This window comes from Bacteroides cellulosilyticus (genome assembly GCF_020091405.1).
In the GTDB taxonomy this organism is placed as follows: Bacteria; Bacteroidota; Bacteroidia; order Bacteroidales; family Bacteroidaceae; genus Bacteroides.
Genome location: NZ_CP081903.1, coordinates 3346925 through 3577610 on the forward strand (window position 1 = coordinate 3346925; position 230686 = coordinate 3577610).

The 230686-nt window shown below is 43.6% G+C and carries 147 protein-coding genes and 1 pseudogene (1 of these 148 only partly in view); 81 read left to right on the forward strand and 67 right to left on the reverse strand.

Going from position 1 to position 230686, the window contains the following annotated elements; genetic code table 11:
• The first annotated feature begins 215 nt into the window (after window positions 1-215).
• Together K6V21_RS12130 and K6V21_RS12135 are read left to right on the forward strand one after the other, a co-directional pair.
• Window positions 216-1343 carry a glycoside hydrolase family 88 protein gene (locus K6V21_RS12130; protein ID WP_224321926.1) on the forward strand — a complete coding sequence of 376 codons (1128 nt, stop codon included), beginning with the start codon at window positions 216-218 and terminating at the stop codon, window positions 1341-1343.
• Window positions 1344-1639: 296 nt separating this feature from the next.
• Window positions 1640-2917 carry a rhamnogalacturonan acetylesterase gene (locus K6V21_RS12135; protein ID WP_224321927.1) on the forward strand — a complete coding sequence of 426 codons (1278 nt, stop codon included), beginning with the start codon at window positions 1640-1642 and terminating at the stop codon, window positions 2915-2917.
• A gap of 8 nt (window positions 2918-2925) precedes the next feature.
• On the opposite strand, the gene K6V21_RS12140 is transcribed toward K6V21_RS12135, so the two are convergent.
• The gene (locus tag K6V21_RS12140) at window positions 2926-3591 is read right to left on the reverse strand and encodes a Crp/Fnr family transcriptional regulator (RefSeq protein ID WP_217714068.1); all 666 of its coding nucleotides are present in this window, start codon (window positions 3589-3591) and stop codon (window positions 2926-2928) included.
• 174 nt (window positions 3592-3765) lie between these two features.
• On the opposite strand from K6V21_RS12140, the gene K6V21_RS12145 reads away from it, so the two are divergent.
• From K6V21_RS12145 to K6V21_RS12155, 3 genes are all read left to right on the forward strand, one after another.
• Complete coding sequence (locus tag K6V21_RS12145; protein ID WP_007215438.1) at window positions 3766-4365, forward strand: MarC family protein; 600 nt, start codon at window positions 3766-3768, stop codon at window positions 4363-4365.
• 406 nt (window positions 4366-4771) lie between these two features.
• Complete coding sequence (locus tag K6V21_RS12150) at window positions 4772-5053, forward strand: LysO family transporter (RefSeq protein WP_007212699.1); 282 nt, start codon at window positions 4772-4774, stop codon at window positions 5051-5053.
• Entirely contained in the window at window positions 5050-5676 is a 627-nt protein-coding gene (locus tag K6V21_RS12155; protein ID WP_007212700.1) for a lysine exporter LysO family protein, read from the forward strand. The genes K6V21_RS12150 and K6V21_RS12155 overlap by 4 nt, the downstream gene beginning before the upstream one ends.
• Here the strand turns inward: K6V21_RS12155 and K6V21_RS12160 are convergent.
• Window positions 5671-6372, reverse strand: a complete 702-nt coding sequence (locus K6V21_RS12160; RefSeq protein WP_217714066.1) for a rhomboid family intramembrane serine protease — start codon at window positions 6370-6372, stop codon at window positions 5671-5673. The genes K6V21_RS12155 and K6V21_RS12160 overlap by 6 nt on opposite strands.
• Window positions 6373-6563: 191 nt before the next feature.
• Here K6V21_RS12160 and K6V21_RS12165 point away from each other — a divergent pair, with 191 nt between their 5' ends.
• The 3 genes from K6V21_RS12165 to K6V21_RS12175 are packed head-to-tail and all read left to right on the forward strand — an operon-like array spanning window position 6564 to window position 11227.
• On the forward strand, window positions 6564-8504 hold the full coding sequence (locus K6V21_RS12165) for a glycogen debranching enzyme N-terminal domain-containing protein (protein WP_224321928.1): 1941 nt from the start codon (window positions 6564-6566) through the stop codon (window positions 8502-8504).
• 14 nt (window positions 8505-8518) lie between these two features.
• Window positions 8519-9790 carry a glycosyltransferase family 4 protein gene (locus K6V21_RS12170; protein ID WP_217714065.1) on the forward strand — a complete coding sequence of 424 codons (1272 nt, stop codon included), beginning with the start codon at window positions 8519-8521 and terminating at the stop codon, window positions 9788-9790.
• Between the two features lie 18 nt (window positions 9791-9808).
• Window positions 9809-11227 carry a glycoside hydrolase family 57 protein gene (locus tag K6V21_RS12175; RefSeq protein ID WP_224321929.1) on the forward strand — a complete coding sequence of 473 codons (1419 nt, stop codon included), beginning with the start codon at window positions 9809-9811 and terminating at the stop codon, window positions 11225-11227.
• A 92-nt stretch (window positions 11228-11319) separates the two neighbouring features.
• Here K6V21_RS12175 and K6V21_RS12180 read toward each other — a convergent pair whose 3' ends face one another.
• Together K6V21_RS12180 and K6V21_RS12185 are read right to left on the reverse strand one after the other, a co-directional pair.
• Window positions 11320-12849, reverse strand: a complete 1530-nt coding sequence (locus tag K6V21_RS12180; protein WP_224321930.1) for a DUF4270 domain-containing protein — start codon at window positions 12847-12849, stop codon at window positions 11320-11322.
• A 20-nt stretch (window positions 12850-12869) separates the two neighbouring features.
• Window positions 12870-13694: a glycogen/starch synthase gene (locus K6V21_RS12185; protein WP_007212707.1), complete on the reverse strand. Its 825-nt coding sequence runs from the start codon at window positions 13692-13694 to the stop codon at window positions 12870-12872.
• Between the two features lie 246 nt (window positions 13695-13940).
• On the opposite strand from K6V21_RS12185, the gene panC reads away from it, so the two are divergent.
• Together panC and panD are read left to right on the forward strand one after the other, a co-directional pair.
• Window positions 13941-14786, forward strand: a complete 846-nt coding sequence (gene panC, locus K6V21_RS12190) for a pantoate--beta-alanine ligase (RefSeq protein WP_224321931.1) — start codon at window positions 13941-13943, stop codon at window positions 14784-14786.
• A gap of 27 nt (window positions 14787-14813) precedes the next feature.
• The gene (gene panD, locus K6V21_RS12195) at window positions 14814-15167 is read left to right on the forward strand and encodes an aspartate 1-decarboxylase (RefSeq protein WP_007212709.1); all 354 of its coding nucleotides are present in this window, start codon (window positions 14814-14816) and stop codon (window positions 15165-15167) included.
• Window positions 15168-15366: 199 nt separating this feature from the next.
• Here panD and K6V21_RS12200 read toward each other — a convergent pair whose 3' ends face one another.
• From K6V21_RS12200 to K6V21_RS12230, 7 genes are all read right to left on the reverse strand, one after another.
• Window positions 15367-16317 carry a hypothetical protein gene (locus K6V21_RS12200; protein WP_224321932.1) on the reverse strand — a complete coding sequence of 317 codons (951 nt, stop codon included), beginning with the start codon at window positions 16315-16317 and terminating at the stop codon, window positions 15367-15369.
• Between the two features lie 18 nt (window positions 16318-16335).
• Window positions 16336-18642 (reverse strand): bifunctional dihydroorotate dehydrogenase B NAD binding subunit/NADPH-dependent glutamate synthase, encoded by a 2307-nt coding sequence (locus tag K6V21_RS12205; protein ID WP_224321933.1) that lies wholly within the window; start codon window positions 18640-18642, stop codon window positions 16336-16338.
• Window positions 18643-18869: 227 nt separating this feature from the next.
• Window positions 18870-20024 (reverse strand): AAA family ATPase, encoded by a 1155-nt coding sequence (locus K6V21_RS12210; protein WP_217714059.1) that lies wholly within the window; start codon window positions 20022-20024, stop codon window positions 18870-18872.
• 166 nt (window positions 20025-20190) lie between these two features.
• Window positions 20191-21465 (reverse strand): serine--tRNA ligase, encoded by a 1275-nt coding sequence (serS, locus tag K6V21_RS12215; protein WP_224321934.1) that lies wholly within the window; start codon window positions 21463-21465, stop codon window positions 20191-20193.
• Window positions 21466-21610: 145 nt separating this feature from the next.
• Window positions 21611-21880, reverse strand: a complete 270-nt coding sequence (gene rpmA, locus K6V21_RS12220) for a 50S ribosomal protein L27 (RefSeq protein ID WP_044262051.1) — start codon at window positions 21878-21880, stop codon at window positions 21611-21613.
• A 23-nt stretch (window positions 21881-21903) separates the two neighbouring features.
• Complete coding sequence (rplU, locus tag K6V21_RS12225) at window positions 21904-22221, reverse strand: 50S ribosomal protein L21 (RefSeq protein ID WP_044262049.1); 318 nt, start codon at window positions 22219-22221, stop codon at window positions 21904-21906.
• A gap of 488 nt (window positions 22222-22709) precedes the next feature.
• Window positions 22710-24923, reverse strand: coding sequence for an HAD-IA family hydrolase (locus K6V21_RS12230; RefSeq protein ID WP_224322034.1), 2214 nt, complete (start codon window positions 24921-24923; stop codon window positions 22710-22712).
• 136 nt (window positions 24924-25059) lie between these two features.
• Here K6V21_RS12230 and K6V21_RS12235 point away from each other — a divergent pair, with 136 nt between their 5' ends.
• The 15 genes from K6V21_RS12235 to K6V21_RS12305 all read left to right on the forward strand — a co-directional run bounded on the left by K6V21_RS12235 (window position 25060) and on the right by K6V21_RS12305 (window position 49250).
• Window positions 25060-27294, forward strand: coding sequence for a GH92 family glycosyl hydrolase (locus K6V21_RS12235; protein ID WP_224321935.1), 2235 nt, complete (start codon window positions 25060-25062; stop codon window positions 27292-27294).
• A gap of 48 nt (window positions 27295-27342) precedes the next feature.
• Complete coding sequence (locus tag K6V21_RS12240; RefSeq protein ID WP_007212720.1) at window positions 27343-27903, forward strand: RNA polymerase sigma-70 factor; 561 nt, start codon at window positions 27343-27345, stop codon at window positions 27901-27903.
• 31 nt (window positions 27904-27934) lie between these two features.
• Entirely contained in the window at window positions 27935-28945 is a 1011-nt protein-coding gene (locus K6V21_RS12245; protein WP_224321936.1) for a FecR family protein, read from the forward strand.
• Between the two features lie 38 nt (window positions 28946-28983).
• The gene (locus K6V21_RS12250; RefSeq protein ID WP_224321937.1) at window positions 28984-31263 is read left to right on the forward strand and encodes a GH92 family glycosyl hydrolase; all 2280 of its coding nucleotides are present in this window, start codon (window positions 28984-28986) and stop codon (window positions 31261-31263) included.
• Between the two features lie 190 nt (window positions 31264-31453).
• Window positions 31454-34783: a SusC/RagA family TonB-linked outer membrane protein gene (locus K6V21_RS12255; protein WP_224321938.1), complete on the forward strand. Its 3330-nt coding sequence runs from the start codon at window positions 31454-31456 to the stop codon at window positions 34781-34783.
• A 14-nt stretch (window positions 34784-34797) separates the two neighbouring features.
• Window positions 34798-36423: a SusD/RagB family nutrient-binding outer membrane lipoprotein gene (locus tag K6V21_RS12260; RefSeq protein WP_224321939.1), complete on the forward strand. Its 1626-nt coding sequence runs from the start codon at window positions 34798-34800 to the stop codon at window positions 36421-36423.
• Window positions 36424-36454: 31 nt separating this feature from the next.
• Entirely contained in the window at window positions 36455-37492 is a 1038-nt protein-coding gene (locus tag K6V21_RS12265) for a glycoside hydrolase family 18 (RefSeq protein WP_224321940.1), read from the forward strand.
• A gap of 15 nt (window positions 37493-37507) precedes the next feature.
• On the forward strand, window positions 37508-38650 hold the full coding sequence (locus tag K6V21_RS12270) for a DUF1735 and LamG domain-containing protein (RefSeq protein WP_224321941.1): 1143 nt from the start codon (window positions 37508-37510) through the stop codon (window positions 38648-38650).
• A gap of 20 nt (window positions 38651-38670) precedes the next feature.
• Window positions 38671-40101 carry a BT_3987 domain-containing protein gene (locus tag K6V21_RS12275; protein WP_224321942.1) on the forward strand — a complete coding sequence of 477 codons (1431 nt, stop codon included), beginning with the start codon at window positions 38671-38673 and terminating at the stop codon, window positions 40099-40101.
• A 36-nt stretch (window positions 40102-40137) separates the two neighbouring features.
• Window positions 40138-41139 (forward strand): hypothetical protein, encoded by a 1002-nt coding sequence (locus K6V21_RS12280; protein WP_224321943.1) that lies wholly within the window; start codon window positions 40138-40140, stop codon window positions 41137-41139.
• Window positions 41140-41298: 159 nt separating this feature from the next.
• Window positions 41299-43305: a glycoside hydrolase family 97 protein gene (locus K6V21_RS12285; RefSeq protein WP_224321944.1), complete on the forward strand. Its 2007-nt coding sequence runs from the start codon at window positions 41299-41301 to the stop codon at window positions 43303-43305.
• A gap of 25 nt (window positions 43306-43330) precedes the next feature.
• Window positions 43331-45607, forward strand: coding sequence for a GH92 family glycosyl hydrolase (locus K6V21_RS12290; protein WP_224321945.1), 2277 nt, complete (start codon window positions 43331-43333; stop codon window positions 45605-45607).
• 162 nt (window positions 45608-45769) lie between these two features.
• Entirely contained in the window at window positions 45770-45982 is a 213-nt protein-coding gene (locus K6V21_RS12295; protein ID WP_224321946.1) for a hypothetical protein, read from the forward strand.
• Window positions 45983-46368: 386 nt separating this feature from the next.
• Complete coding sequence (locus tag K6V21_RS12300) at window positions 46369-48858, forward strand: DUF3987 domain-containing protein (protein WP_224321947.1); 2490 nt, start codon at window positions 46369-46371, stop codon at window positions 48856-48858.
• A gap of 119 nt (window positions 48859-48977) precedes the next feature.
• Window positions 48978-49250 carry a DUF4248 domain-containing protein gene (locus K6V21_RS12305; RefSeq protein WP_224321948.1) on the forward strand — a complete coding sequence of 91 codons (273 nt, stop codon included), beginning with the start codon at window positions 48978-48980 and terminating at the stop codon, window positions 49248-49250.
• A 114-nt stretch (window positions 49251-49364) separates the two neighbouring features.
• On the opposite strand, the gene K6V21_RS12310 is transcribed toward K6V21_RS12305, so the two are convergent.
• Window positions 49365-50258: an Rpn family recombination-promoting nuclease/putative transposase gene (locus K6V21_RS12310; RefSeq protein WP_224321949.1), complete on the reverse strand. Its 894-nt coding sequence runs from the start codon at window positions 50256-50258 to the stop codon at window positions 49365-49367.
• A gap of 126 nt (window positions 50259-50384) precedes the next feature.
• Here K6V21_RS12310 and K6V21_RS12315 point away from each other — a divergent pair, with 126 nt between their 5' ends.
• From K6V21_RS12315 to K6V21_RS12355, 9 genes are all read left to right on the forward strand, one after another.
• Complete coding sequence (locus K6V21_RS12315; protein WP_224321950.1) at window positions 50385-50558, forward strand: hypothetical protein; 174 nt, start codon at window positions 50385-50387, stop codon at window positions 50556-50558.
• 5 nt (window positions 50559-50563) lie between these two features.
• A complete protein-coding gene (locus tag K6V21_RS12320; protein WP_224321951.1) occupies window positions 50564-51076 on the forward strand; it encodes an HU family DNA-binding protein in 513 nt (170 codons plus the stop codon).
• A 51-nt stretch (window positions 51077-51127) separates the two neighbouring features.
• Window positions 51128-51571 carry an N-acetylmuramoyl-L-alanine amidase gene (locus K6V21_RS12325; RefSeq protein WP_224321952.1) on the forward strand — a complete coding sequence of 148 codons (444 nt, stop codon included), beginning with the start codon at window positions 51128-51130 and terminating at the stop codon, window positions 51569-51571.
• A 62-nt stretch (window positions 51572-51633) separates the two neighbouring features.
• Window positions 51634-51729: a smalltalk protein gene (locus K6V21_RS12330; RefSeq protein ID WP_181999517.1), complete on the forward strand. Its 96-nt coding sequence runs from the start codon at window positions 51634-51636 to the stop codon at window positions 51727-51729.
• Window positions 51730-51813: 84 nt separating this feature from the next.
• The gene (locus K6V21_RS12335; protein WP_224321953.1) at window positions 51814-54927 is read left to right on the forward strand and encodes an RHS repeat domain-containing protein; all 3114 of its coding nucleotides are present in this window, start codon (window positions 51814-51816) and stop codon (window positions 54925-54927) included.
• A 10-nt stretch (window positions 54928-54937) separates the two neighbouring features.
• Window positions 54938-59005 (forward strand): RHS repeat domain-containing protein, encoded by a 4068-nt coding sequence (locus K6V21_RS12340; RefSeq protein WP_224321954.1) that lies wholly within the window; start codon window positions 54938-54940, stop codon window positions 59003-59005.
• A 9-nt stretch (window positions 59006-59014) separates the two neighbouring features.
• The gene (locus K6V21_RS12345; protein ID WP_117986984.1) at window positions 59015-59236 is read left to right on the forward strand and encodes a hypothetical protein; all 222 of its coding nucleotides are present in this window, start codon (window positions 59015-59017) and stop codon (window positions 59234-59236) included.
• A gap of 142 nt (window positions 59237-59378) precedes the next feature.
• On the forward strand, window positions 59379-59603 hold the full coding sequence (locus K6V21_RS12350) for a hypothetical protein (protein WP_044262014.1): 225 nt from the start codon (window positions 59379-59381) through the stop codon (window positions 59601-59603).
• A gap of 216 nt (window positions 59604-59819) precedes the next feature.
• Window positions 59820-61565, forward strand: a complete 1746-nt coding sequence (locus tag K6V21_RS12355) for an AAA family ATPase (protein ID WP_217716301.1) — start codon at window positions 59820-59822, stop codon at window positions 61563-61565.
• Between the two features lie 14 nt (window positions 61566-61579).
• On the opposite strand, the gene K6V21_RS12360 is transcribed toward K6V21_RS12355, so the two are convergent.
• Window positions 61580-62143: an RNA polymerase sigma-70 factor gene (locus K6V21_RS12360; protein ID WP_217716300.1), complete on the reverse strand. Its 564-nt coding sequence runs from the start codon at window positions 62141-62143 to the stop codon at window positions 61580-61582.
• Window positions 62144-62326: 183 nt separating this feature from the next.
• On the opposite strand from K6V21_RS12360, the gene K6V21_RS12365 reads away from it, so the two are divergent.
• From K6V21_RS12365 to K6V21_RS12425, 13 genes are all read left to right on the forward strand, one after another.
• Window positions 62327-63247 carry a FecR family protein gene (locus K6V21_RS12365; RefSeq protein WP_044262008.1) on the forward strand — a complete coding sequence of 307 codons (921 nt, stop codon included), beginning with the start codon at window positions 62327-62329 and terminating at the stop codon, window positions 63245-63247.
• Between the two features lie 256 nt (window positions 63248-63503).
• The gene (locus K6V21_RS12370; protein ID WP_224321955.1) at window positions 63504-66791 is read left to right on the forward strand and encodes a TonB-dependent receptor; all 3288 of its coding nucleotides are present in this window, start codon (window positions 63504-63506) and stop codon (window positions 66789-66791) included.
• A 14-nt stretch (window positions 66792-66805) separates the two neighbouring features.
• Window positions 66806-68425 carry a SusD/RagB family nutrient-binding outer membrane lipoprotein gene (locus tag K6V21_RS12375; protein WP_217716297.1) on the forward strand — a complete coding sequence of 540 codons (1620 nt, stop codon included), beginning with the start codon at window positions 66806-66808 and terminating at the stop codon, window positions 68423-68425.
• A gap of 35 nt (window positions 68426-68460) precedes the next feature.
• Window positions 68461-69579 (forward strand): endo-beta-N-acetylglucosaminidase family protein, encoded by a 1119-nt coding sequence (locus tag K6V21_RS12380; protein WP_217716296.1) that lies wholly within the window; start codon window positions 68461-68463, stop codon window positions 69577-69579.
• 24 nt (window positions 69580-69603) lie between these two features.
• The gene (locus tag K6V21_RS12385) at window positions 69604-70761 is read left to right on the forward strand and encodes a DUF1735 and LamG domain-containing protein (RefSeq protein WP_217716295.1); all 1158 of its coding nucleotides are present in this window, start codon (window positions 69604-69606) and stop codon (window positions 70759-70761) included.
• A 253-nt stretch (window positions 70762-71014) separates the two neighbouring features.
• Window positions 71015-73291, forward strand: a complete 2277-nt coding sequence (locus tag K6V21_RS12390) for a GH92 family glycosyl hydrolase (RefSeq protein ID WP_224321956.1) — start codon at window positions 71015-71017, stop codon at window positions 73289-73291.
• A 13-nt stretch (window positions 73292-73304) separates the two neighbouring features.
• Window positions 73305-74612 carry an MFS transporter gene (locus tag K6V21_RS12395; RefSeq protein WP_224321957.1) on the forward strand — a complete coding sequence of 436 codons (1308 nt, stop codon included), beginning with the start codon at window positions 73305-73307 and terminating at the stop codon, window positions 74610-74612.
• A gap of 29 nt (window positions 74613-74641) precedes the next feature.
• Window positions 74642-75613, forward strand: coding sequence for a glycoside hydrolase family 130 protein (locus K6V21_RS12400; protein ID WP_224321958.1), 972 nt, complete (start codon window positions 74642-74644; stop codon window positions 75611-75613).
• A 26-nt stretch (window positions 75614-75639) separates the two neighbouring features.
• Complete coding sequence (locus K6V21_RS12405) at window positions 75640-77934, forward strand: GH92 family glycosyl hydrolase (protein ID WP_224321959.1); 2295 nt, start codon at window positions 75640-75642, stop codon at window positions 77932-77934.
• Window positions 77935-78187: 253 nt separating this feature from the next.
• The gene (ilvD, locus tag K6V21_RS12410) at window positions 78188-79909 is read left to right on the forward strand and encodes a dihydroxy-acid dehydratase (RefSeq protein WP_224321960.1); all 1722 of its coding nucleotides are present in this window, start codon (window positions 78188-78190) and stop codon (window positions 79907-79909) included.
• Window positions 79910-79944: 35 nt separating this feature from the next.
• The gene (locus K6V21_RS12415; RefSeq protein WP_224321961.1) at window positions 79945-81267 is read left to right on the forward strand and encodes a gluconate:H+ symporter; all 1323 of its coding nucleotides are present in this window, start codon (window positions 79945-79947) and stop codon (window positions 81265-81267) included.
• A 6-nt stretch (window positions 81268-81273) separates the two neighbouring features.
• Entirely contained in the window at window positions 81274-82473 is a 1200-nt protein-coding gene (locus tag K6V21_RS12420) for an OprO/OprP family phosphate-selective porin (protein WP_224321962.1), read from the forward strand.
• Between the two features lie 54 nt (window positions 82474-82527).
• Window positions 82528-84192 (forward strand): DUF6377 domain-containing protein, encoded by a 1665-nt coding sequence (locus K6V21_RS12425; protein ID WP_224321963.1) that lies wholly within the window; start codon window positions 82528-82530, stop codon window positions 84190-84192.
• Window positions 84193-84324: 132 nt separating this feature from the next.
• On the opposite strand, the gene K6V21_RS12430 is transcribed toward K6V21_RS12425, so the two are convergent.
• The 9 genes from K6V21_RS12430 to K6V21_RS12470 all read right to left on the reverse strand — a co-directional run bounded on the left by K6V21_RS12430 (window position 84325) and on the right by K6V21_RS12470 (window position 94560).
• On the reverse strand, window positions 84325-85209 hold the full coding sequence (locus tag K6V21_RS12430; protein ID WP_224321964.1) for a TraB/GumN family protein: 885 nt from the start codon (window positions 85207-85209) through the stop codon (window positions 84325-84327).
• A 36-nt stretch (window positions 85210-85245) separates the two neighbouring features.
• A complete protein-coding gene (locus tag K6V21_RS12435; RefSeq protein WP_224321965.1) occupies window positions 85246-85758 on the reverse strand; it encodes a C40 family peptidase in 513 nt (170 codons plus the stop codon).
• Entirely contained in the window at window positions 85755-86600 is an 846-nt protein-coding gene (locus K6V21_RS12440) for an ABC transporter ATP-binding protein (protein WP_224321966.1), read from the reverse strand. Before K6V21_RS12440 ends, K6V21_RS12435 begins: the two co-directional genes overlap by 4 nt.
• Window positions 86601-86608: 8 nt before the next feature.
• Complete coding sequence (locus K6V21_RS12445; RefSeq protein WP_224321967.1) at window positions 86609-88102, reverse strand: DUF5687 family protein; 1494 nt, start codon at window positions 88100-88102, stop codon at window positions 86609-86611.
• Window positions 88103-88207: 105 nt separating this feature from the next.
• Window positions 88208-91045, reverse strand: a complete 2838-nt coding sequence (locus tag K6V21_RS12450) for a M16 family metallopeptidase (RefSeq protein WP_224321968.1) — start codon at window positions 91043-91045, stop codon at window positions 88208-88210.
• A gap of 118 nt (window positions 91046-91163) precedes the next feature.
• On the reverse strand, window positions 91164-91964 hold the full coding sequence (gene kdsA / locus K6V21_RS12455; protein ID WP_007212749.1) for a 3-deoxy-8-phosphooctulonate synthase: 801 nt from the start codon (window positions 91962-91964) through the stop codon (window positions 91164-91166).
• Window positions 91965-92055: 91 nt separating this feature from the next.
• On the reverse strand, window positions 92056-92982 hold the full coding sequence (locus K6V21_RS12460) for a diacylglycerol/lipid kinase family protein (RefSeq protein ID WP_007212750.1): 927 nt from the start codon (window positions 92980-92982) through the stop codon (window positions 92056-92058).
• A gap of 79 nt (window positions 92983-93061) precedes the next feature.
• Window positions 93062-93982, reverse strand: coding sequence for a tRNA (adenosine(37)-N6)-dimethylallyltransferase MiaA (gene miaA, locus K6V21_RS12465; protein WP_224321969.1), 921 nt, complete (start codon window positions 93980-93982; stop codon window positions 93062-93064).
• A gap of 404 nt (window positions 93983-94386) precedes the next feature.
• The gene (locus K6V21_RS12470; RefSeq protein WP_408912854.1) at window positions 94387-94560 is read right to left on the reverse strand and encodes a hypothetical protein; all 174 of its coding nucleotides are present in this window, start codon (window positions 94558-94560) and stop codon (window positions 94387-94389) included.
• Window positions 94561-95346: 786 nt separating this feature from the next.
• Between K6V21_RS12470 and K6V21_RS12475 the strand changes: the two genes are divergently transcribed.
• The 14 genes from K6V21_RS12475 to K6V21_RS12540 all read left to right on the forward strand — a co-directional run bounded on the left by K6V21_RS12475 (window position 95347) and on the right by K6V21_RS12540 (window position 123132).
• On the forward strand, window positions 95347-97842 hold the full coding sequence (locus K6V21_RS12475) for a glycosyl hydrolase 115 family protein (protein ID WP_224321970.1): 2496 nt from the start codon (window positions 95347-95349) through the stop codon (window positions 97840-97842).
• Between the two features lie 26 nt (window positions 97843-97868).
• A complete protein-coding gene (locus K6V21_RS12480) occupies window positions 97869-99797 on the forward strand; it encodes a sialate O-acetylesterase (protein WP_224321971.1) in 1929 nt (642 codons plus the stop codon).
• A 978-nt stretch (window positions 99798-100775) separates the two neighbouring features.
• Complete coding sequence (locus K6V21_RS12485; RefSeq protein WP_224321972.1) at window positions 100776-103937, forward strand: SusC/RagA family TonB-linked outer membrane protein; 3162 nt, start codon at window positions 100776-100778, stop codon at window positions 103935-103937.
• Between the two features lie 11 nt (window positions 103938-103948).
• On the forward strand, window positions 103949-105889 hold the full coding sequence (locus K6V21_RS12490; RefSeq protein ID WP_224321973.1) for a RagB/SusD family nutrient uptake outer membrane protein: 1941 nt from the start codon (window positions 103949-103951) through the stop codon (window positions 105887-105889).
• 45 nt (window positions 105890-105934) lie between these two features.
• A complete protein-coding gene (locus K6V21_RS12495; RefSeq protein WP_224321974.1) occupies window positions 105935-108799 on the forward strand; it encodes a SusC/RagA family TonB-linked outer membrane protein in 2865 nt (954 codons plus the stop codon).
• A gap of 19 nt (window positions 108800-108818) precedes the next feature.
• Window positions 108819-110627 carry a RagB/SusD family nutrient uptake outer membrane protein gene (locus K6V21_RS12500; RefSeq protein ID WP_224321975.1) on the forward strand — a complete coding sequence of 603 codons (1809 nt, stop codon included), beginning with the start codon at window positions 108819-108821 and terminating at the stop codon, window positions 110625-110627.
• A 23-nt stretch (window positions 110628-110650) separates the two neighbouring features.
• Complete coding sequence (locus K6V21_RS12505) at window positions 110651-111697, forward strand: DUF5627 domain-containing protein (RefSeq protein ID WP_224321976.1); 1047 nt, start codon at window positions 110651-110653, stop codon at window positions 111695-111697.
• A gap of 60 nt (window positions 111698-111757) precedes the next feature.
• Entirely contained in the window at window positions 111758-112159 is a 402-nt protein-coding gene (locus K6V21_RS12510) for a hypothetical protein (protein ID WP_224321977.1), read from the forward strand.
• Between the two features lie 55 nt (window positions 112160-112214).
• Entirely contained in the window at window positions 112215-114359 is a 2145-nt protein-coding gene (locus tag K6V21_RS12515; RefSeq protein WP_224321978.1) for an endo-1,4-beta-xylanase, read from the forward strand.
• A gap of 349 nt (window positions 114360-114708) precedes the next feature.
• Entirely contained in the window at window positions 114709-115176 is a 468-nt protein-coding gene (locus tag K6V21_RS12520; protein ID WP_224321979.1) for a hypothetical protein, read from the forward strand.
• 327 nt (window positions 115177-115503) lie between these two features.
• A complete protein-coding gene (locus tag K6V21_RS12525; protein WP_224321980.1) occupies window positions 115504-117474 on the forward strand; it encodes a cellulase family glycosylhydrolase in 1971 nt (656 codons plus the stop codon).
• 221 nt (window positions 117475-117695) lie between these two features.
• Window positions 117696-118577, forward strand: a complete 882-nt coding sequence (locus tag K6V21_RS12530) for an alpha/beta hydrolase (RefSeq protein WP_224322035.1) — start codon at window positions 117696-117698, stop codon at window positions 118575-118577.
• 35 nt (window positions 118578-118612) lie between these two features.
• On the forward strand, window positions 118613-121837 hold the full coding sequence (locus K6V21_RS12535) for a glycosyl hydrolase family 95 catalytic domain-containing protein (RefSeq protein ID WP_224321981.1): 3225 nt from the start codon (window positions 118613-118615) through the stop codon (window positions 121835-121837).
• Between the two features lie 38 nt (window positions 121838-121875).
• Complete coding sequence (locus K6V21_RS12540; RefSeq protein WP_224318711.1) at window positions 121876-123132, forward strand: glycosyl hydrolase family 8; 1257 nt, start codon at window positions 121876-121878, stop codon at window positions 123130-123132.
• Window positions 123133-123236: 104 nt separating this feature from the next.
• On the opposite strand, the gene K6V21_RS12545 is transcribed toward K6V21_RS12540, so the two are convergent.
• Entirely contained in the window at window positions 123237-127340 is a 4104-nt protein-coding gene (locus K6V21_RS12545; protein WP_224318713.1) for a two-component regulator propeller domain-containing protein, read from the reverse strand.
• Window positions 127341-127514: 174 nt separating this feature from the next.
• Here K6V21_RS12545 and K6V21_RS12550 point away from each other — a divergent pair, with 174 nt between their 5' ends.
• On the forward strand, window positions 127515-128297 hold the full coding sequence (locus K6V21_RS12550) for an alpha/beta hydrolase (RefSeq protein WP_217715692.1): 783 nt from the start codon (window positions 127515-127517) through the stop codon (window positions 128295-128297).
• On the opposite strand, the gene K6V21_RS12555 is transcribed toward K6V21_RS12550, so the two are convergent.
• The 18 genes from K6V21_RS12555 to K6V21_RS12640 all read right to left on the reverse strand — a co-directional run bounded on the left by K6V21_RS12555 (window position 128294) and on the right by K6V21_RS12640 (window position 162741).
• Window positions 128294-131188 (reverse strand): triple tyrosine motif-containing protein, encoded by a 2895-nt coding sequence (locus tag K6V21_RS12555; protein ID WP_224318716.1) that lies wholly within the window; start codon window positions 131186-131188, stop codon window positions 128294-128296. The two genes, K6V21_RS12550 and K6V21_RS12555, sit on opposite strands and share 4 nt — an antisense overlap.
• 30 nt (window positions 131189-131218) lie before the next feature.
• Entirely contained in the window at window positions 131219-132277 is a 1059-nt protein-coding gene (locus K6V21_RS12560) for a glycoside hydrolase family 26 protein (protein ID WP_217715690.1), read from the reverse strand.
• Window positions 132278-132295: 18 nt separating this feature from the next.
• Window positions 132296-133888 (reverse strand): glycoside hydrolase family 43 protein, encoded by a 1593-nt coding sequence (locus K6V21_RS12565; RefSeq protein ID WP_224318718.1) that lies wholly within the window; start codon window positions 133886-133888, stop codon window positions 132296-132298.
• A gap of 4 nt (window positions 133889-133892) precedes the next feature.
• Window positions 133893-135179 (reverse strand): MFS transporter, encoded by a 1287-nt coding sequence (locus K6V21_RS12570; RefSeq protein ID WP_224318721.1) that lies wholly within the window; start codon window positions 135177-135179, stop codon window positions 133893-133895.
• Between the two features lie 36 nt (window positions 135180-135215).
• Window positions 135216-136298, reverse strand: coding sequence for a glycoside hydrolase family 26 protein (locus tag K6V21_RS12575; RefSeq protein WP_224318724.1), 1083 nt, complete (start codon window positions 136296-136298; stop codon window positions 135216-135218).
• A 256-nt stretch (window positions 136299-136554) separates the two neighbouring features.
• Window positions 136555-138243: a RagB/SusD family nutrient uptake outer membrane protein gene (locus K6V21_RS12580; RefSeq protein WP_224318727.1), complete on the reverse strand. Its 1689-nt coding sequence runs from the start codon at window positions 138241-138243 to the stop codon at window positions 136555-136557.
• Between the two features lie 12 nt (window positions 138244-138255).
• Window positions 138256-141351 (reverse strand): SusC/RagA family TonB-linked outer membrane protein, encoded by a 3096-nt coding sequence (locus K6V21_RS12585; RefSeq protein WP_224318730.1) that lies wholly within the window; start codon window positions 141349-141351, stop codon window positions 138256-138258.
• A 361-nt stretch (window positions 141352-141712) separates the two neighbouring features.
• Window positions 141713-143743, reverse strand: coding sequence for an alpha-glucuronidase (locus tag K6V21_RS12590; RefSeq protein WP_224318733.1), 2031 nt, complete (start codon window positions 143741-143743; stop codon window positions 141713-141715).
• 21 nt (window positions 143744-143764) lie between these two features.
• Window positions 143765-144745: a Gfo/Idh/MocA family protein gene (locus tag K6V21_RS12595; protein ID WP_224318735.1), complete on the reverse strand. Its 981-nt coding sequence runs from the start codon at window positions 144743-144745 to the stop codon at window positions 143765-143767.
• Between the two features lie 17 nt (window positions 144746-144762).
• On the reverse strand, window positions 144763-145740 hold the full coding sequence (locus tag K6V21_RS12600) for a glycoside hydrolase family 43 protein (protein ID WP_224318737.1): 978 nt from the start codon (window positions 145738-145740) through the stop codon (window positions 144763-144765).
• A gap of 160 nt (window positions 145741-145900) precedes the next feature.
• Window positions 145901-148600, reverse strand: a complete 2700-nt coding sequence (locus tag K6V21_RS12605; RefSeq protein WP_224318740.1) for an endo-1,4-beta-xylanase — start codon at window positions 148598-148600, stop codon at window positions 145901-145903.
• A 174-nt stretch (window positions 148601-148774) separates the two neighbouring features.
• Complete coding sequence (locus K6V21_RS12610; protein WP_044269998.1) at window positions 148775-150271, reverse strand: MFS transporter; 1497 nt, start codon at window positions 150269-150271, stop codon at window positions 148775-148777.
• 73 nt (window positions 150272-150344) lie between these two features.
• Window positions 150345-152018, reverse strand: a complete 1674-nt coding sequence (locus tag K6V21_RS12615) for a sialate O-acetylesterase (protein ID WP_224318744.1) — start codon at window positions 152016-152018, stop codon at window positions 150345-150347.
• A gap of 104 nt (window positions 152019-152122) precedes the next feature.
• Window positions 152123-153850: a DUF5597 domain-containing protein gene (locus tag K6V21_RS12620; RefSeq protein ID WP_224318746.1), complete on the reverse strand. Its 1728-nt coding sequence runs from the start codon at window positions 153848-153850 to the stop codon at window positions 152123-152125.
• A 268-nt stretch (window positions 153851-154118) separates the two neighbouring features.
• Window positions 154119-156431, reverse strand: coding sequence for an endo-1,4-beta-xylanase (locus K6V21_RS12625; RefSeq protein WP_224318749.1), 2313 nt, complete (start codon window positions 156429-156431; stop codon window positions 154119-154121).
• A gap of 39 nt (window positions 156432-156470) precedes the next feature.
• Window positions 156471-157850, reverse strand: a complete 1380-nt coding sequence (locus K6V21_RS12630) for a glycan-binding surface protein (RefSeq protein ID WP_217715677.1) — start codon at window positions 157848-157850, stop codon at window positions 156471-156473.
• 18 nt (window positions 157851-157868) lie between these two features.
• Window positions 157869-159578 (reverse strand): RagB/SusD family nutrient uptake outer membrane protein, encoded by a 1710-nt coding sequence (locus tag K6V21_RS12635; RefSeq protein WP_224318751.1) that lies wholly within the window; start codon window positions 159576-159578, stop codon window positions 157869-157871.
• A gap of 19 nt (window positions 159579-159597) precedes the next feature.
• Entirely contained in the window at window positions 159598-162741 is a 3144-nt protein-coding gene (locus K6V21_RS12640; protein WP_224318753.1) for a SusC/RagA family TonB-linked outer membrane protein, read from the reverse strand.
• 584 nt (window positions 162742-163325) lie between these two features.
• Here K6V21_RS12640 and K6V21_RS12645 point away from each other — a divergent pair.
• The gene (locus K6V21_RS12645) at window positions 163326-167429 is read left to right on the forward strand and encodes a hybrid sensor histidine kinase/response regulator transcription factor (RefSeq protein WP_224318757.1); all 4104 of its coding nucleotides are present in this window, start codon (window positions 163326-163328) and stop codon (window positions 167427-167429) included.
• 149 nt (window positions 167430-167578) lie between these two features.
• Here the strand turns inward: K6V21_RS12645 and K6V21_RS12650 are convergent, their stop codons facing one another.
• From K6V21_RS12650 to K6V21_RS12680, 7 genes are all read right to left on the reverse strand, one after another.
• Complete coding sequence (locus K6V21_RS12650; RefSeq protein WP_224318760.1) at window positions 167579-169498, reverse strand: biosynthetic peptidoglycan transglycosylase; 1920 nt, start codon at window positions 169496-169498, stop codon at window positions 167579-167581.
• A gap of 5 nt (window positions 169499-169503) precedes the next feature.
• Window positions 169504-170715 carry an ABC transporter permease gene (locus K6V21_RS12655; protein ID WP_224318762.1) on the reverse strand — a complete coding sequence of 404 codons (1212 nt, stop codon included), beginning with the start codon at window positions 170713-170715 and terminating at the stop codon, window positions 169504-169506.
• A 198-nt stretch (window positions 170716-170913) separates the two neighbouring features.
• Window positions 170914-171558: an ATP-binding cassette domain-containing protein gene (locus K6V21_RS12660; protein WP_007215518.1), complete on the reverse strand. Its 645-nt coding sequence runs from the start codon at window positions 171556-171558 to the stop codon at window positions 170914-170916.
• 12 nt (window positions 171559-171570) lie between these two features.
• Window positions 171571-173121 (reverse strand): DUF4836 family protein, encoded by a 1551-nt coding sequence (locus tag K6V21_RS12665; RefSeq protein WP_217715671.1) that lies wholly within the window; start codon window positions 173119-173121, stop codon window positions 171571-171573.
• 24 nt (window positions 173122-173145) lie between these two features.
• Window positions 173146-173844 carry a 16S rRNA (uracil(1498)-N(3))-methyltransferase gene (locus tag K6V21_RS12670; RefSeq protein WP_224318765.1) on the reverse strand — a complete coding sequence of 233 codons (699 nt, stop codon included), beginning with the start codon at window positions 173842-173844 and terminating at the stop codon, window positions 173146-173148.
• 4 nt (window positions 173845-173848) lie between these two features.
• Complete coding sequence (locus K6V21_RS12675) at window positions 173849-174451, reverse strand: bifunctional nuclease family protein (protein WP_217715669.1); 603 nt, start codon at window positions 174449-174451, stop codon at window positions 173849-173851.
• A gap of 42 nt (window positions 174452-174493) precedes the next feature.
• Window positions 174494-175750, reverse strand: a complete 1257-nt coding sequence (locus tag K6V21_RS12680) for a nucleoside permease (protein WP_217715668.1) — start codon at window positions 175748-175750, stop codon at window positions 174494-174496.
• A gap of 415 nt (window positions 175751-176165) precedes the next feature.
• Between K6V21_RS12680 and K6V21_RS12685 the strand changes: the two genes are divergently transcribed.
• The 3 genes from K6V21_RS12685 to K6V21_RS12695 all read left to right on the forward strand — a co-directional run bounded on the left by K6V21_RS12685 (window position 176166) and on the right by K6V21_RS12695 (window position 179728).
• Window positions 176166-178985, forward strand: coding sequence for a glycoside hydrolase (locus tag K6V21_RS12685; RefSeq protein ID WP_224322036.1), 2820 nt, complete (start codon window positions 176166-176168; stop codon window positions 178983-178985).
• Between the two features lie 88 nt (window positions 178986-179073).
• A complete protein-coding gene (locus K6V21_RS12690) occupies window positions 179074-179397 on the forward strand; it encodes a type II toxin-antitoxin system RelE/ParE family toxin (protein ID WP_217715667.1) in 324 nt (107 codons plus the stop codon).
• Between the two features lie 7 nt (window positions 179398-179404).
• Window positions 179405-179728, forward strand: a complete 324-nt coding sequence (locus K6V21_RS12695; protein ID WP_224318768.1) for a HigA family addiction module antitoxin — start codon at window positions 179405-179407, stop codon at window positions 179726-179728.
• 179 nt (window positions 179729-179907) lie between these two features.
• Here the strand turns inward: K6V21_RS12695 and K6V21_RS12700 are convergent, their stop codons facing one another.
• The 4 genes from K6V21_RS12700 to K6V21_RS12715 all read right to left on the reverse strand — a co-directional run bounded on the left by K6V21_RS12700 (window position 179908) and on the right by K6V21_RS12715 (window position 184537).
• Complete coding sequence (locus K6V21_RS12700) at window positions 179908-181089, reverse strand: class I SAM-dependent rRNA methyltransferase (RefSeq protein WP_129616829.1); 1182 nt, start codon at window positions 181087-181089, stop codon at window positions 179908-179910.
• An 18-nt stretch (window positions 181090-181107) separates the two neighbouring features.
• Complete coding sequence (locus K6V21_RS12705; protein WP_217715665.1) at window positions 181108-181755, reverse strand: 3'-5' exonuclease; 648 nt, start codon at window positions 181753-181755, stop codon at window positions 181108-181110.
• Window positions 181745-182371 (reverse strand): DUF5063 domain-containing protein, encoded by a 627-nt coding sequence (locus K6V21_RS12710; RefSeq protein WP_217715664.1) that lies wholly within the window; start codon window positions 182369-182371, stop codon window positions 181745-181747. The genes K6V21_RS12705 and K6V21_RS12710 overlap by 11 nt, the downstream gene beginning before the upstream one ends.
• A gap of 63 nt (window positions 182372-182434) precedes the next feature.
• Window positions 182435-184537: a BT4734/BF3469 family protein gene (locus K6V21_RS12715; RefSeq protein ID WP_224318770.1), complete on the reverse strand. Its 2103-nt coding sequence runs from the start codon at window positions 184535-184537 to the stop codon at window positions 182435-182437.
• A 187-nt stretch (window positions 184538-184724) separates the two neighbouring features.
• Between K6V21_RS12715 and K6V21_RS12720 the strand changes: the two genes are divergently transcribed.
• On the forward strand, window positions 184725-186611 hold the full coding sequence (locus K6V21_RS12720) for a toxin-antitoxin system YwqK family antitoxin (protein ID WP_224318772.1): 1887 nt from the start codon (window positions 184725-184727) through the stop codon (window positions 186609-186611).
• Here K6V21_RS12720 and K6V21_RS12725 read toward each other — a convergent pair.
• The 9 genes from K6V21_RS12725 to K6V21_RS12765 all read right to left on the reverse strand — a co-directional run bounded on the left by K6V21_RS12725 (window position 186597) and on the right by K6V21_RS12765 (window position 197298).
• Window positions 186597-187877 (reverse strand): toxin-antitoxin system YwqK family antitoxin, encoded by a 1281-nt coding sequence (locus tag K6V21_RS12725; RefSeq protein WP_224318775.1) that lies wholly within the window; start codon window positions 187875-187877, stop codon window positions 186597-186599. The genes K6V21_RS12720 and K6V21_RS12725 overlap by 15 nt on opposite strands.
• Window positions 187878-187931: 54 nt before the next feature.
• The gene (locus tag K6V21_RS12730; RefSeq protein WP_224318777.1) at window positions 187932-189197 is read right to left on the reverse strand and encodes an ATP-binding protein; all 1266 of its coding nucleotides are present in this window, start codon (window positions 189195-189197) and stop codon (window positions 187932-187934) included.
• Between the two features lie 151 nt (window positions 189198-189348).
• The gene (locus K6V21_RS12735; protein ID WP_224322037.1) at window positions 189349-189597 is read right to left on the reverse strand and encodes a nucleotidyltransferase family protein; all 249 of its coding nucleotides are present in this window, start codon (window positions 189595-189597) and stop codon (window positions 189349-189351) included.
• A gap of 29 nt (window positions 189598-189626) precedes the next feature.
• Window positions 189627-190223 (reverse strand): WG repeat-containing protein, encoded by a 597-nt coding sequence (locus K6V21_RS12740; protein WP_224318782.1) that lies wholly within the window; start codon window positions 190221-190223, stop codon window positions 189627-189629.
• Between the two features lie 278 nt (window positions 190224-190501).
• A complete protein-coding gene (locus K6V21_RS12745) occupies window positions 190502-191029 on the reverse strand; it encodes a hypothetical protein (protein WP_224318785.1) in 528 nt (175 codons plus the stop codon).
• A gap of 207 nt (window positions 191030-191236) precedes the next feature.
• The gene (locus tag K6V21_RS12750; RefSeq protein WP_217715657.1) at window positions 191237-191764 is read right to left on the reverse strand and encodes a hypothetical protein; all 528 of its coding nucleotides are present in this window, start codon (window positions 191762-191764) and stop codon (window positions 191237-191239) included.
• A gap of 6 nt (window positions 191765-191770) precedes the next feature.
• Entirely contained in the window at window positions 191771-193300 is a 1530-nt protein-coding gene (locus K6V21_RS12755) for a hypothetical protein (RefSeq protein WP_224318788.1), read from the reverse strand.
• Between the two features lie 24 nt (window positions 193301-193324).
• Window positions 193325-195067, reverse strand: coding sequence for an O-antigen ligase family protein (locus tag K6V21_RS12760; protein ID WP_309493817.1), 1743 nt, complete (start codon window positions 195065-195067; stop codon window positions 193325-193327).
• 191 nt (window positions 195068-195258) lie between these two features.
• Entirely contained in the window at window positions 195259-197298 is a 2040-nt protein-coding gene (locus K6V21_RS12765) for a hypothetical protein (protein ID WP_224318790.1), read from the reverse strand.
• A gap of 405 nt (window positions 197299-197703) precedes the next feature.
• Here K6V21_RS12765 and K6V21_RS12770 point away from each other — a divergent pair, with 405 nt between their 5' ends.
• From K6V21_RS12770 to trxB, 5 genes and pseudogenes are all read left to right on the forward strand, one after another.
• Window positions 197704-198318, forward strand: coding sequence for a DNA-binding protein (locus tag K6V21_RS12770; RefSeq protein ID WP_224318793.1), 615 nt, complete (start codon window positions 197704-197706; stop codon window positions 198316-198318).
• Between the two features lie 190 nt (window positions 198319-198508).
• A pseudogene (locus tag K6V21_RS12775) lies at window positions 198509-200072 on the forward strand (glycoside hydrolase domain-containing protein).
• 135 nt (window positions 200073-200207) lie between these two features.
• Window positions 200208-202700, forward strand: a complete 2493-nt coding sequence (locus K6V21_RS12780; protein ID WP_224318795.1) for a DNA translocase FtsK — start codon at window positions 200208-200210, stop codon at window positions 202698-202700.
• Window positions 202701-202714: 14 nt separating this feature from the next.
• The gene (locus K6V21_RS12785) at window positions 202715-203359 is read left to right on the forward strand and encodes a LolA-like putative outer membrane lipoprotein chaperone (protein ID WP_224318800.1); all 645 of its coding nucleotides are present in this window, start codon (window positions 202715-202717) and stop codon (window positions 203357-203359) included.
• Window positions 203360-203387: 28 nt separating this feature from the next.
• Window positions 203388-204335, forward strand: a complete 948-nt coding sequence (trxB, locus tag K6V21_RS12790; protein WP_007212825.1) for a thioredoxin-disulfide reductase — start codon at window positions 203388-203390, stop codon at window positions 204333-204335.
• Between the two features lie 92 nt (window positions 204336-204427).
• On the opposite strand, the gene K6V21_RS12795 is transcribed toward trxB, so the two are convergent.
• From K6V21_RS12795 to K6V21_RS12805, 3 genes are all read right to left on the reverse strand, one after another.
• Window positions 204428-206872: a glycoside hydrolase family 20 protein gene (locus K6V21_RS12795; RefSeq protein ID WP_224318802.1), complete on the reverse strand. Its 2445-nt coding sequence runs from the start codon at window positions 206870-206872 to the stop codon at window positions 204428-204430.
• Between the two features lie 88 nt (window positions 206873-206960).
• Complete coding sequence (locus tag K6V21_RS12800) at window positions 206961-207662, reverse strand: Crp/Fnr family transcriptional regulator (RefSeq protein WP_007212829.1); 702 nt, start codon at window positions 207660-207662, stop codon at window positions 206961-206963.
• Window positions 207663-208057: 395 nt separating this feature from the next.
• Complete coding sequence (locus K6V21_RS12805) at window positions 208058-210247, reverse strand: glutamine synthetase III (RefSeq protein ID WP_217716374.1); 2190 nt, start codon at window positions 210245-210247, stop codon at window positions 208058-208060.
• Window positions 210248-210811: 564 nt separating this feature from the next.
• On the opposite strand from K6V21_RS12805, the gene K6V21_RS12810 reads away from it, so the two are divergent.
• The 6 genes from K6V21_RS12810 (at window position 210812) to bglX (ending at window position 223210) form a co-directional block, all read left to right on the forward strand.
• Entirely contained in the window at window positions 210812-212914 is a 2103-nt protein-coding gene (locus K6V21_RS12810) for a DUF5686 family protein (RefSeq protein ID WP_224322039.1), read from the forward strand.
• Between the two features lie 309 nt (window positions 212915-213223).
• On the forward strand, window positions 213224-216430 hold the full coding sequence (locus K6V21_RS12815; RefSeq protein WP_224318805.1) for a SusC/RagA family TonB-linked outer membrane protein: 3207 nt from the start codon (window positions 213224-213226) through the stop codon (window positions 216428-216430).
• Window positions 216431-216450: 20 nt separating this feature from the next.
• Window positions 216451-218031, forward strand: a complete 1581-nt coding sequence (locus K6V21_RS12820; protein ID WP_224318807.1) for a RagB/SusD family nutrient uptake outer membrane protein — start codon at window positions 216451-216453, stop codon at window positions 218029-218031.
• Window positions 218032-218063: 32 nt separating this feature from the next.
• On the forward strand, window positions 218064-219443 hold the full coding sequence (locus tag K6V21_RS12825; RefSeq protein WP_224318809.1) for a hypothetical protein: 1380 nt from the start codon (window positions 218064-218066) through the stop codon (window positions 219441-219443).
• Window positions 219444-219519: 76 nt separating this feature from the next.
• On the forward strand, window positions 219520-220887 hold the full coding sequence (locus tag K6V21_RS12830) for a family 16 glycosylhydrolase (protein WP_224318813.1): 1368 nt from the start codon (window positions 219520-219522) through the stop codon (window positions 220885-220887).
• Between the two features lie 70 nt (window positions 220888-220957).
• The gene (gene bglX / locus K6V21_RS12835) at window positions 220958-223210 is read left to right on the forward strand and encodes a beta-glucosidase BglX (RefSeq protein ID WP_224318815.1); all 2253 of its coding nucleotides are present in this window, start codon (window positions 220958-220960) and stop codon (window positions 223208-223210) included.
• A 67-nt stretch (window positions 223211-223277) separates the two neighbouring features.
• Here the strand turns inward: bglX and K6V21_RS12840 are convergent, their stop codons facing one another.
• The 3 genes from K6V21_RS12840 to crcB form a co-directional block, all read right to left on the reverse strand.
• A complete protein-coding gene (locus K6V21_RS12840) occupies window positions 223278-224231 on the reverse strand; it encodes a hypothetical protein (RefSeq protein WP_224318818.1) in 954 nt (317 codons plus the stop codon).
• Window positions 224232-224502: 271 nt separating this feature from the next.
• Window positions 224503-225783, reverse strand: coding sequence for a phosphopyruvate hydratase (gene eno / locus K6V21_RS12845; RefSeq protein WP_217716361.1), 1281 nt, complete (start codon window positions 225781-225783; stop codon window positions 224503-224505).
• A gap of 92 nt (window positions 225784-225875) precedes the next feature.
• Window positions 225876-226247 carry a fluoride efflux transporter CrcB gene (crcB, locus tag K6V21_RS12850; RefSeq protein ID WP_224318821.1) on the reverse strand — a complete coding sequence of 124 codons (372 nt, stop codon included), beginning with the start codon at window positions 226245-226247 and terminating at the stop codon, window positions 225876-225878.
• A gap of 224 nt (window positions 226248-226471) precedes the next feature.
• On the opposite strand from crcB, the gene K6V21_RS12855 reads away from it, so the two are divergent.
• From K6V21_RS12855 to K6V21_RS12865, 3 genes are all read left to right on the forward strand, one after another.
• Window positions 226472-228628 carry a glycoside hydrolase family 97 protein gene (locus K6V21_RS12855; RefSeq protein ID WP_224318823.1) on the forward strand — a complete coding sequence of 719 codons (2157 nt, stop codon included), beginning with the start codon at window positions 226472-226474 and terminating at the stop codon, window positions 228626-228628.
• A 1093-nt stretch (window positions 228629-229721) separates the two neighbouring features.
• On the forward strand, window positions 229722-230279 hold the full coding sequence (locus K6V21_RS12860; RefSeq protein ID WP_224318826.1) for a UpxY family transcription antiterminator: 558 nt from the start codon (window positions 229722-229724) through the stop codon (window positions 230277-230279).
• Between the two features lie 32 nt (window positions 230280-230311).
• Window positions 230312-230686 carry the 5' portion of a UpxZ family transcription anti-terminator antagonist gene (locus K6V21_RS12865; RefSeq protein ID WP_224318829.1) on the forward strand. It continues 66 nt past the right edge of the window, so only the first 375 of its 441 coding nucleotides appear in the window; it begins with the start codon at window positions 230312-230314; the stop codon falls past the right edge of the window.

Here is a 230686-nt window from a genome sequence, read left to right on the forward strand (position 1 = left end):
CATGGATGTTTTTCTTGATGGATTTATTATGTATACAAAGGTAAGCTACCCATGAAAAAGAGCCTATGGAAAATAGTACAATTCCCTGCAATATAGGACTCTTTTAGATGAATTTCCATGCAAATGTACGTGTTTCCATTCGTTGAGACAGTGAAATGGGCTATTTTCGCAACATGAATTAATGAACGGAATAATGGATACATAATAACCACATCATGAAAAAGAAGCTAATAGGAGTTTTCCTTCTAATGAGTCTCGTTTGCGGAAGCATCAGTGCGCAAGGATTGCCTGACAGGAAAGAGACGCTCGAAACCTTAATAAAAGTGAATAATTACTTCATGAAGAAGTACGCGGACTATCGTACTCCGTCTTATAATGGTATTATTCGTCCCAGCAATATTTGGACAAGGGGAGTGTACTATGAAGGGCTGATGGCGTTGCACTCCGTTTTTCCTCGGGAAGAGTATTATGATTACGCTTATCAGTGGGCCGATTATCATAAATGGGGAATGCGTAACGGGAATACTACCCGCAATGCGGACGACCAGTGCTGCGGACAGGTTTATATCGAATTGTATAATATCTGTCCTGACCCGGAGATGATTAAGAATATCAAGGTCAATATTGACATGGTGGTTAATACTCCGCAGGTGAATGATTGGTGGTGGGTGGATGCCATACAGATGGCGATGCCTATTTATGCTAAGTTGGGTAAACTGACAGGAGAGCGGAAATATACTGATAAAATGTGGGAATTGTATAGCTATACCCGCAATGAATATGCCAAGAACGGACTGTTCAACCCTAAAGACGGGCTGTGGTGGAGAGATCATGATTTTGTTCCGCCTTATAAAGAACCGAATGGGGAAGATTGTTATTGGAGTAGGGGCAATGGTTGGGCTTATGCCGCACTGGTACGGGTGTTGGAAGAAATTCCGGCGGATGAGGTGCATCGTGCGGATTATGTCAATGACTTTCTGGCTATGAGTAAGGCAATAAAGAAATGTCAGCGTAGGGATGGTTTCTGGAATGTGAGTTTGCATGATGAGACAAACTTCGGTGGGAAAGAGACAAGCGGTACGGCTTTGTTCGTTTATGGAATGGCTTGGGGCGTGCGTAATGGCTTGTTGGATAAAAAAGAGTATCTTCCGGTATTGCTGAAGGCCTGGAATGCGATGGTGCAGGATGCTGTTCATCCGGACGGGTGTCTGGGGTATGTACAGGGAACGGGAAAGGAACCAAAGGATGGCCAGCCGGTGACTTATGATAGAATACCTGATTTTGAGGATTATGGTATAGGATGTTTCTTGCTGGCTGGTACGGAAGTGTATAAATTGAATTAATTAGTAACAGATTTCATAGATTATAGTATAATTGATAAAAGAATCAATTAGGAGGAAGGAGGGGCTGTGAAGTCGTTCCTTTTCTTTTTCTTTGCATATAAATTAAGTTACGAGCTACGAGCTACCAGTAACGAGTTGCTGCGCTGTACTCGTGGGCGAATAATAATTCGCCCGGCTATCACGCCGAAAGGTACTTGTCACTTGTAGCTTGTAGCTCGTTACTTATCGCGCTTTGCGCGATAAATTATCATTTATTAATCTGACGAATTAACTAACTAACATAAAATGAAAGAAGTATGAGACAGCTTATTGCATTAATAATTTTAGGACTATCTATAACTTTGAATGCCGGAGCACAAAGTTACAAGTTCGACTTTACCTCCGGTAAGAAAACGAAGGACGGATATATCAAGATAACATCTGCTGATCGGTATACCAATGCGAAAGGCTACGGATATGATCTCTCTCCGTCTCCGGATGGAAAGAACCACACTCCTTTCTTCTTTTCAGTTGCCGTACCGGACGGGAACTATCACGTCACAGCCATCATCGGCAGTAAACGCAGTGCAGGAGAGACGACACTTCGAGGAGAATCACGCCGTCTCTTTTACGAAAATGTAAAAACAAAGAAAGGAGAATTGCTTCCTTGTTCCTTTACCATTAACAAACGCGATATCCACATCTCCGACAAAGAAGATGTGCGCATCAAGCCGCGCGAACGCAGCAAGCTGAATTGGGATGACAAACTGACTTTAGAGTTTAACGGAGATACTCCTCAGCTGACCGAACTAATAATTGAGCGTATAGAAAATGTTCCTACAGTCTTTTTATGCGGTAACTCCACTGTAGTGGATCAGGATAATGAACCCTGGGCAAGTTGGGGACAGATGGTTCCCCGTTTCTTTACCGATAGCATTTGCTTTGCCAACTATGCCGAATCCGGAGAGTCTGCCAATACTTTCATTGCTGCCGGGCGTTTGAAGAAAGCCTTGACGCAGATGAAATCGGGAGATTATATCTTCATGGAGTTCGGACACAACGATCAGAAGCAGAAAGGTCCCGGTAAAGGTGCCTTCTATTCTTTTATGACGAGTTTGAAAACCTTTGTTGATGAAGCCCGTGCCCGTGGAGTGCACCCCGTATTGGTAACTCCTACCCAAAGACGCAGCTTCGATGAAAATGGAAAGATTAAAGATACCCATCTCGACTTTCCCGATGCAGTGCGCTGGCTGGCGGAAAAGGAAAATATTCCTTTGATAGACCTGCATGCCATGACGCGTATTCTGTATGAGGCTATGGGAGTGGAGGAATCCAAGCATGCTTTCGTACACTATCCTGCCAATACCTATCCGGGACAAGACAAACCTTTGGCGGATAATACTCATTTTAATCCGTATGGTGCTTATCAGATAGCCAAATGCGTTATTGAAGGAATGAAACAAGCCGGATTGCCTTTGGTGAAGTATTTACGGACGGATAATGAAGGATATGATCCTGCCTGTCCGGATGCTCGCGAAACTTTTAAGTGGAATGAAAGTCCGTTTACGGAACTGGAAAAGCCGGACGGTAATTGAGAGAGGTTTTAGGGAATCAACCTCTCTATATCCGGAATCACTATTTCTCCCCGGTGTAATTCCAACAGGCCGTCTTCTTGCATGCCATTCAATGCTTTCGATACTCCCAATCGTGTATCATTGATGGCATTTGCAAGTTCTTCCATCTTGATTTTCAGTATCTTTTCTCCGGAAGGACGTTCGATGTGGGAGAGGATAAAATCTGCGATCCGCGCTTCGAGCTTCTCCGGAACTTTCGTCCACAAACGGTTATAGCACGTTTGGGCCCGGTTACTGATGATATTCATATAGTTGAGGCGGAAAATTTCATATCTGAACAGGTCGTTCATCACAAATGCCTTACTGATAGTTACGGTATTTACTTCTGTACGAGCTATGTGAGTGGATACGTAAGACGTATTCATGCCGAACAAAGATTGCGGTTCAATCAGGTATGGTGCCTGAAAATACTCCGTGAAGGTGTAAGAGTTATCTGTGGATGAGGTGGATGAAGCGATTTCCCCGTTCAAGATAAATATTAACTGTCCACATGTTGTTCCTTTTTTTACTAAAGTTTCTCCAGCTTTATGCTTGGTGAAATGTAATTTTACTTTTCCCAATATATTAGTGAAGTCCTCATGAGCGAGTCCTTGAAACAGTGGCAATTGGAGCAGGGTGTCATACATCGTTTCCATATCTTTATCAACTTCTTGTTTGAAAACAAATGTAAGCATAATCGCTATGTGCCGTAAACACTTTGCCTTTCTTTTTGTTTTTTTTATTATTTCTTAAACGTGCTATTCATTCAGGTAATTAAATCTTGCGGAATGCATAAAAATCGATTATCTTTGCAAAAAAAGGAGGGACACATGTTTGCAGCATTCAATTTACAACAAATGATCAGTGCTTTTATTGTACTGTTCGCAGTTATCGATATCATTGGTTCTATTCCTATCATCATCAATTTGAAGGAAAAAGGCAAAGAAGTGAACGCGCTGAAGGCTACGTTAATATCTTTTGCATTGTTGATTGGCTTTTTCTACGCAGGAGACATGATGCTAAAGTTATTTCATGTAGATATTGAATCGTTTGCCGTGGCCGGTGCATTTGTTATCTTCCTGATGTCACTGGAAATGATTCTGGATGTAGAGATATTTAAGAATCAGGGACCTATTAAGGAAGCTACTTTAGTGCCGCTGGTTTTCCCGTTGCTGGCGGGTGCCGGTGCATTTACCACCTTGCTTTCCCTCCGTGCGGAGTATGCCAGTGTCAATATAATCATCGCTTTGGTGCTGAATATGATATGGGTGTATTTTGTTGTTAGTATGACCGGGCGTGTGGAACGCTTCCTGGGTAAGGGCGGTATTTATATTATCCGTAAGTTTTTCGGTATCATTCTGCTGGCTATTTCGGTGAGGCTGTTTATGGCGAACATTACGTTGCTGGTGGAGGCGTTACATAAAACATAAATATTCTCCAGTTTTAATCTCTTGTTGAAATATGGCTTATACTGAGCCGTTTCTTTATTTTGTTGAATATATATTTGGAAAATATGCAGCAAAGCTATACCTTTGCGCCCAAATTCAAGACAATGATGAAACATTTATGTACATATAATCCTCTGAAACGATTGCTGCAGAACGAACAAATCTGTTGCTGTAGTGTCGTGCATGTACATTGGTTTAGCGGTTTCATCTAAGTTATCCTACATTATTTTTCTTTTTTGCCGGATACAATAATACCGGTATTCTATTTTTCAGTTACTAATTATTTTGTAATTGCGGTTGTTGTTGCATACTTGCCAGTGGGAGCCAAGGAATAAACTCCTCTGTCCGGCAGGTTGTTGCCCCGCGTATGATCTAAACTAGAGTTGATATGTTTAAAATACTTGGCCTGATGATCTTAGGCATAATAATCGGTTATGGTTTGCGTCGTATTTCGTTTTTGCGCAAAGTGGAGGTATCCATATCTTATACAGTATTTTTGTTACTGTTTGTTTTGGGCGTTACTATAGGGTCCAACAGACTGATTGTAGATAATCTGTTTTCTTTTGGATGGCAGGCAGCATTATTGGCTTTATCTGCTACTGTAGGGAGCATTTTGGCTTCATGGCTTGTATTAAAATTGTTTTTCACTTCTAAAAAGAAAAAGGTATGAAAGATAGTTTGATTGTATTGGGATTTTTTGTGGGCGGATGCCTTTTGGGAGCTTTGGGATATCTCCCGGTGGATTTGAAGACAGGTAATATGTCTATCTATATATTGTATGCATTGATGTTCCAGATCGGTATCAGCATCGGTTCCAATAAGGAACTGAAGAGCATGATTTCTCAGCTCCGCCTGAAGTTCTTGCTGATTCCGTTGGCTACTATCGGTGGAACTCTGCTTTTCTCTGCATTGGCCAGTCTGCTGCTTAGCCGTTGGAGTATATTTGACTGTATGGCGGTGGGAAGTGGTTTTGCTTATTACTCTCTTTCTTCTGTGCTGATAACACAGTTCAAGGAAGCTTCAATCGGACTTCAACTGGCTACGGAGTTGGGGACAATTGCTCTGCTGGCCAATATATTCAGGGAAATGATGGCTCTGCTGGGTGCACCGCTATTGGTACGATACTTCGGCAGATTGGCACCTATATCAGCTGCTGGTGTCAATTCAATGGATGTGATATTGCCTGTAATTACCCGCTATTCCGGGAAAGAGATGGTGCCTATAGCTATTTTCCATGGCTTACTCATTGATATGAGTGTACCATTCTTTGTTTCTATGTTTTGCAAACTATGATGCCGGGTCTTCTTCCGGTTTATTGCAGTCTGTTTTTACTTCTGTATTTTCTTCTTCCTCATATTCCTTCCCCTCTTCACCGGACTCTTCATCAGGTGTTTCTTCCTCATCTGCAAACGGGTCCGGTCGTTGAGGTCCGTATTCCATGAATGCTATGGCACAGATAGTGCCGGCTATCGCTCCGCTGAGGTGTCCTTCCCATGAAGTGGTTTCTTTGGCAAAGAATGGGAACATATTCCAGATAAGCCCGCCATATAGAAAGGTAACTAATAAGGAGATGGCAATCAATGGTACATGCTTTCGCAGGATACCGCTGAAAAAAAGGAAGAAGGCCAGGCCGTAGATGATTCCGCTGGCTCCGATGTGCCATCCCGGTTTACCTATAAGAAAGGTGAGCGCACCGCAACCTATCCAGATGGCAAAGAATATATAGGAAGCAATGTGCCGGTAAAAGTAGAACAAACACCACGACAGAAAGAATAACGGCAAAGTGTTTGCTAACAGATGCTTGAAACTGCCGTGTACTAACGGGTGCGCAAAGATGCCGAATACCCCTCTTTGTTCCATGGGATACACACCTAACCTCCTGAAATCCCAGTCCATACCGACTTCAAGGAACTTTAGCAAGTAAAGAATAAAAATGAGGAATAACGGTATAACTGCTGCCAGGGCTATCCGGCGTACATCTTGCTTCATGTTTCGTACTGGTTTCTGTTATTTTGGTACAATGCTACGAATATTTAAGTAAAAAACGAAAATAAATGAACTTTTTATTTTGCGTATTGTCTTTAATTTGTATTTTTGGCATCAGTACCATACCCGTAGGCATAGCATGCGAGGTATGGAACATGATACCTGAACAATTAACCTTTAAATAATGCACAACTATGAGTTATTTACGATTTGACAAGACTCTGATGATCAATCTGGAAGAATCTTTACCAAGGGAGATACTTCGGACAAATAAGTCAGGAGCCTATCATTGTACAACGATTGTAGATTGTAACACACGCAAATATCACGGACTGTTGGTGATTCCCGTCCCCAATCTTGACGATGAAAATCATGTGCTGCTATCTTCTTTAGATGAAACGGTAATTCAGCACGGTGCGGAGTTTAATCTGGGGCTGCATAAATATCAGGGAGACCACTTTAGTCCTAACGGGCATAAGTATATCCGTGAATTCGATTGCGAGCATATCCCGGCAACAACTTACCGTGTAGGAGGTGTTATCCTCCGTAAGGAAAAGATTTTTGTACATCATGAGAATAGGATTCTGATTCGCTATACCTTGGTAGATGCCCATTCGGCAACCACACTTCGTTTCCGCCCCTTTCTGGCCTTTCGCAGTGTACGCGAATATACGCACGAAAATCCGCAGGCGAACCGTGACTACCAATTGGTAGAAAATGGTGTGAAAACCTGTATGTATCCCGGCTATCCCGAACTTTTCATGCAACTGAACAAGAAGAATGAATTCCATTATCAGCCGGATTGGTATCGTGGCATCGAGTATCCTAAAGAACAGGAGCGGGGATATGACTTCAATGAAGACCTGTATGTTCCCGGTTATTTCGAAGTAGATATAAAGAAAGGAGAAAGTATCGTTTTCTCTGCCGGTATTTCCGAAATTTCTCCGCGTAAACTGAAACAGACCTTTGAGGCGGAAGTTGCTGACCGCACGCCGCGCGACAGTTTCTATCACTGTCTGCAAAACTCGGCACACCAGTTCCACAATAAACAGGGGGAGAACCACTATGTATTAGCGGGATATCCCTGGTTTAAGTGTCGTGCCCGTGACTTGTTTGTTTCTTTGCCCGGCTTAACGCTGGCAGTGGATGAACAAGATGAGTTTGAAGATGTTATGGTGACTGCCGAAAAAGCTATCCGGGAGTTTATCAGTGGAGAACCATCGAGTTATAAAATATATGAGATGGAAGATCCGGATGTATTGTTGTGGGCAGTATGGGCTTTACAGCAGTATGCTAAGGAGACCTCACGTGAACAATGCCGTCAGAAATATGGTCGTTTGCTGGAAGATATCATGGACTATATCCGTAGCCGTAAACATGATAATCTCTTCCTGCACGAAAATGGCTTACTGTATGCCAACGGGACGGAGAAGGCTATCACCTGGATGAATTCTACGGTGAATGGTCGTCCTGTAACCCCGCGTACGGGATACATTGTGGAAGTGAACTCTTTGTGGTATAACGCACTCCGTTTCATAGCCGATCTGGTTCGTGAAGGTGGCAATGTACATCTGGCGGACGAACTGGATGCGCAGGCGGAAGTAACCGGAAAGTCTTTTGTAGAGGTATTCCGTAATGAGTGTGGTTATCTGTTCGATTATGTGGATGGATTTATGATGGACTGGAGCGTCCGTCCCAATATGATATTTACCGTTGCCTTCGATTATTCTCCGCTGGATCGGGCACAGAAAAAGCAGGTGCTTGATATCGTGACGAAAGAGTTGCTTACTCCGAAAGGGTTGCGTACTCTCAGTCCGAAGAGTGGAGGATATAATCCGAACTATGTCGGTCCTCAGATTCAGAGAGATTATGCTTATCACCAGGGTACAGCTTGGCCGTGGCTTATGGGCTTCTATATGGAGGCGTACCTGCGTATTTACAAGATGAGCGGTGTATCATTCGTGGAGCGTTATCTGATTGGTTTTGAAGATGAGATGACGAGTCATTGTATCGGTTCGCTCCCCGAACTCTTCGATGGTAATCCACCGTTCAGAGGTCGCGGTGCAGTGTCTTTTGCCATGAATGTGGCCGAAATACTGCGCATCCTGAAATTGTTGTCTAAGTATAATTTATAAGAGGAGGAACGAAAATGAAAGTTTTAATGTTTGGATGGGAGTTCCCCCCGCATATCTTAGGTGGCTTGGGAACTGCCAGCTACGGTCTGACGAAGGGGATGTCCCAGCAGGAAGATATGGAAATTACTTTCTGTATTCCAAGGCCATGGGGCGATGAAGATCAGAGCTTCTTACGCATCATTGGCATGAATAGCACTCCGGTAGTGTGGCGTGATGTAAACTGGGATTATGTTCAGGGACGTGTAGGTTCTTATATGAACCCCCAACTCTATTATGATTTGCGCGATCATATTTATGCCGATTTTAATTATCTGAATACGAATGATCTCGGTTGCATCGAGTTTTCCGGTCGTTATCCGGCTAATTTACATGAAGAGATAAATAACTATTCCATTGTGGCCGGTGTGATAGCACGCCAGCAGGAGTTTGAGATCATCCACTCACACGACTGGCTGACCTATCCGGCAGGTATTCATGCCAAACAGGTATCCGGTAAACCGCTGGTAATCCATGTGCATGCCACCGACTTCGACCGTAGTCGTGGAAATGTGAATCCTACTGTGTATGCCATAGAAAAGAATGGTATGGATAATGCTGACCATATTATGTGTGTGAGTGAGTTGACTCGTCAGACGGTTATTAATAAATATTTCCAGGATCCCCGCAAGGTATCTACCGTGCACAATGCCGTTTCTCCGCTTCCACAAGAGATACAGGATATTGTACCGCAGAAGAAGCCGAATGAAAAAGTTGTGACTTTCTTAGGTCGCATAACCATGCAGAAGGGTCCGGAATATTTTGTGGAAGCTGCTGCTATGGTATTGCACCGTACGCGCAATATCCGCTTTGTGATGGCCGGTAGTGGTGATATGATGAATCAGATGATCCGTTTGGTGGCCGAACGGGGTATTGCCGACCGTTTCCATTTTCCAGGTTTCATGAAAGGAAGTCAGGTGTACGAAATGTTGAAAGCAAGTGATGTGTACATTATGCCGTCTGTTTCCGAACCCTTTGGCATTTCTCCTTTGGAAGCTATGCAATGTAGTGTACCGACTATTATTTCTAAGCAATCCGGCTGTGCCGAGATATTAGATAAGTGCATCAAGACTGACTACTGGGATATTCATGCTATGGCAGATGCAATTTATGCTATTTGCACTTATCCTGACCTTTACGAGTATTTGCGTGATGAAGGTAAGAAAGAAGTGGATGCTATTAAGTGGGAAGATGTGGGACTGAAAGTGCGCCGCATCTACGAAGAGGTTATTAAACAATATAATAGATAACAATAAAACAATATAGATATGAGAACGATCTGTCTTTATTTTGAGATCCATCAAATCATTCACCTGAAACGCTATCGTTTCTTTGATATAGGTACGAATCATTATTATTATGATGATTATGCCAACGAATACAGTATCAACGAAGTTGCCGAACGTTCCTATATTCCGGCATTGAGCACCCTCATTGAAATGGCGAAAAATTCCGGCGGCGCATTCAAAGTGGCTTTGTCTATTTCCGGTGTTGCTTTGGAACAATTGGAAATCCACGCGCCGGCTGTGATTGACCTGCTACATCAGTTGAATGATACAGGTTGTTGCGAGTTCTTGGCCGAACCTTACTCTCACGGCCTTTCTTCTTTGGCAAATGAAGATTGTTTCAAGGAAGAAGTGAAGCGCCAGAGTGCTAAGATGAAACAAATGTTCGGTAAAGCACCGAAAGTATTCCGTAACTCCAGTCTGATTTACTCTGATGAAATAGGAGGATTGGTGGCAAGTATGGGCTTTAAGGGTATGCTGACTGAAGGTGCAAAACATATTTTAGGATGGAAGAGTCCGCACTATGTGTATCATTGCAGCTATAACCAGAACCTGAAACTGTTGTTGCGTGATTTCAAGCTTTCAGATGATATCAGTTTGCGCTTCTCTAATTCCGAATGGAATGAATATCCACTGTTTGCCGATAAGTATATTGGTTGGATTGATGCTCTGCCACAAGAAGAACAGGTCATCAACATCTTTATGGAACTTAGTGCATTGGGAATGTCACAGCCGCTTTCTTCCAACATACTGGAGTTTCTGAAAGCGTTGCCTGCTTGTGCAAAGGATAAAGGTATTACTTTCTCTACACCGACGGAGGTTATCACAAAATTGAAATCTGTATCTCAACTGGATGTTCCGTATCCAATGTCCTGGGTAGATGAGGAGAGAGATACCAGTTGCTGGTTGGGCAACAGTATGCAGCGTGAAGCTTTCAATAAATTGTATAGTATTGCCGAACGCGTTCATTTATCCGATGATCGTCGCATCAAGCAGGATTGGGATTATTTGCAGGCAAGCAATAACTTCCGGTTCATGACGACGAAGAATAGTGGTATTAGCTTGAACAGGGGAATCTATGAGTCTCCTTATGATGCTTTTACTAACTATATGAATGTTTTAGGTGATTTCATCAAGCGGGTAGAATCTCTTTATCCGATGGATATAGATAATGAGGAACTGAATGCCTTGCTGACGACTATCAAGAATCAGGGTGACGAGATAGACGAATTACACAAAGAGGTGGAAAAGTTGCAGGCTAAGCTGGAAAAAGAAAAGACTGCTGAGGCAAAGGCTAAAGCTGCTACTGCCAAAGCTAAAACTCCTGCTGCTACAAAGAAAACAGCTGAAAAGAAACCTGCTGCGAAGAAAGCAACAACCAAGAAAGAGACTGCCAAGTAGTTTTCCTTCTTAGGAAAATACATTAATAAAAAAGCCTTCCGTTCTATTTGAGCGGAAGGCTTTTTTGTACCTTTACTTATTTTGAGGAGAAGTTATTTATTGAATCTAGTATAAGTTACTTCCAATTTCAGAGCTTCACCTTGTGGACCGCCTTTCAATTTAGCATATCCGGGTTGGAGATCGTTTTGGATACCTGTCATTGTACTGGAAGTACTGGAACTTGTAGTGTCGTAGGTGACTGAAACAGGTATCAGATATACCGTTCTCCAGTCTTTTTCCCATTCTTCCTGATTCCATTTATCGCCTGCTTCTTCTTTGGCTTTTTTCATTGCGGCATCTTTTCCTTGAATGCAAGTAGTAACTAAGCGGGCAATATTATTAAATGTGTACTGATTGGTTGCCACATTATTATGCTTTACGGTGTAAGACGTGATGTTGTCCGGCAATTTGTTTTCTTCGAAGAAACTCTTGAAGTCTACTTTGCGTAATAGCAAAACATTGCTTGGAGCACTCATGCTGAACTCATATGGACTGTCTTGCTTATTGTAATTGGTGAATGTCAGTTTCACCGCATTCAGTGTGTCATTGGATAATTCCTGGTAGATTTTATCATAAGGTAATTCAGCCTCTGTGAAGATTCCGGCGGGAGATTTAATATAAGTATGTTCGCCTTCTGCAGCAAGTTTTTTGATTTTATCCGAATTAAGGAACTGATTGGCCTGGATTACCTCTTTAGTAGAAGCAAACTCAGTCCGCCAAGTGTAAGCGGTAGAATCCTGACCCTCAAAACCTGATTGCTTCCGTTTGTAAGGAACGTTGGTAGCAGTATCTATTACAAAGAAGTGATATCTCATTTGTAAGTCTACGCGGTCTACATAAAGAACTGTTCCGTCACCATAGTCACTTTTGATATACACACCTTTGAATACATTTTTAATAAACTCTTTGGAGTTCTTGAAGTATTCAGGATGCTCTTTACTCAGATTAAACCAGTTGTTTCCATAAGTGTCCTTGTCCAGCGTAAAGACTACACTTGGATAGTAGGTCTTGTTGCCATATTCATCCGTTGCATTTCTTTCTTCGTCAGTTACGCTTGTATCGTAGGCTGTATAGGCTCTGCGACCTAATAATATGGGTAGCGCACCATTCGGTCTGTAATATTCTGCCGGTTCAATATTGGTATAGCGGTTACGGTCCAATTCGGTTTGTAACTCATACGCACTCATACGGCAGGCATTCAGCGAATCACCGAACCAGGTGGAATAGAAAACAACTAAACGTGCACCTGATATTGAATCGCCTGTCAGAATCCCTGTTTTTTTATCAAAATCATATTTTTCAGGGAATTTGAAGCCATCTATACAGTTCAACTCAGTCAGGAAACTCGCTTCGTAGTAACCGAAAAGAGGATCTGTAAAACGCCCTACGTAACCTGTACTGGTTTTAGCAAATACAGAGTCAGCGATAACGGAACGTGTAGTGACGGGAAATTCTGTGGTTAGTGCGGAAATACCGTCAGAACCGGGTAACATTCCTATTCCTAATGTACCGGTATTATCATCGCAACCAAAGAAAGTAAGGGTTGCTGTCAATAGCAGAGCGCCTAAAAACTTCACTTTCATAGTTTTCTTTGTTATCTTGTTTATTTTTGTTCTGTTTCCCATACTTTGTCGTAGAACTCATTGCAAGCATCGGCAAATGTTTCGGGAGTCTGATATTCTAAAATGGGTTTTCCGGATTGTCGAGCATATTCCATCACTTCTTCGTTGACTTTTTCGCTTTGCTGGATAATGCCGTCTGCATAATCAATGGCCAGTTTGCACAACGTAGCGTAGTCTACAGGAGCCTTCAGGTGAGCTACATCCTTCTTTGTAACACCTTTCAATACCAATCTGTTTACAAAATCAGCATTAAACGATTCTTTGAAGTCATCTTCGAAAACGGAGAATACTACTTTAGCGTCACGGAATGAGGGCTCGTCCTTATATGCTTTCTTTATATACAAAGGAGCTAAGGCAGTCATCCAGCCATGGCAGTGAATGATATCCGGGCACCAGCGTAACTTCTTAACTGTTTCCAGTACACCGCGTGCATAAAAAATAGCACGACTGTCATTATCTTCATATTCCACACCATTCTCATCTGCTGTTTCCAGGCGGTTTTGGAAATAATCATCGTTGTCGATGAAATAAACCTGCATGCGGGCAGACTGAATGGAAGCAACTTTAATAATAAGGGGGTGGTCGGTATCGTCAATAATCAGATTCATACCGGAGAGACGTATCACTTCATGCAATTGGTTTCTGCGCTCATTGATATTCCCCCATTTAGGCATGAATGTTCTAATTTCTCTGCCTTTTTCCTGGATTGCTTGAGGTAGGTTTCTGCCTACAAGGGACATTTCGGATTCTGGTACGTAAGGAGTAATCTCTTGGGTAATAAATAAAACCTTGTTCGCCTTTGTCATAATAACAATGTTCTCAATTATTCTGCAAAGATATAAAAAAAATCGGGCACTTGAGCAAATAAGGCGGCTCTATAATTCCTTATGAATTGTTAACTGCTTGTTTTTCAGTGCTACATTGCTTTAAAGCGGGTTGTTGTCCGAGTAGAACTTTTGCATTAATTTGCGATATTTCTTCTTTATATGCTAAATAATAGTTTATTTTGCACCGCTTTTGCGAACAACTAAGTTATTATATAACCTATAAAAATGGAAATAGTACATACTATCAAGGACTTGCAGGCCGAACTCTCGGCTTTACGGGCCCAAGGTAAAAAGGTAGGATTGGTACCTACAATGGGTGCCCTACATGCCGGTCATGCGTCATTGGTGAAGCGTTGTGTTGCAGAGAATGATGCTGCGGTAGTGAGTGTTTTTGTAAACCCGACACAGTTTAACGACAAGAATGATTTAGAGAAATATCCCCGTACGCTGGATGCCGATTGTGCTTTGTTGGAAGCTTGCGGTGCTGCGTTTGTGTTCGCTCCTTCGGTTGCGGAGATGTATCCTGAACCTGATACGCGCCAATTCAGCTATGCGCCGTTGGACACAGTGATGGAAGGTGCGTTTCGTCCGGGACACTTCAATGGTGTTTGCCAGATTGTGAGTAAGCTGTTTGATGCAGTGAAGCCGGACCGCGCTTATTTCGGAGAGAAAGATTTTCAGCAGTTAGCTATCATTCGTGAGATGGTGCGCCAGATGAATTATTCGCTGGAAATAGTGGGGTGCCCTATTATGCGTGAGGAAGATGGCTTGGCTCTGAGTAGCCGCAACGCACGTTTATCTGCCGAAGAACGCAAAAATGCTTTAAAAATATCGCAAACATTATTTGAAAGTCGTACCTTTGCGACTTCTCATACAGTTGCTGAGACTCAGAAGTTTGTAGAGGATACCATAGCGGCCGCTCCCGGTTTGCGTCTGGAATACTTTGAACTGGTGGATGGCAACACGTTGCAGAAAATTGCCAATTGGGAAGATACGGTGTATGCTGTAGGTTGCATTACAGTGTTCTGTGGTGAGGTTCGCCTGATTGACAATATTAAGTATAAAGAGTAATAAACCTAAAAAGAGAGATCAGACCTTATGATGATTGAAGTGCTGAAGTCGAAAATCCATTGCGCTCGCGTCACGGAAGCTAACCTCAATTATATGGGAAGCATTACGATTGACGAGGACTTACTGGATGCGGCCAATATGATTGCCGGTGAAAAAGTGTACATAGCCGATAACAATAATGGTGAACGTTTTGAAACCTATATTATTAAAGGCGAACGTGGTTCGGGCAAGATATGCCTGAATGGTGCGGCAGCCCGTAAGGTGCAGCCGGACGATATCATCATTATTATGTCGTATGCCTTGATGGACTTTGAAGAAGCCAAATCGTTCAAGCCGTCGGTGATTTTCCCTGATCCGGCAACGAACAAAGTGGTGAAGTAATTCTTCATAAAATACAAAAAGAGGAAGCCCCGTCTGCAACTTTTAGAATGCAGACGGGGCTTCTCTGTTATTGAGGATGTATATGGATGATCCTTTAAAGAGAGATTCCGGGGGGAAATGATATTGCTTTTTCCCATTCAAATCAAGCAATGTTTTGAGGGGCAACATTGCTTGTTTCCGGGTATAACATTGCTTGTTTTCATTGGCGAAGGCGGTACAGGTCACGGTTCAGCGTGTATACCTTCAGAGTTTGTCCCAGCATGAGTTTTCCAGTCTCGCTTAACCCTTTGACCGGAGTGTCTTTACTTCCGTATCCCTTCAGGATGGGATATAGCGTTGAGTAGACAAAGGGAGAGATGATCCCGTTTTTAGAGTAAAACAATCCATTGTGATAAAAGACAGCGTGAGTGATCAGATTGTATCCATTGACGAAAGCGATGATGCTGTTGTCGGGAAAAGCAACGTCTTTCACTTTCTTATAATGGCAGGGATAATCGGCTACATGTTCGAGAAAGTGTTCGAAGAAGGCATTCAGCTCTTCTGTCTTGCTGAAATTCGTATTGCGGGTAATGACAGGGTCCGGACAAATGCCGTGGGTGCGGAACAATGCATCCAATGCGTAAAAAATGCACGTTTGCGTACAGTTCATCAAGGTGTCTCGCGGACTCTTCATCCGTCTCATAGAGTCGGTTAGTGCGGAGATTTCCCTTTCGGTCAGCCCATCGACATCGGCAATAAAGCGCGTGTAGGGTGGAATTGCACTTTCCACTTCCAGAACACGGACTTTCCTTTTCTGTTTGTCGTCATATCTGTGATAGAATCGTGTATCGGGAAGCATGGCATAACTCAATGTGTCATTACCCCATATTGCCAGAAAAATAGGATAATCATCTTGGGGTGTCAGCCAACTGGCCTGCTGGATAGTATCAAGATGGTTGACGAGTGAATCTGTGTAGTTGCCGTTACCGAAAGGTACCATTCCCGGACTGAGTATCCAATCTTTTTTTTTCAGTATTCCTTCTTGCAATTCGTTGGTGTAGGACACTTTGATTTCGGGAAATGTTTCTTGTGCCAGGCAATTCCCGCAAGAAAGAATAAGAAACAGACAGTTCATAGCCCGAACTGCCTGTTTTCTTAGAAGCTTATTCATACAGATTGTTTTCTGTTTTTATCCTTTCAGCTGTTCATTCATAGCGGCAGCGGCCTTTCGTCCGTCGCCCATAGCAAGAATAACGGTAGCACCGCCACGGACAATATCGCCACCGGCATAAATGGTCGGGATGGACGATTGCATATTCTCGTTCACGGCAATTGTACCTTTGCGTCCTACTTCCAGACCTGGGATAGATGAAGGTACAATCGGGTTAGGAGATACACCTACGCTGACGATAGCCAGATCGATATCAATCGTTTCTGTTGCTCCCGGAATGGGAACAGGGCTACGGCGTCCGGAAGCATCCGGTTCACCAAGTTCCATCTTTTGCAGAATGACTTGTTCCACCTTTCCTTGTTCGTCGGCAATGTATTCTATCGGATTATGCAGTGTGAGGAATTCAACACCTTCTTCTTTGGCATGCTTCACCTCTTCGATACGCGCAGGCATTTCCTCTTCGGAGCGACGATAAATAATCATAGCACGTTCAGCACCCAAGCGGCGTGCAGTACGCACTGAATCCATCGCTGTATTTCCGCCGCCGATAACGGCTACGTTCTTTCCGAAAGGTACCGGGGTATCGGAATCTTCGCTGGCAGCATCCATCAGGTTCACGCGCGTCAGGTATTCATTGGATGACAGGATGTTGATGGAGTTTTCGCCCGGAATATTCATAAAGTTAGGCAATCCGGCACCGGATGCCACGAATACTCCTTTGAAACCTTCTTCTTCCAACTGTTCCACGCTGATGGTCTTACCGATGATACAGTCCTTAATGAAGTTAACCCCCATCTTGGCAAGATTGTCAATCTCTACATCTACCACCTTATTGGGCAGACGGAATTCGGGGATACCGTACTTCAATACACCTCCGATTTCATGCAGAGCCTCGAAGACAGTAACATCATAACCGTATTTCGCCATATCTCCTGCAAAGGAAAGTCCTGCAGGTCCGGAACCGATGACGGCAATCTTGATACCGTTCTTTTCCTTGATTTCCGGAACGGAGATTTGTCCGCTTTCGCGCTCATAGTCGGCGGCAAAGCGCTCCAGATAGCCGATAGCTACCGGTTGCTCCTTCATCTTCAAGTGGATACATTTAGCTTCGCACTGTTTCTCTTGCGGACAAACGCGGCCGCAAACAGCAGGCAGGGCACTGGTTTCTTTCAGTGTCTTGGCAGCTTCAAGAATTTCTCCGCGTTCTATGTTCTTGATGAAGCGGGGAATGTCGATACCCACGGGGCAGCCTTCCATACAGCCCGGATTGGCACAGTCCAGGCAGCGCTTGGCCTCTGTCAATGCCTGTTCTTCGGTCAGTCCCTGGTTCACTTCTTCCTTGCGGCTGTGTGAGCGGTACTCTGCGTCGAGCTCGTTCATTTCAACGCGCGGAATGGCAGTGCGTTCTTTCGGTTTCATGGCTTTGCGAAGTTCCAGACGCCATGCGGCATTGCGGCTTTTCTCATCCACTTCCTGTGTGGCTTCCGGCATGGCTTTGCATGCTTCGTCTTCTTCAAGCTTGTGCATTTCTTCACGTTCGATGCTTTTGAAAGCACCCATGCGTTTCAGCATTTCGTCAAAGTCTACCTGGTGGCCGTCAAATTCCGGTCCGTCTACACAGACGAACTTGGTTTTTCCACCGATAGTGATGCGGCAGGCACCGCACATACCGGTACCGTCCACCATAATGGTGTTCAGTGAAACGTCTGTCGGAATTTCATATTTTTTAGTCAGCAAACAAACAAATTTCATCATGATGGCGGGACCGATGGCGAAGCATTTGTTCACTTTCTCCCGTTTGATAACTTCTTCTACTCCTTCTGTGACCAATCCTTTGCGTCCATAAGAGCCATCGTCGGTCATAATGATAACCTCGTCTGCACTTTCACGCATTTCTTTTTCAAGGATAATCAGTTCTTTGCTACGTCCGGCAAGCACGGCAATAACGCGGTTACCGGCAGCTTTCAATGCTTGTACGATAGGAAGCATGGGGGCTACGCCTACGCCGCCACCTGCACAGACCACCGTTCCGAAGTTTTCAATGTGAGTAGCCTGTCCCAACGGGCCCACTACATCGGTGATGTAGTCGCCTTCATTCAGTTCGCAAAGGCGGGTGGAGGAGAGGCCTACTTCCTGCACTACCAAAGTGATAGTGCCGCGCGTAGTGTCTGCCGCAGCAATTGTCAGCGGCATACGTTCGCCTTTTTCGCCTACACGTACAATGACGAAGTGTCCTGCCTTGCGTGAACGGGCAATCAAAGGTGCTTCAATCTCCAGTTTAAAAACCTTTTCTGAAAAATGTTCTTTGCTAATGATTTTGTTCATTATCTTATAATTTTGTTGGTATAATTACGTAATTACTTTCAGATTGTTACGGTTTGCAAAGATACGGGTTATTTGGAAATATCAAAAGAAGTTCCTTTGAAAAAGCGATGTACTGATGTGGAGAATCGAAGTTATTGCAATATATGGTTATTCTGCTGGTTTGAGTTTCCGTCTTTATATGTTTTTGTATGGGAAACTAACTTGCTAATAGATGCTGAATTGTACGCTTATAGCTGCGTTTCAATTCCCTGTAACGCCCTTAAATAAATGCGTAATAAGATGTCGGGCACATAATAAACTTCGTTTTCTACTGTCAGCAAGTCGGCTTCCAGTAGTTTTCGCGTTGCTGCTTGCACGGCACTGGCAGAGGTTAGTGAGTGACCTTTGATGAAAGCGGCACTCATAATCTTGCTTGCCTGTCCTTCGGCGGCTATTGCATAGAGTACTTCCTTTTGTCTTTCGGGAATGCGCGACAATAGTTGTCGGTAACCGTCAGCAGCATCTTCAAGCATACTGTGGATGGTGTTGTACATCAGAGATTCTGTGCATTCGCCTTCCTTTGGTGTGTTGACGAAGGCTTCGTGGAAGGCTTTTTGCATATAGTAAGTGTTTCCTTCGAAGAGCCGGTAGGTGCGTAGTATTAAGTCTTCACAAATTGTCTTTTGATAAGTATTGAACCATTTCGTTACGAAAGGTATGTATTCTTGGGTGATTATGGGATGAAGCTCCATCATGTCGGTACTATTATAGAAAGGGCGTGCCGATGACTGGAATATTTCCGACACCAGATGACGTTCGCTTCCGGCAAAGATAAAATGGACATTTCCGAGGTGCTGGATGTGGGAACGGAGCAAGGCTTCCACATTCTTTTCGGGATATTTAGTTATCTGCTGGAATTCGTCGAATGTTACGATACAGGGTTTGTCTGCTTGTTCCAGACATTGAAATATCTCTTTCAAGGTGAATTCGGGTGTGGTGATGTCTCCTAATTCAAGGCTGAAAGTAGGGGTGTAGTTTATGGGGTCGAAGCCAAACTTTGCTTGTAAGGATTTTAATCCCTGTGTCAGCATGGTCAGCATCTTCCGGCTTTGGCTGCGTAAAGTCTCGAATACACTTTGTCCGAAAGCATAGGTAAATTCACGTAGGCTGGAGGTATGGAGTATGTCGATATAGAAGGTGTAGTATGCTTCGCTTATCTCCGGTTTGTCATAGCAGAAACGGACTAATTTAGACTTACCCATGCGGCGTGGAGATATGAGGCAGAGGTTGCCTCCTTGGGTTACGGTGCGGATGAGGCGTTTCGATTCTTCCTGGCGGTCACAGAAGTATTCGGCGGGAATAGCTCCGGTGAGGATAAAAGGGTTCTTCTCTTTCTGGGTCATGATGTATATTCATTGGATACACAAAGGTAATTATTTGTTTTGTATTATACAAATTGTATAATGCATATTGTATAATCTTAATAGAAAGGAAGAAGTTCGGATATATATACTAATGCGGGCGAATAATTATTCGCCCGCATTAGTATATATATATCAGCTGTTTTTCTCAGTCAATCATTTCAAATCCCGTATACGGCACCAATGCTTTCGGGATCCGAATACCTTCCGGCGTCTGGTTGTTTTCCAGCAAAGCGGCAACGATGCGCGGCAGTGCCAGTGCGGAACCGTTCAGAGTATGGCAAAGCTCTGTCTTCTTTTCTCCACTGCGGTAGCGGCATTTCAGGCGATTAGCCTGGTAGGTATCGAAATTGGATACCGAACTTACTTCCAACCAGCGTTTCTGTGCTTCGGAATAAACCTCAAAGTCGAAGCAAAGCGCAGCCGTAAAACTCATATCCCCCCCACAAAGGCGGAGTATACGATAGGGTAATTCCAGCTTCTGCAGCAGACCTTCTACATGATCCAACATCTCTTTGTGAGACTCTTTAGAATGTTCCGGCTTGTCAATGCGAACCAGTTCCACTTTAGAGAACTCATGCAAACGGTTCAAGCCGCGCACATCCTTGCCATAAGAGCCTGCTTCACGGCGGAAACATTGTGTATAGGCGCAGTTCTTGATCGGAAGTTGTTTCTCTTCCAGAATCACATCCCGATAGATGTTCGTCACAGGTACTTCTGCCGTCGGAATCAGATATAAATCATCTACTTCGCAATGATACATCTGACCTTCTTTGTCAGGCAACTGGCCTGTTCCGTAACCGGAAGCGGCATTTACAACAGTCGGAGGCATGATTTCCATATAACCGGACTTGCGGGCTTCGTCCAGGAAGAAGTTGATCAACGCGCGTTGCAACTGCGCACCTTTTCCTTTATAAACCGGGAAGCCGGCTCCTGTTATCTTCACGCCCAGGTCGAAATCTATCAAATCATATTTCTTTGTCAGTTCCCAGTGAGGCAGTGCGTCTTTGGGGAGTTCGGTTTCCATACCGCCCATTTTCTCTACTACATTATCTTCAGCACCTACACCTTCGGGTACTTCATCATAAGGTACATTCGGAATGGTATAGAGCAGGTTCTGCATATCTTCGGCAGCCTGGTCCATTTCGGCCTGCAACGTCTTGTTGGCTTCTTTAAGTTCGGCTACACGGCTTTTGGCAGTTTCTGCTTCCTCTTTCTTTCCTTCTTTCATCAATTGTCCGATGGATTTGGAAATCGAGTTTACTTCAGAGAGGTTATTATCTAATATAGACTGTGTGCTACGTCTTTTGTCGTTAAAGGCAATTACCTGGTCTATTGTTTCTTTCGCATTTTTGAAATGCTTCTTTTCCAGTCCGCGGATCACCGCGTCGGTGTTTTCTGTAATTTGTTTGATGGTAAGCATATCTTGATACTTTGTTTTGATTAAAATCTTGATTTGAGAGCACAAAGATAGTGTAAATCAGAAGTAATGCAAAAAAGAAACTATAAAAAGAAAGGGATACAATCCATCAGATTGCATCCCTCATCTTTATTTCTTATTCTGAAACTTACGCTTCTGTGCTTTCGGCAGGGATTACAGATACATAACGTCTGTCTTCCTTGGTTACTTTGAACTGTACAGTTCCGTCTACTAAAGCGAAAAGAGTGTGGTCTCTACCCATACCGATGTTGTTACCCGGGTGGAATTCAGTACCTCTTTGACGAATGATGATGTTGCCTGCTTTGCAAACTTCGCCACCAAATATCTTAACGCCTAATCTCTTGCTCTGTGATTCGCGGCCGTTCTTAGAACTACCGACACCTTTTTTATGTGCCATTTCTTCTTACTGTTTTAAATTGATTAAGCTACTACTTCTGTAATTGTTAACTCTGTGAATTGTTGACGGTGACCGTTCAACTTGCGATGACCTTTTCTTCTTTTCTTGTGGAAAATGAGAACTTTGTCACCTTTTACCAGGCTGGATACAATCTGGCAAACCACTTTTGCACCTTCTACAGTAGGAACACCTACAGTGATTGCACCGTCTTTGTCTACCAAAAGAACCTTGTCAAATTCTACTGTCGTACCGTTTTCAGCATTCTGGATGTGGTGTACAAACAGCTTTTTGCCAGCTTCTGCTTTAAATTGCTGACCGTTGATTTCTACAATTGCGTACATTTCTTATATATAATGTATAAGTTAGCTCCGTCGGGTGGTCTCTAATCACTTAGAAAGCACTTTGTCGAACCCGGTGCGGAATAATCGGGCACAAAAGTACTTCTTTTCTTCGGAACGGGCAAGTGTTTCATCTTCTTTTTGCGGAAAAAATGGTTTAGCTCCATGTTGTGTAAGGAAAGCGGAACGGTAGTAGTTTCCCGCTTACAAGAAGTTAAGAGTTTGTTGACAAGAAGTTAACTTCCTGTTGACAAACTCTTAACTTCTTGTAAACAGAAAATGGATGGTTTGTAACCTTTTGATAATCAGTAATAAAATGCTCTTTTGTAGAAAGCGGAGTGTATATAAAACATACTTGAGACCTGTTTGCTCCGTATCTGCTCCGTACCTGCTCCGTAGCAAATTCGGTTAGAGGTACCTTTAAACGAATTTGCTACGGAGCAGGTACGGTTCGGGTCCTATTTTGATGCGGACCGGATTTGCCTGAAAAACTACAAAAGCGGCTTTAGTATATAAACCGCCGCAACTATCAGTGCCATTACAATAATGGCAAAGATAATAAGCAGTATCAAACTATAGAAGAACATCAGTATTGTAGTCCAGAAACTTCTCCACCAGGTATATCCATACAGTTGCTTATAATCCAGGCAGAAGAGGGCAAAGATGAATAGTATGGGCAATTCGTATAAATCGCCTACCTGTGCACTGCCGTTGAAAGGAAGCACTATGATACTGAGCAAGAGTATCTGACAAGCAATATAAGCCTGTATAAAGACATGTTCTGTCAGATTGTAACGCAGTTTGTTCTTTTTCCGACGGAAAGCCATGAGCGTTGCCAGAGCAAAGAGGGGTAATGTGGCGATAATGCGGAATGCCTTGTTACCATGGCCCCAACTTTTCAGTAAGTTCCATACTTTTTCCAGAAAAGGTGTATTGTGAATGGCTTTTTCAAGCTTATTAAATACTGATGACCCACCTTCCAGAAGTTCATCTATGAGTTCGTCATCTTCATCACCATTTATTTGGAGGGTGATGTTATCCTTTTTAAAGGTGTTTTGGGTTTCCAGTTTTTCCAGATCCTGATTCAGTTCTTTTATTGTTTGGGCCAAAACCTCCTTTTGGTCTGGTTTCTTGGTATTTTTCATCTGTTTCTTCAATAGCTCACGTGCAGCTATCAGATTATTCTTCCGGATGTCCGTAGAATCTTCTGTTTCCAGATTTTCCAGTTTCTTATCCAGACCTTCTATCGTTTTATTCAGGATATTTTGGGTAGTCGGGTCTGTTGCTGTTTCTATACGTTTTTGTAATTGTTCACGTGCAGCGACTATTTCTTGCCTTTGAGCTTCCGGAGACTTTCCCTTTTTCTCTTTCAAGGCTTCAGGATCTACCAGTTGCACGGCCATGATGTAAAGGGCGGCAAGTACAAATAGTGTCTGGAAGGGGCGGAAGTATAAGATTCGTTTGCCGGCAATGAAGTCTCTGATCATGTATCCCGGGCGGTAGAGTAAATCCAGAAGTGTTCGACCAAAGCCATTATCAATATTGGTGAATCCTCCCAATATATTTCTGAATGCATTACTGAAGCGGTAGCGGGGAGTGTTCCGGCTTTGACCGCAACGGTTGCAATAGCTGCCCGTATAGACGGTATCACAATTCAGGCAGATATTACCTTCCTCGCTGATGGGAGGGATTTCCTTTCCGCGCACCATCTTGATGTGGAGAGCGCGAAGTCGTGCTTTGCAAGGAGACCACCAAGGTGAGATAAATTCCAAAACCCGGTTAGGGAGCACCCTGCGTTTGCTGAGAATGTACCAGAGCACCAGTATGAAACAATACATGAAAACATCACTGTCTCCGCCTTCTTCAAAAGACAGCCATAGCAATATTGCCAAAATCAGTATTTGCCAAATATTGATCATCTTTCTTCTGCGGGGAGCAGGAGAAATGGGAGAAGCGGAAACAGCCGGAACTGCAGGCGTACTGACAACAGGAGGTTGAGGTATCACTTTATTGGCAGTCGAATCCTCGTTGTCAGCAGATTGTTTATCATGGGTCGGTTGCTCGTCATTTTCCAGTAGTTCTTCCAGTGAACTCATGATCTTCCAGTGTGGGTATTTGGCTAATTCTTCGGTGGTAGTTACTCCATGGGTTACACCTGCAAAGTCTACACCTGCAGCTTTGGCTGTGGCAGCATCTACTGTACTGTCACCAATATAGAGGGTTTCAGCTTTGGTGACGTGTAATTGTTTTATGGCAAGTAGCAAACCTTCGGGCGAAGGTTTGGCCGTTTGTACATCTTCTCCGCCGACAATGATATTGAAGAAACTGCCGGGGAAATGTTGGTCGAGCATTTCCTTAATTCGGTAACGGTATTTGGTGGAGATGATACCTATGAATGCACCCGCATCTTTCAAGGCCAGCAGTACAGACTTGGTTTCCAGAAAAAGCACGGTGTTTATTGTCATGTGGGTGTCCGCTTCTTTCCTGTATTCACTTTTAAAACCGGCCAGCTGCTCTTCATCCGTCACTCCCGTCAGGATAGAAAAAGATTCTTCCAATGTTTTCCCGATGGTGCGTTTAATGTCTTCATCGGTCACATTTGTATAACCATGTTTATTGAGCACATTGCGAAAGCAAGTAACAATGCCGCGAGAAGAGTCTGCGAGCGTGTAATCAAAGTCAAAGAGATAAGTCGTATAGCCCATGTCGCTTTTTGCGGCAAAGTTATAAATTAATTGGAATTTTCTGACTATATTTGTTCGCACTATGAATTTATTTTAAAAACTGCTAAGTGTTTCTTTGCGCTGAGTTGTTCCATACATACGTTAACTATGTAATATTATGAAACTATCAGAATTATCTTTTTGGATTTTGCTTCTTTTCTCTTTTTCAGCGTGTGTATCCCAACAACCGGATGCGGAAACAGAGTGTTATGCAACAGAGTACGTCAATCCTTTTATTGGTACCGATTTTACAGGAAATACTTATCCCGGAGCGCAGGCACCGTTCGGTATGGTGCAGTTAAGCCCCGATAATGGTCTTCCCGGCTGGGATCGCATCTCCGGTTATTTCTATCCGGACAGCACGATTGCAGGTTTCAGCCACACTCATCTTTCGGGTACGGGAGCCGGTGATTTATATGATATATCTTTTATGCCCGTGACTCTGCCTTATAAAGAAGCAGATGCGCCGTTGGGCATTCACTCTTTATTTTCCCATGATGAAGAAACAGCCAGTGCCGGATATTATCAGGTGCGGCTGAAAGATTATGATATCAACGTGGAACTGACAGCAACCGAGCGTTGTGGCATTCAGCGTTATACTTTTCCTGAAGCGGACGCAGCCATATTCCTCAATTTGCGGAAAGCTATGAACTGGGACTTTACGAATGATACCCGCATTGAGGTAGTCGATTCGGTAACTATTCAAGGATACCGTTTTTCTGACGGTTGGGCACGCGACCAGCACATTTATTTCCGTACCCGTTTTTCTAAACCGTTTGCATCCGTGCAGTTAGATACTGCTGCTGTCATCAAAGACGGTAAGCGTATAGGTAGCTCTGCTATTGCCCGTTTTGATTTCCACACAAGTGCGGGGGAACAGATTCTTGTCACTACAGCTATTTCGGGGGTAAGTATGGAAGGCGCAGCACGCAATCTTGCTGCTGAAGCTCCGGCAGACGATTTTGACAAGTATCTGGCTGCTACCCGTAAGAACTGGAACGAGCAACTTTCCAAAGTAGAAATCAAGAGCAATGACATTGACGAGAAAGTCAAGTTCTATACAGCCCTTTATCATTCCATGCTGGCTCCGACTATTTATAGCGATGTGGATGGTGCCTATTATGGTCCTGATAAGCAAGTGCATCAGGCAGACGGATGGACCAATTACAGTACTTTCTCATTATGGGATACCTACCGTGCCGCTCATCCCCTTTATACCTATATCGAACCACAGCGTGTAAATGATATGGTAAAATCCTTTCTAGCCTTTTCCGAACAGAACGGACGTCTTCCGGTATGGAATTTCTATGGAAGTGAAACGGATATGATGATAGGTTATCATGCAGTTCCCGTCATAGTGGATGCTTACTTGAAAGGGATTGGGGATTTTGATCCGAAGAAAGCTTTAGCCGCATGTGTAGCTACAGCCAATATTGATGAATATCGTGGAATAGGATTATATAAAAAATATGGTTATGTGCCTTATGATGTAACGGATCACTATAATTCAGAGAACTGGTCACTTTCTAAAACCCTGGAATACGCTTACGATGATTATTGCATTGCCCGTATGGCGGAGAAACTGGGCGAAAAGCAAATAGCAGATGAATTTTATAAGCGTTCTCTGAATTATAAGAATGTGTATAATTCTCAGACAACCTTCATGCAACCGCGGAATAACAAAGGAACCTTCATTGAGAACTTCAGTCCGGATGATTATACTCCGCATATTTGCGAAAGTAACGGCTGGCAATATTTCTGGTCTGTACAACAAGACGTTGATGGGCTGATCAGTCTGGTTGGAGGTAAGGAACGTTTTACCCAGAAACTGGATAGTATGTTCACTTACAATCCTTCTGCGGATGAAGATCTGCCTATTTTCAGTACTGGAATGATTGGGCAGTATGCACATGGTAATGAACCGAGCCACCATGTCATTTATTTGTTTAATGCCATAGGGCAACCTTGGAAGACTCAGAAGTATGCAGCTGAGGTGATGCATGAATTATATAAGAATACACCTGCCGGTTTGTGTGGGAATGAAGATTGTGGTCAGATGTCTGCCTGGTATGTGTTCAGTGCAATGGGATTCTATCCGGTAGACCCGATTAGCGGCAAATATGAGATAGGTACTCCCATGTATCCTGAGATGAAGATGCATCTGGCTAACGGTAAAACATTTACGATATTGGCACCGGCTGTCAGCAAAGAGAATATTTATATCCAGTCGGTAAAGCTCGACGGAAAACCTTATGATAAAAGTTATATCACGCATGAGCAAATAATGAATGGTTCTATCTTTGAATTTGAGATGGGGAATAAACCGGGTAAAGTGTGGTATGAGATAGAGTGATAGGGTGATAGAGTGATGGATGGTGCCAGATAATATAATTGTGGGATTATGAGTGATAACTTTGACCTGACTTATAAACTCCTTTTCCGTAAGTACTACGCCAATCTGCTTTTCTATGCCACGCGCATCGTGGGTGATGAAGAAGCGGAGGACGTAGTACAAGATGTATTTGTAGAATTGTGGCGGCGGAAAGATACGATAACGGTAGGAGAGCAGATACAGGCATTTCTGTATCGGGCGGTGTATACCCGTGCTTTGAATGTACTGAAGCACCGGGATATCAAGAATACTTATGAAGCTGTAGTGACGGAGATCAACCAGAAAAGAATAGAGTTTTATCAGCCGGACAGTAATGATGTCGTGAAGAGGATAGAAGACCGTGAACTCAGAAAGGAACTCTCCGAGGCTATAAATGAATTGCCGGATAAGTGTAAGACGGTCTTTAGACTCAGCTATCTGCATGATATGAAGAATAAGGAAATAGCAGATACTATGGGGATATCATTGCGGACCGTGGAGGCTCATATGTATAAAGCCTTGAAGTTTCTGCGTGAGAGGTTGGGTTACCTGAACTTTATGTTAGTCCTGTTTTTATTAGGTAAGGTATAAGTGTTTTTAGCGAAACGGTTGTTTTAATAGTATGATGAAGGAAGGAATGAATAAGTTGGATGAAGAATTGATGGCCAAATTCCTTATGGGGGAATGCTCTGAAGAAGAGCTCTGTAAGGTAAATGCATGGCTGGACGAATCGGACGGTAACGCTCGTGAATTGTTCAGGATAGAGCAGATATATCATCTGGGAAAGAGTGAAGAATTTGCGGATGAAAAGAAGATAGAAAAAGCTGAAAAGCAGCTGTTCAAACGGCTGGCACAAGAAGAAGCTAAACGAAATAAGGTGAGAAGATTGAATGCCTGGATGCGGTATGCCGCTATGTTCATAGGTATCTTTTTTATATCCGGTTTGAGTTATCATATTTATCAGTCACAAAGTGAAGAGAGCAAATTGGTTGCCGTCACTGCCCGTGATGAAGTGAAAGAATTAATGTTGCCTGATGGCACTAAGGTTTGGCTGAACAAACATACTACTTTAAAGTATCCACGTGAATTCTCAGAAAAGGGAAGGAATGTATATATAGAAGGGGAAGCCTATTTTGAAGTAAAGAGAAATACGGCGAAACCTTTTATAGTGCGCAGTGAAGCCATGCAGGTAAGAGTTTTGGGAACAGTCTTCAACTTAAAGAGTGACAAGACTAACCGTTCTGCGGTAGCTACACTGATAAAGGGAGAGATTGAAGTGAAAGGTAATCACGAAGAAGGCATGATCGTATTGGCTCCGGGACAAAAAGCGGAATTGAATGCTGTAACTCGCCGTCTGGTAGTGAAACAGGTGGATACAGGCATTGAAAACTGGCATAATAATCAGTTTGTCTTTGAAAAGGCTGACATATTTACGATTGCCCGTACTTTGGAGAATTCTTATGGGGTGAAGATTATTCTGGCGCCTGATATGGATGCTACAAAGACATATTCCGGTACATTAAAGAAGAAAGATAGTGTAGAGGAGACTCTGAATCTGATTAAGAGTACGAATGCGCTTCCCATTGAATATAAAATTGTGGGAAATAGTGTATTTCTGTCTTCAAAGAAATAGGTAAAAATCGGAAGTATATAATCTTAAAACATAATAATATGAGGAAACTGCTTTTATCGATTTGCTGTTTAGGCTGTGCTCTCTGGGCTCAAGCCAAAGATTTTACGCAATACGTCAACCCGCTGATGGGGACATTGTCTTCTTTTGAACTTTCTACGGGAAATACATATCCGGCTATCGCACGCCCTTGGGGTATGAATTTCTGGACTCCGCAGACCGGAAAGATGGGAGATGGCTGGCAATATGTATATACTGCTAATAAGATTCGTGGTTTCAAGCAGACCCACCAGCCCAGTCCGTGGATTAATGATTACGGTCAGTTCTCCATCATGCCTGTAACAGGCAAACCAGAGTTTGATGAAGACAAACGTGCCAGTTGGTTCTCACACAAAGGAGAGGTCGCGTTACCTTATTATTATAAGGTGTATCTTGCCGAACATGATGTTGTGACAGAGTTTACCCCCACTGAACGTGCCGTTTTGTTCCGTTTTACTTTCCCTGAGAACGAGAATTCATATGTTGTAGTAGATGCTTTTGATAAAGGCTCTTATATTAAGATCATTCCTGAGCAGAATAAGATAATCGGATACACCACCCGTAACAGCGGTGGAGTTCCTGATAACTTCAAGAACTATTTCGTTGTAGAATTTGATAAGCCTTTCAGTTATCAGGCTTCTGTTGCTGACGGTGCTTTGGTTGAAAACCAGAGTGAACAAACAGCAGGACATGCGGGAGCCATCATCGGTTTCAAAACCCGTAAGGGAGAAATAGTACATGCCCGTGTGGCTTCTTCCTTTATCAGTTTTGAGCAAGCAGACAGAAATCTGAAAGAGCTGGGGAGTGACAGTTTTGAAACTTTGGTTCAGAAAGGACAAGATGCCTGGAATCAGGTATTGGGAAAAATAGAAGTGGATGGAGGTAACCTTGATCAGTATCGCACTTTCTATTCCTGCTTGTACCGTTCAGTACTCTTCCCGCGTGCTTTCTTTGAGTTTGACGAGGCTGGAAATCCAGTTCACTACAGTCCTTATAACGGAGAAGTTTTGCCCGGATATATGTATACTGATACAGGCTTTTGGGATACTTTCCGTTGTCTGTTCCCTTTCCTCAACCTGATGTACCCTTCAGTAAACAAACAGATACAGGAAGGTCTTATCAATACGTATAAGGAAAGTGGCTTCTTCCCCGAATGGGCAAGTCCGGGACATCGCGGGTGTATGATCGGTAATAACTCCGCTTCTGTACTTGCCGACGCTTATCTGAAAGGTGTTAAAGTGGATGATGTAACTACCTTGTACGAAGGTCTTATCCACGGAACAAAGAATGTGCATCCGGAAGTTTCTTCTACCGGTCGCCTCGGTTATGAATACTATAATGAATTGGGATATGTTCCTTACGATGTGAAAATCAATGAGAACACTGCCCGCACTTTGGAATATGCCTATGACGACTGGTGCATCTACCGGATGGCAAAAGCCCTGAACCGTCCGAAGAAGGAACTGAAGCTTTTTGCTGACCGTGCTATGAATTATAAAAATGTGTTCGATAAGGAAAGCCTGTTGATGCGTGGACGCAATAAGGATGGACAGTTCCAGGCTCCTTTCTCACCCTTGAAGTGGGGAGATGCCTTTACGGAAGGAAACAGCTGGCATTATTCCTGGTCTGTATTCCACGATCCTCAAGGTTTGATTGATCTGATGGGTGGTGAAAAAGTCTTTGTTGAAATGTTGGATTCGGTATTTATCGTTCCTCCTTTATTCGATGACAGCTACTATGGCCAGGTAATCCATGAAATACGTGAGATGACAGTGATGAATATGGGTAATTATGCTCATGGCAACCAACCGATACAGCACATGATTTACATGTATAATTATGCCGGTCAGCCCTGGAAAGCTCAGTATTGGTTGCGTCAGGTGATGAATCGCATGTACACGCCCGGTCCCGACGGCTATTGTGGAGATGAAGATAACGGGCAGACTTCTGCCTGGTATGTATTCTCAGCATTAGGTTTCTATCCCGTTTGTCCGGGAACCGATGAGTATGTCTTGGGTGCTCCCTTGTTTAAAAAAGCAACGCTTCATTTTGAAAATGGTAATTCATTGGTGATCGATGCTGCTAATAATAGTTCTGAAAATATGTACATCGAATCGCTTCGCTTGGATGGAAACACGTATACGAAGAATTATCTGAAGCATGGAGATCTGCTAAAGGGCGGTGTCTTGAAATTTGATATGGGTAGCAAACCTAATTTACAACGAGGAACACAGGCGGAAGATTACCCGTATTCTTTCTCCAATGAAATAAAAAAGAAATAAAAAACTGAAGTTAATAATGTAATGAAGAAGGGAATAGGAAATAAAACTATTCCCTTTTTCATTTAATGAAAAAAAATATCATTTTGTAGTAAGTGTATTTTCTGTGGTCGTTGTTTTATATACAACGACCAGAAAATAGAATCTCCCGGTCGATTAAAATTAACCAATGTGTAACCTTTAAACTTTGTTTATGAACAACAATCATGCTTTTCAAAGTTCGAAATTTCTACGAGCTTTATTAGTCTTGTTCTTCATGACTGTATCCGTTCAGTGGACCTTTGCCCAACTGAATTTGAATGTCTCTCGTACGACGTTAGGTACAGTTATCGAACAGATCAAATCTCAATCTAAGTATCAATTTTTCTATGACGACAAGCTCGCTACTATGGCAGTAGAGAATGTCAAAGTGAAGAACGCATCTATAGAAGATGCCTTGAATGCTATCTTGAAAGGAAAAAACATTTCTTTTAAAGTAGAAGATAATATTGTTTATCTTTCAGAGAAGTCTGCTGCACCGCAAGAAGGTAATCAGCAAGGTAAAGAACGGACCATTACCGGAGTAGTATCCGATGATATGGGCCCTCTGATTGGTGTGAATGTGTTGGTGAAAGGCACTACTGATGGCTGTATCACTGATATCGATGGTAACTTTACACTGACTACTACTGCGGCTAATCCTGTTATTCAGTTCTCCTACATCGGCTATAAGCCACAGGAAATTGCAGTGAAAGGACAGGCCGCTATCAATCTGATGATGGAAACTGATTCACAGCTGATAGAAGAGGTGGTGGTAACAGCTCTCGGTATCAAACGTGCGGAAAAGGCATTGAGCTACAATGTAACTCAGGTAGACGCAGAGTCCGCTTTGGCTGTGAAAGACGCCAACTTTATTAATTCGCTGAACGGTAAGGTTGCCGGTTTGAATATTAATGCTTCTTCTTCCGGTGTTGGTGGTGCCAGTAAAGTGGTGATGCGTGGATCCAGAGGTATTGAACAGTCTTCTAATGCACTTTATGTTATTGATGGTATTCCTATGTACAATTTGAGCTCTGCCGGTGGTGAAAGTGAGTTCGATTCACAAGGTACAACAGAGGCTATCGCCGATATCAACCCGGATGACATCGAATCAATGTCTGTATTGTCCGGTGCTGCGGCTGCGGCTTTGTATGGTAGTAATGCATCCAATGGTGCTATTGTTATCACTACTAAGAAGGGTGCCGCGGGACGTGTTTCTTTGTCTGTGTCCAGTAACACTGAAATGCTGAATCCCTTTGTGATGCCTAAGTTCCAGGATTGGTATGGCACGTCAGGTACTGATGGAAGCTGGGGCTCTCGTTTGAACTCAAGTAACCGTTATGGTTATAATCCGAAGGATGATTATTTCCAGACAGGTATTATCGGTACGGAAACCGTTTCACTTTCTACAGGTTCGGAACACAATCAGACTTATTTGTCGGCTGCTGCGGTTAACTCTCGCGGTATTGTGCCCAATAATAAATATGAACGTTACAATTTCACGTTCCGTAATACTACCCAGTTCTTGAACGATAAGATGAAATTGGATGTAGGTGCGCAATATATTATGCAGAAAGACCGTAATATGACTAACCAGGGTATTTATGCAAATCCGGTGGCTTCAGCCTATTTGTTTCCACGTGGCAATGATTGGGAAGAATATAAAATGTTTGAACGTTATGATCCAGTTCGTAAATTATATACGCAATATTGGCCGCAAGGTGGTGGTTCATACCGCTTGCAAAATCCTTACTGGATTAACTATCGTAATTTGCGTGAGAACGATAAAGACCGTTATATGCTGAGTGCTTCTTTATCTTATGATATCTTGGATTGGTTGAACGTAGCCGGGCGTGTACGTATTGACAATTCTATGAATACTTATACTCAGAAATATTATGCTTCAACAGAACCGACTATTGCCGAAGGCTCTGAGAATGGTTATTATGGTGTGGTTAATACGCGTGACAAGCAAGCCTATGCCGATTTCCTGATTAATATTAATAAACGTTTTGGAGAAGATTGGGGGCTGACCGCTAATATTGGTGCTTCTTATTCAGACACTCGTTCTGAAGCGATGGGAGTAAAAGGTCCTATCCCTGCTGATGGTTTGGCTAACTACTTCTCGATAACTCAGTTGGATAAACAGACTACTAAGCGTGAAGAAACAGGTTATCGTGAACAAACACAGTCTATTTTTGCTTCCGCGGAAGTGGGGTATAAAAATGCTTACTATCTGACATTGACCGGACGTAATGACTGGCCTTCACAATTGGCAGGTCCTAAGTCAGTACAGAAATCTTTCTTTTATCCTTCAGTGGGTGCTTCTGTTCTTTTATCTGAGATATTCACTTTGCCGGAAAGTATTTCTTACCTTAAATTACGTGCTTCATGGGCATCTGTAGGCTTGCCGTTCAAACGTTTTCTGGCTTATCCTACATTTGAATGGGATAGTTCTACGGGCAAATATAGTACAAAATCAGCTTATCCTTTGTACGATTTGAAGCCTGAACGTACCGATTCTTGGGAAGTAGGTCTTACAGCTCGTTTCTTAGGACACTTTAACTTGGATATTTCATTCTACAATACTAAGACTTATAATCAGACCATGGATACACAGGAATTACCTACTGGAGGTTATAGTACTTTCTATGCACAGACTGGTAATGTCCGCAATCGTGGTGTCGAACTTTCTTTAGGCTATAAGAATACTTGGAATAAATTTACCTGGAACTCGAACTATACGTTCAGTGCCAATAAGAATAAAATTCTTAGCTTGATTGACGGGTATGTACATCCGGTGACTGGTGAGGTTATTTCTAAGACGCAATTGGATATGAAAGGATTGTCAAATGCTCACTTTATATTAAAAGAAGGTGGCTCTTTGGGGGATCTCTATTCTATGTCTGATTTGAAGCGTGATGCGAACAATAATATTTATGTGGATGCCAATGGGGCTGTTAAGACTGAAAGTCTGAAAGATGGAATTAAACTTGGTTCTGTATTTCCGAAAGCTAATATGGCATGGCGTAATGATTTTCAATATAAGAATTTTGGTTTTGGTTTCTTGCTGACAGCTCGTTTGGGTGGTATCGTTTATTCGGCTACACAAGCTACTCTTGATGCTAATGGTGTATCTGAAGCTTCAGCCTTTGCGCGTGACAATGGTGGCGTGATAATCAATGGCGGAGACGTAGTTGATGCGGAAAAGTGGTACACGACAGTAGGAGCTGACAGCGGTATCCCGCAATTATATACTTATAGTGCTACAAATCTACGTTTACAAGAAGCATCTGTCAGTTATACTATTCCTAGAGCTAAATTGAAAAACGTAATGGATATTACTATTTCATTAGTAGGACGCAACTTATGGATGATTTATAGTAAAGCTCCTTTTGATCCGGAAGCTGTGGCTTCTACTAGCAATAACTATTATCAAGGTGTGGATTATTTCATGATGCCGAGTTTGCGTAGCGTGGGATTCAACCTGAAACTTAAATTCTAAAACATTGAAGTGATATGAAAATAAATAGTACTATAGCAAAATTCATGGCTGCGGGAGCAATATTGTTCAGTAGTGTATCTTGTACAGGAGATTTTATAGATTATAATAAGAATCCTCATGAACCAGATTTGAATGAAATGTTACCGGACGACTATTTGTTTAGTGCACTGTTACTAAACATGCAAGATGTGATGATGCCCGAACAAGAAAATTTTTCTCAGTATGTAGATTGTCTGATGCCTGGTGGATTTTCCGGTTATGTGGCCGACTCTAATTTGGGTACTGGCTGGTCGGGTCGTTTTGCTACTTACAATCCGTCTGAGGCTTGGTTGAGAATACCTTTTGCTGACTTTTATGATAAATTTTATCCCAATTATTTTCAACTGAAAGAGCAATGTGAGGATGAGGTATATTTGGCATTGGCCGAACTTTATCGTATTTGTACAATGCTACGTGTGACCGATACTTATGGACCGATTCCATATTCTCAGGTAGGTGTGAACAATGCCTTGAAGTCAGCTTATGATTCTCAAGAGCAAGTTTATACGAAGATGTTTGCTGATTTGGATGATATTATAGAAGTGCTTACTACTTATTCGGCTCAAAACTTTAATTCCAGTGGAGACCGTATTTATGATGGTAATACGAAAGCGTGGGCTAAGTTTGCTAATTCAATAAAACTTCGCATGGCTATGCGTATCGTATATGTCAATGAGAGTTTGGCAAAGCAGAAAGCAGAAGAAGCTGTAAATTCAGAAATGGGTGTGATGACGGTGAATGCAGATGGAGCTTATCACAAAATTGTAGATCATAATCCGTGGGAGCGCTTTATGCCAAACTGGGGAGATGCTCGTATCTCTGCCGATTTGATTTGTTACATGAATGGGTATGATGATCCCCGTCGTGAAGTTTATTATAACAAATCTACGTTTGCTACAGAATCAGGGAACACTTATAAAGGTGCGGAAGATTATGTTGGTTTGCGTCGTGGTATTAGGCAAGGACAGTTTAACTCTTGGTCCCATGGTTATTCTTGTATGAAAGTTACCGTGAGTGACAAGATGCTTATTTTCCCTGCTTCGGAAGTTACTTTTTTACGGGCAGAAGGTGCTCTCCGCGGGTGGAATATGGGTGGAACAGCGAAAGCTTTGTACGAAGAAGCTGTGGCTCTTTCTTTTGAGGAACGTGGGGTATCAGGTGCGAGCACTTATCTGACTTCTACGGGATTACCTATAGCTTATAAGGATCCGCTGAAAGGAGAAAATGGACAGAAGTATGATTATTCTGGTTCTATTAACTCTACGATTACTGTTGCTTGGGATGATAGGGATGGCTTTGAAACTAATTTAGAAAGAATCATTACTCAGAAGTGGATTGCTATATTCCCGAATACAATGGAAGCATGGTCAGAATATCGTCGTACAAATTATCCTAAGTTGATGCCGGCTATGCATAATTTGAGCGATGGGATAGTGAATGATGCTGAGGGAGCACGTCGTTTACCTTATCCTGCTGATGAGTATCGTGAGAATGGTGATAACCTGAATGCAGCTGTTTCTGCATTAACTAAGGAATCAAGTAATAAGAAGGGGGATACGATGGCAACCCATATTTGGTGGGATTGTAAGTCGTCTAAATAATTTGGTATAATACATAGAAATGAACTATAATATGAAGAAATATATAAAAAACAGTATATTGAGAGGCGGGCTTTCTATACTGGCATTGGCTTTATTGTCATCTTGCAGTGATTGGACTGATGTAGAAAGTATTGAACTCAAGAAGGCAGATATTGCAGAACAAAATCCGGAGCTTTATGCTGAGTATTTGCGGAATTTGTGTGAGTATAAGAAATCAGAGCATACGTTGGTTTATACTTGGTTTGATAACTCAGAAAAAGCGCCTTATAGTCGTGCGCATCACATCACAGATTTACCAGATAGTATTGATATTGTGAGTCTGATGTATCCGGATAATTTGGCAACCTGGGAGTTGGAGGATATGGAGTCTGTTCGTGAAAATAAAGCGACCAAAGTAATATATTCCATTGATTTTGAATCAATAAAGAAGGCTTATAATGAAAAATTAGAACTTGCAACGGAAGAAGAGCCGATATCTGAAGATTTTATTGGCTTTCTGACCGATTCTTTAGAATATTCTTTATCGTTGGCAGATAAATATCGTTATGATGGAATTTGCATTGGTTATGCAGGTAAGTCCAGATTGCACATGCGTCCCAATGAATTGAAAGAATATACGGAGAATGAAACTGCATTTATACAGATTATTAACGATTGGCATACTCGGAATCCTGAAAAGATGATAACTTATGAAGGTAAGCCGCAAAATCTGATAGATTCTTCTCTGTTGGATGATTGTGTTTCCATTCTGTTATCAGGAAAAAAAGCTACAAATGAAAATGAGTTTTCATATATTCTTTCATTAGCTATGGTAGAAAATATTCCGGATGATCGTTTGGGAATGATTGTTATGGCTGTCTCACTTAATGATCCCAATAAAGAAGTCGGATATTTCAAGAATGGTTCACTAGCTGTTCAAGGATTAATGAATTGGGCACCTGCTACTCATAATGGTACTAAAGTAGCAGCCGTCGGACTTTATAATGCTTCTACTGATTACTATACAGTTGAAGGAAATTATTATTACATGAAACAGCTGATTTCAAGTGTGAATCCAGCTATAAAATAAAAGGAGAGTAAGAATATGAAATATTTTAGAAGTAAACTGATATCTTCATTGGTTATGACATTAGGCATTTTAGCTGTTTGCGCAACCTCTTGTGAAGATATGGAGGAGTTTGACAATAAAGCTTTTACTAGTACGGCAAAGTTGAATAATATTTTGTTGAAAGGTACTAATGATACAGAAACGATGATTATTCGTACTGAGATTGCAAAACCGGAGAATAAAGACATTAATGTCGTCTATAAAGTTGATGAATCTTTAGTTGGGGAGTATAATATAAATTATGGTGAGGAGGCTTTAATCCTTCCGGTTGAGTGTTATGAAATACCTGAAAATGTATCTACTATTGTGGCTGGTACGGTGAAGGGAAGTGATGTAGAGGTTGTATTTAAGAATTTAACTACTCTGAATCGGGATTTGACATATTTGTTACCTGTTTCAGTTGCAGAATCAAATATTGATTTTTTGAACAGCGCACGTACTACATATTATGTAATCAAGGGTGCTGCATTGATCAATGCAACTGCTAATCTGACCGAAAATAATCTTTCTTTGCAAGATCCTGCCTCTTCTACATTGAAAGATATGGAACAAATAACTATAGAAGTGTTGATGAATGTTAGTAAGTTTGGTAAATTGATTAGTACGGTAATGGGGATTGAAGGAGATTTTCTGTTCCGTATTGGAGATGCGGGGGTTCCAGATAATCAGCTTCAGTTGTCATGTAGTAATAATGTTACAGATGCTGCTTGGCAGCTTTCTACTAATGAATGGCAACATTTGGCTGCTACATACGATTCTTCTACTGGAGAAGTGAACGTTTATATAGATGGAGTAAAGAAAGGAGCTACGCAAGTTACATCCTTCCGTGGTTCGGTTGATTGGGCATCATCCAACTTTTATATAGGAAAGTCGTATGATGATGCTCGTTGGTTAGAGGGAGATGTTTGTGAAATGCGCGTATGGAATAGAGTGCTGACAGCTGATGAGATAAATGCCAAAGATCATTTTTATGTGGTCAGTCCCGATAGTGAAGGATTGGAAGCGTACTGGAAATTTGATGAAGGTGCAGGAATGGTTATAAAGGATCATACAGGACATGGAAATACGGTAGTAGCCAAAAAGGAACTTACTTGGACGGCAGTTTCTTTACCTAAATAATAACTTTAAGAAGATAAATTATGAAATACATCAATTATATGAATATAAAGTATTGGGTTGCAGCCTTGGTGCTGTCAGGTGGTTTATTTACTGCTTGTTCTGATGATCTTGTAGTTGGTCAGGTAGACGAAAGCGGATATACGACTGGTGATGGCTCTGTAATGGGATATATCAGTGACGGCAATGGAAAAAGAATGTTTACTAATGTGGAATTTCGCAGTTCCGGTGACGTATCTTTTCATTTGAAAACGACAGGTAAACTTTCATCGGAGGCTACGGTGAGTGTTGTTTACGATGAAACTGTGCTTACAGAGTATAACAGCAAGTATGGTACCACATACGAGGCTTTCCCAGAGAGTGAAGTAACTTTAGGAGATGGTGGTATCATTAAATTGCCTGTTGGTTCGGTTCACTCTTCTGAGTTGAAAGTATCCTTTGTTTCGGATGGAAGCCTCGAGTTTGACAAAAATTATATTATTCCTCTACGTATGAAAGTAACTTCCGGTGATTTTAAGCTCGGAGAAGAAGATCAAACCCGCTTGATTTTTGTGAAAGACTTGACAGGACTTCCTGATTGTACTAAATATGTAGACGGCAAACCGGGGGTAAAAGTGTTTAGCTGTATGGAAGTGAATGATACCAATCCGTTGAATAATCTTAGTTTCACATTGAAGAGTAATGGTAAGCCTTTGGTAGATTGCTTGATTATTTTCTCGGCAAATATCAATTATAATGCCGAAACAGGACGTGTTTATATCTTCAATAATGAAAATGTACAAGCTTTGCTTGACAATCGTGAGCATTATCTGAAGCCATTACAGGACAGAGGTATGAAGATTATTCTAGGTTTATTGGGGAATCATGACCGTTCTGGCGTAGCGAATATGTCTAAAGAAACTGCTCAGGCATTTGCGCAGGAAGTTAAGGCTCTGTGTGACGCTTATCAGTTGGATGGTATTTTTGTAGATGATGAATATTCTGATTATGAATACGAAGATATAACTCCTGGATTTGTATATCCTGGTAGAGAACCTGCTGCACGTCTTTGTTATGAGGTTAAGAAAGCGCAACCAGACAGATGGGTGATAGCTTATGCTTATTCTACTACGGGATCTTTACCAGCCATCGATGGTATGCAGTCTGGTGAATTTGTCGACTATGCATTGCATGATTACGGTGGCTCTTTTGATTTAAGTTCCTCATATCCTGGAATGCCAAAATCCAATATGGGGCTATATTCTCAGGAGTTCAATCTAGGGAGTACGGCGAGTGAGTCCAATTTGCGGAGTATGCGTGAAAATGGTTATCTTTCACATATGATTTTTGCAATGGATCCTAATCGTTCGAACTTTGAATGGATTCAAATGTCTGCAATGGAAAGAATGGCAAGAGCCTTTTACGATGATGAGTTAGTATTTGATGGTATTAAGTACCCGAAAGACTGGAATTAGGAAATGACTATAAACGATTAAAAAGTAAAATAAAATATGAAAATCACAAGTAAAATAATAGTCCTGTTGATGTCTGCACTATTGCCGATGGGATTTGCAGGATGCAGTGACGACGATGATGATATGCCTAATCCTGGTGGAGAAGAAGCACCGGAATTTGTTCTTGGACAAGAGTCCATTAAAGTGAAGATTGGTTCTGAAAATAAAGCGACTGTAGATGTAAAGCAGGGGGGAGGAGAGTATAATGCTTTTATCCTGGATGCAAGGATTGCAAAAACTGAAATAGTAGACGGGGTAATCAAAGTAGAAGGACTTGCAAACGGGCAGACTTTTCTGATGGTGTCTGATAAGTATAGTCGTTATCGTAAGTTGCCCGTTAGCGTTTATACGACTGATAAACTTCAGTTAAGCCATGAAACGTTTGATTTAATAACTCTGTTAGGATATTCTAAGACATTAAAAGCAAATGTAGTATTGGGCAATGGTGGATATGAAGTAATGTCGGATAATCCCGCAGTGTCAGTATCTGTCAATGAAGCCGGTGAGATTAGTATGAAGGCTACTTCCAAAAAAGAAGATTTCACGGCTAACATTACTGTTACGGACTGCACGGGGTTGACTGCGAATATTGTCGTAACTGTAAAAGCTTCTTTGGAACCTTTTACTACAGAAGAATTGGAAGCTATTAAAGCTGATAATAGCAGGCGTTATTATTATAGAGGTAGAAGAACAGATGATTACGACGTTGAATATGTAAACACAACGATAGATGACGGTAAAATCAGGTATGGTTGGAACCTTTGGGGATCTTATTACCATTATATGGATTTCATGGGCGATAAAACTGAAGGCGTGAAGGAAGGTGCTACATTCTCTGTAAGTTCATGGATTGTTAGTGACAAATATTCAGGCCAAGCGGTAACGTTGAAAATTATAAAGAATGACGGAACTAATCTTTGGGGAGTATTCTCTTTCGTTGACGAAGAACGGGAAATATTATGTTCCGGTTATTTCTGTGATACGGTGGATCCGGAGTAAATATATGAACTTACAAGTTGGGCTTTCTGAATTCATTCAGGATTACTCAGACTGAGTAATTTATAAGTTGTTAGATAAAGTCTGTTCATACATATAGCTTTGTGTATGAATAGACTTTATTTGATAGATGTTTTAGAATATGAAAATAATTTTCTGACTATGAAAATAACTTTTGGGACTTTAGTTATTATTTCTTTTCTGCTGTTGGGTTGCGCTCCTCATCCAGCGGAAGTAACTTCTCCTGATGGGCACATTCGGCTGGTATTTGCTCCGGAAGGTGATAATCAGATGACTTATCGGGTTGAAGTAAATGAAACAGCGTTTATACTCCCTTCTTCATTGGGATTTAAGGCAGAAGCTGGAATAAACCTTTCTGATAATTTCCAGGTTACCGGCACCGACTTCACCACCCATGACGAAACCTGGACCCAACCTTGGGGAGAAAACAAAACCATCCGCAACCATTACAACGAAATGGTTGTTCATTTGTCCGATACGACAAATACCCAATTAACCCTGCGCTTTCGCATCTTCGATGATGGATTAGGATTTCGCTATGAATATGAAGTTCCCGGAGCTGACAGTATTCTGGTGACAGACGAACTGACTGCGTTCAATATAGCACAGGATGGCACTTCGTGGTCCATACCTGCCAATTCTGAAACATACGAATTGCTATATCGTACACAGCCTGTCAGTCAGATAGACAATGCCAATACTCCCATGACCTTCAAGACAGGCGGCATATACGCCAGCATTCACGAAGCCGCATTGACGGACTTCCCCGAAATGACACTGAAGAATACCGGAGGTTGCCACTTCAAGGCCGAACTGGCTCCCTGGCCCGACGGCATAAAAGCCCGCATAGCCGGAGGACGTTTTAAAACTCCCTGGCGCACCTTGCAGATTGCCCCGAAAGCAGTGGGACTGATTAACTCGGGACTCATCCTCAACCTGAACGAACCGTGTGCACTGGAAACCACGGACTGGATACGTCCGATGAAATATGTGGGCATCTGGTGGGGAATGCATCTGGGCGTGGAAAGCTGGGTCATCAACGACCGTCACGGCGCTACCACCGGGAATGCCAAACGATATATTGACTTTGCCGCCGCCAACAACATAGAAGCAGTGATGTACGAAGGCTGGAATGAAGGTTGGGAAAACTGGGGCGGGACGCAGACATTTGACTACACTAAGCCCTATGCTGATTTCGATATAAAAGAGATAGCCCGCTACGCCCGTGAAAAAGGCGTTGAGATCATCGGACACCATGAAACCGGAGGCAACATCCTCAACTACGAGAAGCAGCTGGATAAAGCCTATAAATGGTATGCTGACCTGGGCGTCCATAGCGTGAAAACCGGTTATGCCGGCGGACTCCCCAACGGGCACAACCATCACGGGCAATACAACGTGCGCCATTACCGTAAAGTAGTGGAAAACGCCGCTAAATACCATACTACGCTCGACGTGCACGAACCTATCAAAGATACGGGCATCCGTCGCACCTATCCCAACATGATGACCCGTGAGGGTGCCCGTGGTATGGAATGGAACGCCTGGAGTGAAGGTAATCCGCCCGAGCATCATGTGATGCTGCCTTTCACCCGTTTGCTGGCAGGTCCTATGGATTATACGCCCGGCATATTCGATATCATGTACGAGCGCGCCAAGAACTCCCCACACCGCAAGCAGTGGAATATGAAGGACAGCAAAGACTGCCGCATCAACACCACATTGGCAAAGCAGATAGCCAATTGGGTGATACTTTACTCCCCCTTGCAGATGGCGGCGGATATGATCGAGAATTACGAAGGACATCCCGCTTTCCAGTTCTTCCGCGATTTTGATGCCGACTGTGACTGGTCGGAAGCACTGGCGGGTGAACCGGGAGAGTTTGTGGTCATTGTCCGTAAGGCAAAAGATAAGTACTTCCTGGGAGCTGCGACGAATGAAGAAGCGCGTAAAGTGGATGTTAAGTTAGACTTTTTGGAAAAGGGTAGGGTATACCGTGCCTTAATCTATGCCGATGGAGAGGGTGCCGACTGGGAACTTAATCCTACGGCTTATGAAATCATTGAGAAACTGGTGACTGCCGATGACACCCTGACAGTCTCTATGGCAAGAGGCGGCGGACAAGCTATCAGCTTTATGCCTGCCTGACATGAAAACGTAATACAATCAAAATATGAAGAAGAACATGAAAATCAATTCTATGCTGATGAGCGGTCTTCTTTTGCTGGGGATGTACGGTTGTACGCCGGCAATGCAGGATTACTCATCCTACGTCAATCCCTTCATCGGTACGGGAGGACACGGGCACACTTATCCGGGGGCGGTGGTGCCTAACGGAATGATTCAGCCCAGTCCTGATACACGCATTTATCAGTGGGATGCCTGTTCAGGTTATTATTATGCAGATTCTACCATTAACGGGTTTTCGCATACGCATCTCAGCGGTACGGGCTGTGGAGATTATGGTGATGTATTGCTGATGCCTACCGTGGGCAAGCAGGACTATCATCCGATGGGAGAGGAGAGTCAGCAGATGGCTTATGCTTCCGCTTTCTCTCACGAGAATGAGACGGCTCAGCCCGGTTATTATTCGGTGTTCCTGGATCGCTATAAAGTGAAGGCTGAACTGACCGCCACCCGGCGTGCGGCTATCCACCGTTATACTTTCCCGAAAGCGGAAGATGCGGGATTCATCCTTGACCTGGATTACAGTCTGCAACGCCAGACGAATGAAGAAATGGAGCTGGAAGTAATCAGCGACACCGAGATACGCGGGCGTAAGAAGACGGTATATTGGGCTTTCGACCAATACATTAATTTCTATGCCAAGTTCTCCAAACCGTTCACCTATACTTTGGTGACCGATTCTATGGCACTGGACGAAGGCGGACCGTTGCTGCCCACAGCTAAAGCACTGTTGCAGTTTCAGACCGGAGCCGGCGAACAAGTCCTTGTGAAAGTAGGAGTTTCTGCCGTGGATATGGACGGAGCACGCCGGAATGTGGAGGCTGATATACCCGGATGGGACTTTGACAGTGTGCGCAGTGCCGCCCGCAATTCATGGAACGATTATCTGTCGAAAATAGATATTGAAACCAACGATGATGACCAGCGGATTATGTTCTATACCGCACTTTATCATACGGGTGTACAACCCAATCTGTTTACTGATGCCGACGGACGCTATCTGGGCATGGACCTGAAGCCCCACCAAGGCAGTGTGGAAAATCCTGTCTACACGGTTTTCTCTTTGTGGGATACTTTCCGTGCCTATCATCCCCTGATGACGATTATCGATCCGGATTTGAATCAGGCTTTTATCCGTTCGCTCATCCTGAAGCAGCGCGAAGGCGGCATCTTCCCTATGTGGGAACTTGCAGGCAATTATACCGGAACCATGATTGGCTACCATGCCGCATCCATTATCGCTGACGCTTACACAAAAGGCTATCGTGATTTTGATGTGCAAGACGCCTACAAAGCCTGCATCCGTGCTGCGGAATATGACACTACCGGCATCCAGTGTCCTCCGCTGGTATTGCCTCATCTGATGCCGCAAGCCAAATACTGGAAGAACAAGATAGGCTATGTGCCTTGCGATAAAGACAACGAATCGGTGGCCAAAGCATTGGAGTATGCTTATGATGACTGGTGCATTTCGCTATTGGCGGAAGCTCTGGGTGATAGACCTAATCAGGAGAAATATGCAGCGTTCGCCAAAGGATACCAGGTTTATTTCGACGCTTCCACCCGCTTCATGCGCGGACTGGACAGTGAAGGTAACTGGCGCACACCCTTCAATCCCCGCTCTTCCAATCATCGTAACGATGATTATTGTGAAGGTACTGCCTGGCAATGGACCTGGTTCGTGCCTCATGATGTGGACGGATTGGTGGATCTTATGGGAGGCCGTGAGGCTTTTATCGGCAAACTGGATTCTTTGTTCATCGCCCCTTCGGCTATGGAAGGTGAATCGGTATCCGTTGACATTTCAGGTCTGATAGGGCAGTATGCGCATGGAAATGAGCCGAGCCACCACATAGCCCACCTATATAACTATGTCGGTCAGCCTTGGAGAACGCAGGAATTGGTGGACGAAGTGCTCCATACCCTTTACTTCAATGACCCTGACGGCTTGTCGGGCAATGAAGACTGTGGGCAGATGTCGGCATGGTTCATTCTCAATTCGATGGGATTTTATCAGGTATGTCCCGGTAAGCCTGTGTATTCCATTGGCCGGCCGCTGTTTGATAAGGCAACCATCCGGCTGAAGGATGGAAAAACCTTCACAGTTGTAGCACATGGCAACAGTCGTGAAAATAAGTATGTGCAGAAGATGCTTTTGAACGGTCGGGAGTTGGTGGAACCTTTCTTCAACCATCAGGATATTGTGGACGGTGGAACGTTAGAGTTGACGATGGGGGATAAACCGGTGATTGAAAAGAAATAGAACGAAAAGAGGTATCAAAAGTCTCTTTGCCTATTCGGGCGAATGATTGTTCGCCCCTACAAGCTCTGTAATAATGCTTGTAGGGGCGAATCATCATTTCACCGAATAGGCAAAGTAGCTTTCTTGACACAAACTCTTTGTCATGTGTGTAGAGATAAAGATTTGGGAAAAAATCAAGGTCATAGTGATAATCTGATTTTACTGGAGAAGGCAGATAAACTTTTTATCGACATAGAGAAAAATGGAGGCCTGACGGATGAAGAAGAACGCGTGACCAAGCGTATCGTAAAAAAGGGAAATAGGCTGATTCATGAATTTGAAAAGGAGAAAGAACGCAGAATAAGAGAGAGGGAAATAGAGAAGTTCGGGTCATGAGAATGATAATTTAGCGGCAAAGCCGCTAAATTAAGTAACGAGCTACGAGCTACCAGTAACGAGTTGCTGCGCTGTACTCGTGGGCGAATAATAATTCGCCCGGTTATCACGCCGAAAGGTACTTGTCACTTGTAGCTTGTAGCTCGTTACTTATCGCGCTTTGCGCGATAAATTATCATTTATAAGTTTACTCAGCACATTTCTGAAACTTGGATTCTTAATAAATGCAAACACGAAAAATGTACACTTCTTTTTTGTATCTCTTTTATAATCAGTAGCTTGTGAAAAAGAAGTGTACAAATACAGCTTTTGATTTATTTTATTATGCTTTCCTTTACAGCGGCGGAGGTAATAGTGCCTGTGCCTGATACTGTAACATTGCAAAAATGAAAGATACAGATCAAAAAAAAATTGCAAATTCGGAATCTCCCGGTTCCGTCTCTGAATTTCCGGGCGTGCGGAGTAAAACATCACGTACTATCACTATCCGGGAATTTGTGGACACGGTGCGTAGCGACCGTTATCGACGGCAGGTATTGGAATATCGCCGACTGAAAGCTCTGCCCGGACATGAAGCCGAAGCGCAGGCGATAAAGGAAAATATGCCGTGTATTGTGCCCGCCGGTGTATGCCTGAACGGACATGCGGTGAAGGACTTGTCAGTACATAGCAGACTGTTGTGCGTCGACCTCGACCACACCGACCGACGCACGCAGGAAGTGTTCGGTCTGGCATGCTCCTTGCCCTTCACTTACGCCTCGATTATCAGTATCTCCGGTGAAGGCATCAAAATGCTGGTCCGCGTGCGTATGGAAGATGTGCGGCAAGATTATGCACGCCTCTACGCAGCGGTAGGCAATGCGGTGAGCGCCCATGTAGGGCATCCCTACGATGAGAAGTGCAAGATTCTGACCCAGCCCTGTTTTTATAGCTACCATCCCGAGGCGTACTATAACGCGGAAGCTGTGGCATTTGAAATGCCTGAGGTTATGCCTGCATCAGCTATCCATGAATCCGCTTCCTCTGCATCGGCTGCCTCTGCCACGGCTACCTCTGCCACGGCTACCTCTGCCACGGAAAAGCGGAAGATGTCGCTGTCTGCCGCCGAAGCAATTCCGGGGGATGTCCGTGGCTCTGTCCCGACTTCCGCCTGTGGTTTCATTCCCCGGTTGCTCGACGATTTTGAACGTAACAATCCCTTTCGCCGTGGCAACCGCAACGACCTTGCCTTGAAACTGGGCCGTGTAGCGGGAAGTAAAGGTTTTTCTCCGGATGAAATGGAAAAACTGATCTCTCTTTTCTCCGATCGCTACGCATCGGGTGATTTCACAGCTGAAGATATTCGTCAGCGCGTAGTGGCTGGATATCAATTTGTTGAGTGCTTGCCGAAGGAGCAAAAAGAGCCGGCGAGGGGTCAAAAAGGGGTCAGGGTCACTTATACCCCTGTTTATGGCTCGAATGAGGATGATGCACCGGAAGTGGTGTTGGAGAAAAATGACGAATTGCGTGCCGATGCGCCCTATATTCCCGATACTGTTTTCGCCTCTCTGCCCGATTTTCTGATACGCTGTTGCCGCTATACGAGCGACAAGCGTGAACGTGATATGGCATTGCTGGGCTGCCTGAACAGTTGCAGCGCAATTTTTCCTTATGTTAGTTTCCTCTATAAGAGGTCGCTGTATTCGCCGCATTTTTATCTGGCCTCCGTGGCAGCTGCCGGTGCGGGTAAAGGTATCATGGCTTTCACCGCTATTTTGCTGGATCCCACGCAGGAGTATTACGACCAGATACGCCGTGCGAACAAGAAAGCTTATGAACAAGCCTTGCTGGGATGGGATTCGGAGCAACAGCAGGCACGGCGGGAGAAACGTCTGCCGGACATCAATCTGAAACCGGAAGAACCGAAAGCCCAGTACCTCAAAATATCGGCTACCACCAGTAAGAGCCGTCTTATTGAGCATCTGGCTACTGCCGGTGAAGTAGGTTGCTGCATGGCTACTACCGAAATCAATACAATGGTTTCGTCCTTGGGGCAGGATTGCGGCAAGTATGAAGATATTCTGTGCAAGGCTGCTCATCACGAGGAGGTCTCCTCATCGTACAAGGTAGACGGGGAGCCGATAGTGGTGAAACATCCACATCTGGCACTCAACATTGCCGGTACACAAGAACAGTTCTACATTTTTTTCCGTTCGCTCGAAGTGGGGCTTTTTTCCCGTTTTGCGTTCTATACCCGTCAGCAAAGCCAGAAATGGGAATCGTGTGCCCCGGGTGATGAGCAAGTGGACCTGCGCGGCTACTTCCAGGGCTTGGGGAAGGAGTTGCTTGAGATGCACAAAGTGTTGTTAGAGTCGCCCACGCTGGTCACCTTCAGTCCCGCACAGTGGCAACTGCATACGACGCTTTTCAGCGAGTTGCTGCGCCGGGTGCTGTTGGAGGGACGTGATTCTTCGGGCAGTCTCATCCGTCGCGCCGGATTGTTGGGAATGCGCCTGGCTGCCATCCTCACTATCTTCCGCAAGTGGGAAGATTATCGCTATGCGAAGGAATATTGCTGCACGGACGCTGATTTCCGCATGGCTATGGATATTGTCCGTACGCTTGTGGAGCATAGTTTGTTGCTCAGCACTTCGTTGCCCGACACTAATCAGCCTCCCGTCAGTATGCACCGTTTTCATCGTTTGGATGAAATTTTGTCGTCTTTGTCCAAAGAATTTACCTATACGGATTTTGTCCGGAGCGTACAAAATACCGGTATGTCCGAATCTACGGGCAAACGGTTTTTGCAAAAGGCCTTGAAACTGCAATATATTGTAAAAGAGGAGAATAGCTATCGGAAGAGACGCAAACCGTCCTCAGGACAGGGGTATAAGTGACCCTGACCCTAAATTGAACCCTCCGAGGCTTTAGAAAACCCTTTCCGAAGCCTTGAAGGTGTCCTGATTTTTTTAGAATGAAACGTGAATAAACGAAAATATAGAAAAACATTATGATTATGAAAAAGTACATAAGTTCCGAAACAGCCTCTTCTGAGGACTCTGAATCCGCAGCTTTCCGTTTTGAAGTCAAAGCATATCTGAAGTCCGATCTGGCACAACTCTACTTTCCCTGTCTTTCGTTCGAGGCGGCCCTGCGTAAGCTCCGCCGTTGGATCAACTTCAATCCCGACCTTCACCATGAACTTTACGAAGGTCCTGAGGGGAAGAACGATCAGATATTCAGCAAGCGTCAGGTGGCGGTGCTAGTGAAGTATCTGGATGCACCCTGACCGGGATGAGGCCTCTTGGCCGGCCGGAAATGAAAACAAGCAATGTTATGGTGCGGAACAAGCTATGTTCCGCACCACGGCATTGCTTGTTTTGCATGATAACATTGCTTGAGTTTAAAGGGAATTTATTTCATCGATGGGAAGTCCGGTGACCGTAGCAATTTCGGTAGTGGGAAGTCCGGCATTCTTTAAATTCCGGGCGATGTCTCTGGCCTTTATCAATTCGCCTTCCGCTCTCCCTTCCGCTCTCCCTTTTGCTTCTCCCTTTGCTTCTCCCTTTTGGATAGCTGTTTTAATTACACTATTCCAGTCTCTGTACACTTTCAAACTCTCCTCGTATGCATAAAGTTTGTCGGGTGAGAATTGCGCTATTTCCGCGGCTTCGAAGAGGCGGTTGAACACACGCTCCTGCAAGGCTACGGGACGTTCCATGAGGCGGGATAGGTTTTTGAGGACGAACATCCATTTGTCGAACAAGGTTTCCAGCTCCTGTTCGGTCTTGTGGAATTTGGGCATCTCCAGATAGACAAAGGTCAGTTTGTCATAAAACACTTCGTGGGTGCTTGTCTCCATCAGCTTCACTTCATGGTAGAATTGGGGCGATTTCACGTCATCGAGGGTAAAGTTCAGTATGCCTATTATGTATACCGCTTTGAGTTCATAGTCCCATATTTCCCCCTTGATGGCTTGATCCTTGATGGGGAAAGTGGAGTAATAGATGCTTCTGTCCTTGAAGAACTGCTGTTCCCCTTTCTGCATCTCAATCAGGATTTTCTCTCCCTTCTCGTTCTGGCAATAGACGTCGAAGACGGCACGACGTTCGGCTTCCCTGCTGCCCAAGTGTTCGGTGTTCAGGTAGGTGACATCTTCTATAACCTGTTCGCCGTTGAACAGGGCATTGAGGAATCCGATAAGAATCTCCTTGTTCAGGTCGGTTCCGAACAACAACTTGAATGCAAAATCGGTATAGGGGTTCACATACCTCTCGCGTAATCCTTCACTACACATAAGCGTTTGGCATTTATTGTTTTATGCAAAGGAACGAAAAAAAAGTGGATTTGAAAAAGATAGAACAGGTAATTTCTGCCGGCACTGGATCAAAGTCCGGCAAAGTATAGCCCGGTATGTACCGGTATGACCCTGTACGTCCTTTCCTGCCGCCGCCTTCCCGTACCTTTGTCATGTCCTCAAAGCGGGGATCCTGCGAAGTTGTTTCCGGGGTATGACGTCGACTCTGCCACTTCTTCGCTCGATACAGAGATAGATTCCGGTTGTGTGACCGGTTTTATCAATCTTCAGAAAAAATAATAAATATGTCAGTAACGTACAAAAAACAGTTTCGTAAAAATCCGTTCCTGAAGGACGGTTCGGGCAAGTACTACCCTCAACTTTTGGTCTGGGGCAAATCTGCCACCCTGAACAGCATTGCCGTTCAGATGAAAGAAAGCAGTTCGCTCACCCTGGGTGATATTCAGAGTGTACTCACCAACTTCGTGAAGGCTCTGCGTAGTGAACTCTACAACGGTCGTTCCGTCAATGTCGACGGCTTCGGAGTCTTCAGCCTTTCGGCTTCTACGGTGGGCTCCGCACTCAAGAAAGAGTGTCTGCCGGAGAAGATTAAGGCTGTCCGCATCAATTTCCGCGCTTCGAGTGCCATCCGTCCTAATCTGGATGCCGCTACCACCCGTGCGGAAGACCGCATCGACTTTGTCGACCTTGAAACACAGCTCAAGAGGCTGAATATGCAAGGCTCGGATGAAGAGGAAGGCGGTGGTAACCAAGGTGGTTCCGGCGGCGGAGGACTGGATGAAAATCCGCTGGGATAGGTTCTGGGTTCTGAAAAATCACTCATCACTAAACACTCATCACTAAGTTACATGAGAACAATTGATCACATCATTATTCACTGTTCCGCCACACGCGAAGACCGTTCGCTGACTGTGGCCGAACTGGAAGAGAATCACCGTTGCCGTGGCTTCCGCGGTATCGGCTATCACTACTACATCCGTAAGGATGGCACGGTAATCAATACCCGTGCTTTGGAACTTGTCGGGGCGCATGCCAAGGGACACAATGCTCATTCGATAGGTATCTGCTATGAAGGCGGTCTGGATGCCAAGGGACGTGCGAAAGATACCCGTACACCGGAACAGCGTAGTGCCATGCACTTGCTGGTGGCGCAATTGCTAAAGCGGTTTAAAAATAATGTCTGCATCTGCGGGCATCGCGACCTCAGTCCGGATCTGAACGGGGACGGGCTGATAGAGCCGGAAGAGTGGGTGAAGGAATGTCCGTGCTTTGAGGTGAGGAAGGAGCTTTGAAAGTAATGAGACATGAGATACAAGATAATGGCCGATGGAAAGGAGGTGTTGGAATAATGGCAATCAAGAAATCCGTTTGGAGTATGATTCTGAAAGTGGCTGTCGCGGTGATAACGACGATAGCGGGGGTGCTGGGCGTTAATGCGATGACACCGTAAAAGTAACTTATTGTCGCAGGGAATGGATATGCTATTATAGCTTATTCTCTGCGACCTTTTTTATTCATTTGATATATTTTGTTTATGAAAAAGAAACTATTTACAATATTACTCGTTTTGCCGGGGATGTTCATGACGCAAAATGTGCATGCGGCAGACATAAGGAGTTCACGGGATATTCCAGCGGTTCCGGCGCACATGCCAGTTTATTCTCCACAAGTGGCCGAGATGATCCGTTATGATCAGGTGGATGTGAATATGAATACCGGGTGCATCGGGCAGACTATTCCATTAGTTGAACTGAATGACAGAGATTTTGACTTTTCTCTTTCTTTATCCTATAACTCTTCCGGGTTTTGTCCGCAAGTCCCCGATAATTATATAGGACGTAACTGGGCTTTGAATGGTTTGGGAGTTATTTATCGGAAAGTGAACGGTATACCGGACGATATTCGTGCTTACCGCACTAATCCTGAATTATCCGAACAGCGATTTGCTGACGGTTTTCTGCGTATGCTTGGTAATAAAAAGTTCAGTTCGCCTACTTTAGAACAAGATATACGCAATAATCCATATCATTATGCCCAAAGGGAAGATATGGAAAATGGTGTATCGACCATTCCTGGGATAAGTGGAGATATTGAGGCCTGCGCCGATATTTTTTATTTTTCCATGGGCAAGCATTCGGGAAAGTTCATGATCAATTTAGATGGTAGTATCAGTGCTATGGGTAATAATGGTGGTCGCTATCAGGTTTCATTGGAGGATATGAAACAGTTTACGTCTACCGGTGCTCAAGATACATATATTCGCATAACTACAGATGACGGTTACGTCTATACGTTTGGCGGACAGGGATATGCTTCCTTGGAGTATACAGCCCTTTCCTGGCGAGAATGGCATAATGTTTTACCCCCGGAAAGTACTATACAAGCTCGTCATGAGATAACAGCCTATTATCTGACCGAAATACAAGCGCCAAGTGGTAGGAAACTGAACATAAAGTATAAGGATATACCGGCTGTTTGTCATGAATCACCTTATAAATTTGCTTTTTCGGTGATTCCCGCTCCTTTCGATGGGAAAGATGTTCCCTTGTCTTATTCTTTGTCCGGTAGGAATTGCTTTGTGGCGAAAATGGCAGGGACGGAGCAATATATGTATCATGGAGCATTCAGCGGATATAATGAGTTTTCCCTGACCAAGGTAGCTTTGGTTGACGAGATTTCTACGGATGCGGGATCTGTGAAGATGTATTATTCTTCTCGTAGCCAATTGCCTGACTATACCAGTGGCCTAGCTATGCAGAAGGGACAATTTCCCCTCTCTTGTGGTGCAAAGTTGGATAAGATTGTTTATTCATCTCATGCTCTCAGCAAGATCGTTGCTTTCCAATATTCTTATCAGGCAGGCAACCGCATGTTTTTGACTTCGGTGAATCATTCCAAATATGGGAAATATGGCTTCGAGTATAATGGAACGAATGGCATTGCGGCTCCTACACCGTTAACATCGAACATTGACCATTGGGGATTCTGGCGGGGGCGTAAAAGTAATCAGGGTATTGTTCCGGGCATGAGTGTCCTTAATAATTATCCTTTGAATTATGAGATTACTACCCAAGACCGCAATCCAACCGGAGAGGATTATGACTGTACGCTGCTCAAGTGTGTGACGTTTCCGACAGGTGGGAAAATAAAATATACGTATGAACCACATCGCTATAGTTTTATCTTGAAACAATCCCGTTCGTCTGATTATTTGCCGGATAGGGTTTCGCTGAACAGCAGTGACAACAAAATAGCCGGTGGGGCTCGCATTCATGAGGTACATGTTATGGAGTCCGATAATTCTCCTGTGAAAACTGTGGTATATACTTATGGAAGAAATATGGATAACGGTATGGTGATGTATATGCCTTTCTATAGATATACCTTCACCATGGATGAGGGGATTGTGGGTAAGTATGCGGTGGATGCGGTGGCTACTAATAGCCAGGGATTTACGGATATTGCTTATCCTTCGGTGCATATTCGATATCCTGAAGTGATAGAACATTATATGGAGGCAGGAAATACGACTCTTACCATTCCTCATCCGTATAAGGTGGTTGATTTTGTGTCGTATGAATATGGCGTTAAGTGGTATGGCGGCGAATTTATTTTCCCTACTTACGACCGTTTTGATTTTTATAATCCTGATGTCTTTTTTGCCAAGGATGAGATGCAGAAAATTTATAATAAGAATTTATTTGCTCATCCCTCGCTTGACTATTCGCTTATGCTGGATAAAGTGAAGGCAGAGACATATTATAACAGTAAGAAGGAGGTGGTGAAAAGCGTAAACTATGAGTACGATTTTTTGGATCGTAATAATTATGTTCTCTATTTCTACTCTCCGTCTCCATCTTTACACTTGCGTACAGGGTTATATATGCATGTTGGTAAAGAAAGCTTTTCCCCTTATGTCCTGAAGAGTCAGACTGTGCGGACTTACGTGTCGGACGAGCCGAATGCGGAAAAAGTAGATAAGGAATGGTTTAGCCATACACGCTTTGGAGATTTGCTGAAGCATTCCGTGTTGAAAAGTAGCGGGGATACGTTGACAGATGTATATGATTATAAATATTGCCGGCAAACCCTGCTTGCGAAGCGCTCGCGCTTGCTGAATGGAAAGATTCTGGATACGGAAGAATTGGTTTATGATTCTGTTCGCAACGGGAGATGTATGCTCTATATGCCGACACAAATATTGAAGGGCATTCCGGGGAAGATGGAGATTCGTACTCGCTATTCGCACTATGACACCTACGGTAATCCTACCGTGCGCGACGAGGATGGTGTTGCCACTATCTACCTTTGGGGGTATCACGGACAGTATCCGGTGGCAAAAATAGAAAACTCAACGTATGCGGAAGTCCAACAAGCATTGGGGCGGCTACCGGAAAGTTGTTCGTCTGCCACTACTTACGAGAGTGTGGTTGCCACGTTGAGGGAAAAGCTGTTTGGTGCCCGGGTTTCGACCAGTAAGTATCTTTTCTCTGTGGGACTTACCGGTAAAACAGATCCTGCCGGTCGACAAATGGAATATAACTATGACAGTCAAGGCCGTTTGATAGAAACTTGCCGCTTTAATGAACAGGGGCAGCGGAATCTGACTGGATTTCACCAATATCATTTGGTGAATGAATCTAACTAAAAATCAGCTTATGAAAACATTTTTATTACGAAGTTTTTTGCTTTTGGTGTTTATGTTGTGTTGTCAAAAGAACAATGCAATGCCGGTACAGACGGCTGTGTGGAGAATAAATTACAACACTAATAGGTCAACAGACTCTTATGGTAATACCAATAAGGATGTGCGCTTTAAATTTGAAGTAACAAGTTCCAATGTGGTTTTTACCCATGCCGGTTCCAAACTTACAGATACTTCTATGTATTTACTACAGTGTCTTCCTAATGGTGAAGTTGATGAATTATCCAGTTCCCATAGTAATATGGGTATGGAGATAACTCAGGGGGCCTTGAAAAATACCGAATTGGGAAATCTCATTGAAGAGGATTTGAAACAGATGACTCCCAAACAGGCATCTATGCGTGTGTTATCTCTAGAAAGTGTGTGCGAATTAGTCAGTGAAGGAACGGGTGATACTGGTCTTAATAATGGAGATATACGCTTAAATGTATATGCCGTAATTTCTAATCGTGATACTATAAAAGTTGGAAAAATAGACAGGGAAATGACTTTTATACATTCAATAAAAAAAGAATCCTCTTCAAAAATTCATCGGTATTTTAAGCTTGAAGTAACACGTCCTGTGATTGTGGATATTGCGATGGAGACTCAGTGGGATACTCAAGTTGAATTATCTATTTCATCAACAAAAGGAGGGAATATAGAAGGTAATATTACAGGTCCGTTTCATAATCTACTTCTATCTCCCGGCATCTATCACGTGCTTGAGAATTATCGTGCTACAGCTAGTACTCAAGTTGCTCTTGTTATCCACGCTGTTCCTGTAGAGGAAGAACCGGAACGTCCGGTAGAAATGTCTCCGTATACCCCCAATGTTTCTCATAGCTACATAACCTCCATAGTGCCTGTCATGGCGCAGACTACACCTGATTCACTTCGTTATCCCGGTAAGGCCATTCACTCCATAAATTATTATGATGGTTTAGGCCGTCCGGAACAGACAGTGCAATATGGAGCTTCGCCCGATGGGAAGAAAGACTGGGTAAGTCGCACGGCTTATGACAGATTAGGCCGTGAACATCAACAATGGCTTCCCTCTTCCGTATCCCGTAGTTTCGGATATACTTCTACCAATTCTTTGGAGGGCATTTCGGCTACTCAATACAATGACCGTTACGCTTATAATCGCATGGTTTATGAAGATTCTCCTTTGGAGCGCATCATAGAACGTTATGGACCTGGTGAAGCCTGGCAAGTGAGCGGGCATGCCGTGAAGTCTGTCTACCGATTCAATCAGACTGCTGATAATTGTCTGTTTTTTACAGTTGGCGGTACTCGGGAGAATCCTGTACTGGTACGTAAGGGATTTTATTCTCCAAACCTGCTGGATGTGACGCGGACTACTGATGAAGATGGTAATCGGGGTGAGGTATTTACTGATAAGGAAGGGCATAAGGTATTGGAACGTCGTTTCCTTTCCTCCATTGCTACAACGTCCGCGTCGTCTGATACTTATTATGTGTACGATGATTATGGTAACCTTTGCTTTGTGCTCTCTCCCGAAGCGTCGGCACGCTATATCGCCAATCCCGTTACCGCATTGGAACTGTATGCCTACCAGTATCGTTACGACTATCGCAACCGCTGTACGGGGAAGAAACTTCCCGGCATAGGCTGGAACAGTTATGTTTATGATGCTGCCGACCGATTGGTGTTCAGTCGCAACAGCGAACAGGCAAAACGTGGTGAGTGGCTTTGTAGCTTATCAGATATTTATGGTAATCTGGTAATAAGTGGAATCTATGCTGCGAGTGTTTCTGTTGAAGCTGTCAACAGGCTAAATGTGACTGCTACTTTTACAGGCAAGACTACTGATTATTATGGTTATTCGCTTCCTTCTTCCTTCTTAACGTTGAACAAGTTTACGCCCCAAGAAGTGCGTTATTATGATGATTACCGTTACAAACAATGTAGTTCGAAGATATTTCCTGCTTCACTTGGCTATGTGGTAAAGTCTGGTTATCCTGTCCGTTTTGGTAGTGACTCAGATAGGATTGTACATAAAGGAAGGGAAACGGGAAGCTTGGTTCGTGAACTGGGCAGCAGCGATGGATGGGTATTTACCTGTTTTTATTATGACTATTACGGTCGTCCCATTCAGACGCGTAGCTCTTGTTTGGGACGTACTTCCGTACAGCATCAGGCCTATAACTTTTCTGGTGCCGTTACCTCCGGTTGTTTGGAACAAACAGGTATATCTCCTTTTGAAAAGAAATATGTTTATGACCATATGGGGCGATTAATTGATGAACAACATATTTTTGACGGTTCTACTACTGATTTCTTGTTTGATTATGATGATCTGGGACGCTTGCATCGTTTGTGTCGCAAGCGTGGAAATGATACGTTGAGCACGACTAATAGTTATAATATTCGTAGTTGGCTTACAGAGATTCATAATTCTTCTTTCAGTCAAAGTTTGTATTATACTGATGGAAACGGTACTCCCTGCTACAATGGCGATTTGAGTAGTATGACATGGAAATGCAGCGATGGTGTGACACATGGATACAAATATACTTATGACGGATTGAACCGATTGCTGAGTGCTGCGTATGGACAAGGAACAGCTATCAATGCCAACCCGAACCGTTTCACGGAGCAAGTGACCGGTTATGACAAGAATGGAAATATCCTGGGTTTGAAGCGTTATGGACAGACAGGTGCTTCGTCTTATGGTTTGATTGATAATCTTGCCTTGACTTTGAATGGTAATCAGCTAAAAGCTGTGAATGACGCAGTTACGACTTCTGTCTACAACAACGGTTTCGAGTTTAAGGATGGTGCTAAAGTGGCTACTGAATATACTTATGATACGAATGGGAATTTAACGAAAGATTTGAATAAAAATATTATTTCTATTCAATATAATATGCTAAATTTGCCAAGTATAGTAAGTTTTTCAGATGGCAGTACTATTACCTATACTTATGGTGCTGACGGTACGAAACTCAGGACTGTACATAAGATAGGTAGCGCAACCACAACTACCGATTATTTGGGCAATGTGGTCTATGAAAATGGTGTTGCCAAGTTGCTTCTGACGGGCTACGGTTATGTTTCTTTGAACGACAAGAAGTATCATTATTTTTTGCAGGATTATCAGGGAAACAATCGCGTGGTAGTGGATTCATCCGGGAAGGTAGAAGAAACGAACCATTATTATCCTTTCGGAGGTGTATTTGCAAGTACCGGTAATGTACAACCTTATAAGTATAACGGTAAGGAACTGGATGCGAAGAAGGGGTTGAACTGGTATGATTATGGGGCGAGAATGTATGATCCGACGTTGGGAAGGTGGCATACGGTGGATCCGTTGGCGGAGAAATTTTATGGCATAACTCCATATAATTATTGCTTTGATAATCCTATCAAGTATATTGATCCTGATGGTTCTCAAGGTCGTCCTGCCCGTACTATGCGAAGAGGTCCTATAAATGGAGGTCGCCCTAATCCTTATGCTTTTTATCCGGGAGGAGCCAGACCTCAATCTTATAGGGAAACTACAAACTTTTCTTATCGGGGTACAGGTTTGCGCCGCCAGATGCCTTTGGAAGAACAACGTTATTTGCAGGTGACAAATACACCTGGAGGGAATGAGGTGCAAATGAGTAGTGGGAATAAATGGGGGCAAGGTTTATCTGGAGTTTTAGATTTTACTGATAGACATATAGATTTTAGAAATCGCTTAGTTAGCCTTGCCGCTACAGTGAAATATGGTGAGAATGGAATAGTTCAAAAAAGTCTTGAGATGATTATTAATGATCCAGAATTAGCTCAGCAACAACTTGATTATGAAGCTCAAGCAAGGGAAATAGATGAAGAGTTGGGCGAATTGGATTTTACAGGGAAGTCATTGGCAGAAATTCTAGAGATATCTGCAGAACGCAAAGATATAATACAGGAAAGACTCGGCTTGTCTCCCAAGGATATTTTGTGGAATGAGTTTCTTACGAATCCTGAAGCGTTTCAAACGGTAGGAACCAATAGAAGGGTATTACCAGAATTTAGACAACACTAAATATAATGTATGAAAAGAAGAAAGAAAAGGTGGACAACCAAGAATACCCATCTTAAAAAGGAGAAAAAAAAGGAAGGAGAACCTGAGGATAGGATGCTTAAGATAGCGATATGGATTTTCCTTGCTGTTGTTATATTAGGGATATTAGTGGTGGCATCGAATAATCATGTTGTAGGTTATGATAATTTTATAGGCCGTCCTCTTGAGTGGTCTCGTTCTTTATTTGATTAGGAGATTAACTTCGTTTTCTGTTCTTATTCAGCCGGATAAATATATCCGGCTGTTTCTTCTTACGAATCCTGAAGCATTTCAAACAGCAGGAACCAATAGAAGAGTATTACCAGAATTTAGACAACACTAATAATTATTAAGTATGGGGAAAAGAAAGAAGAAGTGGACAACCAAGAATACTCATTTACCTAAAATGGGCCAAAGAGAGTATGAAGAAAAAATATCTCGTACTCATAAGATTATAATGATCATTATAGTCATAGGTATGATTATTGCAGATATCATAGTAATGGCAGTTGATACACACGTTGTTGGTTATGATCACTTTCTCAGTATTCCTCTTGAATGGATAAGGTCTTTAAAATGATGTTCCGTTCAGCCGGATATCTTTTTATCCGGCTGTTCTCATATCCGGATTCTCAATCTGCTTGAAAATATAAACTCCTCTCGTTTGCATCCCATCCGGAAAAATGGAACTAAAACAAGAATTTACTATAAAATACGTAGTTGCCTTGTCAAGCTGTCGCGGAAAGTTTATCTTTGTATCTGCATATAGAATATTTATTCTTTAAAGGCGTAAATTATGGAGCACGTATCAGATAGCAAATTGTTGCCTTATGGCATGATGAACTTTGCGGTTATTCGTCGTGATGATTATTATTATGTGGACAAGACCTCTTTCATTCCATTGATAGAGCGTTCGGACCGTTTCTTCTTTTTTATCCGTCCCCGTCGTTTCGGCAAGAGTCTGACCTTGAATATGCTGCAACATTATTACGATGTGAATGCGAAGGATAAGTTTGATGCCCTCTTTGGTGATTTGTATATAGGGAAGCATCCCACCAAAGACCGCAACAGCTATTTGGTACTGAAACTTAACTTCTCATTGGTAAGTGCCGAACTGCACAACTATCGCAAGGGCTTGGACGACCATTGCAGCATTGTTTTTGACTATTTCTGTGATGTCTATGCCGATTATCTGCCGGAGGGGATAAAAGAAAAGATGCAGGCGAAAGACGGAGCAGTCAATCAGTTGGAATACCTTTATATGGAATGTGCCAAAGTGAACCGGAAGATTTATCTCTTCATTGATGAGTATGACCACTTCACCAATACTATACTTTCCGATGCCGACAGCCTGAACCGCTATACTGACGAGACACATAAGACCGGCTATCTGCGGGCTTTCTTTAATACCGTGAAATCGGGGACGGATTCATCCATTGAGCGTTGTTTCATCACCGGCGTCAGTCCCGTGACGATGGACGACCTGACCAGTGGCTTCAACATTGGAACTAACTATTCGCTCTCATCCGAGTTTAATGAAATGATGGGCTTCACCGAAGACGAGGTTCGTCAGATGTTGGCGTATTATTCCACCACCTGCCACTTCAACCATAGCATTGATGAAATCATTGAGATTATGAAGCCGTGGTATGATAATTACTGCTTCGCTCCCGAGAGTTACGATACAACCACGATGTATAACTCCAACATGGTACTTTATTTCGTCAAGAATTATGTTTTGTATGGTAAGGTGCCGCGTGACATGATAGAAGATAACATCCGCATTGATTACGAAAAACTGCGTATGCTCATCCGCAAAGATAAGGAATTCTCTCATGATGCCTCTATCATTCAGACTTTAGTGAGCCAAGGATACATTGCCGGAGAACTGAAGAGAGGGTTTCCTGCCGTTAGTATTGTCGACCCCGACAATTTCATAAGTTTGCTTTATTATTTTGGTATGCTCACTGTCAGTGGTACGCATGAAGGTAAGACGAAACTTACTATTCCCAATCAAGTGGTTCGCGAACAACTCTATACTTATTTGCTAAACACTTACAATGAAGCTGACTTAAACTTCAGTAATTACGAAAGAAGCGAGTTATCCAGTGCTCTTGCTTACAGAGGTGAGTGGCTCGTTTATTTTGATTACATTGCCGACTGCCTGAAGCGTTATGCATCACAGCGTGACAAACAGAAAGGAGAGTTCTTTGTACACGGTTTCACGTTGGCAATGACAGCGCAGAACCGCTTCTACCGCCCAATCTCCGAACAAGACACACAGGCAGGATATGTAGACATCTTCCTATGCCCGTTGCTGGATATCTTCCCGGATATGGTGCACAGTTATATCATCGAACTGAAGTATGCTAAATACAAAGATCCTGAGAGCCGGGTGGAAGAACTGCGTCGGGAAGCCGTTGAGCAGGCCAACCGTTATGCAGATACCGATACGGTGAAACGTGCCGTCGGCACCACGCGCCTGCATAAAATAGTAGTGGTATATAAAGGTATGGAGATGAGGGTGTGCGAAGAGGTATGATCCGGTCTGTGGTCTTAAGCTCTTCCGGAAGCGATAAATAAGAGTAGAAGAGGTAAATAGTCCTTCAACTCATTGCGAAGCAATTCTATAGTTCTTTGTTTATAGCGGTTGACGGATTTCACGCTGAGATTCAACTCTTCTGCAATTTCTGTATGGGTTTTCCCTTTGAAGAAACTTTCGATAAAGACGGTACGGTAATTATCAGGAAGTTTGTTCAGAGTCTCATACAGCATCCGGTAAAGCTCATCCAATGTATATACGCTGTCCGATTCGGTTTCGTAGACAGGAGTCTTTTTGCGGATTATTTCCGCATAATTCCATTCGTACTCCTGATGTTTTAGGAAATTCAGACAACTATTTTTTACACACATCTTAATATAGCCTAATGTGGTATCAGAGTCTATCTCAAAAGTTTCTATTTTATCCCATAGTGAAGTAAATACATCTGAAACAATATCTTCTCGTGTTTCTTTATCTTCTATAAATCTCTTTGCATACAGACAGAAAGGTGCGTAATATTCCTCGTAAAGTAGCTTGAAAGCCTGTTCCTTATCATGTCTTAGGAAAGATATTTTCATACTAATTAGATTTGTTGAAGCGTTTTTGTCGGGCAAATATATAATAAGAAAGTAACATAATGCTCTTTTTCTTCTTTTTTTTGCCGGAATGAAAAAAAACTCAGTTTGCCTGTCCCTTTTTAAAATCTCAGTTGTATTATATATGTAATTGCAATTATAAATACATTTTTTTGAACAGGAGTTATGGAAAATTTGAATCCCGAATCATTGCTACAAAAAGCGCAGGCATTGGGAGATGATATTAAAGAAATAGAATCTATTGATGTGGAGCATGCTTATCGGCGGATGCAACAAAAGATAAAAAGCAGCCGGCGGAAGATGATTTACAATCAATGTATGCGTTACGCGGCATTTTTGACGTTGCCATTGTTGCTGGCTTCGTTGACTTTGGGATATCTGTATTTCCATAAACCGGTAGTAGACGAGAAATATGCCGAAGTAACGGCAGCCATGGGATCAGTGATCCGATATGAACTTCCCGATCACTCTGTTGTATGGTTGAATGCCGGCAGTACTCTGCGTTATCCGACGGTGTTCCGGAAAGACAATCGGAATGTAGATCTGAAAGGTGAGGCGTATTTTGAAGTTCAGGCTGACAGGGAACGTCCTTTTTATGTAAACACATCGAATGGGTTGAGCGTATATGTATATGGTACGAAATTCAATGTAACTGCTTATGAGGAGGATGACTGTATAGAAACTGTGCTGGAAAAAGGTAAGGTAAATGTGATAACCCCCAATCAGGAAACAATGGTATTGTCGCCCGGTGAACAGTTGATTTACGAGAAACAGAGTCAGAAATGGACAAAACATAAAGTGGATGTTTACGAGAAGGTAGCCTGGAAAGATGGAAAATTAATATTCAGAAATGCATCGCTGGAAGAAATCTTCAAGCGTCTGTCGCGGCATTTCAATGTAGAAATTCAGTTTAACAATAGGTCTGGAAAAGAATATAGATACCGGGCTACTTTCCGGAGCGAAACTTTGCCGCAGATATTGGATTATCTGGCAAAATCGGCAGCACTGAAGTGGAAGGTGGAAGACGCGGCGCAACAGGCGGACGCTACCTTTACGAAGACAAAAATTACAGTCAATTTATATTAGTAACCTTTTAAAAACCTGAAGAGCCTATGATATAGCATAAAGAAATGAAAAACAAAAAAGGAAGAAAGCTGTCCCCACAGCCTCCTTCCAGGAGATTTTAAAGATTCGCGGAAAAGAGTCTCGCAAACGCTAACCGGGAATCAAACCTTAGTTCATTGAGTAATAAACTTTAGTTAACCGCAAATGTATGAAAAATAATCATTCATTTAATGCATTATGCCTTAAATATACCTTAAATATAAAACTTCCTTTACCTATGAGGATAAGTCTGATACTACTTTTTGCTGTTGTATTACAGCTTCCCGCCGAGAATGGGTATGCCCAGCGCACCCGAATGCCTTTTTCTATGGAGAATGTTTCTGTAGAGCAAGTGTTGAATAAAATAGAGGAAAACTCCGATTATGTATTCCTTTATAATGATAAGACGATTCAGACGGATCGTATAGTTTCGGTAAAAAATAAATCCGGGAAAATTATAGATGTGCTGAATGATGTCTTCCGTGGAACCAATGTTACGTATACGGTCATGGACAAACAAATCATTCTGTCTACCAAACAGGTTGCCCAACAGGAACCTCAGATAAAAGTGACCGGTGTGGTGAAAGATGCAACCGGAGAACCGTTGATCGGTGTGAATGTCAAAGTGAAAAATGCTCCTACCGGTGCCATTACGGATTTGGATGGTCAGTTCAGTCTGATAGTAAATAAAGGTGATGTACTGGAAATTTCTTATGTGGGATATACTACACAGAATGTAACCATAGTTAATGATCAGACCTTGAATGTTTTGCTGCAAGAAGATGCACAGAAGCTGAATGAAGTGGTTGTTACAGCTCTTGGTATAAAACGTGCAGAGAAAGCATTGAGCTATAATGTACAAAAGGTTGATCAGGATGAACTTGTAAAAGTGAAAGATGCCAACTTTGTTAATTCCCTGAATGGTAAAATTGCCGGTGTAAGCATCAATAAAAGTGCCAGTGGTGTAGGTGGTGCTACCCGCGTGGTGATGCGTGGCGCAAAGTCAATCGAAGGTGATAATAATGCTTTGTATGTGGTGGACGGTATTCCTTTGTTCAACACCAATATGGGGAATACGGATAGCGGCATTATGGGTGAAGGCAAAGCCGGCACTGAAGGCATTGCGGATTTTAACCCTGAAGATATTGAAAGCCTTTCTGTACTGAGTGGCCCTTCGGCTGCGGCTCTATATGGTAGTAGTGCCGCCAATGGTGTGATCCTGATTACTACAAAGAAAGGTAAGGAAGGTAAACTGCAGATTTCTGTCTCTTCTTCTACCGAATTCAGCAAGGCATATATGACTCCGGAATTTCAGAATACGTATGGAAACAAGAAGGATGCGTATGATAGCTGGGGAGAAAAACTGGCAACTCCGTCAAACTACGACCCGAAGAATGATTTCTTCAATACAGGTACCAACTTCATCAATTCATTGACATTGACTACGGGTACAAAACAGAACCAGACATTCGCTTCTATTTCGTCTACCAATTCTAAAGGTATCGTGCCTAATAACGCTTATGACCGTCTGAACTTTACCATTCGCAACACCGCTACCTTCTTGAATGATAAGTTGCAGCTTGATCTTGGAGCATCTTATGTGAAGCAGAAAGATAGAAATATGGTTTCGCAAGGCCAGTATTGGAATCCGGTGATGGCTGCTTATCTGTTCCCGCGTGGTGAGAGTTTTGAAGCGATTAAAACATTTGAAACCTACAATGACGGGCGTAAGATTCCTCAGCAGAATTGGCCTGTAGCAGATCCGGTTTATGCTTCTCAAAACCCTTATTGGACGGCCTATCGTAATGTGGCTACCAATGAAAAGAGCCGTTATATGTTCAATGTAGGATTGACTTATAATATAACCGATTGGTTGAATGCCGCTGCCCGTTTTAGAATGGATGATACTCAGGTGCTGTTTGAACGTAAGATTTTCGCTACTTCCGATCAGAAATTTGCAGAAGGTAAGAAAGGACATTACGGATACAGCAATTATAACGATCGTCAGGAATATGCTGACTTTATGGTGAATATCAACAAACGTATCAAGGACTTCAGTCTTTCTGCCAACTTGGGTTGGAGTTATTCCAATTATTGGTTGTTAGAGAGAGGGTATAAGGGTACTTTGCTTGGTGTAACCAACGATTTTAATGCTGTCAATATAGATCCCGCCAACGGTCGTATTTCTGAAAAGGGAGGTGATAGCCGTGTGCGTAATCATGCTGTTTTTGCCAATGTGGAATTAGGCTGGAAGAGTATGCTCTATCTGACGCTGACCGGACGTAATGACTGGAATTCTCGCCTCGTAAACACGAATGAAGAATCTTTCTTTTATCCTTCTGTCGGTTTGTCAGCTATCGTTTCTGAGATGGTGAAATTGCCTGAATTTATCTCTTACCTGAAGTTGCGTGGTTCGTTCACCGAAGTCGGCGCACCGATTTCCCGTTCGGGTTTGACTCCGGGTACGGTGACAACCCCTATTTCAGGCGGTACTATGAAAGAGACCTTTATTTATCCGTTCACTGACTTCAAGGCAGAACGTACTAAATCGTATGAATTCGGTTTGAGTCTGCGCTTGTGGAATAAACTGAGTGCGGAGATCACTTACTATCATTCTAATACAAAGAACCAGACCTTCTTGGGAAATCTTCCGGAATTTACCGGTTATAAACAGATTTATCTGCAGGCGGGTGATGTAGAGAATCGTGGTTGGGAAGCTTCATTAGGCTACAATGATAAGTTAAGTAATGGACTGGCTTTCTCTTCTACACTCACTTTCTCACGCAATATCAATGAAATTAAAGAGATGGTGAATGGTTATCATACCGATTTGTTGGATGACCCGATTCGAATTTCCGAAGTGAAGAAAGATAAAGGGCGCATTATTTTGAAAGAGGGTGGCAGTATTCATGACATTTATGCCAATACGTTCCTGAAGAAAGATCACCAAGGGTATGTGGAAATAAAGGCCGATGGTACGTATGGTGTAGAAGCTGGTGATCCCGTTTATTTAGGAAAGGTAGCTCCGGACTTTAATATGGGATGGAACAACGCCTTGTCATATAAGGGATTTGGGGTAAGTTTCTTAATTAATGGACGCTTTGGTGGTATAGTAACGTCTTCTACCGAGGCATTGCTTGATCGTTTTGGTGTTTCAAAACGTTCGGCTGAAGCACGCGATGCGGGAGGTGCCTTATTGCCGGGACAAGGTAGAGTAGATGCAAAGACTTATTATCAGATGATTGGTACGGGAGGTTATGAAACTTCCGGATATTATGTCTACAGTGCTACTAATATCCGTTTACAAGAGTTGACATTCAGTTATACATTGCCTAACAAATGGTTTAAAAATGTCCTGAAGGACGTTACACTTTCATTTATCGCAAACAATCCATGGATGTTGTATTGTGAAGCTCCGTTTGATCCCGAATTGACTCCTTCTACCGCTACTTACGGGCAAGGTAATGATTATTTTATGCAGCCAAGCGTGCGTAGCTTTGGTTTTGGTATTAAATTTAAATTGTAATAGACCGCTTTATTATGAAAAAGATAAATAAATATAAACTCTTAGCAAGTATATGCGCCATGTCGCTATTAGTGTCATGTGATTACGAGAATATCAATACAGATCGTCAGGGAATGACTGACGAAGAAGGTATACGAGATGGCTTTGCTGTAGGTGGATCAGTGACAAGTATGCAAAAAACAGTTTTTCCTGTGGGGACACAAGCCGATGATACGGATATTATTAATCTTTATCAGACTGCTTATCATCTTTCAGGAGATTGTTGGAGTGGCTTTTTCGGACAAAATAATGATTGGGGAGGCAATTCGCACCCGACTTATTATTTGTTGGATGCTATGATTTCGTCTACCTATACAAGTGCGTACACGAATGTGCTTGTTCCTTGGAAAAAATTGAAAGCTTCTGCTGAAAAGAACAATACTCCTGAAGTTTTTGCATTGGCGCAAATACTGAAAATTTCAGCATGGCACAAAGCGCTGGAGTCGTTCGGACCAATACCTTATTCTCATGCGGCGGATGCAACAATGAATATTCCTTTTGATTCAGAGAAGGATGTGTATACAGCCATGTTTCAGGATTTGACTGAAGCCATTGATGTATTGACGTTAAAAGCTGAAGGTGGGGTCGTTCTGATGGAAGATTTCGATGCCGTTTATGCAGGTGATACAAGGAAATGGGTGAAGTATGCCAATTCATTGATGCTTCGTTTGGCTATACGTATTCGTTTTGCCGATGAGGGAATGGCTAAAAAATATGCACTTCAGGCAGTTACACACTCTATTGGTGTAATGACTAATAAGGATGAAGAAGCGCAAATGAGTGTGGGGGCAGGCATTACTTTCCGCAACAACATTAACTGGTTGTCTGAACAGTATAATGAAACACGTATGGGATCGTCTATATTTTCTTATTTGATGGGCTATAAAGATCCTCGTTTAAGTGCTTATTTCAAGCCGGTAGATGCAACTAGCGAGTTTGGACAATTAGCTGACGATGGTAAAAAATATCAAGCTGTACCAGCCGGACATCGTTATGGTCAGAATGATGTTTATAAGTTATTCTCTAAACCTAAAATAGAAGATAGTACTCCTACTTACTGGATGCGTGCTTCTGAAGTTTATTTCTTACGTGCTGAAGCTGCTTTGGTATGGGGAGGCGAGTTTGGAAGTGCCGATGAACTCTATAAACAAGGTATTGCAATGTCATTTCAGGAAAATGGTATTTCCGCTTCTGTTGATAACTATATGAACTCTGATGAGATCCCCGTAAAACATGAATTTGGAGGGCGTTACTCTTGCAGTTTTGCTGCACCTCATGCTGTTACTGCTAAGTTTGAGGGTGATCAGGAAGAGAAACTGGAGAAAATTATCATTCAGAAATGGATTGCACTCTTTCCGAATGGTCAGGAGGCTTGGACAGAATGGAGAAGAACCGGTTATCCGGATTTGAATCCTGTAATGGTGAACGAAGGTTCATTCCAAGGGGCTACTGTCGAAGGAGGCGTTCGTCGTATGATTTATCCCGCAAGTTTCAAAGATACAGAAGAGTTAAAAGCAGCTTTGCAGTTGTTTAATAATGGTCAGGGCGGTGAGGATAAGTCTTCTACCCGTTTATGGTGGGATTGTAAGCGATAATCTATAGAAACAGTTTTAATACAATAATGAAGAATATGAAAGCATTAAAAAAAATATTATATATCATTCCGTTACTGAGCATGATGGCAACATCTTGTACGGATGTAGAAAATATAGAAATTGATCACATCGGTGGATACAACACCTTGGATAATGCGAAGAGTGAAGCTTATTATGCCAACTTGCGTGAATATAAAGCAACCGCCAATAACTATGGTCGTCCCGTAGCGTTTGGATGGTTTTCTAACTGGACTCCATCGGGAGCGATGCGAAAGGGATATTTGTCTTCTGTACCCGATAGCATGGATATTATATCTATGTGGAGTGGTGCTCCCGGAAGATTCGAGATAACGGAAGCACAAAAGAAGGACAAGGAATTTGTGCAGAAAGTAAAAGGTATAAAATTGCTGGAAGTTAGTTTACTTTCGCATTTAGGAAAGGGAAGAACCCCTAATTCTGTTTATGCGGAAGTGGAAAAGAAGGCTGAGGAGGAAGGATGGTCTGATGATAAACTTGCAACGGAAAGAAAATATGCACGTTGGGATTTCTGGGGATTTACTTCTCATGATTTGAACAATACTGAAAATTTGGAGGGAGCATTGGCTAACTTTGCCAAAGCACTTTGTGACTCATTGGTTGTAGGTGACTGGGATGGCTTTGACATTGACTGGGAACCGGGTAGTGGTTTTAATGATTCTGATGGAACCTTAAACAATCGGACTATTGCTTTTTTGGTTAAAGAAATGGGCAAATACATTGGTCCCAAAAGTGATCCGGAAGGAAAAGGACATAAGCTGTTGTGTATTGACGGTCTTATAGGTTACTTTTCCGAAGAAATGGAGGAGTATGTAGATTACTGGATAACCCAGTCTTACGGAAGTTCATACCCTCACTATACTTCTCCCGGAAATATACCTGAGAAGCTGATTATAACAGAGAATTTTGAGTCTTCTGCCGGACATGGCGGACAGTTGTTGCGGCAAGCAGCCTATATGCCTGACAAGGGATATAAAGGAGGTGTTGGAGCCTATCGCTTCGACAATGATTATGACAATACGCCTGATTATAAGTGGATGCGGCAAGCGATACAAATTAACCAGCGCGTGTTCGATGAATGGAAAGCTGAGCAGGGGAACAAAGAGGAAAAGAAATAAATTAAATTTTAGAATCTAAAGGATATGAATAAATATTTATTGAAATATATAGCATTTTGCTTTATCGTCATGCTGTTAGGCAGTTGTAATGATAGTGAAAGTGATTTGTTGGAACCTAAGGTTTATTTTGAAAACAAGGAATATGTAATCGAGGTAACTGATGCAGAAGTAATGACTCATGATCTGCAGGCCCGAGTATCTTCTTTATATTCTTCTTCGGTAGAGGTATCTTATGAAGTAGCGGATCCCAGCGTTGTAGAAGCGTATAATAAAAAATACGGTACGGAATATGAAACTTTTGAGGCATCTAATGTGAAGTTGGGTAGTGGCTCTTCTGTAGTGCCTGATGGTCAGGTGTATGCGGAATTGGTTTCTTTGCAGTTTTCTAATCTGAAAAGTATAGAAGAGGGAAAGTCTTATCTTCTACCGGTGCGTATCAAGTCGGCTTCTTTGCCTATTATTGAAGAAAGAGATATCGTTTATTTTGTTGTTACTAAACCGGTGCGTATTATGAAGGTGGCCAAGGTTTATAGTAACTATATCAAGGTTCCTTTGGCACCGGGTACACTATTTAGTTCCATTACGTATGAGGCGTTGATAAATGTGGACTGGTTTGGAAATAACAATACGGTTATGGGATGTGAAGGTAAGTTGATTTTCCGTATCGGTGACACACCTTTGGTAGCTGCAAATCACTTACAGATTGCCGGTAGCAAGGAATTCAGTGTTTCGCAAGGTCTGGAAGAACAGAAATGGTATCATGTAGCATTCTCGTATGACCAACCGACTGGAAAGGCTGCTATTTACATCAATGGTGAGAAGGCTTCGGAGGCTACTTGGGATACGCCTAACTTCGACCTTACGGCCAATGCAGGAGGGTTCTTTATCGGAAAAGTGGCAGGCTTCATGTGGGGCGAGCGCCCATTCTATGGTCGCATGAGTGAAGTCAGACTTTGGAATGTATCCCGTACGGAAAACCAAATAAAACAGAATATGATTACCGTTGATCCGAAATCAGAGGGGCTTGCCGCCTATTATAAACTGAACGGAACAGACCAGTTCCAGGATGGAGATACCTGGAAAGTGAAAGATGCTTCGGGGCATGGTATGGATGGTCTGGTCAATGGAGGACGTTCTGCTCTCAATATTATTGATTTGGATGAACCGGTAACTATAAAATAACTTTATAGTTGAAGTTCAGAAAGGCTTTATAGTCTTGTTTACTATAAAAACAAGCCTTGTTTTACAGTAAAATGCAAGTTTTTGTAGTTAATAGTTACAGGAACTTGCATTTCTGTTTTAGAATGAAACAACAGGAGATATGCTAATTAAAATTAAAATTGAAACTCTAAGGGTAGTATTTCAACAAAGTGAGTTGTATTATTGATACATAGTGAAAAAAAGAGCGTCAATGCTCATTAAACTGAATTTAATAATGAAAAACATGAAATCCATTGCAAAGCAGGCGAGTGCTTTCCTATTACTGGGAATGGCGGTTTGTAGCTGTACATATGTGCTTCAGCAACAAGACCACGCATCCTACGTGAATCCCTTTATCGGTACAGGCGGACATGGACATACATATCCCGGAGCGGTAGTTCCAAACGGGATGATTCAACCCAGCCCTGATACGCGTATTTATCAGTGGGATGCTTGTTCCGGCTATTATTATGCTGACTCCACGATCAACGGTTTCTCACATACCCATCTCAATGGCACCGGCTGTGGTGACTATGGTGACGTATTGCTGATGCCCACCGTAGGACAGCAAAGCTATCAGGCTATGGGGACGGAAAGTCAGCAGATGGCCTATGCTTCCGCATTTTCTCATGAAAATGAAACTGCTGAACCGGGATATTATTCCGTATACTTAGACCGTTATCGGGTCAAAGCAGAACTAAGCGCAACCAAACGTGCCGCTATTCATCGTTATACCTTCCCGAAAGCGGCGGATGCCGGGTTTATTCTCGATTTGGATTATAGTCTGCAACGCCAGACGAATGAGGATATGGTTGTGGAAGTGATCAGTGATACGGAAATCCGCGGACATAAGAAAACCGTATATTGGGCTTTCGACCAATATATTAATTTCTATGCTAAGTTCTCCAAGCCTTTCACCTATACATTAGTGACCGATTCTATGGCATTGGATGCAGACGGTCCGCTGTTGCCCACCGCTAAAGTCTTATTGCAGTTCGAAACCGGAGAAAATGAACAGGTGCTTGTGAAAGTAGGCGTTTCGGCTGTCGATATGGATGGAGCACGCAAGAATGTGGAAGCTGAAATTCCCGGATGGGATTTTGACGGAGTGAAGAAGGCTGCCCGCCAGTCCTGGAATGATTATCTTTCAAAGATAGATATCGAAACAGAAAATGCTGATCAGCGTACTATGTTCTATACTGCACTTTATCATACAGGCGTGCAGCCTAACTTGTTTACAGATGCTGATGGCCGCTATCTGGGTATGGATTTGAAACCTCACCAGGGAAGTGTGGACCAACCTGTTTATACCATCTTTTCTTTGTGGGATACTTTCCGTGCTTATCATCCTTTGATGACCATCATAGATCCGGATTTGAATGAGGCATTTATCCGCTCTCTTCTTCTTAAGCAGCGTGAAGGCGGTGTCTTCCCGATGTGGGAGCTGGCCGGAAACTATACCGGTACGATGATAGGCTATCATGCCGCTTCCGTAATCACGGATGCTTATATGAAAGGTGCCCGTAATTTTGACGTGAAAGAGGCCTATCAGGCTTGTTTGCGTGCTGCCGAATATGATACGACAGGGATAAAGTGCCCTCCTTTGGTATTACCCCATCTGATGCCACAGGCTAAATACTGGAAGAATAAGATTGGGTATGTGCCTTGCGATAAAGATAATGAGGCGGTAGCCAAAGCGCTGGAATACGCATACGATGACTGGTGTATTTCTGTTCTTGCCGGTGAGCAGGGTGATGCGGCCAATCAGCAGAAATATGCCGAGTTTGGAAAAGGATACAAACATTATTTTGATCCTTCCACCCGTTTTATGCGTGGGCTGGACAGTGAGGGTAACTGGCGTACACCTTTCAATCCCCGTTCTTCCAATCACCGCAGTGATGATTATTGTGAAGGAACTGCCTGGCAGTGGACTTGGTTTGTACCTCATGATGTAGAAGGATTAGTGGAATTGATGGGAGGCCGTGAAGCTTTTATAGGTAAACTGGATTCACTGTTTACGGCTAATTCCGCTTTGGAAGGGGAACTGGTATCTGCTGATATTTCAGGGTTGATCGGACAATATGCGCATGGCAATGAGCCGAGTCATCACATTACACATCTTTACAATTATGTAGGACAGCCATACAAAACTCAGGAATTGGTAGATGAAGTTTTGCATACACTTTATTTTAATGATCCGAACGGACTTTCGGGTAACGAGGATTGCGGACAGATGTCTGCTTGGTACATTCTCAATGCAATGGGATTCTATCAGGTATGTCCGGGCAAACCTGTGTATTCTATCGGTCGTCCTTTATTTGATAAAACAACCATTCACCTGAAAGGCGGGAAGACTTTCACCATCGTAACACATAACAATAGTCGCGAGAACAAATATGTGCAGAAGATGGTCCTGAATGGTAAAGAACTGAATGCGCCCTTTTTTGCACATCAAGATATGATAGACGGTGGTACTCTGGAATTAACGATGGGCGGTGAACCGCTGAAATAAAAGTCAAATAGGTATGAGTCGAAATAGTCGTAATCCGATTTCCTGGGTACCCACCGTCTACTTTGCTATGGGGCTTCCCTTTGTGGTGCTGAATATGGTATCTGTACTGATGTTTAAAGGCCTGGGCATCGATGATGCACAGATTGCTTTGTGGACATCACTGATTATGCTGCCCTGGACACTGAAATTCCTTTGGAGTCCGTTTCTGGAGATGTTCAAAACGAAGAAATATTTTGTAGTGTTGACACAACTGATTACCGGGGCAGGCTTTGCCCTGGTAGCGTTGGCGTTGCATCTTCCGGCTTTCTTTGCCGTATGTATTGCTTTACTGGCGGTTATTGCTTTCAGCGGGGCAACGCATGATGTTGCAACCGATGGTGTTTATATGTCGGAATTGAATAAGCAGGATCAGGCTAAATATATAGGTTGGCAAGGTGCTTTCTATAATATTGCTAAGATTGTCGCATCCGGTGGGTTGGTTTGGTTGGCAGGATGGTTGCTGAAACACTATGGGGGAGTTCCGGGAGCGGAGGAGACTGTTCGTCATGAAGCCACAGTACAGGCTTGGATGACGGTTATGTTCATTCTGGCTGCTGTAATGATATTGCTGGGAGTGTATCACATGCGTATGTTACCTTCGGGAGGAACTGCCGCTACGGGCACGACATCCGGCAGGGAAACATGGAACCGGTTGGTGGAAGTGATCCGGAACTTTTTTCAGAAGAAACATATCTGGTATTACATTACTTTCATCATTCTTTATCGTTTGGCCGAAGGCTTTGTCATGAAGATAGTGCCGTTGTTTCTGAAGGCGGAACGTTCAGTCGGTGGTCTGGGATTGGGAGAACAGGAGATAGGTTTGTACTATGGTACTTATGGGGCGGCTGCATTTGTGCTGGGTTCACTGTTGGCCGGCTATTATATATCACACAGAGGGTTGAGTCGCACGCTGTTTTCACTGTGCTGCATTTTCAATCTTCCGTTTCTGGCTTATACGCTACTGGCCATTTATCAGCCGGAGAACGGCATGTTGATAGGCGGTGCCATTGTGCTTGAATATTTCGGTTATGGTTTCGGATTCGTAGGTTTGTCGCTGTTTATGATGCAGCAAGTGGCACCCGGTAAGCACCAGATGGCTCACTATGCTTTTGCTTCAGGCATCATGAATTTGGGTGTGATGTTGCCGGGTTCTATCAGTGGCTTTGTCAGTAACGCGTTGGGATATAAGACATTCTTCATCTTCACGATGTTTGCTACTATTCCGGCATTCCTGATAACGTATTTTGTGCCGTTTACCTATCCGGATGAAAAGAAAAAATGATATTATTAACAATATAAATAAGAAGAATTATGGACAGTAAAATTATAATGCCTTGGGAAGAACGTCCTGAAGGTTGCTCAGATGTCATGTGGCGCTATTCTAAGAACCCGGTTATCGGGCGTTACCACATTCCGAGTTCCAACAGTATTTTCAACAGTGCGGTAGTTCCGTTCAGAGATGGGTTTGCCGGTGTGTTCCGTTGTGACAATAAGTCGGTGCAGATGAATATCTTTGCGGGCTTTAGTAAAGACGGAATCAATTGGGAGATAAATCACGAGCCCATTAGCTTCAAGGCGGGGAATACGGAGATGATAGAATCCGAGTATAAATATGATCCGCGTGTCACCTGGATTGAAGATCGTTATTGGATTACTTGGTGCAATGGTTACCACGGACCTACAATTGGTATCGGTTATACATTCGACTTCAAAGAATTCTTCCAGTGCGAAAATGCCTTTTTGCCTTTTAACCGCAATGGGGTACTTTTTCCGCAGAAGATAGATGGTAAATATGCTATGTTGAGTCGTCCGAGCGACAACGGTCATACACCGTTTGGAGATATTTACATCAGTTACAGTCCGGATATGAAATATTGGGGGGAACACCGTTGTGTGATGAAAGTTACTCCTTTCCCCGAAAGTGCATGGCAGTGTACGAAGATAGGGGCAGGTTCTGTTCCGTTCCTTACTGAAGAGGGCTGGTTGATATTCTATCATGGGGTTATTACTACCTGCAACGGTTTCCGCTATTCTATGGGGGCGGCCATTCTTGATAAAGAGAATCCAGACAAAGTGTTATATCGTACCCGCCCGTATTTGCTTGCACCTGCTGCTCCTTATGAATTGCAGGGAGATGTACCCAATGTAGTATTTCCTTGCGCGTCTTTGCAGGATGGAGATAAAGTAGCTGTATATTATGGCGCTGCCGATACAGTTGTTGGCATGGCCTTTGGCTATATTTCGGAAATCATAGAATTTACGAAGAAAAACAGCATTGTATAGTTAATCCCTTAAAGAATCAGTCGACTATGAAACGTATTTTATTGGCTTACACACTTTCTGCCCTTTGTCTGCTTCCGGCGTTTGCCGGAGGTGGAGAGGGTTCTTTACCTATAAGCTATGTCAATCCTTTCATCGGCACTACCAACTTCGGAACTACTAATCCGGGAGCGGTCTGTCCCAATGGAATGATGTCCGTGGTCCCCTTCAATGTGATGGGATCGGAAGATAATAAGTATGATAAAGATGCTCGTTGGTGGTCTACTCCTTACGAGTATCACAATTGTTTTTTCACCGGCTATTCGCATGTCAATCTGAGCGGTGTGGGGTGTCCCGAACTGGGATCTTTATTGCTGATGCCTATTACGGGTGAATTGTCCGTAGATTATAAAGAGTATGGAAGTCGTTATAAGGACGAACAGGCCTCTCCGGGCTATTACAGTAATTTCCTCACTCGCTATAATGTAAAGACTGAGGTGTCTGCCACTCCCCGCACGGGTGTTTCACGTTTTACGTTTCCTGCCGGACAGAGTCATGTATTATTGAATTTGGGTGAAGGACTGACTAATGAAACCGGTGCTTTCCTGAAACAGGTGAGTGACACTGAATTTGAAGGTATGAAATTATTGGGAACTTTCTGCTATAACCCTCAGGCGGTATTTCCCATTTATTTTGTAATGCGTGTCAACAAGCAACCGGCATCCGGCGGGTATTGGAAAAAGCAGCGTCCCATGACCGGAGTTGAAGCTGAATGGGATCCCGACAACGGACGCTACAAACTTTATACCCGTTATCGTAAGGAAATAGCCGGAGATGATATCGGCGCTTTTCTTACTTTCAACACGACGGAAGGTGAACAGATCGAAGTGCAAATGGGAGTTTCTTTTGTCAGCATCGAGAATGCCCGTCTGAATCTGGATACAGAGCAAAGTGGAAAGAATTTCAGTCAGGTATTGGCTGATGCCCGTATGCGTTGGAATGAAGATCTTTCGCGTATCCTTGTCGAAGGCGGAACGGAAGAACAGAAAACTGTCTTTTATACTGCTCTTTACCATACATTGATACATCCCAATATCCTGCAAGATGTCAATGGTCAGTATCCCGCTATGGAAAGTGATCAGATTCTGACAACAAAAGGAGACCGTTACACTGTTTTCTCGCTTTGGGATACGTATCGTAACGTTCACCAACTCCTTACGTTGGTTTATCCCGAACGTCAGTTACAAATGGTGCGTTCCATGCTTGATATGTATCGCGAACATGGTTGGCTGCCCAAATGGGAACTCTACGGGCGTGAAACGTTGACTATGGAGGGTGACCCGTCTATTCCTGTCATCGTTGATACCTGGTTGAAAGGTTTACGTGATTTTGATATTGATCTGGCTTATGAAGCTATGTATAAATCTGCCACTTTGCCCGGTGCCGAGAATTTGCTAAGGCCGGATAATGATGATTATATGTCATTGGGATATGTTCCTTTGCGTGAACAGTACGATAATTCAGTCTCTCATGCATTAGAGTATTATATTGCGGATTATTCTCTTTCCCTGCTGGCGGATGCATTGGGTAAACGGGCAGCGGAACAGGGTAAAAAAGCAGAAGCGCGGAAATATCAGGCTGATGCCCGTCTTTTTTATAACCGTTCATTGGGATATAAACACTACTATAGTAAGGAATTTGGTACTTTCCGTCCCATTCTGCCTGACGGTCAGTTCTATTCACCTTTCAATCCGAGACAGGGAGAGAATTTTGAACCGAATCCCGGTTTCCATGAAGGATGTGCCTGGAATTACAGTTTCTATGTTCCCCACGATGTGAAAGGGCTTGCCCGTCTTATGGGTGGACAGAAACCTTTCATTGAAAAACTTCAGCGTGTCTTTGATGATGGTCTCTATGATCCTGCCAATGAACCCGACATTGCCTATGCTCATCTCTTTTCTTATTTCAAGGGTGAAGAATGGCGTACGCAAAAGGAGACTCAACGGCTTTTGCAGAAGTATTTTAAAAATGCTCCCGATGGTATTCCCGGTAATGATGATACCGGTACCATGTCTACCTGGGCCATCTTTAACATGATAGGATTTTACCCTGACTGTCCTGGTGATCCGTATTATACCCTTACTACGCCTGTATTCGATAAGGTGGTGATTCGTCTTGACCCTGATACTTGGGGAAGCGATAAGCTGGTGATAGAAACTGAGCGCCCTTCAACAGAGTCCTTATACATTCGTGAGATGGAGTTAGGAGGAAAGAAATTATCCCGCTACCGCATCAGTCATGAAGAACTGGTAAAAGGTGGAGCGCTGAGATTTATACTTCGATAGTATAAAGAAGAGCTATATTGGGGGCTGTCCAAGGTGTTGGATGGCCCTTTTTTATTGCGCGAAAAACTAAGGGCAGATCTATATTTCGCTTTCTGCGGAAAGTGAGTATTTGTGCTTATTATCAATTTATTAGCTGTACTTTTATCTAAAAATAATCTATGTGTGTATATAGGTGCATAGTTTTATAACCCTTGTCTCCCTGTAACTTTGTCACATGTCCAATCGACATAAATAACCTCAAAATATCATTATCATGGAAAGTCAAGAGTTACGTAAAAATGCCCCCGAATTAGATCCGTTGCGTTTAGGAAGCGGATGGGAAGTTGAAGATTTGAGTAAGCCACAAATCATTGTCGAAAGCAGTTACGGACATAGTCATCCGGGAAGTGCACATCTCAATCGTCTAGTACATGAAGTAAACAAGGTCATCTATAATGACGGAGGGCGTCCGGCCAACTATTATGTAACGGACATTTGTGACGGAGAAGCCCAAGGACACGATGGAATGAACTACTCACTCGTTTCCCGTGATATCATGGCGGCAATGATTGAAATTCATGTGAAAGCTACTCCTTTTGATGCCGGTGTATTCCTTACCAGTTGTGACAAATCAGTTCCTGCGCATTTAATGGCAATAGCACGCTTGAATATGCCTGCTGTATTCATGCCCGGTGGCATCATGAAGTCCGGACCGGATTTGTTGACACTCGAACAAATAGGAAAATATAGCGCCATGTTTGAACGCGGTGAAATCACAGAAGAAAAATTCATGGAATATAAACGGAATGCTTGCCCGGCTTGTGGCGCTTGCTCCTTTATGGGAACAGCATCGACCATGCAGGTTATGGCAGAGGCCTTAGGGCTGGCTCTTCCCGGCAGTGCACTGATTCCAACCCATATCGGCGAATTGGAAAAAGCGACAAGAGAGGCCGGCAGATGCGCAATAAAACTGGCTTATAACCCAATCACACCGGCAGAGATACTGACAGAAAAAGCTTTTGAAAATGCAATTATGGTGCATGCCGCTATCGCGGGCTCCAGTAACAGTTTGCTACACCTGCCCGCTATTGCACATGAAGTGGGGATCACCTTATCACCCGAACTGTTCGACCGGCTTCATCGCAAAATACCTTATATACTCAACATTCGTCCCAGCGGATACTGGCCTGGAGAATATTTCTGGTATGCCGGAGGTACCCCCGCCATTATGGAAGAAATCAAAGGACACCTGCACTTGGACGCAATGACCATTACCGGAAAAACGCTCGGAGAAAACCTCGAAGAACTGCGCGATGCAGACTTTTACACAAACTGTAATCACTATCTGTCCCTGCATAACTTAACCAAATCAGACCTGATCAAATCAGCGAAAACCCCAATCCGGCAGGAAGGAGCCATCGCCATACTGAAAGGAAATCTGGCTCCTGAAGGCGCAGTAGTTAAACACTCCGCAATATCACCTAAACTGATGCAGACTACACTCAAAGCACATGTATTCGATTGTGAAGAAGAGGCCCTTCAGGCTGTACTAAATAGAGAGATAACTCCGGGCGAAGCCGTATTTATCCGTTATGAAGGTCCTAAAGGTAGTGGTATGCCGGAAATGTTTTATACTACCGAGGCAATAGCCTCCGACCCGGAACTGGTGGAATCTGTTGCGCTTATTACAGACGGGCGTTTCTCCGGAGCAACCCGCGGGCCGGCTATCGGACATGTTTCTCCCGAAGCCAACGAAGGAGGACCGATAGCCTTAGTGAAAGACGGTGACTTGATTCGCATTGACATTCCTGCCCGTTCGCTGAATATCGTCGGCACAAAAGGAGAGGAGAAAACACCGGAAGAAATAGATATGATCCTGTCATACCGTCGGGAAAAATGGCGCAACCCTGCTTCCCGTTATGAAGATGGTATACTGGGTATCTATACCCGTAACTGCGTATCGCCCATGAAGGGCGGATATATGGAAGCTAAATAATAAAGAAATCCCACCTTTTAAATCTTATCAATACCATGATGTCAATTTGTATCATTATAATCAGTTTGCTACTGCTTATTTTTCTGGTAGCATATTATAAAGTAGACGCATTTTTCGCGTTCGTTATCGTCTCCGTAGTAGCAGCTCTGTGCTTGGGTATTCCGGTTCAGGAAATACCCGACATCTTGAATAAAGGTGTAGGCAATATCTATCGTAGTATGGCACTTATCATCATATTTGGTGCCATGCTCGGGAAACTGGTTGCCGAAAGCGGTGCTGCACAAAAGATAGCCCAAGTAATGATTGGAGCTTTCGGAACGAAAAACATCCAGTGGGGCATGATGCTTACAGGGTTTGTTGTAGGTATCCCTTTGTTCTACGATATCGGTTTCGTTATTCTTGTTCCGATCATCTTTTCTATTGTCAACCAATACAAAATGCCTGCCATATATATAGGTATCCCCATGTTGGCAGCCTTGTCAGTGGCGCATGGCTTCCTTCCTCCCCATCCCTCTCCCGTAGCATTGGTGACTATGTTCGACGCCAATATGGGAATGACGTTGATTTTAGGTCTGTTGGCTTGCATCCCGGCTATTATTGTTGCCGGACCGCTATTCAGTAAGACTTTGAAAAACATTAAGACCGGCCGTGTAGATATATTTACCGCCAAAAAAGTGGATACAGCATTCAGTGAACCCGGAAAGCTCAATAGCTTCCTGACAGCCACGTTGCCCGTATTTTTGCTGATTATCACAACGGTGCTTACCCATTTTTTACCCAATCCGAGCGAATCGACACAGAACCTGCTGTCTTTCTTTAGTTCACCTACCATCGTTATGCTGATTGTCGTAATCGTAGCTACCTATACGTTAGGAATCAGACAAGGACGTTCCATCAAGCAGATCATGGATATTTATGTGCAGGCGTGTAAAGACATCGCTATGATTATTCTGATAGTTGCCGGTTCGGGTATATTTAAAGTTGTAATGGAGGAAAGTGGTGTAAGTATGCTTCTGGCTAATGCAATGGAGACACTTCCGATACACCCGCTTATTTTGGGTTGGCTGATGGCAAGTGTTATCCGGGCTATGGTAGGTTCGGCAACAGTGGCCGCTCTGACGGCTGCCAGCGTAATGATGCCTTTGATAGCTGTATCTCATGTGAATCCCAATTTGATGGTATTGGCCGTCGGGGCGGGAAGTCTGATGTTTTCGCATGTCAACGATTCCGGCTTCTGGCTATACAAAGAATATTTCAATCTTAGTATGAAAGACACTTTCAAGTCATGGTCGGCTATGCAGGTCATTGTTTCTGTTGTAGGTTTATGCGGAGTTTTAGTTCTTAACCTTTTTATCTGATTTATTATGAAAAAGCATCTTCTTATTCTATTCACGTTTCTCTGTACCGTCCCGTCTGTATTGGCAGGTAACGAAACCGGAGAAAGTCCCTCGAAAACTTCTAAGTGGCATCTTAGTTACGATAATAAGTATCACGTCAAGTTCTTCGGCCGTATTTCGGCAGATGGCGGAATCTTTTGGGGAGAAAAGGATCAAAAGATGGCCAATGGGACCACCATATCTCAACTGGCCTTTGGAGGGACATTTTTCTTTGGAGAAAGACTGTCCGGTAAGTTTGAAATAGATTTCTCAAATGGTAATCTCCTTCTGTTGGACAACTTTATCACTTATAATTTTACCAAAAGGTTCGGATTGCGTGCCGGCAATATACAAGAGGCTTTCTCTATGGATTTGCTGAACTCTTTCAAAGATCTTTCGTTGATGAACCGGGCGCAAGTTGTTAATGCTTTCGCTCCGGGACATCACCTGGGATTGCAGGGCGTTTATGAAGACAAACAGTGGTTATTGACGGGAGGCGTACATTTCCAGAAGTCTATGACTCTGGGCAATAAGGAAAACTCGGACAGTAATTTGCAAAAAGGACAAAACGAAGGATATTCGCTCACCGGGAGAGCAGTGTGGATGCCCCAAAATAATAGCAAGGAAAAGGGATTGCACATCGGTGTTGCCGCTTCATACGCCACGCCTAAGACCGATGTAGGTAAAGATACCCCTCCTAAAACGGTTCGCTACAGTCAATCGGAGTCAACTATCAATAAGATTAAGTTTATGGACACCGGATACATCACGGATGTGAATAACACTCGGTTGATGGGAGTAGAACTTGCCGGTTACTATGGTCCGTGGAAGTTTCAGGCAGAATATATACAGCAAGACGTAAACCGGAATCATGGTTTTGTCGACGAATCCTTTTCCGGCTTCTACGTACAATCATCTTGTTTGCTGCTTGGTGGAAAGCAGGATTATAATAACTCCCGGGGAGCATTTAACCAACCGTTAATCGGTAAGAAAGGCGATATTGAACTGGCTCTGCGGTTCGACCGTCTGGATATGAATGGAAAAGTAATCAAAGGAGGTGTATCCAATCAATATACAGCCGGAATGAATTATTATATAAATGAGAACCTGAAAGTGCAGTTGAACTATTACTATATCACTCATAAGGATTATAATTCATTAAATGTCAGGGTACAATTGAGGTTTTGATAAAAAATCGAAGAAAAAACTTATCTTTGTGGAAACCGTACTAAATGATGTAAGATGATAAGATGTCTCTTTTATTTATTCATGCTTATTTGGGGAACGATGAATGCACACGCCGGAACATCCGGTAACAAATCTCTGCTCGGAGAATTAGATCAGTTGCTGAAAGAGCGCATTACGTATGTCCGGAAGAAAGAAAATAAAATCAATTACCTGAAACAGTTATCGTCGTCCGAGGCATCAGTGGACAAGAGATATGATATTATCTCCCGTTTGATAGAGGAGTACAGTAACTTTCAGAGTGACTCGGCTTTTCATTATATCGAGCAGAACAGGCTGCTTGCCGGGAGCTTGCAAAGCAAGGACAAATGGTTGGAGAACAGGTTTCAGTATATTTTCCTGTGTGCACAAGCAGGACTCCTCAATGAAGCTCATCGCATTTTGCTGAAACTGGAAGATCAATATCCGGATATGAGTGTGAGTCAAAAGGCAGAATATAATAAGCAGTATGAAAGGCTATATATGAATCTTCGCGAGCTTGCGCAAAATTCTCATTTGGAGGAGGAATACCGTAAGCAGGAACTGAAGTACTCCCGTATAATCTGCGAATTGGTTCCTCGGGAATCCAAGGACTTCTATTATTATAGCTTCAAGCAGCATTATGCCGAAGGAAACCTGGAAGAAGCGCAAAAAGATATAGCCGCATATTATCAGTTAGTCGATTCTACCTCTAATGAGGCTGCGCGGGCATTATATCATTTGTCACTTATTTATAAAGTCAAAGAAGATAAGTTGAACGAAGAGCAGAGTCTTATCCGTTCTGTCATGGCAGACGTTAAAAGTGCTGTCAAACAGAACAGGTCTCTCCGTCTGTTGGCTCAGATACAGAATGATAAGGGGGATATCCGGCGTGCTTATCGTTATCTGGATATATCTTTGCAGGATGCTAACTCCTACAACACCCGCCTGCGTAATTCACAAATAGCTGAGGTCATCCCTATCATTCAGAAAGAATATCAACTTCAAAGAGATAAACAGGAGCTTTATTTACGGGCGGGAATTATCATTTCAATTTTCTTTTTATTGCTTATTCTGGGTATAGCATTATACTTGCGTAAAAAGAGAAAGGACTTATCGGTTGCCCGTTCACAACTCTTGTCTATTAATGATAAATTAAACCGTATAAACTGTGAAGTGCAAGAAAAGAATGGGAAGCTTCAATCTCTGACATCCAATCTGATGGAATCCGACCGGGTCAAGGAGAAATACATCGGCCATTTCCTTAAATTATGCTCTATGTATATATCGAAGATCGGTGACTATCAAAAGCTGGTCAATAGAAAAATCAAAAGCGGACAGATTGATGAGCTTTATAAGTTGAACTCGTCTACCCATTACTTGTTAAAAGAAAGCAAAGATTTCTATTCTCAATTCGATGAAGCGTTCCTGCAGATATATCCCTCGTTCGTCAAAGAATTGAATGGACTTCTTAAGGAGGATCAACAATATACATTTAAGGAGGGGGAACTTCTGAATGCGGAATTGCGTATTTACGCTCTCATCCGGTTGGGCATAAAAGACAGTTCGCAGATAGCGGAATTTATGGGATATAATCCGGTAACTGTATATACCTATCGCACGAAAGTAAAAAGTAGGGCAAAAGATAAAAGCAACTTTGATCAGGAGGTCTTAAAGATAGGGAACATTCATGTTTTTTTATAGATGACAAACTTATTGGTCGATTGAAAAAAATCTCTATAAAAAACGGGTGACCACAAATCACTTGCGATCACCCGGTATTTTCATTGTTATCGTGTTTAGGAAACGTTAGTAAAGAGAGAATTTATAGTTTTCTTATTTCATTGCTTCCACAGTATACCCCCTTTGTTTCAATAGATTCAATACACCATTTGTTCCCGGCAGATGTCCTGCACCCACCACAAAGAGAGTAGGGGTTTCCTTCATGATTGAAGGCATTTTCTCAATCCAGGCTTTGTTGCGGTTGTCTAGCAGATCTTCCATTTCTCCCGGTTGAGGGTCACAAGAGTTGCCGTCACGCTCTTCCATCAGTTTCAACATTTCGTCCAGGTTTTGAGCTTTATAGGCATTGTTCAAGCGTTTAGTTTGATCCATAGCTTTATCGATGTCACTTACTAAACAGTAAAGCAGATTTGCCTGACGCTGCAATGTCTGACTATTGAGCAGTACGTTGATTTGTGATATCGGAGTTTCCAAACCGCCTACTTTCTTTCCACTCTGTATAGCTTGTTGCTGGAAGTAAGTATCCAGTTGTTCTTGTGGGTTGAAACCACCCAAATGCTTCATACATAAAATAAGAGTCAATTGTTGGGTGATGAAAGCCGGTTTCATTTTAGCTAACATGGCAATATCCGCCATTAGATTTTCTTTCACAGCCTTACCTACTAACTCATATTGTTCGGGGGTAAAGAGAGCTTGAAGGGTAGTGTCTCCCGCCATCATCATGTTTTGCTGCATCGTTTGCATGAATTCAGGAGACATCGCTTCGGACATAACTACTTCTCCATATACTTGTGAAGTACCGTCTACTGCTTGTGGCAAGCCGGCAATGCTGTCTTTTATGCTTAACGGAGCTAAATGGTGCGTTCCTAAAATGTATGAGGGCTTTTCCAGGCCGTTACCGGATATTTTCCAGAGTAACTGTGCATTGGCATTCAGTGCGATGCCAATAAAAAGGAGAATACCTAAAATCTTTTTCATTATTTTTCTATTTAAAGTTCATTTGAATATTGCTTATTATTTTACTCGCCCTCCACGAAGCCAGTATTGCGTGTAGTATTGCTCGTTGAGACTGCTGACAATAACTCCTTTACTTGTGCTGGCATGTATGAATTTCCCATTTTTAAGATAGATACCCACATGTGCCACTCTTTTCTTGGATGCACGACTGGTGAAAAACACCAAATCTCCCTCACGCAGGTTGCGACGGGAGACTTTATTGCTTTCTTTGAGTTGTTCATCGGTGCTTCTGGATAAACGGATGTTGTATACCTGCTTATAGAGTTGTGATACCAGTCCGGAACAATCTGTTCCGCGTTTGTTGTCACCGCCTGCGCGGTAGGGGACACCCATCCACTCCGCAGAGGCTATGTACAATTTGTGGTTATCTTCCTTATTTATGTCTATTCCCATGCGGACAGAAGCTTTTGCCAGCGCTTTGTAGTCGAGACGAGGTGCTGATGTATGGCAAGAACTTAAACTAAAGGTCAGTCCGATAAGTGCAACTATATAAGAGAGGTATTTCTTCATGCTTGTTCCTCTTTCTCTTCCGGTTGAACAATTGTTTCCTGAACGGGCGTTTCCTGAACGGGCACTTCCTGAACGGGCACTTCTTGAATTGCTGTTTCCTGAGCCGTCATTTCCATCATCTCTTCTTCAATTTCTTCTTCTACTCTGACATTGAAGTAGTCTTCGAGCTCTTTTTCAGCCGAGTTATTCTCATTCTGAATATCACGGATAATCACTCCATTCTCCATCAGGGCAATACGTGGACACACATCCACCGTATGGTTCAGGTTATGACTTGAAATGATGACTGTGGCATGATGATCTTCATTGTATTTTCTCAGCAGGTGCTTGATGATGGACTGGGAACTCGGATCAAGGAAATTGAACGGTTCATCCAGGATCAGCAATTGCGGATGATGCAGCATGGCGGAGATAATACCTATTTTCTGCTTGTTTCCGGCAGAGAAGTTACGGATGAATTTCTTTTGTCCGAGGACTTCATTATTCATGAAGCGTTCAAATGGAAGCAGACGTTCGTCTACCTCTTCTTTTTTCAGACCGTACATTTTACCGATGAAGTAGAAATATTCTTCGGGAGTGAGGTAATCAATCAGGAAACCATCATCGATGAAAGCACCTGTGAATTGTTTCCAGTCTTCATTTTTGGATACATCGATATCATTGATTGTCACATTTCCCAGATCTGCCTGTAGCAGGTCCAGTATCAGACGGAAGAGAGTAGTCTTACCCGCACCATTGTTGCCTACCAATCCTAACATATCGCCCTGGTAGATGCTATATTTCTCGATATCTACGGCTTTCTTTTCGCCGAAGTTTTTTTGAAGTTGGTTAATCTCTATCATATTCGTAATTATTTTTGTCTACTATCGTGAAATCCTTCCATATTCTTATATCGGCGCTTCATGAAGCGGTGATATACATTCCGTAGCCACCATCTTGAAGTTGCGATGAATAGTATGCCGATGACTAAGAGAATCCATGGGGTTATTTCTTTGCCCACCGTCGCATTCAGTACGAAGAATAGTAGCAACGGCACGCCGAATGCAGCTCCTGAAATGAGGTTCTGCAAACCGGTACCCACATTTTGCCGTCCGGTCATTTTGGCATTCAGGTCGAGCGTCTTGTTGTTGTACACTGCCAATTGAAACAGGCAGAAGTATACGGCACCCGGAACAAATACGATCCAGGCAATGCATCCCAGTACAGATACTCTACCCGTCACCATACCCGGTATCATCAGCACAAATGGGATGATGAGTGCGATGCTGTACAAGATGTATTTGGCACGTAACAATGAATAGATGGACTCCTTGCGGCTCATCAGCCCGTCAATGTAGTTACCTTCGTAGCTCATCAGCGGTGAGAGGAACAGAATTCCGAAGATAATATAGTTGTAAAGTACGAAGAAGTCGCGGGAGCCTCCATCGTAAATATCAGAAAAACTGATGGTGAGACTGAAGATCAGTACTATAGCGGTAACGGAATAGAGTGATTTCCTGCACACCTTGTTGCGTAGTAGCAATTTCAACTCCAGACGGATGTATTCGCCTATTTCGCCATAACGGTCCAGGAACTTGTATTCGGATACGGTTTTTACCTGAACAGTAGTGTCTTCTGTCTTATTCAGTTCGTTGTAGACCAGCTTTTGCATGATGCTCCGGTTGATGAACCACATGAGGGTAATGGCTACCAGGACACAGATAAATGTGAGTATGTTTCCCGTGATAAATCCTTCGCCCAGATCAATGAAGAAACCGAATAACGGACTGTTATCTGGAATGAAAAGTGCAGCTGCAATACCTCCATATACGGCTATCGGTAAGAGAACCCACCAGATGCGTTCGTCCATCAGCGTACGACATAGCAGATACCAGTAATTATTGAATACGATGAGCAACCAAATACCAATGCAGTAGGTCAATACACCTCCTATTCCATAAAATTTGGTAACAGTGATGATAGCGAACGGAACAAACAGAAAGAGCCAAAGCAAATTAAAGCTGTTAAGTCCCGAGCGTAGGAGCAGGAAGTCGATAAGACGACTCCTTTTGATGGGGAGCAGTAAGTAAGGTTTAACTTCCTGTGTCGGTGTTTTCAAGAAGGGTAAACGCAGAAGGAAGTCCAGGGCGAGTATGAAGATTAGGCCGCTGTTCATTACGTGATAGGCTTCTTTGGCGCCTCCGTCGAAGGCGAAAGCGAATGTTGTTCCGAAGAAAATGAGATAACCTGCCCAGAACACACTCATGAAGTACATCCAAAACTTTCCGAACTTACTTTTCTCGTACATCGGATGTCGCTTTTCAGCTAACTTTCCGTGTCTGCGTAGCTCAAGAAATAGATTCATGTTGTTTAGTGATTAGTTGTTAGTGATTAATGGAGTGATTGGAAGGTAGTGATTAGTAATAAGTAAGAATGCGCTCGCTTATCACTAATCACTTATCCTTTATCACTATTTGTTGGGTACCGTCATGGTTACCTCGATTTCATTTCCTTGTTTCAACAGGTCAGATACAAACTTCTGGATATCTTTGGCTGTGATGCTATTTACGATATCCGTGTATCCTTCTGTCATATCCATGCCATAATAGAAGTAATCGTTCAGATTATTCATCCAGTATCCGTTTTCTTTCTGGTTGTCGGCATACTTCTTCAGCATGTACTCTTTCACTTTCTGCAAGTGTACGTCTGACGGTCCTTCGGCTGCAAGTTTCTTCAACTCATCTACTACAATACCTGCCAGTTTATCTTTCTTAGCCGGATCGGTCTGGAAGACAATCTGCAACAATAATTGTTCTTTCGGATACTTCTGTAAGTCGCCATAGCAGTTTACACCATATGTACCACCTTCTTTTTCGCGTACTTCTTCAGTATAAACCATATCAAGAACCTGAGTTGCAAAACTCAGCAAAATGTCATTCTTTAATGTATAAGGAGCTTTACCGCTGTACAGGAATACGATGGTTGCTGTAGGAGTTTGTTGCTCTTTGGCATATTCATTCTTGTACACACCTTTGCGTATACTCATCTTCGTATCTTTGAAGGTTTCTTTGCGATTGATGGCAGGCAGTGCACCTAAGTATTCGGCAATCAGTGGTTTGGCTGTTTCAAGGTCAATGTTTCCGACAAAGTAGAATGTAAAGTCGCTGGCGTCTTTGAAACGGTCGTTGTACATCTCCAGGATACGGTCGTAGTCAATCTGATCCACCATTTCCGGTTTCATCATCACTACGCGCGGATGATTATTGTACATTGCTTTTTGTAAAGAGTCGTTTATAGAAGAAAGAGGATTTGCCTGCGCACTTTCCAATTGAGCTTTCATACGATTTTTAAAAGATTCGAATGCTTCCGCATCTTTACGGGGAGCGGTGAAGGTGAGATATGTCAGCTGCATCATAGTTTCAAAATCTTTTGGCGAGCAGGTACCGAATACATTCTCTGTGGTAGCACCCAGACCGGCATTGACGGAAACTTTCTTGCCAGCCAGTACTTTCGTCAAGTCTACTTGGCTAAAGTTACCCAAACCACCTACAGCAATTACGTTGTCCATAACGGCGAAGTTCAGTGCGTCTTTGTCGGGGAAAATGGATTTACCACCCAGGCTGGTACCTTTCATGCGGATTTCATCAGCTTTGAAATCAGTCTTCTTTACATAGACAGTTACACCATTTGAAAGAACTAATTTTGTACTACCATAGATGTCGCCTTCTTTCTCAGAAATGATTTTACCACCTTTCGGAGCTTCTTTCATCAGTGGTTCGTCAGATACTTTGTCTACGTATGCTTGCAGGTCGAGATCTTTCATGCCTTTCAGTAAGCTGATAACTTCTTCTTTTGTCGGGTATTTCAAACCCTCTTTTGCAGGACCGGCAATTATTACTACTTGATTGCTATCCGGAACAAGTTGCTGCATTACCATATTCATGGCCTGTAAGGGAATGTTCGGAGCCAGTTGGTTCATCATAGCGTACTTAGCTTCAATCCCCGGGATAGGCTCGCCATTCAGGAAGTTCTGTACATATTCTCTTACGTAAGAACCGTGCTTGGTCTTTTCGCGTTCGTTGTAGGCAGACTCTAAACTCTGCAAATAGTTGGCGCGTGCGCGTGCATATTCTGATTCGGTAAAGCCGAAGCGACGTGCACGTTCAGTCTCTTGTAGTAAGGTTTTCAAGGCTGTTTCAATGCCGTCGGCTTTACTTGAGGCAGAAAGTGCGAAGGCTTCTTTGGTCTTGGCTACAAAGAAGTCGCTGTAGTCACTGCTTGCACGGGTAAACGGAGGGTTAGCACTCTGAACCAATTCGCTCAGACGGGCGTCCAGCATGCTGCTGATCATACTCGTCATATATTGTGAAGCAAGGTAGCCTACATTATTCTTTTCTGAATCAGGAGTCGCGTCTTGCTTGAAGTAAATCTCAATCGACGGGTCGTCTACTTCCTTATCTGTACCGATGGCTACGATGGGTTCCTTATTATCAGCAACAGGATAGTAAGTGCGTTCTGCCGGATTTACCGGTTTTTGTACATCGGCGAATACTGCCTTTAGTTTAGCTTCTACGGTGTCTACATCGATATCGCCCACGATAACGATACCTTGCAGATCAGGACGATACCATTTGTGATAGTAATCGCGGATATCTTTATAAGGGAAGTTGTTGATTACATCGATAGAGCCGATAGGCATACAATCTGCATATTTGTCACCCTGATGTATAGTTGGGAGCAGGTCAGTGTAGACGCGCAGCATACCACTGTTGCGGCTGCGCCACTCTTCACGGATCACACCACGTTCTTTGTCGATTTCATCATCTTTGAGCAGGATATAGTTAGACCAGTCGTGCAGGATCAGCAGACAGGAGTCCAATACACCGGTGCGGTCAATCGGAGCATTACTGATGTTGTAAACTGTTTCGTCTATGCTGGTATAAGCATTTAAGTTAGTACCAAATTTGATACCTACGGTTTCGCACCAAGGGATGACGCCGAGGCCTTTATCATCACCGGGGAAATTCTTAGTACCGTTGAAGGCCATGTGTTCCAGGAAGTGGGCAAGTCCGCGTTGTTGCGGTTCTTCAAGAATGGAACCTACTTTCTGGGCGATATAGAATTCAGCCCGGTTTTCGGGTAATTTGTTGTGGCGTATGTAATACGTCAGGCCATTGTCTAATTGGCCGATACGGGCATTCTTGTCCACGGGAAGGGGCGGAAACTGCATTTGCTGCGCCACCGCTTGTTGAAAACCGGCACATAGAACGAATGCTACTGCCAGTAAACTGTGAAATAAATGTTTCATGTTGATGAAAATTAAAATTGTTTCTTGACCTATTTGTCGAAGAGGGAGAAGAGAAATCACAGGAAGGATCTATTTTTTATATGAATGATAATTTAGCGGGCATCCGCCCGCTAAATTATCATTTTATCGCCTCACGAATCCGTACCAGTTTCGTCAGTAGTCCTTCCAGTAAATCGAGCTTCAGCATATTGGCACCATCGCTTTTGGCTATTTCGGGGTGCTCATGTGTTTCAATAAACAATCCGTCTACACCGACCGCAACACCGGCTTTGGCAACGGTTTCAATAAGCTGCGGCATACCACCTGTCACTCCGCTTGTCTGATTGGGTTGTTGCAGAGAGTGCGTAACATCCAGAATGACTGGATAACCAAAGGTTTGCATTTCAGGGATGCCACGGTAGTCTACAACAAGGTCTTGATATCCGAAAGTTGTTCCACGCTCGGTAATCATAACTTCCTTATTTCCGGCTTCTACTACCTTTTCCGCAGCAAAGCGCATGGCGAGTGGAGACAGGAACTGTCCTTTTTTGATGTTAACCACCTTTCCTGTTTTTGCAGCAGCTATCAGAATATCCGTCTGACGGCAAAGGAATGCCGGTATTTGCAGTACATCTACATATTCGGCGGCCATTGCGGCTTCTTCTGCAGAATGTATATCTGTAACAGTAGGCACACCAAAAGTATCGTGTACTTTTTGTAACACTTTCAACGCTTTTTCATCGCCTATTCCCATAAATGAATCCAGGCGTGAACGGTTGGCCTTGCGATAAGAGCCTTTAAATACATAAGGTATTTGTAATTTCTCCGTGATATTTACCACACGTTCGGCAATACGCATTGCCATCTCTTCTCCTTCAATCACACAAGGGCCTGCCAACAAAAAGAAGTTTCCGGCAGGATTATTCTTTAATTCAATCATAAGTATTTAGTGTATAGTGCTTAACGGTAAGTGATTAGCAAGTGATAGCGCAGCTTGCTAATCACTTTTCACTAAACGTTAATCGTTATTTTTAGTTTGGAATAATCAATGTTATCGCTTCATGCATAATCCCGATGTCCAGTGGGAAATGCCGGTCGAGAATACGTCCGTCCAAGTCCACCGAAGCATTTTGTGCACGTAGTACTTTTACTTTCTGGGTACGGTAAGGCATCACAACTTTATGATTCAGAATACGTCCCTGGATAAGCATCCATAGTCCTGATACGAGTTGTAACAGTTCCGGACGATAGATCACGGATACATCGAGCCAACCGTTATACGGCACGGCGCTTGGTGCTTGTCCGTATCCCCATGCACTGCCGATACATACCGTCATGATACGTCCCCGGATGTGTTCTCCGTTTATTTTGAGATGCATCCTGTAGAGCTTCCGTTCAAAGAAAAGTGAGATAAGGGCCATAAGGTAGGACAGGAATTTTACTCCCCAGAAACGTTTGGTCTGGTCGGAAATCTTCACGATACGGGCTCCTAAACCTATATTGATTGCATTGAGGAAATAGCGTGTGACATGTTTTTCACCATCGTAATAATTGCAGAATCCGACGTCTATCTTCCGGCGTCGGTTATTAATGATGCAATCTACGGCATCTTTGTATTCCGAAGTCATTTCCCAGTATTTGGCAAAGTCATTTCCGATACCGTTGGGAATGATACCTATGGCGATTTCTCTTTTATCTTCTGCATTGGATGACATGATGCCGTTGATAGCGTCGTTTAGCGCTCCATCACCGCCCACAACAACAATGGTGCGGTATCCGTTATTGGCAAGAATGCCTGCTAAACGTTCCACAGACCCGAACCCTTCAGACTGCACGTAGTCATAAGACACGCCTCGGCTGTCCATATATTCTTTGATTTCTTTCCACCGTTTCTGCACTTTCCGTGTGCCGGCTTTGGGATTGTATATCACTCCCCACTTTTCGGGTTCTACGCTCATATTGTTATCTCTTAGTAAAGTCCTACATAATCATTTTTGTACTCTCCCCACAGTCTTCGTCTTTGTTGCCCCAAAGATACTAATTCCCTTTGAGTTTCGCTTGTACAAAAGCAATCTTTTCTTCCATAGGCAGCCCGGCATCCATCCAATGGATAGTAAAGCCGCGCCGTTCCATTCCCCGGAACCAGGTCATCTGCCGCTTGGCAAACTGGTGAATAGCAATCTCTAGTTCCCGGTACATCTCTTCGTATGTCAGTTTGCCGATAACGTACAGAGTCAGATACTTATATTCCAGACCATAATAGATAAGATCATCCGGTTGGATACCCTGTTCTATCAGGCGTCGTACTTCATCTACCATCCCTTCGTCCAGACGTTGACGCAGGCGGCGGGATATCTTCGTACGGCGTAATTCCCGGTCTATATCTACACCAATGATAAGGCTGTTCAGTTCCGGGAACGCCCGTTCGTCTACCGGTGTATGTGCATAATATTCTTCTATCTCGATGGCCCGGATCGCTCGTTTTACGGTGTCGACATCTGTAGTATTATGCAGGGCTTTGTACTGCTTCAGCATCTCGGTCAGTTCTTCCAGGGATTTATCGGCAAGGCGTGCACGCAACTCCGGATTTTCGGGAACTGGCAGTAACTTATAGCCTTTCAATACAGATTCCAGATACATACCGGTACCCCCACACAAAACGGGAAGTTTCCCTTTTTGTTTAATAGTCTCGTACGCTATCAGAAAATCACGTTGATATTCAAAAACATTGTATTTATAGCCCGGGTCGGCAATATCAATCAGATGATAAGGGATTGGTTTACCATTCACAGTGTAGTCTACCAGGTCTTTACCCGTGCCGAGATCCATGCCACGGTAGATTTGCCGGGAATCTGCACTGATGATTTCTGTGTCAAGAACATTTGCCAGTGCTGCGGCGAAGGGAGTTTTACCGGAAGCGGTAGGACCTAATATAGCTATCAAATCATAGTCAGGCATAAGTTGTTTTGATTATTTTTCTACAAAGATAATGCAAACCGAAAGCAATACAAAATAAGCTTGATTATTTTTAATGCTAAAGTGCAGCTCGTCTTCGTTTTAAAGCAAGATATGAAAAAGGAAGTGAAAAAGAGAGTCCCTTCTCTTAAATGGTGTTATAAATGTGTTGTTTTCGCACACGGAACTTGTTACTTTCAAAAAAGTGCGTACCTTTGCACTGTGTTTTTCATAGTATTAGATTTAAGGTTAACAAAGGTTGGAGTACAGCGGTACTCCTTTTTTTTCCTATACCTCTGTATTTTGCAGACAAATCACTAATTTTCAAGATTCCATCCCATTATTTGTAATAACTCCCTTTCCTTAGATACGGCTTCCGATGTAATGGCATACCTTTGAACTGTTTTTTATTCTTTTGTCCTCAGACTGACCAGTTCTGCCCATTTGCGGAGGCTGAGGTCGAACTCTCCTTTTTTTAACAGGTGGGGAGGAGCCTTATAGTGCAGGATTATATTTTCGTTGTCGGTATTTAATTGATAGGCCAATTCTCCGAGGTGGTATTTGAGGCGTGATAAGATCATAGGCTTGCAGGCATTCGGAATCGCTCAAAAAAGAAACAGGTTTGCTCATGATGGGATGTTGCATTAACCGGATGACACTTCAAATATATCATTAAACTTGTTCAGTCAGGTTACAATCTGTTTGTCTGGGTATCAGGATTTAGAATCTGATTATTTATAACCCGTTCTAACACGAATTAGCATTTGTCAGAATACAGACTTACCTAAAATTACATTGCTTGTTGTTGATAAGAACAAGCAATGTAATCATCCGCAACATTACTTGTTCCGGATCATAGCATTACTTGTTTTCAAGTGTAATTCAATACATCAATATTCTTTTTCTTCTTGCAGTCTTTCAGGTATAAGATGATACTTCATTTTATTCATTGCGGACGGGGTATGAATCAGCTGTCAACCCATCCCCCTTGTTTCCTTCTTTTCTTAATAATAACGAATCAAGCTTTATGGGTGCGCTGATGACAAAAAGATGTGGAGCGTGAATGACAATAAAATAAAGGTAGTATGGCAGTAGATTTCACAACGAAGAAAATATCGAAGATTTATCTATCCGCAGGCACTGCATGGCTTATACATGAATGATGGAGGTAAATCAAAGGCAAGATGCAGGTTTAGGGCTGACCAGAGCCATTTTTTTGAGCGGATGTTACATCAATGTAAGTTTATGTAACATGAAAAGACGGGATGTAACATTGACCGTAGCAAATAGGAACACGAAGATTCGAAAAGTACTTTGTAATGAACTATCTTTGTACAAAACGAAGGTTAATTAAAAAGTATCTTACCATGAAAACAAGAATTAGTTGGATTTTTTATTGTTTAGTAAGTTTCATGTTACTTCCCTCTTTGTCGGCGGCAGAGCGTTTTGTGACAAATAAGAGCAATGGTTTTACCTGGATACAGCAAGGAAAGGCGTATCCGATACTGGTAGACTCGCAGGAAGATAAAGGAGTGCTGAGGGCTGTTGCCAATTTGCAGACAGATGCAGGTAAAGTGACAGGCGCTACTCCGGAAATTATTCATTCCCCATCCGGTAACCGTATGCTGATTGTCGGTTCTGTTGAGAATAGTTTATGGATTAAACAACTGGTGCAGGCAGGAAAGATTCCAGCTGCAGATTTGAAGGGGAAACGTGAGAAGTATATTCTTCAGACGGTGAAGCAGCCCGTGGAAGGAGTAGAAGAGGCAATTGTCATTGCAGGTAGTGACAAGCGGGGAACTATTTACGGTATTTACGAGCTTTCCCGGCAGATGGGTGTCTCTCCCTGGTATTTCTGGGCAGATGTTCCGGTGGAGAAGCATGATATTATATCTATTAAAGAAGGTGTATATACCGATGGTGAACCGGCAGTGAAGTACCGCGGGATTTTCCTGAATGATGAATGGCCCAGTTTAGGCGGCTGGGCGTCTGCTACCTTTGGTGGGTTCAATAGTAAGTTCTACGAAACGGTGTTCGAACTGGTGCTTCGCCTCAAAGGAAATTTTATGTGGCCTGCCATGTGGAACAGTGCTTTCTACGATGATGACCCGATGAACGGTCCGTTGGCCAACGAGATGGGAATTGTGATGAGTACTTCCCATCATGAACCGATGGGACAGGCTCAAAAGGACTGGAAACGTCGTGGAAAAGGAGAGTGGAATTACACTACGAACGGTGCCGTGTTGCGCGACTTCTGGCAGCAGGGTATGGAACGCTGCAAGGATTGGGAAGCGGTGATCACCCTTGCCATGCGTGGCGACGGCGATGAACCGATGAGCGAAGATGCCAATATCTCCTTGTTGCAGAATATCGTGAAAGATCAGCGGAAAATCATAGAGAAAGTAACCGGCAAGAAAGCTAAAGAGACTCCGCAGGTGTGGGCGCTTTATAAGGAAGTGCAGGATTATTATGATAAAGGTATGCGAGTACCCGACGATGTAACGCTGCTGCTCTGTGATGACAACTGGGGCAATGTACGTAAATTGCCCGACTTGAAAGCGAAGCCTCGCAAAGGTGGTTACGGCATGTATTATCATTTCGACTATGTAGGGGCTCCCCGTAACTCCAAATGGATAAATATTACTCAGATACAACGCACGTGGGAGCAGATGATGTTGACCTATGACTATGGCGTGCGCGAATTGTGGGTGGTGAACGTAGGTGACTTGAAGCCGATGGAATATCCTATCACCTTCTTCCTGGATATGGCCTGGGAACCGAAACGTTTCAATGAAAATAATCTGTTTCAGCATACGGTGGATTTCTGTCGTCAGCAATTTGGCGGATACTATGCCGAAGAAGCGGCTCGTCTGATCGACACTTATACTAAATACAACCGTAGGGTTACTCCGGAAATGCTGAATGACCGGACTTACAGCCTGGAAAATTATAACGAATGGCAAAGTGTAAAAGATGAATACGCTGCATTGTGTCTGGATGCTTTGAAACTTTATTATCTGATGCCTGCCGAATACCGGGATGCTTTCGACCAACTGGTACTTTTTCCGATACAGGCATGTTCCAACTTATATGATATGTACTATGCCGTGGCAATGAACCGTAAACTGGCAGAGGTTAATGATGTGAAAGCCAATAAATGGGCGGATAAGGCACGTGCTTGTTTCGAGCGCGACTCCGTGCTGACTTATCATTATAATCATGTAATGAGTGGGGGCAAATGGAATCATATCATGGATCAGACTCACATCGGATATAGATCCTGGAATGATCCGAAGCGCAATATAATGCCTAAAGTGACTTCTGTACCCGAGCCCCGTATAGCTCCTGCGCCACCTGTGTTTGTAGAAAAGGATGGATATATATCTATTGAAGCAGAACATTATACCCGTTCAGCGAACGGTGCATCTGCTAATTGGATTACGATCCCTAACCTGGGACGTACCTTGTCAGCCGTCACTACTTTGCCTTCCACAGCTACTCCGGGCGAAGATATGTATCTGGAATATGATTTTGAAACGGAGAAGAGTGGTGAAGTAACAGTTATCGTACGTTTCTCTTCGACATTGAATTTCAATGATTATAAAGGACTGCGATATGCGGTTTCACTGGATGGCGGCGAAGAACAGATAGTCAACATCAACGGTGATTATAAAGGTGAACTTGGCAGATTGCAGGCGGAGCACATCATCACTACCCAAACGAAACATTTGCTTGATAAGAAAGAAAAGCATACCTTGCGCATCCGTCCGCTTGATCCGGCACTTGTCATGCAGAAGATAATGATTGATTTCGGAGGTTTGAAACCTTCTTTCTTGGGAGCGCCGGAGAGTTCTGTAAAATAAGAAGGAGTATGGAGAAAGGAAAGATTATGAAATACAGATTTACTTTATTGATAGTACTGGCCTGCATCTGTTCCGTGTTGGCTGAGGCTAAGGTGGAACTCCCATCCGTTCTTTCGGATGGGATGGTATTGCAACGTGAACGTCCTATAAAGATATGGGGAACGGCTGATCCGGGTGAGAATGTGGTTGTCACGTTCAAGAAGAAGAAATACACGGCAGTAGCCGATGAAAATGGCAAATGGCTGGTAACACTTCCTGCAATGAAGGCCGGTGGTCCTTATGAGCTGACAGTGAACGAAGTGACAGTGAAGGATATCCTGATAGGAGATGTATGGTTGTGTTCGGGACAGTCGAATATGGAACTGACGGTGGCGCGTGTAGCGGATATGTTCGGTAAAGAGACTGCTACTTACGAGAATTCGATGGTTCGCTATGTCAAGACTCCCTATGGTAATGATTTGCATGGTCCCAAAGAAGACATATCCCAAATGAACTGGACAGCACTGAATCCGCAGGTTGCCCAGTCTTATGCCGCATTACCTTACTTTTTTGCAATAGAGATGTATAATGAGACGAAAGTTCCTGTCGGCATTATCAATTCCAGTTGGGGAGGAAGTTCCATTGAAGCTTGGATGAGTGAAGATGCGCTTCAGGCATTTCCGAAGAACCTGCGCGAGCGGGATATCTATAACTCCGACGAATACAAGGCCTTGATGAATAAAGCGGGAGGAATGATGTCGAGGTTTTGGAATCTCTCTTTATATAAAGGTGATGAAGGGCTTCATGCTCCGGTTAAATGGTATGAACCGGAATTGAATGATTCCGACTGGGAGGAAGTGAATATGTTTTCTTATCAGTTGGGCAGTAAGGATGGTTATCCGGTAAGCGGATCGCACTGGTTCCGGCAGAACATTCGCCTTGCAGCCGAGCAGGCTGATAAAGATGCCATATTGCGTTTAGGCTGTATGGTGAATGCGGACTCTGTGTATGTGAATGGTGTTTTTGTAGGTACTACTTCCTATCAATATCCGCCGCGCATTTATAAAGTTCCTGCATCGGTGTTGAAAGCGGGAGAGAATCTGGTTACGGTACGTCTTATTAATTCCGGTGGTCGTCCCAGCTTTGTAAAAGGTAAACCCTATTGCATGGCGATAGATGGGGATACGGTTCGCTTGTCCGAGCAATGGAAGTATAGGTTGGGTTGTGAAATGCCTGCCGGAAGAGGAGGTGTATCTTTTCAGAACATTCCGACTGGTATGTATAATTCCATGATTTCTCCTTTGCGGAATCTTACTTTTAAGGGAGCTTTGTGGTATCAGGGCGAATCGAATGCAGGACGTCCGGGTGAATATGAAGCTTTATTGACTGCCATGCTCAAAGATTGGCGGGTGAAATTTGCAGATGAAGACTTGCCATTCTTTATTATGCAGCTACCCAATTTTATGCAGACGCATCAGCAGCCTGTAGAAAGTGGTTGGGCAGGTATGCGTGAAGCACAGCGGCAGGTGACGTTGAAGTTGCCTAATACCTCTTTGGTTGTGGCAATAGACTTAGGAGAGTGGAATGATATTCATCCGCTGAATAAGAAGGAACTGGCAAGGAGGGTAGCGCTTCAGGTCAAGAAGCAGGTATATGGACATAAGGATATAGTTCATAGTGGTCCGCTGTGCACTGCCGCTGCTATTGAGGAAGGAAAGATCATTCTGTCTTTTGAGGCGGGAACGGATGATTTAATGCCTGTAGCTCAACTTAAAGGTTTTGCGCTGGCGGGAACGGACGGACGTTTTAAATGGGCTGAGGCGACCATAGAAGGCAATAAAGTGGTGGTCTGGAGTGAAGGGATAACTCAACCGGTAAAAGTGCGTTATGCTTGGGATGATAATCCGCAGGAGGCCAATTTGAAGAATAAGGCGGGGCTTCCGGCTTCGCCGTTTCAAATGGATGTATCACGATAGTATAAGTCAAACTTAATACTGAAAATACACAAATAAACGTCCTTAGTTTACAAGCGGGTAGACTAAGGGCGTTTGTTTATTTAGACAGACTACAGCATAACTTCCGTGACTCCATAGGGAAACGCTCGTTACATACCGAGGTAAAGAGCGTTACAATACGGGGTAAAGGTCGTTACCTCCTGCAGTAAATGCTTTTACATTGTTGAGTAATTTGTGTGTAAATGCTATGCGTTGATAATTAGGATGTTACTTGTTTAAGTTCTGTAAGCTCAAGTTTCGCAGTTGACAAGGTAACAAGGAAATATACTCCCCCTCATAAACTCGTCAACTGATGCTTTGTCAACTAAGAAGTTAAACTGTATGCGAAACAAGAATCTCTATCTCTTTAAATGTGTTAAATAGCGGTTTTGCGAATAGAGTGAGAGTAAAGTCATTTTTTACACTCTAACAGATAGGTTACATATCTTTTGGAGTACGTTACTATCTTCTTTTTCCTCTTTTTATTTAGCTATTTCAAGTATTTCTTTTCTTGTGCTTTTTCTTTCTGAATAGACCATTTTTAGTAATAAAAACAGCTTGTTTTTATTACTTTTTTATTATTGGTATATCTTTGATATACATAATGTTATGCTTGTGTATGTAATGCCATAAAAAGAAAATGTAACATCAAAAAGAAAGATGTAATGCTATCAAAAAACTGTGTAGCATGATTGTGCTGACTGTTTCGTTTTAGTTGAATACATTTGCTGCCGTAAAGAGGTGTGCTTTAGTGGCAAAGATAGAATGATATGGATGTAATTACTATATTGTAGATGAATTAGACTGTGAATAAATGTAATAATAGCGATATAAATATCAATTGATAATTTTATAATCTTAAATGTGGTTGAATTATGAAATGCAAGTATGATGACAGCTGAGGCTATTACTAATAGCTAATGTAATGAAAGAGAATGTAGTTATTAATATCTTAAACTAATGGTAATGAAAAATGTAACAAAACAAATTCAAAAGATCCCTTGCTTGTTTCTTTTGTTGCTATTAAGTTGCTTGCCAACTTTAGCGCAAAATGGGGTGACTGTAAAAGGAACAGTTCTTGATGGCACTGGTGAGACGGTTATCGGTGCTTCCATCGTTGTAAAAGGAAATAATTCAATAGGTACGATATCAGATATAGATGGAAATTTTACGTTGACTGTTCCTGATGACAAAGTAACTCTTGTAGTTTCATTTATCGGTATGAAATCGCAGGAGGTGAAGATTGCAGGCCAAAAGATGTTGAAAGTCACTTTAGAAGATGACTCACAACAACTGGAAGAGGTGGTTGTGGTAGGTTATGGTCAGCAAAAGAAAGCCAGTGTAGTAGGCGCTATTACGCAAACTACGGGTAAAGTTCTGGAACGTGCAGCCGGTATCAGTGATATTGGTGCGGCGTTGACGGGTAACTTGCCGGGTGTGGTTACTACTTCAGGTACAGGTATGCCTGGTGAAGAAGAACCTAAAATTACGATTCGTGGTGCAAGTTCCTGGAATAATAATGAAGATCCACTTGTGTTGGTTGATGGTATTGAACGTCCGATGAGTTCAGTCGATATCAGTTCAGTGCAGTCTATTTCCGTATTGAAAGACGCGTCTGCAACTGCCGTTTATGGTGTGAAAGGAGCAAATGGCGTAATTCTTGTAACGACCAAACGTGGTACCGAGGGTAGTGCAAAGATTGATGTAGGTTTCAATGCCACTCTGAAGTCTCCTTCCAAACTGCCCAATAAGTACGATTCTTATGATGCTTTGATGTTTCGCAATACGGCTATTGAGCATGAGTTGGCTTTGAGACCTGACTCATGGGAATATATCCGTTCTCAATCGTTCATCAATAACTATCGTAATCAGACCACTATTGAACAGAGAGAACGTTATCCGAATGTAGATTGGCAGAAGGCCTTGTTTAAAGATAACACGATGTCTTACAATGCTAACCTTAATATTAGTGGTGGTACAAAGTTCGTGAAGTATTTCGCCTCGGCAGACTATGTGCATGAAGGCGACCTTTTTAGAATCTATGATAATGGACGTGATTATAACTCCGGTTATGGATACGATCGTATCAATGTGCGTAGTAACTTGGACTTCAATATAACGAAAACTACTGTATTGAAGATGAATCTCGCGGGTTCTAATGCTATTCGTAAGGCTCCATGGAGTAATACGGGCAATTCAGAATGGCAGATTGGGCAGCAATGGTCGGGTGCATACAATATTGCGCCGGATGTGTTCCTTCCACAATACTCTGATGGTAGTTGGGGAATGTATCCGCTTGTTTCAAATACCACGAACTCAGCAGAGAACATTTCTTTGGGTGGTACGATGCAGCTCACAACAACCCGTATTAACACTGACTTTACATTGGAACAGGATTTGAAGTTTATAACCAAAGGGCTTTCTGCCCGGGCCACTGTTTCCTGGGATAATATATTTGTTGAAAACAATCGTGGTATCAATGACTTGTTTAATAGTGCGCAGCGTAAGTGGATTGATCCTGATACCGGTCAGGTGAGATATGCACAGCTATACGACACGAATAATGGTTTTGACTGGACTCAAGGAGTCAATTGGAGTACTTCTCCGGGTGCTGTGGATAATGGTCAGACGGTACGTAATCTTTATTATCAGGCGCAATTGAACTGGGTGCGTAGTTTCGGTAAGCATAATGCTACAGCTATGGGATTGTTCAGTCGTCAGGAAAATGCGCGAGGCAGTGTGATGCCTACCTATCGTGAAGACTGGGCTTTCCGTGTTACATATAATTATGCCGACCGCTATTTCATTGAATACAATGGTGCTTACAATGGTTCTGAAAAGTTCAGTCCGGAAAATCGTTTCGCATTTTTTAATTCAGGTGCTATCGGTTGGATGATCAGTGAAGAACCTTTTATGAAGTTTTTTCGTGAAAAGAAGATTATCGACATGCTGAAAGTCCGTGCTTCTTATGGTGAAATTGGTTCTGACCAGTTAGGGCCTGATCCGTTCGATTCAAGTCGTCGGTGGTTGTACATGAACCAGTGGGCTTATGGTGGTCACACTACTATGGATCTGAACCATACTGAAAGTATCTATACCTGGTATCGTGAGTCTGCTATTGGCAACCAGGATATACAATGGGAGGTTGTGAAAAAATTGAATATTGGTGTTGACTATTCGCTTTTTGAAGGAATGCTGGCTGGTAGTTTGGAATTTTTCCGTGACGAACGTTCTAATATCTTTGTTTATGGTGGAGACCGTTCCATTCCCTCTTATTTCGGAGGAACTCCTCCTTCTATTAATAAAGGTAAGATCCGTACGAATGGATATGAATTGGAGTTACGTGTAAATAAAACCTTTGGTAATGATTGGCGTGTTTGGGGTAACTTCAGTATGACGCATGCTAAGAACAAGGTGTTGGTGAAAGATGACCAGGCTATGCGTCCTGCCTATCAGAAAGCGGCTGGTTTCGGGGTAGGTCAATATACTTCTTATATTGATGCGGGATACATTCAAAACTATGACCAATTGTATGGTAGCCCTGCTCATGATGCTAATGATTCTCAAAAACTGGTGGGCGACTACTACATTGTCGATTTTAATGGCGACGGTGTGGTGGATAATAAAGATCAGGCTCCTTATGGTTATACTAGCCAGCCCGAAAATACATTTAATGCTACCATAGGTTTCGAGTGGAAAGGATTCAGCGCATTTGCACAATTCTATGGTGTGACCAATGTAACCCGTGATGTGGGCCTTACTAGTTTTGGTAGTAAACTGAACACTGTGTTTGACACCGGTACGTGGTGGTCAAAAAACACTCCTAATGCCGATGTGGTAGTACCTCGCTGGAATTCTACTCCGAGCTATAACGGCGGAACCCAATCTCTTTATGACGGTTCTTACATTCGTTTGAAGAACGTTGAACTGGCTTATACTTGGAATAAAGGCTGGATCAAGAGAATTGGATTAAGTAACCTGAAGATTTATGTCAATGGTAATAACCTATGGTTATGGACTCGTATGCCGGACGACCGTGAAGCTAATCTTTCCGGAGCAGGTTATCTGGGAGCTTATCCTACTGTGAAACGTTATAACTTAGGTATTAAATTTACATTATAATAATGAACAAGATGAAATATACATATAAGACCCTTTTATGTTCAGGCCTTTTGTCTCTTGCAGTGGGGCTCGGCATGACGTCTTGCGAAGACTATTTGGATAAAAGTCCCGAATCGACTGTATCCGAAGAAGATGCATTCAAGAATTTCCGCAACTTTCAAGGATTCATAGAAGAAATATATAACTGTATTCCTGACAAGGAAAAATGTAACTATTGTACTTCCTGGAACTGGGGAGACGATGAACTTTTCAATTCTATGGGAGATGCCCACATGACGCATCAGGCAGACTTGGGTAATTTCCGAGCATGGCAAACCAATGGCCAGTGCTGGTTGTATAGAAATCCCAGCAACCCGGCTTCTACCGATAAGTTTCAACACTCTTTGTGGCCGCATTCCTGGTATTGCATTCGCAAGGCTAATGTCGGCCTTGCCAATTTGGATAAACTGGTAGGCACGCAGGAAGAAAAAGACTTGATCGCGGGTCAGCTTTATTTCTTCCGTGCGTGGTGGCATTTTGAGCTGATGACCTATTGGGGAGGATTGCCTTATATTGATCAGGTGTTCGACGCTACGCAAGAATTGAGATTACCACGTTTGAGTTATCAAGAATGTGCCGATAAGGCTGGAGAGGATTTCCGTCGTGCTGCAGACTTGTTGCCGGTAGACTGGGACAAGACCAGTGCAGGTAAGGCTACAGAGGGTAAGAACCAATTGCGAATCAATAAAATCATGGCGTTGGGTTATTTGGGTAAGAATTATCTGTGGGCAGGAAGCCCTTTGATGAAGAACGGCCCACAGCTGGGAGGTACTCAGACTTACAACTATGATGAAGACTATTGTAAGAAGGCCGCTCAAGCATTTGGCGAACTGCTGGCTTTGGTAGAAAGTGGCCAGACGCAATATGCACTTGCAGAGTTTAAATATAGCAATATCTACGATCACGAAAAGGAGAAAGGTGCGCAGACAAGCTACTCCGATATTTTTTATACCCGTCGCCAGAATTGGTTGATGCCGGGTTCGGTTGAAGCTATTTTCCGTGGTCCTTCTGCGGATTTTAATGGCAGTAACTGGAATATGACGAAATTGTGGGGCCCGAAAGTGGCAGGACTTGTTGACCACGATAAAATCATACACTTGCCAACGGCCAATCTTGTGGAAATGTATGGTATGGCCAACGGGCTTCCTCTTGATGACCCGCAATCTGGATTCGACAAGAGACACCCGTTTAAGAATAGAGACCCACGTTTCTATCATGATATCGTATTTGATGGTTTCCGTTATGTTTTGGCAGAAGACAAGTTGTCTGATGCGCAGAAACCTTATGCTTATTGTGAACTTTATACAGGTGCGGATATGCGCTCAATCGACCTTGGGAGCCGTTCCGGATATTTTTTCCAGAAACTGGTTCCTCATACTTGTAATGAAGGTGACAAGGAATATGACTGGGGTAGTAACTTGCATACCTATTTACCTTATATGCGTTTGGCGGATATTTACCTGATGTACGCTGAGAGTTGCGCAGCCTTTGGCGGTTCGTCTGCCAAATCTGATAACTGTACACTTACTTCACTTGATGCAATCAACAAAATCCGTACCCGTTGCGGTGCTGAGGGCGTGCATGATTCTTATATAGCAAACAATAAGAAATTCATGGATGAAATTCGTCGTGAACGTGCTGTAGAACTTTCTATGGAAGGTTTCCGCTTCAACGATCTGCAACGTTGGCTATTGCTGACTGAATCACCCTATACAGAAAAATATTCTGTAGAATTCGATCGGGTGGAGAGTGCCAATTTCTATAGAGAAAATGATCCTGCGGAAGCTGAAGTGGCTAATTATCGTCATGAACTGATTGTGAAGCGCATATTCGGCACGAAGCATTATTGGTTCCCCTTGCCTGATGATGATGTCTATCTTTATCCTGAGTTCGCACAGAATCCAGGTTGGTAATTAGTGGAGAGCTAAAAAGTATGTTTAATAATAAATGAATAAACAATGAAATATATACAAGCAAAATTCATTCTCTGTGCTATGCTGACCGTTTCTCCGATGTTTGTCGGTGCGCAGGCTACGGACTGGAATGAAACCGATTCATTGGTAAGTGAAAAAGACCCGATGGTGCAGGTGGCCTTTCGTAAAGTAAACCAAAAAGACCTTTTGGGTGGTGTTTCTGTGGTCAATGTAGAGGAACTTACGAAGAAAAATTATAATACTTATAGCCTGGATAATATGCAGGGCTATGTAGGTGGTTGGAATGGTAACTCATTGTGGGGAATGGATGGTGATAATGCCGGTTATCTGGTTCTAGTAGACGGTGTTCCCCGTGAGGCAAACAATGTGATGCCGTCTGAAATTGCACAGATTTCATTCTTGAAAGGTGCACAGGCAGTGGTTCTTTATGGCAGTAAAGCAGCCAAGGGCGCAGTGGTAATTACTACGAAGCGCGGAAATGTAGAGGGACTGAATGTTAGTGTCAGAGCCAATACCGGATTTCATGTAGCAAAGGCTTTCCCTGAATACCTGGGTTCGGCAGAGTACATGACCCTTTACAATGAGGCCCTCTTGAATGATGATCCTACTGCGAAACTCCGTTATACGGCCGAAGATATTTATAATCATGGTTCAGGGCTGAATCCGTACCGTTATTCAAATATCAATTACTATTCTTCTGACTATGTGAAGAAAGTATATAATCGTTCGGAAGTGACTGCCGAGATTACCGGTGGTGGTAAGCGTGCCCGTTTCTATAGCAATGTGAGCTATTATCGTAATGGAGATTTTCTAGATTTTGGTGAAGCTAAAAACAACATGACAGACCGTTTCAACGTGCGTGGTAATGTAGATGTAAACATCAATAGCTTTATCAATGCCTACATTAATGCCAATGCCACGTTCTACAATTCGAAAAGTGCAAAAGGTGATTATTGGAATGCCGCATCAACTGCACGCCCAAATTTTCCGGAATATGCATCCCCGCTTATTCCGTTGGACATGATTGATCCCAATGCTACAGCTGCCTGGGAACTGTTGAGTACTACTTCCAATATTATTGACGGAAAGTATTTCCTGGCTGGTACGCAGGCTAATCCTACTAATGCTTTTGCCGATAGCTATGCTGCCGGAAGCAGTAAGTGGACGAGTCGCCAGTTTCAGTTTGATGCTGGTGTGAATGTCGATCTTAATCAAGTTCTGAAGGGACTCTCATTCAATGCCATGTTTGCTGTGGACTATGCCACTTCTTACTCAACCTCTTTTGATAATAAGTATGCGGTGTTCGTTCCTGTTTGGTCCAACTATGGTGGTAAAGATGTCATAGTGGCATTGAACAAGGAAGGGAACGATGAAAGACCGGGTACTCAAAATGTAGGTGGCAGTGCGGATAAACAAACTATTGCATTTACCGGGCAGTTCAACTATCAGAACACCTTCAACAAATATCATAATGTATCGGCCATGTTTATAGCCAACGGCTATCAGCAGACGGTTTCAGCACAGTATCATCGCATCAGCAATGCTAACTTGGCATTACAGGCTGGTTATAATTATCAGCAACGCTATTATGCCGATTTTAGTGCAGCGTTGATTCATTCGGCTAAACTTGCCAAAGGACATCGTCAAGCTCTTTCTCCCTCGGTGACGTTGGGCTGGCGTTTAAGTAATGAAAGTTTCCTGAAGGATTCTCCGGTGGTAGACGATTTGTTGCTGAGTGTATCAGGTAGCATTATTAATCAAGATATTGATCTGGTGATGAATGATAATGAATTTTATCTTTATGAATCGGTATGGACTCAGAACGATGGTTATGCCTGGTATGATGGTCCGGCTGGTAAATACTCCATTTCTACCAGAAGCCAGAACAATGATCTTTCGTTTATCAAGCGTAAAGAGTTCTCTGTAAATCTTAAAACATCGCTTTGGAATAGGTTGATTACAGCTGATGCTTCGTTCTTCATAAACTCTATGGAGGGATATCTGATCAATCAGCCCACTTTTTATCCATCTCATTTGAATACAGGTTATCCTGCCGCATCATTTATGCCTATACAGAATTATAATAACAACCAGCGCGTAGGTTTTGATTTCAGTATAAATGCCAACAAACGTTTCGGCGATGTAGACTTATCGTTGGGTGTGGCAGGCACATATTACGATACTAAAATTACTAAGCGCGATGAACTTTATGATGAGGCCTATCGATATCGTGAAGGACGTCCCATTGACGGTGTCTGGGGACTTCAGAGTGCCGGATTATTCCAAAGCAAAGAGGAAATAGAGAACAGCCCCGAACAGAAATTGGGTAGTACGGTTCAACCCGGTGACATCAAGTATGTAGACCAGAATGGTGATAATGTGATTGACGATAAAGATGAAATCTTTTTGGGTAAAGGAGGCTGGTACGGTGCACCTTTTACACTTGGTATCAATTTTACTGCTAAATGGAAGAATCTAACTTTCTTTGTACTGGGTACTGGTAACTTCGGTGCTTACGGATTGAAGAATAGTTCATATTATTGGGTAGATGGTGATGATAAATATTCGGCTATAGTCCGTAACCGTTGGACTCCTGAAACTGCAGCTACTGCAACTTATCCTCGTCTGTCTGCGAGAAGTTCGGGTAATAACTTCCGTTCTTCAGATTATTGGCTGTACAAGACCGACCGTTTCGACCTGGCAAAGGTACAGATTACTTACGATTTGCCGAAACGCATTTTGCGCAACACTTTCATTAACGAACTGTCGGCCTATGTGAGCGGTGCAAACTTGCTTACTATTTCGAAAGAGCGTAAGCATATGGAGATGAATGTGGGCAGTGCTCCGCAAAGCAGATTCTATAATATTGGTGTGAAAGCTGTGTTCTAATCTAAAAAAAATGGTAAAAATGAAACTAAGAAATATTATACTAACTATGGTACTGTTGGCTACTTTTTCTGCTTGCGAGGATATGTTCGAACCTGCCAAGGAGAACAATCGTGGCGTTGAAGATATGCTTTCAGACCCCAATTATGCAGTAGGACTTTTGGGATATGGATATGCCATGCTGCCGTATGATAACTCCAGTGTAAATGATGTAGCTACGGACGATGCGGTGACTAATGATAAGGAGAGCAATTATTCGAAGATGGCTCTCGGTTCATGGGCATCGAACAACAATCCGATGGAACAATGGCAGGCCCGCAAAGCAGTCATACAATATCTCAATACATTTCTGGGTATTGTAGAACAGGTAAATTGGGCTGAAAATGAGGTGACAAGTAAGATGTTCATTGACAAACTCAGTGGAGAGGCTTATGCATTGCGTGCGTTGAATTACTACTATTTGCTGATGGCTCATGGAGGTTGGACGGCAGACGGACAGCTGCTGGGAGTACCGATGCTTCTTGAACCGGAAACCACCAGTTCAGACTTTAATCAGCCTCGCGCCTCTTTCAGTGCATGTGTGGAGCAAGTCTTTGCTGACTTGAATAAGGCTGTTGAACTGTTGCCTATGGATTATGAAAATATAAAGAGTGATGCGGAGGTACCTGCCAGATACAAAGAAATCGGTGCAAAGATGGGTAACTATAATCTTGTTTTCGGAACTTATCAGCGTGGACGCGTCACTGCTAGAATAGCCGAAGCTATCAAGGCGCAGGTTGCTTTACTTGCCGCGAGTCCTGCTTATCGTGAAGGTTCGGGGGTTACTTCGGAAACAGCGGCTAATTATGCTGCCACTGTGCTGAATCGCATTGGCGGAGTGTCAGGTCTCGACCAGACAGGTAATACTTGGTATATGAATACAAAAGACTTGGACAATCTAGGTTCAGGAGAAGTGCCTGCCGAAATCCTTTGGAGAGGAAATAAAAGTAATGGAACCGAAGACTGGGATATAGGTATCAAGCAGGAGAAGGACAACTTTCCTCCTACGCTTTATGGCAGCGGACGTATTAATCCTACACAAAATCTAGTTGATGCTTTTCCTATGGCTAACGGTTATCCTGTCGCTGACAAGGTCAATAGTGGTTATTTGGAAAATGCTCCTTATGAAAATCGTGATCCGCGTTTGGCAAAATATATATTGTTCAACGGATCAACATTCAAGGAAAAGGCTATCATCACCGGCACTTATCCTGATGCGGATAACAAACAGGATAACAACTTGAATCAATTGAATACTTCTACACGTACAGGTTATTATCTGCGTAAGTTACTGCGTGAAGATTGTAATGCCAATCCGAGTTCACTGAATGCCAAGTTCCATATTCCTGTCCGTATCCGCTATACGGAGATATTTTTGGCTTATGCCGAAGCTGCCAACGATGCTTGGGGACCAATGGGTAAAGGTGGTCATAACTATAGTGCATACGATGTGATTAAGGCTATTCGTGCCCGTGGTGGAGTGGGAGTTAATAACGGAGATGCTTATCTTGAGAGCATAAAGGGAGATAAGGATAAAATGGCTCAACTTATCCGCAACGAACGCCGCATAGAACTCTGTTTCGAAAACAAGCGTTTCTGGGACATTCGCCGCTGGCAGATGCCCTTGGCTGAAACAGCTAAAGGAATACGAATTGATAAAGTGGGTGAAAATCTGAACTATACTGTAATAGACGTAGAGAATAGAAACTACAAGGAGTATATGAATTACGGTCCTATACCTTATAGTGAAGTGTTGAAGTGGAGCAATCTGAAACAGAATAAGGGCTGGTAATCAAATAATTATAAAATGCAAAAATGAATATGAAAATCTATAAATTATTATCTATAATATTTTGGGGTACCATGTCATTTGCTTTCTCCTCATGTGAGAATGCAGACAACTCTTTTCCCGATTATGAAGGCGGTGTCAGTGTATATTTTGCCTATCAATTCCCGGTACGAACTATCGTGTTGGGCAATGATCCGGTGGTAGACAATTCGGCTGACCGTCAGCACAAGTGTGCCATTTATGCCACAATGGGAGGAGCGTATGGTGGGAGGAACATCACCATAGATATTGCCGTTGACAATACGCTTTGCGATAATCTCTTTTTTGAAGACGGATCACCGGTATTACCTATGCCTTCTACATATTATACATTGGCGGGTGATAAAATTAAATACAACGGTGAACATTGGGGAAATGTGGAGGTGCAGCTTACCGATGCTTTCTTTGCTGACGAAAAAGCATTGAGCAATAATTATGTGATTCCTGTAGTGATGAAAAAACAGACTGGTGCCGACCGCATTCTGACAGGTACTCCTTTGATTGAAGGCGATGCTCCGGCACGTCCTAACTCGGATTATTGGAGTGTGTTACCTCAAGATTATGTGCTTTATTGTGTAAAGTATATGAATCCATGGCAGGCTTCCTATTTGCGTCGTGGTACGGATCAGATAACCGAGAATGGTTCTGTAACTACTGTGGTGCGTCATGCGGAGACGATTGAGAAAGATGAGGTTTGCTCGCTGGATACCCGTTCGCTCACGACCTCCGTTTTCACGGTCAACACGGAGCAAGCCGATGGAACCACGCTGGCCTGCGATTTGTTGCTGACATTCAACGATGCGGGTGAGTGTTCCATTACTACGGAGACATCGGGAATGACTGCTTCGGGGACAGGCAAATACGTGGTGGATGGTGAAAAGAAAGCATGGGGAAACAAAGACCGCGATGCGCTTTATCTGGACTATACCGTTGACTTTGGCATCCGGAAGTATGCCACGAAAGATACTTTGGTGATGCAGACGCGCGGAACGAACAAGATAGAAACTTTTGTTCCTAAGTATCGTGCCAATTGAGCGGAAACGTTTAAATGACCGATTAACATAATGTTGGATAATAACTAAAAACATTCAATCATGAAAAAGATTTTAATATCTATATTTTTATGTCTTCCTCTTCTGCTTTGTGCACAAAGCGGATCGGTTGTCGATATCACGGGACGTTATACCGCAGTGTTATATGATCCTGCTACGCCTCCCGTAACGGCTGATTTAGGTAGCCATATGTTTCTGAATGCCTTGTCCGGATTTGTCCGTATCACAATGGACGTGCCGGATAGTTCATTGCATTATGAATGGGAAGCTTATTCTTCGGATGGTTCGGAGGTTTCTTTGGAATATTCCGGATCGCATAATGAACGTTATCTGAGCTTGAACGGTACACCCAGAAGGGTAACCATAACTGTATTCTTGAAGAATGGTACCGGTCCTTATGATATAGTGAATTCAAGAAGTTTTTCATTTACCACTTATCGTTAGCCTTGATTGCATATTGATGAAAAGAATAAGAAATATGTTAATAAATGATTATACAATGAAAACAATTAAATACTCATTATCCTTGGGCTTATTGCTATTGCTTGCCTCTTGTGCCGATGACCAGATCGTTGACTTCAAGACTGAGAAGCCGGAAAGTATGGCCCAATATGAATATCTCAATGCTTACGATGCATTGAAAACATATATAGACCGAAACGCAAGTCCCGACTTTAAGTTGGGAATTGCGCTGTCGGCGAGTGATTTTCTGAAAGGAGAAGTGGTGCGTACTATGGCCATCTCCAATTTCGATGAGATGACGGCAGGCAATGCCATGAAATACGCTTCGTGCGTGGCTAATGACGGGTCGATGGACTTTGGTACCGTAGAGAAGTTTGTTTCTGCGGCAAAAGCCGGAGGTCTTACTATTTACGGACATACGCTGGCTTGGCATGCACAACAGAATAATAAGTACCTGAATTCGTTGATTAAAGATAAAGAGATGGACGTAGATCCTGATGAAAAGGTTGATATTGAGGATTATGTAGTGGATTATTCTAAAGATGCATATACTTTCTGGAATCAAGCACCTGAAGGTACAACCATCGGGGTGAACTCTTCTGAGGGTTGTCTGGAGATTGTAAATCCCACTCCTGCCGAACAGAATTACTTCGTTCAGTATCATACCACAATTGATGGACTTCCGATTCTTACAGGCAAGGAGTATAAGTTGAAAATGATGCTCAAAGGTTCAGCTAATGGTCACCTCGCTGTCAGTGTAGGCCCTTGGTCAGGCAGAGTCGATGGTGGATTTGATTTCGATACGGAATGGAAAGAGTATGAGTTTGCTTTTAAAGCTGTGGCTGATGGTGGCCACGTGATGACTCAGTCCGGTCTTTTTGCAGGAACTATTCAAATTAAGTCTGTTAAAATAACCCACTCTGAAGCTCCCGCAGTGGAGGTTGAGCAAGAGACGAAAGTGCAAACTTATCAAGATGGTCCATTCCCATTTTATGCAATGGGTTGTGAACCTCCTGTCATAGATGGATGTATACATTTTGTGCCTGATGGTGAGTGGCGACAGTTTTTTGTAGTTCCTGGTGGCGAGAATTCACTTGAAGAAGGAAATTATGTCTTTTATCTCGATCTGAAATCCGATAAAGATGGCTCTGGCGTACAACTGACTGTACAGAACGGCTGGGGAGGAGATGCTCAGAGTATTACGGTTCCTGTAGCCATTCAGGAAGGCAGTCATGTCGTTAAGCTGGATATTCCTAATGTTGTGGGGGGGGATTATGATGTTATCCTTAAGCCACAGACTTGTGACGCGACACTTGATCTTAGATCAGTTAAGATTTGCAAAGTAGTGAAGATGAATTCTATTCCTCTTACTCCTGAAGAGAAGAAAGATACCTTGACATGGGCCATGAATAACTGGGTAGAAGGTATGATGAAAGCTACAGGTGGTTATGTAACTGTTTGGGATGTAGTGAACGAAGCTATTTCCGGTGGTGGTGATGATGGAGAAGGATTCTATGTATTGCAATCGGCAAGCAATGTTTCAGAGAACGATGCTCAGAATAATTTCTACTGGCAAGATTACTTAGGTAATGAGGATTATGCTCGCATTGCTGTGGCTGCTGCCCGTAAGTACTATGCTGAGAACGGTGGTACTGCTCCTCTGAAACTCTTTATCAATGACTATAATCTGGAATCTGACTGGGATGATAACAAAAAGGCTAAGAGCTTAGTACATTGGATTAAGAAATGGGAAGCCGACGGCGTGACACAGATTGACGGTATCGGTACTCAGATGCACGTAAGTTGCTATGCCAATGCTGCTACTCAGAAGAGTAAGGAAGAGCATGTGGTGCAGATGTTCGAAATTTTAGCTGCAAGTGGTAAACTCGTGAAGATTTCCGAACTTGATATGGGATATATAGATGAGAACGGTACCAGTGTGAAAACAGAGAATATGACAGAAGCTCAGCATAAAGCGATGGCAGAATACTATAAGTTCATCGTGAAGAAGTACTTCGAGATTATTCCTGCTGCTCAGCAGTATGGTATTACGCAATGGTGTGCTACCGATGCTCCCAGTGATTCTGGCTGGCGTGGTGGTGAACCCGTAGGCCTTTGGGATTCCAACTACAGTCGTAAGCATACCTATGCAGGTTTTGCTGATGGTTTGGCTGGAAAATAATAGAGTTTTATGAGAAAAGGCAGCGGGGCATAATGTGAAACCGCTGCCTTTATTGTTGTAATAAAAATCGAATAACAATGAAAAACATATTATTTATTTTGAGTTTGGTCATTTGGTGTAGTTGTAGTAGTGAAATACCTTTTGATACTAATAGGGCAGAAGATATGACTGTTACACGAACTACGAATTCGGATAGCGTATATTATTTTGAAGGGTATTTTAGTCAATTGCAACCGATTGTGACATTACCGTACAAAAAAATTCTATTAGGCAAACTATTGTTTCTTATAGACAAGTAGGTGCTACTGCGGCAGATATAGTTCCTGAGGTGGTGAGTAAACCTACATGGGTGAATAGAATTGATTTTTTGAATCCTTATTATAAAATATATGAAGTATTTATTTCAGTAGATGCAAATACTTCTGTAGAGAAGAGAGTAGGAAGTATTATACTAAAACAACCGGAATCTAATAAAACATTAAATATTGGGATTACTCAAAACGGAATTAATAATTATATAATCGTTTCAGTGAAAGAACTTTACTCCAATCATCCATTGTTTACTGCTACTACAACTTATCCCGTAGAAAAAGAGATCAACTGTAGAATTCCGTACGAAGCATACAATGATGGGGGAAAGTATGACGGCAATGCATCAATCACTATTCCGAAAGGAGAAACGAAAGGAACTTACGAAATGGATTATAATGGCTCTCCGTTAGTTTATTATCATGGTGATATAAAAGGCTATAAACTATATGAGGGAATTATTACAGGAGATGATATTTATAACTATAGTTTTGTTCGCTATTGGTGATATTATAATAAACAGGTCTGTTGGGGCTTTCCATTTAATATGTAACGTCAGCAGATAATGGTGTAATTTGGAATATTTGTTGTAATTTATTAAAGGCATGAGGCGGCTTCGTAATATCTTGAATATCAATGCTTATAGGATATGCTACATTCAGTATACGACTGAACCCTATTCAGTATACGAGTGAATGGCATTCAGTATACGACTGAATTAGGTTCGATATACGATTGTATCCTTCGTTTGCATTATTCGTAAAGAATGTAGATTGCCATTCACTCTCTTGCTTTAGCTTACAATTTTCAAGTCCTTAAAACAATGAAGAACAATATGAGAAAAATAATTTATTTATTGACACTGCTCTTAGGGATGTCTTTAGCGGCTTGCTCGGACGAGACTATTCCTGAGCAGCCGGAAAAGCAGGAACCGGAACAGCCTGTCGAACCGAATCCGGACCCGGAACCTGGGATTCCCGTCGAAGCCAAGTTGCCGGTATTACGTGTAGAAGGGCGTTACCTTAAAAATGAAAAGGGAGAGATAGTCAATCTGCATGGTTTTACGCAGACTTACAGCCCTTTCTTCAATAACAATGCCTGGGGTAACTATGACGTGCAGGCATGCTTCAGGTATAATAAGAGTATGGTAGACGGAATTGTGGCTGCCGGATGGAAGTTCAATTTCGTGCGGATGCACCTCGATCCGTATTGGAGTGATGACCCCTCCATGCAGTCCGTGAGATATGAAGGACATGAACGGTTCTCTGAAACCCGTTTTCGGAAGTATCTTGAAGAGTTGTTTGTGCCGATGGCAGAATACTTTATTTCCAAAGGAATGTATGTGGTGATGCGTCCGCCCGGAGTCTGTCCGGCTGATGCTCCCTATCAAGGTATAGAAATAGGAGACTCTTATCAGCAGTTTTTGCTCAAAGTGTGGGATATTGTTTCGCAACATCCTAAACTGAAAAATAATACGGATGTTATGTTCGAGCTTGCCAATGAACCTGTCAGAATAAAAGGTACTGACGGAACATACGGCAGTAGCGGTGACGGTCATTTCAAGAATCTCCAACTCTACTTTCAGGCTATAGTAGACAAAATACGTGCCAACTGTCGCAACATTGTTTGGGTGCCGGGATTGTCTTATCAGTCATCTTACGCCGGATATGCCATTCACCGTATCGAAGGGGAGAACATAGGCTTTGCCGTTCACTGCTATCCCGGTTGGTATGGTAGCGATGCCGAGGAAGACAGCGGTGAAGGAATCGGCTCTTCCACAGGAGGAGGTTATGACGCTTTTCAGCGGGGTTGGGATGCGCAAGTAGGTCCTGTGGCGGCTTTCGCTCCTATCATGGTGACTGAAATAGACTGGGCTCCGAAGAAATATGATGCCACTTGGGGTAAAAGTATTACAGGAACGGCAGGTGGTGAAGGTTTTGGTGCCAACTTCAAATATATAGCCGATAATTCAGGTAATGTTTCCTGGTTGTTCTTTACAACGAGGTCACATGAACTGGCAGCGTTTAAAGATGTGCCGGGTGAACCGGGCAATTACACTTTCCTCAATGATCCCGAGGCCTGTCCGTGGGCGATGTACCATTGGTTCAAGGAATATGCTGAAGGGATAGTAGTGAATGGGGAACTGGAAAAACTGGAGTTGATGGGACAAGAGGGAGAACTTCGTCTGCAAATGGGTGGTACGAATTATCTCAAAGTGAAGGCTGTTTATTCTGATGGAACGGTACGGATGGTGACTGCGGAAGCGACTGTCAACAGTTCAGATACAAACGTGCTGAAAGTAGAACAGACGGCCAAATTGGTAGCTGTGGCACCCGGTGAAGCTACGGTAACCGTTACATATCAATCGGCTACCGGAGTCAGTAAGCAACTGGCATTGCCGGTTACGGTAATTTCTCCTTTCTCACTGACAGCAGATGTCTTCAATCCTTCTATATGGGAGAAAGGCACGTTCGACGAGAACACCCGCACACTGGTGACGGGGCAGTATGGTTTCGGAGGATGGCAATATGACAGTGGACTTGATTTGTCAGGATATAAGACTGTGACCGTAGAGCTGGGTAACGATAATGAGAGTGGTGTTTCGTTCCGTCTGTTTGATAAAAACAATTATTGGAGTGAGCCTGCTGCGTATGATTTCGGATCTTCGCGTAAGATTGTAGTGGAGTTGAACAATATGAAAGATAAGAACGGAGGAAAGATTGATCCTTCGCATCTTTACATTGCAGGTTTTTGGTCAACAGGTGGAAAACCTATTGTGATAGCTAATGTCTCCTTAGCAAATTAAAAAGACATATCAACTCTCATCTTTCCGAGAGTTTGATATAATTTGTGCATTTTATAATATCTTTCCTGCATCCTCTGTGAAGAGTGTGCAGGAATACAAATCTGTAATATTTATCTAATATTGATATTCAAATGTCTAAAATTGCAAATCAGTGATCGGATTCATGCCTTATTTTTGCAGATATATATGAATGGTCTGATAAACTTTAAATAAAAGATATGATGAAGAAGATAATTGTATGGTTGGCTGCAATGATGTATACACTGTCCGGTTATGCACAAAATGCACCTTGGAATATTCAGAGTAAAGTAGTTACGGATACTCTTTTTAGTAAAGTATTGAATTCAAAGCGTGCTTATACTGTTTTTCTACCCAAAAGCTTTGAACAGAATAAAGAGAAAAAATATCCTGTTCTCTATCTTTTGCATGGAATGTGGGAGACAAATCCGGTTTGGACTGAACGTGGTCATGTGAAAGATGTCATGGATCGGCTTGTAGCCAGTGGAGAAGCGTGTGAGATGATTATTGTTACTCCGAATGCCGGTGGAAATATCCATATGGAGTGGAACGGATATTTTGATATGCCGGGTTGGAAATATGAGACTTTCTTTTATACGGAATTCTTGCCCTATATAGAGAAGAAATTCCGGGTGATAGGTGATAAGCAACATCGTGCCATTGCCGGTTTGTCAATGGGAGGTGGCGGAGCTACTAATTATGGTCAGCGCCATAGTGATATGTTCTGTGCAGTCTATGCGATGAGTGCCCTGATGTCTATTCCTGAGCAGGGAGCAGTGCCTGCTGATGATCCGAATTCGAAGATAGCGATACTTACCCGTAGTGTTATTGAAAATAGCTGTGTGAAATATGTGATGGAGGCTGACGAGAACCGTAAGGCTGATTTACGTAGTGTTGCCTGGTTTGTAGATTGTGGGGATGATGATTTCCTGCTTGATCGTAATATAGAGTTTTATCAAGCTATGCGTAACACTGGCATACCCTGCCAGTTCAGGGTGCGTGATGGAGGGCATGATTGGGAATATTGGCACTCGGCTCTTTATCAGTGTTTACCTTTCGTAACCCGGATATTTGGTAAAGAATGAATATGTATATAGAAATAATAAATAATAGACAGATTATGAGAACATTTGTATTTACATGCTTACTTCTTTTAGGCATGACGACATTTGCACAAGATGCGAATTTTCATGTCTATCTGTGTTTGGGACAATCGAACATGGAGGGAAATGCAAAGGTAGAAGAACAGGACACAGTGTCAGTTGACAGCCGTTTTCAGGTATTAGCGGCTGTCGATTGTCCTAATTTGGGAAGGACTAAAGGGAATTGGTATAAGGCGGTTCCTCCTTTAGCACGTTGCTATACGGGCCTGACTCCGGGAGATTATTTTGGACGGGCTATGGTGGCTAACCTGCCATCCAATGTGCGGGTAGGGATTATCAATGTTGCCGTAGGTGGTTGCAGGATAGAACTGTTTGACAAGGATAACTATCAGTCGTACGTAGAAACTTCTCCGGACTGGCTGAAGAATATGGTAAAAGAATATGGTGGCAATCCTTATGCACGTTTGGTTGAGATGGCAAAGCTTGCTCAAAAGGATGGGGTAATTAAAGGTATTCTACTGCACCAAGGAGAGTCGAATACAAATGATAAAGACTGGCCTTCAAAAGTAAAGGGAGTGTATGATAATCTTTTGAAAGATTTGGGATTATCTGCTGCTAATGTGCCTTTACTGGCGGGTGAGGTGGTACATGCGGATCAGAATGGAGTCTGTGCCAGCATGAATACAATCATTGATAGTTTGCCACAGGTAATTCCTACTGCACACGTCATATCCTCTGCCGGTTGTCCGGCTGCATTCGATAATCTTCATTTTACAGCCGAAGGATACCGGATGTTGGGAGCACGCTATGCTGCTAAGATGCTTTCTATTTTGGGATATGGAGATTGGACATCTGCCCAGAATATGAAGTTGTGGTATGGTCGTCCGGCACAAGACTGGCTGGAAGCTCTGCCACTGGGTAATTCCCGTTTGGGAGCTATGGTATTTGGCGGAACTGCCCGTGAAGAACTGCAACTCAATGAAGAGACTTTCTGGGCCGGCGGACCTTACAATAATAATAATCCCAAAGGATTGCAGGTATTACCTGAAATACGCCGTCTTATTTTTGAAGGCAAAACTCTGGAGGCACAGAAACTTATTGATGAGAATTATATGACGCCTCAGCATGGCATGCGCTACTTGACGATGGGGAGTCTTTTCCTGAATTTCCCCGGACATGAGAATCCTTCTGAATATTACCGGGACCTGAATTTGGAGAATGCTACTGCTACCACCCGTTATGAAGTGGATGGAGTGAAGTTTGTCCGTACGGCGTTTGCCTCTTTGAGTGATGATGTGATTATTGTCCGTATTCAGGCGGATAAGGCAAAGGCTTTGGATTTCGCCATATCATACAACAGTCCGCTGAAATCAAATGTACAAGTAAAGGGTGGCAAACTGATTATCTCCTGTCAGGGAGCTGAACATGAAGGAATCCCTGCTGCTATGCGTGCCGAATGCCAGGTGCAGGTAAAAACTGATGGTAAAGTGAGTAAGGAAGAGAGTGCACTTGCTGTAAATGGGGCTACCGAGGCTACTTTGTACATATCGGCAGCTACCAATTTTGTGAATTACCATGATGTTAGTGCTAATGAATCAAAGCGTGCGGCTACTTATTTACAGAAAGCCATCCGTGTTCCTTATGAACAGGCTTTGAAGAGTCATATCGCCTCTTACCGTAAACAATATGACCGTGTGGCCCTGACTTTGGAAAGTACTAAAGTTTCTGCTTTGGAGACACCTGTCCGTGTACAGCGTTTTATAGAAGGAAATGATATGGCGATGGCGGCTTTGATGTTCCAATATGGTCGTTATTTGTTGATTTCTTCTTCGCAACCCGGTGGTCAGCCTGCTAATCTTCAGGGGATCTGGAATCACAGTCCATATGCTCCCTGGGATAGTAAATATACGATTAATATCAATGCGGAGATGAATTATTGGCCTGCTGAGGTAACCAACCTGAGTGAGACGCATGAACCTTTCTTTGACATGGTGGCTGATCTTGCGGTCGCAGGCAGCGAGACAGCTAAAGTTCTTTATGATGCTAAAGGTTGGGTGGCACATCATAATACGGATATATGGCGTGCCTGCGGACCGGTGGATGCTGCAAGCTTCGGCATGTGGCCTAATGGAGGTGCCTGGGTGGCACAACATCTGTGGCAACACTATTTGTTTACCGGTGATAAAGAGTTTTTAAAGAAGTATTATCCGATATTAAAAGGAACTGCTGATTTTTATTTAAGTCATTTGGTGGAACATCCGAAGTATAAGTGGATGGTTACGGTACCTTCCATGTCTCCGGAACATGGTTATCGGGGTTCACAAACAACGATTACGGCAGGTTGTACAATGGATAATCAGATTGCTTTTGATGCTCTTTACAGCACACTTCAGGCAAGTCGTATTCTGGGTGGTGATAAACAGTATGAAGATTCTTTGCAGAATATGTTGGGCAAGTTGCCACCCATGCAGATTGGCAAACATAACCAATTGCAAGAGTGGCTGATTGATGCTGATAATCCGTTGGATGACCATCGGCATATTTCGCACTTATATGGTTTATATCCCGGTAATCAGATTTCTCCGACTACAAATCCTGAGTTATTCCAGGCTGCCCGCAATACTTTGATACAGCGTGGTGACATGGCTACCGGTTGGAGTATCGGTTGGAAGATTAATTTCTGGGCACGTATGCTGGATGGCAATCACGCTTATAAGATCATACAGAATATGCTTCATCTTTTGCCTAATGATAAAGTTCAGAAAGAATATCCTGAAGGGCGTACTTATCCTAATTTGTTTGATGCCCATCCGCCTTTCCAGATTGATGGTAACTTCGGTTATACGGCAGGAGTGGCAGAGATGTTGTTGCAAAGCCATGACGGGGCGGTACAATTGTTGCCCGCATTGCCCGAAGCATGGAAGAAAGGAAGTGTGAAAGGACTTGTTGCCCGTGGCGGTTTTGTGGTGGATATGGAATGGGATGGCGTTCAACTGAATAAGGCGAAGGTACATTCTCGTTTGGGCGGGGTACTGCGCATCCGTTCTTATGTTCCTTTAAAAGGAAAAGGGGTGCAAGTGGCAGACGGTGCTTGTCCGAATCCTCTGTATGCACCGGCAGTTATAAAAGAACCAATCGTTTCAAAACAGATAAATCCTCAATCTCCGATTCTCTATCGTACTTATGAATATGATATTGTTACTCAGCCGGGAGAAGACTATTTGCTGGAGCGTAGCATGTAATGATATTAGTAGTCTATTAATTGTGACAAAACCTTGAAATGATAAAACTTACAACTTTATTTGCGGTTAGTGTTAGCCTGATACTTTCCGGCTTTTGTTCACTTGGAGTTCAGGCTCATCCTATTCAGGAAAATAATAGTGGGGACCCGGTCCCTGCAGGAGCTTATTATACTGATAAATATCGGAATTTGTTTAATGAGTATTTAGGTATTTCTCAACAACAAACCGACCGGAAAATGGAGCAAATCTGGAATCACTTCTTTGTGAATGAAAAAACAAAAGTTTACTATGAGAGTGATGACAATACTGCCTATATTTATGATACCGGGAATCAGGATGTACGTACAGAAGGAATGTCCTATGGAATGATGATATGTGTACAGTTGGATAAGCAGGCTGAATTCGATAAGTTATGGCGGTGGGCCAAGAAATATATGCTGTATACTTCGGGCAAATGGTCGGGATATTATGCCTGGCACTGTACACCTCATGGTGTTAAGATAGGTAAGGAGCCGAGTTGCGCTTCTGATGGCGAAATTTACTTTATCACTTCCTTGTTCTTCGCTTCTCACCGTTGGGGGGATGACGGGGCATATGATTATAATAAGGAGGCCCAGAAAATATTGAAAGATGTTATGTCTAAAGATGGTTCCCAAGGCGTTTATAACCTGTTTAATACTGAGAGTAGACTCGTTACATTTGTACCGGAAAAGGTCTATTATAACTATACGGATCCTTCTTATAATCTGCCTGCTTTCTTTGAACTTTGGGCTTTGTGGTCTGACACTAATAAGGAATTCTGGAAGCAAACACCTGATGCAGCCCGTCGCTTACTGACTGATGCATCACATAAAAAGACGGGGCTATTCCCTGATTATTCTGCATTTGATGGTACTCCTTGGAAACCTAAGAATTGGGGGTATGATACAAGAAGATATCAGTTTGATGCTCTCCGCTGTGCCATGAATGTCGGTATGGATTATTATTGGTTTGGAAAAGATGCTGCTAACCAGACAAAGATGATGAGTCGATTGCTTAACTTTTTCAAGCAAGATAATTTTACGCACGAATATTTCAATGTGGATGGTTCAGCACCTGCCGGTAATTATTCAACAGGTATGATTGGTGCAAATGCTGTCGGAGCTTTTACATCGAATGACAAGAACCTGGCGAAAGAATACATACAGAGACTATGGGATGAACCATTACCCACAGGTAAATTTCGTTATTACAGCGGTATGGTATATATGATGTCTATGCTGCATGTCAGTGGAAACTTCCGGATTATCAAGTAGCTTGATGGATAGAACACGTAAAGTAGTATAAGTGTTTATATTGATATAATAAAGAAAGCCAGCTAATTAGTTATGTGAATTAGTTGGCTTTCTTTTTGTTCTGTTTAGTTCTGTTGCTCAATTTCGTCAGAAGAAGACTTTTGCTGTTCTTCCATATAGGTGGTGGGTGGTACTCCGTATAATTCTTTAAAAGCAGTAGAAAAATATGCTATATTAGTAAAACCTGTAAGGGTAGCGACTTCAGTAATGTTATGATACTGGTTTGCCAATAGTGATGCTGCTTGTTTCAGGCGGACATTGCGTATTAAGTCGCGGGTTGACTGGTTGGTCAACTCTTTTAGCTTACGGTGCAAATGTACGCGACTGATACCTACTTCAGTTGCTATCATTTCAACATTCAAGTCGGGATTACCGAGATTATCATTAATAACTTTCATCACTTTATCAAGCAGTCTATCGTCAGGTGATTGGACTTTTAGTTTCTTCAACTTCTGTTCTTGCATCTGGCTGCCACTGAAACTGTTACGCAGTATTTCCCTACTCTTAATAAGATTGATTGCCGTTTTTCTCAATATTTCGATACTGAATGGTTTTACTATGTATGCATCTGCTCCCATGTTTAAACCTTCCAGATTATCTTCTTCTCTTGATTTGGCTGTCAAGAGGATAATTGGTATATGGTTAATGGTTACATTCTGTTTGATTTTTTTGCAAAGTGTCAGTCCATCCATTTCAGGCATCATGATATCACTGATAATCAGATCCGGTTCTTTTTTTAGAATAATTGCAAGAGCTTCTTTTCCATTAGTACACTCGCTCATATGGAAATCACTTGCCAATTCGCGACAGATGTACTTTCGTATTTCTTCATCATCTTCTACTACCAGAACACGACTCTTTGTTTTGGAACGTACTTTTTCGTCTTCTTCATCAACAGGAGAAGTTGGGAGAACAGTTGTGATATGTACGGGAGAATGGTTATCAGCCGGGTTATTATCTATTTCTTCAGCGCTCAGATGTTCCTTACCTAAGGGCAATCGTATAATGAAGCGGGAACCCGGTTTCCCTTCATTATTTTCTGCTTCTATTGTACCATGGTGTAATTCTATTAATGAACGGCTTAGATGCAATCCGATACCCGTACCTACATTAGAGTTATTGTGGCTGTTACGGATTTGATAGAAACGCTCAAAAATTCTTCCTATCTCTGCAGGATCAATTCCGATGCCGCTATCTTCCACTATTATTTCAAAATAATGTTGTAAAGAGCAGGGAGCATTTATGTCGTTACCTGTGCGGAGATAAATATTGATTTTTCCGTTTTCCGGTGTAAATTTGAACGCATTAGAGATTATGTTCAGGATAACTTTATCAAAATTCTTAGGATCTATCCATGCCTGTAAGCTTTCCATCTCTGTTTGAAAACTAAGAGTGATATGTTTGGCATTTGCTTGATATTCGAAGGTATAGTATAGATCTCGGATGAAGCCTACGATGTCTACCTCCTGAAATTTCAGTGACATTTGTCCTTTGTCTATTTTGCGAATATCCATCAGCTGGTTGACCAGGCGCAGAATACGTTCAGCATTCCGATAAATAGTGTGATAGTTTTTCTGTCGTTCTCCATCTTTATCAGTAGCGATAAGCTTCTGTAATGGGCTTATGATAAGAGACATCGGAGTACGTATCTCATGGGATATATTGATGAAAAACTGCAATTTGGCTTCATTGATTTGTTCTGCGTGAATATGTTCCAATATTTCCTGACGGGCACGGTAACGATGACGCACCTGGATGATGATGATATAGATGATGACTATCAGTAATATTCCATACATTAGCTTTGCCCATCCGGATGCATACCATGCGGGATAAATAGTGATAAGTATTTCTTTAATATCAGAATAGGAGCCATTATCTTTTGCTTTCACTTGGAATGTGTAGTCGCCAGGGTTTAGATTACTGAATGAAACTCGGTTGATGCCTTGTTGTAAACTAATCCAGTTGCTGTTGTTGATGCGGTATATATAGGTGATTCGCTCTGGGCTGAAAAACTCCATGGCTGAAAATTCAATACTGAAAGAGTTGTCCTTGTGGGAAAGCTGGAAGTGATTGGCATCCATCACTGCAGTAGTGACAATGTCTTTACTTCCTGATTTCATCCCTTTCTTTACCATTTTATCATGGATATAGAAATCCGTAATCCGAATCTCGGGCTTTTTATTCGAATTGGTTATTTCTGCCGGATTAAAATAAGTGATACCGTTGGTACCTCCAAAAATCAGTTCACCTTGCTGACATGCAAAGCCGGCTCCTTTGCTGAATTCATTACCTTGTAATCCGTCACTTGCATAGAAATTAATGAAGCCCTGATTTTTAGGATTGAACCGACTGATTCCATAATTTGTACTGATCCAAAGATAGCCATCCATATCTTCTTTGATTGCGCATATATAATTGCTCGGCAAACCGTCCACTATTGTGTATTCTTGGATATCAAGACTTTGGGGATTGAGTCGTTTTAATCCTTTAGACGTTCCTATCCAGATGATTCCATCACTACCCTCGTGAAGGGCATAAATTACATCTTCATATAATATTCTTCTGTTTTTCAGAGGGGAAATGAAATCCATGTTTTTTATGTCCAGGCATCCTAAGCCGTCATAAGTTCCTATGTACAGTTTGCCTTCATCAGTGTATAAGAGACTGTTTATCCATGAATTATGTAGCATGTTTATTTTATTCCAGTTAGTGTTGTTGTTGTCGAGTATCGAGCATTGACCTACTTTCCTGGTATTTATATCCATGTAAAATAGGCCGCCTCCCATAGTTCCTATCCACAATGTCTTGTTATTATCTTCTGCAAAGCAATATATGTTTTCTGTCAGGTTGGACGGTTGTTCCGATAGCTTCAGGTATTCGCAACGACCGGTCTTGGGGTCCAGTCGAGCCATGCCGTGAAGGTAAGAGCCTATCCACAGATTGTAGTTGGAGTCTTCAAAGATACTCATGATGGTTGCGGGAACAGAATGTGGGTCATCTGTAGGAGCAAAGTGCGCTTTCAACGTGTTGTCCGGGGCAATTGCATAGATCCCATCATTGTCGGTACCTACCCAGAGAGTTTCGGTATGATCCTTGTATACTGACATGACGCAGTTCGAACCGATCACATTATGTACGGAAGATTTATACCCCATGTACTTGAATTTGTTGATAGTGGCAGGTATAATCATAACCCCTTTCTGGAAAAAGCCTAACCAAGTATTTCCTATTTTGTCTTTCAGAATAGAGTGTACTTTGGCTTTTTTCAGGTTAAATGTGGTGATGTTAAAATTGGCTTCCTTTATCTTTTGTTCCTGAGTATCATATATTTTTATTCCTGAACCGTCTGTACCGATAAATATCTCATTCTGATCTCCGGGATATAGAATTTTGATAGGCAAATTTGGATTAGGAGTATATGTGATAGGAATAAATGTATCTGCTTTGTCATCATATATAAATAGCCCTTTCTTTAAACTACTCATATAAAGATTGCCTTGGTGGTCTTCACACATACTTGAAACTGTATTCTTCGCTATATCTTTTTCGCCTGAATAGTGTTTGGATTGGTTATTTTCATCAAAACGAAAGATACCATTATCACCTGTTGATATCCATAAATTCCCTTTTTTATCTTTATATGCAGATGTGATTAAATTGCTAGGGATAAATTGGCTTATTTGCCTGGCATTTATGCTGTCTCCCTTTGTCTCCAGCAGAAACATGCTATGTCCCGAGGTACCTATTAGTATTTCTCCATTATTGCGTTCAAGTATTGTTGCTATATTGGGGGCTATCGGAGCTCCGCTGGAAAGGTACATCGGAATGGTGGTAAAGCTATCTGTTGCCCGGTCATATATTTGTAATCCGTTCAGGGAACCTATGAAAAAGCGTCCTTGACTGTCTTCATAAAGTGTACGTACGTAGTCGTTAAGTAGAGAGTGGGGGTTATCTTTTTCATTTTTGTAAACGGTGAATTTAGCACCATCATATCGATTCAAGCCGTCTTCTGTTGCAATCCATATTATTCCGTCACGATCTTGATATATTTTATTGAGCATACTGCTTGATAAGTCTTTGTCGACCGTGAACATCTTCCCTTCCTGTCCGTGAGATGTGGTGGATAAGCATAAACCTAATAGGCATAAAATAAATACAATCTTCATAGTTATTAAATTAGCGTTTGCAAATATACTTAATATCCACTATATTTCCTTTTAAAACATGAACTTATATGCCGAATTTCTTATTCAGAGTTTGCGGGGCTTTTATGTTTTTATTAATTTTGAATTCTGTGTAAATGGTAGATACCATGTCAATTGAAAGTAATGAATTGGAAGATGAATAAGAGAGAAGTTAACGAACAGATGGAGAGACAACAACCATGTTATTATCCACGGGAAGGTGCGAGTACTATTGTTGTTTTCATACATGGTATAGTGGAAGGACCGGATCAGTTTTCGGAATTAGTGAAACGAAGCTTCGAACTGGGGTTTGCTGCTGCTTCTTTGCTACTACCGGGACATGGCGGAACAGGAGAGGAGTTTGCACGCAGTAGCAGACAGCAGTGGTTGGAACATGTCAATGCAGAAATCGCCCATTATAAGAAAAACTATAATTCGATTATTTTGGTTGGGCATTCTATGGGGAGTCTTTTGTCATTTCTTACTTATACGGAAAGTCCGGAGCAGATAATAGGTATAGTAGCTATAGATACTCCTTTATATGTGAGAGTTAAGGGCAGAGCCCTCAGAAATAATCTGAAAGTAGGCTTCTGCAAAGAAATTCCGGAAAGTGATCCTGCTCATGCTCTATTGGAGGCGAGTAGTGTAGCTCCTTGTTCCATACTTACTTATTTGAGTTGGGCACCGAGAATGATTGACTTGTTTTGTTTGATGAAGAAAACAAGAGAGGTACTACCTCAGGTCTCTATTCCTACATTGGTCTTTCATGCAGATGAGGATGAATTGGTAAGTGCTTCCAGCGTGAAGTGCTTCGAGAGAACAATTCCGGAGAAGTACTTACAACTTGTTCACTTAAAAGAGTCAACGCATTTTTTTTATGGAAATGTGGACTGGGATTTGCTTCATTATACTTTTAGCCACTTTCTACAATCCTGTTAGAAGTTTTGCAAAAACCTCGACAGGCTCTCTTCCCGTGACAAACCTAATTTCTTTCTAAGTCTGTATCGTGCTGATTCCATACCCCGTTCCGATAGGTTGAATAGTGGTGCAACTTCTTTGGTGATTAAATCCATACGGATATATGCGGCCAATTTTAATTCGCTGGATGTGAGATCGGGATAACGCTCTTTCAGGCGGCTGAGAAAGTTATTGTGTACGATATTGAAGTTATTTTCCAACTTCTGCCAGTTATCTTCGTCCTCGATATTGGCATGTACTTTCTCCAGAAGTCTGTTCAATTTACGCAAGGCGTCTTTGGTCTGTTCTTTACGCAGATAGGCAGAAATTTTTTGGAGTTCGTCTTGCATGAAAGTAAAAATTTCCTGCTTCTGGATTACATAGAACATGGAATTTGAGAGTTCCTGGCTCTTTAATAATAACTCTTGTTGAAGCTTGTTATTTTCTAGTTCAACTATCCTCTTTTCCTGGGCAAGAGCTTCCTCTTTTAGTTTGAATTCCCGTTTAAGGCTTTCTTCCTTCAGTTCATCCAGACGTTTTTGGTGTTGTTTGTTGAATCTCTGGTTCAATAGTTTATAGATTCCATATCCGAGTGCAACAATGAGAAGTACGTACAAGATGTAAGCATAAATACTTCTATACCAAGGTGGAAGAATTCTGAGATGAATTTCTTCTACTTCCGTCTGGTGGGTATGATGATTGTAGGCACGTATAAGGAAGGTATAATTTCCTTCTTTCAGTCCAGTATATTCTTTTATGCCTGAAGCATTCAATGCCAGCATTTGTTCATCCAGCCCTTTTAGCTGGACGGAATAAGTGATTTTATCATAAGAATTAGTATTCGGATTCATTTCAAACCGATATGAAGCATCCGGCCGATATTTTCTTAAGATAGTCTGATGCTGTTTGTCAGTTGGAAAGCCGTTGTAGAAATAAGAATCTATTTCTTCATTACTGGAAGAGATTATTACTTTTTTAATCAGAAATTTGTAACTGTTGGAGAGGGATGACAATGAATCTGTGGTGATACGATAAAGGCTGAAACCATCCAGAGTGCTGATAATACAAGTAGCCGAGTCCACTCTGTTGATACTTTCGAAGGTACCCATCAGATTGTTTTGCAAACGGGTGGTACTGACAGAATCTGTTATATAACCATACGGAGTAATATAATTGATTTTCAGTTTACCGGACTGCATATACCATACACAACTGTTTTCTTCATTGCTGACTACACGAAAATAATCTCTGTTACCTATACGCTGATTCCATTCTTCGGATAATTCGAATTCCTGCCTGATGGAGTTATAACGATAGATACCGGAATCTGTTGTGAAGTAAACACGGCCTTTGTCTTTAAACAGATTGGTCTGGTAAGAGTTATTCTGATTCGGATAATTCTGGCAGGATATTACTTTACTATATTCCGAATCTAATTTGACCGCACTCAGACCTGTCCCATGAAATATCCACCAGATATCATCAGATTCATCATATTCTACATACCGTACAGAGAGATTAAAACCTTTTATTTTCCGTGTGGATATCCAGCGAGGTGCAGACTCTGTGCCTTTATTTTCTAGTAAAACCAATCCGGTGTAGCTGCCTGCCAGCACTTTGGATTTATTTCCTCCGACCGGCGTAAAGTTCCAAAAGCCATTTTCACCTATCAGGGGGATGGCCGTTCCTTCCTCAATCATAAAGGCTCCATTATTGTGACCGCAGAACAAAGTTTTTCCAATGGCGGTCAGATTCCAGACTTGTCCATCGGCATTCTTTACGGGACGGAGAGCCAGGTGGCGGATGTCTTTGATAGGCCAGAGGCTATAATATAATCCCTGGTTCGTTCCGAAATAGATGTATCCATTATGAATGATTGACGCGTAGCCTACTCCGTAATTCTGGTTTCCGGTATAGAGGTTTGATAATGGACTGTTGGTTTCCAGATAGCTGATTCCGTTATCAAGCCCCAACCATATATTATCTCCTTCGGTCACGTTCAGACTCAGTACGGAATTATTTTGCAGGCCCGACCGAATATCATATTGCTCAATCTCTCCCGTAGGAATATCTGTAATGATCAGTCCGCTCTTAATCGTCCCGATATAAATCTTGTCATCCTTTATTTCTGCGCAATACAGCTGGCTGGATTTGAGTAACGGATCATTTTGAGTGATGAGCGGAACAGTTGTTGAATTGTCATAGATATAAATGCCATGATATTCAGTTATCAGTAATAGCTTTTGATCCTGATAGGGGAGTATTTCGCTGATATGATAGTTACTGATCTTTTCCGTACTTGCCAACGGTATAAATAACTGTCCGGTTTGCAGAAATACCCCCGCGTTTTCCTTGAACACATATAAATTTCCGTTTATATTGGCGGAGCAGAGCATACGTTCCTTACTTTGGATAACAGTAATTTCATCGTTCGTAAGTTTGAATATATGGTTGTAGGATACAAAGTAGATGCTATGATCTATGCAATAGATATCCCATACATCACTGAAATTGCGATATTTATCTTCCAGACTGTCGGATAAGGAATGATAGTGCATAGCTCCCTTTTCGTCCGGCGAGAAATAACCGAAATTGTTGAATGCTCCTACATAGATACGTTCCTTGCCGTCATGGTAAGCCGTTCGGATAATCATGCCATTGCTGAACAGATGCCATGAGTAACCGTCGAACTGTAGTAACCCTGAGTTGTTGGCTGCATAAATCCAGCCGTTGTTGTCACGGGTGATTGTCCAATTCTGCGTGCCCCCACCATACTCCATACGACTGATGTTATTGATATAAGGTAACCAGTTCTTTATGGAGTTTGCATGAACGGAGAAGATGAGTAATAACAATGTCAGTGTGTATTTCATTTCAGCCTCTTTTGCTCCAAAAATATAAATTTATTCAATATGAGCTATCGGTTCATGGATATATCTTTCCATTTTCATTTTCTCTTTCCACTTCACAGTGATGTCCGGATTGATCTGTAACCGTGCATCTATCTTGCTGAAAACCACCGTATCCCCTTGCCACATTGCTTCCGAAGGCCAATCTGCATTGATGTATGAAAATGCTTTCACGACATCCGGATTACTCTCCACTGTATTGAACAGTTCCTTGTACCAGGTACGCCAGGCACGATTGGCCTGTTCCGGATTGGAAAGGCGTAACTCGGAAGCTACAACTCCCTTTTCCTGGAACATAGGAGTAGATTCCGCAATAAAGAGTGGCTTGCCATGTTTGCGAGCCAGGTCTATCATAGCCTGGCAACGCCCTTGGGCAAACTGGCTGTATGCAAACCAATCTACATATTCATCACCGGGGTAATATTGATAAAGTTCATCCATACTGCTGTTGCCTCCGGTGGATTGCCAAACATAAGCTACATTGGATATGTTCAGTGAATCGAATAGGGTATGGATACGGCGGAAAGCTGTAATGTAAGCTTCCGGTTGATAGTGGTTCCAGGCATGCCCGTCGAATTCATAGCCGATGCGCAGAAATACTCTTTGGGGGGCAATGTTTTGTATCCATTCTCCCAAGCGAATGATATAACTGTCATGTTCTCCGCTGGCTACTTTTTCTTCATGGTTTACTAATTCAAGACCGATGGCTACGTCACAGTCTTTAAGCAGGGGAGATGCAAGTTGTGCGTCCGCAAAGCAATTGCCTGCACCCCAATTGGCATTCGATTTAAGCCCGTCAAGTCCCTGGTAAGTATATCCGTAAGATACATCTCCTGGGCGGATGTTGGTATAGATGGTTATACCTGCCGGAGTTCCGAAGAAGTCAACATATCCTTCTTTCCCTTCTATACCGCCTATTGCTTCCATGTCCTGACCGATGAAAACCAGGCACTTGCCGTCTTCCGGCTCGAACTTGGCATAGTTTACGGAAGACTTCTTGTTTGTACAAGCTATGGCACAAAGAACTATAGCAAGATAAAATAGCTTTTTCATATAGCAAATTAATAGAGTTTACAATAAAGGTTTGTATTCAAAGCTGTCAAAATAGGCCCATTTGCCCCGTCCTGATACATCCTGGCAGCACATACCGATGAAAGCTCCGGTAAAGGCGGCTTTGTATTCAAACTTGTTGCAAACGTAATCATCGGATATAATGGAAGCATCCAATGTACCCCCTATTTCCTGCCATGTATCCCCGTCGGTGGAATAACTGAAGCTCAACTTTTCTCTCTGAACGGTTGCCCGCAGCCATACTTCTTCCTTTTCCAGCCGGATATATTCCGGTAACGGCTCACTCCAGCGATTATCATCATTAACGAATATATTCAGCACATAGCTGTTGAGAGATTCTTCCCACGACATGAAGAGATAGTAAAAGTGCCTTGTATTGTAGTAATAGGCCAATCCTGCCATTTGCTGGAAAGTATCCGGTTGAAATTCCAGTCGGGTGCTGGCTGTAAAGTTGAAGTCTTGTTGTCGCCTGGCTATCATGCTTTGGTTATGGGTGGAACAAAGTGATTCCCTACCTTTAATACTCAGGAACCCGCTCCGTTTCCTGAGTGATACCCAGGTTTCATCCATCGGCACACGGAGTGACTGGAAGTCGATAAGCATAGTCTCGTCTTCAAAATCACATCGTTCCGGTAAAACCTCCCAACGGCAGACTGGCAAGTCGGGAGCTTCAATTTGTACTTGCGGTTCATTACCTCCGCTTTTCAGATACAGCCAGTCATCTTCGTGCCATACTACTTCCTGCAGGCATGTTTCGCGTCCCAGGGTACATCTGCCACGGGTAGTTAATGGCCGCCCTGCAAGGTGAGTCAGGTACCATCTGCCATCGGGAGTAGATACTACCGAGCCGTGACCTGCCTTTTGGAGATACAAATCCGGATTGTGAGCGGAAGTCAGTACCGGATTCGTAGGATGCACTTCGTAGGGGCCGGTAATCTGCCGGGATCGTGCCAGAGTTACGGCATGATTATATTCCGTTCCGCCTTCGGCTGTTATCAGATAATACCAACCGTTGCGCTTGAAGAGTACGGGACCTTCCGTAACTCCCAATGCAGTACCGGGGAAGATGTAATAAACTTCTCCGATAAGCCGGCGCTCCCGGTAAGAATATTCCTGCAAGACAATTCCACCGAAGAATTTTCCCTTCCGGTGATCTACAAGCAGATTGGGAACCCAGGCACGCCCGTCTTCGTCATGGAACAACGAAGGATCAAATCCGCTACTGTTCAGATAGATGGGGTCGGACCATTCACCGTCTATCTTAGTTGTCGTTACAAGATAGTTGTGCGTATCTTTCCACCTGCCGTCGAAGCGCTTGACATCTGTGTAGACCAGATAAAACGTTCCGTCCTTGTAGGTCAGATTGGGCGCCCAGACTCCGCAAGAGTCAGGATTTCCTTTCATATTGAGTTGAGACACACGGGTGAGTGGCCGGGTTAGTAAATGCCAGTGAACCAAGTCACGGGAGTGATGTATCTGTACACCCGGAAACCAGTCGAAAGTGGAGGTGGCTATGTAGAAATCATCTCCTACGCGGCAGATAGACGGATCCGGATTAAATCCGGTCAGAATAGGGTTTGTAATCATATTCATAGTGTTAAGTTGTTTTTATGAGTTCTTTTTCCAGTTCTTCCATGTTGCGCCCCTTTGTTTCGGGGTAGAGCAGGCTGACGGAAATCAGGCAGAATACCATGATGATAGCATAAATCATAAAGGTATTGCCTGCGCCCAGATGTTCTATCTCAACCGGGAACAAGGTGGTGACGGTGAAACTGATAATTCCGTTGAAAACGCCTGCAAGCGATATACCCAATCCTTTTACATGATACGGGAATATCTCAGACAGCAATATCCAGGTAATCGGACCTAATGAAATAGAGAAGCCGACTATCATGCAGAGCAGTCCGATCAGGATAATGACGGGGGAACCAGACATATAAAATGTGGCGGATACAGTCAGCAGTGAGGCTATCATGATACACGAACCGACGATCAGCAGAGGTTTTCGTCCGAGCCGGTCAATCAGTGTCATGGATGCGAGGGTCATAACCACCATACATATCCCGATAAGGTTGGATTGCAGGAAAGAACTGTCGGGGGTGAAACCCGCCATATCGAAAACTCTGGGTGCATAGAATAATACCGCATTGATTCCGCATGCCATTTGGAAGAAGGCTATACTGAAAGCAATAAACAGTATTAGTCGCATCGGGCGTTTAAACAGTCTGCGTCCTTGTTCCTGATAGGAGAGGGCAGTCTTTTTCTTACCTTTCCGTTGGCTCCGGTTTTCGGTCCATACCGGACTTTCCGGTACAGATGTCAATCCGATAAGGTAGATAATCGGGAACAAAGTACCCAATCCGAGCATCCAGCGCCATTTCAGTTCCGGACTGTCGAACCAGCCATTCACCAACGTATTGGAAGCGTAAGCCACCAGATAACCTACTCCGATGTTCAGTTGGTTGAACGATACGAGAAAGCCCCGCTTATCGGAAGGTGCAAGTTCCGCAATGTACATGGGGACTACCAGCAGTGAGATTCCTATACCCAGTCCACCGATGAAGCGGCTTATCAGAAAAAACATATACGTCTGACTGAGTGCACTGCCCAATGTGCAGAAGCAAAAGAGCAGTGCTGCCAGAATGAGTGATTTCTTTCGTCCGATTCTTTCGCTGACATTTCCGGCAAAGAAGTTACCGATGAAGGTTGCCAGCATGGTGATGCTTACAGCCAGCCCTTCCTGAAAGGAACCGGACGTCAGACCGAAAAAGTCGCCGAAGTACATGCTTGCTCCCGATACATTGGCTGATATGCCCAGCAGCAGACCACCTATCGAGACGATGAAGCAGGTGATGTACAGATATGTATTGTTTCTTTTATCCATTGATTGATTTATTCAGGGTACATAATTACAGCTTGTTTATTGGGGCAGCTTACTCCAATCCAATTCCGCGGCATGTATATAGCCATTGCCCGAAACTTTCTCTTTCCAGTGGTTGCTTACATATTCGCTTTGCTGAATACGCGAGTCGCATTGCTGGAAGGTTACATTTACTATCCACATCGGTTGCGAGAGCCATTCCACGTTGATGTAGGAGAAAGCTTTAACCACATCGCTGTTTTCTTCGATAACACTGAAGAATTTGGTGAACCACTCATCCCATATCTTCCGGGCTATCTCAGGCTTTTTGATATCCGCATCGAAGTAAGTCTGTCCCTTCTGGAAGACAGGAGTCGATTCGGCTATGAATACCGGTTTGCCTTTCATCCGGGCAAACTCGATCATCACCTGATCCGGCTGCCCGAAATAAGAATAGGCACACCAGTCCACATATTCATCCCCCGGATACCATTTCTGCATATCAGCCAAGGGAGTACCATCTCCTTTGGACTGCCATACATAAGCTACGTTGCGGATGCCTGCCGCATCAAAATGATCTTTGATGTGTTTATAGGCGGGGATATACGTTTCGGGTACATAATGATTCCAGTCTGTACCGTCGAATTCATAGCCGATACGCAGAAAGACGGGACGGGGAGCAAGCTTCTTGAACCATTCACCTATTATGTCCAGCTTCCGGTCATATTTGCCGGATGCTATGTCCGCTTCATTTCCCACAATGGCAAGCCCTATGGCGATCATTGAGTTGTTGAAACGTTCCGATTGAGGGTATAAGTTGGCACAACAATCGCCTGAACCCCAATTGTCGATATCATAAAGACCGGATACTTTATCGGTGTCGCTACCGCCCAGTCCCAGGTAAACGGTTATTCCTGCCGGAGTCCGGAAATGATCACAGTAGCCCTCATTGTACTGTTCCAGTCCGCCCACTGCTCCCAGATCCTGACCGATGAAGACAAAGCATTTGCCGTCTTCAGGTTCGTATTTGGAGAGTTCCCGTCCGTCAGGTTCCGGGGCGGGGGTATCGTGCTCTTTATTCTCACATCCGATACAGGAGGTGAAAAGGAGGGGAAGTATGATATACTTTAGTATTGATTTCATGCTTAATAAGAGTTTATAGTTTTAATAAATTCATTACTATACCGATATGCGTTATATAGGAGTGAACAGAAGAACGTAACTTCTTGTGTGATAGTGTACTTGGTGTTCCACTAAGATTAGTCGTAGTGGAACACTAGTTCAGTCGTAGTGGGAAGTGGTTTCAGTCGTAGTGGGAAGTGGCTTCAGTCGTACTGGGAAGTATGTTCAGTCCTAACGGGAATATAGCTCATTACCGTACTACGTTGAATTCATCCCATTACTGCCTCAGATTCGGATTCTTCTCTGTTTCACTGTGAGGAATGGGTAGATAGTAATTGTTTTCATTGAATACCCGTTCCTCAATGGTTACTATTTTATAGTTATTATTGTTTCCGTCAAACTCAACCGTCATTCCTTTGATGGGTGCCCGTAGAGTCGTTGTTTCTTTCCAGCGACGCAAGTCGAAGAAGCGGTGTTCTTCCAGACACAACTCTACGCGGCGCTCATTGTGAATACGGATACGCATCTCGTCTTTGGATAAACCTTCCGGTAATCCCGGTTGGCCTGCACGGTCGCGAACTTCGTTGACGGCATCATACACACTCTTGTCCGGTGCAGCCAATGCCTCATTCTGCGCTTCGGCATAGTTCAGCAACACTTCTGCATAGCGGAAATAAGGCCAGTTGTTATCCTGTGCAAAGGCTCCGGTGTATAAGTCGGCAGATGCTCCGTCATATTCCTGCATCATTTTGCGAAGCCCATACCCGCAGCGTGCGCGGTAATCGTTGGGCAGACAGTTGCCGCTCCAATCCGGGTTTTGCAGATGGCGATGCATAAGCAACTGGCTTCCTTCCCAGTAACTTCCATGATAAAGCAAAGTTTGATAGAAGCGTTTGTCACGGTTGGCGTATGGATCTTGCGGATTGTAAATAGATGTAGGATCAGTTATCAGTTTACCATCTGTAGTTTCGTAAGCATCGGCTAAGTTCTGGGTGGGATATAAACCGTTCCAGGAACCGCGGTCGGCATCGGCAGGGTCAAGACTCCATTGCATGTGGATGTTATGCGTGATTTCCGGGAACTGGAAGCGGCGCTCAAAGATAATCTCCGTGTTGGCATTCGATTTGTCGAAGAATAAAGAACCGTAGGCATCCTCACCGTTGCGGTAAAGATGATGCACTCCCAGAGTCATGACAGCTTGTGCGGCTTTGGCAGCATCTTCCCAACGCTCTTTAGAGTTGGAGGCATTGTTGAGCGGGCTGGCAAGATAGAGTAGGGCACGGGCTTTCAGCGCCAGGAAGGCACCACGGGTGGCACGCCCTTTCATGGCGTCGGAAACGGTTGGGTCGAGATCTTCCGCATAGTTATCGCTCTCGGTGGCAATGAAGTTTATCAATCCTTCGAAATCGGTGGCCGGTATCAGCAGATTGTCTTCCAGTTGCTGAGCTTCCGTAATCAACGGTGCCCGTCCGAATGTCCTGGCAAGGTCGAAGTAACAGAATGCCCGCAGGAAACGTGCTTCCGCTTCGTAATATTTCTTTTCGGTCGGTGTCAGCACCACGTCTTTGGTGTCCGGAACGGCGGCAATTATCAGGTTACATTTGCGGATAATGCTGTAATTGCTCTTCCATATTTCATCGATGAACGGAGTGCTTTGCGCTGTGATCTGCCCTGTATTGAACTGATTTACATTTGCATCGAACTTGCCGTCAAAGTCGTCGGCGCCGGCATCGAAGTTACCGCCGAAAGCGGCGGCCCAGTCCTGATCCCATCCCTGCGTATTGCGGTTGAAGCCGCATACCAGTGTACCGTACGTATTGGCTACGAATTGGTCGATAAGCTTTTTGTCCTGCCAAATCAAGTCGTCGGAGACAAATGTCGTAGGCTTGATGTCTAGCATATCAGTACAGGAAGTCATGCTGATAGCGGCAAGTAGTATGAATAGGGGTTTAAATATTTCTTTCATGATATTGTCTGTTTAGAATTGAATACTGATACCTGCGTTAAATGATTTCATTTGCGGATAAGACCAACCTTGTGAGTTTACATTCTCGGGGTCTATCTGAGGAACATCGGTAATGGTGAAGAGATTCTGCCCGCTGACGTACACACGTACATTCTCTAAACGGAGGTTATTCAACCATTTGCGCGGGAAGTTGTAACCTACTTCAATGTTTTTCAGTCTGAAATAAGACGCATCATACAGATAGGTCTGCACGGGCGGGAAATCCGTATTCGGGAAGTTGTGCGTGGACTGTTCCAGACGCGGATAACGTGTGCCGGGATTGTTCTCGCTCCATGCTTCTTTTACCCAGAACTGAGGCAGATTGCCATCATTGAAGTAAGGCATTACTACGCCGCCATTCAGATAAACCTGCGCATGGGCTGCTCCCTGGAAGAGGAAACTGAGGTCGAAATTCTTCCATGCCAGACTTCCGTTGATACCGTATACGATTTCCGGTACGTTGCCGTATCCCAGATAGGTCATATCACCGGCATTTACCACTTCGTCACCGTTTACGTTTACATATTTGATATCACCGGGGCGGGTCACATAGTCGCTTCCTGCCACTTCCTGTTTGGCATACGCATCTATTTCCTGCTGGTTCTGGAAGATGCCGTCTGTCTTATAACCGTAGTAGCTGTAGATGGGACGTCCGGTTTTTCTCAGGTACTCGGAGGTTCCTGCAGCCTCAGCCATTTCCAATATCTTGTTGCGGGCATAAGTGAAGTTTCCGCCTATGGAGTAACGGACTTTACCGATGTGATGATTGAACGTCAGGTTGGCATCGATACCTTTATTCTCCACCTTGCCGATATTTTCAAGCGGGAGTTCTCCACCGAACGACCAGGGCACTTCGGCTCCTCGCTGTGCAAGGATGTCGGAACGGGTTTCTTTAAAGAAATCTAAAGACAGGTTGAACCTATCAAACAAACCTGCATCTATCGCGATATTCATCTTCTTGGAAGTTTCCCAGGTTGCCAGTGCATTGGCTATGGGGCCGGGAACCAAACCCTTGGTAACCAATTCTCCGAATACGTAGTCGCCAAGGTTGTTCGCCAGTCCGCCATTGTGCGAACCGCGTGAAGCGTACAAGTCGAAGCGGCTGTAATACGGGAAGGCTACGCCACCGGTATTGTCGTTACCCAATGTACCATAGGATCCTCTGATCTTCAGAAAGTTTATCTTATTCTTCAAAGGTTCGAAGAACTTCTCTTCCGAAATCACCCAGCCGATAGACGCGGATGCAAATGTTCCCCAACGTTTGTCGGGATCAAAGTTTTCGGAAGCGTCCCGGCGGATATTCGCTTCAAACAGGTATCTGCCGCCGTAATTATAGTTGATTCTACCCACATAGCTGAGGCGTGCCGACTCTCTGTCATATCCACCCAATTGTTGTCCGGTACTGTTACCGGCACTGATCTGATCCATAACGTCCGAGTCGAATGAGTTGCGGGATACCCATACGTTGTGGTATTTTTCTTTGCGTCCCAATGCCATCAACAGGGCCGAAACGGTATGGTTGCCGAAAGAACGGTCGTAGGTAAGATGTCCCTGCCACTCTATGTATTCGTTGTCATTCTGATTCTGATAGAGTGAGGCGCTACCCCGTGGCTGCAAGTTGTAGTTGTTGTCTTGGTCGCGTACATACAGGTAAGGGGAGAGTGACCAGGTCTTCTGGGCGTAATTGTTTTTATCGTATGAGAAGACACCCTTTATTTTCAATCCTTGGGTTACGAACGGCAGGTCTTGAGTCAGTTCGAGGCGGGTTAACAGACTGTTGTTTCGTGAGTCACTGTATCCCGCGTCCTTGCTGGTTTGCGCCATGATGTTCGGGTGAGTGGCATCGGGTACTGTGTAAAGGCCATTGTCATACTTGGCAAGTAGCACAGGAGTATTACGGATCAACTGCTGAAAGACATTGGTACTGCTCTGTGGGCTTCCATGACGGTATTCCACACGACCGGATGCATCTACCGAGAGCTGAGTGGTAGAAGTGATCTTTACGTCGATATTGCTTCTTAAAGAGTAGCGTTCGTAGTTCAGATTGTCCCACAAACCATCCTGATGTACATATCCGAAGCTGGTAAAGAACTTGATGTTATCGCGTCCGCCATCCACGGTAATGTTGTGCTGATGCTGCACTGCATTCTTTGACAGCATTTCTTTGTACCAGTCGGTATTCGGATAGCGTTCGGGATCAGAGCCGTCAGCGAATTTTCTGATTTCCTCGTCTGTATAGATTGTATTGCCCATGTATATGTTCTTCATCCGGGCATAGTCGGTAGAATTGGCAAACTCCGGCAGACTTGTAGGCTTCTGTATCGATACGTTTCCCGAATACTTCACGTGGATTTTCCCGGTATTACCCCGTTTGGTAGTGACCAGTATAACTCCGTTGGCACCGCGCATACCGAAGATGGCGGCTGAGGCGGCATCTTTCAATACGTTCAGCGATTCTATTTCATTGGGATCTATGCGGGCAAAGTCTTCTGCCTGGCGTTCGATGCCGTCGATGATATAGGTAGGTGAAGTTCCTCCCTGGAAAGTGGCGACACCGCGGATATAGATTTGTGAGCCGTCCAGTCCCGGTTCTCCGGTGGTTTGTTTGGCTATCAGTCCGGGAATCTGTCCGATAAGTGCGTTGGAGGTATTTGCTGATTGGGCTTTCAGAATCTCGTCGCTTTTTACGGAAGCTACGGCACCCGTCAGATTTACTTTCTTCTGGACGCCATATCCCACGACTACTACTTCATCCAGTTTCATGTTGTCTTCACTCATAACTACACGCATATCTTTGGCAGCGGCAAGTGTTACGGTGCGATATCCTATATAAGATATCTTCAGCATGTTTCCTATGCGGGTTTCGAGCGAGAATTTACCGTCTATATCGGAGATGGTACCTTTTAGTGTCTTCTGGTCCTGTATGGATACACCAATCAGCGGCTCTCCGTTTTCGTCAATCACCAGACCTTGAATAAGACTCTCTTGTGCGTACCCGCTTGCCGTTATAAGAAGAAATAGTATCCATGCAAGAGGCCGCAGTGTGATAAGTGGCAGTCTTTTCTTCATAATATTAAAAGATTTAATAGTTAATAATAGTGTTTTCATGCAATACAGGGAAAAGGGATATCCGAGGTTACCGCGCGTTGTAGTCCGTCCATCCTTTGGCCTGTTTGGCTGATACAAAAGTAGAGGATGGGAGGAGTAAAAGCAAGCGAATCACTACTCTTTACATACTTTTGTCGGAGGTAAATTATACGTTTGAAATACGTTTGCAGATTGCTAATATATTGATAAATAGTTGCGTATGTAAGCATGGACTTTGTTCGTGTATAAAAATAGCCTTCATATTTTCATAGAATCAACCGAATATAAAAAAGAGGGGAAGCGTTGGCTTCTCCTCTTAAAGATAGGTTTGTGAAGTATGTGATTACCTTCTTTCATTCAGCATTTTCGGTGTCGGACATTCATGGTTGTCGATAGGAAGCTTCACTTGTTTCAAATCGTCCAATTCATGTATTGGTCTTTCCACTTCGTAAGGGGCGCGCATACCCGAAAATTCCTGGAAGTATAGCAGGCAGGCGTCTTTCCACCATACGGCATCACGTGCCTGTATCTTCAGGCGTGACTGTACATCCTTGAAACGTTCCGCATCAATGTAGTTCTCGGCCAGATCCCATTTTTTCTGAAAGCTTCTTACCTGCTGTACACCATGATCGTAGCGATAGCAAAGCTCGTCCCATAAAGTACGTCCACTTTGCATGGTGTGTTGCCAAGGGGCATGATGGAACCACAAGAGATACTCATCCGGACAAGTACGGATGTCATCGTAAAGGTGGCAGAGTGAATCGGGATATTGGGCTGTAGCATTGCTACCCGTATGACTGCGGTCGAAACCTATCCCCTGTTTGTCTGCTTTATGATAGTAAGACGGCATCCAGTCGGGGCGTGCACCGGGCACGTCGCACCAAGGTTCCGGACCGTAATGGTGTCCCCATGCAAAGAGGTGATGCAGACCGAGCGGCATCATATAGTCTACCACAGCCTCGCGGCTTTCCATCATCATGTTATGTATTTCATAGGCAATGGGTGCATGTTTGGGATTGCTTGCATCGAAGAAAGTCTGTTTCAGCCATTCTTCTGCGATTGTTCCTGATGTCAGGGAAGGATTCCAGGCCATGCGTCCGAAAGCGTACCAGTTGGCTTGGGCAAAAGGATGACCGCACCAGTTTGTATCGGTACCTATATTGGCGACACCTGCTATGGCTTTCAGTGAAGACGGCTTCACAAAGTCGAAGAACTCTTCCCACATCGGGGCAAGATAGGCAAGGTGATTGGAGAAGCCCAGATATTCTTGTGTAATCTGGAATTCGACCATCTGCGGAGTCCGGGGCATAGCGCCGAATAAAGGACTATACGGTTCGCGAGGCTGGAAGTCGACCGGACCGTTCTTTATCTGTACGATGACATTGTCGCGGAATTGTCCATCCAAAGGCTGGAATTCCAGATAGGCTTGCTTAGCGCGGTCTGCATCCGTTGGGCTGTAGACGAAAGCGCGCCACATGACAATACCTTTATAGGGCTTCAATGCATCTGCCAGCATATTGGCACCTTCGGCGTGTGTACGGTTGAAGTCGCACGGGCCGGGCTGTCCTTCGGAATTGGCTTTCACCAGGAAGCCACCGAAGTCGGGAATGGTGCGATAGATCTCTTTGGCTTTCTGCTTCCACCAGGCGATGACATCTTTGTCCAAAGGATCGGCTGTGGAAAGCCCGCCCAGTTGCATGGGGGAGGCAAAGTTGATAGAGAGATATACCTTGATGCCGTAAGGACGGAATATGTCTGCCAGAGCCTTTACCTTTTCCAGATATTCGGCGGAAAGGATTTTAGAAGAAGCATTTACATTGTTCAGCACCGTTGCATTGATTCCGATGGAGGCATTGGCACGCGCATAAGCTTCGTATCTGTCGGAGAGTGTGCCGGGCAGTTCTTCCCAGTTCCAAAGAGATTTGCCGGCATAACCGCGCTCGATGCTGCGGTCGAGGTTATCCCAATGATTGAGAATACGCAGGTCATAGGCAGGGTTCTCCGTTATTTCCTGGTCTGTTTCCGAAGGCTTTCCAAAGTTCCGCATTTCTTGCAGGCGGATCAGGTGATAGGCAGCATAAAGCAAACCCGTTTCGCTGGGAGAAGTGACGGTGAGTTTTCCATTTACTTGTCGTATACGGAAGCCTTCGGGAGATAGTTGTTTGTCTTTCTTCAGTGCAAGCGTAACGGGGAGCCCTTTCCATGCCTGTTTTAGTTCACGGACGGCTATGTTTAGTGTCGGAGACTGGCGAGGCGCTGTAATCTGTGCGTGGGCATCTGTCGATTGCCGGAGCCACAAGCGGCTGCCGTCTTCCGCGGATACGGGTCCGAGTAAACAAGATAATAATAAGAATAAAGAGAGCAGTTGTTTCATAAACAAAAAGTATTGGTTGGTTTATTCATCGGCGGGGTAGCGTACTCCCCATTCGCGGCGTAAGTCATCCATCATGCGCATGATGCGCAGGGTTTCGGCGTGAGGCATATAGGGAGATTCGAGCCACCCGTTCCTCAGAGCTTCCATGGATGCATATACCTGGTATTCGTATCCGGTGATTTGTGGTGGACAGTTGTAGACAACTGCCGTCTTATAATCTTCTGTTACCACCCTGATTCGTTGCGGATTGTTGATATTTTCAATGATCAGATGGCCTTTGTCACCGGAAATGATGCCTTGGCGGTCGGTCATACTCAGCATACTGCTGTGCAGCACGGCGATTTTTCCATCCTTGAATGTAAGAGTGATACTATTCTGTGCATCTACTCCGGTATCGGTCTTTACGCAGGTAGAGGTGACACGTTCTACCTCCGTCCCGAAAACCATGGAAGCAAAGTTCAGTGCATACACTCCCAGGTCGAGCAGAGCCCCGCCTGCCAGTGCCGGTTGGCGGAGGCGCTCACGGTTGCCGATTGGGTAACCCAAATTGGCAGACAGCGTCATGGGGCGTCCGATGATTCCACTGGTTACAAGATCATTGATGGTATGCGATAGAGGCATGTAACGTGTCCAGATGGCTTCGGTGATGAAGAGTTCCTTTGCTTTGGCAAGATTCAGCAGTTCCTCCGCTTGGCGGGCATTGGCGGTGAATGCCTTTTCGCATAAAACCGCCTTGCCTTTCAGCAGACTCATACGGGCATGTTCGAAATGGTGGGAATGGGGAGTGGCAATATATACCAACTCCACCTCTTCATCATCCAGCATTTCTTCATAAGAACCGTAGGCACGGGTGAAACCCCACCGGTCGGCAAAGTCACAGGCAGTCTGCAACTGGCGGGAAGCGACTGCATAAGCTTCTACTCCCTCCATTCCTTCGAGGGTGATTGCCATCTTTTCGGCAATCCACCCGGTACCTATAATACCTATTTTGACAGTATCCATACTCTATCGGGCAACGGTTAATCCAGTCCTTCAATGGTGACGATCTTTCCGTCGGTGTCGTATTCCAGTTCGCATACTTTCAGGCTGCGCAACCAGGTGCGTCCGCCGGAAGGCACACTGTCGTGATGGAACAGATACCATTTGCCCCGGTATTCCACAATGGAGTGGTGGGTAGTCCAGCCTACCACCGGAGTCAGGATTACTCCCTGATAGGTGAAAGGGCCGTAAGGATTGTCACCAATGGCGTAGCACAGGCGGTGGGTATCACCGGTGGAGTAGGAGAAGTAATACTTTCCGTTATACTTGTGCATCCAGCTTGCTTCGAAGAAACGGCGTTCGTTGTCTCCGGCTGTCAGCGGTTGCCCGTTTTCGTCCAGGATCACTACGGCTTTAGGCTCTTCGGCAAATTGCAGCATGTCCGCACTGAGGCGGGCAACCCGTGCGGGGATGGACGGCTCGTTGTCTGCGGGGAAAGTAGCTCCACTTTCCAGGGCTTTGTTGTCGCGATAGCGTTGCAACTGTCCGCCCCACAGACCACCGAAGTACATGTAATAGTTACCGTCTCCATCATTCAGAACGGCAGGGTCCATGCTGTAACTTCCGCGCATCGGGTCGGGTTGGGGAATGAACGGACCTTCGGGACGGTCGCTGATGGCAACGCCGATACGGAAGATGTCGTTCTGGTCCTTCAGGGGGAAATACATATAATACTTGCCGTCTTTCTCAGCTACGTCGCAATCCCAGAGTTGGCGTCCTGCCCAGGGAATATCTTCGGTGGTGAGTACCAGTCCGTGGTCTGTGATTTCACCTTTCATGGGGTCATCGGTAGAGAAGACGTGGTAGTCTTTCATATTGAAATGGTCGCCATTATCATTTTCGGGAATACCACTTTCCCAATCGTGGGAAGGGTAGATGTAGAGACGGTCGTTGAACACATGCACGGCAGGGTCTGCCATATAATCTCCGGGTACCAGGTATCTTTTTTCTTTCTTCATGACTCTATAATTTTAAAGGTTAATATTCTTATTTGTTTCATCTTATTGGGATAATAGTTTCAACTTGAAGAAACTGTAGTTTCTCCTTATTGAAAATAGAGTTTCTCCTTACTGAAACAACCGTTTCTATTAAGATGAAACGGTCGTTGATCCTTGCTTCCTAATTCTGATAGCCTCCTGTAGCATAAATGCCGACCATGGTTCCGGTGAAACCGCCAGCTGTCTGCGTGCTTATCAGGTCGGCGGATACGGGGTCGCCTACTTGCGTCCAGCCACCTTTAGGACTGGTGGAGTAGCTGAAGGTATAATTTACTGCATTGTCTCCTTCTACTTTCAGATATACTTTTTCATCTGTCCGGGTTAGCGGGCTGTTTGCCTGGCTGCACAGTCTGCCATGGCTGTATGTTTCCAGAAGCATGACGGGTTTGCCGTCTTTGTCCAGTGTCTTTCCGAAGCGAATATAGCAATTATCATCATGGAAACAGATGATGCCTGCGAAATCTTTCGGCTGTTGTGGCACAAAGTCCAAGCCGGTCTGAGCTGTGAATGTCCAATTGCTAATCCAGCGACCGATGGCGGCGGGCTGACGCTTTTGGTTAAGATCAGTGCGGCTGGCGGTCATTTCCAACTGTCCTTTACTGTTTATACTGTAGCAGGGCACCAGTGGAGTGCGGATAAAAAATGCTTCTTTAGCCAGTCCGTTTGCTGTCCATAGTGGGGCAGGACCGTAGGAGCGGTCGGCGGTATAAGTGATGACGTCACCCTCAGGAAGAATAATGGGTTGATTTTCTTTCCAGGTCACCGGGAGCATGAAAGTCTCGCGTCCCATCACGTCATGGCCGTCGCGATAGGGGCGAACACCAAGGAAGACGGCGTACCAGTCACCATCGGGAGTTTCCACCAGGTCGGCATGACCGACGCAGGTAACCGGATTGGGGCGGTCGCCCGGTAAGCCGCGTTGCGTCAATATCGGATTGATGGCACAAGGTTTGAAAGGGCCGAATGGAGACGCAGAGGTGAAGATCACTTCCGAGTGGTTGGGGCCTGTGCCACCTTCGGCAGCCATCAGGTAGTACGTGCCGTTGATGTGGTAGAGGTGTGGACCTTCTATCCAGCTGGGATGCTGGGTTTTGTCTACGCCCCCGTCAATAATCATCTTCTGTTTTCCTACGGTACAACCGTTTTTCCAGTCGAATTCGCGTATCCAGATAGCGCGGTGACCGTCATATTCGGGCTTTCCTGCCGGAGCGTCATTGTTCACAATGTATGCTTTCCCGTCTTCGTCGAAGAGAAATCCGGGGTCGATGCCGCCCACTTCGGGCAGGAAAGTGGGATCACTCCAGTTGCCTTTCTTCGGATCATCCGTGGTGACGAAGAAGTTGCCGCCACCGTCTACGGCTGTAGTGATCAGATAGAACAGTCCGTTGTGAGGATTGTATTTGATGTCCGGAGCATAGATACCGCCGCTGATGCGCAGGCCGTCGTACATAGGCAACTGTGAGGGACGGTTGAGGACGTAGCCCAGTTGTTCCCAGTTCGTCAGATCTGTGCTGTGCCAGATGGGTACGCCGGGGTAGAAGGCGAAAGAGGAGTTGACCATGTAATAGTCGTTTCCTACGCGGCAGATGCTCGGGTCGGGATAACACCCCGGTAACACGGGATTCAATGTGCCCGGTGTGGTAACCTGATCAGTTGCTTTATCGGTATCCCTGGGGGCTACCGTATACGTAAATTCATCGAACACGGCCTTTTTAGGTTCCAGAATTTCTTTCAGGAAGGGTTTGGGCTGATAATTGCGGTCGAAGAGTAGGGGATATTCCCGTCTTCCCGGTACGGGCCAGTCGTTCTTCCAGGAGTCGCTGTCCGATACTCCCCAGGCGGTTACGCGCGTAATGACGTCCGAGTGCTTTATGAAAAGTTCCATGAACGATTTCATACGTGCATTCCACAGATTGGAAACACTATCCGGCAGAGCTTCGGGATAGGGATTCAGGGCTTTCTCAAAGGCTACTTTATCGGCAATATTTGCTCCGCGGTTTACGGTTGGCAAAGCACTCATGTCCCATTCCGTTATCATCACTTTTGCACCTGTGGAGGCAAAGGCGAGAAGGCTGGTTTCATATTCACCTATGCTTGGGTAGTCCAATCCCATGTGTCCCTGCATACCTACGGCATCTATGCGCAATCCTTTTCCTTTAAGTGAATTGACCATGCGCACCACTGCATCGCGGCGCCCCGGTTCGTGCATGCCGTAGTCGTTATAGTAGAGCTCCGCTTCCGGGTCTGCCTCATGTGCATATTGGAAAGCCAGCGGGATATATTCTTCTCCCAGTATCTCGTAGAACTTGCTCCGGCGGTAGTTTCCGTCTCCTTCGATGGCTTCGTTTACTACGTCCCAGCCTTTAATGCGACCTTTGTACCGGCCCACGATAGTATGGATATGGCTTTTCAGCCGCTCTTTCAGGACTTCGGGTGAAACATTCTTTCCTTCGGCATCTACGCAGAACCAAGGTGAGAGTTGGGAATGCCACACCAGGCAATGCCCGATGATGAACATTCCGTTGTCCTCGCCGAACTGAACGAATTCGTCTGCCAGGCTAAAGTCATATCTGTCTTCTTCCGGGTGTATCACTTCACTCTTCATGCAGTTTTCGGCCACAATGGAGTTGAAGTGGCGGCGCACTACATCGACTGCGCTGGTGTCGCGACCCGCAGCCTGTTCGGAATTAATGGCGACACCAACGAGGAATTTATCGCCGAGAATATTTTTTAGAGTCGGATCCGCCGCAACAGGTTTGTCACTATTGCAAGATATAAATGCGGCAGCACAAACTGATAATGCTAAATACTTTAATTTCATGCTACTTATTTGGTATTATTTAGTTGCTGAAGTTATTTGTATAGGTTATTCAATTTCACCACAGAGGACGCAGAGTTCACAGAGTTTTTAGGCTTCTAGTTCAGAGATAATTATAACCTCTGTGTCCTCTGCGTCCTCTGTGGTGAAATTGAATAACCTCCATCACCTTTACAATTAATAATCTTCTTTACTTCTGCGTTCCGTCAGTTCAGCCTGCATCTCTTCATTATACTTCTTTGTAATAGGATAGAAGTACAGCGCTATGACACCGATAAAGAACGTAACAGCCGGAATAATACTGGATGAAAGCACGATACCATGAATAGCCGATTCGCTTTGTGCGATCCCTGCACCCGATACATAACCGAAACCGGAGAGCAGGAAACCCAAAATAGCGCCGCCAATACCCAATCCGGCCTTCAGGGCAAACACCACACCTGCGAACACGAAACCCGTTGCACGGCGGTGATTGACATATTCCGAATGATCCGCCACGTCAGCAATCATAGCCCAAAGCAATGGAACGGTGGGAGCGTATGCCAAACTCTTGAGGAAGTTCAGGACGAACATTGTTTCTACATCCGTTTCATTCGGGAAATAGAAGAAGGCGGTGAACACTGCCGTCAGTGCCAGACAAACGATAAACACCGATTTCTTTCCGAACCGATTGGCTAAGAAGCCGGACAGGAAGATAACGCCGAAGAACTGTACCACTGCTCCCAGCATATTAAACACACCGAAACCCACTTCATAAGCCCTTTCAGGACTGCTGACAATAAGGCCGAAAGCATTCAGTATCGTATAGCCCACCGAATCACTGGTCTGTGTAGCCACTAACCCCAGTTTATCGAGGAAGGCAAATAATGCGCCCGAATCCACATAATTCTCAAAGTAGTAGTTCATAGCGCTTCCCCACATGGCAAGGGTAGTGAAAAGGAAGAGCGTCAGGATGAACATCGCCCGCCAGGGAATATTCTTGAATACATCCTTGATATCTTTCCGGGTATCAGTTTTCTGATTGGCGGGCGGTGTGATACGTTCGCGGCTGGAGAAGAAGGTAATAACCAGGAACACGAAACCGATGACTGCAAACAAGGAAATAGTGCATAGCCAACCGTGCCCCTTATCACCGCTTTCACCTGCAAACTTGCTTACCAGCGGGAGAGTCAAGCCCTGTACCACAAACTGCGCAATAGTAGCGGCTACGAAACGGATAGACGTAATGCTTGTACGTTCCTTGATGTCACTTGACATTACACCACCCAACGATGCATACGGTGTATTGTTGAACGAGTAAAGCGTCATCAACAAGGTATAAGAGATTGTAGCGTATACCGCTACCAAACCCTTATCCTCGATACCGGGATTGTAGAATGCCAGCACATAGAACACCATGAACGGCAATGCAGTCCAGAGTACCCATGGGCGGTATTTGCCCCATTTGGTTTGTGTCCGGTCGGACAATATACCTACGGTAGGGTCTACAAAAGCGTCCACAATGCGGGCAATCAGCATCACTGATCCTGCAATGGCGCCTTCCAGACCGAAGACATCGGTATAAAACTTGGTTTGGTAAATCATCATCATCTGGAACACGAGGTTCGCAGAGCAATCTCCTAAACTATAGCCAATCTTCTCGGCCATAGACACTTTTTGACTTAGTGCGTTCATAGTGCTGTATTATTCAGTTATTAATAGTCAGTAATCAGTTGTTCGTTTGCTGTTATCCGTTTCCGGCTGTCCGTCATTTATTATTCTCCAACGCACTTTCTGCCGCGCGTTGTCCCAGGGTTTTCTTATCCAATGGATGTATATCGTTCCATTCGCCCAGGTCGCTGTTGCGGATGAGTCGGGTGTTCCGGTTGGTTTCAGCTACTTTGGCCTGTTCCTTGCGCATCTCAGCCCAGGCCTGCCGACCGCTGACGTCATCTCGGGACAGGAAGTCTGCCAGCTCTACAATGTAGAAAGGTAATTCCGGGTTGTTGAATGTGCTGCGCCAATCAGCAATCATGGCTGTCAGTAGGGCGGCGTATTCATTGCGGCGGTCCACATTGGACTCTCCCTGATACCAGAGGACACCACGGATGCCATAGTTTTGTAACGGGGCAATCATGGCATTGTACAGGCATACCGGTTTGTAACAGAAGAACATCATTCCCGGAGCCGGAGGCATGGAAGCGCCTAGTCTGTATTTCCATTCTCCTTGCAGGCTTACTTCTTCATTTCCGCAAATAATCTTATAAGGTTTCTCCTTCACAAAGTGCGGATAACCGTTGTTGCTGATGAGGCGTATGGTCACTGTATTCTTCTTTCCCGCTTTCAGTACACCTGCCGGAATGGTATAGATGCGTGGAGGATACTGATAGGAAATAGTACCTATGAATGTACCGTTCACATAGACGGAGTCTGCATCTACAATGCAACCTAAGCGCAAGGTCGCTTCTTTTCCGTTCCAATCCTGCGGTACTTCCACTTCCTTGCGGAACCAGTGCGAACCGTTTATCGGATTCAAACCGTTGGTTCCCCAGTCGGTAGAGAATAAATCAACGGTCTTCCAGTCTTTATCATTGTAGTTGGTGGCATACCAAGGTGTTGCTTCGTGTAGCCCTGCGTCTCCCCGGTATAGGGAAGTGTTCCAGCGATAGAAGCTCAAACCTTCTGTCTGCTTAATGCTTTTCAGATACGCATCATCTTCATATTGTCGTTTATCATTTATATACTTTGGAAATTCTTTCAGTCCTTCTTCGCTTATCCATGCCTCAACGGGAGTCCCGCCCCAACTGGAGTTTATCAGTCCGACGGGTATGTTGTTCTTCTCATACATGGCTTTGGCAAAGAAATAGCCCAGAGCGGAGAAGTTCATTACGTTGTCCTGTGTCAGCGGTTTCCAGGCAACGCTTTCCGGCAGGTCCGTTTGCGGTGCATGGAAGTTGAAGATATTGGGTACTTTCAACTGCCGTATATTCGTGTTCTCATAAGCGGCGATTTCATCACGGAACATATCCGTAACCCGGCTGACAGGCAGTTCCATATTAGATTGACCGGAGCATAGCCATACATCTCCCACCAGAATATCTTTCAGTTCGATGTCATTTACTTGAAGGATGTAAGGTCCGCCCGGTTTCATGGCAGGCAGGGTGAGGGACCATTGGCCGTTTTCATCCGCTGTGGCTGTGTAAGTGGCTTTCAGCTTTCCACCTTTTACACCTGTAGGAGTGGCATTCTTCAGGAACTTAACCAGTACGCTTTCTCCGGCATCTGCCGTACCCCATACTTTAATGGGTTGTTCGCGTTGCAGTACCATTCCGTCAGAAATCAAGGCAGGTAACTTTACCTTTGCGTCCACCATGGAAGTAGCGCAAAGGCAAAGTAACACTGCCAGACTCAACCTAACTTTATTAAAACTAACCTTATTCATATCTTGTTTATCTTTTTAATTCTTCTGCAGATAAGCCGTCAACCTATCTTAGACTAACCGTCTTCTTACCTTAGACTAATTGTTAGTCTAACTCTTAAAATATATTACTTATACTCGTACAACTTCACATGAAGTATCTGGAAGTCTCCCACTGAGATACGCACATGGCGTCCCTGATGGTTTTGATCACCATTCAGACGGCGGATATAAGAGAACGTACCATCCTCGTTTACCTTCACTTCATCTACGGAACCGATGCCGCAACGTGCCCCTTTCCACATCACCTTATCACTTATCACTCCATCACTTATCACTTTATCACCCTTTCCTCCTGTCTGGGCAAATCCGTCTTCGCCCAATGCCCGGACTTTGGCCTGATTTTCTGTAGCTTTCTCAAACTCGATAACGATACCACTACCAGCTACTATATACTCATTAGGTGCCAATTTTAATAATACACCTCCACCTTCGGGCCATACACTGCCATCAGTGGCACGCACATCCCATGGAAGAGTAAAGAAATGGCGGCAAGTTATCTTCAAATCATCCTGATATAGGATGCGTTCTTTATTTTCCTGATCGAAGAGTAATCCTTTCATTGCGCCTTTACCCTGATACTTAGCCAGCAGAGGCATGAACTCTTTTAGCGTACGATAGCTTTTCACCAACGGAGAGTTGGGAGAGTCGGAACCTCCTTCGATGGAGAACGGGCTGATACCGATGGCATCATGTTCGCCAAAGATATAGAAAGCTCTTACGCCATTATTATCTGTCAGTTTGATTTCGGGAATAAACAACGGGTTGTTGTGTAACTTATATTTGGCTACCCAGTCTGTAAAGCCATTGTCATACAGGTCGGGAGCAAGAAGGTCGATGTTGGGCGCTCCGCAATGCCATATATCAATAAGGTGTGCCAGCGGACCGGCAGAAGGATATTCTCCCGGCTTCCGGTTGCGGCTGTTCATGGCAGCGTTCACATATAGTGGAATATTGTAGATGGACCGTGCGCTTTGTGCCATTCTTTCCACATAGCGGGCGTAGTGCCAGGCCATAAATAATTCATCGGTGTAAATATCGGCTCCGAATACTTCTTGCCAGGTGCCTTGCTTCTTGCTACCTTGGCTTTCCCATTTCTCAAGCATCCGGGGATGGAGCGTTTTCTTATTTTTCTGCAAGTAGCTCATTAATTCCGCAGGTACCGGTGCATTGAACAATGCGTTGGCCTCTTTAGAATAGTCTCTTGCATCTTCCAGCATACCTATCTCATTTTCTATCTGTATCATGATGACGGTACCTTCCTCTTTATCAATGGCTGCGATGTGTGCCATCCACCCGGAAAAAGCACGGTTGTCGGCTTGGAATACATTTTCAGAGAATGCGCTGGCTATTTCGAGTGGTTTTCCTTTTTGTGTATAAGCACGCGGGTATTTCTTATAGTTTTCTTTGAACCAGAGGGGAGCGTAGCAACTCATGGAGTTCTTCCAGGCACCGAACCAAAGAAAGATAACTTTCAGATCGTTCTGCCGGGCTTGACGGATGACTTTATCTGTGAGGGTGAAGTCGAATTGTCCTTCCTGCGGTTCTATCAAATCCCAGTATGCGGGAACGAGTACTGTATTCAGTCCCATTCGTTGCAGCTTCGGGAAGATACGTTCGATATCTTCTATGCATGCTGCCGATGAATTTCCTAATTCACCGCCTAAAATAAGAAATGGTTTGCCGTCTACTACTAATTGAGTAGCGGTGCCTTGTTTTTGTAATGTACTTTTTTGAGCATTTACATACCCAACTGACATTACACTTAAAACTAAAATGAAAATCCAATTCTTCATCGTTTGTCTCTGGTATTGATTTGAGATGTTTTCCATTGCAACAAAGATAGTGAGCTATAATTTAGAAAGCTTTTCGCAGTGTTGCAGAAAACTTCATTTCGGTTACATCATTCCTCAATGATGTTACATAATTTTTTGTTTATCGTACATTTCCCTGTTTCAGGGGGTAAAATGGGTGTTTTTACCGGATTCGGGAATGTTTGGTAAATGGTTTGATGAATGGAATCCGGTAAGGCCGGAGCCTTACCGGATTTCCTGTCTTCACACTTTATTCAGCCGGAGTTTCTTCTCCTTCTGTTTCATACGCATTCTTCCAGTCGTCACCGCTGAAATCTTCACTGATATCTTTTCCGGCAATACCATCGCATACGCCTTTATAGGCATGTTTGCGTTCATAGTTTGCGTCGAAAAGGTTCGGTGCATCGTTAGGCAGCCAGTATTCATGTTCTTTTTTGCTGTCGGTCAGCGTCCAAATGGTGATACCTGATTGTTGAGCCTGCGGTACATTAATCCGGTAAGAGTCAAAAATCATTTGATATACTTCCGCCTGTGTGGCCAGCTGTTCAGCCGATGGAGTAGTGGTTCCTACCTGTACGTCCAATTCCGTTACTCGAATCAGTTTGCCGGTTGCAGCCATAGTCTTGAACATAGCGTCTACCTGATCTTTCGTGATGCTGGATGATACGTGCATCTGAGTACCGATACCGTCTACCTCCTGACCATTATCTTCAATATACTGTACAAAGTCAATCAGAGCAGCCAGTTTGTTTGGACTTGATTCGAGGTTGTAGTCATTTACATACAGCTTGGTTCCTGTACTACAGTACTTGCGTGCGTATTCAAATGCCTTTGTTGCATATTCCTTGCCAATGTAGTAACCCCAGTAGAAATGTCCGTTACCGGCTTCATTGCCCCAGTTCAAGGTTAGGCCGCTTTCTTCGTTTTCTACAGGTGCGGAATCTCCATCCATGAAGGTATTGTCGAATCCACGCCATTTGCTGTTATCGCCGATAGGTTCGTTGATAACATCCCATTCAGTGACACGTTCCATTCCCGGATGTTGAGCCATACCTTTTATCCACGCTTCCATAGCTGAGAGTAAAGCGGCTTTCTTTTCTTCTGCTGATTTAGGAACATAGGTGATGGAAGTTCCACGGGTTAGGGCACGTGCAGTCGCTTTCTTTACACCAAACTTGATATTGTCTAAATAGAAAGTAGCTGCATTCTTGCCAAAGTTTATGAGGATGCGGTTTATGCCTTCTTTGGAGCATGTATATTCGTGCTCGCATAATACCCATTCACTGCTTAAAGGAATGGCATGATATCCTTCACCGGAATAGTCATTGCTGTTTTGAGTTGCAAACTGTACTCCGGCTCCTGTCAGGGATGTTTTGGCATAGAACTGGATGACATAGGTTTCGCCTACTTTCAACGGATCGTCAAAAGTATAAGCCAACTGTGCTGCATAGTAATCGCTTCCGTCTGTAGGATTAACCAGTACAATACAATAGTTGCTGTTGTAGCCTTCTCCACTTGCCGATACCGAAGTGGTTGAATTGTTACCCCAGCTTCCCCAACTGCCTTTTGTACCACCTTCAAAGTCACTGTTGTCACCGGATAGAACATTAGTCATCGGGTCTTCTACTTTAAGGCCGAACTGAATATCATCGATGTAATATGTGGCGCCTACCTTACCAAAATTTAATATGATGCGGTTTATATCTTCATAATCGGGGGTAAATTCATATTCAAAGTCATTCCAGTCGGTACCGATATTAAAATCGTTGTATCCGCCTTGGCTGCCGTAAGTCGTTCCGTTCTGGTATTGGAATTGTAAATATCCGGCACCTGAAGTCGATTTAGCTTTGAACTTAATCATGTATGTTTTACCAACTTGCAGAAAATCACTGAGAGTATAGCCACATTGTGCTTCCCAGGCATTACCATCTCCTAAGTTTTTCAATACCATACATGGTGTGCCGTCCGAGCCTGCACCTTCTTCAATGGTCTGGCTGTCTTTGTTGCTACCCCAGCTTCCCCAACCTCCGGTAGTTCCGCCGTTAAAGTCTGTTGCGTCACCGCTGAGTATATTGGCAACGCCTCCGCTGCTTTCCACTTTCATGGTAGGAGCAATGAGCGACTTCAAATAATTCTGATTCTGCTGGGTATGCCATAGGAAGTTATGCCCGTAGATTTTTATGTCGGTGGGTACAGCTTGCAGAAATGCGTCTATAGTGGTGAAGTCAAGGCTACCGTCAGACTTTACTACAGCCTGATGTTTCATAGCATTGCCAGTTGTAAACAACTGGAAGTTATCGTCAGCCACCTGCTTGTATTGTGGATCGCTAATGTACTGGTCGGCACCTAAACCGAGGCCGATGGTCATATGCGGTGCATACTGTTTGGCGTACGCTTTGATATAATCATAGTTTGCCAGTTTCTCTTTCAATGCGAGGGGAATATCGGAGATGTTGACGTCACCGTGGCCGTCGGGTTTGCCCCATTCCATCTTTTCGTCGTAACAGCCGCTCAATGTCAGTGCACAAGCCATTACCGGAAGAATGATTTTATTTAGTTTCATAATCTATATTCTTTTATTCATTTACAATGTGATTCATCCTTATTCTTCATCGTCGAAGTCCGAAACCGTGACGCTTGCGCAAGGAACCACGCGCCAGTTGTCCAGATAGATCTTCGTCTTGAAGAGTGTGGAAGTAATGCTTACTCCGCCATACGTGAAGTCGGTATTCACGAAACCTACACCAAAGTTCTGGTATGTGGCAGCCAGACGGTCATCGACAACTGTCTGGAAAGTAGGAGTTGTGGTACCCTCTTCCAATTGCTTCTTGTAGTAGCCGAATTCGCTGAAAGGAATAGTAACAGTCTGCCAGCCAGCCGTAGTAAAAGGAACTACTGCGCCATCCTGGATGTAAGGCACATAGAATGCGGTGCGCTGTCCGTCGTCATCAGAACCTATTCCTCCATAATTGAAATTATTGAATAGGCAGATCTGAATATGTCCGGTTCCGATCCACGCATCGGGCACATTGATGTCAAACTGGAAGGCGACGTCCGTCAGGGCGGTAGTGGCCGGAATGTGGGAATACATGTAGGTCCAATCCACCGTTTCGTCTTCACCGGCACCCACTGTCCAACATTCGGTAACACGCGGTTTACCAGCGGCTACTCCATTTCCGGTCAGCAGGCGGTCCGGAACAATCTGCAGGCACTTGCCGCGACCGGAATCATCCGGATCATTTACAAGATCATCCGCACTGATCATAGAGCCTGTCTCGCTCCAGCTCCACGAACCTTGTGCGCCTTTGCCGTCGAAGTTAAGTATCATGCAACTGCTGTCATTGAAGTAAGCGGGAGTGATGGCGATACCGTTAGCGCCTTCCGAAGTGATGGATCCGCTGGCTGTGATACCTGAAGGCATTGTGAATGAATACCATTCACCATCTTCATCGCTTTCTATGTTGGCGGTGATTTCTGTTCCGTCGGGCAAGGTCACTTTACTTGTTTCGTGCAGTCCGGTGCCATATACAGTCACTTTTTCCTGTGCTTGCGGCAGCGTGTTGCTGATGCGTGAGATGCTGGGGGCTGCGGAGCGGATCTCAAAAGGGTACTCTAATTCCGCGCCCGATTTTACCAGACGTATCTTATTGCGTACATTGTCCGGTGCATCTACAACGGGAGTTTTGCTGTCCACGGTAATTAGCATGGAGTTATCGGCCACGTATGCCACGTTGAAGAAGGTTTCATAGCCGTTGATATAAACCCGCTTCATCCCCAGGAAACCGCTGCCCTCGATACGGATCAACTGTCCCAGGCGGGCGAACTGGACTTCACGGTCGGGCACTGCCGACTTGTAGTCTTCCAGATAAATCTTTGTGATTACGATAGGTTTACTGTCCTGATTGTCATCGTCGTCGCAGGATGCGAAGCAGACGGCGGTCAGCGCAAGACATAAGAGCCATATATATTTCAAGTTTTTCATATCTGTTTGGTATTAAAGTTATTTGTATAAATCAGCTACAGACACTTCTCTTTCACCGAAAGCATAGGGTACGGTTTCAATGGTGCCGCTGAGATAGTGGTTCTTGTTTTGGTCTACGTCTGAAACAGGAAGCGTCAGGCTGCTGGCCGTAGCTGTGGCCACACCCTTTCCGGGAGCAACGTAATCTTCGCTGATTTCATACTTTCCGGTAGTTTCGTTATAGTCGTAGCTGGCGTTGCGGTTCTGGTTGTTCATGTAGTTCACCACTTCCTGCTGTTTGTAGTAGGAGCGGCGGATTAAGTCGTACCAGTATTGTCCTTCAAAGGCCAGTTCGATGCGGCGTTCGTAGCGCAGATCCTCGTAAGTGATGGCTTCATTGGTAGCCTTTGTCGGCATGCCTGCACGGGTGCGCACTTTGTTATAATAGAATAAGGCTGTAGGATCTGTAGTCGAAGCATCATTCCCCAGGATGGCTTCCGCCAGGTTCAGATAAACTTCCGCCAGTCTGAGCATGTGCGTGTTCAGACCGCTACTCTGCTGATAACTTACGCCATTGTCGGCATTTGTCCCGATCACATACTTCTTGATGTTTGCACCCTGGCTTCCGCGGTTTTCGGTCACACCATACGTGTAGCCGCCGCCACGGACATTCATATCCGGATAATGTTCGCCATAGGAAGCCACAGAGTAGTGGCGGCGGATGACATCTTTCGGATCATATTCGTCCCATAAGTCCCAGGAACAATAAGTGGCACCGCCCCAGTTGGTGGCATCCGTCACCATAGTAGACCAGCCGAAGAAGGTAGTGATAGCCTGCATGCTTCCCCAGGGAAGAACGTCTTTGGAACCGGAGAGCCATTGCAATTGGAAGAGCGCTTCTTTGCAATTGTTGTTTGCATACGTGAAGAGGTCGCCATAGTTATCCATCAGATCATAATTGGGAGTGCCCACAACTTTCAAGGCTGCTTTTTTGGCCAGATCCAGATAATATGTGTTGCGCGTACCCCGGTTCGGGTCGGTAGCTATGTTGCTTCCATTGTATTCGCCGTTGTCAGTCAGTCCGGCCATGGAGAGATATACACGTGAGAGCATGCCGAAAGCACTGTACTTGGTGACCCGTCCGGTCTGTGCAGGAGTGTCCGAAAGATATGCGGCTGCATATTCCAGGTCGCGGATGGCAAATTCCATCACGTCGGTGCGGTTGTTGGCGGGAACTACGTAGTTGTTCACCAGGTCAGAAGTGTTCTCGTAGATGATGGCCAGTCCCCAGAGGGAGGCCAGATACCAATAGGCTGTTCCGCGCATGAAGCGTGCTTCGGCTATGCCTTGGGTCTTGGCTGTCTCACTTACGTTGGCAGAAGCATGATTCCGGATGTTGTTGATCGTATTGTTGGCTTGCGCCACTACCGAGTAGAAAGCTCCCCAAGCATCGTCGAGTCCGGCGGCGAGTGAAGTTTCGTTCAGGTTGGTATACGGATAGATATAGTCCGAATATTGAGCGGTGATGTTATTGGCACGACCGTCGCCCATGGAGTAATAGGCTTTCTCGTTGAAGCTGGACCATACATAGTTGTAAAGCGGAGCTGTTGCAGCTGTGATAGCCGCATCGCTGTCGAAGAAAGTTTCCTGGTTGAGGTTCGTAGTGTTTTCCTGATCCAGAAAATCCTCGCAGCTTGCCAGTGCCATTCCACCGGCCAAAGCCATTATAAGTATTAATTTGCTTTTCATTTGTTTTCTCATTTTTAGGTTAGAAAGAAACGTTTAAACCGAATGTATAAATACGCGGTGAGGGATAGCGGCCGTAGTCCAGACCGTTCATCAGAGCATCGCCATACATACAGCCCACTTCGGGGTCGTAACCGGAGTAGTTGGTCCATGTGTATACGTTTTGCAGGTTGGCATATACTTTCACATTCTGCAGGTTCAGCTTGTTCACCCACTTCTTGGGGAGTGTGTAGCCCAATGAGATGTTTTGAATACGCAGGTACGAGCCGTCTTCGATGTAAAGGTCGCTGACGCGGTTGTTGGCATTCGTGGTAGAAGCCGAGATGCGCGGCAGAGTGGTGCTTGTGTTAGCCACACGCAGGTTGCGGAAATCATCCGGACCGTCCGGGTTTATTCTTTCCAATACGGCATAGTTGGCTGCGCTCTTCAGCAGGTTGCTGTTTACGCGCGGGTTTTCTATGTAACGGCGATTGTAGTTCAGCACATCGTTACCGTAAGAGCCGGAGAGGAAAATAGTCAGGTCGAAACCTTTCCAGGAGAATGTATTGCCGATGCCGTAAGTAAACTTGGGTTCGGGATTACCGATGAAGGTACAGTCGTTGTTGTCGATGACACCGTCATTGTTCAGGTCGGCAAAGATGTAGTCGCCGATCCAGGTCTTTCCTTCTTCGATGGAAGAACCGGCAGGCAGAGCGACGGGTTTCACGTTCCCCTCTTTATCTTTATAATAGAAGTCTTCGGCTTTGTCGAAACGGCCGATCACTTTGTATCCCCAGAATTGTCCGATAGGCTGCCCTACAACGGTACGGGTCACTACGCTGTTCTCGCTGCCTACACTGTAGGTCTTTTCGATAGAAGCGCTTTCCGTATCCAGTTCCAGGACTTTGTTGCGGTTCAATGAGAATACGAAGTTAGAACGCCATTGGAACCCTTTCTTATCAATGTTCACTGTGTTCAAGGTCAATTCTATACCTTTATTTTCGAGTGATCCGACGTTTGCCCATGGATTGCTGGCCGAACCGGCACCTGCCGAACCGAGGTAAGAGGGTAACGGAAGTTGAAGCAGCAGATCTTTGGTCTTCTTGTAATATACGTCTGCAATGAACTCGATGCGGTTCTGGAAGAGACTGAGGTCCAAACCGATGTTGGTGGAGTAAGTAGTTTCCCATTTCAGTTCGGGATTGGGGGTGTTTCCTGTCAGCACACCTACGCCCCACGGGGTGGTTTTGGATGAAAGCATGGCCATATAAGCCCAGTTCTCTACATTCTGGTTACCTGTTGCACCCCAGCCGAAGCGGAGTTTCAGGTTATTGATCACGTCGTTGTCTTTCAGGAAAGATTCATTGGAAAGTTTCCAACCCAATGCAGCAGACGGGAACCATCCCCAACGGTTGCCGCGGGCGAATTTAGAAGAACCGTCGCGGCGCAGGGTAGCGGTAAGCAGATAGCGGTCGTCATACGAATAGAAGGCGCGTCCGAAGAATGAAGCGATGGAGTTGTCGCTCTGTGATCCGGTACCGCTTGATTTGGACACGTCACCTGCACTGGGGTCTTTGGTTGAGTTGCTCAGGTAGCCTGTTGCGTTGCTCACCTGTGTTTCCCAATGTGACTGCGACATTTCCTGTCCCAGCATGACGTTGATGCTATGCACTTGTGCGAAGGTCTTATTGTAAGTAAGGATATTGCGCCATGACCAGTATTTGGTGTCCGTCTTTGTCCAACGTCCGGTACGGGTGTCGTTGGTGATTACCCCGAACTTGTAGTCGGGTTCGTAATAATAGAACTTATTCAGATTGTAATCGGCAGAGAGCTCCGTCTTGAATGACAGTCCGTCCAGCAGTGTGGCTTCCAGATAAGTATTAAAGCGGAAGTTTATCTTCTTATTATAATTGTCGCGAATGGTTGCGTAAGCTACCGGGTTCACCGGCATCCACACGTCGTCCGGTCCGTCGAAACCGCCATCAGCATTGGTTACTGCTACGGAAGGCTGCTGTTGCAAAGCATTCATAATAATATTGTTGTCGCAACCTACCTTTTGTTTAGAGTCTGCCAGTGAGAAATTAATTCCCGCCTTCAGCCACTTCTTTACCTGTGCATCAAGATTTCCGCGCAGGGAGAGGCGTTTGAAGCCTGAGCCCAGCGCTATACCATCCTGGTCCAGATAACCGGCACTGATGGCATAAGTAGCCTTATCGCTGCCGCCTGTTATAGACAGGTTGTGGCTGGTCATCATAGCGTTCTGGAAAAGTTCGTCCTGCCAGTCGGTTCCTTCACCCAGCATGTCGGGGCGTACGAAGGCGCTGCTTTGGGTGACGATACCTGCTGCGGCACGGGCATTGTGATGTTCGGCATATTCACGCAGGTTCATCATATCCAGGTGCTTGGGCATATTCTGCCAGCCGATGTAACTGTCATAAGTGATGGTGGCTTCACCTGCTTGTCCGCGTTTGGTAGTAATCATGATGACACCGTTTGAGGCACGTGCACCGTAGATGGCAGTGGCGGAGGCATCTTTCAGTACGTCCATTGAAACAATGTCCGACGGGTTGATGCTCGACAGCGGGTTATTCGTTTCGTCATCTGTGGCGGCATCCACTACTACTCCGTCAATCACGAAGATAGGTTGGTTGGTGGCGTTCAGTGAGTTGATACCACGGATACGGATGGCAGAGCTTGCACCCGGTGTACCGGAGTTTGCCTGAATCTGCACACCGGCAGCGCGGCCTTGCAACACCTGATCGATAGAAGTCGGAACGGACTTCTTGATGGCCTGGTCGTTTACAGATACCACCGAACCCGTCAGGTCCGAACGTTTCATCTGTCCGTAACCCACTACCACGACTTCGTCCAGCATCTCAGTATCTTCCTTCATCGTAACATTGATTTGTGTCTTCCCGGCTACAGGAATTTCTTGTGTCTTGTAGCCCACAAATGAAATTACGATGGTACTGTTGGATGGAACATTCAGTGTAAAGTTACCGTCGATGTCGGTAATAATACCGTTGCTGGTGCCTTTCTGCACTACGCTCGCACCGATAACCGATTCTCCTGTGGCGTCCTTCACCACACCTTTCACAGTGATATTCTGTGAAAATGCCCATAGAGGTATCAGGCATAATAAGAATAGAAGCCCCAAAGGCTTAAAACAATAATTTGTGCATTTCATACTGAAATTAATTTAGTTGGATAACAATAATATTCTCTTTCTTTATTAAAGATGTGAAGACATGTTTTTCATTTTCAAGTTTCCATATTTACATTTATCAAATTAAAGGGTTAAACATTGCTTTTCGCTTGTGACAAAGGTATTTTATAAAATGGAGAAACAGGTATTTAATTGTAGCCTGTGTTACATTTAAATGTAACATGACTTTTCCCTATGTTACAAAATCATTTGCTGGTGTTACGTCCCGCGGTTGTTGATGCCCGAAAGATAAATAATTAAGTGATAAATCCCATATTCCTTTCACTTATATCATTTATTCCTTTCATCTGCATCAATAAGAGGGCTGATGCAAAAGGTGGCATCTTTTGCTGTAAAAGATGCCATCTTTTGTATCATTAGATGCCACCTTTCGATGTAAAAGATGCCATCTTTTGCAATGAATGTATAAGGCTTCCTGGTGAAAGGGTTTAAGGTTCCGTTCCTTTAGGTATAATGCGGAAGAGATAAAGAGCATATATGCAATGGCTTCCCTGCCCATTTCGAAAGTTTTTCTTATCTTTGCTTGCCTTTAAGTATAAAATGCCATGAAAACAGTTCTTAACAAAGTCCTCCTTATAGTCTTATTGCTGTGTTTGACTGTCCTGCCTTTGGCGGCACAAACCGGTAAGTTCTATTCTACTAATAACGAATTGTCCAGCAGTCTTATCAACCAGATCTTTCAGGATAAGCGCGGGTTTATCTGGATAGCTACTGAGTATGGACTGAACCGCTTCGACGGACTTCGCTTTTCTAACTATAAACATGTGTCCGGCGATTCCACCTCCATCAAAAACAATTATGTGCGCACGCTTTTTGAAGACAGTCGGCAGAATTTGTTGGTAGGTTGCATTGACGGGTTGATGAAGTATGATTCGGAAACGGATACTTTCCGGGAGATTCCAATGATACGCGCGGGCAAGCGGGTTTTTCCGCACATCACGCAGATGCAGAAATTGCATAATGGTGAGATCTGGGTGGTAACTACCGGACAGGGTATTTTCCGCTTGGACGAAGAGAAGCAGCAGGCGGAGTCCATTGATGCCATCATGAGGCAAGTGAATTATAACTTCCAGTCGAATTTATACGAAGATTCTGATTATAATATCTGGATTGGTACGGAAGGGCATGGGCTGATTTGCTATCTGCCCGCTACGCAGGAAGTTCGTGTGTTCAGATATCCGGTGATTAATGATAACTATGTGTCGGCTATCGGTGAAGATAAGTACGGGAATCTGTTCATCGGCACTCAAAAGCATGGCTTGTCCCGTTATGATCGTGAGCAGAACCGCTTTATTCCTGTACCCTATACGGGTAGCGAGGAGTTGTCCATCTATTGTCTGACGCTGGTGGACGACCGTCTGCTGATAGGCACCGACGGCCAGGGCCTGAAGACTTACAACCGGATGACCGGGAAGATAGAGGATTATAGCATCAATTCCGCGCCGCTGGATTTTTCGGAGGGAAAGATACACGCTATCATGGAAGACCGGGACAAGAACCTGTGGGTGGGGTTGTTTCAGAAGGGTATTGTACTGATGCCGAAGCAGGAGAATCCGTTTGAGTATTATGGCAACAAGTCCATTTATTATAATCCCATCGGACAAGGATGTGTAATGTCCATCTATCAGGACAGTAACCGTCACCTGTGGGTAGGAGCGGACAATGAGGGAATCTTTGAACTGGATGCGGAAGGAAAGAGGCTGCGGCATTATCAGCCCGGCAATAACCCGCGTTCGATGGCTAATACTATTATGTGTATGTACGAGGATACGGACGGAGATTTCTGGCTCGGCACGTACACCCGGGGACTGGCAAAACTAAACCGGAGAACCGGTGAGTGTGAATATCCGCTACCGGTGGATAATGAGAAGATTTTCTCGATTACGGAAGACCGGCATAAGAACCTTTATATCGCTACTTTCGGTTCGGGTTTCTACCGCTATAATCTGGTGACGAAGGAGTTGAAGCATTATGAGTCATCTAAAGACGAGTCGGGCGACCTGACCCGGAATGAACTGGCAAATGACTGGGTGAACTACATCTTTTGTGATAGTGAGGGAATGATCTGGCTGGGGCATTATAAAGGTATCAGTTGCTTCAATCCGGTGAATGAGAGTTTCATTAACTACCGCAATGTGAATACTCTGATTGAAGACCGGGTGGGATATGTCTTGCAGGAAGACCATGCCGGAAATATTTGGGCAGGTACGACGGACGGACTCTATCGCTTCAACAAGAAGACCGAAGAACTGACCTGTTTTACGGTGGCGGATGGTTTGCCTAATAATGTAATCTGTGGAATTTGCGAGGATGAGGAACATAATATGTGGATCAGTACCTATATGGGTATCTGTAAGTATAATGTTGAAAACAACCGTTACATCAATTATTATGCGGGCGACGGATTGCAGGGAAACGAGTTCACGCACGGCGCATTCTATAAAGATCAGGCGGGAAAAGTCTATTTCGGCGGTATAAATGGTATTACCTATTTCCAGCCTTTATCCATAGGGAGTGTGCTGAAAGACACCAAGGTCTGGATTACGGACTTCTTTATCTTCAATCAGCCTGTGCGGAAAAATACGCGTTCGGGAAGACATACCGTTATCTATACGTCTGTGACGGATGCGAACATGTTTCAACTGGCTCATTACGATAATACGTTCAGTATCGTCTTCTCCACGTTGCAGTATAACAATCCGGAGCAGATATCCTATCAGTATAAGATTGGAGAACTGAGTAACCAGTGGCTTAGCACCGAGCCGGGTGTGAACAGGGTGACTTATAATAATCTTCCGCCGGGCAAATATACTTTCCATGTGCGGGCGCTGAGTCACGGCAATCTTTCGGAGATACGTACGGTTAAGATTCTGATTACTCCGCCCTGGTATGAAATGTGGTGGGCATATTGCATTTATGTTTTTCTGCTCGGCTTGCTTGTATTGGGCATTGTGAACTATATCCTGTCGCGTATGCGCCACCGCCGTGAAATCATGAAGCGCGAACATGCCGAACAACTGAATGAAGCAAAGCTGCAGTTCTTTATCAACATCTCGCATGAAATACGTACTCCGATGACGCTGATCATTAATCCCCTGGAGAAATTGTTGGCTGAAAAGAAGGGAGGGGAAGTACAAAAGACTTATCTGATGATTTACCGGAATGCACAACGTATTCTTCGTCTGATAAATCAGTTGATGGACATTCGTAAACTAGATAAGGGACAGATGTTCATGAAGTTCCGTGAAACGGATATGGTTGGTTTCATTGATGATGTGATGCTTACCTTCGATTATATGGCGCGGAAGAAGAAGATACATTTCAGCTTCGAACACACTATGCCGCAGTTGAAGGTATGGGTGGATATGAATAACTTCGACAAGATATTGATGAATATCTTCTCCAATGCCTTCAAGTATACACCGGAGCAGGGTGAAATTACGGTTTCGCTTTCTACCGGGCGCGATGCCACCCGTCGCGATCCTCTGAAGGAATATTTTGAAATAACGGTCACGGATAGTGGTATCGGACTCGACCGGGAGAAGATAGAGCGTATATTCGAGCGTTTCTATCAGATAGATAATGATGTGACGAAGTCGAATTTCGGTACGGGTATCGGCTTGCATTTGTCCCGTTCATTGGTGGAACTGCATCATGGCATTATCTTGGCAGAGAACAGGGAGGATGCTCCGGGCAGTCGTTTCGTGATTCGTATTCCTTTAGGTTCAGCCCATCTGCGTACGGACGAACTGGAAGATGTGGAAGCACTCATCACCCCTCATGCCGTGCTGGTTAAACCGGAAAAAACGGACTTGGAGGAAGTCTTTGAAGAAGGAGAGGGTGAAGAGGATGAGGAAAGCAAGAAGACCGGTAAGGCAAAGAACCGTATGCGCATATTGATAGTGGAAGATGAGGAGGAGATTCTTTCTTATCTGAAAGAAGAATTGGAAGGGGACTATCGGATAATGACCCGGAAGAATGGCAGGGAGGCTTATGATACTATTCTTGCAGATACTCCTGATCTTGTAATCAGCGATATTATGATGCCGGAAATGGATGGTCTGTCACTTTGCCGGAAGATTAAGCAGAATACGAATGTCAATCATGTGCCTGTAATTTTATTGACTGCCAAGTCGAAACCCGAAGATACCATGGAGGGAATGGCAACCGGTGCGGATGCTTATATGGTGAAGCCTTTCAATACGGAACTGCTGAAGAGTACGATTGCCAACTTGCTTGCTAACCGTAAACTGCTGAAGAGTAAATTCAGTGGTGCACAACAGCAAGAGGACAAGGTGCAGAAGCTGAGCATGAAATCGGCGGATGAGATATTGATGAGCAAGATAATGAAGGTTATCAATGAGAACCTTTCCAATCCGGATTTGAATGTAGAGATGTTGGCGGCAAATGTCGGTTTAAGTCGCGTCCATGTACATCGGAAGCTGAAAGAACTGACCAACCTTTCGGCACGTGATTTTATCAAGAATATCCGTTTGCAACAGGCTGCCGCACTGCTGAAAGAGAAGAAACTGACGGTTTCCGAAGTGGCGTATGCTACGGGGTATACGAATCTGTCACATTTCTCCAGTTCTTTCAAGGAGGTGCATGGGATGTCGCCTAAGGAGTATATGTTGGCGCATCAGGGGTAAGTTTTAGGAATTTATTTATTATTGAGCGGTTATGAATCAGTTACGAGCTACAGGCTACAAGCTACAAGTGCCTTTCGGAACATAGCGCAGCTACTTGTAGCCTGTAGCCTGTAGCTCGTAACTGATCAGTTTTGCTTTATTGCCAACCTTCACTTACAAAAACTTGATTTAGCCACTCCTTTTAGTACCACATTATTAATATTTACCTGTGCCGCTTGTGCATCAGTTATCACTTCTTTCTTGGCTAATCTTTCCGCAATCAGGCGGAAGTAGCCTTCCTGGCTTTCTTGCAACCGCCCATCTGCCGTAAATGAGTTTTTGAAGTGTTTCGGTTTAGGAACGATAGAAGCCAGGAAAATACTTTCTTCTAAACTTAACTGTGAGGGGCGTTTGTTAAAGTAGAAAGATGCCGCTTCGTGGATGCCGTAAACCATAGGCCCCCATTCCGCTATGTTCAGGTAAACTTCGTACATGCGTGCCTTCGGAGTGAGGTGTTCGGTTTCGATGAGCCAGACGATAAGCGCTTCTTCCAGTTTGCGGGCAATGTTTTTGTTACGGTTCAGGAAAACATTCTTCACCAATTGCATGGAGATCGTGCTACCTCCGCGGGCAAACTTGCGAACTTCCAGGTCATGAATCAGAGCTTCTCGCATGGCATCCGGAAGGAATCCCCGGTGATAGAAGAAAGCTCCGTCCTCGCTCTGCATGACAGACATTTGCAGCAGAGGAGAAATACTGTCCAAGGGTGTGAAATTCTCCCATGACGGACCGACTGGGAAGGTGTATACGGGTTGTCCGCTCTCGTACGCTGTATAGATAAACTCATCGGACATCTTACCTAAATCCGTCTTTCCATAGTGGAGAATACGGAAATCTTTTTCTTTCAGTTCCGACTCAAACTTCAAGCTATCCAGTTGCGAGAAATCCACATCCAATAGAAAGTGATAAGCTAATTGTCCGGTAGTACCGAGACCTTCCAGGTTTTCGAAAAGTCCTTTGGGCAATGAACCGAACAACTCTTCCGAAGGGAACCAGGGTTTCCGAACAGAAGCTATAAAATGCCACTCTTTCTTGCCTGTACTTTTTCCGACACGTTCTGCCTTTAAATAAGGATGGAAGGTCAGTGCATTGAAACGTACAAGGCTGGTACTATCCAGTTCTACGGCTTGCGGACTGACATTTACGTGGAAATCCAGTTGTCCGCGATCCAGGTTGATCGTCTCGGGCGACAACCGCTTATGATATACCTGCAATCCCCGTACTTCCGATTGGCCAACCAGATATGTGAGCCCGTTGCTTGCTTTTTCTTGTGAGAAGTTGCACGTCAGACTGTCGAACTGTACTTCTGCACCGAATCGGCGGTGGATATAAGGAACAGTCAGTTGTGGAGCATGTAAAGTTGCATGCAATCGCCTTTCCGAAGGATTAAATTCTCCTTCGGTATTCCATTGTTGGTTCAGGCTGTCTTCCAGAACTGTTATTTCTGATTGGAAATGATAGTCATCAATCACAAAGCGGGGAATACGGAAGCTGACGAAATTACGGTCTTTCCGCTCAGTGATTGTAAGATGGGTGAGTTCACCGTTTCCGGGTAACAGGCCGAAAAGGAGATTTAATGTTGTATTGATGCGACGGGTGTAATCGGTACTGGTATTGCTTTCATTGGAGGCAGTTACTTCGGAAGAGGGCAGGAAAAGGAAATCATAGTTGGCTGTAGAGTCTTTTTTTATGAAATTGAGTGAGAGTCCGTCCAGGCGGACTTCTTTGATCTTGATATCTCCCCACAGCAGTTTCCAAAGACCGATACGGATATTGAGAGATTGAAGGGAAAGCAATGTATCTCTTTTCTGTGGAACCACATTCAGTCCGTCGATAGAAATCGTATTCAACCCCTTCATGTGGAGTTTATTGTAACTGATGTCCAATCCGTAACGCTGTTCCAGTCTGACAATGCGTTTATCTGCGATATGGCGCAGTAGGCTTCCCCGGAAGATGAAAATACCTGTTGATAAAAGAAATAGCAGCATGAGACATGCTACTATTACTTTGGTTATTTTTCGTTTTATCATACTCTTTACTTTTCTCTGTTTCCTTTCCAGATGGAGAGAACTTTCTTTCGTATCAGGAGGATGTTTAAAGCGGATACCACTATAAATAAGATACTTCCGGCAAGGATACAGGGCAGAAGAGAGCCTGTTTCCAGTTGTGGAATAAGAGTTTGCAGGACTCCGGTGTAGTAAGATCTTAACCAGACTACACCAATGACGGCGAGGAGCAGTACCAGTAAATTCAAGCCTACAGTCAATACATGATAGGGCAATGCGACTTTAGAAGGGCTGTAACCTATTAATAGCAGGTTTTCTAACTTTGCCGTATTCTTCTGAAGCAGCAAGAATACACTTAACATCAGGATATAAAAAGACAAGATACTGATAAATAGTCCTACCCCCGAAACAATACCTGTGATGAGGCGGAGGAAATAGGTTGTTTTTCCGGCATCCAGATTGTCTCCTTCGGTTTCATAGTTCTTTTGTTGGAAGTAGTCGGTGATGGCTGTATCTGTGGGATTCTTTACTTCCACGATGAGGCGGGAGGGTTGCGCTTCCCGTTCGGGGGAGAAATTCTGATTTGCCCACTCCATAAAGGATTGAGGAACAAGGATGGTATTCAACCGGTTGGAGAAACCGACGATATTTCCTTTGTATTGTTCTGCACGTCCGTTGCCACGCATGTTGATATCCATTTGTATCAGTCCCATCACACCTTCCGATAATTTCGGCAAGTTACGGCTTTGCGCAAAACCAAAGTTGTAAAGGTTCAGATAATTGCGGGGAATGATGATAGGTATGGTTTGTGTACCTTCATCAAAGTGCCACTTGTCCAGGCTGACATCGACAAAAGCATCGGGAACAGATTCAAAAAACATATCCGTAGAAATACGGATACCGGCTTGTTGCATTCCCAACCCTGCCGATACTTTGAAAAGGGTAGGTGTGAAGGCGCCTACGCTGCGTGTAAAAGGTTGTGCTTCCAGCTCCTTGATTTCATCTTTGGAAAAAGTATTGCTTTGTCCGGTAATGCTGCCAAGAGTGCTGATCTTTTTGGTAGCGATGATATAATCCTTCTTCATGAAACTGTCTCCCTGCGTGAAGACGGGAAGAACGTCTTTATAAAATTGCACGCTCAACAGTACAATCAGCATACCGAAGATGTTGGCGAGAAAAAAGCCACTTAATTGTCCGATGCTGATGTGCTGGCGAAGAAGTTTCCAAACAAGCTTGTTCATTGAAATTATATGTTTTTGTTAAATGATAATTTAGCGGCAAAGCGCGATAAGTAACGAGCTACAAGCTACAAGTGACAAGTACCTTTCGGCGTGATAGCCGGGCGAATTATTATTCGCCCACGAGTACAGCGCAGCAACTCGTTACTGGTAGCTCGTAGCTCGTAACTTAATTTAGCGGCGAAGCCGCTAAATTATCATTTATAGTTTCATCACTTTATTATATTCTAATTCTATATGTTTTCCAATGGAAGTAACAATTATTCCTGCGCCTTGCCGTTCGGCTTCTTCGGTCAGCATGCGTCCCATAAGTGTGCCGTTATCATCATCCAGGTGGCTGATAGGTTCATCCAGAAAGATGAAATCGAACGGTTGGCAGAGGGCACGGATGAAGGCTACACGTTGCTGTTGTCCGAAAGATAGCTTTCCGGCTTTCTCGTTTACTTTCTCAGCGATACCGAGTGTTTCAAAAAGTGCAAGGATTTCTTTTTTCTTCTTATAATTGGTGAGTCGGTTCTTCAACTGAACGTTTTCCAAAGCCGTCAGTTCCGGGAAGATGCGCAGCTCCTGGAACAGCATGCTCAGCGAATGTTTCCGCAGTTCCACCCACTCATGAATGGAAAGCGAACGGATATTACGTTCATCAAAGTTGATGATACCCTGGTAATCGCGGCGATATCCGTAGATATAGCTGCATAGAGAAGATTTGCCTGTGCCGGAAGCAGCTTCTATCAGATACCGCTCTCCTTTTCGTAGCACAAGGTCTTGATGCCACACGTCGGACGTGATGGCATCCCGGTCGGCAAACACTTGGGGAAGTGTTTGCCTCAGATGAATGATTTCCATTATTTATCGGGATTAGATGCCTGCAAACCCTTTGATGAAGTTTACGATCTGTTTCAATGCATTTACATTCTTGTCTTTCAGCTGAATGACCATGTCTGCATCATTATTGGAATTGCCGGTTGCTTCTACATAAGCTATCTTATCAACCAGAGCAAAAGCCGTTGCATATTGTGAACCACCGTATTCCGACAGCATTTTCACAATCGGCAAAGCGAGAACCGCTTCTGTGTTAATAACGAAAGCACCATTCTTACCTTTGATATTAGAGGCAAATTCGGTATCTTTGATTGAAGGATTAACAGTTTTATCTATGCTCTTATACAACATTTCGTCATTCGTAGCATACAAGCTATTATTGCGGACACCAAAGAATATATTCAGCATTCTGGACTTATATACATATTCGTTCTCACCCAGTTTCAAGATGTCTTCTCCACGTTTCAAGCCCAGTTCATTCTTCTTTTCATACAGTAATTGTACGGGTGTCGCACTCTTTACGCTGGCGTACATCAGGAAAGTGGGAGCATTGTCCATTGTGAAGTTTATCAGCCCCATTGCCATATCTTTCTGGAATGTGCCGAACAACTCTTTTACTTCATTGGCTTTGGCAATGGAGAAGTTCTTTTGGAATTGCTCGTTCTCCAGTAGCAGGTTATAGAATTCCTCTCCGTTGATACCTGCGCTGATATACATCAGAGTCGATTTAGGGAAATATTTCAGGAAAGTATTCTCTATGGGGCAAGTTGCTTTCTTTTGCTTATCGAACAAGGCTTGCAGTTCAGGACTTTCAGTGAAGTTTTCATATTTCATGCTGATCTTACCTTTTTCGAAAGAAAGACTTCCCAACATCTTCAGATCCTTCATGTTAAAAGGCATATCACTTTCTTTGATCATATTGGCGTAAGGACCCATCAGGCTTGCCGGAGAGAGCATCGCATCGATATCTCCACCCATTTTCTGCATTTTCTTGAAAACGGCAGTTGAAACAATACTGTTTTCATTGGTCTGTTTCAGCAGTGCAGGAATATCTTGCTTGATTTTTTCAAGTTGAGTAGTACCTTTGTAATTAGTTAGCATAAGTACTGAAGGAGTGTATGCCATGAATACCTGATTACCCATTTGTGTGAACTGAAAGCCATCTCCACTTGCCAGGGGCTGACAAACTTTCTCTTTCTCTAATGTTTCCAGCAGCGCGTGCAGGTCGTCCTCGTTGCTGACTTTTGCAATTACAGTAGTGGGAAATGTCTCAGTATTGAAAACGTATAAAGGTGCCGATACGTCGATTCCCGATTTCTTCGGATCTTTCATAATCATTTCCACTTGCTGGAATGTTGCGGCATTCATGCCACTCTTCATAGCATCTGTCAGCTTTTGCTGCGCTTCTTTGTTCTCCTTGTCATTGAGCCCTGCTTTATCAACCAATGATTTCATGTTGATACTGACTACCGTAGAGGCATTGGCAGGAATAACATTCGTATATTCGAATTTCTTCTCGGAACATGCGCTGACAAGAGCTACCACTACAGCCATCAACGCCAAACGGGGAAACAAACTTTTCTTCATACAATTCTTATTAAAATGTGATTATCATTGATTTTGCAAGTTCAGTGTATGGCAAGCCACCAGAGCCGCCGTCTCTGTGCGTAGCCTCGACTTACCCAGACTGATGGGGGTAAAGCCGTTTTCTATAGCCTTTTGTACTTCTTCTTCACTGAAATCCCCTTCCGGACCTATCAATACCAGTGCATCTTCTCCTTTGCGGAACACATCTTTCAGCAGCGGCTTTTCTCCTTCGTAACAGTGCGCAATGAACTTTTGCCCTCTGAAGGGCTGTGTGATGAACTTATTGAAATCCGTCATCTCGTTCAGTTGTGGCAAACGTGCTTTGAGGGATTGTTTGATGGCAGATACCAATATCTTGCTGATACGCTCTGTTTTGATGACTTTCCGTTCAGAGAAACGACAGTTCAGGAAAGTCAGTTCATCGAAGCCTATCTCAGTAGCTTTTTCTGCAAACCATTCTGTACGGTCCATATTCTTGGTAGGGGCCATTGCAATGTGCAGATGCCCGTTCCATAAAGGTTCCTGATAAATGGTTTCCAGGATGTTTACCATGCAACGTTTATTGGTGGCGGCACTGATTTCTGCGCGATAGAAATTACCTTTACCGTCCGTCAGCGTAATCTGATCACCGATATTAAGGCGCAGTACGCGGACGCAGTGCTGGGCTTCTTCTTCGGGAAGTTCGGCACGGGTTTGTATGTCGGGTGTATAGAATACGTGCATAAGTTTATTGCTGTTCTTTTCGTTTGGAAATTTCATCCCTGATGTGGGCGGCGCGTTCGTAATTCTCATTGGCTATAGCTTCCTGCAAAGCTTTTTGCAGCATTTCCATTGTGTCTTCATGGAAGAATTCATCTTCGTGTGGAGAAGGATTCTCTCCCATAGGAGCTACGCTTCCCGCTTCGCTTTCCTTTCCGGTTTTAAGTTGTTCCGACTCCAGAATTTCTTCGTAGATAAAGATCGGAGCTTTCATCCGTAAAGCCATTGCGACTGCATCTGATGTACGGGCGTCCATACGAATGATAGCATCGTCTGCTTTCAGATAGATATAAGAATAGAATACACCGTTGTCTACCCTGTAAATAAGGGCACGCATCATGTTTACCCCTAATACTTCCAGACATGAAGCGAAAAGGTTGTGGGTCAACGGGCGTGGCGGAACAATTCCCTTCAGGCTGATTAACATCGCTTGTGCTTCTGCCGCACCGATGATAACCGGTAATTGACGGGCACCCTCCACTTCTCCTAATACGAGGGCATAAGCTCCTGCCTGTTCCTGACTGTTGGAGATGTTTAGTACTTCCAGTTCTATTTTTTTCTTTTTATCCATAATCTTTTTCTGAGTGGTGACAACTGCCAACCACTTGCTTACTTACTTTTTATTTACTGCTTCTTCCGGCCGATGCTTGTACTTGAACACCAAGGCGAACAATATGCCGATGACCAGTGCGTAAGCAGCAAAAATAAGCCAAATCTCAGGCCACTCACGACTTACCAGTTTTCCGTCGGCATATACTGAGAAAGCATCTACTACGGCACCGCTGGCGTATCCTCCAATAATGGCGCCCAAACCGTTGGTCATCATAAAGAATAATCCCTGGGCACTGGCGCGGATATTGGAATTGGTTTCTTGTTCAACAAACAACGAACCCGAAATGTTGAAGAAATCGAATGCCATGCCATAAACAATCATGGATAGGATTAACATCCACAAGCCGGATCCCGGATCTCCAAAGCCGAACAATCCGAACCGGAATACCCATGCAAACATACTGATCAGCATAACCTGCTTGATTCCGAAATGTCTCAGGAAGAAAGGTATGGCAAGAATAAATAATGTTTCGGACATTTGTGAGATGGATAGCAGGATAACCGAATGTTTCACGCCAAAGGAATCTGCGTATTCCGGAATACTGGCAAAACTACCCAGGAAAAGGTCACCATACGTATTGGTAATCTGTAACGCTGCTCCCAGAAGCATGGAAAACAAGAAGAAAATAGCCATTTTCTTTCTTTTGAATAATACAAATGCATCCAGTCCTAAAGAAGAAAGCAGTGATTTGTTTCCGGTCTTGGCAGGCTTACATGCCGGCAGGGTGAAAGCATACAGCCCCAGCATTAATGCAGATGCACCACCTACATAAAGTTGGGCGCTTGAATTCTTGAATCCGGTAAGGTCTACTGCCCACATCGCACAGATAAACCCAATGGTTCCCCATACGCGAATGGGTGGGAAATCCTTGATCAGATCACACTTATATTGTTCAAGTGAATTGTACGAAACTGTATTGGCCAGTGATAAAGTAGGCATATATACCAATAAATTGAGTAACATTGCCCAATACATCTGGTCATATCCCGTAGCGGTAGAGGCATAGAAAAGGCATGCGGCTCCTATAATGTGGCAAAGTCCGTATAAACGTTCAGCATTGAACCATTTATCGGCGATGATACCAATGATGCCGGGCATAATTAGAGAGGCAATGCCCATGGTTGCGAAGATTGCGCCGATTTGGCCTCCTTCGAAGTGTAGTTCTCTACCCATGTAACCTCCTAATGAAATTAACCATGACCCCCATACGAAGAATTGCAGGAAGTTCATGATAATCAAACGAACTTTTATACTCATGACTTTTCTAATTTGTGTGTTTTCTTTTCACATTAAATAATAGATGCAAATATAATATTTTCGTTGATTGCGTGAGCAAGTTAATTAATAAAAAGCGCATAAAAGTGAAGAAAGGTGAAGAATAGATGATGAAAAGCGGAATGGCTAAGAGGTATATAAAAAAAGAAGGCTATCTATCCCAGACAGCCAATCTTTATTAACCTTAAATCTAATACCATGAAAAACACAGTGCAAATGTAGAGGTTTTATGTTATACAACATAACGTTTTACTAATTTTCTTCTTTGGTTTAACATCTTTTAGATTACAGGGCGGCTTTTGTCCCATTTATGAGAGAGTAAAGTGCATTTTTGGCAAAGATAGTATTAGTTAATCTTCTATCCCTTGCTTACCTTTGCTTCATAAATCGAGAAATGATGAAAAACAGAATCTTATTGACTGCTGCGTTATGTATGAGCATGATGGCACAGATTACTGCACAAGGTTACACTTCTTTGCGGGAGCAAATCCAGTTAGCGGGAGAGTGGGAGAGTTCTTTAGGCACCTGTCGCCTGCCCGGTACGACAGATGAAAACCGACTGGGTGAAAGAAACCGGGATACGCTGGTGACGTATCAGTTAACACGTCTCTATCCTTATAGTGGTAAAGTGATTTATACCCGTGAAATAAATATCCCTGAGAGTTTCCGGGGTAAGAAACTGTTTTTGATGATGGAGCGTACCAAACCAAGCACTGTGTGGGTAGATGGTGACAGTATCGGTAGCTATGGTCATCTGTATGCGCCTCACCGGTATGAGCTGCCTGCCCTGGCGGTAGGGAAGCATCAGCTGAAAATCAGGATCGATAACTCACCGACTTCTGTCCCTAAAGAAATACAGGGCTCTCATGCCTGGACAGATGCTACGCAAACGAATTGGAACGGCATTCTGGGAGAATTTTATATCGAGGCAGTTCCGGTTTCTTATATCCAGTCGGTACAGGTATATCCGGAAGTGGATAAGAAACAAGCATTAGTTATAGTGGAAGTCGATGCGGACAAAGACGGAAAAGCGATACTGGATGTCGATGGATATGCCTGGAATACTTCTGAAACACACACCTTGTCTCCCCAGCAACTTGCCGTGCGATTGAAGAAAGGACGAAATCGGATTGAGCTTCCTGTGAATATGGGTGATAAACCATTACTGTGGAGTGAATTTCATCCCGCACTTTACAAACTGAACATTGCGCTCCATGCCGGGAAAAACCGGGATAGCCGGATGGTAGATTTCGGTATGCGCAAGTTTGAAGTGGAGGGTACGCAATTTGTGATAAATGGTTATAAAACTTTTTTGCGTGGGAAACATGATGCCTGTGTTTTTCCCCTGACCGGTTACGGTCCGATGGATGTAGCGCCCTGGCAGCGTGTATTCCGCATAGCTAAACAATACGGTATTAATCATTATCGCTGTCATTCTTTCACTCCGCCGCGTGCTGCGCTGGAGGCTGCCGATATCGAAGGTATCTATTATCAGATTGAGTTGCCTTTATGGGGGTATATCAAGCGTGAAAATACGGTCCTGAACGATTTTCTGAAAAGGGAAGGGGACATGTTGCTGGAACACTTTGGGAATCACCCTTCATTTATGATGCTGGGTCTGGGTAATGAGTTGGATGTGGAGATAGATGTGGTGCGTGAATGGCTCGATGATTTCCGCAATCGGGATAATCGTCATTTGTATTGCTTCGGTTCCAATAATAACCTTGGTTGGAAAGGTCCGCAGGATGGAGAAGATTTCTTTGTGACCTGCCGTGTAGGTGGTGGAGACGGATATACGACTCATGTACGTACTTCCTTTGCGTACGTAGATGCTGAGAAGGGTGGCATTTTGAATAATACGCGTCCGGCTACGGATAAAGACTATTCCGGTGCCATTGCGCACTGTCCCCGTCCTGTAGTGGGGCATGAAAACTGTCAGTTTCAAATCTATCCCGATTACGGTCAGATAGCGAAATATACCGGGGTGCTTCATCCTTATAATCTTGAGATTTTTCGTGATCGTCTGAAAGAGAACCATCTTTCTTCTCAGGCAAAAACTTTTCACCAGGCTACCGGACGTTTCTCGATAGAGTGTTATAAAGCGGATATGGAATATGCTTTCCGTACTCCCGGTTTTGGTGGCTTCCAGTTGCTTGATTTGCAGGATTATCCCGGACAAGGTTCCGCATTAGTGGGTATTCTGGATGCCTTTATGGATAGCAAGGGTATCGTTGCCCCCGAAACTTTTTATGGTTTCTGTGCACCTCTTGTTCCTTTGGCATTGATGAAGGATCATTGTTGGCTGAATACTCAACCGCTTCACATAGATGTTGCTCTTTCTAATTATGTGGAAGGCGATTGGAATGAACCTGTCCGTTGGAGTTTAGCATCTGATAATGGCGGTTGGAAACGCGAAGGGCAATTGTCTGCTTCCGTCCCTCAGGGTGAAGTGGGACGTGTGGGGAGTATTGAACTTTCTCTCTCTGCGATAAAGGAAGCTCGGCGTCTGACATTGACTCTGTTCACAGGTGAGTATCGCAATTATTACCATCTTTGGGTGTATCCCGATGAATCTGCTGAATCGGAAGTTTCCGTCTATGTAACTTCCCGGTTGGATGGTGACTTAAAAAAGAAGTTGGAGAACGGTGCGTCTGTTTTGTTTATTCCTGAGCATGACAGTATTCTTGTGCAGAGTGTGAGCGGTATGTTTACTCCTGACTATTGGAATTTTTCAATGTTCAAGACTATCTCCGAGAATGCCGGAAAGGAAGTGTCTTCCGGAACACTGTCCATCTTGACCGATCCCATGCATCCGTTGCTGAAATACTTTCCAACAGAGAATCATAGTGATTGGCAATGGTGGAGCATTACCCGTAATTCACGCCCTATGATACTGAATGCGACTCGCGGTGAATACCGTCCGCTGATTCAGGTGGTGGATAACATCGAGCGGAATCATAAGTTGGGGTTGGTTTTCGAGTTTGCTGTCGGCAAAGGGAAATTATTAGTCTGCATGACGGATCTTCGCGCCATCGCTGATATGCCTGAAGGAAGGCAGTTCCGTACCTCCTTGCTACGATATGTAAAGTCTGACGCTTTCCGGCCTGTAGAGCAACTTACCTGGGAAGAGTTGAACGCACTCTTTCATGCCGATATCAATCAACGAATGATTATCGGGGTGAAGAATGAGTCGGATTATACGATAGGGAATGATTGATACAGGGTGTTTTGTTCTTTTTTTGTTCGCAATTTTGTGAATGATGTCATTCTAAATATGTATCTTTGCGACGAACAAACTACTGATTATGATAGTTACTTTTGATAAAGAATACCTTAAAGAACTTTATATTACCGGTAAATGCAGTGACAAGAAGCATCGCTTTCAGCCGGATGTGATAAAGCGGTATGCAAGATGCATTTATCGGCTGGAGGAGGCAAGCAGAGAAGAAGACTTATATAAGATTAGTTCTCTTAATTATGAAGTGCTTCGAGGCGATAAAGAGGGAATATCTTCAATAAGGGTTACTGATAAGTATCGTATTGAATTTACGATTTCATTAAATCCTGATATTGATGAGTTTTTTGTCAGAGTGTGTAATATATTGGAATTGTCTAACCATTATAAATGAGTAGAGTATGACTATGATTGCAAATAAATTAACTCCTTTCTATCCTATTCATCCCGGTGAGATACTGAAAGATGAAATTGAATATCGTAAAATCTCCCAGCGCGCCTTGGCCCGTCAGATGGGGATTGCTTATTCACAGTTGAATGAAATACTGAACGGTAAACGTCCGGTGAATGCGGAACTCGCCTTACTTTTTGAGGCGGCTCTGGGGCTTGACCCTGAAATGCTGCTTAATATGCAGATGCGTTACAATATGCAAGTGGCACGTGCTGATAAGAAAACGCAGGACCGCTGGAACGAAGTACGTAAATTGTGTGCCTCTTTTCTGTAACCTTCCGACGTTCGTTTGTACAAATAAAAAGAAAGAGGATGTGTCCAAAGTCACTTTGTGCATTTCGGGCGAATAATCATTCGACCGCACATAGCGCAGCATTTTGATACATCCTCCTCCTTTTTTTATTTTTGTATACTTTATTCTGCGTAGCGGAGTAATCAGTCTTTATAGTTTAGCTATTCCACATACAGCACCAACCCTTTCAGGTATTCTCCTTCGGGGTGGTAAATACTTACCGGATGGTCAGCCGGCTGCGTCAGTTGGTGCAGAATACGCACACTGCGACCTGACATTGCGGCAGCCGTAAAGACCGCCGTGCGGAAGTTCTCCTTGCTGACAGCTTGTGAGCAGGAGAAGGTGAATAGAATACCGCCCGGTTTGATCTTTTCGAAAGCTTTCACATTCAGCTTGCGGTAACCTTGCAGCGCATTGCGCAGGGCATCGCGATGTTTGGCAAATGCGGGTGGATCCAGAACTATCAGATCGTACTGGTCGCCCATACGATCCAGATATTTGAAAGCATCCTCGGCAAAAGCGGCATGGCGGGTATCACCGGGGAAATTCAATTCAATATTTTTGTTCGTGAGGTCAATAGCCTTGGCGGAACTGTCTACAGAATGTACCAGTTCGGCATTACCACGCATACCATAAACAGAGAAGCCACCGGTATAACAGAACATATTCAGCACAGAACGTCCGTTAGCATAGCGTTCCAGCAGTGCGCGGTTCTCGCGTTGATCCACGAAGAAGCCCGTTTTTTGTCCTTTCAGCCAGTCGATATGGAATTTTAAGCCATATTCCATTGCCACATTATCTGTGCTGCCACCTTTCAGGAATCCATTCTCAGGGTAGAGGTCGGCTTTGAAGGGGAGAGTCGTTTCTGATTTATAATAGATATTCTCTATTTTATCACCCATCACTTCACTCAGGGCATTGGCTATTTCCATGCGGTCGAGGTGCATACCGGCAGAGTGTGCTTGCATTACGGCCGTGCGGGCATAAATATCAATGATCAACCCGGGAAGGTTATCTCCCTCGCCATGTACCAGTCTGTAAGTGTTATTAGTCGGGTTTTCAGCAATGCCAATGCTGCGACGCATCTCATAGGCAATACTGAGTTTGCGTTTCCAAAAATCAGAATCAATAGCTTCATCCTGATGAAAAGAAAGCACGCGCACGGCGATGCTGCCTATTTGGAAATGCCCCTTGGCTATGAATTCCTTCTTGGAAGTGTAGATTTCAACTACTTCACCTTCTTCGGGTTCACCGTCGAAATGAGCGATGGCACCTGAAAACACCCAGGGATGGAAACGTTTTAATGACTCTTCTTTGCCGGATTTGAGATATACTTTGTACATGCGATTAGTGATTAGCAATTATGGGTTAGTGATTAATGATTCCTGGTTGGTAAGCGGTTCATCCGGTTCCAATTCATAGTCACCGGTAACTTTTAATTCCTGCAATCGGTTGTATATATTGAGGCATGCCCATGCATCGGTAGCTGCATACTGCTTTTGAGGTTCGGTCAGATGCTCAGCTTCCCAGTTGGAGAGGCGTTGTGATTTGGATATTTTCTCACCGAACAGGATACCATAGATTTTTTGCAGGCTCTTGTCCTGTATGCCGAACATACGGACATATTCTTGCAACTCGATACAGGAACGTTGTTCAAAAGGAGCGCGCTTGTGCAGCATCATAAAGTCGTCACGCAACGAAAGGCCGACTTTGGTAACTGACGGACTTTCCAGCAATGAAATAATCGGAAGCGTCAGGCCGGTAAGGTTCAGGCGGAAAAGGAAGCAGTCTTCTGCAGAGGATACTTGCAGTAAGGCTACCTTATGTGATTGCCCTTTGGTGAATGACGGGCGGGTTTCGCTGTCAATTCCCAACAGAGGATACTTCTTAAGATAAGTCACAGCTTTTTCCGCTTCCCAGGGGGTTTGTACAAGATGTATTCGTCCCGGAAAGAGTACTTTGGGCATCTCTTTGATATCTTCCTTTTTAATCGTTTTTTTAATAACCATAATTTAAGTCTTTTTCGCAATCGCAATGACCATGATCGTGGCCATGACAATCACTTTCTCCTTCATCTTCAAAATCATCATCTTCCGGTTCGTCCTCTTCAGACTGGCGGTATTTTACGTCGTGCAATGCGCGAAGTGTGTTTACCAGGGTTTGCCCCCAGTATTCTTTGAACTGTTCCTGACAGATAGCCAGGGAGTCGTTCATTGTTTCGTTCAATCCCAACTGGAAGACGAAAATGAAATCTTTGATGGCCTGGTAAATATCTGCCAGGTCTTCGGAAATATTCTTCTTGATAGGCTGGTCGCTATAAACCATATCTTGTATGAACACGTCCAGATAGTCATCTTTTTCGGCAAGAATCCCGGCAAGGTTGATACGGAGCACTTCATACGTTTCTTCCGTTACGTAGCTTTCAGGAGCGTCGTCGCCTATTATTTCTGTTTCGGGCAACATGGCCGCCTTGAGGTAGAGCAACGGAAGTATCTTTAATGAGGTATCGACAAATGTGTCACGTTTCATCGTTTCCGCCTGCTCCAGGAATTTGCAGAATTCAGCAGCTACGGTGACGAATTCCACTACATTACGGTCGAATATCACTTGGCTTTCTTTTTTCATATATACTCGGTTTGAAACGCAAAGATAGTGTAAACCGAGTGCAGTAGCAAATTTATTTGCATTTTACTGAAATGCCGTTTCATTTATTATTACGTGATATTCCGTTCCCCGGTTTCTTCTCCGGCTGCTGATTCCAAGTTTGCGAAGTGCACGCCCGAAGTACGCGACTTTGTTGATGGCTAATCGGTCTTTAGTCTTTTTCTGGAGAAAGGAAAGTATTTCCATCGGTGTCATCCACGTTCCTTCGTCTTCTGTTTGTGCCGCCTGGAAGTGGCACAGGAAGAGTTGTTCCAATGGAGTAGGTTGTTCAAACTCTTGATTGCTCTGTTTCAGAATGGCCTCGTCGGTGTCGTCCAGCCAGTAGCGTTCACCTTGCGAAATGGCAGTCATGGCCTGGGCATAGAGTTGGCGGTAGTTGATGGTGACATTGGTGTTGATGGGACCGGTTACTTCGATACAGATGAAGCGCCGGCTGCCGCTGGGATCGGTCAGCAAGTCTTTTTGATTGCTGGTGCCTATGAAGGAGGCGTAGCGGCGTATCTCCTGAATGGCGGTTCCGTATGGCTTCCGCAGGTTGGCTACGGGTTTTTGCAACAGATGTTTCAGGAAACCTTGCTGGCTGACGCTGATCTGGTCGAACTCGTCGATGTTGATCAGAAAGAAGCGCCCCAGGCTTCGTTCGGCATCCTGTTTGCTCTTGAAGTCGATGCTGTCTGTATAGCCGAAACGCAGTTCCGGTGGTAAAAGAATGCGGCAAAACGTGGATTTCCGATACCCTTGGGCGCCTACCAGTAGGGGCGATGTACTGTTGCCGTGCTGCCGGTCAAGTCCCCTCCAATGGGCCGTCATACTGAGAAACCAGCGGTAGAACAATTCCCTCCAATGCGGATTTTCGCAGGGAACGAGGTCGGCCAGGGCACGGATGCGGTCTTTTCCGTCCCAGCGCCCGGTGTCGTTGAGGTATTCTTCTACCGGATTATGGAGGGGGATATAGTCGGAGGTAAGGTAGCGTGCTATGTCGCGGTCCCATACCCGGATACCTTCTTTTAGGGCATTGAACGCTATGCTGCTTCGTATCCGCTGGTCGGCGGGGCGGAATTGGAAGTGTATGGAGTCGCGCTGGCGGTATTCCAGCTCGCCCAACACGGTGTTGTAGCGGAATTCGTAGCGGCGGTTCATGAACTCTTCCAGGCGGAAGGCTGTGTCCTGTTCGGCGGTCATGCTGTTGCGGGTGCCGAAACCTTTACATTCACGGTAAAGATTATGTATGGCGGCACGTATTACGGGCTCGTCCGCTTCGCGATAATAATGCATCAGGGTTTGCCGGACTACCTCTTCCTCGGGGATGCCTGCTTTGTAACAGTGCTCGGCAAGCCGTGTCAGCAACGGGCGTAGGTCGTCACCCCGCTTCCAGTTTGTCAGTCCGTCGAATGCACGGTTGAGTGCCGCTTCAAAGAGCATGGAAAAGGTGTCCGATGAACTGTAGCCGGGCTGCATGCGTAATAGTGGATTGGTTTCCGCCTGCTTCTGTTCCTTGAAAGTGGTTTCGCCGGGCATGGCGAAGGGTTGTTCTAGGCAGAAGGGGATGGCAGCCGGATTATAATAAGGTTGCTCATCCAGCGTCATGCGGCAACTCTGGTTGAGCGACGGTTCTTTTAGGGTGATGGAGTAGGGCAGCAGGGGTTGGTAACAATTTACTGCAAGACGGTAGGCGTGGGTATGAAACAGGGCCATTTCACTTTCATGTTTAGGGAATGAGCCGTCGGGCAGGGCGAAGAGCACCCATATCTTTACACTGCGTCCGCTGCTTCCACAAAAGGCGGCAAAGGTTTGAGGCAGCAGGGAAGCCTGTTGCTTTATCTGTTCCACTTCGGTGATACCTGCCAGGTGGTTGACTTCAATCTGTACCAGTCCGTTGTAAATCTTCACCCGGTGTTCTCCGTCTTTGGTGCGGGCATATTCCACGGCGGGATAGATGCGGGGTAATTTATCTATGTTCAGATAGTGGTTATCTGTTCCTTGCAGCATAGGTATGAGGTGGCGCAGGGCTGATACATGCGCTGCTTTGTTCTCTTTCTTTATTTTCTCTATCAAGGTTTCAGCTTCAAGGGTACTGAAAGATTCTTTGCCGGTTTCACGGTCGGTGCGTATAAGGGTTAGTTTCATCGTGGTTATTTTTAGTTACTGTCTTCAAAAGACGGCGCAAGTTACGGCAAAAAAGCCGGTGGGCAAAGTGTTTCTTTATTTTTTCTTGCACATCCAGCATTTTCTATTTACATTGCGCCTCCGATTTACGATAAATTCTTTAATTGTCGGCTTTTATCAATACATACGAACAAAATAAATAGCAGGAATGAAAGACAAACTAGTTTTCTATATCATCAACATTGCAATCTATCCATTGATTACATTTGTTATCATGCCATGCCTCGTCAGATTACAAACTTTTGATGGAGGAGATGCTGCCGGAAATGCAATGGGGCGGGCTTTTACATATCTTTTTGGATGTGTAGTGGCTTGTGTTATAGTATTAATTTTCAGTTTTATAATTTCTTATAAATGGCTGCATTGTGTATGTCATGCAGTTCCTGCATTGGTTTTGGGAGTTTTCCTTATTTGGTTCCTTCCCGAAGCAGAATCCTATATCGAATCCAACAGAACCCGTCATTATAAAGAATATTATGCCTCAGGTCAGCTTAGGGAAGAAGGAGTTAAAATCGGAAACCGTGCTCACTCCAAGCATGGTATAATCACTTACTACGCAGAAGACGGGCATATAGACCGGACAGAAACCTGGAAGAAGGGTGAAATGAACGGGGAATACTGCGAATACTACGACAATGGAAAACTGGCGGCAAAGGGTATCCAAATCTACTGTTCTTTACGTGGAGAATATGACAGCTACCGCTTTGGTAAATGGCTGTTTTATCGCGAAGACGGAACGTTGGACGACGAGCGGACGTATGATGAAGGAATTCTTTCGGGGTCTAAAAATTATAAACTCTGCTGGTTGAAGTCTCAAAACGGTAGACACATTGTCTGTGATATAGGGAATCGTCAGCCTTTTACGGGCGAATTGGACAAAACTGCCATTGTGGACAACTATGTTATTCCGTTTTACTATACAGGAAAAATCATAGACGGAAAGTTTGATGGCGCCTGGAGTGGTTATTATGATTCATCAGGCTTACAAATGTCGGCTGAGGGAACTGCCGTTATGGGTAAGAATGAGGGCAAGTATACAGCTTATTATCCGAATGGTCAAGTATCTGTCACAGCCTGCTATCAGGATGATGAACTGGAGGGGGAATATTATAGCTATGACAAAGAGTCCGTTGTTACAGCCTCACATGGAACTTGCAGATATAGTTGCCATTATGTAGATGGAAAACGCCATGGTATTGCCCGCTGGTGGAATGAAGACGGTGTATTGGTACGCGAATCGGAATATGACACAGGGGAAACTGATGGTGCCAGTTGGGAATACTATGATAATGGCGGACTTAAATCAGAATATATTTATCGCAATTCTCAAAAAGAAGGTCCTTACGAATGTTACTACGAGAGTGGGGCTTTGCAGGAAGAAGGGTGCTATAAAAACAATAAAAAGGTGTATTACAAAAGTTACTATGAAAATGGAATGCTTGAAGAGTTGTTGCTGGAGGGGGATACCCCTGTGCATTATGCCCCGGATGCTTATGTACAAGCTGTTTATTCATTGAAGAATGGATATGAACTTCGGATTTCCTTGTCACCGGACAGCATACACGTTTTTACTCTGAAGCAGGATGGCGAAGGGTATGTGATGGAAAAAGATCCGTATTGTGGCTACAACAAAGAAAAGTTTGCTTTACGCTATAGTGGAATCGATTTCGATGATTATTTGGTGTTGGACAGATGGGAATCTCAATACAGTGTATATTTGTACCTGTATGAAAAGAGTACCGGGAAAAATTTGTTTAAAGATAAACTGTACTTGGAAAGCGGTTACGATGCATCTGCTAATCTTCTGTTATATCTTGATACGGATGACAAGACTAATCCGAAAGGTAATCTTACGTTACTTAACCTGCAAAATCTCTCAGCGATGGAAGTAGATGTAAGGCGGTTTATTCCCGAAGATACACTTCCGAACTATTATTGGAACGATTTTAGTGTAAAGAAAGTCAATAACACATCGGTATGTATCACTTATGATGGTGAAAAATCAAAGCAAATTTCTGAATTAATATTGGACTAAATTACCTTTTAAGTCATAATTATCACTCCGAATGCATTTACCGTTGCGCCACTGATAAATAGATATCAGTGTGCCGTCAGCACGATAGCTTTCACGATACGACACCTCACCTTTTTCATAGCTTCCCTTTTGGTAACTACCATCATTAATGTTGTAGCTTTGGAATGCCCCATCTTTATCTCCGTTATGATAATTATACATTAGTATGAGTTTACCATCCGAACCATATTTGCGAGAGACTCCCTCTTTTTTTCCTTCAGAATATTCTGTTTCTTCTTCCAGAGCTCCGTTTTCATAATAAGAGGTATAATTACCTTCGATTTTCCCGTTGACATAAACCGCACTTGTCATTAACTGACCGTTAGGATAATATTTCTTGAGTTGACCGTTAAGTTCTCCATCAACGTAGGTTGCCGTTGCAGCGACGATTAAATCGTTTCCTGTGGTGTAATAAGAGCAGAAATCCCCATCACACCGGCCATTGTTTACTGGTACGGTATATAAATTGGGGAAAAGAGCTTTACCGACAATTCCAGTCTTATTAAGTTTCCCCGTAAATGGTTTGCCTGTGACAATCACGCAAACCAGTTTTGTTGAATTAAAGTAAAGAGTAAAGTTTTTAGAGCTAATCAGTTTACCTTCGGCGTAGGTGCGTTCATCATCTATACTGCCGTCTTTACGATAGTATATCCAGTTTCCGTCCTGGATTCCAATTAGTTCTCCATTATTCCACTCACCGCCTTTGAATTCACCTTTTACCATCAGTTTGCCGTCAGGGTAGTATGATTCGCAAGGACCTAGCGGTACACCTCTTTCGTAGGAGTCAACGGACTTTACCGTTCCATCTGGGTAGTATCCGGTAATTTTGCCGTGCTTATTCTCAGCACTCCTTTGACCTATATAATATCCTTTTTCGCGAATCATGCCGCTTTCATAGTGCCTTTCATAGGGGCGGAGTAAATTGTTTGCTTGCTCCTTCTTATGAGCTTCTATTGCCAAGATGGAAACACCGCCCACTATTAATGCGAAAACACCTATCCACCATGTCCGTACACACCAATGAGCGAGTATCGTTGAGAGTACGAACCAGATAATGAATGAGAATAGACACCCGTAATAGAATGAAAATCCAGCGGCCATACCTCCACCGGCTGGATCCGTTGATTCGCTAAAATCCTTGAATGAGTTACTCCACGGAACGATAACATAAAACAACGCTGGATAAACAGCTGAAGTAATGATGAAAAACACTATTCTTTGAATCATTTGCGTGCGATTATCTTTTTGGCCAATATTTTGCAAATATATATCGCAGTCAGGCTAAATATAATTATAGATATTCCATGCCTGGATATGTTTAACCCCATTTTTGGAAGGTAATGTTATTTCGTCCAATGTTACTACAAACTTCTCATAGTGGTCGGTAAGCGAATCAAAAGGAGCATATTCGCGTTCCGTGGTACTATCGTCAATCAACAGATAGCTGACCTGCAAATAGATAATCCTATCGGCTTTTGTAGCAACAAAATCTACTTCTCTATCCTTTATCACTCCTACATATACGTCATATCCTGCTATTTTTAAATCCAGATAAATACGATTTTCCAGCAAATAGCCTATTCCATATCCATTATATAAATAGTTATGAAAAGCCAAGTCGTTTGCATAATATTTACATGTTCCCGAAATAATATCTTTACCTTTAATGTTATATCTTTCTGCCCGATGCAACAGGTTTGCTTCTTCCAGATAGAGGATATAATTTGATACGGTTTCATAATTTGTTTTTCTCCCTTTGGACTTAAAGAAATTCACAACATTGTTCACTGAAATCAAATTGGATGCATTGTTTACCAGATATCCGAATATATCTTCCAGTAATCTGGCATCTTTGATGTTGTTTCTTTGTACAATGTCCCTTAACAAGACGGTATCTTTGATAGAAGAAATATAATTCCGTTTTGTTTCAAAATTGTTGAGATGAAACAATTCGGGGAAACCTCCTGACTTTAAGAATTCCATGTATGTATCTTTGTTCACATTTCTTTCAGAAATGAGTGCATATTCCTCTATATTAAAAGGAAAGACCTTAAACTCGATATATCTTCCCGATAGTAATGTTGACAATTGACTCGAAAGCATCTTCGAATTGGAACCTGTTATCACAATTTCGCAATCTTCCGTATAGTCTTGAGATAAAGAATTTACGGCTTTCTCCCACTCCGCGATGTTCTGTATTTCATCCAGGAATAAATAAATTTTCCCGGCAGACAGTTTTTCCTTTCTATACAACTGGTAAAGACTGAGTAAATCGTCTGCATTCCTGACGAAACAGAAAGGGGCAAATTCAAAATTTACATATAATAATTGCCGGGGTTCTACTTGTTTCTCTGTGATTAGATAATTCATCAACTGTCTCATAATGAAACTTTTGCCACTTCTTCGCTGTCCCACTAATACTTTCACCAGTCGATTTTCCATAGCATTGGCTATCGGGTCTATATATTCCTTACGAATCAATCCTAAATCTGGAAACTGTCCATTCCAGAAATTATACTTCTCAAGTAATTGTAATCTTTCGTCCATAAGTGCATACGTTTCCGACAAATATAATAGAAATTTTTCAGGTACACTTGAAAAAAGTGTCTTTTTTGAGGGGAAAATCAAGTGTACCTGATAAATATGTCTGTCTGATTGAGTATTAGGATTTGTAATCCGCCTGATTGGCTACCGAATGTTACTTCTTCTCTCCTTCTTTAGGGTTTTCTTGCAGGACATTGTCAATATTTTGCCGGAACATCTGACGCATGTTCTCGTGCAGGTTTAACAAATCTACTTTGATGTGGAAGAGGTGTTCAAGTTCTTCGCGGATGTCTTGCAATGTGAGGAGGTCGATAGAATGATGTGTCTTCACACAGATATCAATATCGCTATCCTCCCGCTGTTCGCCCCGTGCGGCGGAACCGAAAAGAGCGAGCTGCTCAATACCGTATGTCTATGTTATACAAGCAGTTCTTATTTCTTCAACTCATTAATATTGTACCATTTTCCCTTTTCCTTTAATTGGTTCCTTTTGCCTTCTTCATAAATGGCAGGAATGGTGACTTCTCCTTTTTTATTTATGACGCCCCATTTTCCGCCTTCATATTTACTATATTCTTCTATTTTGATAATAGTTCCGTTTTCGTTGAATACGGCGAGGTTGTTTTCCTGAAAGGGATAAGCGAATGTAAATCTTGGTTTGATTATAATTTGACCTTCCATGTTGGCAAACCCGACTTTGCCATTACTGATAATCCGGAACAATCCATTAGATACGTAGTCTGGGCCGTTGTCATAGCCATAAACCTCAAATAAAATTTCCTCTGAACGATTGATGGCAAATATTCCTTGTTTTTCTTTTAGGGAAACAAAGGCTATCTTGTCAAATTCTTCAGAATAGAGATAGCGATATTTTCCTACAGGAATTATAATATTACCGTTTGCATCTGCATATCCACAGGCGGTTTCATCTATTTCCGGATTTGGACAATACATATATAACTTGTCTTGAGCATATAAAGCATCTGATAATAAGATGCTCATTAAAAATGTAATAATTATAGTTTTCATGGTACGTAGTAATAAGTTTATTTATTAAAATCCCAAAAATGAATTGTGGAACATTCGTCTTCATGGTTTTCCCCTACACAGATGGTAGATAACATATCCGCCGTGAAGAGTTGAATCGAGGCATCAAAACTGCCTGTATAAGCACTTGGTGACCATTGTTTACCTGCTCTTCAAATTATATTTGAATAATAGTGGATGTCACCTGTCTCTATGACGGTGGCATCCACTAGCTCTTAAAAAATCTTTTCCGCTCATTATTGAGCTCTACTTGAACAATTCTAGTATTTCAAATCTTTGAATGGAATCTGAAAAGATTCATCGCTATAGAAGCTTGTTGGGGTACCTTTTTCTGATTTCCAAAATGGAGTTTCTGTCAAATCAAATACTAACCCCCTATATTTCTGATGAATCTGATATAATTCTTCGTCGGTTAGTAATGTACCATTTACTTTCTTTATTATAAAAGAGACATAAGATACAACACCTGTTTCGTCGAAATATAATTCAATTCTAATTTTTTCCCCTTTCTGTTTTAGCTCTTCTATCCTTTCAGAGGAAAAAACTCCTTCATCAATAAGTTCCTGAAAAGGTTTTAGTATCTCATTTATATATATGGACTTTGCTTTCTCTTCAACCCAGAGCATTGCTCTACCTTTGGCCAAAACACTGTTTATTTCTCCTTTTGGCTTTATACAGATGAGATTGGTTGAAATGTCCTCATATATAAAATGTTCGGTTTCTTTTTGTCCGAACAGATAACTTATGCTTGCGATGATAAACATAAGCATAAAAGTAAATTTCTTCATAAATAATTATTTTTTAAATAGGTTATACAATAGTTGAGGTTGAATTGAGGAGTCAAAGCTGCCTGTATAAGTACTTGGTGACCATTGTTTACCTGCTCTTCAAATTATATTTGAATAATAGTGGATGTCACCTGTCTCTATGACGGTGGCATCCACTAGCTCTTAAAAAATCTTTTCCGCTCATTATTGAGCTCTACTTGAACAATTCTAGTATTTCAAATCTTTGAATGGAATCCGAAAAGATTCATCGCTATAGAAGCTTGTTGGGGTACCTTTTTCTGATTTCCAAAATGGAGTTTCTGCTACATCAAATACTACTGTCTTATATTTCTGATGAATCTGGTATAATTCTTCATCGGTTAGTAATGTATCGTTTCCTTTCTTAATTATAAAAGATACATAAGATACAATACCTGTCTCATCGAAATACAATTCAATTCTAATTTTTTCCCCTTTCTGTTTTAGCTCTTCCATCCTTTCAGAAGAAAAAATACCTTCGTTAATAAGTTCCTGAAAAGGCTTTAGTATTTTTTCTAGATATATAGCTTTTGCTTTCTTTTCAACCCAGAGCATTGCTCTGCCTTTGGATAAAACACTATTTATTTCTCCTTTTGGCTTTATGCGGATGAAATTTGTTGAGATGTCCTCATATATAAAATGTTCTGTTTCTTTTTGTCCGAACAGATAGTTTATGCTTACGATGATAAACATAAACATTAATGTAAATTTTTTCATAAATAATTATTTTTTAAATATGTTATACAATAGTTGAGGTTGAATTGAGGAGTCAAAGCTGCCTGTATAAGTACTTGGTGACCATAGCTCGGCTGCTTTTTCGTAAAGCATATATTGCTCATCATCAAAACATTTGTTTTCTAAAATGGAATTCATAAGATTACTAACTGCATCTCTGAACTCTTGTGAAGGATCGGTGCTATATAAATTAGAACCTTGCTCTGAGAATTCACCCATAGACAATGCGTTGGCAATATCTGGAAATGCATGTGCTTCAAATTCCATGGTAAACTTATTAGCGGGATTTTCAGCGTCTTTTCCATAAGTGTTATGTTGCAAAGCATGGAATAACTCCTCTCTGACAATTCCGAAATTGATACATGCATCATTAGGAAATGCAATGGCTTTATCTTCTGTATAATACCTTCCCGATGATTTTCCCTCAATTTGGGGTTCTATGCGAAAAGTTATTTTTACTTTCCCATCTAATGTGTCATATACTTTTTTCCAGAATTTATCATTATTCATTATAGCTAATGCATCTGCCAAAAGTTGCTTTTCTTTGCCTGTTAAGCTTGAATTATCACCATATATTTTATTAAGAACCTTCATTTGTGGGCTCGGTTCTTTTTCTGTAGGATTTCCTGCTCCCCCCGGCGGATAATCTCCATTCCAATTATCATCCCTATCATCAAGTCCGTCATCATAGGTATAGCATTCCTCCGTGCACTCATTGCCGGAATAAGTAGGATAACAATTCTCTACTATATCATAAATAATGCCGGATTCCATATCTCCTGATTGAACGTATGAATAATCACAATATGAATCATAAACAGGATAACATACGTCATGACAAACTTGATGTTCTGCACGTGTGGCAACCGATGAAGAATTAATCAGAGAATCTTTTTTCTCCGTCGGTCTTGATATTGCTGCAACTATCTTTCCATCGGCATATCTCCATCCATTAATAAATGCTCCATTCAGTTCATGGAAAAGTACGGCGCCACTAAAATCTGGCTGTCGATATAAGTACCCGTTCTTTCCGATAGTACGAGTTTTCTTCAGATATTCATAAGTTCCAACGAAAGTCATAATAAAACTTCTTGTTTTTCCTGTTTTCTTATCCCGCAAAACTACTAACCGGACATTGTTCCGGATGAAATTATTTTTCTTTCCCGGTTCCCAATGGGTTTCAGTTTCACTATCCAGTATGATGTGCATTCCTTGGGTATAAATAGGAGTTTCCACTACTTCATAACGCATACGGTTCCACTCTTTAGCTTCACCCCAATGAGGCTTGAACAATCGTTCCTGATCTCCTGCCGACCGTGTTGCTACCACAGGTGCATAATTACTTTCAAACCACTCTTGAGCAGCTGATGCTGTCAGTTCTTCATTTTTGTTCTTAGGCGGCTTTGTCGTCTGATTTCCGGCATCCTGCAGCATGTAGTCGGTACATGCAAATAGCATCCCTAAGATTGCCATTCCTGCTAAGATACGCCATTTTTTACATCTTGCAATGTTTTTCATTCATTTTCTTTTTAAATTAAACAATTATTTAAACTCATCTTCGAAGATTCTTTTTAGTTCGCGATGCAACCTGAATGTATCGAATCCATACACTTTTACATCCTCGGTCAATATCTCATGGGCTATCACTAATGCTTCTTTTCTTCTGCCGGTTTCATTATATAAGAAGGCTAACCTGCCACGTGGTGCCTGCAGAGAAGGCATCATGTTTGCGGCTAATCTGTAGGCGCTTTCCGCTTCTTTCCACTGATTCTTCTTTTTCAGGCAATCTCCTTTTGTCATGAGTAAGCTGGGGGAAGGGAAGTTTTTTTCAAGATAGTGGATGATTGGGAGAACATCTGTATCTAAATTATTTTTTTGAACAAATAGACAATAAGCATAGCAGAATCCTATGTCGTCTTTCATCTTATCTTTAACTTGAAGGATGGGATTGGGATACTCCATGTCTTTCTCTGTGATGGGACTTTGGGAATGGAGGTATAAATTATGATAAGGTTGCCATTGTTTCCAAAGTCTGCCACTTAAGAGGAAAGTAGCAAGGAAGCATATAGCTATCATTGTTATTCTGCTTTTTGCTCTAATCGTACGAGGTTCTATTGTTTTCTTTTTATTTAAAATGAAAGCAATGCTGATAATCCATAAAGTGAGTAATGAATACGTCTGGTCGGGATAAGCAAACATTCCCCATGTTACAATTCCGGCTACGAGGGATTTACATATAAGGGTCGTGAAACTTTTCTTTTTCGGAGGGAGGAGTGTCCAAATACAAAATGCCAGGTAGGTTAACAGTCCTGTAACTCCATACTCTACAGTCATGCGCAACGGTTCGTTGAATGCCAGATGGGTATCTCCCGCCACTTCTTTTTCTTCTTTTGAGGCAGATGATTTCATGTATTCAGCTTGATAATACAGGTAGTTGGCTGCAAAACCTCCTTTGCCGAATCCTGTTAAGGGTTTGTCTTTTATCATTTGCCAGCTAACTTTCCATATAAGTAAGCGGCCATCAGCCGATTTTGGTCTCAGAAAATAGGATGCTCCGGCTGTTGTGATTATGAAAAGTAATACTCCGCCAAGGCGTATTAAGTGTTTCATAGAGAAAGGCCGTGGCAATCGTAGATATAAGCAGTATAAAAGTGAGATAAACAATGATATATAAGCTGCACGCGCATAAGTGAGCACTAAAATGGGAAGACAAAATAGGATGGTTGTGATTATAATTATGAAAAAGTAATAAGATTTTTTCAGTGAACTGTAGAACAATATGAGTCCATTCAGTATTACTCCTAACAGTAAACTGAGCATTATGGCGAGCACTGCCGGATTGTGGAATGGTCCTGTTAGCAGGAAGAACTGACTATTGGATGGTATGTATTTGAAATATTGTAGGTATCCCCAACATGCAAGTAAAATAGCTGCGCAAAGACAGCTGCTGAAAATTATTGTGTAATGTATTTGCCGTAAGCAACGTAGTGTGATATACAGTATCAATAAACAATAACTACCTGTATTCCATAGACTTCCAGGGTGCTTGAAATCAATCAGATAAAGTGTAAGAATGTATAGGCAGAGAATATCCTGCCAAGATAGTTTTATGTTTTTTCTAAATGTGTTCCAGGCGGTAATACTTGTAAGAAGAATCATTATTGATGTTCCGAATATGAATGATGTACGGGTATGACCGAATACTTCGGGAGGGATGCCGGATACGGATATTACGATAGTCAATCCTAGTAATATAGAAGAGAAGTAATCTATTGTGTTTTTCATTTGGTAAGTAAAAAGGTTAATGTTTTGTGGATGCAAAACTATAGCGAAGGTTATTATGAAGCAAACGTATTGCCTTGTATTTGTGTTATATAGTTAAATTTGGAGCTGATTTAGCGAATAATGGATGTTGGAATAGATGTTTATCTGCTTTTGTGTTTGTAGCTGAATGTTTAGAGGATAGAAAAATAGGTTTAGTGGAATCCTTGGTTAATGAAAACTTGTTGCCCCTTGTAGAAAAAGAAAGGAAGTTCTTCTTTGCCTTGGTCCAGATTTCGTAACCAATATATGGTTTCGCTGGGGACAGAATAGAAGTCTAGATAGTTGCCGGTGGCGCGAGCGGTGGAATGTTCCATCCATTTACCTTGATCATAGTAAAGTAATAGGTAGTTGTTGCCCGTTTCTATTCCATTACGGGCATTTCGAGGATATAATTGTAAAGCTTTAATGCATACGGGCGTGGTGAATTCCATGCCAAACCAAGAGGATTCAATGAAGGTGTCCGGATTTCCGTCACATGCCTGCAAGCGAAGTGGACCTGACTTCATGGGGGTTCCTGTTACTTTTACATAAGGGCAAATTGAAGGAGAAGAGTTGTATAACGAATCGAATATAGGTAATTGGCTGGGTGTAGAATAGGTATGTAAGCCTTGCTTTTTTGCTAAAAACTCATATTCTGCTATATAAATGGGAGACATATCTTTGGATTGTAATTTATAATAGCGGTATTTTTTCTCATTATTAATTTCGTATCTTTGCCAATAAGGAGGAGGGGTTTCAGGCAAAATGAATAATGTGTCGTAGGGACCTTCACTTACATGGGAGGCCAATAATAAGGCACCTTTTACTTTTGTTCTGTAATTAACCAGATGCGGCTTATGGGGATATTTACGTAATAAATGTAATTTTATCTTGTTCTGATGATTGCAGGAAATATCTTTTTTATTAATTTTTCCCGTTATACTATCCTGTTGCAATATAAAAGGAGTGTTAAATTCGGTTAGTTCCCCTTCCTCTGACATGTAGGTAGGGAAAAAAAGCATGTTGATAGGGACTTTTTCATAATCTACCACCTGCTTTTTAGGGTCGATATGTCCCCAGGCTACAGGGTTGAGCCCCTGTGTGTTGAAGAAAGATAAATATGCCAGTTTGTTTTCAGATGCAGGTGGTGCAGGTAAAGAGATGTTTGTGCACACGTGATAATTGGGGGTTACGTCTATCAGAGTGGGTTGGCTGAAAATGTCAGGGATTTCCTCCTCTTCTGCCTTGAGGAAATATGGGGTATTTCTTTGTGCTCCAAATGTTTTTCGGTATACTTTACCTGAATATTTTAAACTTAACTCCCAATCTTCTCCTAAATTATTATAAGGAGGGGTATAAGGGTGGAATGTGTGCGTAGAATCAGGCGAACTGCACCAATAATGTCTGCTGTCTTTATCCGGCCATTGGGGGGTGAATTCATATACAACAGGTATCCCGCATGCCCGGAAAATGTTACATGTTATGGTTGCTTGGTTGTGGCAGTCCATTTTGAAGGCTGGAATAAAAAGGTCATAAATACCGATATGTGCGCTGGCTATGATACGTTTGTTTATATCTCGTTGCTGCCTTACGTATTTTTTGTATAAATCAATTGGTTTATGTATATCGTTCATTCCGTTACGAGATAGTTTGTCATACATCATTTGGCGTAAACTTGACTTGTCATTGATTAATGCTTCGTCTGTGGTGCGGTAAGGAAGAATCCATTCTTTAAACTCGTCAAAACTGAGATTCTTTAGTAAAGGTGATTTATGCCATTCTTCAAAAGCTGCATCTATAGTATGAATGAGGAAATCCTTTGTCAGTATTTCTATGTCTTCCTTGCCCGGCTTTTGTTCCGGTAAAGGCAATGTGGAATATTTGTCTGCTAATATTTGTCGTATGGAATCATTACTGTTAGCATTAGGTACTGCCCGGTTAATGGAGTCGGTTTTCTTGAAATACTCCATGTAAGCAGCGGGAATAGATAGCGAACTTTTACTCCTGTGATAGGGCATATTAGCTATTAGAAAACATGCTGCCGCGTATTTCTGTCTGTCTCTATTTCTATAATAGTCTAAAACTTCCGTTAGATTTTCTTTGTTTTTTCCAGCTGATAATAGAGCGCTCTCTACTTCTTTAGGATAATGTCCGCAAGAAGTAAACAAGCAAGTATAGAGAACATAAGTAAATATGTTTTTTAGTGAAAACATAACGGTCTAATTATTTTCAGATTCGCATGATAACACAAAGATAATTAAATAATTGGTAATTTCGACGCTCGTTTTATTGAAAAGTTGTAGAACTTGTTTGCGAATCTCTTGTGTTTACTTTCTTGCTATTTATATGCTCTTTTCCTTGCTTTTACATTGCCTTTCCTTTATCTTTGTATTCATTATTTCGGCTTGCCCACAACTGTGAAATACGTGCTTCATAATTGTAAAGCAGCAGATCCATAGCTGTGAAGCACGTATTTCACAGCTGTGGGCAATGCAAAAACATTACTTATCAACAAAAGAAACATAGGCAGCCAACGAAAGAAACATAGGAGATTAACATAAGCACTCCCTACCCTGAACATCACAGAAAAGGGCAGGAGTGCGAAAAACAAAAGAACAATGGCAATATTATTTGATTGGTACGAGAATCCCAAAACCAAGGACAAGCAGGACGAAGAACTGACCCTGCACCCGCGCATCCGGCTGAACGGTTCCACGGGTACCGCCCAACTACGGAGGTTCATACAAGAATATTGTTCGCTGACCGAAACCGATGTTTCGGCCGTGCTCGATGCCTTGTCGCACTTCATGGGGCGGGAATTGGGTGAAGGACGCCAGGTGCACCTGGACGGCATCGGCTACTTCCGTCCCACACTGACCTGCACCGAACCGGTGAAGGTGGATACCAAACGGAAAAGTACCAAGGTGAAACTGAAAAGTATCACCTTCCGCCCCGATATCGAACTGCGGAGCGAGATAGGCAACATAAAAGTCCAGCCGTTAAAACAACGGAATGTGTTGCAGAAGAAACTGACCTCGGAAGAGATTGACAAACGGGTGGAAAATTTCTTCACTACGCACGATTTTATGACGAAAGGAGATTTCTATTCTCTCAGCGGAATGACAAGAACCACTGCTACCCGGCATATTCGACGTCTTTGTGACGAAGGAAAGCTGGAAAATAGGGGATTACAGAAACAGCCGATTTATGTGCTGAAGAAGTGTAATCAGTAGATTCTGAGTGAGATATGTCTTAAATGTATGGAGTGTAGGTAAAATAGCCTACACTCCATACACGCTTGCTTACACCGCGCTGTATTGCCGATGAATAAAGGGATACAGGGAAAGAGTGTAAGCGTGTAGGCAAAAGTGAGGATAAACTCTATGTAGATTCTTTGTTTCTTAAACTAATTTATTGAAACCTATGACAAAACATTTTCTTTTGGGAATTCTTCTGCTCTCCGCAGTATCCCTGAACGCTCAAACTTCCGGATATTATCAGGAAGCCCCCAATCCGGTAGCCGTTAATCCGGTTTTATGGTCAGAAGTGAAAACCCCGCAAGTCAGTTGGGGAAGTACGGATATGCGGTACAAGAAAGAAGAACCTGCCGCCATTCGTGAAATAAAGAAAACAATCAGTCTAACGGCCTGGAAAGGTGAGAAAGTATCTGCCCAGTTAGTAGTATGGACTCCCGAGACGTTGAACAGCCTGACTTTTAAGGTCAGTGACCTGACTTCCGGAGGTGAAACCATCAGTAAAGACGATATCCAAACCAGTTTTGTGCGGTACGTCATGACCGATGAATTGAATAAAGATGGTTTAGGCGCATGCGGTTATCGCAACAGTGTAGATTTTGATTCCACGCTGGTGGCAGATGTGCTCGATCATCTTACCCCCTCCTTGATGATTCCTGCCAATTCTGCCCAGGGAGGCTGGATCAGCATCCGAGTGCCGCAACAAGTCAAAGCCGGAAGATATACAGGAACGGTCACTGTAAAGAACGGAGACGTTGCCTTGTCTGAACTGAAACTGACTATCAATGTGAAGAACCATACCCTTCCTGTTCCTTCCGAATGGGCTTTCCATCTTGATTTGTGGCAGAATCCATACGCTGTGGCGCGCTATTATGATGTAGAGCCGTTCAGCGAAAAGCATTTCGACCTGATGCGTCCCTTGATGAAACTGTATGCCGATGCAGGCGGAACAGTGATTACCGCCTCCATTATGCACAAACCCTGGAACGGGCAGACTTATGACGCATTCGAGAGTATGGTGACCTGGCTGAAGAAAGCTGACGGTACCTGGTATTTTGATTACACGGTGTTCGACAGGTGGGTGGAATTTATGATGAGCGTAGGCGTCCGGAAACAAAATGGACGAGCGTCCCATGAAGGACATGCAGGAAACATTGGCGGTGATTCGCAAAGCTGATAAAGATTTCAAGGTTTCATTGGCGGGAACTTATCATGCTGAACTGGCGGATGAGCTGGATGATTATTGCATCACAATTGCCGAAAGATTTCCGGCTGAAACAATCCACTCACGCCGTGCAGCCGGAAAAGTGACTACCTATTACACTTGCTGCACAGAACCTCGTCCTAACACGTTCACTTTCAGTCAGCCGGCCGAAGCCGAATGGTTGGCGTGGCATAGTGCCAAGGAAAATCTGGACGGTTATCTCCGTTGGGCATTGAATAGCTGGGTGAAGAATCCGTTGCAGGACAGCCGTTTCACTGCGTGGGCGGCTGGTGACACTTATTTGATTTACCCCGATGCCCGTTCGTCTGTCCGCATGGAACGTCTGATTGAGGGGATACAGGCTTTTGAAAAAGTGCGTATTCTGAAGGATGAATTCAGGAAGAAGGGCAATAAAGCTGCCATTAGGAATATGGATAGAGCATTGCAAATGTTCGACGAGCAGAGCCTGCGGGAAGTGCCAGCCGCCACTGCTGTGAACAAAGCGAGAGAGGTAATCAACAGATACTGAGAAGTCTTTAACGAAAAGGGGGATTGATGTCCCCTTTTTATTTGAAGAATCTTTAGAAGATAAGGTTATAAAGAGAGCAATATTTTTATTACTTTTGCACCAATCTATCATTCATTTACTAAGGAATTCTATTTCATGGCTAAGAAAAATTCTACAAAAGATACGGAGCAATCCCTTTCCCTGTTTGGTAAAATAAGGGCAATCTTCAAAAACGAAACGATTCACTTTGTTATTGGCTTGGTACTGGTCATTTTCTCTGTGTACTTGCTGCTGGCCTTTTCTTCGTTCTTCTTTACGGGAGCGGCGGATCAAAGTATCATTGATTCGGGCAATGCACAGGAATTGGCTTCTACCAATAATGGGGTGAAGAACTATGCCGGTTCGCGTGGCGCACAATTGGCAAGTTATCTGATTAATGACTGTTTCGGCATTTCATCTTTCTTCATTCTTGTATTCCTTGCAGTGGCGGGGTTGAAGTTGATGCGTGTACGGGTGGTTCGCCTCTGGAAGTGGTTTATCGGTTGTTCGTTGTTGTTGGTTTGGTTCTCTGTCTTCTTCGGCTTTGCCTTTGTGGAGCAGTATAAAGACTCTTTCCTGTATCTGGGCGGTATGCACGGGTATAATGTCAGCAATTGGTTGGTATCGCAGGTAGGTGTTCCGGGCGTTTGGATGATTCTGTTGGTGACTGCTATCTGCTTCCTTATCTATCTCAGCGCACGTACGGTTATCTGGTTGCGCAGATTGTTCAGTCTTAGTTTCCTGAAACGCAAACAGAAAGAGGAAGAAGAGAAGGGAGAAACCCCCGAAGAGTTTACGGACTCGTGGACGGCAAAGGGAAAGAAAAAGCCGGTTGCTGTTCCTGATGTGGCAGATATAAAAGAAGAAGAGGCTCCCGTTGAAATTCCCGAACCTATAAAAGAGCCGGAAAATGAAATTACATTGGATTTGGGTGGCGTTACGGAAACACAGCCTGCCAAGGTATCGGGTGAAGAAGTGTCTATGACTATTGAGACACCTGTTCCTGACCCTGTACCTCCTTTCCACGAAAAAGCGGCAGAGCCAGTTTTCGAAATAGAAGCTACTGAAAATGATGACGAATATAAAGGCCCGGAAAAGGAACCCTATAATCCCCGTCTCGACCTGGAAAACTATCGTTATCCTACTATCGACCTGATGAAGCATTATGAGAATGCCGAGCCTACTATCGACATGGCGGAGCAGAATGCCAATAAAGATAAGATTATAAATACACTGCGCAGTTTCGGTATTGAAATCAGTACGATAAAGGCGACGGTGGGGCCTACGGTGACGCTGTATGAAATCACTCCCGAGCAAGGTGTCCGTATCTCCAAGATTCGTGGTCTGGAAGATGATATCGCTCTTAGCCTTTCGGCATTGGGTATTCGTATCATTGCGCCGATTCCGGGAAAAGGAACAATCGGTATTGAAGTGCCGAACTCCAATCCGAAGATTGTTTCCGGACAGAGTATCATCGGTAGCAAGAAGTTTCAGGAGTCTACTTATGACTTGCCGGTTGCTTTGGGCAAGACGATTACCAATGAGGTCTTCATGGTCGATTTGTGCAAGATGCCGCACATGCTGGTGGCCGGTGCCACCGGTCAGGGTAAATCTGTCGGACTGAATGCCATTATCACTTCTTTGCTTTATAAGAAGCATCCGGCTGAACTGAAGTTTGTGCTGGTAGACCCTAAGAAAGTAGAATTCAGCATCTATTCGGTGATTGAACATCACTTCCTTGCCAAGCTGCCCGATGGGGAAGATGCTATCATTACGGATGTAACCAAAGTAGTGCAGACGCTGAATTCCATCTGTGTGGAAATGGATACCCGTTACGACTTATTGAAAGCCGCGCACGTGCGCAATATTAAGGAGTATAATGAGAAGTTTATTAATCGTCAGCTGAATCCTGAAAAGGGACATAAGTTTATGCCTTACATTGTGGTGGTGATTGACGAGTTCGGCGACCTGATTATGACGGCGGGTAAAGAGGTAGAGTTGCCTATTGCCCGTATCGCCCAGTTGGCGCGTGCGGTGGGTATCCACATGATCATCGCTACGCAACGTCCGACAACGAATATCATTACCGGTACAATCAAGGCGAACTTCCCGGCTCGTGTCGCTTTCCGTGTATCTGCCATGATTGACTCGCGTACTATTCTCGACCGTCCCGGAGCTAATCAGCTGATCGGGCGTGGTGATATGTTATTCCTGCAAGGGGCAGATCCTGTACGTGTGCAATGTGCCTTTATCGATACGCCGGAGGTAGCGGAGATTACTAAGTTTATTGCCAAGCAACAAGGCTATCCTACTGCATTCTATTTGCCGGAGTATGTGGGTGAAGATGGCGGCGGAAGTGATTTGGGAGATGTGGATATGGGACGTCTGGACCCGTTGTTCGAAGATGCTGCCCGCCTGATTGTCATCCATCAGCAAGGTTCTACATCATTGATCCAACGGAAGTTCGCTATCGGTTACAATCGTGCCGGGCGATTGATGGACCAATTGGAAAAAGCCGGTATTGTGGGACCTGCACAAGGCAGTAAAGCGCGTGAAGTGCTTTGTGTCGATGAGAATGACCTGCAAATGCGCCTGAACAATTTACTGTAAATCGTGTTAAACTAATGATGAAGAATCTTCTTTTTATCTGTATCTGCCTGTTCGGTCTGGCATTACCGCTTTCGGCACAGAAATTGGATGCCCAAGATATATTGGATCGTACAGCCACTGCTTTCCGTCAGGCGGGAGGTATTCAAGCGGATTTTACGGTTCAGACGTATGCGAAAGGTGCTTTACAGGGGAGTTCTGTCGGGACTATCCGTCTGAAAGGGGAAAAATTCCTGTTGGATGCCGACGGGGTGAAAACCTGGTTTGATGGTCGTACGCAATGGAGCTATCTCACAAACAGTGACGAAGTGAACGTTTCCGAACCTACTCCTGAAGAGTTACAAAGTATCAATCCTTATGCCCTGCTGTCTATTTACAAGCAAGGGTATCACATGAAATTGGGTAAAACTGATGTTTATGGAGGTAAACCTGCTTATGAGGTGATATTAACCGCTTCTGATAGAAAGAAGGATTTGCAGTGCGTTATTATTTATGTAACGAAAGACACCTTTCAGCCTTTATGTATCAGCATGACGCAAAAGGGTGGAAATAGCGTGGCTATTCGTATTACATCTTATAAAGCGGGAGAATCATACAGCGATCATCTTTTCACTTTTGACAAGAAAGCGTATCCGACTGCTGAAGTGATTGATCTGAGATAGATAATAACTAAATATATAAATAACGATTATGGAAACAGAAAAAGTAAAATGTCTGATTATAGGTTCTGGTCCTGCCGGTTATACTGCGGCTATTTATGCAGGGCGTGCCAACCTTTCTCCGGTGCTTTATGAAGGATTACAGCCGGGTGGTCAGTTGACGACAACTACAGATGTGGAGAACTTTCCCGGTTATCCGGAAGGTGTCAGTGGCCAGCAATTGATGGATGATTTGCGCAAACAGGCAGAGCGTTTCGGTGCAGACCTGCGTTTTGGTATTGCAACCGCTTCCGACCTGAGTGCGGCTCCATACAAAGTAACGATTGACGAAGAGAAAGTGATTGAAACTGATACGTTGATAATTGCTACGGGCGCTACTGCCAAATATTTGGGATTGGATGATGAAAAGAAATATGCCGGTATGGGCGTCAGTGCTTGCGCTACTTGTGATGGTTTCTTCTATCGCAAGAAGGTGGTAGCAGTGGTCGGTGGTGGTGATACGGCTTGTGAAGAGGCTGTTTACCTGGCCGGACTGGCTAAGAAGGTTTATCTGATTGTGCGGAAGCCTTTCCTGCGTGCTTCCAAAATCATGCAGGAGCGTGTGATGAAGCATGAGAATATAGATGTGCTGTTTGAGCACAATGCCGTGGGCTTGTTCGGAGAGAATGGTGTGGAAGGTGTTCATCTGGTGAAACGTATGGGTGAATCGGATGAAGAACGCTACGACCTGGCTATTGATGGTTTCTTCCTGGCTATCGGCCATCAACCGAACTCAGATATCTTCAAACCCTATCTGGATACAGACGAGACGGGGTATATCATTACAGAAGGCGACAGCCCTCGTACGAAAGTGCCGGGTGTGTTTGCCGCCGGTGACATTGCCGATCCGCATTATCGTCAGGCTATTACGGCAGCAGGAAGCGGCTGTAAGGCAGCACTTGAAGCGGAAAGATATCTTTCATCCAAGTGCTTGATCTAAACTCCTGTCCTGAAGAAGGTCTTCCCGGCCGGGGAATATCATATTAAAAGAGAAAAGCTCCGGATTGTCTTGCAATCCGGAGCTTTTCTCTTTTAATATACTTCTATTTCATCTACGTATAAGTCCGAAGGAATAATATCTCCCGGTGAATCTTTCCGGCAGTCAATGCCATTGCGCAATGTGCCACCACTCTTTAAAGTCACTTTGATGTAGCGTGCTTCGGTTGGTGTACATTCCAGTACATCAGTGAACATCTTCCTGCCATGGTCAGGATATTCGCGGGTGTAGGAGGCCTGAGCTACTTCCTTAAATTCTTTGCCATCAGTGGATACTTCCACACGAGCTGCGCTTGCGGGCAGTACACGGAAAGCGGGATTATAGAGTGTACCGAAAATCACTTTACTGATAGTGGCCGGTTTTTCCAGATCGACGGAAAATACGAGCTCATTGTTATTCTTTTCATTCAGGTTGAAGGCTACCCATGGTGTGAAGGAAGCGATATTGCCGCGTTTTCCATTGGTCAATCCCAATGTTGTGGTATCTGCCCCTAATACATCATTCTCTCCGAAGATGTCACCGCTCATCCAACCCCAATGAGGAGTGGTGGTGTATTGCTTTCCACTTATCAGGTTTGCATAAAGTTTCTTGCCGTTCACTTTCCCCAGCATTTTACCGTTCTTGAAAGCTGCTGCCTGCAAATCGATGTAGCCTTCCCAAATGAATGGCTGAGTGTAAAGTTCAGACTTTGCAGTCGGTGCACTTCCATCCGTGGTATATCTGATTTCGGCATCCGGATAGAATGTTTCCAACACGGCTTTCAATGTGCCGTCGTACACGTGCGTATTGATATTGACATCGAAGAAATTGCGGCATGCCTTTGCGTTCATGGCGTCCATACGCTCAAAGTCTTCTACCATGCGACTCCGGAAGCCGTTCCAGTTCTTCCGGTTGTTCTGTGTCCAGCCCGTCTCTGCCAAAGCCACGGCACGGGGGAATGCCTGATAGTCACGACGTTCATCACTTTGCATGTATTCGTTCCATATATTACCTTGCACACCGATGATATGTTTTTTCACCAGTTCGTCAGCGTCATCGGGAACAGGATTATAACTATAGGTCTTTTTCAGTGTCTGATATCCGCCGATGGTAGTCGGTGCGGTTTCGGGTTCTTCCTGATACTGGTCCAGGTAAGCATACGGGCTGGGAGTCATAATTGCATCGTGTCCCGCTTTGGCGGCAGTGATACCGCCTTCCACACCACGCCAGGACATCACTGTTGCATTGGGTGCGAGTCCGCCTTCCAGGATTTCATCCCAACCGATGATATTTCGGTCTTTGCTGTTGAGATATTTCTCCATGCGGGTGATGAAGTAGCTTTGCAGCTTTTCTTCCTTTGTATGTTTCTTACCGTCAATGGCATTCGGAGTGGTATCATCTTTCAGACCAAACTTCTTGATCAGTCCTTGGCAATGTGCACACTTCATCCATGCATCTTTGGGACATTCGTCACCACCGATGTGAATGTATGAACTGGGGAATAATTCCATCACCTCATCCAGTACACCTTCCAGGAATTGGAACGTTTCTTCTTTGGGGCAGAAGACTTCTTCGAATACTCCCCATGTGCCGGTTACTTCATACGTCGTATCCGGTCTGCAAGACAGTTCAGGGTAGGAGGCAATGGCGGCAATGGCATGTCCCGGCATCTCTATTTCCGGGATTACGGTAATGTATTTGCTTGCTGCATAAGCCACTATATCTTTAATCTCTTCCTGTGTATAGTATCCTCCATGTTCTTTGCCGTCAAATATTTGCGGCCAGTTGACATAATAGTAATCTATCAACGTTTCTTTCCGCTTCGAACCGACTTCCTGTAATTTCGGGTATTTCTTGATTTCTATCCTCCATCCCTGATCATCAGTCAGGTGAAAGTGGAAGGTGTTCATCTTATGCATGGCAAGCATATCGATGAATTTATAAATGTAATCGGTCGTAGAGAAATGACGGCAGACATCCAGCATCAGGCCTCGGTAAGGAAAACGGGGAGCGTCTTCTATTTCAACAGCAGGCAGAGACCAGTTGGCACGTTTCACAGTTACCTTTCCGTAAATGGCGGGTGGTAACAGTTGATACATAGTCTGTACTCCATAAAAGAAACCGTTGGGATGTGATGCCGAAAGGGTGATTTCATTCGGTGCGATGGAAAGTTTGTATCCTTCCTTGAGCATACCTTCTTCCGTAACGAAGCGTATGTCTGGTTGTTCCGGATTCTCCTGTGAACTAGTTTTCAGAGAAATACCGGAGGTCAGTTGAATTTGAGCAATCAAGCTGTCCGCAATGGCTTGTACTTCCGGAGTGCAACCGGCTGTGACGACAGATACTTTATTGCTCAGTAAGAAACGTCCCTCTTGGGGAGTCATCTGATTAGGCATCGGGACGATATTGTACTCGTTCACCACTTCTTTTTGATTTTGCTGACAGCCGGAAGAGGCACACAGCAGGCTTGCTAATAGCAAAGCACTTAATCCTTTTTTCATGACATAAATGTGTGTTAAGTTTATAAATCGGGCAAAACAGGGAAAAGGGGTATAGCTGTCGTCAAGGGGGGGGAGACGCTACTATTCTTTATCCTATTTTACTTATCTTTTTCAGCTTTTCTTCGTCGATGATCTTTATTTTTCGTCCGTCGATAGTGATTAAACGTTCAGTAGAGAATTGTGATAGCGTACGAATGGCATTGGAGGTTGTCATATTCGACAAATTTGCCAGATCTTCCCGCGAAAGGTATATACTGAGAGTTGAGCCATCTTCTTCCAATCCATAACTTTCTTTGAGGAAGAGCAGTGATTCCGCCAATCTGCCACGAATATGTTTCTGTGTCAGGTTAACAGTGCGTTCGTCGGCAACTCCCAGATCGAAGGATAGTTGCTTGATAAAGAACATGGCAAGATCATTGTTCTGCGTCACCAATGTAGTGATAGCACTCATCGGTATCAGGCAGATCAGAGAAGGTTCGAAAGCGGCAGCAGCAGTAACGTAGTCTTCTTTGGCGAAGTAAGCACGGTAACCGAAATACTCAACGGGTTTAATCATGCGGATAATCTGGCTTCTGCCACCGACACCATCCTTATAAATCTTGACCTTTCCATTCAGAAGGCACATGAGGTATTTAGGGGTTTCACCTTCGCAATGAATGACTTCATTTTTCTTATAATTCTGGAGCGTAAAATGGTTAGCGAGAAATTCCCGCTGTTCTTCATTCAGGGGCTCCCACATATCGGCTATCAGCTCCGGAACATTCACGTCTGACAAATTCATTTTTACCATAACTGCTGCAAAACTGTGTTATACAGCACAAATGTAAAAAGAAAAAATTAAATATTGCACAAAAGACACGAAAAGATGCAGTCTGGGGGCAGGAAAATGATAATTTAGCGACGAAGCCGCTAAATTAAGTTACGAGCTACGAGCTACCAGTAACGAGTTGCTACGCTGTACTCGTGAGAGTGTGTCAAAACTGAATAAAAGAACGCGAATTACACAAATTACGCAAATAACAAATCCGATAAGCTTTGATTATCAGAAGTATAAAAAAAGCATTATTTGTGTAATTCGTGTAATTTGTGTTCTAATCTTTATTTTGCCCCCGGCTATCATGCCGAAAGGTACTTGTCACTTGTAGCTTGTAGCTCGTTACTTATCGCGCAAAGCGCGATAAATTATCATTTCGTGAACAGCAATTCCCTATATTTCGGCAACGGCCAGATCTCGTCGTCAACCTCCATTTCGAGGTGATCGATGTGGTCACGTATCTTTTCCAGATAAGGACGGACGGTTTCTTCGTAGGCGAAAGCCTTGTCCTTGTAGCTATCCATGTGATTGGCAACTTTACGGGCTTCGGTCATTTCGCGCACCAGAACCTTGATGGACGTTACTCGTTTGGATATTTCACGTATCAGTTCCTTGCGGTCAGCACTCAGTACTTCGTATTCTTCGGGAGAGAAGATTTCCTTGAGTCCACGTAAATTCTCTAACAGACGGTTTTGGTAACTGACTGCAATGGGGACAATGTGATTGATGGCCAGATCACCCAGTACACGGCTTTCTATTTGCACTTTCATCGTGTACTTTTCCAGTTCCACTTCCAGACGGCAGGCAAGCTCTGTTTCATTGAAGATGCGTTCACCTATCAGCACGGAACGAGACTGGTTATCCATATAATGCATCAGAGCTTCGGGTACGTGGCAGATGTTCGTCAATCCGCGGCGGGCAGCTTCCTCTTTCCATTGGTCTGAATAGCCGTCACCTTCGAAGCGGATAGCTTCGGAAGCAATAATGGTTTCTTTCAAAACACGGAAGATGGCTTCATCTTTACCGATTCCTTCTTCCATCAACTTGTCGATAGAAGCTTTGAACTCATTTAACTGGTTTGCCATAGCTGCATTTATGGCAATCATGGCAGCGGCACAGTTGGAAGAAGAACCGGCAGCACGGAATTCAAAACGATTTCCGGTGAAAGCAAACGGAGAAGTACGGTTGCGGTCTGTCGTATCAAGAAGGATTTCAGGAATACGTCCGATTCCTAATTTAAGGGTTGTCTTCTCTTCAGCCGTCATCTTGTCATCGCCTACCTGGCGTACGATATCATCCAGAGTAGCCGATAATTGTCTGCCCAGGAATATGGACAGAATAGCGGGCGGTGCTTCATTGGCACCCAGACGGTGGCTGTTGCCGGCACTCATGATAGAGGCACGCAGCAAATTCTGATTTTTGTAGACCATCATCAGTACATTCACCAGGAAAGTCAGGAACAGCATGTTGCCTTTAGGATTCTTGCCGGGTGCAAAAAGATTGATGCCGGTATCAGTGCAGAGTGACCAGTTGTTGTGTTTTCCCGAGCCGTTCACACCGCTGTATGGCTTTTCATGCAACAATACGGCAAAGTTATGCTTACGGGCGATGCGTTTCATCAGGTCCATTACTAACTGGTTATGATCGTTGGCAAGGTTGGCATTCTCAAAGATGGGAGCCAGTTCAAACTGGTTGGGGGCAACCTCGTTATGGCGTGTTTTTGCCGGAATACCCAGTTTGTGACATTCTATTTCTAGTTCTTTCATAAAGGCTGTTACCCGTGGCGGAATAGAACCGAAATAGTGGTCTTCCAACTGTTGGTCTTTTGCGGAAGAATGTCCCATTAGCGTGCGTCCGGTCAGACAAAGGTCGGGGCGGGCGTTGTATAGGGCAGAGTCTACCAGGAAGTATTCTTGTTCCCAGCCTAAGTTGGTGAACACCCGGGTTACATTTTTATCAAATAACTGGCATACTTCCGTGGCGGCTTTGTCTACGGCACCGAGTGCTTTCAGTAATGGAGTCTTGTAGTCCAGGGCTTCGCCGGTATATGAGATGAAGATTGTAGGGATACACAGAGTCGTATCTACCACGAAGGCGGGAGAGGAAACATCCCATGCCGTATATCCGCGTGCTTCAAATGTATTACGGATACCTCCGTTGGGGAAAGAAGATGCGTCCGGTTCCTGTTGGATGAGCAATTTGCCGGAGAAGCGTTCAATTACATTTGAATTTTCTCCGAATTCGATGAAGCCATCATGTTTTTCGGCTGTACCATCCGTCAGCGGCTGAAACCAGTGAGTGTAATGAGTAACGTTCAGGGATTTAGCCCAACTTTTCATGCCGTTTGCTATCAGGTCAGCTATTTCCCGACTGATGGGAGTTCCTTTTTCGATGGCATCCGTTACAGCTTTGTAAGCTTCTCTGGGTAGATATTCCTGCATTTTTTTACGGTCGAACACATGGCTTCCGTAGTAATCGGATAATTTGTTCGAAGGGGTAGTAACTTCAAGAGGGCGCCGGTTGGCAAGCTCTTGTAAGGCGTAAAATCTCATTTTTGACATATTTGTCCTTCTTTTGTTGGTTGTTGGGCGCAAAATTATATGTTTTTTCTGGAAGTACCCCTATTTTTTAGGGGGTATTATTGAAAATAATGCGTTTTTTCTGCGGATACCCCCCCTAAAATGTTCGGAGATGTTGCAGAAAAAACTCTTTTAGGGGGGATTTCCGCTCTTTTCTATATTAAAGTCATATCTGGGCTGTATCTGCTCCGTGTTATCTCCGTACCTACTCCGTGTCTATATGCTTAGACTTGATACGGAGCTACTACGGAGATGATACGGAGCTGTTACGGAGATCGTACGGAGTTGTTACGGAGACCGCATGGACTCAATCTTGAATTAACTTTCATGAAGAATCTTTCGTCAGGTTTCTTAAAAAGAGAGGTATTTCGTCGTTTTCCAACCTTTTTTTCTATATTTGTCCCTATATATTTGGAGGTATTATCGTTGAAACACGTCTTTTGTATAGGAACCTTGCTATGTCTTTTGCTTTCAGCTTGTCCGAAAGCGCAGGCAGCTTCTATCCCTGATCCTTACGATGCGAGATTGCTTTCTGCGGACTCTATTATGAAGAAAGTCATCTTCTTTGCTCCTTTTTATGAAAGCATCATCGACGACTATAGAGCCGCTCTTTATATCAAGGGAAAAGTGAATCTTCGCAAGAAAAATCATATCTTACGCTTTATTCCTACCATGTTCCGTATCCGGAAAGGAGTGAGGGAGTATATGATGGAAACTTATAGTGACTTGCATTTCACAGCTCCCGACATTTATGATCAGAAAGTAAAAGCCAGTGTCGGCACTTCTTCCGAGTTTTGGGAGCTGGACGGCAGGTTGCCGGAATATTTCCATGTTAATATCTACGCTTCCACCTTATTATATGATAAGCTCCTTTCGCCTCTGGCTCCAAATGCGATGAAGTATTATTCTTATCATGTCGATTCAGTAATGGGTAAAGTGCATGATTTGCAATATAAAATTAGTTTCAAACCGAAAAGCAAAAGCTTTCAGTTGGTTAGCGGTCACATGGTGGTCAGTGAGAATGTCTGGAGTGTGCGTGAAATGCATTTTAGCGGACGTTCTGAAATGTTGCGTTTCAACAATATGATACGTATGGGAGATGTGGGTGAGTCGGATGAGTTTTTGCCTGTGCATTATGATGTGGATGCCACTTTCCGCTTTCTGGGTAATGTGGTCGATGCCAATTATATTGCTGTTCTCGATTATAAAACCATTCTTCAGAAAGACCCTTCACGGATGGATCGGAAAAGGTTGAAAAGCAAGTATGATCTGTCGGATTCCTACACATTGCGCAGTGATACGAATGCTTACAGAAAGGATAGTTCTTATTTTGAGAGTATACGTCCCATTCCGTTAACTGTACATGAACAGGACTTATATAAGGATTTCTTTTTGAGCCGTGATACTTCATATCGATATAAGAAACCCAAAAATAAGAATCTGGAATTCTGGGGACAGATAGGTGATGCGCTTATCAGCCGTTATACGGTAGATCTTTCGAAACTGGGAAGTGTGCGTTGCTCGCCGCTTATCAATCCGTTCTTGCTGAGTTATAGCGGGAAGAATGGTTTTTCTTACCGACAGGAATTTAAGTACAACCGTATTTTTACGGGCGACCGCCTGTTGCGTATCGTTCCCAGATTGGGTTATAACTTCAAGTATAATGAGTTTTACTGGTCGGTAAAGTCTGATTTTGATTACTGGCCACGTAAACGTGCGGCTCTTCACATAGATGTAGGTAATGGACACCGTATTTATAGTAGCAGGATGTTGGATGAGCTGGAGAGTATTCCTGATAGTGTTTTCGATTTTGATCAGATACAACTGGATTACTTTAATGACTTATACTTGAAGGTGCGGCATAGTTGGGAGATTGTAAACGGCTTGTCACTGGATCTCGGTTTTTCCATGCATAAGCGTACAGAGGCGAATCGTTCTTTTTACGTTTCTACAAAGTCTGCCCAGTCGCGAAGTGTAACCACTTCGGGGGATAATCCCGATTGGGAGGAAAAAATGCGCCATTCTTACAATAGTTTTGCTCCGCGTGTCCGTCTGACGTGGACTCCTGGGCAATACTATTATATGAATGGTGATCGCAAAGTGAACTTACATTCCAAATATCCCAGTATTTCAGTGGACTGGGAGCGGGGCATCAATGGGGTTTTTAAGAGTACCGGTACCTATGAGCGTGTCGAAGTGGATATTCAGCACTCCATTCCCTTAGGATTGATGCGTGATTTCTATCTCCGCTTTGGATGGGGAGCTTTCACCAATCAAAAAGATATATACTTTGTGGATTTTGCCAACTTTACCCGTTCCAATCTCCCAGTGGGATGGAATGATGAAATTGGCGGCGTATTCCAGTTGCTTGACGGGCGGTGGTATAACTCCTCCCGTAAATATCTTCGTGGGCATTTGACATACGAATCTCCCTTTCTGCTGTTGCGTCATTTGGTGAAGTATACACAGCATGTGCTCAATGAGCGTCTTTATCTGAACGCTTTGGTTGTTCCGCATCTGAATCCTTATGTTGAGGTTGGCTATGGCATCGGCACCAATATTTTTGATTTCGGAGTCTTTGGCAGCTTTGCCAACTGGAAATTTAAAGAGATAGGTTGCAAATTCACTTTTGAGTTATTCAACCGATAATCTTTAAGTTTTCCCGTATTTCTGTTATTAACTTCCTTTATAAATTACCCGGCTTTCGTGTTATTGTAGTTTAGAAAAATAGTGTTCTATGTTCTATAACATGCAATGACGTATTCGATGAAAGTATAGTGTTTTCTCTGATTATCAATTGTTTATTTGTTTTTGACGTATTGATAACGTATTCTGAATTTTGAATTGACGTATTTAAGAATGGGTACTTAGGGCTTTTTTTATTGCATTTTACTCTATGTTTGCAGTGTTCAATTGAGAACGAAACCGAGAATTGTTAATCTTAATTTAGTGAAACTTATGAAAAAGTTATTATCAGTTTTATTTTTACTGAGCTTTACCTTAGCTTCTGCTGTATATGCACAAGATATACAGATAAAAGGTACGGTGGTAAGTGGTGCGGACAATGAGCCCTTACCTGGAGTAAATGTGGTGGTGAAAGGTAATGCCACTACGGGAACAATCACCGGTATAGACGGTGAATTTGCTTTGTCGGTTCCTTCCGACGCAATCCTTTCTATTTCTTATATAGGATTCAAATCACAGGAAGTTTCGGTAAGTGGCAAGCGTGAACTGAAAATTGTGTTGCAGGAAGATGCGGAAGCGTTGGACGAAGTGGTGGTAGTGGGTTACGGTGTGCAGAAAAAGAGTGTGGTAACGGCATCTATCGCTAAGGTAAGCAGTGAAGACCTCGCAAGCAAGTCTCCTGTGCGCATGGATAATGCATTGAAAGGTTTGGCTGCCGGTGTAGATGTAACTTCTGCTTCAGGGCAACCGGGTGAAAGTCCTCGTGTACGTATACGTGGTATCGGTACTATTAATAATAGTGACCCGCTCTACATCGTGGACGGTATGCCTATTGGTGGTGGGCTTGACTTTGTGAATCCGAATGATATCGAGTCTATCGAAGTCTTGAAAGATGCAGCTTCCGGTGCCATCTATGGTGCGCGTGCAGCCAATGGTGTTATCCTTGTGACTACTAAGAAGGGCAAGATGGGTAAGGCCCAAATCAATTATAACTTCTCTTATGGCTGGCAGAGTGCATGGAAGAAGCGCGACGTGACAAGTGCCACAGATTATGCTATCTTGCAGAATGAGAAGTATGTGAATGGTGGTCAAGCTCCTATTTATACTGACCCTTACAATCTGAAAGATGCTATGGGAAATGATATTACAGGTTTTGGTACAGACTGGCAGGAGCTTGTTTTCAATGACAATGCCCCGGTTGTAAACCATGATGTAACCATCAGCGGTGCATCCGAGAAGGTGAACTACTACTTGTCACTGGGTTATTTCTCACAGGAGGGTATCGTAGGTGGTAACTATGGGCATTCTAACTATGATCGTCTGACAATCCGTTCAAACACTCAGTACAACCTGATTGACGCTACCAAGGAGCGTAGTTTCCTGAATAAATTGGATCTGGGCGTGAATGTAGCTTATATGCGTACGCATTCTACCGGAGTTGCTACCAACTCTGAATTTGGCTCCATTTTGGGCTCCGCTCTTTATCTGTCCCCCATTTTAACTCCTACTTTGACAGGTGATGCTGCTAAGGATTTGATTGCTGCTTATCCTACTTATGATTTGCCGCGTGATGAAAATGGTAATGTATATACTGTTCCCGGTGGTTCTTATGGTGAAATGAACAATCCATTGGCTATGATGACATTGAATCCTCAGAAGAATTGGTCTCATAAGTTTGTACCCAAGTTTTCTCTTGATTTGCAACTGTGGGATAATTTGAAGTATCACTTCAGCTATAGTGCCGACATGGGGTTTTGGGGCTATAATGGAGCTACGACTTCTCTGTTCTATCTGTCCGGTAACAACAACGCATCGCATACCAGTGCATCTGCGGAAAAGCAACAGAATGTTACCTGGCAGATTGAAAATACGTTGACTTATGATAAAACAATCGGTAAACACTCCTTTGGTGTTGTTCTGGGTCAATCTGCACTCAAGTATAAGGGTGACAAACTTGGTGGGAGTCGTTGGAATCTGGTAAATCCCAATAACCCTTCTATTGACTATGCTACGGGGGGCGTTCTGGTTACAGAGAAAGATGGCAAAATTACCACGACTGTTCAGCACAGTGTTTACGGTGCTCCTGAGATAGAGCACAGAATGTCTTCACTTTTTGCCCGTCTCAGTTACAACTACGCAGAGCGCTATATGTTCCAGGCTACGATACGCCGCGACGGTTCCAGCCGCTTTGGTTCGAATAATCTGTATGGTATATTTCCGTCCGCATCTTTAGGATGGAATGTGATGAACGAAGCGTTTATGGAAGGTACGCGTGACTGGCTGTCTAATTTCAAGATTCGTGCCAGCTGGGGTAAGAATGGTAGCGATAACATAGAGGAATTTGGTTTTACTGCACTGACTGCTATGGGCAATAACGTGCTCTTCGGTAAGAACGCCACCAAGTTTAATGGTTCTAAAGCTCAGGGGTTAGCCAATCCTGATTTGAAGTGGGAAGAGAGTGAACAGACTGACTTGGGTATTGACCTTGCGTTCCTGAACAGTGCTTTGACATTCAGTGCTGACTATTATGTAAAGAAAACCAACGGTATGATTATCAGAATGCCTATTCCGAGTTATGTAGGTGAAACGAAACCTCTGGGTAACGTGGGCGATATGAAGAATAGCGGTTTTGAATTTGAGCTTGGTTATAAGTGGAATGTATCTGATGCCAAATTTGCTGTTAAAGGTAATGCTACTTATCTTAAGAATGAATTGAAGAATCTGGGTAATGATACCGGTTATCTTGACTTTGATGGTATTCAAGGATTCTCTGGCGGTGGAACACGCGGTTCAAACGGTCAGCCTTTCCCTTACTTCTTTGGTTACAAGACTGATGGCGTTTTTCAAAATGTGGATGAGGTTTCTGCTTATGTAAATAAAGATGGCAATATGATTATGCCGAAAGCTGTTCCGGGTGACGTTCGTTTTGTTGACGTGAATGGGGATGGTGAGATTTCCTCTGATGACCGCACTAACATTGGTAACGGCACTCCCGACTGGACTTATGGTTTGAATCTCAATGCTGATTGGAAGGGTTTCGACTTCAATATCTTCTTCCAGGGTGTGGCAGGTGCCGATGTATTTGATGGTACTTATCGTTCGGACATCTCTGCCGGAAACTATCCTTCATGGATGTTAGGCCGCTGGACCGGTGAGGGAACTTCAAACAAATATCCTCGTCTGGCTGTTGGCGATTCCCAGAACTGGTTGGTATCCGACCTTTATGTATGCGACGGCTCTTACCTCCGCCTCAAGAATATTACTTTGGGTTACACATTGCCCCGGACTCTTACCCGCAAGCTGACCATTGAACGTCTGCGTTTCTATGTACAAGCTGAGAACCTGGTGACTTGGACTAAGTATTGGGGCTTCGATCCTGAAATATCTTCGGGACCTGATGGAATCAAATCTCTCGGTATCGACCGTGGCGTTTATCCGCAGGCTCGTACATTCATAGTGGGTGTAAACGTTTCTTTCTAACCTGAAAAATACAAGAATATATGAAAGCAAATAAAATATTAGCAATAGGCTTTATGGCTGCCGCTACAGTGTTTACTGTAGGTTGCAGTGATGATTTCCTTAAGGTGAACAATCCTAAAGGTGAACCATTGGAAGATTATTATAAAACAGATGCCCACATTCAGGAAGCTCTGATTGCGGCTTATGACCCTATTCATTGGCCCGACTGGGCATTTGATCAGTACAATGCCCTGAACATCGATGCCGAAATTATGGGTGACGACTTCTGGGTAGGTGGTGCAGACAAGTCGGATATGAGAAACTGGCACCTGTTGTTCAACTATGAAGGCGATGAGAACAATACGCTCAACTCGCTTTGGACGGTTGACTATTCGGGCGTGAAGCGTTGCAACGATGTACTGAAGTATCTCGGCTGGGCTACGGATGTAACGGCGGAAAACCGTGTAAGCTATGAGATGCAGGCCCGTTGTCTCCGCGTATACTATTACAATATGCTGTGGCATTACTTTGGGAATATACCTTTCTATCTTGAGAATCTTTCGAATCTTCCTTATACGGCTCCGCAGTTCACTGCCGACGAAGTTTACAATCAGCTGATAGTAGAACTGGAGGCTGTGATTGATTCCAAAGTGTTGCCGATGAAGTATTATAAAGACAAAAATGGTAAGGATGATGAAGGTCAGTTAGGTCGCGTTACACAGGCTATGGCCTATATGATGTATGCCGAAATGGTGATGTACCAAAATGACAACAGCCGTTTCACGAAAGCTCTGGGTTATATGAAAGAAATTATTGCTTCTCCTCAGTACGAATTGAATAATGACTTTGCTAATATCTGGGAAACAAACGGTGAATGGTGCAATGAATCTATTTGGGAAATCAATTACGAGCATTCCATTGCAGAACGTGATTGGGGAAATGCTGCTTTGAATATCGGTGGTACAGTACTTCCTACTTTGATTTCTCCTAAAGAATGGCCCGGTGGTGATGATTGGTCTACAGGTCAGGATGGTTGGGGATTTCTGCCTATACGTCTTGCGACTTACGAAATGTTCAGCTCTACAGATAAGCGTCGTGATGCTACCTGCTGGGATGTTCGTGGCGTTACATACAATGTGCGTTATCAGGATACTCATATCTGGCTGGCAAAATACAGGCCGATGGATAAAAACAATGAAAATGGTCCTACCAGTAAGAACTTGAACTATAATAATAATTATCGCTATTACCGCTATGCGGAGGCTCTGCTCAACGCAGCCGAGTTATCTCTCCGTACAGGTGGAAGCGCAAGCGGTGAAGCTAAGACATGGCTGAATGAGGTGCGTACACGTGCCGGTTTGAGAGGAATTGAAAATGTTACGGTTAACGATATTCTCAACGAACGTCACCTTGAGTTCGTGGGCGAAGGCAAGCGCTACTGGGATTTGGTACGTGCCGAAGATATTAGTGAAGCATCGTCTGCTAATAAAGCCTCTACAGCACTTGTTCCCGATGAATATGGCTATCGCACCAATTCCTGGACTGCCAAGAAGAAATATATCCCTATTGCACAAGGAGAGTTGGATTCCGACCCGGCTTTGGTTCAGAACAATTATAAATAAGTTTCCCTTAACTTTATTAAAGAATAAACGATATGAAAAATATTTTTAAATATATGGCAGGGGTGTTGATTGCTGGTTTTGCAATAACCGCATGTTCGCCCGAAGAATTCGATGGCGCCAATGGTAATATCCCCCAGTTATCAGATTATACTGATAACTTTAAAGTGACCGTAAATCAGGAAACTAATTATGCAACCTTTGAGTTTATTTCCGCTCCCGGCGTTTCTCCGGTTTGGATAATTGATGGTGCTTATGCAGGTGGATATAGCTTTTCGAAGTATTATCGTAAGAAAGGTTCATATACAGTAGAATGTAAGGTGAAGAATGCCAATGGCTTCAGCGATGGTTCTGTCACGAAGACTTTTGATATCGAAAAGACAAAGATGACGGGGTTTGGTGGTTTTGTTGAAGACAGTAACTTCAATATGTTCAAGGGAGTCACTTTCGACGTGGCATCATTCTGGTATGCTCCGGGTTGGAATCAGATTGCAGACCCGAAATATACCTATCAAAAGGGTGCGTTTGTAGTTACTTTGCCGGAGGCTACTACTGACCAATGGCAGGCTCAGATGCACCTCGAACTTGACCCGGCAATTGCTTTGGCGGCAGATAAGACCTATGACTTTTCGGTGATACTTACTTCTACTACCAAACATCCGGGTGTGACCATTAAATTGCAACAGAACGGTAACGATGATCTGATTCTTGATATGCAACGTGTAGCCCTCGATGCCAATGAACCGAAGTGTGTGTGGTTCAGCAATGTAAAGGGTGTGGATATCTCCAACCTGAAGTTTGCGCTCGACTTTGGTGGCAATGCAGCCAATACGGAAATTACATTGGAAAGCTTTGTGCTGAAAGACCATGCCAATGATGACGGCACCAAGATTCCTGAAATACAAGAACCTGAGCCAACTTGGGTGGATGTGAATAGCGAAGCCAACCTGTGGAGCACTGCAAAGTTTACCAATTCATTCTATTATGCTCCGGGATGGTCGCCTATAGAGAACCCGGCATTGACGATTAACGGTACTTCTTATTCGCTATCGTTCCCGGTGGCAACTACTGATGCATGGCAAAACCAGGTTTTATTCAATACCAACATAGCGGCTGATACTGAAACGGCTTATGACTTCTGTGTGAAGTTGGTTTCTACCAAGACAATAGGAAGTGTAACTGTGAAGTTGGTACAGTCGGATGAGGTTGGTGGAGATGGAGAACCGATTAAACATGATAATAACTTCTTCTTCACAAAGCAAATTAAGCTGGAGGCTGATATGGATGTGAAGTTCTGGATTTCGGATGTAAAAGCACCAGAGGATATGCACGCCGTAACATTGGTACTTGACTTTGGTGGTAATCCTGAAGACACGAAGGTGACCATAGAAGACGTGATACTCCAGAAGCATTAAAGATTAACTAATCATTGATAACGTGGGAGGGGTTAAATCCTTTCCACGTTATCTAACTAATCAATACAATAAATATATGAAACCTTTTCATTTATTTGCGTTAACAACATTCTTATTCTCATTAATCGCTTGCGGAAGTAGTGATGATGACTTTAATCCGCAACCTGATGATATAATATTGGTCTGCTCACCGGAAAAGGTGGAAGCTGGTGCAATAGAGGGAGAATATACGCTCAATGTTACTTGCAGTGGTGGAGAATGGACTGCTTTTGCCAGTGATGATTGTAGTTCTTGGGTAACAGCTAAAGTGGTGGATTCTTCTCTGGATAAGGGAAGGGTTACCGTTACTGTGAAAGCAAATACGGGAACAACTTCCCGAAACGGTTCAGTTGTCGTTAAGTCGGGAGTGAAACGCGTTACAATACCTGTGACGCAAGCAGTTCCAATGTCTGTTTCACAACGTGATATCTATTCTACTTCTCGTGGCGAGAGCTTTACATTATCTGTTGTGGCGGCTGGTGATTGGAGTGTTAAATCTAATGATAGCTGGATAAAGGCTGAAAAGGTAGATGACAAAACAGTGAGTGTCATGACGGAACCCAATGAGAAGAAGACTTCTCGGAATGGGACTCTGGATATTACTTTGGGCGCAGAGAAAATTACCGTAACTGTGTATCAGGAATCGGTCGAGGATCGTGATGTCGTTACTCCCGAAGGATATCGCCTGGTTTGGCATGACGAGTTTAATGAAGGTATCACTCTTGGCACCGATTGGACACACGAAGTGCAAAAGTCCGGTTGGGTGAATAATGAACTTCAGGAATATGTGAATGGTTCAGTAAGTGGTAAGCGTGTGACGGAATTAGTAGATGGTAAATTAAATATCAACTGCTTTAAAGGTTCTGATGGAAAGATATATTCGGGACGTGTGTATGCTAAAGTAAATACTGGATGGCTTTATGGCTATTTTGAGGCTCGCATCATGCTTCCTAAAGGTAAAGGTACTTGGCCTGCTTTTTGGATGATGCCGGTGAACAATAATTATTCTACTAATCCCTGGCCGGGGTGTGGCGAGATTGACATCATGGAAGAAGTGGGTGTTGATGCGAATATCGTCTCTTCTTCTATTCATTGTGCAGCTTATAATCATACCATAAACACTCAGAAGACTGCATCTCGCAATATTGGTACGGCAGAGTCAGAGTTTCATGTCTATGCTTGTGAGTGGACACCCGACTATCTGAAATTCTTTATAGATGGAACAGAATTGATGACATTCAAGAATGAAGGTTCCGGCAAAAATGTGTGGCCGTTCACTTATGCTTTCTATCCCATTCTCAACCTTGCATGGGGCGGTGATTGGGGAGGATACAAAGGTGTAGATGAGAGCGCCTTGCCTATAACGATGAAGGTGGATTATGTACGCGTGTTTCAAAAGAAATAAACTGAGCAGTTAGTGATGTAGACAATCAATTTATAATGATAGGTAATAATATACATAATTAGGTTAATTCATGAAGACACTGAAAATCTTCTCCGCTTGTTTGTTTCTTCTGCCTTTTGTCTCTTGTACGCAAGTGACAAATAAAGGCAGTGATGCGGCAACCGAGAAAAAAGTAGAATCTCTCTTGTCCAAGATGACCCTTGAAGAGAAAATCGGTCAGATGAACCAGATTTCCTCTTACGGTAATATTGAGGATATGAGTGCTTTGATTAAGAAAGGTGAAATCGGTTCCATCTTGAATGAGGTGGATCCGGTGCGTATTAATGCGCTACAGCGCGTGGCAATGGAAGAATCCCGGTTGGGTATTCCTTTATTGATAGCACGTGATGTCATTCACGGGTTTAAAACAATCTTCCCTATTCCCTTGGGACAAGCGGCTTCGTTCAATCCGCAGGTAGCAAAAGACGGTGCGCGGGTAGCGGCTATTGAGGCTTCGTCTGTAGGTATCCGGTGGACTTTTGCGCCAATGATTGACATTGCCCGCGATCCTCGCTGGGGACGTATTGCCGAAGGGTGCGGTGAAGATACGTACCTTACTTCCGTAATGGGAGCTGCTATGGTAGAAGGTTTTCAGGGAGATTCGCTGAATAGCCCTACTTCAATTGCTGCTTGTCCTAAACATTTTGTAGGTTACGGTGCAGCCGAAGGAGGACGTGACTATAATTCTACGTTCATTCCCGAACGCCGTTTGCGCAATGTTTATTTGCCACCTTTTGAAGCTGCCACCAAAGCTGGCGCAGCCACGTTTATGACTTCATTCAATGATAATGATGGGGTTCCATCTACCGGGAATGCTTTCATTTTGAAAGACGTACTCCGTGATGAGTGGGGATTCGATGGTTTTGTTGTGACGGACTGGGCTTCTGCCAGCGAAATGATAAGCCATGGTTTTGCAGCCGGTCCAAAAGAAGCGGCAATGAAATCAGTGAATGCAGGAGTAGATATGGAAATGGTGAGTTACACTTTTGTGAAGGAATTGCCGGAATTGGTGAAAGAAGGAAAGGTGAAAGAAAGCACTATTGATGAGGCCGTTCGCAATATTTTACGTATCAAGTATCGTTTGGGACTGTTTGATGCTCCTTATGTAGATGAAAAACAACCATCTGTCATGTATGCTCCTTCTCATTTGGAAGCAGCTAAGCAAGCGGCTGTCGAATCGGCTATTCTGTTGAAGAATGATAGGGAAGTGTTGCCGTTACAGCCATCCGTGAAAACAGTTGCAGTGGTAGGACCTATGGCTAATGCACCTTATGAACAGTTGGGTACTTGGATATTTGATGGTGAGAAAGCTCGTACTCAGACTCCGTTGAACGCTATTAAGGAAATGGTTGGCGATAAAGTACAGGTGATTTATGAACCGGGACTGGCATATAGTCGTGAGAAAAATCCGGCAAGTGTGGCTAAAGCGGCTGCTGCCGCTGCGCGTGCAGATGTCATTCTTGCTTTTGTGGGTGAAGAATCTATTCTTTCGGGTGAAGCTCACTGCTTGGCTGATCTGGACCTGCAAGGCGATCAGGGAGCTTTGATTACAGCTTTGGCTAAGACGGGTAAACCTGTAGTGACTATTGTGATGGCGGGTCGTCCGTTGACTATAGGTAAGGAAGTCGAAGAATCGACTGCTGTTCTCTATTCATTCCATCCGGGCACGATGGGCGGTCCTGCATTGGCTGATCTGCTTTGGGGGAAGGCTGCTCCGAGCGGAAAGACACCGGTTACTTTCCCGAAGATGGTGGGGCAAATTCCTGTGTACTACGCTCATAACAATACCGGACGTCCGGCTACACGGAATGAAGTGTTGCTGAATGATATTGCTGTTGAGGCCGGACAGACTTCACTGGGATGTACTTCATTCTATATGGATGCAGGTTTTGATCCCTTGTTCCCGTTTGGCTATGGTCTGTCGTATACCACGTTTAAGTATAGCAACATCAAACTGGCATCTGATGTACTGAAAAAAGATGATGTGCTGACAGTGACATTCGATCTGGAAAATACCGGGAAATATGAAGGAACGGAAGTAGCTCAGCTGTATATACAGGATAAGATTGGTTCCGTGACCCGTCCGGTGAAAGAACTGAAACGTTTCACTCGTGTGACATTGAAGCCGGGTGAGAAGAAAAGCGTTTCGTTTGAACTCCCTATTAGTGAACTTGCATTTTGGAACATAGATATGGCTAAAGTTGTGGAGTCTGGAGACTTTGGGCTCTGGGTGGCAACGGATAGTCAGTCCGGAGAAGAAGTTTTCTTCAAGGTAGTAGACTGATTGGTGATTTTAAGGTTAAAGAAAGCGAGGGGTGGGCCGTGACGGTTCGCCCCTCGTGCGTATGTATTTATAATCTTGTTATAACTTCATGTACATTGTTCACTGCCTGTTTTACAACTTGCAGACCATATATACCTCTTTCCACTACTTGCAAGCCGGCCACGGGTACTTGCCGGTCAGTAGTCAGATGATAAAATCCGTTCACCTCGCCACGGACTATAAACGGATATCCCTCATACTCGCCATAGGTAGTAATGAACTTTCCGTCAAATACACCGTTGCGAATCGTATGCGATTGTTCTCTTGTTGAAACAGAAGTGTCAAGATCAGTCGTTCCATACGTTTGCCACTTACCATTTTTGAAGATAGAACGCAGTTGTTCTTGCCCTTTTGTGTTGACTTCGTATAGTTCCGCACCCTCTTCAGGAGCATTATAACCACTGCATACCCACTCGGGATATCCTCCTTTTCCAAGTGTTGAGGTTGTAAATCCACCACCTCCGTTCGGCCATGCGTGGACTTGTGTACCGCCTAATTCCGGTGAAAAAGGAATGGTCAGTTTAGATGCTGTATTACTATAGAAGCGGATAACGGCGTATCCGGAGCCGCCTTCTGAAAATTTGGTACCTTCATAGTCGAGGCGTAGTCCCCAGTACACATCGAACATATTAGTGAGTGATTTTACGTCTGCTGCTTCTGCCACGAAGCCTCCTATCGTTCCACCATATATGTTGTCCATATAGATCGACATATCTTCTAATGGGATTACTTTTTGCAATAAAGTTTTTTCATCCGGTTTGCTTACGCCATTGCGAATATCTTTCAATGTTGTTTGTTCTGCAGGTTGCAGAGTCCAGGCTGCAGCAGTGCTTAGGGCTATGAATGTCCCTTCGCTAACGTTCAGCTTAGCGAATAAAGCTTCTTTTTCTTCTTCAAATCCTTTTAATAGATTTACTACAGTGTGATTGTAGTTTCCTTCCGGTATTTCATTTTCTGTGTTGTCGTCATTTTGACAACTCACTAGTCCAATGAAACAAATGACTGCTAGAAAAATATACTTGGTTCTCACTTAATTATGTGTTTGGGATTTGGTTAGATAATGAACTGTTGTGATAAATCTAGCTGTAAATTTAGAAAAAATATTTAGGAATGTGTTTGGAAGACGAGTTTTTCTTACTTTTTATCCGAATAGATTATAAAAAAGAGGATATATCTGTTATAAATATACCCTCTCACTATTAACACTATAATTATTCTACTGCTACTTTATGGTGCCTGAATAGGATTTTAATTTATTTGATGCGTCTATAACCGTAAACAGCATTAGCGCCCAGTTCTTCTTCGATGCGAAGCAGCTGATTATATTTTGCCATACGGTCGGAACGACTCAATGAACCGGTTTTGATTTGTCCGCTATTGGTGGCAACGGCGATGTCGGCAATCGTGGCGTCTTCCGTTTCACCGGAGCGATGGGAGGTCACGGTAGTGTATCCGTGGCGGTGAGCCATTTCGATGGCATTCAATGTTTCGGTCAGGGAGCCGATTTGGTTTACTTTAATTAGAATAGAGTTGGCACAACCTTTTTCAATACCCATGGCCAGGAAATCAACGTTAGTAACAAAGAGGTCGTCACCTACCAACTGGCAACGGTCGCCGATGCGGTCGGTAAGTTTCTTCCAGCCTTCCCAGTCATTTTCGCTCATGCCGTCTTCGATAGAATCGATAGGGAATTGGTTGATAAGTTGTTCCAGATAGTCAATCTGTTCGTCGGCTGTGCGTTTCTTGCCTTTCTCGCCTTCGAACTTGGTATAATCGTAGATTCCGTCTTTATAGAATTCAGAAGAGGCGCAGTCCATGGCAATCATTACATCCTTGCCCGGTTCGTATCCGGCAGCTTTGATGGCGGCAATAATACTGTTCAGGGCATCTTCTGTACCTTCCAGATTTGGTGCAAAACCGCCTTCGTCACCTACAGCAGTGCTCAGACCACGATCTTTCAGTACTTTCTTTAAAGCGTGGAATACTTCGGCACCCATGCGCAAACCTTCACGGAAGGAAGTTGCACCTACAGGGCGTATCATGAATTCCTGGAAGGCAATAGGAGCGTCACTGTGTGAACCACCGTTGATGATATTCATCATCGGTACGGGCATTACGTATGTATTGGTACCACCGATGTAGCGGTACAGGGGTATATCGAGATAAGCGGCGGCAGCTTTAGCTACGGCGAGGGATACGCCGAGAATAGCATTTGCGCCCAGATTTGATTTCGTTTTTGTTCCATCCAATGCCAGCATGGTATGATCGATGCCCATCTGGTCGAGGGCTGACATTCCGACAAGTTTCGGAGCGATAATATCATTGATGTTTTCTACAGCTTTCAATACGCCTTTGCCTCCATAACGTCCTTTGTCGCCATCACGGAGTTCCAATGCTTCGTGTTCTCCCGTAGAAGCGCCGGAAGGAACGGAAGCACGGCCCATAAAGCCTGATTCCAACATTACATCTACTTCCACTGTGGGATTTCCTCTTGAATCTAGGATTTCACGTCCGATAATCTTTTCTATTTTCATAATTATGATATTATTTGTAATTATTTTAAATAGGGAACAAGAAACAATCGGTTTTTGTTCAGGAAAGTAGTACTGTAATTGCAATTAGATTATCATTTTCCGCCAACTGCTCCCCCCGCCAATGCAGCCAATATTCCCAGCGTGATGCTGATTAAAGTATATGCTATAAACGTTCCATAGAAACCACCTTTCAGCAAGGTCAGACCATCATTGGAAAAAGTAGAGAAAGTAGTGAAGCCACCGCAGAAACCGGCAGTCAATAACAGACGTACTTCGGGCGAGAGATTAAAACGGGCGGAAAGGGTATAAAACAATCCGATGAGAAAACTGCCGAAGATATTGACTGTAAATGTTGCCCAAGGAAAGGAATAGGGGATGATCCGTTCGTGCAGTAATTCCTGTACATAGTAACGGAGCACACTGCCTGTTCCGCCACCAAGGAAAATGTATATCAATTCTTTCATTTTATTCTGTTATTATTCCGATAATGCCTGCAAAGGTACAATTTTCCATTTATATCGGGTTTATATTCCGGTTTTTTCCCTTAATGCTTAAAAATCAGAAACTAAACCAGTTATGCAAACGTTTGCCGGTAAATCATCTATATTTTCATTTTATTCCTTCGTTCACATGTCATTTCATCCTTATATTTGCATCACGATTATAATTCTCTAAAATAATTCAAATCATGAAAAACATGAAAGCAATCAAATTGTTCTGTCTCCTGCTCTTTTTGTTTGTAAGCAACTGGGCAATGGCCGAGAGTATCACCTCGCCGAACGGACAACTGCAACTGAACTTTTCAGTGAACGCACAAGGTGAACCGATCTATGAACTTTCCTACAAAGGAAAAGCTGTTATCAAACCTTCTAAACTCGGCTTGGAACTGAAAGATGCTCCGGGGCTGATGAATGGATTTACACTGGCAAATACCCAAACTTCCACTTTTGATGAGACTTGGGAGCCGGTATGGGGTGAAGTGAAACAAATTCGCAACCATTATAATGAGATGGCTGTAACGTTGAACCAGAAAGCGCAAGATCGCAATATGATCATCCGCTTCCGTCTGTTTGATGACGGTTTGGGTTTCCGTTACGAATTTCCTTTGTCTAAGAACCTGAACTATTTCGTTATCAAGGAAGAGCATACTCAGTTTGCCATGACGGGCGATCACACAGCTTTCTGGATACCGGGCGATTATGATACACAGGAATATGATTATACAGAATCTAAGCTTTCTGAAATCCGTGGCTTGATGGATGGTGCAATCACTCCTAATTCTTCACAGACTACGTTCTCTCCGACGGGTGTACAGACTTCTCTGCAAATGAAAACAGCTGACGGTCTTTATATTAACCTGCATGAGGCTGCTTTGGTGGATTACTCCTGTATGCATCTTAATCTGGATGATAAGAATTTCGTATTCGAGTCCTGGCTTACTCCTGATGCAAAAGGGGATAAAGGATACCTGCAAGCTCCCTGTAAGTCTCCGTGGCGTACGGTTATCGTAAGTGATGACGCCCGTGATATTCTGAATTCCAAACTGACGTTGAATCTGAATGAGCCTTGTGCTTATGAAGATGTTTCTTGGATTAAGCCGGTGAAATATGTAGGCGTATGGTGGGAAATGATTGCCGGAAAGAGCACTTGGGCTTATACCGATGATCTGCCTTCTGTAAAATTGGGTGAAACGGATTATGCCAAAACTAAACCTAACGGACGCCATGGTGCTACCAATGAGAACGTAAAACGTTATATAGACTTTGCTGCTGAAAATGGCCTTGATCAAGTGCTGGTAGAAGGTTGGAACGAAGGATGGGAAGACTGGTTCGGTCATTCTAAAGATTATGTATTTGATTTTGTAACTCCATATCCTGACTTTGATGTAAAGATGTTGAACGCTTACGCTAAAAGTAAGGGTGTGAAATTGATGATGCACCATGAAACTTCGGCATCCGTACGCAATTATGAACGTCATATGGATAAAGCCTACCAGTTTATGGTAGACAACGGTTACAATGCAGTGAAGAGTGGTTATGTAGGCAATATGATTCCTCGTGGAGAGCATCACTACGGTCAGTGGATGAACAACCATTATCTGTACGCCGTGACTAAAGCTGCTGAGTATAAGATTTGCGTAAATGCCCATGAAGCTGTGCGTCCTACCGGACTTTGCCGTACTTATCCTAACCTGATTGGTAACGAGTCTGCCCGTGGTACGGAATATGAGGCTTTTGGTGGCAGTAAACCGTTCCACACTACCTTGCTTCCATTTAATCGTCTGATTGGTGGCCCGATGGATTATACTCCGGGTATCTTTGATACAAAACTCGATTTCATGGGCGATCTGCCTCATGGACAGGTACAGACTACTCTCTGTAAGCAGTTGGCTCTTTACGTGACGCTGTACAGTCCGTTGCAGATGGCTGCCGATTTAGTTGAGAATTATGAGAAGCACATGGATGCTTTCCAATTCATCAAAGATGTAGCGGTAGATTGGGATGATAGTAAATATCTGGAAGCGGAACCGGGTGATTATATTACTGCAGCTCGTAAAGCGAAAGGAACGAATAACTGGTTTGTAGGTGGCATCACAGATGAGAATGCACGTACTGCTAACTTTACTCTGGATTTTCTGGAACCTGGCAAGCAATATGTAGCTACTCTTTATGCTGATGGTAAAGATGCTGACTACAAAGAGAATCCGACTTCTTATCAGATAAAGAAAGGTATTGTGACCAGTAAGACTAAGATGTCTGTGAAGTTGGCACGTAGTGGTGGCTTCGCCCTGAGTCTGATTGAGGCTACTCCGGCAGATAAGAAGGCTGTGAAGAAATGGAGATAGATAAGATTCATCGGATAACTCTCAGATTGAGAGGTACTCTAAAATTAGGGTAAAAAGAGGTTTTTATTAGGCATTAGGTAAATAAGGGGTGTGTCAGACTATAAATTAGACACACCCCTTTCTTTTTTCTTTGTATGACTTCGTAAGCATGTAAACTACAGTTGTGGCCACTAGAAAAGTAAGTATCCTAATCTAAAGAAGTAAGCTATGTGAGAGCAAGTAGAAGGTATGTTATCGTTTTATCTACCACCTTTCAGGAGTAGGAAGTAAGGATATTGCAAAATAGAATCGATGCTTCCACAACTTAATAAGATGATTGAGCAAGAACTTGATGGTATGGCTTGATTACCTCTGAAATGGGAGGCTTTGCATTGACTCGATGGTTGCAGATAATGCACTGGATTATATCATTTGTCACTAAATTTAAATAAACTTTAGAAGTCTTGTGATGTAACAAAGTTTGTCCTGTTTGCAAGGCATTAAGAGCCTGCTTACAAGAAGTTAAGAGTTTGTCGACAAAGAGTCAACTTCCTGTCGACAAACTCTTAACTTCTTGTAAGTGACTAATTCTCAGAGTAGTTTTAAAGTGCCTTTGTAGTTGAGGTAATGAATGGAAGAGTGTTAAATAAAATTCCTTATTGTCTGGTGTGTTAAGCATAGCTTGTACAGGGCTACACCTTTTGCCGCAAAGGGTGTAGCCTAGTCGTGGTAAATAGTGTAGCCCTTTTGGAAGTGCCCTTACAGGTACTTGTGGATGGGATTAAATGATATGATTAGAATTATTTTTATTAAACACTTTGTTCTTTCGAAAATCCCCCTTATCTTTGTGCCCATTAAACGAACGATTAATAGTATATTTTGTTCTATTAAGTCTTTTGTTTACAGTATATTAGAAGTCGAGAACTGTGCTTTTTCAGCAAAATCAGCTTTTCCAGTCTTCAAAAGTGCCTGTTTGCACTTCCTGCGATAGGGAGTCTGAATTTAGGCCGTTGAACGTAGCAAATTCACCATCACGGATTTACGTTTTAACCGGAAGGAATTTTCATTCCCCGGTGTCCCCAAGAAATATCCAGACGAGAACAGTTAATCATTCATGAGCTCTCAATCTTCCATTCTGAATTCTGAATATCATTGGTATGCTTTGCGTATCACCTATAGCCGGGAACTCGTTCTGAAAGAGTTTTTGGACAAGAATAATATCGAAAACTTCATTCCTATGCGTTATGAATATGTAACGCGGAAGGAGCAACGTATTCGTAAACTCGTTCCTGCCATACATAATCTGGTTTTCATTTATTCCACTCGTAAGAAGATTGACGAAATTAAGGAGGAAAATGCTGTTCTTCTACCTCTTCGCTATATCATGGATCGTGAGACGAAGCAGCCGATTATCGTTCCTGAAATCCAAATGCGCCACTTTATAGCCATCGCCGGCTCTTACGACCAACAAGTAATTTACTTGCCGCCTACGGAATATTCCATGCAGAAAGGAGATCGTGTCCGCATCACCGGTGGGGTTTTCGAAGGCGTCGAAGGTATATTTGTTCGTGTAAAAGGTGATCGTCGGGTAGTTGTTTCTATTCAGGGGGTTATGGCAGTAGCTACCACTTTTATTCATCCCTCTCTTATTGTTCCGGTAACAGAAGAATAATTCATAATTTATAATTTTTAATTCATAGTTATATGAAGTCTCAAATCGATGCTTTGCGTCAACTTACGCATGAGCTTCTTTATCTTGGTATGGATGGTGAACCCATTTATGCAGATCGTTTTCGCCAATTGAATTCGGATGTTTATAATCAGGCAGAAACCTTGTATCGGAAGAAAGCCCGGAATGACGAAGAAGAGGTGATTCTTTGTACTACTCTCTTGAAAGCTTATAGTGCTACAATTTACAATCATGGGGATAAGGAAGATAAAGTTCAGATGCTACTTGATCGCAGTTGGAAAATATTGAATAAAATATCTGATTCGCTGTTGAAATGTCGATTATTGGTGGCCTGTTATAGAGAGACGTTAGAGGAAGAATTAGCAAAAGAAGCACATATAATTATAAAT

Excerpts from the sequence above, each read along its gene's own strand:
- K6V21_RS12580 (WP_224318727.1), bottom strand. The coding sequence starts at position 138,243 with ATGAAAGAAATATTTAAACCCCTATTCATACTACTTGCCGCTATCAGC.
- K6V21_RS12300 (WP_224321947.1), top strand. The coding sequence starts at position 46,369 with ATGAAAGATACAGATCAAAAAAAAATTGCAAATTCGGAATCTCCCGGT.
- K6V21_RS12360 (WP_217716300.1), bottom strand. The coding sequence starts at position 62,143 with ATGAAAATATCTTTCCTAAGACATGATAAGGAACAGGCTTTCAAGCTA.
- K6V21_RS12400 (WP_224321958.1), top strand. The coding sequence starts at position 74,642 with ATGGACAGTAAAATTATAATGCCTTGGGAAGAACGTCCTGAAGGTTGC.
- K6V21_RS12180 (WP_224321930.1), bottom strand. The coding sequence starts at position 12,849 with ATGAAAGTGAAGTTTTTAGGCGCTCTGCTATTGACAGCAACCCTTACT.
- K6V21_RS12795 (WP_224318802.1), bottom strand. The coding sequence starts at position 206,872 with ATGAAAAAAGGATTAAGTGCTTTGCTATTAGCAAGCCTGCTGTGTGCC.
- K6V21_RS12500 (WP_224321975.1), top strand. The coding sequence starts at position 108,819 with ATGAAACTAAGAAATATTATACTAACTATGGTACTGTTGGCTACTTTT.
- K6V21_RS12160 (WP_217714066.1), bottom strand. The coding sequence starts at position 6,372 with ATGAAGCAAGATGTACGCCGGATAGCCCTGGCAGCAGTTATACCGTTA.
- K6V21_RS12595 (WP_224318735.1), bottom strand. The coding sequence starts at position 144,745 with ATGGATACTGTCAAAATAGGTATTATAGGTACCGGGTGGATTGCCGAA.
- K6V21_RS12670 (WP_224318765.1), bottom strand. The coding sequence starts at position 173,844 with ATGCACGTATTCTATACACCCGACATACAAACCCGTGCCGAACTTCCC.
- K6V21_RS12750 (WP_217715657.1), bottom strand. The coding sequence starts at position 191,764 with ATGAAAAAATTTACATTAATGTTTATGTTTATCATCGTAAGCATAAAC.
- K6V21_RS12260 (WP_224321939.1), top strand. The coding sequence starts at position 34,798 with ATGAAAATAAATAGTACTATAGCAAAATTCATGGCTGCGGGAGCAATA.
- K6V21_RS12470 (WP_408912854.1), bottom strand. The coding sequence starts at position 94,560 with ATGATCTTATCACGCCTCAAATACCACCTCGGAGAATTGGCCTATCAA.
- K6V21_RS12170 (WP_217714065.1), top strand. The coding sequence starts at position 8,519 with ATGAAAGTTTTAATGTTTGGATGGGAGTTCCCCCCGCATATCTTAGGT.
- K6V21_RS12355 (WP_217716301.1), top strand. The coding sequence starts at position 59,820 with ATGGAGCACGTATCAGATAGCAAATTGTTGCCTTATGGCATGATGAAC.
- K6V21_RS12305 (WP_224321948.1), top strand. The coding sequence starts at position 48,978 with ATGAAAAAGTACATAAGTTCCGAAACAGCCTCTTCTGAGGACTCTGAA.
- K6V21_RS12550 (WP_217715692.1), top strand. The coding sequence starts at position 127,515 with ATGAATAAGAGAGAAGTTAACGAACAGATGGAGAGACAACAACCATGT.
- K6V21_RS12290 (WP_224321945.1), top strand. The coding sequence starts at position 43,331 with ATGAAGAAGAACATGAAAATCAATTCTATGCTGATGAGCGGTCTTCTT.
- K6V21_RS12725 (WP_224318775.1), bottom strand. The coding sequence starts at position 187,877 with ATGATTCAAAGAATAGTGTTTTTCATCATTACTTCAGCTGTTTATCCA.
- K6V21_RS12420 (WP_224321962.1), top strand. The coding sequence starts at position 81,274 with ATGAAAAAGCATCTTCTTATTCTATTCACGTTTCTCTGTACCGTCCCG.
- K6V21_RS12760 (WP_309493817.1), bottom strand. The coding sequence starts at position 195,067 with ATGAAAAACACAATAGATTACTTCTCTTCTATATTACTAGGATTGACT.
- K6V21_RS12690 (WP_217715667.1), top strand. The coding sequence starts at position 179,074 with ATGATAGTTACTTTTGATAAAGAATACCTTAAAGAACTTTATATTACC.
- K6V21_RS12310 (WP_224321949.1), bottom strand. The coding sequence starts at position 50,258 with ATGTGTAGTGAAGGATTACGCGAGAGGTATGTGAACCCCTATACCGAT.
- K6V21_RS12385 (WP_217716295.1), top strand. The coding sequence starts at position 69,604 with ATGAATAAATATTTATTGAAATATATAGCATTTTGCTTTATCGTCATG.
- K6V21_RS12380 (WP_217716296.1), top strand. The coding sequence starts at position 68,461 with ATGAAAGCATTAAAAAAAATATTATATATCATTCCGTTACTGAGCATG.
- K6V21_RS12460 (WP_007212750.1), bottom strand. The coding sequence starts at position 92,982 with ATGAGCGTAGAACCCGAAAAGTGGGGAGTGATATACAATCCCAAAGCC.
- K6V21_RS12650 (WP_224318760.1), bottom strand. The coding sequence starts at position 169,498 with ATGATAAAACGAAAAATAACCAAAGTAATAGTAGCATGTCTCATGCTG.
- K6V21_RS12440 (WP_224321966.1), bottom strand. The coding sequence starts at position 86,600 with ATGATAGAGATTAACCAACTTCAAAAAAACTTCGGCGAAAAGAAAGCC.
- K6V21_RS12640 (WP_224318753.1), bottom strand. The coding sequence starts at position 162,741 with ATGAAATGCACAAATTATTGTTTTAAGCCTTTGGGGCTTCTATTCTTA.
- K6V21_RS12155 (WP_007212700.1), top strand. The coding sequence starts at position 5,050 with ATGAAAGATAGTTTGATTGTATTGGGATTTTTTGTGGGCGGATGCCTT.
- K6V21_RS12245 (WP_224321936.1), top strand. The coding sequence starts at position 27,935 with ATGATGAAGGAAGGAATGAATAAGTTGGATGAAGAATTGATGGCCAAA.
- K6V21_RS12335 (WP_224321953.1), top strand. The coding sequence starts at position 51,814 with ATGAAAAAGAAACTATTTACAATATTACTCGTTTTGCCGGGGATGTTC.
- bglX (WP_224318815.1), top strand. The coding sequence starts at position 220,958 with ATGAAGACACTGAAAATCTTCTCCGCTTGTTTGTTTCTTCTGCCTTTT.
- K6V21_RS12205 (WP_224321933.1), bottom strand. The coding sequence starts at position 18,642 with ATGAACAAAATCATTAGCAAAGAACATTTTTCAGAAAAGGTTTTTAAA.
- K6V21_RS12655 (WP_224318762.1), bottom strand. The coding sequence starts at position 170,715 with ATGAACAAGCTTGTTTGGAAACTTCTTCGCCAGCACATCAGCATCGGA.
- K6V21_RS12365 (WP_044262008.1), top strand. The coding sequence starts at position 62,327 with ATGGAAAATTTGAATCCCGAATCATTGCTACAAAAAGCGCAGGCATTG.
- K6V21_RS12585 (WP_224318730.1), bottom strand. The coding sequence starts at position 141,351 with ATGAAGAAAAGACTGCCACTTATCACACTGCGGCCTCTTGCATGGATA.
- K6V21_RS12285 (WP_224321944.1), top strand. The coding sequence starts at position 41,299 with ATGAAAATAACTTTTGGGACTTTAGTTATTATTTCTTTTCTGCTGTTG.
- rplU (WP_044262049.1), bottom strand. The coding sequence starts at position 22,221 with ATGTACGCAATTGTAGAAATCAACGGTCAGCAATTTAAAGCAGAAGCT.
- K6V21_RS12515 (WP_224321978.1), top strand. The coding sequence starts at position 112,215 with ATGAAAACAATTAAATACTCATTATCCTTGGGCTTATTGCTATTGCTT.
- K6V21_RS12700 (WP_129616829.1), bottom strand. The coding sequence starts at position 181,089 with ATGTACAAAGTATATCTCAAATCCGGCAAAGAAGAGTCATTAAAACGT.
- K6V21_RS12815 (WP_224318805.1), top strand. The coding sequence starts at position 213,224 with ATGAAAAAGTTATTATCAGTTTTATTTTTACTGAGCTTTACCTTAGCT.
- K6V21_RS12825 (WP_224318809.1), top strand. The coding sequence starts at position 218,064 with ATGAAAAATATTTTTAAATATATGGCAGGGGTGTTGATTGCTGGTTTT.
- eno (WP_217716361.1), bottom strand. The coding sequence starts at position 225,783 with ATGAAAATAGAAAAGATTATCGGACGTGAAATCCTAGATTCAAGAGGA.
- K6V21_RS12405 (WP_224321959.1), top strand. The coding sequence starts at position 75,640 with ATGAAACGTATTTTATTGGCTTACACACTTTCTGCCCTTTGTCTGCTT.
- K6V21_RS12590 (WP_224318733.1), bottom strand. The coding sequence starts at position 143,743 with ATGAAACAACTGCTCTCTTTATTCTTATTATTATCTTGTTTACTCGGA.
- K6V21_RS12685 (WP_224322036.1), top strand. The coding sequence starts at position 176,166 with ATGAAAAACAGAATCTTATTGACTGCTGCGTTATGTATGAGCATGATG.
- K6V21_RS12250 (WP_224321937.1), top strand. The coding sequence starts at position 28,984 with ATGAGGAAACTGCTTTTATCGATTTGCTGTTTAGGCTGTGCTCTCTGG.
- K6V21_RS12415 (WP_224321961.1), top strand. The coding sequence starts at position 79,945 with ATGATGTCAATTTGTATCATTATAATCAGTTTGCTACTGCTTATTTTT.
- K6V21_RS12480 (WP_224321971.1), top strand. The coding sequence starts at position 97,869 with ATGAAATACAGATTTACTTTATTGATAGTACTGGCCTGCATCTGTTCC.
- K6V21_RS12255 (WP_224321938.1), top strand. The coding sequence starts at position 31,454 with ATGAACAACAATCATGCTTTTCAAAGTTCGAAATTTCTACGAGCTTTA.
- K6V21_RS12545 (WP_224318713.1), bottom strand. The coding sequence starts at position 127,340 with ATGAAGATTGTATTTATTTTATGCCTATTAGGTTTATGCTTATCCACC.
- K6V21_RS12535 (WP_224321981.1), top strand. The coding sequence starts at position 118,613 with ATGAGAACATTTGTATTTACATGCTTACTTCTTTTAGGCATGACGACA.
- K6V21_RS12705 (WP_217715665.1), bottom strand. The coding sequence starts at position 181,755 with ATGGTTATTAAAAAAACGATTAAAAAGGAAGATATCAAAGAGATGCCC.
- K6V21_RS12265 (WP_224321940.1), top strand. The coding sequence starts at position 36,455 with ATGAAGAAATATATAAAAAACAGTATATTGAGAGGCGGGCTTTCTATA.
- crcB (WP_224318821.1), bottom strand. The coding sequence starts at position 226,247 with ATGAAAGAATTGATATACATTTTCCTTGGTGGCGGAACAGGCAGTGTG.
- K6V21_RS12615 (WP_224318744.1), bottom strand. The coding sequence starts at position 152,018 with ATGAATAAGGTTAGTTTTAATAAAGTTAGGTTGAGTCTGGCAGTGTTA.
- miaA (WP_224321969.1), bottom strand. The coding sequence starts at position 93,982 with ATGCCTGACTATGATTTGATAGCTATATTAGGTCCTACCGCTTCCGGT.
- K6V21_RS12660 (WP_007215518.1), bottom strand. The coding sequence starts at position 171,558 with ATGGAAATCATTCATCTGAGGCAAACACTTCCCCAAGTGTTTGCCGAC.
- K6V21_RS12505 (WP_224321976.1), top strand. The coding sequence starts at position 110,651 with ATGAATATGAAAATCTATAAATTATTATCTATAATATTTTGGGGTACC.
- K6V21_RS12600 (WP_224318737.1), bottom strand. The coding sequence starts at position 145,740 with ATGAAGAAAGAAAAAAGATACCTGGTACCCGGAGATTATATGGCAGAC.
- K6V21_RS12375 (WP_217716297.1), top strand. The coding sequence starts at position 66,806 with ATGAAAAAGATAAATAAATATAAACTCTTAGCAAGTATATGCGCCATG.
- K6V21_RS12555 (WP_224318716.1), bottom strand. The coding sequence starts at position 131,188 with ATGAAATACACACTGACATTGTTATTACTCATCTTCTCCGTTCATGCA.
- K6V21_RS12340 (WP_224321954.1), top strand. The coding sequence starts at position 54,938 with ATGAAAACATTTTTATTACGAAGTTTTTTGCTTTTGGTGTTTATGTTG.
- K6V21_RS12315 (WP_224321950.1), top strand. The coding sequence starts at position 50,385 with ATGACCCTGTACGTCCTTTCCTGCCGCCGCCTTCCCGTACCTTTGTCA.
- K6V21_RS12715 (WP_224318770.1), bottom strand. The coding sequence starts at position 184,537 with ATGAAACTAACCCTTATACGCACCGACCGTGAAACCGGCAAAGAATCT.
- K6V21_RS12780 (WP_224318795.1), top strand. The coding sequence starts at position 200,208 with ATGGCTAAGAAAAATTCTACAAAAGATACGGAGCAATCCCTTTCCCTG.
- K6V21_RS12280 (WP_224321943.1), top strand. The coding sequence starts at position 40,138 with ATGAAAATCACAAGTAAAATAATAGTCCTGTTGATGTCTGCACTATTG.
- K6V21_RS12370 (WP_224321955.1), top strand. The coding sequence starts at position 63,504 with ATGAGGATAAGTCTGATACTACTTTTTGCTGTTGTATTACAGCTTCCC.
- K6V21_RS12345 (WP_117986984.1), top strand. The coding sequence starts at position 59,015 with ATGAAAAGAAGAAAGAAAAGGTGGACAACCAAGAATACCCATCTTAAA.
- K6V21_RS12680 (WP_217715668.1), bottom strand. The coding sequence starts at position 175,750 with ATGAGTATAAAAGTTCGTTTGATTATCATGAACTTCCTGCAATTCTTC.
- K6V21_RS12625 (WP_224318749.1), bottom strand. The coding sequence starts at position 156,431 with ATGAAACTAAATAAAATCATTCTTCCGGTAATGGCTTGTGCACTGACA.
- K6V21_RS12755 (WP_224318788.1), bottom strand. The coding sequence starts at position 193,300 with ATGAAAAACATTGCAAGATGTAAAAAATGGCGTATCTTAGCAGGAATG.
- K6V21_RS12820 (WP_224318807.1), top strand. The coding sequence starts at position 216,451 with ATGAAAGCAAATAAAATATTAGCAATAGGCTTTATGGCTGCCGCTACA.
- K6V21_RS12490 (WP_224321973.1), top strand. The coding sequence starts at position 103,949 with ATGAAATATACATATAAGACCCTTTTATGTTCAGGCCTTTTGTCTCTT.
- K6V21_RS12855 (WP_224318823.1), top strand. The coding sequence starts at position 226,472 with ATGAAAAACATGAAAGCAATCAAATTGTTCTGTCTCCTGCTCTTTTTG.
- K6V21_RS12275 (WP_224321942.1), top strand. The coding sequence starts at position 38,671 with ATGAAATACATCAATTATATGAATATAAAGTATTGGGTTGCAGCCTTG.
- K6V21_RS12145 (WP_007215438.1), top strand. The coding sequence starts at position 3,766 with ATGTTTGCAGCATTCAATTTACAACAAATGATCAGTGCTTTTATTGTA.
- K6V21_RS12200 (WP_224321932.1), bottom strand. The coding sequence starts at position 16,317 with ATGAATAAGCTTCTAAGAAAACAGGCAGTTCGGGCTATGAACTGTCTG.
- K6V21_RS12525 (WP_224321980.1), top strand. The coding sequence starts at position 115,504 with ATGAGAAAAATAATTTATTTATTGACACTGCTCTTAGGGATGTCTTTA.
- K6V21_RS12810 (WP_224322039.1), top strand. The coding sequence starts at position 210,812 with ATGAAGAAAGTCATCTTCTTTGCTCCTTTTTATGAAAGCATCATCGAC.
- K6V21_RS12675 (WP_217715669.1), bottom strand. The coding sequence starts at position 174,451 with ATGGATAAAAAGAAAAAAATAGAACTGGAAGTACTAAACATCTCCAAC.
- K6V21_RS12240 (WP_007212720.1), top strand. The coding sequence starts at position 27,343 with ATGAGTGATAACTTTGACCTGACTTATAAACTCCTTTTCCGTAAGTAC.
- K6V21_RS12570 (WP_224318721.1), bottom strand. The coding sequence starts at position 135,179 with ATGGATAAAAGAAACAATACATATCTGTACATCACCTGCTTCATCGTC.
- K6V21_RS12805 (WP_217716374.1), bottom strand. The coding sequence starts at position 210,247 with ATGTCAAAAATGAGATTTTACGCCTTACAAGAGCTTGCCAACCGGCGC.
- K6V21_RS12495 (WP_224321974.1), top strand. The coding sequence starts at position 105,935 with ATGAAATATATACAAGCAAAATTCATTCTCTGTGCTATGCTGACCGTT.
- K6V21_RS12140 (WP_217714068.1), bottom strand. The coding sequence starts at position 3,591 with ATGGAAACGATGTATGACACCCTGCTCCAATTGCCACTGTTTCAAGGA.
- K6V21_RS12800 (WP_007212829.1), bottom strand. The coding sequence starts at position 207,662 with ATGGTAAAAATGAATTTGTCAGACGTGAATGTTCCGGAGCTGATAGCC.
- K6V21_RS12475 (WP_224321970.1), top strand. The coding sequence starts at position 95,347 with ATGAAAACAAGAATTAGTTGGATTTTTTATTGTTTAGTAAGTTTCATG.
- K6V21_RS12610 (WP_044269998.1), bottom strand. The coding sequence starts at position 150,271 with ATGAACGCACTAAGTCAAAAAGTGTCTATGGCCGAGAAGATTGGCTAT.
- serS (WP_224321934.1), bottom strand. The coding sequence starts at position 21,465 with ATGCTTACCATCAAACAAATTACAGAAAACACCGACGCGGTGATCCGC.
- K6V21_RS12605 (WP_224318740.1), bottom strand. The coding sequence starts at position 148,600 with ATGAAATTAAAGTATTTAGCATTATCAGTTTGTGCTGCCGCATTTATA.
- K6V21_RS12135 (WP_224321927.1), top strand. The coding sequence starts at position 1,640 with ATGAGACAGCTTATTGCATTAATAATTTTAGGACTATCTATAACTTTG.
- K6V21_RS12530 (WP_224322035.1), top strand. The coding sequence starts at position 117,696 with ATGAAGAAGATAATTGTATGGTTGGCTGCAATGATGTATACACTGTCC.
- K6V21_RS12390 (WP_224321956.1), top strand. The coding sequence starts at position 71,015 with ATGAAAAACATGAAATCCATTGCAAAGCAGGCGAGTGCTTTCCTATTA.
- panD (WP_007212709.1), top strand. The coding sequence starts at position 14,814 with ATGATGATTGAAGTGCTGAAGTCGAAAATCCATTGCGCTCGCGTCACG.
- K6V21_RS12435 (WP_224321965.1), bottom strand. The coding sequence starts at position 85,758 with ATGAAGAAATACCTCTCTTATATAGTTGCACTTATCGGACTGACCTTT.
- K6V21_RS12635 (WP_224318751.1), bottom strand. The coding sequence starts at position 159,578 with ATGAAAAGCAAATTAATACTTATAATGGCTTTGGCCGGTGGAATGGCA.
- K6V21_RS12350 (WP_044262014.1), top strand. The coding sequence starts at position 59,379 with ATGGGGAAAAGAAAGAAGAAGTGGACAACCAAGAATACTCATTTACCT.
- K6V21_RS12620 (WP_224318746.1), bottom strand. The coding sequence starts at position 153,850 with ATGAAGAATTGGATTTTCATTTTAGTTTTAAGTGTAATGTCAGTTGGG.
- K6V21_RS12395 (WP_224321957.1), top strand. The coding sequence starts at position 73,305 with ATGAGTCGAAATAGTCGTAATCCGATTTCCTGGGTACCCACCGTCTAC.
- K6V21_RS12130 (WP_224321926.1), top strand. The coding sequence starts at position 216 with ATGAAAAAGAAGCTAATAGGAGTTTTCCTTCTAATGAGTCTCGTTTGC.
- K6V21_RS12235 (WP_224321935.1), top strand. The coding sequence starts at position 25,060 with ATGAAACTATCAGAATTATCTTTTTGGATTTTGCTTCTTTTCTCTTTT.
- K6V21_RS12510 (WP_224321977.1), top strand. The coding sequence starts at position 111,758 with ATGAAAAAGATTTTAATATCTATATTTTTATGTCTTCCTCTTCTGCTT.
- K6V21_RS12165 (WP_224321928.1), top strand. The coding sequence starts at position 6,564 with ATGAGTTATTTACGATTTGACAAGACTCTGATGATCAATCTGGAAGAA.
- K6V21_RS12175 (WP_224321929.1), top strand. The coding sequence starts at position 9,809 with ATGAGAACGATCTGTCTTTATTTTGAGATCCATCAAATCATTCACCTG.
- kdsA (WP_007212749.1), bottom strand. The coding sequence starts at position 91,964 with ATGATTGAATTAAAGAATAATCCTGCCGGAAACTTCTTTTTGTTGGCA.
- K6V21_RS12785 (WP_224318800.1), top strand. The coding sequence starts at position 202,715 with ATGATGAAGAATCTTCTTTTTATCTGTATCTGCCTGTTCGGTCTGGCA.
- K6V21_RS12565 (WP_224318718.1), bottom strand. The coding sequence starts at position 133,888 with ATGAATATGATTACAAACCCTATTCTGACCGGATTTAATCCGGATCCG.
- K6V21_RS12740 (WP_224318782.1), bottom strand. The coding sequence starts at position 190,223 with ATGAAAACTATAATTATTACATTTTTAATGAGCATCTTATTATCAGAT.
- K6V21_RS12720 (WP_224318772.1), top strand. The coding sequence starts at position 184,725 with ATGAAAGACAAACTAGTTTTCTATATCATCAACATTGCAATCTATCCA.
- rpmA (WP_044262051.1), bottom strand. The coding sequence starts at position 21,880 with ATGGCACATAAAAAAGGTGTCGGTAGTTCTAAGAACGGCCGCGAATCA.
- K6V21_RS12560 (WP_217715690.1), bottom strand. The coding sequence starts at position 132,277 with ATGAAAAAGCTATTTTATCTTGCTATAGTTCTTTGTGCCATAGCTTGT.
- ilvD (WP_224321960.1), top strand. The coding sequence starts at position 78,188 with ATGGAAAGTCAAGAGTTACGTAAAAATGCCCCCGAATTAGATCCGTTG.
- panC (WP_224321931.1), top strand. The coding sequence starts at position 13,941 with ATGGAAATAGTACATACTATCAAGGACTTGCAGGCCGAACTCTCGGCT.
- K6V21_RS12665 (WP_217715671.1), bottom strand. The coding sequence starts at position 173,121 with ATGAAGAAAAGTTTGTTTCCCCGTTTGGCGTTGATGGCTGTAGTGGTA.
- K6V21_RS12830 (WP_224318813.1), top strand. The coding sequence starts at position 219,520 with ATGAAACCTTTTCATTTATTTGCGTTAACAACATTCTTATTCTCATTA.
- K6V21_RS12320 (WP_224321951.1), top strand. The coding sequence starts at position 50,564 with ATGTCAGTAACGTACAAAAAACAGTTTCGTAAAAATCCGTTCCTGAAG.
- K6V21_RS12485 (WP_224321972.1), top strand. The coding sequence starts at position 100,776 with ATGGTAATGAAAAATGTAACAAAACAAATTCAAAAGATCCCTTGCTTG.
- K6V21_RS12425 (WP_224321963.1), top strand. The coding sequence starts at position 82,528 with ATGATAAGATGTCTCTTTTATTTATTCATGCTTATTTGGGGAACGATG.
- K6V21_RS12270 (WP_224321941.1), top strand. The coding sequence starts at position 37,508 with ATGAAATATTTTAGAAGTAAACTGATATCTTCATTGGTTATGACATTA.
- K6V21_RS12765 (WP_224318790.1), bottom strand. The coding sequence starts at position 197,298 with ATGTTTTCACTAAAAAACATATTTACTTATGTTCTCTATACTTGCTTG.
- K6V21_RS12450 (WP_224321968.1), bottom strand. The coding sequence starts at position 91,045 with ATGAAACATTTATTTCACAGTTTACTGGCAGTAGCATTCGTTCTATGT.
- K6V21_RS12185 (WP_007212707.1), bottom strand. The coding sequence starts at position 13,694 with ATGACAAAGGCGAACAAGGTTTTATTTATTACCCAAGAGATTACTCCT.
- K6V21_RS12230 (WP_224322034.1), bottom strand. The coding sequence starts at position 24,923 with ATGGGCTATACGACTTATCTCTTTGACTTTGATTACACGCTCGCAGAC.
- K6V21_RS12445 (WP_224321967.1), bottom strand. The coding sequence starts at position 88,102 with ATGAATCTATTTCTTGAGCTACGCAGACACGGAAAGTTAGCTGAAAAG.
- K6V21_RS12745 (WP_224318785.1), bottom strand. The coding sequence starts at position 191,029 with ATGAAGAAATTTACTTTTATGCTTATGTTTATCATCGCAAGCATAAGT.
- K6V21_RS12430 (WP_224321964.1), bottom strand. The coding sequence starts at position 85,209 with ATGAAAAAGATTTTAGGTATTCTCCTTTTTATTGGCATCGCACTGAAT.
- K6V21_RS12730 (WP_224318777.1), bottom strand. The coding sequence starts at position 189,197 with ATGGACGAAAGATTACAATTACTTGAGAAGTATAATTTCTGGAATGGA.
- K6V21_RS12645 (WP_224318757.1), top strand. The coding sequence starts at position 163,326 with ATGAAAACAGTTCTTAACAAAGTCCTCCTTATAGTCTTATTGCTGTGT.
- K6V21_RS12575 (WP_224318724.1), bottom strand. The coding sequence starts at position 136,298 with ATGAAATCAATACTAAAGTATATCATACTTCCCCTCCTTTTCACCTCC.
- K6V21_RS12210 (WP_217714059.1), bottom strand. The coding sequence starts at position 20,024 with ATGACCCAGAAAGAGAAGAACCCTTTTATCCTCACCGGAGCTATTCCC.
- K6V21_RS12770 (WP_224318793.1), top strand. The coding sequence starts at position 197,704 with ATGGCAATATTATTTGATTGGTACGAGAATCCCAAAACCAAGGACAAG.
- K6V21_RS12695 (WP_224318768.1), top strand. The coding sequence starts at position 179,405 with ATGACTATGATTGCAAATAAATTAACTCCTTTCTATCCTATTCATCCC.
- K6V21_RS12325 (WP_224321952.1), top strand. The coding sequence starts at position 51,128 with ATGAGAACAATTGATCACATCATTATTCACTGTTCCGCCACACGCGAA.
- trxB (WP_007212825.1), top strand. The coding sequence starts at position 203,388 with ATGGAAACAGAAAAAGTAAAATGTCTGATTATAGGTTCTGGTCCTGCC.
- K6V21_RS12710 (WP_217715664.1), bottom strand. The coding sequence starts at position 182,371 with ATGAAAAAAGAAAGCCAAGTGATATTCGACCGTAATGTAGTGGAATTC.
- K6V21_RS12540 (WP_224318711.1), top strand. The coding sequence starts at position 121,876 with ATGATAAAACTTACAACTTTATTTGCGGTTAGTGTTAGCCTGATACTT.
- K6V21_RS12150 (WP_007212699.1), top strand. The coding sequence starts at position 4,772 with ATGTTTAAAATACTTGGCCTGATGATCTTAGGCATAATAATCGGTTAT.
- K6V21_RS12860 (WP_224318826.1), top strand. The coding sequence starts at position 229,722 with ATGAGCTCTCAATCTTCCATTCTGAATTCTGAATATCATTGGTATGCT.
- K6V21_RS12630 (WP_217715677.1), bottom strand. The coding sequence starts at position 157,850 with ATGAAAAACTTGAAATATATATGGCTCTTATGTCTTGCGCTGACCGCC.